The sequence below is a fragment of the Marixanthomonas ophiurae genome, assembly GCF_003413745.1.
GTDB classification, from domain to species: Bacteria; Bacteroidota; Bacteroidia; order Flavobacteriales; family Flavobacteriaceae; genus Marixanthomonas; species Marixanthomonas ophiurae.
In genome coordinates, this window is sequence record NZ_QVID01000001.1 from 115,344 (window position 1) to 346,029 (window position 230,686).

The following is a 230,686-nucleotide window of genomic DNA, read 5'->3' on the forward strand; positions in this document are numbered from 1 at the left end:
CTTCATCATTGGTCATGGATGCGTTAATATCATCCTCTAAATTTTTATTAAAGAAAATACTAGTAGAAGCTAAAGAATTATCGCCCGGAATGGCTTCAAACGCTTGATAAAAAGACTCTAAATACGTATCCTGACTACTTTTTTGAAGTTCATCAGCGTTATTGAGTGCCTGGTTAAAAGCAGGATCTTTAGAGTTGTTTGCCAACCCACTTAAGATATCTTTAACCGATACTTGAAGAATTACATTAATCCCTCCTTTTAAATCAAGCCCCTTATTAAGCTCTTTGTCTTTTGCTGTATTGTAGTCAATACCAATTATCACAGGATCGCTACCAATTGAATCTAAATAACGAGATTCTGCTGCTTCGCGTTCATCGTGTTGGTTTTCCTGCGTGTATTGGCTTTTCGCAAACGCCTCTGCATCGCCTTCCACCTTGTTTGCAACAAATGTAAATGACAATTGGTATAAACTTACCAAGCCAAATAGTATTGCAAATACTGTAATGAGTCCTTTATTTTGCATTCTTGTACGTGTTTATATAAATTTTAAAACGTGCAAATATAGGTTTTCAATTAAGAAATGCCAATTATTTTCTTTCTAAAAACTTTAACAAATTAATTGAATACAAATCAATATTTTATATGATTGAGTATACAACATATATGATTTTCTTTTTCTAAAAAAAAAGAACCTGTAAATAAAACATCATACTGCCCAATACCTTCTTTTAATTTTCACCAATATTATTCTGAATTCTATTTATAAATGGATGAAGAATATATCAAAAAATCAAACAAGCCCAACATCATACAACCCAGCCACTTATCAAGTTTTATTTAAAAATTTGTTAACTTTTTATTGTTGACAAATTTTTATTATTCTGATAATCAAATTATTAACATTTTTTTCTTGACAACTTTTTATTTTTAAATAGCGTGAAGTGTCATCTATTTTTCTATATTTACACTTTCAAAATTGATTTCTCAACTACAAAAATTAACACATTATATGCAAGTAAAAGCTCCTGCCTCCGCCCCCAAAACCTACACACAAGAAGAAGCCTTTTCTGCTTCATTAAAATACTTTAAAGGAGACGATCTAGCAGCTCGCGTTTGGGTAAACAAATATGCCCTAAAAGATTCTGATGGTAACATCTACGAAAAAACACCTAACGATATGCATCGTCGTATCGCAAAAGAAATTGCTCGCGTTGAGAAGCAATATCCAAACTCGATGACTGAAGACGAGGTGTTCGATCTAATTAAAGGCTTTAAGTATATTGTACCACAAGGAAGTCCCATGGCCGGTATAGGTAACAAATACCAAGTAGGGTCACTTTCTAACTGTTTTGTTATAGGAAACGACGGAAATTCTGATTCCTATGGAGGCATTATGAAAATTGACCAAGAGCAGGTACAGCTTATGAAACGTCGTGGCGGTGTTGGGCATGACCTTTCGCACATCCGACCAAAGGGATCGCCGGTAAAAAATTCTGCTTTAACCTCAACAGGCATTGTTCCTTTTATGGAACGATACTCCAACTCTACTCGCGAAGTTGCACAAGATGGTCGCCGTGGAGCATTAATGCTTTCTGTTTCCATTAACCACCCAGATGCAGAAGACTTCATCGACGCTAAAATGGAACAGGGTAAAGTAACAGGTGCCAATGTTTCGGTGCGTATGGACGATACGTTTATGAAAGCTGTAAAAAACGAAGGTAACTACACTCAAAAATATCCTATCTTCAGCGAGAACCCAAAGTATTCAAAAGATATTGAAGCTAATAAGCTTTGGAAAAAAATTGTACACAACGCTTGGAAATCTGCCGAGCCGGGCATTTTATTCTGGGACACTATCATTAATGAATCGGTGCCAGATTGCTATGCCGACTTAGGTTACAAAACCGTATCGACTAACCCATGTGGAGAGATTCCTTTATGCCCGTATGACTCTTGTCGTTTATTGGCTATCAACTTATTTTCATATGTTGAAAAACCATTTACTGAAAAAGCGAAGTTCAATTTTAAACTATTTAAAAAACACATAGCCGCTGCCCAACGCATTATGGACGATATTATCGACCTAGAGTTGGAAAAAGTAGATGCTATTTTGGCTAAAATCGATGCTGACCCTGAAGGTGCTGAAGTAAAGGCTGTAGAACGAAACCTATGGTTGAATATTAAAAGAAAAGCTGAAGAAGGGCGTCGTACCGGAATTGGCATTACTGCCGAAGGTGATATGCTAGCAGCTTTGGGCATAAAATACGGAAGTGAAAAAGGCGTTGATTTTTCTGTAGAAATTCATAAAACTATTGCTCTTGAAGCATATCGTGCCTCAGTTTATGCTGCTAAAGAACGTGGAGCTTTCGGGATTTTTGATTCAGAAAGAGAAAAAGAAAACCCGTTTATTCTTCGCTTAAAAGAAGCCGATGAAAAACTGTATTACGATATGCTGGAATACGGCCGTCGGAACATTGCACTCTTAACTATTGCTCCAACCGGAACAACTAGTTTAATGACGCAAACTACTTCTGGAATTGAACCAGTATTTTTACCGGTGTATAAACGAAGAAGAAAAGTAAACCCGAACGATAAAGATGCGCGCGTCGATTTTATAGATGAAGTAGGCGACTCTTGGGAGGAATACGTTGTTTTCCACCACCGCTTTAAAGAATGGATGAAAATCAATGGTCACGATACCGATACAAATTACAGCCAAGAAGAATTGAATGAATTAGTGGAGCAATCACCGTATCATCAAGCCACTTCTAACGATGTGGATTGGTTGAGTAAAGTACGTATGCAAGGCGCCGTTCAAAAATGGGTAGACCATAGTATTAGTGTAACCATCAACCTTCCTAATGATGTAGATGAAGAATTGGTGGGTAAATTATATTTAGAAGCTTGGCAAGCTGGCTGTAAAGGAGTTACCGTTTATAGAGATGGGTCTCGTTCTGGTGTATTGATTTCAAATGAAGAGAAAAAAGAGGAAAATCAAGAATCTTTAATTTCTTTCCCCACCAAACGACCTGAAGTTTTAGAAGCCGATGTAGTACGTTTTCAGAACAACAAAGAAAAGTGGATTGCTTTTATTGGCTTGATTGACGATAAACCTTACGAAATCTTTACTGGATTGGCAGATGAAGATGGGATCTTGCTTCCCCGTTGGGCAACAAAAGGATTGATTATAAAAAACCGAAACGAAGACGGAACCTCTCGATATGATTTTCAATATCAAAACAAAAGAGGATACAAAACTACGATTGAAGGGTTATCACATAAGTTTGACCCAGAATATTGGAATTATGCAAAATTAATTTCCAGTACACTTCGTCATGGTATGCCTATTGAAAAAGCGGTAGAGTTAATTAACAGTTTACAATTGGACAGCGAATCAATAAATACATGGAAAAATGGAGTTGCAAGAGCATTAAAACGCTATGTTGAAGACGGAACATTAGCAAGAAAGCAAAAATGTGACAACTGTAATTCTTCTCAGTTAATTTATCAAGAAGGCTGTTTAACATGTAAAGATTGCGGTTCGTCTAAATGCGGATAATTCATTAAAAAATAAATCGTATCTTATTATCATTAAAGCCCCGATATTAAATCGGGGCTTTTTTAATTATCTTTAAAACGTCTAATCATTTTTTAGAATGAAACCTGCATCCTCCATTTTAATAAAACAAGTTCAATCAAAATCTGTACTTGAACTTCAAAAGATTGCCAAAGAAACGTTTTTCGAGACGTATGCTTCGGAAAATACCAAGGAAGATATGGATGCTTATTTAGCTAAAAACTTCAACACCGAACACCTACAAAGAAGTATAATAAACCCAGATTCGTTTTATTATTTTGCGATGAATCACCAAGAGGTTATTGGCTATTTAAAGGTAAATCAAGGTAGTGCTCAAACAGACAATAAACTTCCTGATGCGCTGGAAATAGAACGCATCTACATCCTATCAAAGTTTCAAAGAAAAGGAGTAGGAAAGCTTTTACTGAAGAAAGCCGTAGAAAAAGCACAGTCATTCAATATAAAAACACTTTGGTTAAGTGTCTGGGATAAAAACCAAAAAGCTATCTATTTTTATAAAAATCAAGGGTTTAAAGCGTTTGACAATCAGTTTTATTGGGTTGGCACCGACAAACAGACCGATGTGTTAATGAAACTGGAATTAGATTTCTGATTAAAATTTCAGAAAAAGATAAAAAAAACCGCCTCAATTGAGACGGTTTTTTTATTCTTGAATGGTTTACAATTCTAGTAAACCATTAGTTTTACTAACGCCTTCAGCGCTTTCTTTTAAATGGTCCTTTTCAGCATCGGTCAATTCTATATCAACAATTTTTTCGATACCGTCACGGCCTAATACTACTGGCACACCGATACAAAGATTGTTTAAACCGTATTCTCCTTCTAACAAGGTAGAACAAGGGAATATTTTTTTCTGGTCGCAAGCGATGGCCTGTACCAATCCGCTTACGGCAGCTCCAGGAGCATACCAAGCCGAAGTACCCAATAATTTAGTAAGGGTTGCGCCTCCAACTTTGGTATCTTCTTTTACTTGGTTTAATCTATCTTCAGAAATAAATTCGGTTACTGGCACACTGTTTCTTGTCGCTAAACGTGTTAAAGGCACCATACCTTTATCACTGTGACCGCCAATCACCATACCGTCAACATCACTAATAGGAGCACCTAATGCTTCAGCTAAACGGTACTTAAAACGAGCGCTATCTAAAGCACCACCCATACCAATAATTCGGTTTTTTGGAAGGTCGGTTGTTTTGTGCACCAAATACGTCATCGTATCCATTGGGTTACTTACCACAATGATAATGGTATTTGGAGAATGCTTTACTAGATTAGAAGAAACATCTTTTACAATTCCAGCATTGATACCAATTAACTCTTCACGAGTCATTCCTGGTTTTCTAGGAATACCACTTGTAATCACACAAATATCACTATCTGCTGTTTTACTGTAATCTCCTGTTGTACCCACTACACGTGTATCGAATGCATTTAAGGAAGCTGTTTGCATTAAATCCATTGCTTTTCCTTCGGCGTAGCCCTCTTTAATGTCTAAAAGAACTACTTCACTTGCAAAATTTTTAATGGCAATATATTCGGCACAACTTGCGCCTACTGCACCTGCTCCTACTACTGTAACTTTCATTATATGTTGTTTTTGAATGAATGATTTATTTGAAACGAGAATTGAATAATTCTTGTTGCGCAAAAATACAATTATCTCATTTAAAATATGATAAGAAAGGGTTAAATATAAGGGAACAAGGATTCTATTGCTCGCATTAGATGAAACTGCAACAATAAATTAATTCAAATGAAAGCCATAAAAACCAAGAACCACAACGGTATTTTTGTCGTGGTTCTTGGTTCTATTTATCTTGTTTCTTTTTAGTCATTTAAACTGAAAAAGAGAAAACGCTTTAGAAAAACATGAGCGTATTAAATTCCGAAGTGTACCCCAGCTGTAACTGTATTAAATTCTGAAAAATTATAATCGGCGTGCAAGCCGAAAAAACCTAATTTTAATTTAGCGCCTATAGTTCCTTTAACCCCTGAAACTTTTGTCCGTACCGAAAAAGGATCTGTAAACTCACTAGTGTCTTCTACTAAAGGAATACCATCGGCTACTCTGTAGGTCCCAAGGACATCAAAATCTGATGTTCCGGTAACGTAACCAACACCTCCATACACATTAAAAACCGGTAGTTTAGTTGATGCCTGCAATTGAAACAACCAACTGTTTTGCTTGACATCAAATTGCTGGTTTTCACCAGTTACAATACTATCATCTGTAAAATCGTAATTTCCACTAAGGTTATTATAGCTTACCAATCCTGAAATAGCAACCGGAAAGACAGATTCTGCAGGCAGCCATTGTGTGAATTCATGCTGTAACCCCACGCCAAAAAGACCTGTTTTTACATCTTCACGTTCTATCTTTGGAAAGTAGCGCACTTTTAATTCCGTGGCTTTAAAAACCCCAAACCGAGCTTGTAAAAAAGCAGTGGGTAAAAAATCTAAGTTAGCAGAAGCCAATCCCTGCGGAAGTGAAAACTCAACTTCTTCTGTGAATGTTCCTGTCTCATCTTGAACTTCGGCATACACTATTATATCTGGATTATTTTCACCAAAAGCCGTAGCAACTTGTTTTACCGTACTTGCATCCCTAAAATAAAGGTTGTTATAATCGGCTGTGTTTAATGTAAAACTTTTGTTCTCATCTTTTACAAACGAAACATTTCCAACTACAGAAATTTCAAATCGCAGTGGTTTTTTTACTTCAGCTGATTGTATCCAACCATTTGCAGTATTATAAATCATCCCCTCGGCAGCTGGAGTAATATATTCTGTTGCAAATCGCTGTGCATCTTCAATTCCGGCAGCTAATAAATCTTCTAAATTTTCCTGAGAAAGGGTTGGCAAACTCACCAACAAGCCAATCAAAACTACAACATGCTTCATAACTTTTATGTTTAAATATCTTCAAGTTTATCGTTTACTTGGAAGCACAACAATTTCTACTCTTCGGTTTTGTTCTCTTCCTTCTTCGGTTGTATTGTCCGACACAGGATTGCTTTCTCCATAGGCTTTGGTAGTTATAGAATCAGCAATAATCCCATTCTTCACCAAAAAACCTTTCACTTCTTGTGCTCTTTTTTCTGAAAGAATCTTATTGGTTTCAGCTGAACCTACGTTGTCCGTATGCCCTTCTACAACAACGGTATATTCGCTTATTTCTTTTATTTTATCGACCACTTTACTTAATTCTTCCGTCTTTTTTAAAACAGCATTACCCGTATCAAACAAAAAAGCACTGTTTAATTTAAAGTTAAATGCAGAACCAATGGCACCAATAGCATCAATATCTGCTCCTGGCCATTTACCACTCTTTTTTTTCTTTATGTCCACGATTTTTACATATCTAAAAATTGCTGACGGTTCCACAAATTCCGATATATCTATTTCTGAAAAGCCTCCACCTGTGCGGCCAATAGAAATCCAATTTTCACCTTCTTTGGAAATATACACGTCCACAGGCTCAATTAGTGGACCAATTTCAAAAATATAAAGGTCGGGCCCCTCAATATCAGCCAACGTATTATCATTGAATTTCACAATCAACTCCCCTCCATATCCTAAAGTGGTATATTTTTTTTCGTAATTACCTTTATAATCTGGAACCTGAAGCGTTTTTTCTGGCCCGTACCCCTCTATAGGTGCTGGATCTCCAACTTTAAAGGAAACTAGTTCATCGGCAAATGAAATATCACCAAGCGGAAAATATACTTCACCGCCTTTTCCATCTGGATAGGTTTTCCCAGTTTGAGAGTATGTTTGTTGGACAACAAATAAAACCAACAAAAAGATGTATAGTTTTTTCATAATAGAAGTTATTTACCTTAAATGTAACAAATTTATTTTACAGTAACAGGCTCAACAAGAATTGCATAGCTATCTAAAACGCATAAAAAAAGCCCATAACAAGAGTTATGGGCTCATAAGATGGAAGTGGGTTACTTATACGTCAATATTCGCATATTTCGCGTTTTTCTCTATAAATTCCCGTCTTGGCGGTACTTCATCACCCATAAGCATAGAGAAAATACGGTCTGCTTCGGTACCATTATCAATGGTTACCTGCCTTAAAATTCTAAACTCAGGATTCATAGTCGTATCCCATAATTGTTCGGCGTTCATTTCACCTAGACCCTTATATCGTTGGATACTGGCTCCACCACCAAAGCTGGCGTTGATTTCAGCACGGGCTTCTTCAGACCAAGCATATTCGCTTTTCTTTCCTTTTTTCAATAAATACAAAGGAGGAGTTGCAATGTACACGTGTCCCGCTTCAATTAAATCTTTCATATATCGGAAGAAGAACGTTAAAATCAACGTTGCAATGTGACTACCATCTACATCGGCATCACACATAATTACAATTTTATGATAGCGAAGTTTTGAAAGGTTTAGTGCTTTACTGTCTTCTTCAGTTCCTATGGTTACTCCTAATGCGGTAAAGATGTTCCTAATTTCTTCGTTTTCAAAAACCTTGTGCTGCATGGCTTTTTCCACATTCAAAATTTTACCCCGCAATGGTAAAATAGCTTGAAAATTACGGTCTCGCCCTTGTTTTGCTGTTCCCCCTGCAGAGTCACCCTCTACTAGAAATACTTCACACTTTTCAGGATCTTGTTCTGAACAATCAGATAGTTTACCAGGTAAACCAGCGCCACCCATTACGGTTTTACGTTGCACCATTTCACGAGCCTTACGGGCTGCGTGGCGAGCATTTGCTGCAAGAATCACTTTTTGAACAATGGTTTTGGCATCGTTCGGATTTTCTTCTAAGTAATTTTCAAGCATTTCGGAAACAGCTTGGCTTACAGCCGAAGATACTTCACGGTTTCCTAATTTGGTTTTGGTTTGTCCTTCAAATTGAGGCTCCGCTACTTTTACCGAAACAATAGCTGTTAGTCCTTCACGAAAATCATCACCCAAAATTTCAAACTTCAGTTTGTCTAGCATTCCAGAAGCATCGGCGTACTTTTTTAAAGTAGTTGTTAATCCACGACGGAAACCAGTTAAATGTGTTCCCCCTTCGTGAGTATTGATATTATTTACGTATGAATGTAGATTTTCGTTAAAAGAAGTGTTATAAATCATCGCTACTTCTACAGGGATATCATTTTTCTCCCCTTCCATAGAAATAACATCATTAATAATTGGTTCGCGTGTTTCATCTAAGAAACGGATAAACTCCTTTAAACCTTCTTCACTGTGGAAGGTTTCTGTAATAAAATCACCGTCATCATCTGTTTCACGTTTATCAGTGATGCTAATGGTAAGCCCTTTATTAAGAAAAGCTAATTCACGCATTCTACTCGCTAAAGTATCGTAGTTAAAATGACGCGTTTGTTTGAATATTTCAGAATCAGGTTTAAAAGTTACAACCGTACCCCTCTTATCTGTTTCGCCAGTGGATTTTACAGGGTACATGGTTTTACCACGCTCGTATTCTTGTTCCCATATTTTACCGTCACGATAAACCGTAGCTTTTAGGTTTTCAGACAAGGCATTTACAACCGAAACACCAACCCCATGCAAACCACCAGAAACTTTATAAGAATCTTTATCAAACTTACCCCCGGCACCAATTTTGGTCATAACCACCTCAAGAGCAGAAACCCCTTCTTTTTTGTGCATATCTACCGGAATACCCCTACCGTTATCATTTACGGTCACCGAGTTGTCTTCATTAATCCAAACGTCTATGGTATCGCAATAGCCTCCCATCGCTTCATCAATGGAATTATCTACCACTTCATACACCAAATGATGCAATCCGCGTACGCCTACATCACCAATATACATTGATGGTCGCATGCGCACATGTTCCATTCCTTCTAATGCCTGAATACTATCGGCACCATATACTTTAATGTCTTTTTCGTCCTTCATAAATTTAGGTTGTTTTTCTTTCTGATACGTAACGAACAAATATAACGAAACCCATTATAAAATAAAGGCATTCCATTGATTAACCTCCGGAAGTTATTAACAGATTAATGTGAAAAAAAGACAGTAATTAAACCTTATCGGTTTATTACAGTCAAATTTGACAGAGAGTCCTATTCTTTTATGATTTTAAAAAAAAGATGAAGACAAATTAAACATATAACTTTTAGAAAACTTTATAACAATTTCGTTTTTCAGAAGTTATCTTTAAACAAAAAACAACTATGAAGTCATTTCTTACTATACTATTTTTTGTAGCTATCACTGCTTTTAGCACCGATACTGTGCAGTCACAAACTTTCCCTAAGATGGATACAAGCCCTATGGATTTAGCAATGGCCCGTCCTGATAGAAACACACCTCCTATCGCCCGTGTTATTTACAGCCGACCACAAAAAAATGGGCGCGAAATTTTTGGGGAATTAGTTCCTTATGGAAAAGTATGGCGTACTGGAGCAAATGAAGCTACTGAATTGACTATATACGAACCTTTAAAGGTTAATGAAACAGTATTGCAGCCTGGAACGTATACGTTATATACCATTCCTGAAGAAGACATGTGGACCGTAATCATTAATAAAAACGCTAATGTTTGGGGTACTGTTTACAAAAAGGAAAACGACATTGTTAGACTAGAAACTCCAGCACGAAACGCCGCTGCTCCTGCAGAATCGCTTTCTATGGTTTTTAGACCTGAAAACAACGGTGCAACCCTAATGATTGGATGGGACAAAACGTATGTAGAGGTACCTTTTGAAAAAGTAAAGTAAGGGAATTACATTTTACGGAATATTTAGGTACTTATGGGTCTGTAAAGATACTTTCCATTTGGGGTTTTGCATGACATAGTCAACAATTTGTGACATCATTTTATCCCGTTTACTCCATTCGGGTTGTAAGTATAGAATACAGTTATTGTTTACTTTCTCGGCTTGCTCTTCAGCAAACTTAAAGTCATTTTTGTTGTAGATAATCACTTTTAGTTCGTGTGCCTTTTCGTATATTTCCGGAGTTGGCAGTTTTATTTTTTTTGGTGAAAGGCAAATCCAATCCCAAATTCCTGTAAGCTTATATGCCCCAGAAGTTTCAATATGAACTTGCATGCCTTTATCCTTTAATTTCTTAGTTAAAGGCCCCATATCCCAAGTAAGCGGTTCACCACCTGTAATTACAATTGTTTTACTGTATTTATCTGCGTTGTCAACTATTTGATTAATTTCAGTAGGCGGATGTATATCGGCATTCCAGCTTTCTTTAACATCGCACCAATGGCACCCTACGTCGCAACCCCCTATTCGTATAAAGTAAGCAGCTGTACCTTTATGAAAACCCTCTCCTTGTATGGTGTAAAATTCTTCCATGAGCGGAAGCATTTCCCCTTTATTAACCAATTCTTGTGTCTCTTTCTGCATAGATGGCAAAATTACAATTTATAGTTGGCAGTTTAAGTGAAGTACAGGATGTTTTTATAATTATACAAAAAAGCAATTAATCGGTATTTTTAACTTTTAAACGAAAAACGTTAACCTCATTTTTCAAAATGAACCATCTGCTTTAGGTTTGCGTATATATAAAATAAAGTTTCAACTAACCAAATTTTATTACTTATGTTTACTACAATCAAATTTTACATTTCTGTTTTCTTACTATTTTTTATTACCACTGTCAACAGCCAAGTAGCCATTGGCACGACAACGCCCGATGATGGTTCTGCCTTGGAAATTGAAAGCACTAATGGAGCTTTGGTGCCACCACGTATGTCAGAATCTGATATGAATGCTATCCCTACTCCTTTGGACGGAGCCGTTGTTTTTAATACCGACAAACAAAAATTGGTTATTCGCTCTAATGGAAATTGGATCCCCTTATCTACAGGAAGTGCTAAGAGCATTGTACTTAATAAGGATTATGGTACAACCAATAATGGTGTGATTAATTCGAATGGTAATACTTATCAAGATTTTCCATTAAGTGCTGGGGATATTCTTGAGGACGACAATACTATTTTTGAATTTTTAACAAAAGGAAGCATTAAGGTAAATGTAAGTGGAGTTTATTTTATGTCTGCCGCCTTGTCTATTAGAAATCTTCCCGCAACAAGCACAAAATACGTTTTAGCCGTTGAAAGAAATGGAGATCTTATCGGCTATTTAACAAGAGGAAATGTAGAACTCCCCAATTCTGACTTTTGGGGTGCAAGTGGCTCCTTGATGTATTCGTTAGAAGCCGATGATGAATTAAAATTCAGATACGTAATTAATAATGGAAACATTACAACTTTCAATGCACGATTCATGAATATTGGCATTAACAAAATAAACTAATTAAATAACCCTTTTTGTAAGCCGAAATTTTAAATCCCTTAAAATTTCCAAAGCACCTGTACAATTGCTATTTTTATCGAAAATTTAAATGATGGCAGACAAAAAGGCTTTTTTTGACCATATTGAAAAAGGATACACCACCAAAGGTGAATCCATTACATTAGGTGCTGCTATGCTGGGAGGCGAAACCCTCACCAATGCGTTGGTTAAAATCCCACTAAAGACCATGAACCGTCACGGCCTTATTGCCGGTGCCACAGGAACTGGGAAAACGAAATCATTACAAGTTTTAGCGGAAAACCTTTCAGAAAAAGGAGTTCCAGTTTTGTTAATGGACATGAAAGGTGATCTTAGCGGAATCGCCGAACCAAGTCCTGGTCATGCCAAGATTGACGAACGCCATGAAAAGATTGGCATTCCCTTTACCGCAAAGAAATTTCCGGTTGAAATTATGACGCTTTCGGAACAAAACGGTGTTCGCCTTCGAGCCACTGTAAGTGAGTTTGGCCCTGTGCTGTTATCGCGTATTTTGGACGTAAGTGAAACCCAAGCGGGAATTATTTCAGTAATATTTAAATACTGTGATGACAATAAGCTTCCCCTCTTAGATTTAAAAGATTTCAAAAAAATATTACAATACGCTACAAACGAAGGAAAAGAAGAGTTTTCTGAAGAATATGGCCGTATTTCCTCTGCTTCAACAGGTGCTATTTTACGTCGTATCGTAGCATTAGAACAACAAGGTGGTGACTTATTTTTTGGCGAAAAATCATTTGATACCGATGATTTACTGCGAATAGATAAAAATGGAATGGGCTATATTAATATTGTACGCCTTACCGATATTCAAGATCGCCCCAAGCTCTTTTCAACCTTTATGTTGAGTTTGCTAGCCGAAATATACACCACATTCCCTGAACAAGGTGATAGCGGCAGACCAGAATTAGTAATCTTTATAGATGAAGCACATTTACTATTTAAAGAGGCGAGTGATGCTTTGTTGGACCAAATTGAAAGTATTGTAAAGCTGATTCGCTCAAAAGGGGTAGGACTGTATTTTGTAACTCAAAATCCAACCGATGTTCCCGATGCTGTTTTAAGTCAATTAGGCTTAAAAGTACAACACGCATTGCGAGCCTTTACAGCAAAAGACCGAAAAGCCATTAAATTGACTGCTGAAAACTATCCTATTTCAGAATATTATAAAACTGACGAAGTATTGACCAAGTTGGGAATTGGAGAAGCTTTGGTTTCTGCCTTAAATGAAAAAGGAATCCCAACCCCTTTGGCTGCTACCATGATGCGTGCTCCAATGAGTCGAATGGATATTCTGGAAGACCAAGAGTTAAAAGAATTATTAGGAGAGTCAAAACTCATTAAAAAGTATAACGAAACCGTAGATCGTGAAAGCGCCTACGAATTATTAAACGATAAAATTGACATCGCTGAAAAAGAAGATGCTAAAGAAAAGGCAGAAAAAGAAAAGGCTAAAGTAAAACGCTCCAGCAGTCGTTCTTCTTCGCGAAGCAGCCGGCAAAACCCCATTGTTAAAGTATTGAGCAGTCCAACTGTAATACGGAGCGTATTGGGTATATTGGGAAAATTATTAAAATAAAAACAGACACTAAAAATTATATATGAAACAGACACTTTTATTAGGCGCATTAACCACCATTCTATTTATTTCTTGTAATACGGAAAAGGACCCTTTTGTTATTGGCGAAGGGAGCATTGGCAACTTAGATAAGACCATCCAAATGAAACAGGTGGATTCTATTTTTGCTGAAGACTCCATTGTAAAGCTTAACCCGATAAAGAACGCTTTAGGCACACAAGGCGAAGTAGAAATTTATGACAAAGAAGGAAATAAACTGCTATTGCTTTCTCCAGAAGATGAAAACGACCCCAATGCAACCGTAACCAATGTTCAGGTGTTTGATACACGTTACAAAACTGAAAAAGGATTAACAAGTGGCAGTACTTTTAAAGATGTAAAGGCCAATTATACAATTTCAAATATTGAAAGCACGATTAACTCAGTTGTCGTTTTTTTAAAGGATAGTGAAATATACTTAACCATTGAAAAAAGTGAACTTCCAGAAAATTTGCGATACAATCCCAATGCAAAAATTGAAGCCAGCCAAATACCAGATGGTGCCAAATTTAAATATTTTATGATTGGATGGGAGCCTAACAAGACTGCCGAAAAAGAATAAATTTTTCCAAAACCTTCTCAATATTTTGTTAAGCCCCGCCATAAAGCGGGGTTTTTCTATTAATTTTAATAATCAACCAACACAACTAATTATGATAAAGATTTTAGGATTTATTTTAACTATCGGCGGGGCTATTGCATTAGTACTTGGCGTATTGAGTGTATTTGGAAGTTTAAATGTGGGACTTAGTCCTTGGGCACTTATTATTCTAGGTATTGTTTTCTTCTTTGCTGGAATTGGTCTATTGAAGAAAAGAAATGATACCGATGAAACCTAAAAATTTAATTAATTCAATTAAAAAATACAATTATGCCAAACCCAAGAATAAAAAACGAAGATCAGTACGAAGCTCTTCGAGACAAAGGGTACAGTAAAGAAAAAGCAGCTCGTATTGCCAATACACCTAATTCAGGCCAAAAAGGAGGCAAAGCACAACCCTACGAAGAATGGACAAAAGATGAATTGTACGATCAGGCAAAAAATGTAGGTATCGACGGTCGTTCTAAAATGAATAAAAACCAATTAATAAATGCATTACGAAATAACTAATGAGCATACAACCCTTTCATTTAGCAATTCCCGTACACAACCTTAATGAATGTCGAATTTTCTACCGCGATGTGTTAGGCTTTACTGAAGGCCGAAGCAGTGAACATTGGGTAGACTTTGACTTTTTTGGGCATCAATTGGTCATTCATTATAAAGAAAAGACTAAAACAGATTCATCATCAAACCCCGTAGACGGTAAAGATGTTCCTGTTCCTCATTTCGGTGTAGTTTTAGACATGAAAACCTTTAAAGCTTTTTCTTCGCTGTTAAAAAGTAAAAATATTACCTTTATCATTGAGCCGTATATTCGGTTTAAAGGAAAAGCCGGGGAGCAAGCCACGATGTTTTTTAAAGACCCATCTGGCAATGCCCTCGAATTTAAAGCCTTTAAAGATATGAACCAACTTTTCTCCACCTAACTGAATGAAATCAATCTCTCCACAAATAATTAGACAAGTATTTGTCTTATTACTTATTTTACTAATGGGTAGCCTTATTTTTAAGGAAATGGCACCCTACCTTTCTGGTGTTTTAGGCGCTGTTACTATTTATGTTTTGTTGCGCGGCTGGATGAAAAAACTGGTCCAAAAAAAAGGTTGGAATTCCAATCTTGCAGCAGGTTTATTAATGTTACTTTCCTTTATTGGAATTTTACTACCGGTTTCGGGCATTGTTTTAATGTTGGGAAATAAAATAGGTAATGCAGTTCAAAATTCTGAAGAGGTTATTAGAGCCTTTAAAGAACAGTTAGGTGAATGGGAAACCCGACTTGGTTATGACCTTACTTCCCAAATAGATGCTTCTGCCATTTCATCTTGGATTTCAACCCAACTACAAAGTTTTGCTGGTGGTACGTTCAACATGTTTATTGCAATTGGACTGATGTATTTTATGTTGTATTACATGCTTACCAACCGGAAAGAGTTGAAAGAGTCTTTATTTGATTACATACCAATTGGAGACAAAAACTTAAAAACCATAGGAGACGAGGCCAATGCTATGGTTCGCGCTAATGCTATTGGCATTCCCTTAGTAGCACTTGCACAAGGTATTGTAGCCCTTATTGGATTTTTAATATTTGGTGTTGAAGATCCTTTATTTTGGTTTGTAATTACAACAATTGGCTCCATGATCCCATTTATAGGAACCCTAATTGGTATTCTTCCTGTGTTTATTCTATCATTGTCGACAGGAGATACCTTTCAAGCTTGGGGCATTTTATTATACGGTTTTATCATTGTTGGCTCTACCGATAATATTTTCAGAATGTATGCCCTTAAAAAACTAGATAACGTACACCCATTAATAACCTTTATAGGTGTCGTTGTAGGCGTTCCATTATTTGGTTTTATTGGATTGATTTTTGGCCCCCTGCTTATTAGCTTGTTTTTAATTATACTCCGTATTTATCGAAAAGAATACGCTAAAACACACGATGAGAAACTATAGCCATGTTCCGCAAGTTTTCAACAACTAACTATCCACCAACAAGTAAACCTGTATTGGTCTGGGATGGCGAATGTGGTTTCTGCAAGTATTGGGTAACACGTTGGAAGAGTATGACCAATGATAAAATTGACTATATAACCTATCAAGAAATAGCTTCGCAGTTTCAAGATATTCCTATAAAAGAATTTAAAAAAGCGTCTCGCCTTATCGAAACAGACGGAAAGGTTTACAGTGGGCCAAATTCGGCTTATCGAAGTTATACTTACACAAACAAAAGTCTTCCGTGGCATAAATGGTATACCAATTACAATTGGTTTACACAGCTAAGTGACCACGGCTACAATTTTATAGCAAAACACCGATCATTCTTTTTTAACCTGACTAAACTGTTCTTCGGAAGCAATCCTAAACAGTTAAAATGGTATTGGCTACTCTACCTACTATTACTTTTGGCAGTTTTTTATAAACTCTTTGGCTTTTTATAACAATTCTTTAAAACTATTTTATTTTTGAAATTGTATCTTTCAGAAAACAAAAATAACCGACAATGCTATTTGGTAAAAAGAAAGATAAAGTACACTTCAACCCCGGAAATAGAGATGATGGGAGCCACGAGCAAGAAATTGATAAGGATTATGTTGAGGAAGAAGTTAATAAAATTGAAGAAGACGATGTAGAAGTTGTCTTGAACAACGAAGAGAATATTGATAAGAAGTTCAGCGGAAACAACACCCTGTCAAAATATGTAGAGCTGGGCAGAATTATGATTAGCATGCTGAAAGACGTAAAAAACGGAAATTACAAAAACATCCCTTGGTTTACCATTGCCACTATTGTAATGGCACTACTATATGTGTTAAATCCAATGGATATCGTTCCCGACTTTATACCGGGCCTAGGCTATATTGATGATGTTGCCGTATTAACGATGGGCGTGGGCTGGATAGAAAGTGATTTGCATCGCTACCTAGATTGGCGTATGGAAAATGATATGGGAATTTAAATCCCTTCTACCTGTAGTATATTTCTTTAACAGGAATAAATGAATCATAGCAAGAAATGAGCTGTGATTTCACGTAAATTGTTGCCTGCTTATTAAAGTTTGTTTTCAACCAAGTCTTTGGCCAAACTTGCTTTTTTTAATTTTTTGTTTTTGAATAAATATTCAACATCGTATTTATTGTCTATCATTAGCTGGATATAATAGTAGTTTATGTGTTCTAAAATCGCAAACACATTTGCGAAAATCCCCCAATAAAACATGTCATTAGATTCAAAATTCCAATTTTGAAAGTAGAGTTGAATCAATAAAACAGGAAGCATACAAGAAATCAACAACCAGTTAACCCATTTTGACTTTTTGAAAAATCGAATAGTAGCATCTTGGTTTATGTGTTTTTCTGTAAGTCTTTCCAATTTTAACTTCCAATAAAGTTGACCTTGATATAGAATAATTATACATACAATTAATCCATAAGACAAAAGAATTAAATTTTCAACTGGATTCGTAAACAATAGATATAGTAGCAATGTAGGAAAAGTGACATACGTATGAAATTTCTCAATTGGATAATACCATTTCAATCGTTTTATCAATCTCGCTTTACTCATATCTAAGTTGCTCTAATTGCAGGTAACAAGTAGCTATTTTTTGAATTATTTTAGAAGAACTACTTTCTTTCTCTACGCTGTTCTCTAGCAAGCAACGTGTTTTTTAATAGCATAGCAATAGTCATAGGACCAACACCTCCTGGAACCGGTGTAATATAAGATGCCTTTTTACTAGCATTCTCAAAATCTACATCACCTTTAAGCACGTAGCCTTTTTTAGCAGTTTCATCTGGAACGCGGGTAATACCTACATCGATTACCACGGCATCATCTTTAATCATTTCTGCTTTTAGAAAATCTGGAATGCCTACTGCAATAATAACAATATCTGCTTGTGAGATAATTTGAGTAATGTTTTTAGTGTACTCATGAGTTAGTGTTACTGTGGAGTTCCCAGGAAAACCACTTCTCCCCATTAAAATACTCATGGGTCTCCCAACAATGTGGCTTCTGCCAACAACAACGGTATGTTTTCCTTTAGTAGGGATGTCGTACCGCTCTAATAATTCTAATATACCGAAAGGAGTTGCCGGGATGAATGAAGTCATATCCAGCGACATTTTTCCGAAATTAGTCGGGTGAAATCCATCTACGTCTTTATCTGGATTTACCGCCAACAGCACTTTTTGTGTATCAATTTGCGGTGGTAAGGGTAACTGAACAATAAACCCATCGATAGAATCTTCTTTATTCAATTTTTCAATTTTGTCCATTAACTCCACTTCGCTAGTGGTGCTAGACATTCTAACTAGGGTAGATTCAAAACCTACTTTTTCACAAGCTTTTACTTTGGTGTTTACGTAGGTCATACTAGCACCGTCGTTCCCAACAATAATAGCGGCTAAATGAGGCACTTTCTCATTTTTAGCTTTCATTTCGTCTACTTCGGCTTTTATTTCAGCCTTAATATCATTCGATATTTTTTTACCGTCTAGAATTGTCATTATTGTTAGGTTAAAGACCTCTCGACTGCGCTTGAGGTGACATTATTATTTAAGAGTCTATTCATTTCTAACTGAAAACTGCTCCTGCCTACTGGGTACTAAAACTACCGCATATTATTCATCATCTGCATCATTTTTTTACCGCCGCCGCCTTGCATCATTTTCATCATTTTACTCATTTGATTAAATTGCTTCATCAACTGATTTACTTCTTGCACCGACGTTCCGCTACCTTTAGCAATACGCTTTTTACGGCTTCCATTTATTACTGATGGTGTACTTCTTTCTTCAGGTGTCATTGAATGAATGATAGCTTCAATTCCGTTAAAAGCATCATCATCTATATCTACTCCTTTTAGGGCTTTTCCGGCTCCAGGTATCATTCCTACTAGATCCTTCATACTACCCATTTTCTTTACTTGCTGTATTTGCTTAATAAAATCATCAAAACCAAATTGATTTTTTGCAATTTTCTTTTGAAGTTTACGAGACTCATCCTCATCAAACTGTTCTTGTGCTCGCTCCACAAGCGACACCACATCTCCCATACCTAAAATACGGTCAGCCATACGTGCTGGGTGAAACACATCGATCGCATCCATCTTCTCACCAGTACCGATAAATTTAATCGGCTTATTCACTACGCTTTTAATCGATATTGCGGCACCACCACGTGTATCACCATCTAACTTGGTTAATACAACTCCATCAAAATTAAGGCGTTCGTTAAAGGTTTTTGCCGTGTTTACAGCATCTTGCCCCGTCATAGCATCTACTACAAACAAGGTTTCATTGGGTTGAATAGCCTTATGGATGTCGGCTATTTCGGTCATCATCGCTTCGTCGATCGCTAAACGACCAGCGGTATCTATAATAACAGCGTTGTTCCCATTTTGTTTAGCGTGTGCAATAGCGTTTTGAGCAATTTGCACTGGGTTTTTATTTCCTTCTTCGCTATAAACTTCAACCTTTATCTGCTCTCCTACTACGTGCAACTGATTGATGGCCGCAGGGCGGTACACATCACAAGCTACTAATAAAGGTTTTTTGGTCTTTTTTGTTTTTAAGTAATTAGCTAATTTTCCCGAGAACGTGGTTTTACCACTACCCTGTAAACCGGACATTAAAATAACACTTGGCGAACCGCTTAAATCGATCCCTGCTGTGTCGCCGCCCATTAATTTGGTCAGTTCATCTTTTACCAGCTTCACCATTAACTGTCCCGGCTGTAGGGAGGTCAATACATTCTGCCCAAGGGCTTTTTCTTTAACAGTATTAGTAAATTCTTTGGCAGTTTTAAAGTTAACATCGGCATCGAGCAAGGCGCGGCGTACTTCTTTAAGGGTTTCGGCTACGTTTACTTCTGTAATTTGGCCGTGTCCCTTTAGGACGTGCATCGCTTTATCTAACTTATCACTTAAATTATCGAACATATTCTTTACGCTTTAGTTTACAGACACTCTTAGGTGTATAGGGTTGCAAAGATAACATTCTGAAAGGTAGTTTCAAAGTGATTTTTGAAATACGAAATACAAAATATGAAGTACAATCTATGAGGAATGAATTAAATAGGTGATTGAGTGAATTTATAGGAGCGCCGGCAATTACAAATTTGTATCGAAAGCACATAGTAATATATGAAATATGAAGTATGATTTTTCAGTTTCAATTTCGATTTCAACTTCAACACTCCGACTTCGCTCAACGCAGCACTACATTTTTTTTTGAAAACATTACCACTACTTTAACATAGGCTTATGCTTATAGACGCTTAATTGGCAAGGGAATGCCGTATATTTATTAAAAGAAAAATTAAAGAAAATTGTTATGAAAAAGTTAGGTTTATTGGCTACACTAAAAGCCAAATCTGGTAAAGAGGATGAAGTAGCTCAATTTATAAAAGGAGCTATTGACCTTGCTCGTCAAGAAGATAAAACGCTCACTTGGTATAGTTTTAAAATTGACGATTCCACCTTCGGAATTTTCGATACGTTTGAAAATGAAACCGGTCGCGATGCCCATTTAAATGGAGATATTGCCAAAGCATTGATGGAAAACGCAGACCGTTTACTTAGTGAAGATCCAGATATTAAAAAAATTGATATCCTTTCTGCAAAATAAAATTTCAGTTTAATAAAAAGCTACCCGTCTTCACGGGCATTTATATATGAGTAAACAAGCATTATTACAGCCCTACACGATGGGCGACTTACAATTACCCAACCGAGTAATCATGGCACCGATGACGAGAAGTCGTGCTAACAATCCAGAAAAAAAACCGACAAAAGACAAGCATGTAATCTATTATCAACAGCGTGCTTCAGCGGGATTGATTATTTCTGAAGGATCACAAGTTTCAGAAAAAGCCGTGGGTTACATACACACGCCGGGTATCCATACCGAAGCACAAGTGAAAGGATGGAAAGAAGTGACAAAAGCTGTACACGAAGCGGACGGACGTATTTTTATTCAGCTCTGGCACGTAGGGCGGATTTCACACCCCGATTTTCACGATGGCGATTTACCACACGCGCCTTCGGCACTGAATCCAGAAGCACAATCGTTTACACCCAATGGTTTTAAAGACACGGTTACGCCTAAAGAAATGACCACCGAAGACATACAGCAAACCATTCAGGATTTTGCCAATGCTGCTAAGAATGCTATGGAAGCCGGTTTTGATGGAGTTGAAATCCATAGTAGTAACGGTTATTTATTTCATCAATTTTTTAATGGCACTTCCAACAAACGAACCGATGAGTACGGTGGCAGTATTGAAAACCGCGCTCGCTTTTTGTTTGACGTGCTTGATGCGATGAAAAAAGTAATGCCAGAAAACAGAATTGGCTTACGGATGAATCCTTCATTACACGGAATCTTTGGTATGACCATGGATGAAGAAACCCTGCCTACGTTTGACTATATGATCAATAAACTGAACGATTATAATTTGGCGTATTTACATCTAAGTGAACCTTTTAACAATGTAAGCGATGTGCCATTTGCAGAAACCGAAATTGCCAAACGGTATCGCCCAATTTACAATGGCACGTTAATGATTAACACCAATTTTGATCAAGAAAAAGGGAATGCAATATTGGAAAGAGGTGATGCCGATTTGGTTGCCTATGGAAAACCCTATGTGAGCAATCCCGATTTGGTAGAACGATTTGAAAAAAACATACCCCTTAGTGACTGGGATAAAGACACTTTTTACACACAAGACAAAGAAGGCTATATTGACTATGAAGCGAAAGCAAGAGAAGAAAGCCTTACTTCGTCATAAATTTTAAACAAAAAACAAAAACTATGAATGAGCAATTAGAAGGATTAAAAACGATAAACCCCGCAACAGAAGAGATAATACAACGCTATCCGTTTATGACGGATAAACAAGCTGAAGAGGCCGTGCAAAAATGTCACAATGCTTTTTTAGACTGGAAAACCAAACCCGTTGAAGAACGCGCTAAAGTAATTAAAGCCATTGGTAAAAGTTTACAAGATCATAAAGAGGAGCTGACAAACTTGATGACGCAAGAAATGGGAAAACTATTGAAACAGAGCAAACAAGAAGTAGATTTATGTTCTGGCATTTGTGATTATACTGCTGAAAACGGTCCTAAGGAATTAGCTGATGAAGACCGAGAACTCCCCAATGGCGGAAAAGGCGTCGTTAATTACTCGCCTATTGGTGTAATATACGGAATACAGCCTTGGAACTTTCCAGCGTATCAAGTTATTCGGTATTCTATTGCCAACTTAATGGCAGGAAATGGCGTGTTACTGAAACATGCCGAAAGTGTAACTGGATGTGCTAAGCTATTAGAAAAAATCTATACTGATGCTGGACTGCCTAAAGACTTATTCACCGTTTTATTGATTAATCACGACCAGTCTGACAAAATCATTGAAAACGACAAAGTGCGAGGCGTTACCCTTACGGGGAGCCCTAAAGCTGGTAAAATTATTGGTGAAAAAGCAGGTGCTGAACTTAAGAAAACAGTATTGGAGTTAGGTAGTAACGATGCCTACCTTGTTTTAGAAGATGCCAATATAGACAAAGCCGTAAAACACTGTGTTAACGGACGTGTATACAACAATGGGGAAACCTGTGTAGCCGCCAAGCGCTTTATTGTAGTAGATAAAGTATATGAAGAATTTAAAGAAGCCTTTGTAAAACGCATGAAAGGTATAAACCACGGCGATCCTATGGATGAAAACTCTAAAATAGGTCCTATGGCACGTAAAGACTTACGGGACGATTTACACGAACAAGTTACGGAGAGTGTGAAAAAAGGAGCCGAAATATTGTGTGGTGGTGAAGTACCAGAAGGCAAAGGTTATTTTTATCCAGCAACCATTCTAGGAAATGTAGAACCTGGACAACCGGCTTATGATGATGAATTGTTTGGCCCCGTAGCCTCACTAATCCACGCCAAAGATGCAGAAGACGCGATGCGTATTGCTAACGACAGCCGTTTTGGATTGGGTGGTGGTATCTTTTCAGAAGATTCTGAAAAGGCTTTTGAACTTGCCAAGAAACATTTTGATACCGGTATGGTGTTTATCAACTCATTTGGATTAGCACAACCTAATATGCCTTTTGGAGGCGTTAAAAACTCTGGTTACGGACGTGAACACGGTGGTTTTGGATTAAAAGAGTTTGTAAATGTGAAGGCAGTGATGGCGTTGAGCTAAGGGCACACAGGGGCTTCGGCACTTCGGCTCCGCTCAGCAACCTCTCCGCTCAGCCACCTTACACTTGGCTTAAAATTTAAAAAGTAAAACGATTACTAATCTAGAAACGAAATTTTATGAATACAGTTAATTTAGAACAAGCAGAAAAAATGATAGCAGCGGCAAAGGCCAAAGCAAAAGAAATAGATACTAAAATGAACATTAGTGTGGTCGATGCAGGTGCCAATCCAGTGGCATTTGTCCGTATGGATGGCGCTTGGCTGGGAAGTGCGGATATCGCACTAAAAAAAGCCAAAACAGCCCGCTTTTTTGATATGAACAGTGGCGAAATTGGCAAGCTTTCACAACCGGGAGAGTCCCTTTTTAATATTGAACACTCTAACGGAGGACTAATTACTTTTCCTGGTGGAATACCTGTTACTAATAACGATGGAACCATTATCGGGGCCATTGGTGTGAGTGGTAGTACGGTTGAAGATGATCATACCGTAGCTAAAGCGGGTGCCGAAGCATTATAAAAGCGCCCTATTTAGTAAACAAGATAAAGCGAGCTGGTATAGCTCGCTTTTTTTATATCACAATATTATTCCTAAAATATCTCATCATTTATTTTAGCGCTTTCTATTATCCTTTCTCCTACTTTGGTTCGAGGGTTGTTCGGGAAACGTGCATTTTTGGAAAATAGCTCCAACCCGTTCCCGAAAGATCCCCGAAGGAAGCCCGAACAAAACCCCTAAAAAAGGGGGTGTATTATGCAATGGATATCAAATGGTGGCAAATAAATGCAACGGCTGTCATATACTAGCATACGACTGCAATAGGTAGCAAGCTCGGTCAAACGTCGTCTAATGCTGTCATATAGTGTCAATTGAGTAGCGTTTATCAACACTTTTGATGGGATGGGGATGTTATAACTTTGGTAGCGCTGTACGGCTATTTTAAACAAGACAGGTTATTTATATTTTAAAGGGTTGGATTGTTAACTTGTAAAGTAGTATCTAAGAAAAAAACAACTCGGACAATTAGCTTTTTTAAGTATATTTGAAAGATACCTCCCCTTTAGTTATATAAAAATATGAACAAACAAAAAGCATAAACCCTGTTTACAGCATGCCAAATAAGGTTGATAAGGGCAATAAAAGTACTTATAAAACTAGTTTGTAAGGCATTTGAAAAAACCTGAGAAAAATGAATGAATTTTACTCTTTAAAAAATGAAAATTCGGCAGAAAACAAATTTCAATTAACTGATTTGGGAAATACTTTTATTTCTGCGATTATAGGAAAACGCTCTAGAACTGGTTGGGGAGAAAGTAAAAATTCAAGTCAAACCTTTTTTAGAGAACCAACGGAAGAAGATTATAATAGACATTTTGCTAATAAAATAATGGACTTTAATCCTACTTATGAAATAGAGCAATTATTAGAATTTCATTTTAAGTTTTACACGAAAAATAATCCTTCAAAAAAAGAAACATTTTTAAAACATATAAAATACATTGTTCTACCAATAATTAAAGGATATAAAAATTCAAATGTTCAAACTGAACTCGTTGAAGAATGGTTAGTAAATAAAATGGGAGGAAAAGAAAGTGATAATTTTAATTTCAAATTTGGAGACATTAATTCGCCCGCTCAATTTCAAATTAATTCTAACAATTCAGTACAAAAACAAAACGTTGAATATTCTAATGAAAACGTTAAAGAGCTTTTTGAGTTAATAAAGAAAGATTTAAAAAAACTCAACATTACTGAGCAAGAGGAATTAAAATATGAAATAAGAAACGCGGAAAATAAATTTGATAAAGGAAAGGATATTCATAACCGACTTCTAATAATTGGAGATTTAATTAAAGATATTGGAATCGGAGTTTTCACAAGCTTAGTTTCTTCACCACTTTATGAAATTATGAAACCATTATTAGGGATATAAAAACGTCTTACAACACCGTATCCTATGAAAAGCACTAGTCCAGTCCTTCACAGTCAATGTTTTAATCTGGCTATATTTATAAGAAAGATAAAAATAGAAATTAAAATTTCAGCTCTGTGCTCAATCCAAAAATAATCACTAATTTACACGCTACGAGACATATACAGAGTCATTAGTAATAATTAAATGACTAAATTACCTGATGGTTAAAGTTCTAAGTATGAAAAAATATACGTTACTATTTGTTCTTTTACTAAGTGTTAGCTATTCGGCATCATCACAAATAAAGGAAACAAAGGAGGTAAAAATACCTACTGTCGAGTTCAGACAAGGGATATACTATTTAGAATTGGATGGTACTACTGCATACGAAAGAGGCTTTCAGCATGGAAGAGCTCTAGAGTTTGTCATCAAAAAATCTCTGGATAATTTTGAAAACTGGATAACGGAAAATACAACGATAAATGTTCCCGGTGAAGCCATTTCCGATTTTGCGACTGGTAAAGGATATATGCAATCTGTCAAAGACCAATTACCTGAATTGTTTAATGAGTTTCAAGGAATTGTTGATGGAGCTCAAGTTGATTTTAACAAGCTTTTTTCTTATCAAAGTTTTGATGAGTTCTATTCTTATTTAGAAGCTGGCAATCATTTTAAGACAAAAGAAGGAAATTGCACCACAACAGGTGTTTTAGGCAGAGAAAACCAAGCAAATTTCCTTACACACAATAATGATCTTCCTAGTTATCATAAAGGTGCAGTAACTGTCTTAAAAGTTAAGTACCCAAACACAGATTTAGTCATCCTCCAACAAACATTTGCTGGTCAGATTGGTCAAAATGGAGTTAACAACTATGGGGTTGCGGTAGGAATTAATACAATAATTGATCTACCTGTATCTAATAACGGAATTCCTGTTTCATTTAATGTACGAAAAATACTGGAGTCAAAGAACATTACCGAATCCCTTGAATATCTCAAAAAGGTAGATTTTGGAACCTCAATGAATTACTTAATTGCTGATAGGGAAACTGCAATTGCAGTAGAAACTTGGGAAGATACTATTCAAGTTATTGACAATAAAGAACAGCAATATATAGCGCATACCAATCATACCCTTCAAAAAAACGCTCCTGTTATTTACCAGATAGATGAAGCTGTAAACGATAGTAGCTTTGGCTATACTTATGCAAGGTTAAATCTAGCTAATAAAATTTTAGAAGCTAATGCTAACACAATAGATTATGAAGGGTTGAGGAAATTAAAATCAACTCCGCCTATACTTAATAGCAACACCATTATGGGTACCATTATAAGTATTCCGAAAAAGGGATTTCCTATTTTATGGACTACTCCAGGTTCGCCCAATTTGTTTGGCCATGTGAAGTTTACATTTGATGAAAAATAAAGCTACTAACAATGGACATGAAATAACACCTCCCGTTCGGTCGGTACGCTTTATTTACGAGCCGTTACACCCAATTAAAACAAAAATTATGAGAACAGCTATAAATAAAATCATAACACTATCATTTTCAATTTTAATTATAGTTACGTTAATTGGTTGTAACTCAAAAAATAAAGACGCAACTAAAGACACACAAAAAGTAACTCCCCAAGATGCTCTTTCCGCCGTGATTGATTCTATTAATTCAGAAATAAATAACGGAGATTATGGATTAATTGACCGTTTTATGGTCATACAAAATGACGAGTTATTGGCAGATTATAAATATGAACAGGACTATGAAATCATTGTTCAAAAATATGACACCACCAATCATCAATACAATTTCAATAATACGGATTGGCACCCTTATTACAAAAAAAGTGAATTGCACACCCTTCAATCAGTAACCAAAAGTATCACCTCAATCCTTTTAGGCATTGCATTGGATTTGAACGAAGGTTATAATGTAAGCAACCAAGCAATGCCGTTGTTGACTGGTTATGATACTGACTTTCAAGATAAACGAAAGCAAAATATATCTATTGAAGATTTATTGACTATGAGAAGTGGAATACAATGGAATGAAGAGACTGATCATAATGACCATACAAATGACTGTTTTAGGCTGGAATCAAGTGACAATTGGATAAAATATGTGTTGAGCAAACCTATGGATACCATACCAGGAACAAAATTTGTGTATAATGGTGGAGGAACCGTGCTTTTAGGTAGGATCGTTAGAACCATTACTGGAAAACGAATCGATAAATGGGCAGAGGAAAAATTATTTGAGCCACTCGGCATCACAGAATACTATTGGAAAGAAACGCCTGATGGAGAAATTGATACAGAAGGCGGTTTATATCTAATGGCAGAAGACTTGGCTAAAATTGGCACATTATTTCTCAATAAAGGAAAATGGAACGGTAAGCAAATTGTGTCTGAAAGTTGGGTCACAACATCCACAAGCCCTTTACTGAAAAACGTAAAACCGCAATGGCGAGATGTAACAGGATATGGGTATCAATGGTGGATTCCTGAATATACGGATAATGGAAAAACCAATATTTATTCCGCCAATGGATATGGAGGTCAGTATTTAATGGTGGCGCCAGCCCACCAGTTAATAATCGTCTTTAATGGCTGGAATATTAATAGTGAGCCAGAAATGTCCACTTATAGAGTTTTGCGAGACAGAATAATCCCTGCACTTAAAAATAAATAACTGGAAACAACGCTTCCTAAAAAAACACGAATCCCTGCTCTAAAATCATTATTTTTATAATTGCTAAATTCAAGACGTGGTTATTGGCACCATTACTTGTTAGACAAAAACATAAAAATAGTATGAGCGCAAGAGGAATTATATTAGTTCTAATGGTTGCAACTCTTTTATTCAGTTGCAACAATGAAAAAACAAAAACAACACCCGAAACTACTCCCGTGAATAAAACGGAAAAGGCGACAGACACCTTAACCAAACACCTAAAACCTTTTAAAGCTGAATTGCCGACCATTGGACTTTTAATGTATAATGGCGTACTACAAAGTGAAGTGATTGCAACTTCAGATGTTTTTGCAAAACCTTCCGAAACTGGCGAACAACTTTTTAACGTCATTAGCATAGCCGAAACCAAACAGCCCATCACGACCGAAGAAGGCATGCACTTTGTTCCAGATTATACGTTTGATAACTGCCCAAAATTAGACGCGCTGTTTGTTCCCAGCGCCTACGATATGTATGCACAAGTACACAACAAAAAAATTGTAGATTTTATTAAAGAGAAAAACAAGGAAACCAAATATACCGTTAGCAATTGCGCCGGTGCTCAATTAATTGGAAGATCTGGAATTGCGGACGGACATAAAATCGTTACTTGGATTGGCGGAGGCGAACAATTGCAAAAAGATTACCCGAAGTTAAAAGTGCAGAACGATAGTTTGGTGACATTCGTGGAAGACGGTAAATTTTTATCTTCTAACGGAAATTTGGCAAGTTATATTTCTGCGCTTACTTTAGTCGAAAAAATGACCAGTCCCGAACACAGAAAGTTTGTTGAAAGCTACCTATACCTGGACCGGCTTCAGAATTGGAAAAAATAATTTTAAAAAATAAGAAACTGCATGTCGCCGGCATATTATACCGATAAAACATTCACAAAGCACCATAACATCGAAAACCCATTACCAAAAGGGGATTATGAAGGTTGCACTTTTAATCAATGTGACTTTTCCAATGCTAACTTGAGTGATTTTCGCTTTATTGAATGTGAGTTTATAGATTGTAATATAAGCAACGTACAACTGAACAAAACGGCATTACAAGATGTAACTTTCACCAACTGCAAGTTATGGGGATTACGGTTTGAGATCTGTAGTACGTTTGGGTTTTCAATTGTGTTTATTAAATGCCAGCTAAATCATGCTTCTTTTTACAAAATGGATGTATCCCGTAGCAGTTTTGTCCACTGCAATTTATTGGAGGTAGATTTTACCGAAAGCAACCTCAGCGGTTGTAAACTGGAACAATGTGATTTGCAGCGAGCCATTTTTCATAGCACCAATCTGGAAAAAACGGACTTTAGAACATCGACCAACTATTCCATAAACCCCGAACGAAACAAACTAAAAGGCGCATTGTTTTCTATGCCAGAGGTGATTGGGCTGCTAAACACTTATAATATACATATTGAGGGCATTAACACCTAATACACCTACTAATGAATTGGATTATCCTTATAATCGCTGGCCTTTTTGAAGTAAGTTTTGCCTTCTGCTTAGGAAAAGCAAAAGAAGCAACCGGCACTATTGCTACGTATTGGTACGTTGGGTTTTTAATCTGTCTTGCCATTAGTATGTTCTTATTGGTAAAAGCCACCCAAACCTTACCTATTGGAACAGCTTATGCAGTCTGGACCGGAATAGGCGCTGTAGGGACTGTACTCATCGGGATTTTTATCTTTAAAGAACCCGCTGACTTCTGGAGAGTCTTCTTTATAACAACCCTTATTATCTCTATTGTAGGGTTAAAAGTTGTTTCCCACTAGCAAAAAGAATTTTAAAACAGGTATTTAGTAACCAATTTATTTTTATGTATCTTTAACTTACCCTATTATCTTTCAACCTACTATAGCTTTCTGGTATTCCGTAAATCGGTTCGGGATTTATACCGTTTCTTTTAAGCGATGTATTGAGCTTATCGAAATATTGTTGGTTTGAAATTTTACTGTTTTTTATTTTTCTTGTGTGTCTTCGGAAGTGCTATTGCACAACGTCCCTTACCCGAGGAATGTTTTTTAAAGAAAACCAATGAAGCTTGGATTAAAGAGTTTAAAAAAGCTGAAACTACCGAGTTTCAGTTAGAGCTCATTAAAGAAAAGCTATTTTCTGACGCCATATATCTAGACAATGAAAAAAAGATTACTCCAAAAGAAGATCGGTGCGGTTGTCCTATTCGGTTTGGTATTATCATCCAAGGTAAAAAATGGTTGGTGCTAGATCTTAACGAAAACCCAGGATTAGAAGATTTATTCCCAGATATAAACACTGAAACCATTGACCGCATAAAGCTAAGCGAGTTTGAAGAAAACAAGCTCAACCGATACGCCGTTGACAACTGTTCCGGCGTTACATTATATACCAACAGTAGAGACCTAAAACGAAGGATACGAAAGTTGGATATAGAATAAAAAGCTATTCCACGCTATACATATCAATTACCGATTACGTCGCCGTTTTGAACCTCCAGATGATTTATTCTTTCGTGAATTATTTCGTTGTGAACGGTGGTTCGCTTTGTTATCGGCTTTTTTGTCCAATACTTCTTTTAAAGTTTCAGTAACCTCAAAACCGGGTATCACTTCACTCTGCAGGCGTTCGCCTAAAAGTTTTTCAATACCACGAACGTATTCATTTTCATCTACACTCACAATAGAAATAGCCTCACCAGAGGCTCCTGCCCTACCGGTACGTCCAATGCGGTGTACATAATCTTCAGGAACGTTGGGTAGTTCATAGTTAATAACGTGTGGCAATAAAGGGATGTCAAGTCCGCGAGCAGCGATATCGGTTGCTACCAATACGCGGGTTTTACCACTTTTAAATCCAGCAAGGGCTTTGGTTCGTGCCCCTTGACTTTTGTTTCCGTGAATGGCTGCAGCCGTTATTCCGGCCTTCTCCAATTTTTGGCTCAAGCGGTTTGCTCCGTGTTTGGTACGGGTGAAAATCAGCACTTGTTGCCAGTCACCCTCATCAATCAGCTTCGTGACCAATTGTGTTTTTTTAGTTTTATCTGTTCGATAAATTAGCTGATCTACTTTTTCTGCCGTAGTATTTTCAGGAGTGGCTTCTACCATCACCGGATTGTGCAAAAAGGTGTTGGCCAGCTTTTTAATATCTTTTGAAAACGTAGCTGAAAACAATAAGTTCTGCCGTTTTGAAGGCATCACTGCAAGAATTTTTTTAATATCGCGAAGAAAACCCATATCGAGCATTCTATCGGCCTCATCCAATACTAATATTTCAATATTGGCTAACGAAACAAGGTTTCGGCTTTGCAAATCGAGCAAACGTCCTGGTGTTGCCACTAAAATATCGACTCCTTTACGTAACGCTTTTATTTGAGGTTTTTCGCTAACACCTCCAAAAATGACAGTACCGTTGCAATTAGTAAACTCACTATACGTGTTTACATCTTCCATTACTTGTGCTGCCAATTCACGGGTTGGGGTTAATACTAAAGCACGAACTGGGCGGTTATGCAAATGTTTTCCTGTGTTTAATATTTGTAACATAGGTAACGTAAAAGCAGCTGTTTTACCGGTTCCTGTTTGTGCAGATGCCAGTACATCTTTACGTTCTAATACTTTAGGGATTGCTTTTTGTTGAATAGGTGATGGAGTAGTATATCCTTTTTTGCTAATAGCTTTTAGCAAGGCTTCGGACAGCCCAAGTGATTTAAATGACATATAGGTTGTTTATAAATGGCTCTGAAGTTTTTAGTACGGCCATTTTTGAATTGACAGCAAAGATACACATATTTTTTCAATGGTAATCTCACTGTATAGTTGTTGGGACTTTTTGATAGCTATAGGAATTATCCTTCTTTTTTCTTACAAAGATTACGTAAAAACACCTAACAGATAAGTAGCTAATTATCAGTAAATTACATATTACATAATTCTAAATCATATTACTATGAAACATTCAATTTACCTTTTGTACATTAGTATCATGCTACTACTAGGATGTAGTAAAGAGGATACAGTATTAGACACCACTAAGCAAATAGATTTTGCTGTAGAATCGATCGATTTTAAATTAACTCCAACTAATAACACTTCAAATATGGTTACCATCTCTGGAAGTATTATAAATGTTGGAGATTCTTTTTTTTCAGAAGGAGTAAAGCAAACTTTTTATTTATACGAAAGACCTTGGGGAACCGCCATAAACAGTAACGGAAATTTAATCGCCAAAAAAGAATTTTCGGCTTTAGAAACTGGAGAAAACATAACGATTGATTATTTAAGAGAATGGAATACTGAAATGTATTCAAATGGAATTTTTTGTCCTTCCTATCGGTTAGTCATTCGACATGATAGTGAAGTTGATGCATTTCCATTTCAAGATAGCAACCCAACAAATAATATGATGGAACGATTTGGAAGTGACATTAATTTGCTTTTTTAAAGATATTAGCAGTAATTACGACCCTGTTGCATTTTTAAAACTTTATATATCTTTAGAATCTTAAAAGCAACACTATTTATGAGACAACTTCCTATTTTTATAGCCTTATTAATATTAACTCCCCTTTTATCACAAACCGAACAAGAAAAAGTAAAGACAACCGTCTCAAAAAGTGATATTGAAGGACACATTTATTTTTTAGCAGACGATTTATTAAAAGGGCGAGAAACCGGAACTCCTGAAAATAAAATTGCGGCTTCCTACTTAGCCAATACCTTACGTGGCTATGGTGTAAAACCTAATCCCGCCACAAACAGTTACTACCAAACGATACCGATGCAAGAAGTAACTCCACCAAGACGCTTTACACTTTCTGTAGATGGTACTGAATACAAAAACAAGGTTGTTTTACAAACTTCAAAAATGGATTTTACAGGCAAAGCTGTTTATGTAGGCTATGGGCTTGAAGATGATTACAACGAAAAAAATGTAAAAGAAAAAATTGTATTAGTACAAGCTGGAGGTCCTAATGCAAAAGATGCCCGTGCTGCTTTTGGGTTACGAGAAAAGAAAGCAGAACTCGCCAAAAAAACGGGTGCTATTGGTATTATTGAATTTATAAACGCTGCTCCGCAGATGTGGGGCTATATAGACCACAATTTTAATAGCAAACGATTGGAAATTGCAGAAACGGTAAATCAAGCCAGTAAAGAAGATTCTTTTGCCTATGTGTGGATACAAGATGAAAACGGAACCTATGCAGACGCGTTGAAAAGTAAAGGAGAAATGCCCATAAACATGATGATGGAAGGTGAAAACCGAGTAAAAGTCACCTCGCAAAATGTAGTAGGTTTAGTTGAAGGGACAGATCCCAAGCTTAAAAACGAATACATAATTTATTCTGCCCATTACGACCACGTTGGAGTTGGCCAACCTGATAAAACCGGGGATACTATTTACAATGGAGCCAGAGATAATGCTGTGGGGGTTACAACCGTATTGAGCATGGCCGAAAACATGGCAAAGTATCCTACCAAACGTTCTGCGCTATTTATTCTTTTTACAGGAGAAGAAAAAGGATTGTTAGGCAGCAAATATTATGTGGACAATCCAATTGTACCGCTTGACCAAATGGTCTATTGTTTTAACAGTGACAATGGCGGATATAATGATACCTCCATTGCTACCATTGTAGGATTAACACGAACCACTGCAGAAAAAAATATTGAGGATGCCGCCTCTACTTTCGGTCTTAAAGCAAATGAAGATCCACAACCCGAAAACAATCTTTTTAATCGGAGCGACAATGTACATTTTGCCAAAAAAGGAATTCCTTCGCCTACTTTTACTTTAGGTTTTACAGATTTTGCGCAAGCTACCAAACACTACCACCGCCGAAGTGACGAAGCAGACACCCTAGATTATGATTATTTACTGAAATTTTTCCGGGCGTATGTTTTATCAGGACGAAACATTGCTAACGATCCCACTACCCCTTTTTGGGTTTCTGGCGATCTTTATGAAGAAGCTGGGAAGAAACTTTATAAAAAATAGAACCCCTTTATATTAAAAAAGCCTTTCCAAAATATGGAAAGGCTTTTCGTTTAGGGGCAAAAAAGGCTTAAAGCTTCACAAATGTCAGTAGGTCTGTACTACCATCACCACCGCTTATATCTTTTAAATCAACTTGAACGGTTGTAAATTGCTCTACATCCCAATCGTCGTTTAAATCATCAAACGGGTCATCTTCATTGTCAATTTCAAAATTCAACACCAAGTCAAGTCCAGAGCTGCTTGTTGTTACAGCCCAAGTTCCGTTAACAGTATCGCTATTACTTTCGGCAATGGCTGTTCCATCTGCATTAAAGGTAAAAGCGTAGCCATTATAATCATTGGTTTCATCATCGCCATCATCTATATAACTGCCTACGCTCCACTGACCATCTTGTAAGATCGTTTCTAAATTATCTGTGTTACCACCTCCATTACAATCTTCGTAGGGGTTTCTTCCAAAGTTCAGGTAGTCAGTACCGCCATTGCCACCACTTATATCAATAAGTTTTATAATGTTGGCATCAAATTCCTGTACGTCCCAATCGTCGTTTAAATCGTCAAATGGATCATCCTCACCAGTAATTTCAAAATTTAACACTAGATCTAGACCACTACTACTGTTAGTTACAGCCCAAGTTCCGTTTACGGTATTATTATCACTTACAGCAACCACTGTTTCGTCACTATTAAATGTGAATTGATATGCTACATAATCACAGGTTTCATCATTTCCATCGTCGTCTAAAAGATTAACGTACCAATTATCAGTTGTCAGGCTATCGACAAATGTTCCCGTATCGCCATTACCTCCGCCTCCACCTCCGGATGGGTTGCGTTCAAAGGTTAAAAAGTCAACACTACCGTCGCCACCGCTTATGTGTTTCAGTTTTATAATTTCTGAAGTGGCTTCAATAATATCCCAATCTTCGTCCAATTCATCAAAAGGGTCGTTATTTCCGAAGAAAAGTTCAAGATCTTGCGTACTACTTGAAGTTAGATTCCAAGTCCCTTCCACAGTGTTTGAACCATTAGTTGCTTGGGCAGTATTATCTGTGGCGAATGTAAATTCGTACCCCGCAAAATCGGAGGTTTCATCTTCATCATCAAAGAAATAGGTTACAAACCAAGAATCGGACGTGAGAATGGTTTCAAAATCACTGGGTACCTCGTCACCACCACTGGATGAGCAATCGGTTATCAAGGCAAGCAATTCGGCGTTGTTAGCTACGTCAACCACAGTACCATCTTTCAGCACTACTGAAATTGGGTAATCCATTGCAATATAAGTTCCTGATTCTAAAGAGAGCAAAAAGCTCAATAATTCTGAATCACTAGTGACCGTTTGAGTTCCTATTTGTTCATTATTTGAATTGTAAATAAAGAAATTTAACGGGTACACAAAATCGATGCAATCTATAGATTCATTATCAGAATCGTCTGAAGTTCGTTGTATTAGGCTGGCCAGTTCCGAGCCTTGTTCTATAGCTTCAGAATTTGTTGGATCTGAAGGCGCAGTATCATCTTCTGAACAAGAGCTTACCACAAAAGCAAAAGCCAAGAATGTCATTAATACTATTTTTTTGGTTACGTTTTTCATAATGTTTTTTTTAAAGGTTATGTATTAATAAAACAATTAACTTGTTGTTTACCCTACCTTATTTTTCAGAAAAAAAGAAATAAAAAAACTAGTATACAAAAAAACCACCCTCGAAGGAGAGCGGCTTTTATAAAACAAAAATCAGAAAAATTATACAGGTTAAATCTTTTCAAAAACTAAGTTATCGGTACCACCGTTACCACCACTTATGTCAATCAATTCAATTTTTAAATTGGTTGCAGAAACAAGGTCCCAATCATCATTTAAATCTTCAAAATCGTTTGTTTCTGGAACATTAAAAAAGAGATTAAAGTCTACATCATCAGAGCTGCCGTCATCATCGTCTGATGAGTTACTGCTATCGTTTACAGACCACGTTCCTGAAACTGACAGCTCACCTCTATTTGTTATAACTGTTCCATTGCTATTGAAAGTAAAGACGAAACCGTTAAAGTCTGACGTTTCATCATCGCCAGAATCGATAAACTGTGTTATTCTCCACGTCCCCGTTTGTGCAATTTCTGTAGTTTGATTTGCATTAATGTTATTTTGGTTATCATCGTTATTATTATCGTCGTCACCTGAACAGCTTGTCACTACAGCTACGTACATAATAATTATAAGGATACTTGTTATTTTCGTTTTCATAGTTTTCATATTTTCTAAGTGTTATTTTATTATTATTAATTCTTTTTAAAGGTTAAGGTATCTTCAATATTTCCATCACTGTCACGTATAATAAAGGTTGCTGAAGTTTCAGAAAATTGAAGCACTCTATAATCGTCGTCATCTGCATCATTAATAGGGCTGTCCATATCGAACTCATAATTCAACTCCTCGCCAACAACCGAAACAATCCATATTCCATCTACATTCTCAGAACCATTGGTTGCGGTTACGGTTTGGTTTGAAAAGAACGTAAAGTCGTAGCCATTAAACACATTGGTTTCGTTATCACCATCGTCTAAGTAGGTATCTACATACCACGTTCCGGTTTGTAATATATCCCTCAATTCTTGGGGGTCAGGATCATTTCCTCCTCCCCCGCCATTTGGTTCACGTTCAAAAGTCAATAGGTCCGTACTGTTACCGCCGCCGCTCTCATCGCTTAATCTAATTATTATTTGAGAGGATTCCAGCACATCCCAATCGTCATTTAAATCTTCAAAAGGATCATCGCTTCCCGTATTATCGAAGTTGAGCACCAAGTCCAAACCTGTCTCTTCATCTTCAATGGACCAAAACCCATTTATTGTTTCAGAAGTACTTACAGCCGTTGCCGAACCATCAATAAAAAAGCTGAACTCATACCCATTATAATCGGTTGTATCATCATTTCCATCATCTTGAAACAAGGTTACAAACCAGTTTCCTGTAGTGAGGTTTTCAATTAAAATATTTACATCTTCGTTATTTCCACCCGTGTTAGGCGTTCGTTCATAGGTAAGATAATCTACACTACCATCACCGCCACTTATATGTTTTAAGCGTATGATTTCTGAAGTGGCTTCGATAATCTCCCAATCTTCATCCAATTCATCAAAAGGATCATTAGTTCCGAAGAATAGTTCTAAATCTGGGGTACTACTCGTAGTCAGATTCCAAGTTCCGGGCACGGTATTGGTTCCATTGGTCGCTAGTGCGGTATTGTCGGTTGCAAAAGTAAACTCGTATCCATTAAAATCGCTAGTTTCATCAAAATCATCAAAAAAGTAGGTTACATACCAACTTCCAGTGGTTAGGTTTTCTTCAAATTCACTAAGCTCACCTTCGCCATTATCATCATCACAATTGGCATTGGCCAATAAATCTTCTAATTCTTGGTTGCTATTCACCTCAACAGTAGTTCCATCTTCCAAAATAACTGAAATTGGAAAATCGATACTGATAATATCATCGCTATCTAAATTAAATAGTAGTAAATACAGTTCAATATCACTATTAATTGTAACCGTTCCAGTCTGTTCGTCATTAGAGTTGTAGGTGAAAATGGTAATTGGATATGCAAAATCAATACAACCAATTTCAGACTCTCCTTGACAGGCTGCAATAAGCGCATTTAATTCCGCTTGGTCGTTAATTTCAACTTCTGAAAAATCCTGAAGAATAAGGGTTATGGGGAATACAATTTCAAGCGTATCGGTATCATTGGGGAACTGATCAAAAATATCTTGAATTAGTGAAATATCGGCTTCGCTTTCTAATATCACTTTCTGTCCGTTGGCAATTACAGTTGCTGGATATTTAACCTGCGTGCAACTGTTACCATCAATTATATCGTCATTGCTTCCGGGATTTTGGGAAGTACGTATCAATAAGTTGGCTAACGTTGAGTTTGAGGTAATGGTTTCATCTTGGTCTGTTTCGTCTATAAACTCAGTCTCCTCTTTTTGGCATGAGCTAAACAATAATCCAAAACACAGGATTAAAAAGGTATATATCGTAATGTTTCTTTTCATGTTTTTGTAGGGTCTGTGTAAGTGAAACAAGTTACTTCAAAAATACCCTACCTAAGTTACAAAACTTTTTTTTGAATATATTTGAAGTCACACCCTACCCTATGGATAAAAACTCAACCATTTGTAATGAAAACACTTTTAATAGAGTGTATAAAGAACATGGAAAGACCATTTGGCGGTTTATCTATTTTAAATGTGGTAACGAAGCACAAGCAGAGGATTTGGTACAAGACGCTTTTATAAAATTGTGGCAAAACTGTGCTAAAGTGCCAGTAGAAAAGGCAAAATCGTTTTTATACACCATTACCAACAATGCTTTTTTAAATGAAGTAGCCCATAAAAAAGTGGTATTAAAGCACGCCAAGCATCAACCAGATAGAGTGGAAAACCAATCGCCTCAATTTTTATTGGAAGAAAAGCAATACCATGAGAAATTGCAAAGTGCCATCGCCAATTTAACCGAAGCCCAGCGCACCGCTTTTTTATTAAACCGGATTGAAGGGAAAAAATACAGGGAGATTGCTGAAATCTTGAATATTTCAGTAAAAGCAGTCGAAAAAAGAATGAGTTTAGCTTTAAAATCACTTCGTGACGAAATAGGTGAACTTTAAAGTAGGGTAAAAACAAGTTAAGTTGTTATACTTATGAAATGCACAATTATGGAAAAAGACTACATATTGCATAATTATTTGAACGGCACGGCTACTCAAGAAGAAATTGAGCAACTGAAGGCCGATCCTGAATATGCATCTTATATAAAAATTGCCAAAACCACCCAAGGTTTCGACACACCAGACTTTGATGAAAAAGCAACGTTTAAAGCTATTTCTGAAAAATTAGAACAACAACCTAAGGTTAAAAAATTAAATCCTTGGGCTACGGTTTTAAAAATTGCTGCCGTATTTGCCGTGATTGTCACCGGATATTTATACGTCGATTCATTAGGAACTACTGTTTCCACTTCGGTAGCTGAAAAACAAAACTTTAATTTACCAGACGGCTCTGAAGTTGCATTAAACGCTAATTCTACGATTGAATACAATAAAAACAAGTGGGACAACGACCGAAAGTTGGAGTTGGACGGCGAAGCTTATTTTAAAGTGACCAAAGGAAATACTTTTACCGTACAGACTAGAGCTGGAGCGGTTAGCGTTTTAGGTACACAGTTTAATGTATTTGCACGTGATAAAAAATTACAGGTACATTGTTACGAAGGCTTGGTAAGCGTGGCTTTTAACGACACACTCATCAAACTACCTGCCGGAAAAAATTTACAAATAAAAAATGGTATCTTAGTAACAAAGGTTCAAAGTATTGCTAAAGCACCTTCTTGGATAGACAATGAAAGTAGCTTTGAAAATGCAACGTTGGAAACCGTCTTACAGGAATTAAAAAGACAGTACCCGATTGTGGTGAATCTACCTGACAACGTAAAAAACAAACGATTTTCAGGAAGTTTTACTCACAACGACATTGACCTTGCTTTGCAGTTAATTTGCGCCCCCTTAAACCTAACCTATACGATAGAAGAAGACCAGGTAACCATATATGCAGCCAAAAACAAGTAAACAGGCGTTTCCACTCGTCTTGATCATGTGTTTTTTCTTTAGTCTTTCTATTCTTGGGCAGACAGAAGGAAAGAAATCTTTGTTTGCAGTTATACAACAATTGGAAGAACAGCACAATATCCGTTTTTCCTATGTTCCAGATGAAATCTCAGATATATCAGTTACAGTTCCTGAAAAAACCGATTCGCTTCAAGAAGTCCTTGCTCAATTGAACAATCAAACTTCTTTACAGTTTACACTTTTGGACGATAGATATGTAACCGTAGTATCACGGCAACAGAAAAGCAATTACTGCGGGAGAATCATTGCTGCTGAAACCAGTGAACCTTTAGAAGGAGCCAATATCGTTGTAAAAAATTTTAATTTTTCAACAGTAAGTACCGCAGAAGGCTTTTTTTCAATTCCTAGACAAGTTCCTTCGGAAGGGTTTATTACTATTAGCTATCTTGGATATCATACCATAAATCTCTCAATAAATCAATTGACTGCAGCATGTCCAACGATTATGGTCCACTCAAAATCTACAGCTCTTGACGAGGTTTATATTCAGACTTATTTAGTGCAAGGAGTGAGCAAAAAAACCGATGGTTCTATTACATTAAACACTGAGAATTTCGGATTGATACCCGGCCAAATAGAGAATGATGTGTTACAGATTTCCCAAGCGCTGCCAGGAGTGGAAAGTGCAGATGAAACCATATCAAACATCAACATTCGCGGAGGAACACATGATGAAAATCTATTGCTCTGGGATGATATAAAAATGTACCAAAGCGGTCATTTTTTCGGATTAATTTCTGCCTTTAACCCAGACCTCACCAAACAGGTTTCCATTTATAAAAATGGAACACCACCCCGTTTTGGCGAAAGTGTTTCTGGGGTAATTGATATGCGTTCAAAGAACACGGTAACTGAAGATTTTTCAGCAGGTGTGGGACTAAATTTAATTAATGGAAGTGCATTTGCTAATATTCCTCTTTCTGATAAAGCAAGTATTCAAATTTCAGGCAGGCATTCACTCTCTTTTTTAGAAACCCCAGTTTATAATACGTACTCTGAACGTATTTTTCAGGATACAGAAATAACAAACATTGAAAACCCAGAAAACGAAACCCAAATTACAGCCGATGAAGATTTCAATTTCTATGATTTTAGCACAAAACTACTTTGGGATATTTCAGAAAAAGATGCCATTCGGGTTAATTTTTTAACCATAGACAACTCGTTGGACTTTACTGAAAGTATTGACGGTTCCAATCAATCAAAAACCAGTGAATTACAACAACGAAGTCTCGTTGGAGGTGTTTCTTGGAACCGAAACTGGAGTGACGGTTTTGAAACAACAGCTTTGCTTTATGGTTCTTATTATCTATTAAATGCAACCAACAAAGACCTTTTTACCACCCAACAGCAATTTCAAGAAAATGAAGTATTAGAGGACGGAGCGAAGATTGACTCCCGTTTTACTATCTCAAAAAAAATTGAATTACAGTCCGGATATCAGTTTTCAGAAATCGGCATTGGTAATACCCAAGATATAAACATTCCGCGTTTTAGGGTTTATAATAAAGAAGTGTTGCGTACGCATTCGGTTTTTTCAAACATAACCTATACGCCCAATCAAGAATTAACGGTTATCAATGCTGGGGCCCGAGCATCTTATTTCGAAAAATTTGACAAGCTCTTAGTAGAACCTAGATTGAGCGTCCACCAAAAATTAGGTAATGGATTTTCAGTTGAAACCATGGGTGAATTTAAAAGCCAGACCACTACTCAGCGTATTGATTTTGAAAGTGACTTTTTAGGCGTCGAAAAAAGACGGTGGGTGTTAGCCAATGACAACAATATACCTATTCTTGAAAGTAAGCAAGCTTCGCTTGGGTTTGGGTATAATAAAAACAATTGGCTAATTACATTGGAAGGGTTTTATAAAGAAGTTTCAGGAATCACTACGTCCAACCAAGGGTTTCAAAATCAGTTTCAATTTGTGAGAGCAACTGGAGATTACACAGCTAACGGCCTAGAGTTTGTATTCAATAAAAACGCACGGCACTTTAGTACTTGGGTTAGCTATTTATTTATGAAAAACGATTACACTTTCGAAACGCTTATCCCTTCGGAATTTCCAAATAATATTGACATTCGGCATTCTGCAACGGTTGCCGGTTCGTATTCATTAAATAAGTTTAAACTGGCTTTAGGAATCAATTGGCATAGCGGAAAACCGTATACTATTCCCGTTCCCGGAGAGGAAATTATTGAAGTAAATGGTCAAGATACAATACAATATGATATTCCGAATAATGAACGCTTACCAGATTATTTTAGGGCTGACTTTTCAGCGGAATATCTTTGGGGAATTTCTCAAAATGTAGATGCTAAAATCAATGTTGCTGTGCTCAATCTACTAAATAAAGAAAACACGCTAAACATCCGATATGCTTTGGACACAGATGAAAATAACGAAAGCCGAATTAACCAAGTGGAAGAAATATCGCTAGGTCTTACACCAAATATTTCAGTACAAGTGTTGTTTTAAAAAAACAACTTACATCCGTTCTGGAACTTCTATTCCCAATAATGAAAAAGCGGTCTTAATTACTTTCGCAACCGCATCTGCTAAGTGAACTCTAAACTGTTTTTCTTCATCAGTATCAGCCCCTAAAATAGATACATTTTGATAGAAGGAATTGAATTCTTTTACCAAATCGTAGGTGTAATTAGCTAATAACGCCGGACTGAAGTTTTCTGCAGCCAACTGCACGGTTTCAGGAAATAGTTGTAGTTGTTTCAACAACTCTTTCTCCTTTTCATGTAATTGATTTACGGTCAGAGGTCGCTGAGTGGAGTCGAAGCGGGCCTTTCGCAAAATTGATTGAATCCGCGCATACGTATATTGAATAAACGGACCGGTATTCCCTTGAAAATCAACACTTTCTTCAGGGTTGAATAAAATTCGTTTTTTAGGATCTACCTTCAATATGTAGTATTTTAACGCCCCTAAACCGATGGTTTTATACAATTCTTTCTTTTCATCAGCTGTAAAGTCATCAATCTTTCCTAATTCTTCTGAAATTTTACCAGCAGTGGCGGCCATTTCAGAAATTAGATCATCGGCATCCACGACGGTTCCTTCTCTACTTTTCATTTTACCGGATGGTAAATCAACCATGCCGTAACTTAAATGATACAGGTTTTCGGCCCAACTATACCCTAATTTTTTCAAGATTAAGAATAACACTTTAAAATGGTAATCTTGCTCATTCCCTACGGTATAGATCATTCCGCTGGCGTCCGGATGGTCTTTTATACGCTGAATAGCGGTACCGATATCCTGCGTCATATAAACTGCTGTTCCGTCTGCTCGTAATACTAGTTTTTCGTCCAACCCTTCATCAGTAAGGTCACACCAAACGGATCCATCTTCTTTTTTAAAGAACACTCCTTTTTCTAAGCCTTCTTCAATATTATCTTTTCCTAATAAATAGGTTTCACTTTCGTAATAATAGCTGTCAAAATCAACGCCCAAGGCATCGTAGGTTTTTTCGAATCCTTTATATACCCAGCCATTCATTTTTTTCCAAAGGGTCACCACCTCATCATCTCCTTGTTCCCATTTTTGAAGCATGTGTTGGGCCTCTTTTAAAATAGGCGCTTCGGCTTTTGCTTCCTCTTCTGTTTTTCCTTCAGCTTGTAATTGAGCTACTTCCTTTTTGTATTCTTTATCAAACCGTACGTAATAATTCCCAACTAACTTATCCCCTTTTAATCCGGCAGATTCAGGGGTTTCACCGTCTCCATACCGTTTCCAAGCCAGCATACTTTTACAAATATGAATTCCTCGGTCGTTTATAATCTGGGTTTTATAGGTTTTTTTACCGCTTGCTTGTAAAATTTCAGCTACTGAATAGCCTAATAAAATATTTCGAATATGTCCTAAATGCAGGGGTTTATTAGTGTTTGGCGAAGAATATTCAACCAACACCGCATCGTCTCCTTGCGGCTCTTTTCCGAAGGTAGAAAAATCGGTTACCGCATTGAAAAACTCTAAATAATACGCATCGCTTAAAACAATATTTAAAAACCCTTTTACCACATTGAATTTTGAAACTTCTGTTACATTTTCAACTAAGTAATTTCCTATCGCTTCTCCAATTTTAACCGGATTTCCTTTTACCACCCGAAGCATCGGGAACACCACTACCGTGATATCACCTTCAAAATCTTTACGCGTGGCTTGAAATTCCACGGTTTCAAGATTAGCGTCGAAAATTGATGTCACTGCTTCCTTAATTTTGGCAGTTAAAACGTCCTGAAGTTGCATAGGTTTAATTTTAGGTGCAAAGATAGTTTTTTAATGAGAAATGGAAGCTGAAGTTGAAATTGAAAATCGAAGTTTTAAAATGTGTATCTTTAAAAGAAAAAAGTGCTTCTCAACGTATCATACAACGACAAACAAATAAGGAAAAAAATTGAAACCGAAGTTGGTAAACCATTCTCCCTAAAAGAACGTATTCAACTTGGTGGAATTGGTTCTTCAAAACTAATTATTACTGAAATGAGTGTTCAAATTCATAATTTGTTAATTCTAGATAATAACCGCAATCAATGTAATATTGAAATGCGGCCCAATGGAATTCTCGTAGGGTTTCGATCGTTATTAGAATCGTACATTTTAGTAATTCCTTATTACAAACTTTCTTTATACAAAGGTAAGGCTGAAGAGTATTCCATTTATCGAGATGACTATTTTGTAAAAGTAGAAGCTAAAGACAAAGCCACACATAAGTTTATGAACAAAGTATTAGCTGCTAAAGCGGAAGCCTCGCCTACCCGTTTAGAAGATTTATAACTTCACATTTTACAACCTTTATTTAAACTTTTGGTAAACTCTATGAAGGTAAATCGTCTGTCCTTTGCAAAAAAACGATGGACTTATTTTTATATGTATTTGCCGCTTTATTTTCGGTGATAAATCCGCTGGGGACAGTCCCTGTATTTGTAGGATTAACAAGTGATGAAACTTCAATAGAACGCAATAAAACCTCTTTACTAACTGCTATAAATACGACTGTAATTTTAATTATTTGCTTTTTTGCAGGAACGTATATTCTAGATTTTTTCAGCATTAGTCTAAATGCCTTACGAATTGCCGGCGGAATGATTATCGTGTCGTCCGGTTTTGCTTTATTAACTGGCACCTTTTCTAAGCATAAAGGAATGAAGAACAAACGGGTAAAGAAAGACCTAAGTAATAGAGAAAAAATATCACTAACACCTTTGGCCATTCCCATGCTTGCTGGACCAGGCGCAATTTCAATTTTAATTACGTACAATCAAGAATACAGTAAAACTAGTGAGATAGTGCTTATTCTTTTAGCCGTTGTAGCTGTAGGATTCGCTACCTTTTTAATGCTTCGGTTTGCGCCTTATTTAACCAAACTTTTGGGTGCTTCGGGAATTAACGCAATATCGAGGATAGTTGGGTTTATTGTTATTTCAATAGGAATAGAATATATAAGCAGTGCGGTAATATTAATTATACAAAATTTAGAATTGTAATAGTTACCTTCTGTTTTTAACAAATACGCCAGCTAACAAAGCCAAAACCCCTAACGCAATCATGGCAAGGGTTTGATTGTTTAAGCCTTCTTTTGCTGAGACTTCTAACGGACCAATATCTACAACTTCTTGAGGAACAAACGCGTTGTATAAGCCAAAAACAATTAATAAAATGCCTACTACAATTAGAATCAATTTTAAAACTTTCATATAATTTGGTTTACTCTATAAAGATAGCATTAAAATTAAGCAATTAACGAATCTTTGTATTTCTGTCTAACAATAAATAGGTATCTTTAAACAAAAAGATTGAAAATACTACTCACTGGCGCTAACGGTTATATTGGTTTACGATTGCTTCCCTCTTTATTAGAAAAAGGACACGAAGTTATTTGTTGTGTACGTGATAAAAATAGAATTCCTTTAGACCCTGAAACCCGAAAGCGGATTAGTTTCTATGAAGTTGATTTTTTAAAAGAAGTTGATACTACTGACTTTCCAAAAGATATTGACGCAGCATATTATCTCATCCATTCTATGAGCGCCTCCACAAACGATTTCGATGAGTTAGAAGCCAAAGCTGCTAAAAATTTTAACAAGTATCTTGCTGAAGCTTCGGTTAAACACGTAGTTTATTTAAGTGGAATTGTCAATGAAGACAGTTTATCTAAACACCTATCTTCCCGAAAAAAAGTAGAAGAAATACTTTATGAAGGCAATTACAATTTAACGGTTTTACGAGCTGGAATTGTAGTAGGTAGTGGAAGTTCTTCCTTTGAAATAATACGTGACCTTTGTGAAAAGCTACCCATTATGGTTACACCAAAATGGTTAAAAACGCGAATACAACCAATTGCCATTCGCGATGTGATTTCCTTTTTATCTGAAGTACTTTTAAAAGAAGTCTGCTACAACCAATCTTTTGATATTGGCGGTCCCGATGTTTTGACCTACAAGCAAATGCTTTTAAAATATGCAAAGGTTAGAAAGTTGAAGTTATGGATTATTTCGGTCCCAGTTATGTCACCACGGTTATCTTCTTATTGGCTGTATTTTGTTACTTCTACCACATACAAATTAGCAGTTAATTTAGTGGACAGTATGCGTCATGAAGTTGTAGCTCGCGATAATAAATTGCAAGAAATATTGAATATCCAACCTATTACGTATGAAGAAGCCATAAAAAATGCATTTATAAAAATTGAGCAAAACCTCGTAATATCCAGTTGGAAAGACTCTTTAGTTGCGGGAAGACTTTCCAATTTAAAAGGATATATTCAAGTTCCTACATTTGGATGTTTAAAAGATGAGCAATCGATTGAAGTCAAAAATCCTGAAGCTGTTTTAGAAAATATCTGGTCTATCGGTGGTACTCGAGGTTGGTACTATGGAAACTGGTTATGGAAAGTACGTGGTTTTATGGATCAACTTGTTGGTGGTGTTGGTTTACGAAGAGGTCGCACACACCCTAATAAAATTTACGCGGGTGACTCATTAGATTTTTGGCGCGTTTTATATGCAGACAAAGAAGAAAAGAGACTATTACTCTTTGCTGAAATGAGAGTGCCCGGTGAAGCATGGTTAGATTTCTGTATAGATGAGAATAATGTACTGCACCAAACCGCTACCTTCAGGCCTAAAGGCTTGTTAGGGCGTTTATATTGGTATACCATGCTACCATTTCATTATTTTATTTTTAGCGGAATGATAAACAATATTGCCAAAACAGAATAAATAGCATTTCAAAAATGATTTGTACTATTGTATAAGCACAATCTGTTTTGAAAATCTTCAACATATTTAAAAAGAATAAACTCCTCAGTATCTCATTGGGGTTATTGCTGCTATTTTCCTTATTTCTCTACATAAAAACGATTGAAACATACGCCCTAATTGAAAGCTTATCTATTTGGGTGCGCAATTATTTTGGCTCTTTTTATTTATATCTCGGTCTAGGCTGTGTCCTTTTATTATTAGCAATTGCCATTTCGCCTTGGGGAACTTATAAATTAGGTCATGCAAATGAAAAACCTGCTTTTAAACGCCTACCTTGGATTGCAATGTTGTATAGTGCCGGAATGGGTTCAGGAATTTTACTGCGAGCAGTGCAAGAACCGGTATTTATGCAGCAAAACCCACCCCTTTCTACGGGTATTTCTTCGGAAGTGATTGCGCTGGAATTTACCTTTTATCAATGGGGATTTACAGCTTGGGCTTTTTACGCCGTATTTGCTTTGGCAATTGGGTACGCCGTGTTTCATAAAAATAAAACCGTAGCGACTAGCAGTACGTTTTCTTTGTTATTTCAGAAAGAAGGAAATGGATTTCTCACGGGTATTGACATTCTCACGATATTAACCACAATTTTCGGCTTAGTGGCTGCTTTAGGCCTAGGTGCTTCGCAAATTAAAGGAGGTTTAGATCATTTATTTAAAGCAGATTTTAGTTACCAATTAATTATAATATTGGTCATTGCAATTGGAGTATTAGCATTACTTTCCGCCTTAAGTGGTGTTGAAAAAGGGATTAAGCGTATTTCTACAATGAATATTTATATAACTGTTGCCTTGCTGCTATTTGTGTTTTTACAAAGTGATATGCTTTTAATTATAGAACAACTCGCAACCGGAATATATCGATATATCATCGATTTTATTCCAATGAGTTTAGCGATAGGAAAATTTGATCCTGGTATTGAATTTTTAACCGATTGGACGTATTATTATTGGGCATTTTGGTTGGCGTGGGCACCTTTTACTGGAATGTTCATCGCGCGCATTTCAAAAGGAAGAACGATACGGGAAACTATTATTGCAGTTTTGCTTATTCCTTCTTTAGGATCCTTTTTCTGGTTTACCACCTTTGGGCAATCTGCTTTTGATATGATTTCGGAATGGGGAAGCTATTCCGGAGAATTTGACAATGTATTTACCTCTATTTTTGTCTTTTTTGAAGCGTATCCGCTCACATCCATTATAAATTCCATAGTTATTTTATTATTGGTTAGTTTCTTAGTGACGTCCGTTGATTCAGCAATATATGTTTTAAGCATGTTTACCGATAAAGGCAGCCAAAACCCCAATAAAAAACAACGGTTGCTTTGGGGAATAATCTTGATCATTTTTTCCGTAGGAATAGTGCTTTTAGGTCACGCCAAAGAAGATAGCAATGTATTAATCGCTATGCAAAAATTGTTGATTATCACTTCCCTACCATTAAGTTTACTTATGGTTCTAATGATTGGTTTGTGGCTTCGAGATTTAGTAAATCACAAAAAAGAATAGTTTTTTTTATTCCTTCGGAAGAAAAATTTCGGCCATCATACAACGAGCACTTCCGCCACCGCATGTTTCAATTGTAGTTAAATCTGTACTTAAAATTTCGCAATGCTTTTCAATTGCTGAAACTTGTTCTTCCGTAAGACTTTTGTGTGCCGCAGCACTCATTACTAAATACTTTTTATCGTTCACCCCGCGTACCTGAAGCATATTTCCAGCAAAGTTATGCATCTGTGCTTCGGTAATGGTAATGATTTCTTTTCCATCATCTTTTAAATGCTGAACTACATTCTTCTTTTCTTTGGCATCGTCAATCGTGTCTAAACAAATAACACTGAAATTTTCAGCTAAACACATCATTACATTGGTATGGTAAATCGCAGCACGCTTTCCATCAACTGTTTGATTGGCTGTGAAAATTACTGGTGTGAATTCAAAATCCTCACAAAACTCGATTAATAATTGCTCATCGGCTCTTGGAGACAAAGCACAATACGCTTTTTGATTTACACGATCTAAAATTAAACTTCCGGTAGATTCTAAAAATATACCTTCGTTTTCTGCATCGGTATAATCAAATACATTTTTAATTACGAATCCTTCTTTCTCTATACGTTCGATAACATCCTCACGACGTTCTTTGCGTCTATTTTTTGCAAATAAAGGATACAAAGCGATATCACCATTTTCGTGAAAAGTAACCCAGTTATTTGGAAAGATAGAATCTGGAGTATCCAATTCTAACTTATCGTCTTCAACAATCACGTTTACACCAACATTACGTAGTTTTTCAACAAAAGCATCAAATTCTTGTTGTGCTTTTTCATTCACTTTAGCATTCTCAAGTTTAATGTCTTCTTGAAAGTAATTGTTTACCGCCGTTTGCTCATTCATTCGAAAAGCAACTGGACGAATCATCAATATCGTATCGGTTATTTGCTGCATAACGTATCGTTTTAGGCCCTACCTAAATCGGTAGGCAGGTGCAAAATTAAGGTTTTTTAGACGGAATTTTTTACTTGATTGAAGTATTTTTATAGAAAAGAAGTTGTCTTAAAAATTTGCTGTAAGACCAATTCCGTAACCAGGACCTTGGAATATATTTCTACCACCCAGCACATAAGAAACACTAACATACGCCCCAAAATTATTGGTAAATGAACGATACCCCGTCCCGCCAATTTTGTGATAATCTACCCCAAAACGCTTAAAATTTTGTGGTGGTGGGGTTTCTAAATAATCAATTCCGCCAAAAGAATGCTGGTAATCATAATACACATCGTAGTACCATTTATTTAATGCTTGCCCAGCTTTAAATGTAATAGGTAGACTGTTGGGCACTCCTTCTAACTTAAGTGAGAAACCACTTTGCAAGGTAGTAAACCACCCAGTATTAGTTTGATAATGCGCCATAGCCCTTGTTTCAATTATAGTGGCTTGCTGACCAATGTCTTTTAAGCCCCCAATATTGTAATCTGAAACAGGCGTTGAAAAACCTCCGGCAACACTAAATTCTAACTTGCTATTAGTAAATTCTTTTTTAAAAGTACGGTATTTCAGAAATACTGAAACATCCTGTACGTCTTTAATATCGTCAACCTCTATATAGGGTAGGGAGGCATTTACATCCAAGTTCTCAGTAATTCCGTAGGCTGTAAAAAGATTTACATAGTAAAGTTTTCGAGCAATGTCGGTTTCATCCGTGCCAGCCAGATAGTCGTTGTTATCTTCAAATCCGGCTCCTAAAGTAATTGTTGTATTACTATTTCCGCGGTAAAATCCATCGATCTTACCTTGTGAAAAGACTTTTGTACCAATGATTGCCGGAATGCAGATCAAAAAAATTATAACTAAAGGTGTTTTCATATATAAAAACATACGCAATAAAAAATGGTACGGTTTAATTAAAAATAGGGTTTTCGATAGGAATTTCTTTTAAAACTTAAGATTAAATTTGTTTTAGTTAGGATTCCTTACTATATTTGACATGCAATAATGCATTCATATAAAATTTACTATTATGAAAAAATTCATTTTTTATCACGCCGGATGTCCTGTTTGTGTAAGTGCTGAGCATGACATTCTTGAAATTACCGATCCGAACCAAGTAGAAGTTGTTCATCTTGGTGAAAACAGAAATCGCATTGATGAGGCCGAAAAAACAGGAGTGCAATCTGTTCCTGCCCTGCTCACTCCAAACGGAAATGTACTACACATAAACTTTGGGGCCAGTATAGCAGATGTTAAAAATTAATTGAAACCTAAAAAGTTAGGATTCCTAATCACTAAAAGAATATGAAAACAAACACGTTTTTATTAACCATAGGGATCGTAGTGGCAATTATTTGCACTACGGTTGCCCAAACCGACCCCTACAATACCGATAATTTCGCTATTGAAAACGTAACCGTAACCCATAACACCGATTTAAACCTGACTGTCTGGAACATTACAGTAAAAGGACAAGCGGGCAGCCAAACCCCTACTCTAAATGGACAACTGGACGGGGCGCCTGTTTTGGGGTACGTATTTCCAACATCGCTGTCTCCTACTGTTGTAGGGTTTAATAAAACGGATGGTATTCTCGCTTTGGCATTGACATCCCATCCTGATTTTGATGACACCCCGCTTTGGGATGAAAACAAAGACAATAAATACGACAACGATGGAGTAATTTGGCACCCGCATTGGGTAGTATTAGTGAAAGACGAAAGAGTTACCGGAGGATTTTCGGTAAAACAGTTTAAAAAAGCCGATACCACAGTAAAACTCCCACCTACAAATCCAGGAATGCCCATGTATATGGACTCACCAGGATTTTCTGTAATCACAAAGAACAACACCATTCAAGTTATAATTCCAGATTACAGGATACAAAATACAACCGATTTTAGTTTTGATGCAGTCACAGCTTTCATGAAAGTAAATACGAGCAACGAAAATCTCCCTATGTTGGGTGTATATAATGTATACAGCATTGCCAGCGGTGATTTAAGCCTGCCGTATAAAGTTGAAAAAAGTACTCAAAAAATTGATTAGGAATACTAACTTTGCTATGTTAGTAAAAGTATTAGTTCTCAAGATATGCTCTAAACGTTTAACAAAGCGCATATCTTGAGCGACTATATTAAGCCTTTAACCTCTTAGCCACCATAGTAATAAGATAGCATTATTTTTTATGAGTGATAGTATTTTTAATCCAGAAGATCAATTGGGAGCTGTTTCCAATAAAATTGTTGCAGGTCTGGAGCGAATTTCAGAAGTGTTCAAAGTATTGTTATGGGAAAAAGCAAAAGCGAATGGCCTAAGCCCATTGCAGATTCAATTGCTTATTTTTGTTGCCTACCATAAAATAGAGCTTTGCAATGTAAGCCATTTTGCCAAAGAATTCAATGTAACTAAACCTACCGTAAGCGATGCCATTAGAGCATTACTTAAAAAAGAACTGATAGAAAAAGACTTTTCGTCGGCCGACAGTCGGAGCTATTTGGTTTTATTAACGATCAAAGGCAAAGAAATGGTCAGCGCCACAGAAAATTTTGCCGATCCTATAAAAAATCAATTATTAAAAATCCCTTCGGAAGAACGAGAGGCGCTTTTCAACAGTATTAGCAACCTCATTTATAAATTAAACCGAACCGGCATTTTAACGGTACAAAGAACCTGTTACGGATGTAAGTTTTACGAACCAAAAGAGACGACCGATTATTGCCAGCTTTTGGAAAAAGATTTATACACAACAGATATCCGTTTGGATTGCCCTGAATTTGAAGAAAAAGCGAGATAATCCGTACTTATCCCCGTATTAAAGGCATGGTGCTACAACGCAACAAACCTTCTTGTTTGGCGATTTCGGCATACGGAACTTCTTCTACTGTAAAACCTTGATCGCGTAACCATGTATTTAGCCGTGTAAAATTCTTTTCTGAAATGACTACTTCAGGTGAAATGGAAAACACATTGCTATTCATATTGTACATTTCATCTTTGGTAATATGAAAGCAATTCTCCTTTCCGAAGAAATCTACTAACCACTCATATTCTTCTTGTTCTAAAAAGCCTTCTTTATGAATTATCGTTTTTCCTTTTCCTAAGGGTTGAAAACAGCAATCTAAATGAAGCGCATTATCTTTGGCTTCTGTGTTTGATTTGCGAAGATTGAATGACTTTACTTTTTTATTTGGAAACAATTCTTCTAGCTTTTTTACAGCTTTCATATTGGTCCGGGCCGTGATATATTTTGAATAATCTTCTCCACGGTACGTACCAACAAATATATAATCATTCCAAGGCATAACATCGCCGCCTTCAACGTGCGCATCTTCTGGAAACCTGATGATATTTTCTGAAGGGATTTGATCAATAACATGTTTTATGGCATCAATCTCTTGGTCACGATCGGGTAAGATATTTGCTTTTATAAATTTGTCTTCTATAACGAAGGCAATATCCCGAGCAAAAATCTGGTTGTAGTCTTCAATTTCTTTGGGACGATAGACTTTTACATCATATTTTTCAAATATTTTGGCAACAGCTTCCATCTCATGTATCATATCCACTTCTTTAGGATATGTGCCTGCTTGAATGTGTTCTTTTGATTTTGGGTCATACGCCTCGTCTAAGGTAGGGGCTGGACCATTACTATTTGCCGAACCTAATACAACTGCCCGAAGGCGAGAAACTTCATCTTTAACGTTTAATTTGATCATATTACAAATATAAAAAAGCATCCCCAATTTATGAGGATGCTTCGTTTATTTTAAAAGGTGATTTTACCTATCTTCTACTGGTTTAAAATCCCGATGTGTTTCACCAACGTATACTTGTCTTGGACGCCCTATTGGTTCTTTACGTAAACGCATTTCTCTCCATTGCGCTATCCAACCTGGTAAACGACCTAATGCAAACATTGCGGTAAACATTTCAACAGGAATTCCCATAGCACGATAGATAATACCAGAATAGAAATCCACGTTCGGGTATAATTTTCTATCAACAAAATAAGAATCTTCTAAGGCTTCTTTTTCCAATCCTTTAGCAATATCCAACACAGGGTCTTCAACTCCTAAGTTAGCCAATACCTCATCAGCAGATTTTTTAATTATTTTTGCCCGTGGGTCAAAGTTTTTATAAACTCGGTGACCAAAGCCCATTAAGCGGAATGGATCCTCTTTATCCTTAGCTTTTTGCATAAACTTGTGTGTATCGCCACCATCTTCTTTAATAGCCTCCAGCATTTCAATAACCGCTTGGTTGGCTCCACCGTGAAGTGGTCCCCAAAGTGCATTGATACCTGCTGATAATGAAGCAAACAATCCAGTGTGTGCTGAACCTACCATCCGTACAGTAGAAGTAGAACAGTTTTGTTCGTGATCTGCGTGCAAAATCAATAATTTATCAAGTGCATCTACTACTGTTTTATTGGAATTATAGTCCCCATTAGGCTTTTTAAACATCATTTTAAGGAAGTTGTCTACATAACCTAATGAATCATCTCCATAATCTAATGGTCTTCCTACACGTTTCCTGTAAGCCCAAGCAGTCAATACTGGGAATTTTGCCAAAATACGAACAATTGCATTATACATGTCTTCTTCACTTTCTACATTTACCGAAGAAGGATTAAACGCTACTAAAGCTGAAGTTAATGACGAAAGTACGCCCATTGGGTGAGCAGATTTTGGAAATCCATCCAATATTTTCTTTAAATCTTCATCTACATGAGAATGTTCTTTAATATCACTGTGAAACTTCTCTAGTTCAGATTTAGAAGGCAATTCACCAAAAATCAATAAATAGGCTACTTCCAGAAATTCTGCTTTCTCAGCTAAATCTTCGATAGCATATCCTCGGTACCTAAGCACACCCTCTTCCCCATTTAAAAATGTAATGGCACTTTCACAAGAACCAGTGTTTTTATATCCAGGGTCAATGGTAGTAACGCCATTTGTTACGCCTCTAAGCGTTTTTATATCAATGGCTTGCTCGTTCTCGCTTCCTATAACAATAGGAAATTCATATTTTTTACCATCGATTTCGAGAATTGCTTTCTTTGACATATATTTATAAGGTTTTTTTTGATTATTTCGAAATGTAAAGATACAAAATATTGACCGTTTTTTTAACATATACGAACGCTTGTTAGGTTAAAATATCCTTAAATTTCAAGCTATCGAAGCCGTAAACGTAAAAAACTTCCTTTAGAATAACTAAAGGAAGTTTTTTATAATCTGTTGTGGCTCTTAAATCTTGAAGGCGTTTCGCTGTGGATAATAAGCCACATCGCATAACTGCTCTTCAATTCGTAACAACTGATTGTATTTTGCCATACGGTCACTACGGGAAGCTGAACCTGTTTTAATCTGTCCACAGTTTAACGCCACGGCCAAATCGGCAATAGTGTTATCTTCTGTTTCACCACTTCTGTGTGACATTACTGAAGTATAACCGGCATTATGCGCCATATTTACAGCAGCAATTGTTTCGGTTAAGGTTCCTATTTGGTTTACCTTGATCAAAATAGAATTAGCTATATTTTCTGAAATACCTTTTGACAACCGCTCTACATTCGTTACAAACAAGTCGTCCCCGACCAATTGGACTTTATCGCCTACTTTTTTGGTCAATGATTTCCAACCGTCCCAATCGTTTTCATCCATTCCATCTTCAATAGAGATAATTGGGTATTTGTTGCATAATTCAGCTAAATAAGTAGCTTGTTCTTCAGAGGAACGCACTTTTCCTTTTTCACCTTCAAAAACAGTGTAATCGTACTTTCCGTTTTCGTAGAATTCTGCTGCTGCACAATCCAAGGCAATCATGACTTCATCTCCTAATTTATAACCAGCATTTTTTGTAGCCTTTGCTATGGTATCGATTGCATCTTCTGTTCCATTAAGCGTTGGAGCAAAACCACCTTCGTCGCCTACCGCCGTGCTTAGGTTACGGTCGTGTAATACTTTTTTAAGGTTATGGAAAATCTCACTTCCCATTTGCATGGCGTGTGTAAAATTTTTAGCCTTCACTGGCATAATCATAAACTCTTGAAAAGCAATTGGTGCATCACTATGCGAACCTCCGTTAATAATATTCATCATCGGCACCGGAAGCGTTTTGGCACTTACGCCACCCACATATCGGTATAATGGTAACCCAAGTTCAGAAGCTGCAGCCTTTGCTACTGCTAAAGAAACACCTAAAATAGCATTGGCTCCTAATTTTGATTTATTAGGAGTTCCATCTAAATCAATCATAATCTTATCGATTGTTTCTTGTTCAAAAACAGAAACACCCAATAAAGTTCCGGCAATTTTACCATTTACATTTTCTACGGCTTTTAAAACACCTTTACCCATATAATCGTCACCGCCATCGCGTAACTCTACTGCTTCGTGTTCTCCTGTCGATGCTCCTGATGGAACTGCTGCGCGGCCTAAAAAACCATTTTCGGTAATTACATCAACCTCTACAGTTGGATTTCCGCGAGAATCGAATATTTGTCTAGCAATAATGTCAATTATTATACTCATGCTGTTTTAGCTTTGTGGTTTTGTATGGTTGTGATAAATTGATCAAATAAATACGACGCATCATGTGGTCCTGGACTTGCTTCTGGATGGTATTGTACCGAAAAAACAGGTTTGTTAACCATTTTAATACCGGCTGCAGTTTGATCATTAAGGTGCAAATGTGTTATTTCGATATCTGGATTAGCTTCAGCCTCTTCTCTGCTAATTGCAAAACCGTGATTTTGAGATGTTATCTCCCCTTTTCCTGTTTCTAGGTTTATAATAGGGTGATTAATACCTCGATGTCCGTGGTGCATTTTATAGGTTGAAACGCCATTCGCTAATGCAATTACTTGATGTCCACCACAAATACCAAATAACGGCTCTCCTTTTTCAATAATTTTCTTTGTAATACTTATGGCATTTTCTAAAGGTTCTGGATCGCCAGGACCGTTTGACAAAAAGTAGCCATCTGGATTAAAAGCTTCCATTTCACCTAAAGGGGCATCAAAAGGAAATACTTTTACGTAACAGTCTCTCGCCGCTAAATTTCTTAATATGTTAGTCTTAATTCCATTATCTAAAGCTGCAATTTTATAGGTTGCATCTTCTTTTCCGAAGAAATAAGGTTCTGTTACTGAAACTTTTGAAGCTAATTCTAGTCCTTTCATATCAGGAATATCAGCTAATTGTTTTTTTAAGCCTTGAATGTTTTCAACATCAGTAGAAATCACCGCATTCATCGCTCCATTATCCCGAATATAACATACCAAAGCACGGGTGTCTACATCACTAATGGCTAATAAATTGTTCTTGCTTAAGAACCCTTCTAAGGAATCATCTGCTGCTGGACGTGATTGGTTGTAACTGAAATTTCTACAAATCAAGCCTGCAATTTTAATACCGTCAGACTCCATTTCGCTTTCTGTAGTTCCGTAGTTACCAATGTGTGCATTGGTGGTTACCATTAGTTGTCCAAAGTAGGATGGATCTGTAAAAATCTCTTGATAACCGGTCATTCCGGTGTTGAAACAAACTTCACCAAAGGCTGAGCCTTCTTTACCTCCCACTACTTTTCCGTGAAAGATGGTGCCGTCTGCTAATAAAATTATTGCTTGTTTTCTTTTTTGATATTTCATAATGAAGGTTTCAGTTTTAGTGTAAAAACGTTCTGCTTACTTTTCTTATAAATTGATGCAAAAATAGTATAAAAAAAGGGATAAACATTTAATGCTTATCCCTTTGTTATTTACAAATAAAAAATCATTTTATTCTTCTTCTTTATTCGCTTTCGTCTTAGTTGCTGGAGCTGCTGCTTTAGAACCTCCTCCACGACGGCTACGACGTGTAGATTTCTTTTTAGTAGCTTTTCCTGCATTGTAAACTGTATTGTAGTCTACCAATTCGATCATCGCCATATCTGCTGCATCTCCTAAACGGCTACCCAACTTAATAATACGGGTATACCCTCCTGGACGATCGCCTACTTTTACAGCAACGTCTCTAAAAAGTTCAGTTACCGCTTCTTTTTGGCGTAAATTTCTATATACAATACGACGGTTATGAGTCGTATCTTCTTTAGATTTTGTGATCATTGGTTCTACAAATTGCTTTAGAGCTTTTGCTTTTGCAACTGTAGTGTTGATTCTTTTGTGCTCAATTAAAGAACAAGCCATATTGGCTAACATCGCTTTTCTATGCGCTGTTTTTCTCCCTAAGTGATTAAATTTCTTTCCGTGTCTCATGACATTTTGTTTTAATCATCATCTTGCTACCAAACTCACTGTTGTGAGGAGCAAAATATGACGTATTAATCTTTATCTAATTTATATTTTGAAAGGTCCATCCCAAAGTTCAAACCTTTAACGTTAACTAATTCTTCTAATTCAGTAAGTGATTTTTTACCGAAATTTCTGAATTTCATCAAATCGTTTTTGTTGTATGAAACCAAATCTCCTAAGGTATCAACTTCAGCAGCTTTTAAACAGTTTAGGGCACGAACTGAAAGGTCCATATCTACTAATTTTGTTTTAAGCAACTGACGCATGTGCAATGACTCTTCGTCATATGTTTCCGTTTGAGCAATCTCATCAGCCTCAAGGGTGATACGCTCATCACTAAACAACATAAAGTGGTGAATCAATGTTTTAGCAGCTTCGGTCAAAGCATCTTTTGGATGAATTGAACCATCTGTCTGGATTTCGAAAACTAATTTTTCGTAATCTGTTTTTTGTTCTACACGGAAGTTTTCAATACTGTACTTCACATTTTTAATTGGTGTGTAGATAGAGTCTGTAAAGATGGTACCAAGAGGTGCATTCGCTTTTTTGTTCTCTTCAGCAGGAACATAACCTCTTCCTTTTTCAATAGTGATCTCGAAATTAAGATTCACTTTTTTGTCCATATTACAGATAACCATATCTGGGTTTAATACTTGAAATCCTGAAATGAATTTCTGAAAATCTCCAGCGGTTAATTGCTCTCCTCCGTTTACTGAAACAGTTACGGTTTCATTATCTATCTCATCAATCTGTCTCTTAAAACGAACTTGTTTTAAGTTAAGAATGATTTCGGTTACATCTTCTACAACTCCGGCTATGGTTGAAAATTCGTGATCAACCCCTTCAATACGTACCGAAGTAATTGCAAATCCTTCTAAAGAAGAAAGTAATACTCGTCTTAATGCGTTACCTACTGTCAATCCGTAACCTGGTTCTAAGGGACGAAATTCGAATTTCCCCTCAAAATCAGTAGAATTGATCATGATAACTTTATCAGGCTTCTGAAAACTAAATACTGCCATAGTGTGACTCGTGTGTTTTTATTATTTAGAATATAATTCGACGATAAACTGCTCGTTGATGTTCTCTGGAATCTGGATACGTTGTGGAATAGATACAAACGTTCCTTCTTTAGTTTCGTTGTTCCAAGTAATCCACTCATATACGTGGTTAGCATTTGCTAAAGAATCTTGGATAGCATTTAACGTTTTAGATTTTTCCCTTACAGCAACAACATCACCTGCTTTTATATGGTATGAAGGTATGTTAACCTTTTCTCCATTTACAGTAATGTGACGGTGAGACACTAATTGTCTTGCAGCACGACGGCTAGGGGCGATCCCCATACGGAATACAACGTTGTCTAAACGTGACTCGCATAATTGAAGCAATACTTCACCTGTAATTCCAGGAGCAGCTGTTGCTTTTTTAAACATGTTTCTGAATTGACGCTCCAAAATACCATACGAGTATTTTGCCTTTTGCTTTTCAGCTAATTGGATTGCATATTCAGATTTCTTTCCACGACGACGGGTGTTTCCGTGTTGCCCTGGAGGGTAGTTTCTTTTTTCGAAAGACTTATCGTCTCCGAAGATAGCCTCACCAAACTTACGGGCTATTTTAGTTTTTGGACCAGTATATCTTGCCATTTCTAAGTGTTTTTGAAGGGAAAATTAAATTAAGGTCTTACGTTAATCCTCTAATTTTCTTTATTCCTTCAGATTGATATTAATTATAAATTATACTCTTCTTCTTTTTGGAGGACGACAGCCGTTATGTGGCATTGGAGTTACGTCTATAATTTCGGTAACTTCAATTCCTGAATTGTGAAGTGATCGTATTGCAGATTCTCTTCCGTTTCCAGGTCCTTTTACATAAACTTTTACTTTACGTAAACCAGCATCGTGTGCTACTTTCGAAGCATCTTCAGATGCTAATTGAGCAGCGTAAGGTGTGTTTTTCTTAGATCCTCTAAAACCCATTTTACCGGCAGAAGACCAAGAGATTACATCTCCGTTCTTGTTTGTTAAAGAAATAATGATGTTGTTAAAAGAAGCTGTTACGTGCGCTTGGCCCACAGATTCAACGTTTACTTTACGTTTTTTAACAACCTTCTTTGTACTTTTTGAGTTAGACTTTGCCATATCTCTAGGTATTATTTAGTTGCTTTTTTCTTGTTAGCAACTGTTTTACGTTTTCCTTTTCTCGTTCTTGAGTTGTTTTTGGTACGTTGCCCACGTAACGGAAGTCCCGATCTGTGACGAATACCTCTGTAACAACCAATATCCATTAAGCGCTTAATGCTTAATTGTACTTCACTACGTAATTCACCTTCGATTGTGAAAGACCCTACAGCCTCACGAATTTTTCCGATTTCATCATCGTTCCATTCGTTAACTTTCTTGTCTTCGCTAACTCCGGCTTTTTCCAGTATTTCCTGGGCGCGGCTTTTACCAACACCAAAGATATACGTTAACGCGATTACACCCCTTTTGTGTTTTGGGATATCTACACCTGCGATTCTTGCCATAACTTATCCTTGTCTTTGTTTGAACCTTGGGTTCTTTTTGTTAATAACATATAATCTACCTTTTCTGCGAACTATCTTGCAGTCGGCACTTCTTTTTTTAACGGATGCTCTTACTTTCATCTGTTCTGATTTTAATTAGATTAACTACAGTAAAAACTGTATTAGTATCTATAGGTTATACGAGCCTTAGTCAAATCGTAAGGACTCATTTCTAATTTAACTTTATCTCCGGGTAGTAATTTAATATAGTGCATACGCATTTTACCCGAAATATGCGCAGTTACAATATGACCGTTTTCCAATTCCACTCTAAACATTGCATTAGACAATGCTTCTACAATTGTTCCGTCTTGTTCTATTGGGGGTTGTTTTGCCATAATTTATGCTACTGCTTTTCTGTTTTTACCTGTTTTCATTAAACCGTCATAATGACGATTTAACAAATATGAATTAACTTGTTGCATTGTATCGATCGCTACACCTACCATAATTAATAGTGATGTACCACCGTAAAATAATGCCCATCCTTGTTGGATTCCTATAAACTTAACAACAAAAGCTGGAAATACAGCTATTAAAGCTAAGAAAACAGATCCTGGAAGGGTTATTTGGGACATAATTCTATCTAAATATTCTCCTGTTTCTCCTCCTGGTTTAATACCTGGAATAAAACCTCCACTACGCTTAAGATCGTCTGCCATTTTATTTGTAGGCACAGTAATGGCCGTATAGAAATATGTAAAGATAATGATCAACGTTGCAAATACAAGGTTATACCATAATCCAAATATATCACTAAAGGCAGCCTGTACTGATTGTGCTACACTGCTATCTGAAAACATAGAGATGCTTGCGATAGCAGAAGGCACAAACATAATTGCCTGCGCAAAGATAATAGGCATTACTCCTGAAGCATTAAGCTTTAACGGAATAAATTGACGTGCACCAAAAATATTTTTCTCATATCCTCCACTAGCGGTTCTTCTTGCGTACTGTACCGGTATTTTTCTCACTGCCATTACTAGCATTACCGAAGCAAGGATAATAACAAACCAGATTACCAATTCAATCAAAATCATAATTAAACCACCATTTGATTCTAAAACTCTAGAAGCAAATTCTTGTGCAAACGATTGTGGCAATGTTGCTATAATACCAACCATAATTAATATAGAGATACCATTACCAACACCTTTATCGGTTATTTTTTCACCCAACCACATCGCAAATATCGTACCAGTAACTAAGATAATTACTGAAGAGATATAGAACATAGGTGTTTGACCTAAGATAAACGCTTCAGTAGGCACTCCCAATGCTGGAAGACCTGCCAAGTAACTAGGAGCTTGCACCAAACAAATACCGATGGTTAACCAACGAGTAATCTGTGTGATTTTCTTCCTTCCACTTTCACCTTCTTTTTGTAATTTCTGTAGATAAGGAACTGCTATCTGCATTAATTGAACCACAATGGAAGCCGATATATAAGGCATAATACCCAACGCAAAAACAGAAGCATTGGCAAAAGCCCCTCCCGTAAATGCATTTAACAGACCACCAAGTCCAGAATCAAAATTACCGGCAAAACTAGCAAGCTGCGAGGCATCTATTCCTGGTAATACTACTTGTGCACCAAATCGGTACACTAAAAGAAGACCCAACGTAAGCATAATCCTGTTACGAAGTTCTTCTATCTTCCAAATGTTTTTTAAGGTATCAATAAATTTCATCCTTATTTTAAAATTATAGGGTTACTACTTCACCACCAGCAGCTTCAATAGCTTCTTTTGCTGAGGCAGTAAACTTATGAGCAGATACTTTCAATTTTGCCTTTAACTCTCCTCTTCCTAAAATCTTCACCATTTCGTTTTTGCCAGCAAGACCCAAACTCATTAAAGTTTCAAAGTCTATAGTATCTTTTATTTTTTTGTCATCTACCAACTGTTGTAATGTATCAATGTTTATACCTTGATACTCTTTACGGTTGATGTTTGTAAACCCAAATTTAGGCACACGACGCTGAATAGGCATTTGTCCTCCTTCAAATCCAAGTTTCTTGGAATATCCAGAACGAGACTTAGCCCCATTGTGTCCACGAGTTGCAGTACCACCTTTACCGGAAGCCTGACCACGTCCTACGCGTTTCCCGTCTTTATGAGTTGAACCTTTTGCAGGTTTTAAGTTACTTAATTCCATTTTGTATATCTTAAACAGTTTCTACTGAAACTAAATGTTTCACTTTATTTACCATACCAAGAATATTTGGCGTGTCATCATGCTCAACAGTTTGACCCATCTTACGAAGGCCTAAAGCTTCAAGCGTTCTCTTTTGGTTTTGCGTGCGGTTAATCTCGCTGCGTACCTTTGTTACTTTTATTTTTGCCATGTTCTTTAGTATTTATCCTTTATACAATTTTTCCAAAGTAATACCACGTTGCTTGGCTACTGTTTCTGCACTTCGCAATTGTAATAAAGCATCAAATGTTGCTTTTACTACGTTATGCGGGTTAGAAGATCCTTGAGATTTCGACAATACATCGTGAACTCCTACAGCCTCTAATACAGCACGTACCGCACCACCGGCGATCAAACCAGTACCAGGAGCAGCTGGTAATAAATTTACTCGCGCACCGGCATATTTACCTTTTTGTTCGTGTGGAAGTGTTACTTTATTTAAAGGAATACGTACCAGGTTTTTCTTGGCATCTTCAATACCCTTTGCGATTGCGCTAGCAACATCTTTCGATTTACCAAGGCCTTGACCTACTACGCCATTTTCATCACCAACTACAACAATAGCTGAGAATCCAAATGCTCTACCACCTTTAGTTACTTTAGTTACACGTTGTACACCTACCAAACGGTCTTTTAAGTCAAGACCTCCGGGTTTTACTGTTTCTACGTTTTTATAATCTTGATACATATTTCTTAAAATTTAAGACCGCCTTCGCGAGCGCCTTCAGCTAATGATTTTACTCTTCCGTGATATAGGTATCCGCCACGATCAAATGCTACGGTTTCTACACCGGCTTTTTGAGCCTTCTCAGCGATTGCCTTTCCTACTAATTTTGCAGCTTCACTTTTATTTACTTTTGAAGCATCAATATCTTTATCTCTTGAAGATGCAGCAGTAATGGTAACTCCATTTACATCGTCAACAAGTTGTGCATAGATCTCTTTATTGCTTCGGAAAATAGCCAAACGTGGACGTTCTGCTGTTCCTGAAACAGTCTTTCTGATTCTGAAACGAATACGTTCCCTTCTATCTGTTTTTGATAATGCCATAACGTTATATCTTATGCAGATTTACCTGCTTTTCTTCTTATTTGTTCACCTACAAACTTAACACCTTTTCCTTTGTAAGGTTCTGGCTTACGGAAACCACGAATTTTCGCAGCTACTTGACCAACTAGTTGTTTGTCGTGTGATGTTAATTTTACTTTTGGATTTTTACCTTTTTCAGAAATGGTTTCTACTTTTACTTCTGGAGCAATGTCCATAACGATATTGTGAGAAAAACCGATTGCTAAATCCAATTTTTGTCCTTGGTTACTGGCACGGTATCCTACCCCTACCAATTCTAGTTCTTTTGTCCAACCGTTTGTTACTCCTTCAATCATATTATTGATTAAAGCTCTGTACAAACCGTGTTTTGCTCTGTGATCTTTTCCTTCAGTAGGACGTTCTAAAACTATAGTTCCATCTTCGTCTTTAATTGTTATCTCAGAAAATTCTTGAGACAACTCACCTAATTTACCTTTAACGGTAACTACGTTATCTTTAATTTCTACTGTTACACCATCTGGAATGGCTACCGGGCTTTTACCTATTCTTGACATCTCTTAGTCTTTATTTTAGTATACGTAGCACAATACTTCGCCACCTACGTTCTTTTCTTGAGCTTGCTTTCCTGTCATTACTCCATGCGAAGTAGAAACGATTGCAATACCCAGTCCATTTAATATACGTGGTATATTTGAAGAATTTGCATATTTACGTAAACCTGGTTTACTAATTCTTTGAATCTTTTTAATTACCGGATCTTTTGTAAGCTTATCATATTTTAAAGCGATTTTGATAGTGCCTTGCGGTCCTTTATCGTCTTCAAATTTATAGCTTAAGATATACCCTTGGTCAAAAAGGATTTTTGTAATCTCCTTTTTAAGGTTTGATGCGGGTATCTCTACAACGCGGTGTCCTGCCTTTACGGCGTTTCTAACTCTCGTTAGAAAATCTGATATTGGATCTATATTCATTTTTAGTTATTTACGATAGTGGTTTTTGGTGTTTCCAAACCTACTAACTGTTTATGTTGTTACCAACTTGCTTTTCTAACTCCAGGAATTAAACCATTGTTTGCCATTTCACGGAACATTACACGTGAAACTCCAAATTGTCTCATATACCCTTTAGGTCGTCCGGTCAATTTACAACGGTTGTGCAAACGTACTGGTGAAGAGTTTTTTGGTAGTTTTTGTAGACCTTCCCAATCGCCAGCTTCTTTTAAAGCTTTGCGTTTTTCAGCATACTTTTTAACCATTTTTTGTCTCTTAACCTCACGGGCTTTCATTGATTCTTTAGCCATCTTAGTTCTTTTTAAAAGGTATTCCTAGTTCCGTTAGTAATGATTTCGCTTCTTTATCGGTATCAGCAGAAGTTACAAAGGTAACATTCATACCTTCAATCTTCTTGATTTTATCGATATTGATTTCTGGGAAGATAATTTGTTCTGTTATTCCTAATGAATAATTTCCTCTTCCGTCAAAACCAGTTGCGTTGATTCCGTTAAAATCACGTACGTTAGGCAATGCACTTGTTATAAGTCTATCTAAAAACTCATACATACGCTCACCACGTAAGGTAACTTTCGCTCCAATAGGCATTCCTTTTCTAAGTTTAAAAGTGGCAACATCTTTCTTCGAAATTGTTGCAACAGCTTTTTGCCCTGTGATTTTTGATAATTCTTCTACGGAATACTCGATCAATTTTTTATCAGCTACAGCAGCTCCAACTCCACGAGACACAACAATGCGCTCTAGTTTTGGAACTTGCATTACGTTTGTGTAACCAAATTCATCTGTAAGAGCGTTTACTACTTTGCTCTTGTACTCTTCTTTAAGTCTTGGTGTATATGCCATAACTATAATACTTGATTTGATTTTTTAGCAAATCGTACTTTTTTTCCATCTTCCATTCTATAACCTACTCGTGTTGCTTTTCCACTTTTAGGATCTACCAATGATAGGTTTGAAATGTGAATAGGAGCTTCTTTTTCGGATATTCCACCTTGAGGATTTGCCGCACTTGGCTTCTCATGTTTCTTTACCGTATTTACTCCTTCTACTATTGCTTTGTTTTTGTCAAGCATCACCTTCATTACTTTACCTTCTGAGCCTTTGTGCTCTCCGGCAGTAACTACTACTGTATCGCCTGATTTTATTTTAAGCTTTGCCATCTTATTATCTATTATAGCACTTCAGGTGCTAATGATACTATTTTCATAAATTGTCTATCACGAAGCTCTCTGGCTACAGGACCGAAAACACGTGTTCCTCTCATTTCCCCTTGAGGGCCTAAAAGTACACAAGCATTATCGTCGAAACGGATATATGATCCATCTGGTCGTCTAACTTCTTTCACGGTACGTACCACTACTGCTGTAGAAACGGCACCTTTTTTAATGTTTCCGTTAGGGGTAGCTTCTTTTACTGAAACTACAATTTTATCCCCAATGGAAGCATATCTCTTTTTTGTACCGCCTAACACACGGATGGTAAGTACTTCCTTAGCACCGGTGTTGTCTGCTACTCTAAGTCTTGATTCTTGCTGTATCATGATTACTTCGCTCTTTCAATTATTTCTACTAATCTCCAACATTTTGTTTTACTTAAAGGTCGTGTTTCCATGATCTTTACAGTATCACCTTCGTTGCAGTCGTTTGTCTCATCGTGCGCCACGTATTTCTTCGTTTTCAGCACGAATTTTCCGTACATAGGGTGTTTCATTTTCTTAGTTTCAGCAACTACTATGGATTTCTCCATTTTGTTACTGGTTACTACACCTATACGTTCTTTTCTTAAGTTTCTTTTTATTTCCATCTTTCAGCTTCGTACTGTTATTGCACTTCTCTTTTAGTTAGTTCGGTCGCAATTCTGGCAATGCTTCTGCGCTGCCCTCTTAATTGAATTGGATTTTCCAACGGTGAAATGGTATGAGCCATTTTAAGGTCTGTATATGCCTTAGTCGATTCAGCAAGTTGTTCTTGTAACTCTACTGTTGATGCTTCTTTTATTTCTGATTGTTTCATAGTGACAATTTCAAAAATTATTCTTGATAATCTCTAGACATTACAAATTTTGTTCGTACGGGTAGCTTTTGTGCTGCCAAACGTAATGCTTCTTTAGCGGTTGCCATTGGCACACCAGAAACTTCAAACATAATTCGACCAGGTTTTACTACAGCTGCGTAATATTCTACGGCACCTTTACCTTTACCCATACGTACTTCAAGAGGTTTTTTAGTAATTGGCTTATCTGGGAATATCATAATCCAGATAGAACCTTCTCTTTTCATATAACGAGTAGCGGCAATACGTGCAGCTTCTATTTGACGAGCTGTAACAAATTTTGAATCTAAAGATTTAATACCAAAGGTACCGTTAGACAATCGGTGTCCACGTCCAGCGTTGCCTTTCATGCGACCCTTTTGTTGTTTACGGTATTTTGTTCTTTTAGGTTGTAACATGTTCTTCTTTTTAAAAAATTACTTTCTGCGACGTGATTTGTTTCCACCTCGTCCGGAACCTTTTCCTCCTTTTTTGGATAATCCAACTAACGGGGAAAGATCTCTTTTTCCATACACTTCGCCTTTCATAATCCATACTTTAACACCCAATTTACCATAGGTAGTTTGAGCCTCTACTAAAGCATAGTCTATGTCTGCTCTAAATGTTGAAAGCGGGATACGACCTTCTTTGTACGATTCGTTACGAGCCATTTCAGCTCCATTTAATCGTCCCGAGATTTCAATTTTAATACCTTCAGCGTTCATTCGCATTGCAGCCGCGATTGCCATTTTTATTGCTCGACGGTATGAAATTCTATTTTCAATTTGTCTTGCAACACTAGCACCTACTAAATGAGCGTCTAATTCAGGTCTTTTAATCTCGTGAATGTTAATCTGTACCTCTTTTCCGGTAATTTTTTTGAGCTCTTCTTTAAGCTTGTCCACTTCCTGGCCGCCTTTCCCGATAATAATACCCGGACGTGCGGTGGTTATGGTAACGGTTACAAGCTTAAGGGTACGCTCAATGATTACCCTAGACACACTAGCTTTACTTAAACGAGCGTGAATGTACTTTCTAATCTTATCGTCTTCGGCTAATTTATCACCGTAGTCGTTACCTCCGTACCAGTTGGATTCCCATCCTCTAATGATACCTAAGCGGTTACCGATTGGATTTGTTTTCTGTCCCATTTATATTAGCTTTGTGTGTTATCGTTAGCTCCAAGTATCATTGTAACATGATTGGAACGTTTTCTAATTCTGTGCGCGCGACCTTGTGGTGCAGGACGAAGTCTCTTCAACATTGTACCACTATCTACGCGTATTTCTTTTATAAAAAGATCTGCATCCTCTACAGAAGCTTCTTCATTTTTTGCTTGCCAATTTGCAATGGCTGAAAGCAATAGTTTTTCCAAACGTCCTGAAGCTTCTTTTTTGTTAAATCTTAATATATTAAGTGCCTTATTTACCCTTTCACCACGGATTAAATCTGCAACTAAACGCATTTTTCTTGGTGATGTAGGGCAATTATTCAATTTAGCAAAGTACTGTGTTTTCTTTGCTTCCTTGATTTGCTCTGCTCTTTCTCTTTTACGAACTCCCATGGCTTATTATTTTTTTCCTTTGTTTCTAGCACCTGCGTGACCACGGAATGATCTTGTAGGTGAAAATTCGCCTAATTTATGTCCTACCATATTTTCAGTCACATATACAGGGACGAATTGACGCCCATTATGCACTGCGATGGTTTGACCAACAAAATCTGGAGTTATCATAGAGGAACGAGACCAAGTTTTGATCACGGTCTTCTTATTTGAAGCCACATTCTGTTCTACTTTCAGTTCTAACTTATAGTGAACGTAAGGTCCTTTTTTTAACGATCTTGCCATAACTTATTTCTTTCTACGTTCTATAATGTATTTATTACTTGCTTTAGTTCTCTTACGGGTCTTGTATCCTTTTGCAGGAAGACCTTTACGAGAACGAGGATGTCCTCCAGAAGATTTACCTTCACCACCACCCATTGGGTGATCAACCGGGTTCATCACCACTGGCCTTGTACGAGGTCTTCTACCCAACCATCTTGTTCTACCAGCTTTACCACCTACCATAAGTTGGTGATCACTGTTAGACACAGCTCCAATTGTAGCCATACAAGTAGTTAAGATCATTCGAATTTCGCCTGAAGGCAATTTAATGGTAGCGTATTTCCCTTCTCTAGCAATAAGCTGAGCAAAAGCACCTGCGCTACGAGCCATAACAGCTCCTTGGCCAGGGCGTAATTCTATACAGGAAATAATAGTACCTAAAGGAATATTGGCAAGGGTCATTGCATTACCGATATCTGGTGTAGTTTTCTCACCTGAAACGATATTTTGCCCTACCTGAAGACCGTTTTGTGCGATTACATATCGTTTTTCACCATCTTGGTAATTAACTAATGCAATAAACGCAGTACGGTTAGGATCGTATTCAATTGTTGCAACAGTAGCAGGTACTCCCTGCTTGTCGCGTTTAAAATCGATTACTCGATATCTCTTTTTATGACCACCACCTAAATAGCGCATAGTCATCTTTCCTTGACTGTTTCTACCTCCGGACTTTTTTATCGGAGCAAGTAAACTTTTCTCCGGCTTATCAGTTGTGATGGCGTCATACCCATTTACAACTCTAAATCGCTGTCCAGGAGTGATAGGTTTTAATTTTCTTACTGACATGTTTTGTCTAATTTAATGCAAGCCAACGCTTACATATTACTGTAAAAATCTATTGTATCACCTTCCGCCACCTGTACAATTGCTTTTTTGTAAGCATTTGTTTTACCAGTCTGGATGCCTGTTTTCGTATAACGAGTTCGGCGATCCGGGCGGACATTCATTGTGCGAACTTTTTCAACAGAAACTTCATAAGCAGCTTCAACTGCTTTTTTGATTTCTACCTTGTTCGCCTGTGGGTTCACTACAAATCCGTAACGGTTATTATCTTCCGCATCTTTTGTAGCTTTTTCCGTAATAATAGGTTTTATTAAGATATTCATCTTGCTTCTATTTACTTAAGTTTTGTTCAATTCCTTCCAAAGAACCCTCAAACAGCACAATACTGTTTGCATTCATTATTTGATAAGTACTTAATTGTGAGTTACTTACAACTTCAGTTCGTTTCAAATTGCGAGACGACAAATATACATTATTATTTGACTCTCCCAACACAAACAAAGATTTTTTATCTTCTAGCCCTAAACTCTTTAGAACTGAAGTAAAATCTTTTGTTTTTGGAGCATCCATTTGCAGGTCTTCTATCACAACAATCGCCTTATTATTTGCCTTCATTGTTAGGGCCGAACGGCGCGCTAAACGTTTTAGGTTTTTATTCAATTTAAAGGAGTAGTTTCTTGGTCTTGGACCAAATACTCTACCTCCACCTTTAAAAATCGGTGACTTTATACTACCAGCACGAGCGGTACCCGTACCCTTTTGCTTTTTGATTTTGCGGGTACTTCCCACAATCTCTGCACGCTCTTTTGCTTTATGCGTACCTTGTCTTTGATTGGCAAGATATTGCTTTACATCAAGATATACAGCGTGTTTACTAGGCTCTATTCCAAACACATCCTTAGAAAGCTCTATCTTTCTACCTGTGTCTTTTCCGGTTTTATCTAATACTGCTACCTTCATTATTTCTGAATCGTTACATAAGCATTTTTGTGACCTGGCACACAGCCTTTCACTACAAGTAAATTCTTTTCAGGAACTACTTTCAACACTTTTAGGTTTTGTACTTTCACTTTTTCACTTCCCATTTGGCCGCCCATTCGCATCCCTTTGAAAACTCTCGCAGGATACGATGCTGCACCAATAGAACCAGGAGCTCTTAGCCTGTTGTGCTGACCGTGCGTAGCTTGACCCACACCAGCAAAACCGTGACGCTTTACAACTCCTTGAAATCCTTTACCCTTGCTTGTTCCTGCAACATCCACGAACTCGCCTTCAGCAAAGTGTTCAACGGTGACATTGTCACCTAATTTAAAATCCTCTTCAAATCCTTGGAATTCAACAACACGACGCTTAGCAACAGTTCCAGCTTTCTTAGCATGGCCCTCAGAGGCTTTATTAGCAGTCTTTTTGTCATCGAAACCAAGTTGAAGGGCTTTGTACCCGTCAACCTCTTCGGTTCTGACTTGGGTAACAACACAGGGCCCTGCTTCAATAACGGTACACGGAATGTTTTTTCCGTTCTCGTCAAAAAGGCTGGTCATCCCTATCTTTTTTCCAATTAACCCAGACATATTTATATAATTAAAAATTATGAATTTTAGAATGCAGATCATCGGTGCCTACATCCCTCCTTCGTTTATTGTTTTTATTTCAAAGCAAACGGGGCCAAAATAAATTCGACCCCGAATGTTATCTTGTTTTCCGTTTTTCCCTTGCTTACGAGCGCAGGACATTTTTACTTCGACTTCGCTCATCAAGCACACAGGGCTTATTAAGCTGTCGATGATGTTTTACTTACACCTTAATTTCTACTTCTACACCACTTGGCAACTCTAATTTCATTAAAGCGTCAATTGTTTTTGAAGAAGAACTGTAGATATCCAATAGTCTTTTATAAGAACTTAACTGAAATTGCTCCCTACTCTTCTTGTTAACGTGTGGTGAACGTAGAACGGTAAATATCTTTTTGTGAGTTGGTAACGGGATTGGACCTGTTACTACTGCACCTGTGCTCTTTACTGTCTTTACGATTTTTTCAGCAGATTTGTCCACTAAATTGTGATCGTAAGATTTTAGCTTTATTCTGATTTTTTGACTCATTCTGATCTGTTATACGTTAGCGGTTCCTTTTGCTGCTGCGATTACTTCTTCTGAAATATGTGAAGGAGTTTCAGCGTAATGTGAAAATTCCATTGTTGAAGTTGCACGACCTGAAGACAATGTTCTTAATGTGGTTACATAACCAAACATTTCAGAAAGTGGCACTTCAGCCTTAACAACTTTGGCACCTGCACGGTCACCCATACTACTCATTTGCCCACGGCGACGGTTAAGATCTCCTACAATATCACCCATATTTTCTTCTGGAGTTAATACTTCCAATTTCATCACGGGTTCCATTATTACAGCTTTTGCAGCTTTTGCAGCATTTTTAAATCCTAATTTAGCAGCAAGCTCAAACGATAGTTGATCGGAATCCACATCGTGATAAGAACCATCTGTTAATGTAACTTTCATCGCCTCTACTTCATATCCAGCCAATGGACCATTCTGCATAGCCATTTTAAAGCCTTTTTCAATAGAAGGGATAAATTCCTTAGGAACGTTACCACCTTTTATAGTAGAAACAAATTCCAACCCGTCTTTTCCTTCTTCTGCTGGCTCTAATGTAAACACAATGTCAGCAAATTTACCACGACCACCAGATTGTTTTTTGTACGTTTCTCTGTGATCCGCTTTACGCGTAACCGCTTCTTTGTACTCAACTTGTGGCTGTCCTTGGCTCACCTCTACTTTAAACTCACGTCTAAGACGGTCTACAATAATATCTAAGTGAAGTTCACCCATACCAGAAATGATGGTTTGGCCAGAAGCTTCATCAGTACGTACTTGGAATGTTGGATCTTCTTCAGCCAACTTAGCCAATGCCATACCTAATTTATCTACATCTGCTTTAGTTTTTGGCTCCACAGCGATACCAATTACGGGATCTGGGAAATCCATAGATTCTAAAACAATTGGATTTTTTTCATCAGTAAGCGTATCTCCAGTTTTAATATCTTTAAAACCAACAGCCGCCCCAATATCTCCTGCTTCGATATAATCGATAGCATTTTGTTTATTCGAGTGCATTTGATAGATACGAGAAATACGTTCTTTTTTTCCAGAACGGTTGTTCAATACATACGAACCTGCATCTAAACGACCAGAGTATGCTCGGAAAAATGCCAAACGACCTACAAAAGGATCGGTAGCAATTTTAAAGGCCAATGCTGCAAATGGTGCAGTTACATCTGGCTTACGAATCTCTTCTTCCTCAGTATCTGGATTCACACCCATAATACCTTCTTTATCCATAGGAGAAGGCAAATAACGACATACAGCGTCTAACAAGAACTGCACCCCTTTATTTTTAAAGGCAGATCCACATATCATCGGGATAATAGACATATCCATTACAGCAGCACGAAGTGCAGCGTGCACTTCATCTTCAGTAATAGAATCTTCATCTTCCATAAATTTCTCAAGCAAGTTTTCATCATACGCAGCTACTTCTTCAATAAGAAGAGCACGGTACTTTCTTGCTTCAGCTTTTAATTCTTCAGGAATCTCAATAACATCGAATGTTGACCCTTGTGTTTCATCATGCCAAACTACAGCACGGTTTTTAACAAGGTCAATAATTCCTTTAAAGTCTCCTTCTTCACCAATGTTCAAAACAATTGGCACAGCGTTCGACTTCAACATATCTTTTACTTGCTGGCAAACACCTAAAAAGTTAGACCCTTGACGGTCCATTTTGTTTACAAAACCAATTCTTGGCACTTTATAGTTGTCTGCAAGTCTCCAGTTAGTTTCAGATTGTGGCTCAACACCATCTACTGCACTAAATAAGAACACCAAACCGTCTAACACACGTAAGGAACGGTTTACCTCTACCGTAAAGTCAACGTGACCAGGAGTATCGATAATATTAAAGTGGTAATCTTTAGTTTCAGGCAGTTCTTTTGCATTTTCCATTGGGAACTTCCAAGTACAAGTAGTAGCAGCCGAAGTAATTGTAATACCTCGCTCCTGCTCTTGTTCCATCCAGTCCATTGTTGCTGCACCATCATGTACTTCACCAATTTTGTGACTTACACCTGTATAATACAGAACACGCTCTGTTGTTGTAGTTTTACCGGCATCAATATGCGCAGCAATACCTATATTTCTTGTAAATTTTAAATCTCTTTGTGCCATTTTATTTAGAATCTGAAATGTGAGAATGCTTTATTTGCTTCGGCCATTCTATGCGTATCAGTACGCTTCTTAACCGCGGCGCCTTCTTCTTTTGCAGCTGCCAATATCTCCGCCGCTAATTTTTGTGGCATTGATTTTTCGTTTCTTTTACGCGAAAAAGAAATCAACCACTTCATCGCGGTTGAAATTTTACGGTCTGCTCGTATTTGCATAGGGATTTGGAAGGTTGCCCCACCAACTCTACGGCTACGCACCTCTACGTGAGGCATAACATTAGATAGTGCTTCTTTCCAAAGCTCTAATCCTGTTTTTTCGTCGTCTGTTTTTTTCTCTTCTACAATGTCAATTGCATCGTAAAACACTTTAAAAGCCACCGACTTTTTTCCATCCCACATCATGTTGTTCACAAAACGTGTTACCAACTGGTCGTTAAACCTTGGATCTGGTAAAAGTGGTCTTTTCTTGGCCTGTCTTTTTCTCATGTCTTCTTTTTAAAAGTTTTTAATTACTTCTTAGGGCGTTTAGCTCCGTACTTAGATCTACGTTGTGTGCGACCTTCAACACCAGCGGTGTCTAATGCTCCACGAACAATGTGATACCTAACTCCCGGTAAATCTTTTACCCTTCCACCTCTAACCAATACTATCGAGTGCTCTTGTAGATTGTGACCTTCTCCAGGGATGTATGCGTTTACTTCCTTACCATTTGTTAACCTTACCCTTGCTACTTTACGCATAGCAGAGTTTGGTTTTTTAGGTGTAGTAGTATAAACACGCGTACAAACCCCTCTTCTTTGAGGGCACGAATCCAAAGCAGCCGATTTACTCTTCTTGGTTATTTTGGTTCTTCCTTTTCGTACTAATTGTGAAATTGTTGGCATATAAAATATGTATTATACTTATGTAATATAAAATACCCTTTTTTAAAAGGGTGTGCAAAGGTAAAAATTAAAATGAATTAATCAAACGTTACAAGCTTAATTTTCAGTGCTTTTTTTATTATTTTGAAAATTGCATAGTAAAACACCATATAGAACGTTAGCTTTACAACTGCAATAGTATATTTTTTTTGAAGAAATTTCCATACATATTTTTATATCTTATTATAATCACAATAAGCTCGACTCCCCTTCTGTCGCAAACCCTTTATTTGGAAGTTTCCGCAGAGCAGCCTATTTCAGAAAACCTAAAGGACAGTCTATCCATTACTGAAACTTTCAAAGATTACAGCTCCTTAAAAAAAGAGGTTGACACGTTACAGCAAAAACTAGAGCGCTTGGGCTATATAGAAAGTAAGCTACAAAGCCTGACCAAAAAAACCGATAGCACCTATTTGGCGAATTATTTCTTCGGAAAAAAGTATTCTTATATTAAGGTATATTATGATGAAGGTTATTTCAGTAAAAAAGAATTACAAAGAATTGTTACGAAAACTACTGGCAGTTATTTCATGCTGACTTTTGAAACCGCAGAACAATCTCTTCAGAAATTAAACGCCATCTCAACTGAAAAAGGAAATGCATTTGCCACTTTACAGTTAACAGATCTTCGAGTTGAAGGCGACTTTCTGTCAGCCAACCTTAAAATGGAAGCAGGCAAAAAAAGAACCTTGGACTCTTTAGTGGTAAAAGGGTATGAAAAATTCCCAAAATCATTCCTGAAATATTATGCTGGTATAAAAACAAATAAAACTTTCAATAAGGAAAAACTGAAAGAACAAAATACGGCCATCAACAACCTTGGGTTCGCCAAAACAACAAAAGCACCAGAGGTATTATTCAGAAAAGAAACTACAACAGCATACTTTTACATTGAAAAACAAAACAATAACCTTTTTGACGGTATTTTAGGTTTTGCCACTGATGAAGATACTCAAAGACTTCAATTTAACGGCTATTTAAACCTAGAACTGAATAATAATCTAAATTATGGAGAGCAACTACTCATTAATTATAAATCCGATGGGAGCGACCAACAGAACTTTAGAGTAAAGGCCACACTACCTTATTTGTTTAAAACGCCATTCGGGATTAGCGGAGAACTAAAGATATTCAAACGAGACAGTACTTTTGTCACTACAGAGCAGCAGGCTAGACTTAATTACCAAATAAATCCAGTATCAAACGCCTATGTAGGCTACAAAGGATATGAATCCAGCAACCTTCTTGATGAAATTGAAGTAGGTAGCACGATAGAAGATTTCAACTCACGCTTTTTTATTGCTGGCGCTTCGTTTATTAAACGACAAGATGATGCTCTATTTCCCATAAAAACAGAGCTGACGCTTGACTCAGAAATAGGGTCTCGTGAAATAGAAAATACTAGTGAAGATCAAATAAAACTATCAGTTTTAGCAAGTACTATTTTCAACTTAAACCTTAATAATTCCATATTTATAAGAAACAACACTGATGTTCTTTTTAGCGAAACATACATAACAAACGAATTATTTAGATTTGGCGGTATTAACAGTATTAGAGGCTTTAACGAAAATAGTATTGATGCCTCTCTTCTTTCAACACTAAACACAGAATACCGGTACCGTTTTAACAGCGGTTTATATATACACAGCATTCTTGATTTTGGCTATTTCCAAAATCAAACGATAGGCATAAAACAAAACCTCTACAGTGCTGGCATAGGATTAGGAATACAAACCAAGGCTGGAATTTTAAAATTAAACATTGCCAACGGCATATCAGAAGATCAAAATTTTAATTTTTCAAACACTAAAATTCACTTAAGCTTAACTTCAAAATTTTAGGAAAACCTTACAATAGCTTCACTTTATCTTAAAATAAAACTAAAATTTACCGTATAAAAGTTGTGTAATTAACTTTTTATTATGATTTTTGGCGTTGGCTAATTCAAATAAATTATAAAATGAAAACAAAGTTTAGTGGAATTATAACGCTTTTACTAGCGTTAGTAGTGCAACTATCGTTCGCACAAGAAAAAACAATTACAGGTACTATTACCGATGATACTGGGTTACCCTTACCTGGGGTAAATATCATAATCAAGGGCACAAGTACAGGTACACAATCAGATTTTGATGGTAATTACTCTATTGGAGCTGAAGTTGGACAAACATTGACGTATAGCTATGTTGGTTTTGAAACTAAGCAGGTCAAGGTGGCATCTTCAAACAACATAAATGTTGAGATGGCAGCTGGAGCAACACTTGAAGAAGTGGTAGTTACTGGATACTCTACCCGAAACAAAACGGTACAGACATCTGCAGTAGTATCAATATCTGCTGAAGACATACAGCAACTTGCACCGACAACTAGTGTTGACAACTTGTTACAAGGTAAAGCAGCAGGTGTTCAGGTAACAGCCGCTAATGGTAAACCAGGGCAAGGAGCGTTTGTACGTATTCGAGGTCAAGGTTCATTAGTAGCCGGTGCTTCTTCACCATTATATATTGTGGATGGTGCTCCTATTAGAGAGCAAGATTTAGGAAATTTAGCTCCCGAAGTAATAGAAAACATTACCATTTTAAAAGATGCTGCTACTACAGCTCGTTATGGTTCTCGTGGTGCTAACGGGGTGGTTGTAATTACTACAAAAAGCGGTAACAGAAATAAAGATGCTACAGTAAGATTTAGTTCACGATATGGAGTTACTTCACGTATAGAACCTAACTACGATATGATGAATGCCTCTCAAAAACTACAATATGAAGCAGAACTATTTGCTTTAGGTGTTACTGCGGCAGGCTCTTTACCAGGTGTAACTACTGCTCCGGGAAGTCCTGAGCGTCAGTTTTTATTAGACAATGCTGTAGACTGGGAAGACTTAATCTTAAAGGAAGGTATTATTCAAAACAACAATATTTCATTTTCTGGTGGAGCTGAAAGAATGGACTACTACTTTTCTGTAGGACATGATAGAAACACTGGTATTATTGATCAAATTGACGGTTTCGAACGTCTAAACTCACGATTAAACCTTAATTTTGACGCTAAAGAATGGTTATCCATTGGCGTAAACGTTGGGTACTCTAGGTCATTAAGTGATGAGCCTCGTGACAGAAACAATGCTCAAAACCCATTTAGAGGGATGCTTGATTACAATGGTTATGAACCAGAATTTTTGTTGAATGATGACGGCACACGTCAATTAGATGAAAATGGCGATCCTATTTATAACCCAACCCATTCAGGATTTCCAATTAGAGGAGCTTTATTAAGTGAGCCAAGCCTATTAATCCAAAATACAACTTTGGCAAGTGCAGACGCTACCGTTAAGTTTAACGATAATTGGTCATACACCTTTGCAACAGCGGTAAACCATGTGAATCAAAGGCAAGAAGGCTACTCCAAACCAGGCGGTATATTAGATGGTTTAATTGGTGATCCTGATAACCCAGGTAACAAAGTTGATAGTGGTATTCAACGATTGGATTTAACGGTAAGCAACCGTCTTAACTACACCTTATCTACCGAAGACCACAATTTAAATGTATTGGGGTTATATGAATACAACATGAACGAAAACAATAGTTACTTGGTAAGAAGTATTGGTTTTGCATCGGAAACGTTGACCACGCAAATTAACGGTGCACAACTAACAGATGGTAATACAAGAAGAAACAGACGTACTTTGGTATCGTATGGTGTATTTGCCGATTATGATTTTAAAGAACGCTATTTAGCATCTGCTTCGGTACGCCGTGATGGTTCATCCAACTTTGGTGCTGACGAGCAATACGGTTTATTCTATAGTTTTAGTGTAGGATGGAACTTAGCTAAAGAGAACTTTTTTAATGTAGATGCCATAGACGATTTAAAACTAAGGGGAGCTTACGGTACTGTAGGAAACCGAGATGGTATTGGGCGCTATGATGCACTTCCTACCGTTACTTTTAGTCCGTATACAGGAGGTAACAGTACTGATCCTGCCAATATAGGAAACCCTACTTTACAATGGGAAACCACTACAACTTATAACGTAGGTTTAGAACTAAACATGTTCAACAACAGGTTGCGTACCGTTGCTGACTACTTTGTAAGGGACACTGAAGACCTTCTTTTCGATATCCCTGCCGCTGATGAAGCGGGTGTAGGAAGTATCCCAGGTAACCTTGGTAAAATACAGAACACTGGTTTCGAGGTTTCATTGCAAGGAGATATCTTTAGAAGTTCTGACTTTACTTGGACTGTTGGAGGTAACGTTCTTTTCTTGGATAACGAAATTGTGGAATTACCAGATGGAGAAGATATCACTCCTAATACCTTTAGTATTCTTTATAGAGAGGGAGCTAAGATAAACGAACACTATTTAGTACGTTATGCCGGTGTAGATCCAGCAAATGGACAGCCTTTATTTTATGGTGGTGATGATAATATCTATACCGCTGAACAACTGCCAAATGTTGTTGACGAAAACGGAGAAACTATTGAACATAGAGTTTTAAACGGAAGGTCAACCATCGCCGATACTGAAGGAGGATTCTTCTCCAATATACGATACAAAGGATTTGGTTTGAGAACAGACTTTGTTTTTAAAGCAGGAAACTGGATTAACAACATTGTACGCTCACAGAGGCTTTCCAATGGTTCGACCATTGCTGATAACCAAGCAGTAGAAGCGTTCAATTATTGGCAAGAACCAGGAGATACTGGTGTATTGCCAAGCCCAATTTACAGAAATGAGATAGCAGGGGTTGATTCAGATCAATTCTTACAAAAAGGAGATTATATCCGTATGCGTAACGTTACTTTGTCTTACGATTTTAATAATGACATATTGGATAAAACCCCGTTTAACACCTTAAGGGTATATGTACAAGGACAAAACTTATTGACCTTTACAGAGTTCTGGGGCGATCCTGAAGTAGGTATCTCATCTGGAGAAACCATTAATTTTGCAGATACAGTTGCACCTGGAGAAGTTACTTTATACAGTTACCCCAACACTAAATCTGTTCAAGTAGGTTTAGACGTAAGTTTCTAATAATAAAAAAAAACAAAATGAAAAATATATTTTATAAAATAACAATTTTAGCTCTTATCGCTGGGTTTTCAACCTCCTGCGATAATGAACTAGACCAAGTACCTTTCGATCAATTCGGTACGAGTCAAGCGTATATTACCGCAGAAGATTTTGAAAATGGAATTCGCGGGGTTTACAGTATCTTAGTTCAAAAAACCTTTGAAGATGGCAGTACAGCTCCAACTATTTATGGAGGTAGCGACGCTGGCTCTATGCTAAGTACACCTGATATATTATCAGACAATGTTACACTAGCACAGGCTGGGCGTAACACTCAATTTACAGCTCATAACTGGAACTACTCAGCTGCTAATTCAATTTTGGGAGGTCTTTACTTCTATTCATATGAATTGGTTTACAGAGCCAACACCTTATTAGCATTTGCTGATGATTTTGAAGGTGAATCCAAGGCTAACATCATTGCAGAGGCAAAGGCTTTGAGGGCTTTGGCTAACTTTAACTTGGTAAACTTTTATGGTAAAATACCTACACAATCTGGAGATGCTAACAGCGCTTTGGGTATTGCTTATGTAACCGAACCAGACCCAGTAATTGAACCCGCTAGAATATCAGTAGGTGAAGTGTACAACAATATCGCCATAGACCTAGCAGATGCCGCAGCAAATATTAATAGTGACAACGGTCCAGGCAGGATGGGCACAGATGCAGTTAACTTATTATTGTCACGTGTATATTTATATATGGGTCAATGGCAAAATGCAATCAATGCCGCCAATCAGGTAAGTACTCCTGTTGCTCCTAGAGCAGATGTAGTTGGAGTTTGGACAGATGATAACAAATCTGGCGTGCTTTTTAACATCCCTAATGAAGTAGGAGTGGTAGATCAAAGCGCTGGTATTGTTTGGAGCCAAGGTCCCCCTCCTAATTTAATACCCGAATACGCAGCTTCTTTTGGATTATATAACTTGTTTGAAGATGATGATATTCGTAGAGATGCTTATACCTTCTCTGGTACTGATACTGGAGGTAATGAGTACAATGCTATAAAAAAATTATTTGGTCGTGGTAGTAGCTTTAATGGAAAAGTTGATTTTAAAATTTTCCGTGCTGCAGAGGCTCAATTAAACATAGCAGAAGCTCAGTATAACTTAGGGAATGAAAGTGGAGCTAGGACAGCCTTAGATGCTGTAAGAACAAAAAGATATGAAACTCCACCAAGTGGCGAAACTGGCAATGCATTGCGTGATGCCATCCGTTTGGAAAGACGATTAGAGTTTGCTTTTGAATACCAACGGTATTTTGACCTTAAGCGATGGGGACTTCCTGTAACAAGATTGAGTACAGGGGAGTTTGCTGATGGAACAGGGACAGCTTCCGAACAATTAACTTTACAAGCGAGTAGCTTTAAGTTTCAATTGCCAATTTCGCAAGCATCAAGAGATACAAACCCAAATCTACAGCAAAATCCTGGGTATTAATAATTTAAAAATCCGACAAAATGAAAAGATTAAATATAATATTTGCGATACTAACATTAGCCATTTTTACGGTTTCGTGTGAGACTAATTATGATGACTATGACACTCCTAGAGAAATTGTAGTTGGGTTCTCAACACCTGGTGAGGCATTTGAACTTGAAGATGGTGAAGAAAAAACAGAAACTTTAAATATTTTTAGTTCAGAGGCTACAAGCGCTGACAGAACATTTAACGTAGTGATAGTTGAAAGTGATGTAGAACCAGAAAGTTACACTTTTGAAAATACTGTAACCATACTTGCAGGTGAAAGAGAAGGTTCTATTGATATTACTGGATTTGGTATATCTCTTACAGAGGAAGAAAAAACATTGACACTTTTAATTGAACGTGCCAATGCTTACGTTTCTGGAGGTCCAGCAGTAATTACCTTCACTAGAGATGAATAAATAAACTCTCTATTAAATCTAACAAGGTCGCCTTTTATAGGCGGCCTTTTTTTATACCATTTTCTAGACTTATTAATGTAAACACAAATTAACTGGCACCTATCTAAAAACGTTTTACTGCTTAACAAATTTTCCTTTATTAAATCAAACACACAATATAAAAATGCTTGACTAAATGCTCCTATTATTTCAATTAGTTGGAATCTAAGCTAGATTCCACATATTATATGTTCTTTTTAATTCTTACTTTTGCAGTATGAGCAAAAAAGACAACATTTTTGGTATTTATCCAGTACTAGAGGCTATTAAATCTGATACTGAAATAGATAAGGTTTACATTCAAAAAGACTCCGATAACGATAAACTAGCTGCTATAATTTCAGAACTTGAAAATAAGCAAGTCACTATTAATCACGTACCGGTTGAAAAGCTGAATCGATTAACGAATGGTAACCACCAAGGAGTTGTTGCTATCACCTCACCTATTTCATTTGTAGCCCTTGAAGAAATTGTTGAAAAAAGCTTAGAATCTAAAAATGTACCCTTGTTTTTAGTGTTAGACCAGATTAGCGATGTGCGTAATTTTGGTGCTATTATTCGTACTGCAGAGTGTACAGGTGTAGATGCCATCATTATTCAGAAAAAAGGAGGTGCCCCTGTATCTGGTGATACGGTAAAGACTTCGGCAGGAGCTATATTTAACATGCCTATTTGTAAAGTGAATCATATAAAGGATGCCATTTATTATCTTCAAGGTTCAGGCATTAAAACTGTTGCGGCTACAGAAAAAACTGAAAAAGACATTTATAACACTTCTTTTAATGAACCTTTGGCCTTAGTAATGGGTTCCGAAGGCAAAGGAGTTTCTACTTCCGTTTTAAAAATAGTTGATGAGCAAGCTGCATTACCACTACTGGGTGAAATTAATTCTTTGAATGTAAGTGTTGCCTGTGGTGCCTTTTTATATGAAGTAGTGCGGCAACGTGCTAAATAAATATAAAAAAGGCTTTAAGTATTAGTATCGCCTTCCGAGTTTCCCCTGAAATAATAATTAATTTTTGTTAATTTTTTTTCGATTTCGGCTTCAATTTCTGCTTCAGTTTTAGGCTCAGTTACAGTTTCGTCCGTAGTTTCAATAAAATTTCCATCTTCATCAAATTGCTGTAAAAATTTGTCTTCTTCAGGATTATAGTCCTCCCGTTGCCAGTCATATTTTTTTTCTGGGATCTTTTCTTCTTTAAAAAGAAAAGCAAAGACTAGACCTACCAAAAAACCGGATAGATGACCTTCCCAAGATATTTTTGTATCGATAGGAAATACATACCACAATAAACTTCCATATAGAAAAACAACCACTAGTGACAAAGCAATTAATTGGTACTTTCTTGAAAAAACACCTCTAAAGAACAGAAATGATGCTAATAAATACACGATTCCGCTTGCTCCTATATGATAAGATGGTCTACCTATCGTCCACGTTAATATACCCGTCAATACTATACCACCCAACAAAACCTTCCATTTCACCTTACGATAGAAGTAAAAAAGAGAAGCCATCAATACAAAAAGTGGAACAGAATTATTAAATAAATGCTGCAGTCCACCATGAATAAAAGGTCCAAAAAGAACACCCCTTAATCCTTCTATTCGCTGTGGATATATTCCGTAGGTTGTAAATCGCCAACCAAAGCGTATCTCAGCCCAATATACAATCCATATAGTGAGCACAAACAGCAAAGGACCATAAATGACTCCCGGATAAAATGATAAAGGTTCTTTTTTGGACATATATTCTAAGTAACAAAAAGTAATCCCAACACTAAATTAATGATAATTTGTCAGTGAAACACGATACTTAAAATTGTAATTTTGCTATATGAATACACCTTTAGCAGAACGCATACGCCCAAAAACCCTTGAAGATTATATTAGCCAGCAACACTTGGTTGGTAAAAATGGTGCTTTAACTACCCAATTATCATCCGGTGTTTTATCGTCGATAATCCTTTGGGGACCCCCTGGAATTGGGAAAACTACCCTTGCTTCAATTATTGCCAACCAATCTAACCGACCTTTTTATACACTTAGTGCCGTTGATAGTGGTGTTGCTGCGGTGCGGGAAGTTATAAACAAAGCTAAAAAGAGCGACGATCTGTTTGCAGCCAAAAACCCTATACTTTTTATTGATGAAATACATAGGTTCAGTAAATCGCAACAAGATTCTTTATTAGGTGCCGTTGAAAAAGGTTGGGTTACCTTAATTGGGGCTACAACCGAGAATCCAAGTTTTGAAGTGATCCCTGCCCTATTGTCACGCTGTCAAGTATATGTATTGAAACCGTTTAGTAAAGAAGACCTAGAAGCCCTACTGAAGCGTGCCATTGAAAAAGATGAGTTATTACAACAAAAAAACATTGAATTAAAAGAAACAGAAGCCTTACTGCGATTATCTGGTGGAGATGGTCGTAAATTATTAAATATACTAGAATTGGTAGTGGTTTCAGAAAAAAGTGATACTATTATCCTTACCAATGAAATGGTACAGAAAAAAGTACAAAAAAACACGGTGCTTTATGATAAAGCTGGTGAACAGCATTACGATATTATTTCTGCATTTATTAAGAGCATTCGTGGTAGCGATCCAAATGCAGCTGTGTATTGGTTGGCACGAATGATTGAAGGTGGTGAGGATATAAAGTTTATAGCGCGGCGCTTGGTTATTTTAGCTTCAGAGGATATTGGCCTTGCTAATCCTACGGCACTAGTTATGGCCAACAATACCTTTCAAGCAGTTAATACCATTGGGTATCCCGAAGCCCGTATTATTTTAAGTCAGTGTACCATTTATTTGGCTACTTCAGCAAAAAGTAACGCATCTTATGAGGCCATCAACAAAGCACAGCAATTGGTTAAACAGACTGGAGATTTGTCCGTACCATTATCAATAAGGAATGCTCCTACTAAATTAATGAAAGAGTTGGGATATGGAAAAGACTATCAATATGCACACAGTTATGAAGGTAACTTTACACCCCATGAGTTTTTACCCGAAGAGATTAAGGGGACAACCTTATATAAACCCGGAAATAACAGTAAAGAAAACAATTTGAAAAACTACTTAAAATCGCTTTGGAAGGATAAATACAAGTTTTAGCGAACTAAATTATATAAAATCACCTCTTCTCCTTTAAAAATAGAGAGATTTTTATCTTCATCAAAGTAAACGTCGTACGTTTCGCCATTGAGGTTTGTAAATTTTACTTCGGAATCTGTTTTAATTAAGGCACCTACTAATTGTAGACCATTTTCAGCTTCAGAAGATTCTTCATAAAGTGAATACCCTTTGTCTGTTTTCCGAAGCAAATAGGATTTCCCATCTTTTTTATAGTTTGAAAATTTTGCATTGGGTAAATTTCCAAGGGCAGTATTGTTTACAATAGGTTGTTTTCTTGTAATCGTTTCAGTTACATTTTCAGCTTCATTTATTTCTTCTGCTTGTAAAATTTCAATATCCTTTTGTTGAATATTTAATGCCTCTATACTTTCAAAAGCTTTTCTTGTAGCATCTTGATAGGCCTTTTTATACTCTTTAAATTTACTTACACCCTCGTTACTGGTATAAACTATATTTTCATTGCAATCTTTAATGGTTATGATCAGTTTTGTCCTAAAAAAAGAGTTGTCCTCTTTAATGTCAGCATAAAGTCCATTGCAGCGTTTTACATTGGGAGCTTTAGAAGCCAAAAAAGCATTGAAGCCGTGCTTATTGAATAAAAATTCGGTGAGTGAACTTAACTTATACTTGTCTTTCCCTTCCAAAAAATCAAACTGTTCTGGCACAATAATAAAGCTATAATCGTTCAGTGTTTTTTGTGCATATGAAGATATACTCGCAAATAGGAATAAAGTCAGGATAATTTTTTTTGTCATTCTTGGTTTATTTTTATGTTGAAACCTAGTTGTAAAGATACGGATTTTGCTTTAGCTATATTTCCGTAACGGAGCAGATTGTCGGCAGTTAAATAAAAATTAAACTTTCCAAGGTCTGCAACCATACCCAACCCCAAATTTGAGGCCGAATAAGTATCTACGGTATAAGTAGCTTTTGCCGATAGAAAATCCCATACCCTACGGTAATAAAATAAGGTTCCAGCTAATTGTGGTCCTTTAGGCCTTAAAACACTGAATACTTGTAGGCCTACAGCCTGATTCGTTTCTACAGCACCGCTCATATTATAACAGTCACAGGCACCTCCCCTGCCGCTTCCCAAGCGATATTCTACTGCAGCATTTAGCTTTACAGGACGTAATTGCGTGTATTGAGTTTGTAAGGTATCTACTCCTACCTGGTTTTCAAACTCTTCTACTACATTGGAAAAATAAGGAATAGCAGATTCTCCATCTTCTATGGATGGAAAAATCAACTCAATCCCGTTTATGGTATGATCACCTTTAGACTCGTAATTTTCTACACCATTTGTATGGAACACCATGCCTAAATCTAAAACGCTTCCACTTACGGTCCAATACTTTCCTATATCGTATGTGGCACCAAAATCGAATCCTAACCCTAAGTTTCCACCAAAAAAGGAGCGACCCAATATTTCGTTAATTACTTCGGAACTGCCACCGGCATCACGCAGAGAAGCATATCCAGATGTTTGTACCGACATATCGATGTTACGTAACTCGTGCTCATAAATATTGATACCATTTGTAGATTCTCGGGTTGTAAACGTTCCAGTATTGTTTATACTTTGAAATTGAATCAAACTTGAATATACTTTTGCTCTAACACCCAAAATTAAATTATCGTTTACTTTTTTGTTAGCTCCAAAATGAAAGACGGTTAATAATTCTCCTGCGGTACTAACTTCTCCAAGATCAAATTCATAATCTAGATAATTTTGATTCCCTTCCCAAGCTAAAATTGCAAAATCCCTAGGGAAATAGCTTATAAAGTCCAGTTCTTGATACATTCCACCTGAAAAATAGATTTCACTATTAGCAAGCCAACCAAAATCGATAATTGCAAGTTGTTGGTTAATTGTAAAGAAATCTTTGTCATTCATTTCAAAGATTTTGTCACGTATACGGGAATTAATATCAGTACTAGACTCCTGAAATATATCATACATTGAAATACCTGATGCTCCACCATTAATATGAATTTGAGACAGAAAAGGAATTCCGAAATGTGACTTTTGTGGAACTTTGCTTCCTGGATTGAGCAACAGGTTTTGAGGCACTTCTTCTAGACCATACAGAACTTGTTTGTTTTGTGAAAGCAACTCGCCCGACCATAGCACTATAAAACAGATAAATATATTTTTCATGTAGCTTATAGTTCTAAGAAATACGTGGTTTTAGACTTCAGGTTGAGCTCTCCTTCTAAGTTTTCATTAGAAGAAGGTATCATAACTGTCACTACAACTTTAGAGGCTTTTGTTAATTGGGTTACATCATTTCCTTCCACCGTTTGTGTAAATTCAGTAGTTTGGATATTTTGAGAGCTTCCTTGAGCAACAACGGTGGCTGTGCTATAGGTTTCAACATTGCTTTCATTTAAAAACTGAAAATCAACATCAAACCGTCTAGGAATGCTATTGGTAAATTCAAAAAGGAAATCTGCTTTTACTAAACCCTCTTGAGCAAAATTATCATCCAGAAAAGGAAGCTCAGTAGTATCGCGTAAGGTAAGCCTAGGTGTGGAAGTAACGGAGTCGAAAAAATCGCTTGCTTTTAAGTTGAAGTAAATTAAGTCCAGTTCAACAACAGGGGTAAGAGCTATGCTTTCCGCTTGGTCAAAATCGGTGTCTTTTACACAAGCAAATAAAGAGCTACACGCCAAAATAACCAGTATTGGCATTGATAGGTTTGTTTTCATTATAGGGGATTTTAAATACTAACGCACTTATATCTTGATTATTTCACTATATAATCTTTTTAATTTCAAACAAATCGTTAACAAATAATTGGTTTTCAGCGGGTTTTGTCCTTCTGTAATTATAATACATGGTTTGCATGCCTATTGCCTTGGCACCTAATATATCAGCTTCATATGAGTCACCAATCATAAAACTGTTTTCTGCTTTTACTGAAGCCTTTTGCAATGCTGTTTTAAATATAACAGGATTGGGCTTCTTTAACCCTACCTCTTCCGAAGTGGTGACTGTTTTGAAATAATTAAATATCCCACTTTTTTTCAATTTAAGATGTTGTACTTCGTGAAATCCATTGGTTATAATATGAAGATTGTATTTTTTTGACAAATAATCCAACACATCTAATGCACCATCAAATAAATGATTATCCCCCGGCAATTCATCGATGTAAGATTGTGCTATGGCATCGATTTTGGTTATGGGGTAGGTCATGTCAAAAAGCTTAAAAGCATCGGTTAACCTACCTCTTCGCAATTGCTGTTTAGTAACTTTATCTTCTCTAAACAACTTCCAATACTCAAAATTAATGGGCTCATATTCTTTTATAAAAAGATCTATATCCAAGGGGATTTTATGGTTTGCAAAAATACGCTTAAATGCTAAGTATGAATTCTTATCAAAATCCCATAAGGTGTGGTCTAAGTCGAAAAAAACGTCTGTCACCTTATTCATCTTGTAACATTTTTTCTGAAAATATTTTTTTCCACATTTTATTTATTTCCGAAGAGAAATCGGTGTTACTAAAAACCATGGAGAATGTACCGTTCACTTTTTTTACTGAAGTAAACATTGCATCGATGGTTTTCTTAGTTTCCATTTCACTTTTATCGGTAAATGCCAAAGTAGTGGCTGCCAATGGATGTATTATTAAAGGAGTTTTAATTTCATAATCCAAGTCGTAAAAAAGAAAGGGTGTACAAGTACCTGCCCTAAAACCTATTGTGTTCTTATAAACCATGGTATAGTCGTTCTTTATTTCTAGCTCGACTAGGTTTCTGTAAAAATCTGGTAAATTCACTAAATAATGAGAACCCATGGTGCTTAACAACATTCTATTTGTTATTTCTTCCAACTGCTCTTTTTCTTTTTTTAGTGTTCCGTACTCTTCTAAGGCACTCATAGAGAACAACAGTCCTACTTCTTTATAATCGTTCACATATTTTATGAGCATTTTAAATTTTTGCCGATGTGTATTTATGCTTTCTTTAAAAGTTGCTGCTTCTCCTAAAAGGAAAAAAATTGAAAGTGGATTTTTACTGCGTTTAGCTCTGTTTATTATCCACTTAAAAGTGTTGTTTGGATCTCTCCTTACTCCTAATACTACCTGCGTTCGCCTAGTTATCTGTAAAATTCTAAACCTAAACAAGTCGCTCATATATCCTATTAACGACCTAAAAAGGCCTTTTTGCTCGTATGCATATGGCTCTACCGCTTTAATTACAGGGTGTATGCTCATGCTCTTTGTTGTAAATTCTATATTAGGAAAGTGCTCTTTAAGTACATTTTTAAATTTATAAGCCCAAATATCAATTACAGGTTGCTGCAAAAATTTTGCTTTATATCCTAAACTTTCTGAAACTGGGTACCGCCCCCATTCATCTTTTACGTGCGGTAAATATTCTTCATACCGGCTCAATAAATAAAACCCTGCTGAGAAAATATCAAACGGGAGCGCACTCTTTTCTGAAACTGGAAAAAAACAAATTGTCTCTTCCCATGGTTTAACTGTTATATCAATACTTTCAACTCCTTGCTCGGTAAGCAGCCCTTGACTTTGAATAAAAAGCTCATTGCCCATGGGTTGTTTTCCGTAGGATATTTTTGGACCAGAATGGCCTATCAATTCTTCAATAACGGAGGTAAAACCAACCTCCAAGCCCAGAATACGCATACAAATATGCTTGAAAATATAGGTAGTTCTTGGAGTTATTTTTTGAGTATAAATTAATAGCATAGAAGGTTACATCATCGATTCATCGGCGAAGCTAAAGTACGCTTTTTCGGTTATTATAAGGTGATCCAGCACTTTTATATCTAGACTTTCCCCTGCTATTTTTAATTTTTGGGTAAGTTTAATATCGGGTTGACTAGGCTTCAATGTTCCAGAAGGGTGATTATGCGCCAAAATGATGGCAACCGCTCCCAGTTGCAATGCATTTTTAAAGGCTAAGCGAACATCAACCAAGGTTCCAGTAATACCGCCCTTGCTTAGTTGCGAGGTTTGCAACACTTTGTTTGAATTGTTTAAATACACAATCCAAAACTCTTCGTGTGGCAATTCACCAATTATGGGCTGCATCAATTCAAAAACCGACTGACTGGAGGTTATTTTTTTCCGATTCAATGCCTCACCGGCTCTTCGTCTTCGCCCTAATTCTAGCGCTGCAGCAATCGTAATTGCTTTTGCTTCGCCAATTCCTTTAAACTGCATTAAATCTTTAATTGTGAGTTTTCCTAGTTGGTTTAAGTTGTTCTCTGCAGAAGCTAAAATTCGTTGACTTAATGATACAGCACTTTCCGCACGGCTACCGGAACTTATTAAAATAGCAATCAATTCGGCATCGCTCAAGGCTGTACGGCCTTTCTGAAGCAGTTTTTCCCGTGGTCGGTCATCTTCGCTCCAGTTTTTTATTGAAAAGGATGTTGGTTTTTCTTCCAATTGGTTCACTTAAACCTTTAAAGATAATAATGTATCTTTAAACTGAAAACAGCAAGCGTCAAAATCTAAGTTCAAGTTTTATGAAATCTTTATTCTCTCCAGAAGCATATTCAGAAATTAAACAACGGATAGATCAAGTTGAATCTAATAAGCCTCCACAATGGGGAAAGATGAATGCAGCACAAATGATACACCATTGTCAAAAACCTCTTGAAGTTGCGCTTCAAAAAACCACCGTAAAAAAACCGAATATTTTCATGGGGCTAATTATGAAATCGTTTAAAAGAATGCTATACAACGATAAGCCTTGGAAACAGAATTTACCCACTGCAAAAGAATTTATAGTGACCGACACTAAAGATTTTGAAAAGGAAAAAACACAATTGATTTCACTTCTTGAAGAATTTAATAAAAAAGACGAAAGTGTAACTTTGCCACCGCATCCTATATTTGGTAATTTTACCAATGAGCAATGGGGCAAAATGCAATACAAACATTTAGACCATCATTTACGGCAGTTTGGTGTTTAACAAACGAATAAACTTGTAGTTTTAACAAATAATATTACACTTTAATTATTTAAAAATGTACCCACCACCACATCATCAAGTTGACGATATTGATAAAATGATTGCTGTAATCAAACAGTATCCACTTGGTATGTTAGTTTCTGTCAAAGACAACAAGCCATTCTTAACACATATACCTTTTATTTATAATGCTAAAACGGGTCGTTTGGTTGCACATATTGATAAAAACAATCCACAATTAGAAACGTTACAAAATGGCACTTCTGTTACCGTAGTTTTTAAAGGGCCAGATTGCTATATTTCACCTTCGATTTATGATTCGGAAGACCAACTACCTACTTGGAATTATATAATCACCCATGTTACTGGAAACATACGATTAATAAAAAATCCTGAAGCTGCAAAACAAAGTATGATTGCCATGACCAAGTTCTTGGAAAAATCAGAGCATAAATTTGTTTTACACAAAGACAACCCAAAAATGGAGCGGTTTGTTAATTACATTCAAGCATTTGAAATTGAAATCACCAATTGGGAAGGGAAGTTTAAATTGTCACAGGATAAAAGTGAGGTGGATCAAGCAAATGCAAAAGATACACTCATAAAAAAATCCGGAGCCTCTATCTCCGGATTTATCAAAATTATATATGATAAGTAATTTATTTCAAATACTCTTTCACCTCATCAAAGTCTAGACCTCCGTAGTTACCGCTACTCATTAATAGCAAAGCGGTATTTTCGTAGTCTTCAGAATACAAAAAGGTTTTAAAATCGGCCGGATTGGTAAAAATCATTAAATCTTCCCGTTGGAAAGCTTCTTCTATTTGTTCGGCTTTAATTTCTTCCAATTGTTTAATCATCACCGCGTGTGGCGAATAGAATACCACTGCGGCATCGGCTGCATCTAAAGCACCTTTATATTCCGATAAAAACTCGGGATTTAAACTGCTATAGGTGTGTAGCTCTAAACAAGCGACCAGTTTTTTATCGGGATATTGGTTTTTTACGGCTTGCGTGGTTGCTCTTACTTTACTGGGCGAATGTGCATAATCTTTAAAAGCAACAGCTGTTTTTGTTTCGGCTATTTTTTCCAGACGTTTGCTGGCACCTTTAAACGTGGCGATAGCTTCATAAAAATCATCAGCATCTACACCCATTAATTGGCAAATCCAGCGGGCGCCTTCTAGGTTGTTCAAGTTATGTTTCCCGAAAACTTCTATCGGCATTGGGCCTTCTGGTGTTTCTAAAAATGTTTCACCGTCTTCTACGGTATATTCAGGCGTTTGGTACGGGTATTTTTTTATGGGAGTTTCGGTTGCTTCTACTACTCGTTTTACCTCAGCGTCTTCTTCATTGTATATAATGGCTCCGCCATTGGTAATTTGTTTCAAGAATATTTCAAATTGTTCTACGTAGTTTTCATACGTTGGAAATACATTGATATGATCCCAAGCAATTCCACTCAATAAGGCAATATTTGGTTGGTATAAATGAAATTTTGGTCTGCGGTCGATTGGGGATGATAAATACTCATCGCCTTCTAATACAATAAAATCGTTCTCTTCGGTTAGGTGCACCATCGTATCAAACCCTTCTAATTGTGCGCCTACCATATAATCTACTTCTTTATCGTGATAATGCATGACGTGCAAAATCATAGAAGTGATAGTTGTTTTTCCATGTGAACCTCCAATTACCACTCGGGTTTTATGTTTTGATTGTTCGTATAAAAACTCTGGGTATGAATATATTTTTAGTCCTAACTCTTCCGCTTTTAGTAATTCAAGATTGTCTTTTTTGGCGTGCATCCCCAAAATAACAGCATCTAGATTTGAAGTAATCTTTTCAGGAAACCAACCGTATTCTTTAGGCAATAAGCCTTTTGCTTCTAACCTGCTTTTTGAAGGGTTAAATATTTCATCATCACTACCGGTTACGTGATCTCCTTTTTCGTGAAGTGCCAAAGCCAGATTGTGCATAGCACTACCGCCTATGGCTATAAAATGTACGCGCATAACGAGTTTTTTGTAAAGATACTATTATGTAATAAGATTTCAGAATTAGAACTACCTATTTCAAATTACATAGAAAGTATCTGCTCCTTTTCTTCTTCGGCTTCTTCAAAATCGGAACGGCTGGAAAGTGCTTTGTTTATCCAATTGAGCGCATCGCTTTTATCGCCCAAGTTTTTATAAATCTGTGCAATTCTATAATACGCCCAATCTTTGGGTACACCATCCCGTACCGAATGGTTTTTAATATAAGCCTGCAAACAATCCAACCCTAATTGCGGACTTAAATTATATTGTGCCGAAATTTTTCCTATTTGATAATTAAGACTGTTGCGTTTGTGCTTTTGAAGCGATTCTGAAGCAGTTTTAATAGCCTCTTGTGGCTTATCGTTCTTTTCATATAAGCTAGTGAGCTTTTCATAGGTATGTGGCGAACCGCCTACTTGTATGGCTTTTTTATAATAGTTCTCTGCATCTTCTGGCCGATTATTATATTCTGCAATGTAGCCGTTAGCCAAAAAACCATCAACAGGTGAAATTCTCAACAATTCATTGGCATAGCTTCTTGCCTTCTTTTCGCTTCCGCCAATAATACCGGGTAGTTGAATGTAAAACTCCACCAATGCCCACCGCACTTCAATATGCTTTGGGTCTAACTTGGCAGCTATCTCAAAGTTCTCTTTAATATCGTCTATATAGGTAAGCGCTCTAATTTTACTTATTTCTAGCGCTTTCATCCCCATAGCACCCCCGTATTTAAAGTGGTAATTGGCACTGTTTTGATCTTCTTCTACTAGCTCCTCATAATAGTCTATCGCCGTATCCCAATCTTTTGCATAACTAGCTATATCTCCTAGGTATTCACGTGTTTTTGCATCGTTTGGATGAGACTTTAGGTATTGTTTAAAAAGTGGCTTTGCTTTGCTGAATTGTTCCTTTTTAAAATATGTTTCAGCTTGCTCAAAAGTACTTTGAGAAAACATAATTAGCGGAGCCAATAAAAGTAATAACAGTGTTTTTTTCATATAACTTATTTATCTATTGCGCTTTTTTTAAATTTTTTTAATGCTTTCTCTATTCTTTCAGAATAATACTGAAACAACCTTTCGTCGGTAATGGGCTCTTCAATAAAACCTTTAATTACAACATTCCACGCAAGCTGATCTTTTTTAACATCAACAATGTCCAAATATAGTAATTGATCTATGGCAATTGTCTTTAAGTAAATTCTATTTGTATCTGCCTTCTCTTTTCTGGTTTCGGTATAATTATTCTTTTCTTCTGAAGATATTGGTCTATACGATGAATTTTCTTCCACAAAGAAATTTACGTAAAAGTCTGGGGTTTTGGATTTTTCATATCCTTGTTTATACAGTTGAAGCGCGATAACCTGTAGTACTCTTTTCGTTTCCTCTTCCGGGAGGTTGGAGTCTATTGTGGGGTAGAAACTATAGGTTTTATAGCTGCTAAGATCAATCGTTTTATCGTGTTGAACATCCATTGTGGTGCTACAGGATACCAATACTAAAAGCATATAAAACGACAGAACGTATTTCATTACTTGGAAGGCGGAAATTTTTTAAGGATTTTTGAAACTACTTCTTCATAATGTTCTTTTTTCTGCAGTGGATTGGCTTTTTCTTTTAAATCAGCTTCAGCGATTGCTTGCCAAACCAAATCGTCATTTGAAACATCTATAATATCCATGGTAATGGCTTGTTCATAAATACGACCTCCAATGGGGATTCCACCGCTAACGCCTACACCTACATTACCACCTCCACCACCAACACCAATGCCGATGGTGTTACGAGAACTCCGAAGGTTTTCTTTTGCATAAAAGTTGATATACAATTGTGGTGTTTCAGATTTTACAAAACCGCGTGCTTGCAACACACTATCGGTTGCTTGCATAATACGTTTATCGTCTAGGTCGTTTAACCCAGATTGAATGGTAGGAAAAAAGTTATAGGTAGTGTATTGCGAAAAGTCAACTTCTTTATCATAATCAACGCCTACACTTGTTCCGCAGGATATAAACAATAAGGTAATTAATACAATAGAAGGGTACTTCATAGCTTCAAGAATTATTATTCTACACTAAAACTACGCAAAAAGTACGCCAATAGATTTTTGTTTGATTATTGTTTAACAATTTTTTTAATCAAACTTCCTTTGTTCGTGGTGACGTTCACAAAATAAACTCCTGAAGAAAGCGCCTCCATATTTATTTGTTTTTCTGAAGTCGTGATCAACTGTTTTCCTAAAACGGAATATATCGTCGCTTCTTGAAACGTTAGATTGTTTGAAATTTGTATCTGTAGGGTTGATGAGACTGGGTTAGGATGCAATGTAATGAGCCTTTCTAATAAAAAGTCTTCAACCGAAAGAGGTTCAACAACTTTAGTCGATACGGTATTAGTTATAATAGGCGGATTAAAATCAAAATAAATATTAGCCGTATTTTCTACTTCGTCTCCTATTATAAGCGTCTGGTTTGGTTTTATTTGAAAAGCAATATACCCATTACTTCCTTCCGAGTCGCTTGACTCTGGTGGTAAGTAAATATCTTCAAAAATAAAAGACACCGCATTTCCGTCCAAGATCTCTACACGATAGTCGTGGCTACTGGAAAGCGTTCTAAACGTATTCCAATTAAGATTATCGCTTAAGTTGTCGGTTACGGTTATATTAACTGCTGATGCAGACCCTGTGTTTTGAAAACGAACGATGTAATCTAAATACCCATCAACCTCATCTTCATATATTTCTTCACCTTGAAGTACTTGTTTATCGTTAGGGTCGAAGGAATTCACGACTGTTTGGTCAAACTCATAGACATTGTTTTCTGGAGTAGCTTCTTCTGCAACAGGATTTATTTCAGCAATAAATGACAATATATCTCCATCCTGATTAGTAGGTGGTGGCAGGCTATTAAAATCTACATAAATACTACGCGATTCAAAGGGAAGCAATTCTTCAAACTGCCAAGTTATAGTATTATTATCTATGCTATTTTCAGTTGGATTTGATGCTAAATACGTTTGGCGAACATTATCAAAAGTAAGCGTAACATCGCCATTCATAATTGTTGTCCCTAAGTTTTCATACACTACCTTATAATTAGCATCAAAACCAGGTCTTGCATCATTTAGTGGTAATAGGGTTACTTTTAAGTCGTTAAAAACATCGGTTGCTGTGAGGCAGAAATCAATCGTATCCACCTCCCCAATACCTGAAAAGTTTGATACTATTTCGGTGGTTATCGCTTCAAAACCCATTGGTATTGACTCAGAGACTATTGTAGATCGATAATTACCTTGTGCGACATAACGTAAAAAACCTTCATCTTCTAAAGCTGAGACTCTTGTTATATTACCATTATTTAAATTTTGAATATCTACTAAAATTGAATTGGCAGTTGGATCTGTAAGATCACAAGTGTCATTATTTAAATCAAACGTAACAGTTCCACTAATTGTGTTTAGGTCTAAGCCACATTGTTCTATTACTTCAATCTCATTATTACATCCGCTACTATTATTTTGAATAGTAGGATTACCCGAATCATTAATAAAATTACAAGTCGATAAAATATTACAATTAGAAAGGTTCATATTATCTTCAATGTACAGAGTATGTAGGATATTTATATTTTCCAAAGCACTAATATCAGTTAAAGACATATTTTCTTTTATATAAACACTTTCAACAATTGCTGAAACTTCGAACCCATTTAAGTTTTCAAGAGAGGTATTATTTATGATAGAAATGCTTTGGATGTTTTTAACTGTTCCAAATGTGGGCAATTCTACAAGATTTTCCATATCACTAATCTGAATACTCATAGTTCCTTCTGTATGAGCGCCAGATAATCCATCTAAAGAAGTTAATTGACCTAACCCAGTTCCATTTATACCAATTGAGCCATAATTTAAAAATTCAATATTTTCTAGCCCAGCAACATCTGTTAATAGTGGTGCCTGACTAATGGAAATTACTCCAAATATTTTTTCTATTTGCGATAAGGGCGTTAAATCTGTAGTAGTTACTCCGCCAATATTTAAATCATGGTTGAGCACGGTACAGTTTGGATACATAGCACTAAAGTTGTCAATATCACTTTGACTGCTTAGATTTACATCATTAGTAGGACAAGTTGGACATTCTGCTTCCACTTCTGGAACGTTTTCACAACCTGCGCCATTATTTTCAATGGTAACGTGACCAATATAGAGGGTTGCACAAATACTATAAATATTGCAATTTGATAAAATTGGGTTTCCAATTATATCTATATAGCCAGCCCAAACCGAGCCAGTCTTGACATACTGCAATCCAGTAATATCACTTAAAACTGGATTATTTAATAATCGTATTTCAAAAATTTGTAAAGAGCGAGGCAAACCACTAATTTCTGTCAAAGAAATATTGTTTTCTAGTTTTAATTCACCCACATCAATTAAACCACTTAACCCTTCAAGACCTGTAAGTAAATCGTTATTAATTATATAAACATGATTAAGGTTAATCATTTGCTCTAATCCATTTAAATTAATTAATGCGTCATTATTATCAACAATTAAATCATAGTTATTGTTTTGGTATAAGTTTCCAAGTCCTGATAAATCCTGCAAAGAATTATTATTACTTATTTCTAAATCATATATCAATGATAAATTCTGAAATCCATTTAAATTTTGAAGATTTATTGTGTTTAAAATGCGTAGATTTCCTTGAATTTCTGTTATCACAGTAAGTTGACTTAAATCATCAATCGTAGCACCATCAATAATTAAGCTATTTTGTAACTGTGTACAATTAGGATAATCAGTTTGAAATGCATCAACTTCAGCTTGTGTTGTTAATGTAATGGGCTCTGTAGGACACTGCCCAACCCCAACAAAAGAAATCAATAAAAGTAAAGTAGTGAGTAGATATTTTGCCATCTGTAAGATTTTTCAGCAAAATACATATTAAATTTAAACTACAAAAAACTGGCAATCATGACATTATAGGATGCAGAGGTGATTTATTTGTCTTCAACATCTTTATTAAGCATTTTCCAAAGCTGATCTTTTAATTCAGTCAACCCTTGTTGTGCTACAGAAGAAATAAACAAATATGGTAAATCCTTAAACTCTTTATCCAATTGTGCTTTTAGTTCGCCTTTTAATTCTTCATCCAGCATATCGCTTTTTGATATGGCGATAAGGCGTTCTTTATCTAACAACTCGGGATTGTAACGTTTTAATTCATCTAACAGAATATCATACTGTTTTTTAATATCGTCTGCATCGGCAGGGATTAAAAACAATAAGGTTGAATTCCGTTCTATGTGGCGTAAAAAGTAGTGCCCTAAGCCTTTTCCTTCAGCTGCTCCTTCAATAATCCCAGGTATATCGGCCATTACAAAAGTTTGATGGTCACGATACGTTACAATCCCTAAATTGGGTTTTAAGGTTGTAAATTCATAATTAGCAATTTTGGGTTTAGCAGCAGTTACCACAGAAAGCAAGGTTGATTTACCTGCATTTGGGAAGCCTACCAAACCAACATCTGCCAATACTTTAAGCTCTACTGTTATGTTTACTTCTTCACCGTCCAGACCGGGTTGTGCAAAACGAGGGGTTTGTCTCGTAGAAGACTTAAAATGTGCATTCCCTTTCCCACCTTTTCCACCTTTTGCGATAATGCGTTCTTCCCCATGTTCAGTCATCTCGAACAAGGTTTCGTCTGTATCGGTATTTTTAACGACCGTCCCTAATGGCACTTCAATGATTATATCATCTCCATCGGCACCTGTACTCGTTTGTTTTCCTCCAGATCCACCGTGACCAGCTTTATAGTGACGCTTAAACTTTAAATGATACAGCGTCCACATATTTTTATTGGCCTGTAAAATTATATGACCACCTCGACCACCATCGCCGCCATCAGGGCCTCCTTTTGGGATGTACTTTTCTCTGCGTAAATGCGTACTGCCCTTTCCTCCTTTACCAGAAGTTAAGTGAATCTTTACATAGTCAACAAAATTGCCTTCAGTCATAGTATAAATTTAAAAGTCAAAATATAAAATCATAAATGTAAAAGTGTCATTTATGACTTTCAATTTTACTTTTTAGGTTTTAAAGTTTGTCAATTACTTCACTCAAACGCTCCGTAATTTCTTCAATACTACCCACGCCATCGACGCCGTAGTATTTGTCTTGTTTTTGATAGTAATTTTTTAAAATATCCGTCTTACGGTAGTATTCTGCAATGCGCTCTCTAATTACATCTTCGTTGGCATCATCGGCTCTACCGCTAACTTTTCCGCGTTCTAACAAGCGTGTTATCAACACCTCATCATCTACTTCCAACGCAACCATAGCATTTATCTGAGAATTTTTTTCATCCATCAAGTTCGATAGTGCTTCTGCTTGTGCTTCGGTACGTGGAAAACCATCAAAAATAAACCCTTTAGCATCTTCGTTTTTTTCAACTTCAGCTTTTAGCATATTAATGGTTACCTCATCTGGCACTAAATGCCCTTTGTCCATATAGCTTTTGGCCAAATCACCTAATTCGGTGTTATTTTTTATGTTATATCGAAAAACATCTCCAGTTGAAATGTGTACCAGATTATATTTCTCTTTTAAAACGTCGGCTTGTGTTCCTTTTCCTGCTCCCGGAGGGCCAAATAATACGATGTTTGTCATTACTCTTTTGTTCTTTCTGAATAAATTTTTTTATAAATCGCCACATAACGAAGGTGCAAAGATACTAATTGCAAAGCACTTGAGAAGCGTATGATGTAAAAGTGTTTTTACTAAAAAGAACTATTTAATCCTTAGTCTCTTTAACCACTTTCGTTTTTGACAATACATCGTGAAATCCATTCTTCATAAAAAGATACGAAAATTGATCAAAGGGAATTAGACGGCATAAGGTTCGTAACACAAAATCTTTCTCTCTTGGTTTTTCGCCATTCATCATTACCACTTTAGTTTTTGTTGCAAATTTACCAACTGTTTTCTGCCATTTAATTTCCATAATAATATAGTATGCTAAAAAAGAACCGAATACTAAAGCTATAGTGGCAAGCACTACAATTGGATTTTCCGGATCAGGTAATACTAAACTACAAATAAGGAAAACTACCATCGCAAAAAAGTAAGAAACCACTACATCAATTATATAATTGACAAAACGAAGGATGGTGGGTGCTGTCGCTTTATCCAATTTCTCATTCTCCTTATGTAGTATTGCTGCTTGTTCTCGCAGCATTTCAAAAGTACTTGTGTCTATATTTCGATTTTCAATTTCAGCGCTGGCGGCCTCCAAAGCAGCCGGCTGATATTTTACCCTATCAGCAGTTACAATTTGTATTAATTCTTTATCTGTCCGTTGGGACATTACATCCGTAAATTCGTTTTTCATAGAAAGATTTTCTCTTGGTCGTTTTCAGCTTCAGTAAACATATAAAAAAATTAAATTATGGTACTCCTTAAACACTATTTTACCGAGTTTCACCCTACTTTTCTTCGAGTCTTCTTCGACTTTCCTTCGAATAAACCCCCGCTTTTACGTATAAAACTCGAAGGAAATAGGGGGTAAAGTCGAAGAAAACTACTAAAAAGGTACACTAAAATATTTTTCTCTATTAGCACAAGATGTCTCTGCAAACTCTCTTTTAAAAAAATAAAAAACTCCCACACCCTTTTGTTATCTTTGTGCGTATGAACTACTTCTCGTCCTCTTTCACCCTCGGAATACTCGGTGGCGGCCAACTGGGCAAAATGCTGCTGTACGAAACACGTAAATACGATATAAAAACCAATGTGTTAGACCCTAGCGCCGAAGCTCCTTGCCGCATTGCCTGCGACCATTTTGAGCAAGGTGACCTGATGGATTATGATACCGTATATGCCTTCGGAAAAAAAGCAGATGTGCTTACTTTTGAAATTGAAGGCGTGAATGTTGAAGCATTGGAAAAACTGGAACAGGAAGGTGTTACAGTATATCCTTCTTCAAGAACACTTCGAAAAATTCAGGATAAAGGCGTACAGAAACAGTTTTATAAAGAACATAAAATACCCACCTCGCCTTTTAAACGTTATAAAGATAAATACGAGTTGAACGAAGCAATTGTTCGCAAAGAATTGCACTATCCCTTTGTTTGGAAAAGCTGCACTGGTGGTTACGACGGCAAAGGCGTAAGCATTATCCGTGATGCGGAAGATATAATCCCATTACCCGAAGGATCTTGCATTGCTGAAAAATTGATTCCTTTTAAAAATGAATTGGCAGTAATTGTTTCTCGCAACCCAAGTGGTGATGTTCGCACGTATCCGGTGGTAGAAATGGAATTTCATCCGGAAGCCAATCAAGTGGAATACGTTATCTGCCCTGCCCGAATAGAACCTAAAGTCGCCGAAAAAGCAAGAGCCGTTGCCAAACAAGTTTCTGAAACGTTTGAACACGTAGGTTTGTTAGCTGTTGAACTTTTCCAGACAGAAGACGATGAAATTTTGGTTAACGAAGTAGCGCCACGCCCTCATAATAGTGGCCATTACAGTATTGAAGCTAGCTACACCAACCAATTTGAACAGCATTTGCGTGCTATTTTAGACTTACCCTTAGGGAAAACCGATAGTAAAGTAGGAGGAATTATGGTTAATTTAGTAGGCGATGAAGACCATACCGGCGATGTAAAGTATGAAAACATTGAAAAGATTATGGCGATGGATGGCGTTACACCCCATATTTATGGGAAGAAACAAACGCGCCCATTTCGGAAAATGGGGCACGTAACGATTGTAGATGAAGACATTAACCAAGCTCGTAAAGTCGCTGAAGAAGTTAAGAAAACTATACGGGTGGTTAGTGAGTAGTTGGTAGTTGGTAGTTGGTAGTTGGTAGTTGGTAGTTGGTAGTTGGTAGGAAATAAACTATGTTGTCAACACTAATTTACTGAAAAAATTAAAAGAATTATCCCCTTGAGGGGACTATAGGGGTGTAAAACATCCCCCTACCCCCTTCAAAGGGGGAGTAAAATATAAAATTATGAGCAAAGTAGGAATTATTATGGGCAGTACTAGTGACATGCCGGTTATGCAAGAAGCCATAGACATGCTAAAAGGCTTTGATATTGAAGTGGAAGTCGATATCGTTTCAGCACATCGAACACCTGATAAATTATTCGATTATGGAAAAAACGCCCACACTCGCGGCATCAATGTTATCATTGCTGGTGCTGGTGGTGCTGCACACTTACCAGGGATGATCGCCTCTTTATCGCCACTTCCCGTTATTGGCGTTCCTGTAAAGTCGAGTAATTCCATAGATGGCTGGGATTCCGTACTTTCTATTTTACAAATGCCAGGCGGCGTACCCGTTGCCACGGTTGCTTTAAACGGAGCCAAAAACGCCGGGATTTTAGCAGCTCAGATTATTGGCAGCTCAGATAAATGTGTACTTGACAAAGTAGTAGCCTATAAAGAAGGCCTTAAGATGAAAGTTGAAGAAGGCGCTAAACAAATTAAAAACTCAAAACCGAAAAAGTAAAAACAACAAACTGTAATTACAAATAACATACTTATTTTTTCTGTTTTACATTTTACATTTATCATTTACTATGAACAACCCACTACTACAACCTTTTATTACTGCTCCTTTTTCAAAAATAGAAAACGAGCATTTTCTACCTGCAATTAAACAATTAATTGCAGACACCAAGGACGAAATAAATACCATTACAGAAAACACTTCAGAACCTACGTTTGAAAATTCAGTGGAAGCATTAGAGCGTACTGGCGAGCAATTAAACCGAGTGACAGGCATATTCTTTAACCTCAACAGTGCCGAAACCAACGAAGAAATTCAAGAAATAGCACAAGAGGTTTCACCTTTGTTATCAAATTTTAAAAACGATCTGCTGCTTAACGAAGCTTTATTCAACCGTGTCAAAACGGTTTACGACCGTAGAAACTCCATGACGCTTACTGCTGAAGAAAGCATGTTACTGGAAAAACAATACAAAGGCTTTGCCCGTAATGGCGCTAATCTTTCAGAAGAGAAAAAAGAAAAACTCCGTAAAATAGACCAGGATTTATCTAAGCTAAGCTTAACTTTTGGCGAACACGTATTGGCCGAAACCAATAAATACGAATTACATATTACCGAAGAAGAGAAACTCTCAGGTTTACCTGAAGGCGCCAAAGAAGAAGCTGCCGACACAGCAAAAGAGAAAGGCAAAGAGGGCTGGATGTTTACACTGGCCTACCCGAGTTATATTCCATTTATGACGTATGCTGATAATCGCGAACTTCGGAAAGAATTGTCCCTTGCCTTTGGGAGTAAATCTTTTAATAACGATGAATTGGACAATCAAGAGATTGTTCTTCAAATTGCCAATCTTCGGTATCAACGAGCGAAATTGTTAGGTTATGATAGCCACGCGCATTTTGTATTAGAAGAACGCATGGCCGAAACACCCGAAAAGGTTACTTCTTTTTTAGATGAATTATTACAGAAAGCAAAACCAGCAGCCCAAAAAGAGTTTGCTGAACTGGAAGCTTTCGCAAAAGAATTGGATGGCATTGACCAATTACAGAAATGGGACGGAGCGTATTATGCAGAGAAATTAAAACAGAAACGATTTAACCTAGACGATGAAAAGCTAAAGCCTTATTTTGAATTAAAGAACGTAATAAACGGAGTATTTACCGTTGCTAAAAAACTATACGGACTTTCTTTTGAAGAGGTAAACAATATTGACAAATACCACCCAGAAGTAAAAACATACCGCGTTACCGATGCTGATGAAGCGTTGGTTGCCATCTTTTATGCAGACTTTCACCCACGTGCCGGAAAACGTAATGGTGCTTGGATGACTATTTACAAACAACAAGAGATAAAAGACGGTAAAAACGAACGCCCACATATTTCGATTGTATGCAATTTCACCAAACCTACTGCAAGTAAGCCTTCTTTGTTGACTTTTAATGAAGTTACTACGCTGTTTCACGAGTTTGGACATGCGTTGCACGGCATGTTGGCCAACACTACCTACGCAAGTTTATCAGGTGCCAACGTGTATTGGGATTTTGTTGAATTGCCGAGTCAAATATTGGAGAACTGGTGTTATGAAAAAGAAACATTAGAGTTATTTGCTACGCATTATAAAACGGGTGAAGTAATCCCGATGGAATATGTGAGAAAGATAAAAGAATCGGCTGCTTTTCACGAAGGGATGAAAACACTACGTCAACTGAGTTTTGGCATGCTTGATATGGCATGGCACGGCGGCAACCCAAGCAATATAAAAGATGTAAAAGCACATGAAAAAGAAGCTTTTGGCGAAACAACGTTATACCCCGATGTAGCTTCTAACTGTATGAGTACTTCGTTCTCTCATATATTTCAAGGAGGATATTCAGCAGGATATTACAGTTACAAATGGGCCGAAGTATTGGACGCCGATGCCTTTGCTTATTTTAAAGAAGAAGGTATTTTCAATAAAACGGTCGCCGATAAGTTTAAAAACTTTGTGTTATCACAAGGTGGCACCGAAGATCCAATGGAACTGTATATAAAATTCCGTGGTAAAAAACCAAATCCGGATGCGTTGTTAAAACGAGCTGGATTAATTTAAATAAAAAAGGCTGCTATTTTTCAATAGCAGCTCTATTATAAATCTTATATAAATGTGAAAAAGTCTAATTCCTGCTGAAACTTTCCTATTTTTGAATGAATCACTATATAACCAACATATGCCCACGCACACCCTGCACCCCGAAACTTGGGTAGATCGATATTCAGATTATCTTTATAATTACACCATTGTACGTGTAAATGACCATATTGTGGCGCAAGACCTTATTTCTGAAACTTTTTTGGCAGGATTAAAATCTAAAAAAAACTTTAAAGGTAACGCCAGTGAGCGTACTTGGCTCATCGCTATTTTAAAGCGGAAAATAATTGACCATTACCGTAAAAAGAATTCAAAAAAAGGCCAAGCCGAAGTACATATTAGCTACACAGATGATGATATGGAAGGTGACTGGCTAGAAGAACGTGTACAAGATCCATACGATAAAACTGCAGAAGACGAATTAGAAAATAATGAGTTAGGACTTGCTATTTTAGAATGCTTGGATACCTTAGATGAACGTCATGCTACTATCTTTAAAATGAAAACAATCGATAACTTTGATACCGAAGCAATTTGTAATGAATATAATATTACTCCGTCTAACCTTTGGGTGATTATTCATCGCGCCCGAAAAGCGATGGCTAACTGTCTTGAAAAAAACTGGTTATAAATATGAAGTTTAAAATGATGTTTAACTGTGATGAAGCACGTCATACTTGTGACAAAGCACAATATAATGAAGCAAATCTTTGGGATAGTATTAAGCTTAACATGCATATTATATTTTGTCGATTATGTAGAAAACATTCAGCAAGAAATGGTAAATTGACCAAAGCAGTAAAAAACTCTCAGATACAAACGCTTTCACCCGAACAAAAAAATGTAATTAAGGAACAGCTAAGGCAGAAAATGTCCTAGTAAAAAGAAAACAGCCAACCATAAAATAGGCAATCCCTCTACCCAAAAAGAAGCATAATACTTAGGTTGTTCCTTTTTGACAAAAAACACGACAAAAGACGCTAGTAAGCATATAAATAATAAACTTATAGCATAAGCTATAAACAAATCATTTTTAAAACCTTCAATTATAAAACTGATACCTGCTAAAACAGCAACCAATGTATTTGTTCCAGTTACCCCCAAGGTTTGTGGTAAAGTACCCAATACAGAATCGTCATAAGGCAAATCTCTTATTTCAAAAGGAAGCGTAAGTACAATAACCAAGAAAAACCGCTGTATAAAGGTAATCCAAACATCAGCATTCAAAGAATGCCCAGCATGTACCAACGGCACTAGTACCGTCACTCCAGCCCAAACTGCTGCTACCACAAAAATTTTAAGTCCTTTAACCTTCCGCAAGCTCTTATTTTGTAAAACTGGAATGGCATACAAAACTGTTAAGGCTCCAAAAAAGCCTGTTATCAACAATGTTTTAAACTGAAGTTGCATAGCAACATACCCTAAAATCCCAAAACAGATAAACGAAAATACTTGAATAGTTTTCAATGATTTTGCAAGGCTTCTATGGTGCAAAGCAGCAATTGGAGCATATTTCACAAAATTATACCCCGTAATGGTTCCAAAAAACACAAATAACCAAAATATAGTTGAAAGCTCTAGATTAAACTCAAAAACAGTAATTGCTACTAAAGAAATTACAGCCAAAGCAACATGAATACTGCTATTTATGTAGAATTCAAAAATATGTTTTAAGGCTGTCATTATTCCAAAAATAAGTAAAGTGTTAGTAACTTGACTTATTGGTTAACAAAATGTTAGTTTACCTATAAAAAAACGATACTAATTCGTCTATAAAATCGTAATTTTGCCACCTAATTTTGAAACGCATATAATGAACACAGATTCTTTTGCCCTTAGACATATTGGTCCCAGAAGAAGCGACCTCCCCGAAATGCTAAAAACCATTGGTGCTGAATCACTTGACCAGCTCATCTTTGAAACCGTTCCGGATGATATTATCATGAAAAAAGACCTCGATCTAGACGTAGCCATGACCGAGCAAGAATATTTGGAGCACATCACTGAGATGGCCGAAAAAAATAAAGTCTTTAAAACCTATATTGGTTTAGGGTATTATCCTACCAACATCCCTCCCGTTATTCAGCGTAACATATTGGAGAATCCAGGCTGGTACACTGCTTATACGCCGTATCAAGCTGAGATTGCACAAGGAAGGCTTGAAGCGTTACTTAACTTCCAGACGATGGTAAGTGACCTTACTGGAATGAAATTGGCAAATGCTTCTTTGTTAGACGAATCTACAGCTGCTGCCGAAGCTATGTCACTTCTATTTGCTGTGCGTAGCCGAGAACAAAAGAAAAGTAATGCGGTAAAATTCTTTGTTTCTGAAGAAATACTTCCACAAACCCTTTCTGTAATTCAAACTCGTGCCATTCCAATTGGCGTTGAAATAGTAGTAGGTAATCACAAAGAGTTTGATTTTTCCGGAGGATTTTATGGTGTTATGTTACAATACCCTGGAAGAACTGGAAACGTCCATAGTTTTAAAGATTTTATAAAACAAGCAAACGATTCAGATATAAAAGTAGCCGTTGCTGCAGATATTTTAAGCTTGGTCAAATTAGAATCTCCAGGACATTTTGGAGCTGACGTAGTGGTAGGCACCACCCAACGTTTCGGAATTCCATTAGGTTACGGAGGACCACACGCAGCCTACTTTGCTACACGTGAAGAATTTAAACGCTACATACCAGGACGTATTATTGGTGTAACAAAAGACCTTGATGGTAACCGCGCTTTACGAATGGCATTACAAACGCGCGAACAGCACATTAAACGGGATCGTGCAACATCTAATATCTGTACAGCACAAGTTTTATTAGCTGTAATGGCTGGAATGTATGCTGTATATAATGGCCCAGATGGCTTGCAGGACATTGCCGATAAAGTTCATAATACCACAGCTACCTTAGCTAATGCATTAGAAGAAATAGGATTATATCAAATGAATGACACCTATTTTGATACAATTGCTATTAAAACCGATGCGACTAAAATTAAATATATAGCCGAAGCCAAGAACATCAACTTCTACTATCCCGATGATGAAACGGTTTCAATTGCTGTAAATGAGACAACTACCTTAAAAGACCTCAACAAAATAGTAGCTGTTTTTGCTGAAGCAACAAATAAAAAAGTAATTAAGGTTACCGAGATTATAAAAGGAAATGCTATTCCTGCCGAAGCGGCTCGTCAAACAAAATTCCTTACCAGCGATGTTTTCAACAGTTACCATAGTGAAACGGAGTTAATGCGTTATATTAAAAAATTGGAACGCAAAGATTTATCATTAAATCATTCTATGATTCCGTTAGGATCTTGTACGATGAAGCTGAACGCTGCTGCTGAAATGCTTCCGTTAAGTGATCCGCAATGGGGAAATATCCATCCCTTTGTTCCTATTGAACAAGCAGAAGGATATCAACAAGTATTAAAAAAGCTAGAAGATCAATTAACCGAAATCACTGGCTTTGCGGCAACCTCATTACAACCTAACTCAGGTGCACAAGGAGAATATGCAGGCCTGATGGTAATCCGAGCTTATCACGAATCCCGTGGAGAAGCAAATCGAAATATCTGTTTAATTCCTTCATCTGCTCACGGCACCAACCCTGCAAGTGCAGTTATGGCTGGCATGAAAGTAGTCGTGACCAAAGCAGGTGACAATGGCAACATAGACGTAGATGACCTTCGTGAAAAAGCTGAAAAACATAAAGACAACTTAGCTGCTTTGATGGTAACATATCCGTCAACACACGGCGTGTACGAATCTGCCATTAAAGAAGTAACCAGTATTATCCATGAAAATGGAGGTCAAGTATATATGGACGGTGCCAATATGAATGCTCAGGTAGGGTTAACCAACCCAGGTAATATTGGAGCTGATGTTTGTCATTTAAATCTGCATAAAACGTTTTCTATTCCTCACGGAGGAGGAGGACCGGGTGTTGGCCCTATTTGTGTTGCAAAACAACTTGTACCATTTTTACCAACTAATCCAATAATTAAAACAGGCGGCGACAAAGCAATTACTGCTATTTCGGCTGCACCTTTTGGCAGTTCGTTGGTTTGTTTAATATCGTATGCGTACATTAGAATGCTTGGTGTGAATGGTTTAAAACAGGCAACTCAATTTGCTATTTTAAATGCCAATTACATCAAAGAAAGACTAAAAGGCCATTATGAAACGCTTTATAGTGGTGAGCGCAACCGCGCAGCGCATGAATTGATCATCGACTGTCGTCCATTTAAGGAGCATGGTATTGAAGTGACCGATATCGCCAAGCGATTGATTGATTACGGTTTCCACTCACCAACGGTTTCATTTCCGGTAGCAGGTACTCTAATGATAGAGCCTACTGAAAGCGAAAGTAAATATGAACTGGACCGTTTTTGTGATGCGATGATATCCATTAGAATGGAAATCGACTCTGTTTCTAAAGAAAACACTAATAACGTCCTCAAAAATGCGCCGCATACCTTAAAAATGCTTACGGATGATAGTTGGAATTTCCCATACACCAGAAAAGATGCAGCCTATCCTTTAGACTATGTTGCCGAAAACAAATTCTGGCCAACAGTAAGAAGGGTTGACGAAGCATATGGCGACCGTAACCTAGTGTGTACTTGTGAGCCAATTGAATCATATATGGAAGAAGCATAACTGCTATTTAACAAAAAATCCTTACTTTAACAGTTGAGGATTTTTTTTATGACTTTAAAATTGCAATCTAAAACGGAATGGTTTATTATTAACTTGCTATATTTCAGTAATTTAAATTAAAAAGCGTAATGAGTACAAAGATAACAGGTGTAGGAAGCTTTATCCCAAGTGGGATAGCTCCTAATAACCAATTTGAAAACCATAGTTTTTACAATGAAGATGGTTCTCTTTTTGGACACGAAAACGCAGTGATTATTGAAAAATTTGAAGCCATTACCGGTATTTCAGAAAGACGATACATCAAAAATGAACTCACAACCTCAGATATTGCTTTTTTTGCTGCTCAAAAAGCAATTGAAGATTCAGGTATTGATAAAGAAGAGTTAGATTATATAATTGTTGCCCATAATTATGGCGATGTAAAACACGGTGACCACCAGAGCGACACAGTACCTAGTATTGGTTCGCGTGTTAAGCATTTATTGAGAATAGAAAACCCAAAATGTGTTGCCTACGATGTTTTATTTGGCTGTCCAGGGTGGATTGAAGGTATGATACAGGCAAACGCTTTTATTAAAAGTGGTATTGCTAAAAAATGTTTGGTTATTGGTGCTGAAGCACTATCTCGTGTAGTAGATCAGCACGATCGTGATTCCATGATTTACAGTGATGGTGCCGGTGCAACTGTCGTAGAAAAAACAGATGACGATTCTGGTATAATCACGCACAGCAGTGCGACCTACGCTTATGATGAAGCTCATTTTATCTTTTTTGGAGAAAGTAACAACCAAGAAATAAGCGATACTCGTCGATATATTAAAATGTACGGTCGCAAAATTTACGAATTTGCTTTAAACAATGTTCCAGAAGCAATGAAAGCTTGTTTGGAAGAAGGCAATGTTTCTATAAAAGATTTGAAGAAAGTCTTTATTCATCAAGCGAATGAAAAAATGGACGAAGCCATTATAAAACGTTTTTACAAACTATACGGTGAAACCCCTCCCGAAAACATTATGCCCATGAGCATTAACAAACTTGGGAATTCTAGTGTAGCTACCATCCCTACGCTATTCGATCTTGTAAAGAATAATAAAATGGAAGGCCACGAAATAAACAAAGGCGATATTATTTTATTTGCCAGTGTAGGAGCCGGAATGAACATCAACGCAATTCTTTACAAAGTATAAAACTATATGTACGAAGGGAAATTTCCGAAGAAACGCTACAAGCATACTTTAAAGTTTCTAAAAGAAGTGGTAAAAACCGATGAATCTATTTTAGATTTAGGGGTTACAAATCCTTTTTCTGAAATTTTGCAAAAAGAAGGATACAGCGTTACTAACACCAAAGGTGAAGATCTCGACCTGAAAACGGAAGCCGTTAAAACCACCGATTATAATGTGGTTACCGCTTTTGAAATATTTGAACACCTAGTAGCCCCTTTTAATGTATTGCAGGATATTAAAGCAAAAAAACTAGTAGCTTCTGTTCCCTTAAAATTGTGGTTTGCTTCGGCATATAAAAGTAAAACCGATAAACGTGATCGCCATTTTCATGAATTTGAAGATTGGCAATTTGATTGGCTATTAGAAAAAGCAGGATGGACCATTAAAAAGCGAACAAAATTCACAAATCCAGTTAAAAAAGTAGGGTTCAGACCTATTTTACGTCGTTTTACTCCACGATATTATATGGTTTATGCAGAACGCTTATAAATGAGATTCTGCATCATCATACCGGCACATAATGAAGAAGCTTATTTAGAACAAACACTTCAGTCGTTAGTCTCGCAAACGCTACTTCCTCAAAAAATAATTATTGTAAACGATCATTCTACAGATGGCACGCAAGCAATTATTGATCAATTTACAGCTACTTATCCTTTTATCTCAGGGATTGAAACCACCTCAACAGCAAAACACGAACCAGGAAGCAAAGTAATCAATGCGTTTAATAAAGGACTTGAAGTTTCAGATACTGACTATGAAGTAATCTGTAAATTTGATGCAGACCTTATTTTTCCGAAGGATTATTTAGAGAAAATTTCTATCCTATTTAAAAACAACTCCAACTGCGGAGTAGCGGGTGGTTTCTGCTACATTCAGAAAAAAAGAAAATGGGTTTTAGAGAATTTGACTAATACCGATCACGTAAGGGGTGCATTAAAAGCTTACCGAAAAGAATGCTATCAACAAATTGGCGGATTAAAAAGCACCATGGGTTGGGATACTGTTGACGAGCTTTTGGCTCAGTATCATGGCTGGCAGATTAATACGGATGAAACGTTGCACGTAAAACACCTTAAACCTACCGGAAAAACCTACACTAAAGCAGCTCGCTATAAACAAGGAGAAGCTTTTTACAAGTTGCGATATGGGTTAGTTTTAACATCAATTGCTTCCGCAAAACTTTCCCTTAAAAAAAAGAGCTTCAGTTACTTTATCGATTGTATCCGTGGGTACCAAAAGGCTAAAAAAACCACAATCCAACCTATTGTTTCAGAAAAAGAAGGTGGTTTTATTCGAAGGCTTCGTTGGAAGGGAATTAAAAGGAAAATTTTATAACCTTTCGATAACTTGTAGGTATTCAATTCTATGTATTTTTGCTGTTTTAAAATCTATAAAACATAATGAAACTAGTTTCCCTACTCCTCTCTGCTATCGTTCTTTTTTTATGTACTAACTGTGTTTCGGTACAAGTAAAAGACAATACCCTATCAACAACTTCAACAAACAAAAAACCTAAAAATGTTATTCTATTGATTGGTGATGGAATGGGCTTGAGCCAAGTTTCATCAGCATTGTTTTTTCAAAAAAACACTTCAAATTTTGAACGTTTTCCTACCGTTGGGCTTATTAAAACATCATCAGGTAGTGATATGATTACAGATTCGGCTTCAGGAGCCACGGCTTTTGCGTCTGGCGTGAAAACTTATAATGGTGCCATTGGCATGAATTTAGACACTATTCCTACCCCTACTATACTTGAAGAGGTTTCACAAAAAGGATTGAGTACTGGTTTAATTGCTACTTCTTCCATTGTACATGCCACACCGGCTAGTTTTTTTGCACACGTAAAAAAGAGAAGGCAGTATGAAGATATCGCCGCCTTTATGCCAACTAGTGACGTCGACTTTTTTGCTGGAGGCGGACAGAAGTTTTTTAATAACAGAAAAGATGGTCGTAACTTATATTCTGAATTAGAGGAAAATGACTTTCAGGTATATACCGAAAATTTACCAACAACTTCTTCAGAAAAAAAGGAAGCGATACTTCTTGCTGAAGATGGCATGCCTAAAAAAATTGATGGCCGCGGCGACTTTTTACCAGATGCCACACAATTAGCTTTAAAAAAACTAACACAAAACAAAGAAGGATTCTTTTTAATGGTTGAAGGCTCTCAAATAGATTGGGGCGGACACTCAAACGAAGCTGATTACTTAATAGGCGAATTGTTAGATTTTGACAAAACAATAGGTGTCGCGCTTGATTTTGCAGAGATCAACAAAGAAACGCTGATAATTGTCACTGCAGACCACGAAACAGGCGGATTCACATTAGCATCAGACGAGGGAGATTACAATAAAATTAAATCTACCTTTTCCACTAGCGGACATTCCTCGACTATGGTTCCTGTTTTCGCAAAAGGACCTGGTGCTGAACATTTTAATGGCATTTATGAAAATACTGAAATTTATACAAAAATAAAGCAACTGCTTTTAGAATAAGAATATTTGAGGACGTCCTACCTTTTTAAGGGCAACACTCATTGAATTTTATTACTTTAGCAGTATCTTAAACGCTTATGAAGTACCTACGTGATATTGGTTCCTATTTTGTAATGATAACAAAGGTTTTTGGTAGCTTTACCAAACGATCTGTCTTACGGGAGCTTATTTTTAAGGAAATTGACGACTTGATCATCAGCTCACTCGGTATCGTTTCTTTTATATCCTTTTTTGTGGGAGGTGTGGTCGCCATACAGACTGCTCTTAACATGACAAACCCAATAATTCCTGAATCACTTATTGGATTTGCTACACGACAATCGGTAATATTGGAGTTTGCACCTACCTTTATTTCTATAATTATGGCTGGTAAAGTAGGTTCTTTCATTACATCCAGCATAGGATCTATGCGGGTTACTGAACAAATTGATGCATTAGAAGTAATGGGGATTAATTCATTAAATTATTTAGTATTTCCGAAGATAATCGCCTTAATGTTCTATCCATTTTTAATTGCAATAGCGATGTTTTTGGGCGTTATTGGAGGTTGGCTAGCCGGCGTTTATGGTGGATTTACTTCCTCAACCGCTTTTATTGAAGGTCTGCAGGATGACTTTATTCCATTTCAGTTGTTTTATGCCTTTTTCAAAACGTTCGTATTCGCCTTTATTTTGGCAACCGTACCATCGTGGCAAGGATATTATATGAAAGGTGGATCGCTTGAAGTTGGTAAAGCCAGTACCAACTCTTTTGTTTGGACTAGTGTGCTCATTATACTAGCAAATTACGTAATAACACAACTCCTTTTAAGCTCATGATAAAAGTAGAAGACATACATAAAAGTTTTGGAGACGAAGAGATATTAAAAGGGATTTCTACTACGTTCGAAAAAGGGAAAACCAATCTTATCATTGGTCAGAGTGGTAGTGGTAAAACGGTAATGCTTAAATGTCTTATTGGGCTTTTTAAGCCAGAAGAAGGTCGCATTTACTATGAAGATGAAGCCATACAGGATATGGACGATGAAAAACAGCGGGCCCTTCGTGAAGATATTGGTATGCTGTTTCAAGGTGGCGCATTGTTCGACTCGATGACTATTGAACAAAACGTGATGTTCCCTTTACGAATGTTTACTAAACAGAAAAAAAGTGAAATGTTGGAGCGCGTTAATGAAGTATTGGCAAGGGTTGATCTTAAAAACGTTAATAAAAAATTTCCTGCTGAAATTTCTGGAGGGATGCAAAAACGGGTTTCCATTGCTCGGGCCATTGTCAACCGACCTAAATTTTTATTCTGTGACGAACCCAATTCAGGTCTCGATCCTAAAACTGCTACCCTAATTGACAACTTGATCCAAGAGTTGACACATGAATACGATATTACAACGGTTGTGGTAACCCACGATATGAATTCGGTTATGGAAATAGGACAAAAAGTAGTCCTTCTTAAATTAGGAAAGTTGGTCTGGCAAGGCACCAATGAGGAGATATTTAAAACCGATAATGAAGATGTAACCAACTTCGTGTATTCTTCAGATTTATTTAAGAAAATAAGGGAAGTTCAAATAAAAGAACAATAATTTAACCTAAGCTATTGCTTATCAATTATTTTCCATAATTTTAGGAACTCTATATTCTATTATTATGAAAAAAACACTACTCTCCAGTATCTTTTTACTTGCTACACTTGGCATGTTCGGTCAAGTTTCATTTGTAAATCAATCCAACCTCATCGATTCATTTCCTGACACTTCAGAATGTGCTGTGGATATGAACGGTGATAATCTGGACGATTATGTGCGCATATCAAGCAGCGGCATTGGGATAGATTACCAACAAGCAGATGGCAGCTTTCAATCAACTATGTACAATATGTCTATTCAAAATCCTCCGGATTGGAGTGTAGCTGCAGGCGATTTGGACGGAAATGGTTACAACGATCTTGTTTTAGGTAACGGCTCACGTGTATCGTTTTTAATGGCAAATGAAGATGGGACAGATTACACAGAAGACGCTTCGCACGGGGAATACATTTTTTCACAACGCTCAACTATGGCAGATATTGACAACGATGGCGATTTAGACGCTTTTGTATGCCATGATGTGGACCTTAGCCATCCCTACCGAAATGACGGAAACGGAAATATGACCTTAGATCAATCCTTGATTGAAACCATTGACCTCCCTGGAAACTATGCAGCGATTTGGGTAGATTATGATAATGATGGCGACACCGATATGTACTTAACTAAATGCCGGGGAGGTTCCAGCCCAGGAGATCCGGAGCGTGACAATGCCATGTACACCAACAATGGTGATGGTACTTATACTGAAAATGCTGAAAGTATTGGTATGAAAGACAATGCACAATCATGGGCAACTGTTTTTGAAGACTTTGATAACGATGGTGATTTTGATGCCTTTATAGTAAATCACGATTTTCAAAACCGCCTTATGGAAAATGATGGTACCGGAAATTATAAAGATATTATTGAAACTTCAGGAATCGACCCAACCGATTTAGGTGCTTGGGAAAATCAAGCAGCTGACTTTAACAACGATGGTTTTGTCGATATTTTTTCTGAAATGTCTAAAGAATTATATATCAATAATGGTGATATGACCTTTACCGGAATGGATCTATCTTTTGATGAAGGAGCCATTGCAGATCTTAACAACGACGGATTTTTAGATGTTGTAAATGATGGCCAACTGTGGATCAATGAAGGGGCAAGCAATAACAATTGGGTTAAAATAATTTTAAAAGGTAAAGAAAGCAATAAAAATGGTATAGGTGCTCACATTGATATATATGGCGATTGGGGGAAACAAATGCGCGAAGTGCGTTCGGGTCAAGGTTTTAGTCATATGAACAGCCTTTCAGCCCATTTTGGGATAGGTGAAAGTGAAACTATTGACAAAATAACAATCACTTGGCCTTCTGGGACAGTAGATCAAATTGAAAACCCTGACATCAACACACTTCATGAAATCAATGAAGGCGATTTTCCGCTTTCCATTGGAGAAACTGACGTTGATCTTGTTACGGTATACCCTAACCCAACAACTTCTACTTTAAACTTTTCAAAAAATGGATTGGAAAATACGCCAGTACGCATTATGGATCTTACCGGAAAAACGGTTTTAAGCGCCAAAATATCTTCAGAAAACAACTTGAATGTTGAAGCTTTAAACAGTGGAGTTTATTTTGTTCAGTTTACGTTAAAAGAACAAAGCTTAAGCTATAAGTTCATCAAACAGTAAAAATATTTTTTTCAAATGTTACCGGAGCGTCCCAAAATTAATTTATTGCGGACGCTTCTTTATGGCGTATCCTGCACCAACAACGTATCCACTTTCATTTTAATTTTTAGCCAATCTAATAACGCTTGGTTCTTCTCTATCTTTTCTTTGGAGGAAACATTTTTTGCCCACGAAACATAGACTACCGGTAAGGTGTCGGTTTTGGTAAAATTGGTGGTAACCCTTCTTGAAAAAGAAAAGCTTTCCATATCCTTATAAACAGCTTTCACTTCTTTGCTTAGTTCTTCAAAAGGAAGGTCTTTAACTCGCAGTTTTGCAATCTCATTTTCTAGAAAGTCGATCCGGCTATTTTTATCTTGAATGGCTTGTTCATTCTTTACGTATAAATCTTCTAAAATACCCGCCTTAACATCACTTGATAATTTTTCAGCCAGTTCACCGCTTTGGTCTGTACCCTGATATATTCGAAGGTTAGCACCTTGTAACATTTCGCTTTCTTCCATCTGTGACAGCCATTCATTTATTGTAGATTGTGGCACAGGCCTTCCAATAAGGTACACTTCTATATCTTTTGTTTGAAAGTCTTGAGTGGATTTTACCACTTCGGCCCCTTCATATTTAATCACATTCTTTACAAACTCTTTGGTTTTGTTTTCAAAAAGTTGCTGGTCTAACAGGTTAATAAATAAAATAACACTAGGCACCATAACAATTAATGCTATTAATGAAGCAATCTGTGCAGTACGTCTTCTTCGTTTGGAGTTCGCATAACGAACCAAAGGAAAACGCAATAATTTTGAAACAATAAAGGTAGAAAGTGCTATAAAAACAGCGTTTATTGAAAATAGATATAATGCACCTCCGGCGTATTGAAAATTACCAATTGCCAACCCATATCCAACCGTACACAATGGTGGCATAAGTGCTGTAGCAATAGCAACACCAAAAATAACACTAGCAATGGTTCCACTTTTAGTCTTAGCTATAATGAGGCCTAAACCACCGAATATAGCCACTAAAACGTCCAAAATAGTTGGATAGGTACGTGCCACAAGCTCTGGAGTCTCTTCCGTTAAAGGAGAAAGCTCAAAATATAAGTAAGCTGTTAACACACTTAAAAAGACCATAATCCCTAGATTAACAAGAGAACGTCGTAGGGTTTCCACATCGTTAATTGCTACAGAAAGACCAATCCCAACAATAGGACCCATTAATGGAGAAATTAACATCGCACCAATTACCACGGCCGTACTACTCACATTTAAGCCTATGGAAGCTACAAATATGGAAAATATTAAAATCCAAGCGGTGTGACCTTTAAACGGAATATCCTTTTTTACAGCCTCAATCGTAGCATCACGATCACTATCGGACCGGATATCGAACAATTCTTTAAAGAATTTTTTAATACTTTCCCAAGTGTTCAGTTTTACCTGCTCAAATTCTTCATCGTTCGGAGTAACGTGAACGTTATCGTTTTTTTGCTGCTCGCTCATCTAGGTATATTTTTTTCCGAAGTTTTCTTTAACCTCGGCAAGTAATGTTTTAATATCTTGTTCTTTTTTCTTTGGGTAAATTAACAATACATCTTCCTTATCCACAATAATGTAATCATCAATTCCATCTACCACTACCAATTTTTCAGTTGAAGAATATATCATATTTCCGTTTGCATCTTTTAGATGTGGGACAGCGCGAACCACTGCGTTTTCTTGAGGATCTTTTTCCATTTTATCATGCAAAGCGCCCCAGGTTCCTAAATCGTTCCAATCAAATGAAGCTTTTTTTACATACACGTTATCGGCTTTTTCCATAATGGCGTAGTCAATAGAAATATTTTCAGCCTTATCATAATTTTCGGCAATAAATCCTTTTTCTTCGGAAGTGTTATAAGCCGGTATCCCTTCAGAAAAAAGCGCATGCATAACTGGATTGTTTTCTTCAAAAGCATCTGAAATACTTGTTACGCTCCATAGAAATATACCAGCATTCCACATAAAATTTCCTTCCGCTAGAAACTGTTTTGCAGTTTCATAATCTGGCTTTTCACGAAATTGTTTTACTCTCTTGATAACTGAATTTTCTTTCTTTTCAGCTTCAATATATCCATAACCGGTATTGGGAAAGGTAGGCTCAATACCTAAAGTCATTAAATAGTCTTCCCGCTGGCAAGCATCAAAACAGATTTGGACATCTTTCAAAAAAGCAACCTCATCTTCAATCCAGTGATCACTTGGTGCCACTAACATTAAAGCGTTGGGGTTCTTCTTTTTTATTTTTAAAGCTGAAAGTAAAATACAAGGTGCCGTGTTGCGCATGGCGGGTTCTAAAATCACCTGCTCTTCTGCTATTTGCGGCAATTGTTTTAACGTTAATTGCAAATACCGTTCATTGGTAAGCACCAAAATGTTTTCAGTAGGAATCATTTTATTGAGCCTAGAAAACGTTTTTTGGAGCAACGTTTGCCCTGTCCCCAACATATCATGAAATTGTTTAGGGAAATCGGTTGTACTTACCGGCCAAAAACGCGAACCAATTCCGCCAGCCATTATTACTGCATAATAATCCTTGTTCATTCTTCTTATTTTAAAAATTCCACTTCAGCATTTGGGTTAAACAAATACATTCTACCAGTTGCTACTTCAAGACATTCATAGCGTTTTACAAGCTTTTTCCCACGTTTGAAAATCCTCCCATTATACAGCCTAAAATGTGCTCCAAAAGGTATTTCAAATATATAGTTTTTATCGTTTGGTGGATCAAATTGTTTTAACGCTATAGATAATTTTGCATCTGTATCACTGCTTGCTCTCGGGTTCTTAAAGTGATTGGCCAACAGCGGTAACAATTGATTAGGAAAGACTTCTGGACGGATAAACGGCAGCATTAATTGCTGAAATGTTCGCTTCCACTCCACTCCATGTGGTTTAATGGTCCTTCCGTATTTTTGGAAAGCTACCAAATGAGCAATTTCGTGTACTAAAGTAATTAAAAACCGATAGGTATTTAAATTGGCATTTACTGTAATTTGATGCTGTCCTGTCGGCATTTTTCGATAATCACCATGCCGGGTTACCCGCTCATTTACAATTTTCAAATGAACATTGTTTGCCTTTATCAATTCAAAAACAGGAGTTACCGAAGTTTTCGGAATGTATTTCTCAAGGACTTGTTGCATGCATTATGGCGTTGAATTTGAAACCTGAAGAATTTTTCCGTTGTAATACTTGTTTCCGGTAAGTGCAAAATCTACAATATATTCAGCCATTTCTTTAGCCGAAAGTGGCGCTTTGTAGCCTGGAAAAGCTTCTTCTAACATTTCAGTTTGTACGGCGCCTAAAGCCAATGCATTAAACGACGGACCGTTTTCTTTATATTCTTCAGCCAAAACTTCAGTTAGGGTCAACACGGCTCCTTTACTACTGCTATATGCAGCGAGACCAGGAAACTTCATACTACCCTGAATACCGCCCATACTACTAATATTTAATACGTGGCTGCTTTTTTTCATAAATGGAACCACAGCTTGTGTAATGGCAGCCAATCCAAAAACATTTACCTCGTACGCATCCTTAAAATCTCCCTGTGTCAGTTTTTCGAAGGGTTTATTGACTATATATCCTGAATTATTAATCAGTATATCAACATGTTGCCACTTTTCTTTTACAAATTCAGAGACTTTTTCAATATCATCTGCGTCAGTAATATCACACGGAAAGCAATGACAGTTTGAAATATCCAGTCCTGAAATCGGGACATCATTTCTAGATAATGCTAACACATTGTGGCCAGCATCGGCTAAGATAGGCACCATTTGATAGCCTATTCCTCTACTGGTACCTGTAACAATTATATTTTTCTTCATAGTTTTAAATATAAACAAATCCCGCTGTCTTCTCAAGTGGAACACAACGGGATTTACAATTTGTTTAATCTGTATTTACACAAACATCGTAACCGGGTTCTCGATATATTTTCTAACCGTTTCTAAAAACTTAGCTCCAGTGGCACCGTCAACAGTACGGTGATCGCACGCTAACGTAACAGTCATCGTGTTACCAACAGCAATCGCTCCGTTTTTAACCACTGGCTTTTGCACAATAGCTCCAACCGATAAAATAGCAGAATTCGGTTGATTGATAATTGAAGTGAATTCCTTGATACCAAACATCCCTAAGTTAGAAACCGTAAAAGTACTTCCCTGCATTTCGTCAGGGCTTATTTTCTTGTTTCGCGCTTTCCCAGCCAATTCTTTTACGTTTCCACCAATTTGTGAAAAGCTCATTTGGTCTGCAAACTTAAGGACCGGAACCAATAATCCTTCATCTACTGCAACTGCAACACCAATATGGATGTGCTTGGCAATTTTGGTCGTATCGCCATGCCATTGTGTATTAACCTGTGGATGTTTTCTTAGGGCCATCGCGCAGGCTTTAATAATCATATCGTTATACGATATTTTTACATCTGGGTCACTATTTATCGCAGTTCTTGCTGAAATAGCGTTGTCCATATCAAGCTCAACCGTTAAGTAATAGTGTGGCGCGGTAAACTTAGATTCGCCTAAACGTTTGGCAATCGTCTTACGCATTTGAGAGTTTTTAACCTCTTCAAATTCTTCTTGCCCAACTGGCGTATATGCTTGTGCTCCAACTCCTGGCTGGTAATTTTCTATATCTTTCTTAACTATCCGACCGTGATCACCACTACCTTGTACTTGATTAAGGTTGATTCCTTTTTCTTCTGCCAACTTTTTAGCTAATGGAGAAACGAAAATGCGTCCACCGTCCTTGGTAGCCTGACCCGATTGTTTTTTATCTGAAGATTTTGATTTCTCTTCAGATTTGTTTTTAGAAGTATCTTTTGAAGCTTTTTCCTTTTTGTCTTCTTTGTCTTCAGACTTATCTTTAGAAGTTGAAGCATCGCCTTTCTTCGTTTCTTTTTTCTTGTCTTTTGAAGAATCTCCTCCTTTTTTGAAGTTTTTCATTACTTCTGAAACATCGGTTCCTTCCGGTCCAACAATGGCCAATAACGCATCAACTTTAGCCGTATCACCTTCTTCAATACCGATTTTAAGTAAGGTTCCTGAATAAAACGACTCAAACTCCATCGTTGCCTTGTCGGTTTCTATTTCAGCTAAAATATCACCTTCTTCTACTTTGTCGCCTTCTTGTTTTAACCAAGTAGCAACGGTTCCTTCTTCCATCGTATCACTAAGACGTGGCATCGTAATTACCTCAACGCCTTCTGGGATATTAAATTTACCAGAAATATCTTCATCAGATTCATCCTCTTCAGTATCATCGTTCTTTTCTTCTGAATTTTTCTTTTTAGACTTTTTAGAATCGTCTTTACCTTCAGATTTCTCATCATTCTCTTCTGAATCATCGTCAGAATCTTCATCCTTAGGTTTTTCCTCATTACCTTCTTCCGAAGCATCATCAGAGTCATCTTTAGATTCTCCCCCTCCATTAATTAAACCAGAAATATCTTCACCTTCTTCACCTATAATAGCAAGTAATTTATCTACCTCGGCGGTTTCACCTTCTTCAATACCAATATGCAATAAGGTCCCTTCATGAAAGGATTCAAATTCCATTGTGGCTTTGTCGGTTTCAATTTCAGCTAAAATATCGCCTTCTTCTACTTTGTCACCTTTGCTAACGAGCCACTTTGCTACGGTTCCTTCTTCCATAGTGTCGCTCAAGCGCGGCATGTTTATTACTTCTGCCATAGTCTATAATTTATGTGGTAAAAAAGGATAGTCTTCTTGTTCGTAAACCACGTCGTACATCACGTTTTTATCTGGGTAGTCTGAGTCTTCAGCAAATTTCTCGCATTCCTTTACGCGGTCCTTTACTTTTTTATTCACCTCTTTTATTTCGTCTTCAGTAGCCCACTTTTCTTCGTAAATTTTATGCAATACATACGAAATCGGGTCTTCTTCCTGCTTTTTCTTTACTTCATCCTTGGTACGGTAATGCTGTGCATCACTCATAGAATGCCCTCTGTATCGATAGGTTCTAACCTCTAAAAATGTAGGGCCATCACCACGACGAGCACGGTCTATTGCCTCATCCATTTCTTTGGCGATTACTTCAGGTTTCATACCATCAACTGGTTTACACGGCATCTCATAGCCTAAACCAAGTTTCCAAATATCAGTATGATTTGCAGTACGTGCTACGGAAGTTCCCATGGCGTATCCGTTATTTTCACAGATGAATACTACGGGTAATTTCCAAAGCATCGCTAAATTGAATGCTTCGTGAAGCGACCCTTGTCGTACCGCTCCGTCCCCCATATAAGTGAGGGTTACATTGTCTCGCTCAAAATACTTATCAGCAAAAGCAAGCCCAGCACCTAGTGGAATTTGGCCACCAACAATACCATGACCGCCATAAAAACGATGTTCTTTAGAGAAGATGTGCATAGAACCTCCTAATCCTTGAGAAGTTCCCGTTTTCTTTCCGTACAGTTCGGCCATTACTTTTTTAGGATCCACACCCATCCCGATAGGTTGTACGTGGTTTCGGTAGGCTGTTATCATACGGTCTTTTTTCAAATCCATAGCGTGCAAAGCACCTGCTAAAACAGCTTCTTGTCCGTTGTAAAGGTGTAAGAAACCTCTAACTTTTTGTTTAATATAAACCTGAGCTAACTTGTCTTCAAACTTGCGCCAGAAGAACATGTTCTCGTACCAGTCTAGATATGTTTTCTTTGTAATTTTTTTCATTGGATTGCTATACTATTCCACATAGGGAAATTAAAACACGATTAACAAAAGTACTATATTCTGAAGTTTTACAAAACACAGAAACATTAAAATACTACTAAATGTTACAGATAGCTTTTATCAAATAATAACGGCAGTAAATCTGCAATGGAATTAGCTTTAGCAACTTTACCAGTTTCGCCCATAAAATAAATAGCTATGGGTGATTCTTGCTTAATTTCGTATTCGGCAATGGCTTGACGACACGCACCACACGGAGGAATGGGTTTTGTTACTTTATGCTGTAAAGACCGTGCTGTAATAGCCATGGTTTTTATTGAACCATTAGGGTGAGTTGCACCAGCTTGATATATCGCTACGCGTTCAGCACAAAGACCAGAAGGAAAAGCGGCATTTTCTTGATTGTTACCTATTACTATTTCTCCGGAATTTAATTCTAAAGCTGCGCCAACTCTAAAACGTGAATAAGGCGCATAAGCATCTTCACGAGCTTGTTGCGCCTTATTCATTAAATTTTGAATCTCTTGTGGCAGTTCTGAAACAGAATCGTACACCTCAAGATTTATTTCAATTGTATGTTTTTTCAAATTATACGATTAATATTCGTCATACTCGTCTCCAAAGTTGAAAGTCAATCCAAAACGAAGTGTTCCTTCTAGTGGACTTCTTACTTTTGAAGTTGAGAATAAATAAGAAATATCGATATTAATAGCAGTGTATTTAAATCCTGCACCTAACGAAAGGAATTTTCTAAATCCTTTGTCCTCACTTTCGTTGAAATACCCTAGACGGAATGCAAATACATCTTGGTACCAATACTCAGCACCTAATGCCCAAGTAAATTCTTTTAATTCTTCTGAAAAACCATCTGGCGCATCCCCGAAAGAAGAGAAAATACCACTAAAGAAACTTTCATTGTAATAATCATCTTCACGATCTATAACACCATCATCGTTTGAATCGCTTGGAGTTGGCACTAACAGTTTATTAACCTCAGCACTAACGCCTATTTTATTGTATTCGTCTAAGATAAAATCGAAACCACCACCTAATGCTAAGTTGGTTGGCAGGTTGTTTTCCTGACCTGACTCGTCATATTTAAGCTTAGGACCAATGTTTGAAAAATTGAATCCACCTCTCCAACGACCATCAAAATCGTTGTAAGGAATTTCCTCACTTTGGTAATAACCAGCTACATCTACTGCAAAAGTATTAGCAGCATTCGCATCTGCAACTGATGTTTGTAATTTAAGATCGGAACGAATATACCTACCAGCAATACCCATAGAAAAACGATCACTCAAACGAAGTGAATATGATACATCGAACATTAATTCATTAGGCTTAACTAATAAAGGTTCTTGATCTGCTGTCTCTCTTAATTCAATTTCACCATTACTAAAGTAACGAAAACTAGCACCAACAGCACTACGCTCATTTAATCTGTTGTAATAAGTTATGTTTCCTAAAAAGATATCGTTTACCAATTTGCTTAAGTATGGTGTATACGTTACTCCAATTCCTTGTTTAGAAATAGCAAAAGCATATTTAGCGGGGTTCCACTGCTGCGAAAAAGCATCAGCAGAAGTTGTTACACCAATATCTCCCATACCTGCTGAACGTGCATCACCAGATATAAGCAAAAAAGGAACACCTGTTGTAATTACCCGTTGCGTGGTTACATCTTCGTCTTGGGCAACAGCATTGTAGGATAATAAAACGATTAAAAAAGGTAAAAATATTTTCTTCATGAGGTTCTAATTTTGGTCAAATATAAATTTATTTTTTAAAGGATAACTAGTTTTTCAAATTTTTCAGTTTGCTTATTGGTTAACGTAGATTTAACTGTAATCTTATATACATATACACCTTTTCCTATTTTATCTCCAAAATCATCCCTACCATCCCATACAATATCGCGAGAAAGGAAGCCATCGGTGTTAATAATTTGATTTTTGGTCCACACCACTTTTCCAGTTACAGTAAATACCTGAACCTGCACTTCCAAAGGTTCAAAAGGCCGGTTATGATTAAACCAGAACTCGGTATAGTTAACAAATGGGTTAGGGTAGTTTAATACTTTTGTAATTTTTAATTCATCATCTCCAGCCACTATAAATTGTATTTCAGATGTAGAAGAATTATTATATACATCCCAAGCTTTAAATGTTAAGGTGTGCAGTCCTTTCTCAAGATCCCGTAATTGGTAATTAGTGATTCCTTTGGTATAATCGTCTTTTTCTGCTTGATAATAATCATTCACCACTATTGGATTGGACTCATCACCATCTAAAATTGCAATCATATCGTGGCCAATACCACTAGCTGTATTAATACCGTTTTCATCTTCCAGTTTTGCAATGAGAATAGGAGAGGCATTTGTAACACCACCTGAAACAAAACTTTCATCATTCATAAACAAATTTACAGTTGGCCCTTGATTATCTTCAGGAGCATTTTCATTAATTCCTCCTATTTGCACCGAAAGATCGACTCCTGCTTGATCCTCCAAGGCATTATCTTCTTCAGTATAAAAATTGACACGTCCTGTTCCTACCGGTATTTGTATGTCTCTAGGCACGACAAATTCAAATTCAAAATTACCGTTAGCTACAGTTGCTTGTCCGTTGAAAAGGGTTTCGCCTAAGGTGGTAAAATCCAACACAAATCCTTGCGCATCGTTATCCAAAGTTTGTCGCTCCAATCGTTTATCAAAAACTTTTGCAGAAAGCACGCCATTATAATTAGTGAGCACATTGCCGTTTTCATCAACCACTTCACCGCCCATTTTTACCTTACCCAAGGCTTGCAATACATCTGGCGATTGACTTACAGGAACATCATTTATAGTGGTTAACCGTACGTTTTTCTTAGGAAAGGCTAATTGCATGGCCGGGTCACCTATATAGAAAACTACCCGGCGAAGGTTACTGCTTATATCATTTTTGGCAATTCGTAAAGCCTCTGCAGGGGTTTCGGGCACATTCAAACCATAACCAAATAAATGGGGTGCTAGTTTTTCATTAAATTCAACACCTAAGAATAGTCCAATAGAACGGGTTGTGCTAACCAATGATATAGCCCCACCTTCTTTATTCCAATAGGTAAGTTCCCCGGCTGTTATACGCTGAGGATTATCAAATTTAGTGAATTGACATGTTATAGTAACAATACATGGATACCTGTCTTTGTTTTTTAAATTACTACCTAAATCTTTAGTGTAGATAAATTCATGTGCCAATCCATCTTCCCCGCCGTGGCCAAAATAGTTTACAATTAAAGCCCCTACTTCTATATTGTTTTTTATGTCTTCGTTTACCTGCGGATATCGATCGCCTCCAGAAGAGGATTGTTGTTGATATGCATCAATATGAATTTTCTTTACATTGATAAACGGCTTTTCAGCTGAAATTTGATCCCCCAATGCATCCAACTCGATTTCAAGCTCTTCTTCTCCAGATTTATCCACGTCATCTGAAATCAGCATAAAATTATTTCGCCAGTTCCCGTATGATTCCTTTGAAGAATACGCTATAACTTTATCTACCAAAGTATTGGCTAAGCTAACCTCATCGGCCAATATCCTACCCACGGCAATATCAAGTCTGTCAATATCCGTAAGACCTTCACCTAAAGCATTTAAAGTCTTTCCACCTATGGTACCTTCATTTGCATCCATGTTTCCGAAAAAATCATCACTCATAAAGGAAGTTACATCACTGGTACTTGAAAGGGTATGAAAAGTCGGCACAATGTTATTATTGCCTGATAGTCGGTTTTTGTAATCTACTGATGTATCACCAAAAAGACAAAGGTATTTTATTCGTTTATCGGATGAGGAAGCATTATTGTATATATACCGAACAAAATTTCTTATAGCGCCAATATCTTGTTTCCCAGAACTGAACTCTTCATATATTTTATCTGTGGTTACCACTTTTACATTGAGACCATATAAATTTTTGTTGTGATTAGCAAGGCGCAGTGCAGGTTGCAATAAAAAAGGAGCTGTGACAATCAAGTAATCTACATCTTGAAAGGAACCAGACTCCCCGTTAAATACCGAGCCCTTTAGATTTTGGTTAAACACCCTTGGTTGGTTTATTTTTACTGGGGTATTGTAATCATTTGTATGTACGGCTACATACTTGCGAGCTGTTCCTAATATTGCTTTAAAAGCAAGATTTGATGCATTGTTTTCGTTTTGTTTTTCCGAAATAGAGCCCGGATTGGTAACATCCCATATTTCGCTTATCTGTGCTGTATTGCTTACCTGATACTCCCCTATTCCACTTAGGTTAGAAGCTTGTTTATAAGTAAAAGTAAGTTGTTTATCGGTAACAGATAGCTGGCGGGTTGCCTCTACACTTACATAGTCTAAATAACCAACACTAGATGGATTTCCTGCATTATTATAGGAAAGATCCACAGTAACAGTTTCTCCAGCAACAGGAATTTGTCCTTGAGCTTTGCTTAATTCTCTAACGGATAAAACGATACTTTCACCTGTGAGCGCGCTAAAAGTTAAGGGGTTTAAACTGGTTCCATTTATTGAAACGGCCAGCGATGTAGCTGTTTCCGAAACAGCACCCGCTCTAACAGCCACCTGCATACTTGTTGACGGAACTATATTCGGGAAAGTAAACTCGTAGGTTTGTTCACTTTCAAAATCAAAACGATTCCCAAACCAGCGTCTTCCAACTTTTCCAGGAGAATATTCGTCTAGTTCGTGAAATTGGTAGTCTTGAAATGAAGTAATGGTAGTTGTAGGCGCTCCAGATGGCTCTATCATGGCCTGTACTCGTTTTCCAGTACCACCATCAGCAGTAATGTAATAATAGGAGTCGTCGCTATATGGATTTAAATTAGTTTGGTTTTCAGGATCATAACCTTTCGTGCTTGTTCCATAAAAGAGAATATAGTCACCATTATCAAAAGAACCATCTTCCCCTCCAATTACCTTTATAGATGTTTCAGGGAGATCAAATTCAGTATTTAAAGAGTTAAGTAAAGGTAGCGGCTTACCACCATGACCATATATTTTTAGGTTTTGAGGGTTTATATTACTAGTGTTTATTCCTAAATCCTCCAAAAAAGATTTATCAATACGGTGTATGCCGTTTTCTTCTACTTTAAACTTAAACCAGTCACCGGTTGCTAATACCGAATTGGTTATAGGCATCCTAAAATTACCCATTCTATTTTGTGCTTTCTTTTTATAAGAAACAGAAAATGATTTTACCTTTCGCAATAGCCCGTTCACCTTTACTACAGGTGATAAAGAAACCGAAGTATAAATTATGTCCCGCGCCTTACTACTATGAATGGAGTAAGTGAGCTTTTCTGGAACTAGATCCTTATTTATTTTTTGAAGCTCTTGCGTTGTTAACGCTCCGTAGGATACATTGGATATTTCAATAGAACTTTCATCAGCAAAACCTGTGTCTTTCCATTGGTTTTGATAAATCAATTGGTCCTCATTAATAGTAAGCCTAAGGTGATCAAAATTGTCTTTTTTTAAGGCACTTTTATCATTTATAGCCGATACAGAGCTAGATGCTTTTCGGGTATCACCCCATTGTATTGTAATATTCTTGGTTTGTGCCAACAATAAAAACGGCAATAAAACAATTGAAATAAGAAGTATTGTTTTTTTCATCATAATCAATAACGCGTCAAATATACACTTAGTATGGGTTCTTTTTTAAAGTTTTCAGTATTTTACATTTTAAGTAATAATAACAAAAAAACTACGTTTGTACACAAGTTAGTAGGCAATGGTCCATAAAACTAACGAATCAATAATAATAAAATATTATTGATATTATCCCGTTAATTATTATATTGCAAACCCAATTTTATTCATAAATCTAACTATGAACATAAACAAAACCTTAGCATTACGTCTATTTATAGCATTGATTACAACTAGTTTACTTATAAGTTGTAACAATTCTAGGGACTATAAAGACAGTTCCCGTGCAACTGGTTGGAAGATGAACGCCAAAGAAGGTGGTTTTAAATACAACCCTAAAGCCAAGGAACAAGAAACTGGTCCCGGTCTTATATTTATTGAAGGGGGTACCTTTACCATGGGTAGAGTACAAGACGACCCAATGCACGATTGGAATAACACTCCAAACCAACAGCACGTTCAATCCTTTTACATGGACGAGACCGAAGTTACCAACCTTATGTACCTCGAATATTTAGATTGGTTAAAAAGTGTTTTTCCTCCTTCTGACGAAAATTACCGTCAAATATACGAAGGTGCTTTACCAGACACCTTAGTATGGAGAAACCGATTAGGGTACAATGAAGTTATGACCAATAATTACTTACGCCACCCCGCTTATGCAAATTATCCGGTAGTAGGAGTTAGTTGGATTCAAGCTGTGGAGTTCAGTAAATGGAGAACAGACCGTGTTAACGAATTTATTCTAGAAGAAGAAGGCTATACGGCAAGAGGTGCCCGTTATGATGTTGAGCCAGGCGAAACCTTCAGCACACAAACATACCTAAATGCCCCAACCAAAACATATGGTGGAAAAGATTCCATTACTAGAGGTGGAAGCCAATCAGAACGAATAGCAGAACGAAGCGAAGACAGCACCAACTTGTACGTACAACGTAAAGATGGATTACTGTTACCTGGCTATCGTTTACCTACTGAAGCTGAATGGGAATACGCCGCTCTTGGATTAGTGGGACTTAGAAACTACAATGTTTACCGAGGCCGAAAAAAATATCCTTGGGATGGACAATATACACGTTCTGACAAAAGAAGAAGTCGTGGTGACCAATTAGCCAACTTTAAACAAGGCGATGGTGATTATGGTGGAATTGCAGGATGGAGTGATGATGGCGCCGATATAACAGCCGAAGTAAAGTCGTACGAAGCTAATGATTTTGGCTTATATGATATGGCAGGAAACGTAGCCGAATGGGTTGCCGATGTATACCGCCCAATTGTTGACGATGAATTTAATGATTTTAACTACTATCGTGGAAACGTATATACCAAAAACGCAATAGGTGAAGATGGAAAGGTTAAAATAGTAACATCAGACTCTATTGTATATGATACATTAAGTAATGGTAGGATTGTTGCTAGAAATCTGCCCGGCGAAATTTTACAAGTACCCGTGGGCGAAGAAGAAACATACCAACGAACTAACTTCTCAGAAAGTGACAACCGTGATTTTAGAGATGGAGACAAACGATCTTCTCGCAGATATCAATCTTTTGCAGATGAATTTAGCACTGACGATGAAAATGAAGAAAACCGGATGTATAATTCACCTAAAAATCGCGTGCTTACTGATAGTACCGGTCAAGTTGACATGCAATACGACCAATCTAATAGACGTACTACTTTAATAGACAACGAAGTAAGAGTATATAAAGGAGGATCATGGCGAGATAGAGATTATTGGTTAGATCCTGCTCAAAGACGCTATTTCCCTCAAGATATGGCAACCGATTATATTGGATTTAGATGTGCGATGTCCCGTGTGGGCTCAAAATCTAAAAAAGGGAAACGACCTAGAAATTAAAAGATTTTTGTATTCAAAAAAAGCCTTGAATTATTAATTCAGGGCTTTTTTTATATTTATTCGTTAACAAATTCAATTTTTTTTTAACTTGCTACTTGAATAAGATGTGAGTTCCCTATGATAAAATTTTTACGAAACTACTTATTACTCCTGTTTTTAGTCTTGTTATGCACAAACTGTAGTAATTCTAGGGATTACGATAAAAACTCACGTGCTACTGGATGGAGTGCTTTTGGACGGCAAGATGGCTCTAAAACGAATAGAAAAATTCAGATAAAAGAACAGGAAACCGGTCCCGGTTTGGTATTTATAGAAGGAGGAACTTTTACAATGGGCCGCGTGCAAGATGACCCAATGGGTGACTGGAACAATACACCTAACCAACAGCACGTACAATCGTTCTATATGGATGAGACAGAAGTAACCAACCTCATGTATCTAGAATACCTGGATTGGTTAAAAAAAGTATTTCCTCCAGAAGAAGAAAGTTTCAGAAAAATCTACGAAGGTGCATTACCAGATACGCTAGTTTGGAGATCCAAATTAGGATTTAACGAGGTAATGGCTAATCAATATTTACGACATCCAGCTTTTGCCGAATACCCTGTAGTTGGTGTTAGCTGGATTCAAGCAGTTGAATTTTCAAAATGGCGCACCGACAGAGTCAATGAGCTTATATTAGAAGAAGAAGGTTTTATTCAAGAAAATGTTCGGTATAATAGCACGCCAAGTTCTGTGTTTACTACCGAGACGTATTTAAAAGCGCCAACACTTACCTATGGCGGTAATGATAGTATAACTGGAGGAAGTGAGCGCTCTCAAAAAATAGCCCAACGAGGCGACAGCACACAAATATTTGCAAGAAGAAAAGATGGAATTTTGCTTCCCGCCTACCGTCTCCCTACTGAAGCAGAATGGGAATATGCCGCGCTTGGTCTTGTAGGAATACGAAACAAAAACACCTATAAAGGAAGAAAAAAATATCCTTGGAACAGTCAATACACTCGATCGTTAAAACGTAAAAATCGAGGAGATCAATTGGCAAACTTTAAACAAAGGGATGGTGATTATGGCGGTATTGCTGGCTGGAGTGATGATGGCGCAGATGTTACGGCTCAAGTTAAATCATATAAATCAAATGATTACGGACTTTATGATATGGCTGGAAATGTAGCCGAATGGGTTGCCGATGTATACCGTCCAATTGTAGATGACGATTATAATGATTTTAATTATTACCGTGGAAATGTCTATACAAAGAACAAATTGGACGAGAATAGAAACATACAGGTAATCACTCCCGAAACAATTGAGTATGACACGCTACCAAACGGTAAAGTAGTTGCCACAAAATACCCTGGAGAATTAGTAACAATACCTGTTGACAAAAAAGAGACCCATCTTCGTATTAATTTTTCAAAAAGCGACAATAGAGATTATAGAGACGGCGATAAACTTTCGTTACGCTACAATCCTGCTTTTTCCGATACAGATTCTGATGGTAATGAAAGAAGAATGTATAACTCCCCTATTTATAAAATGCAAGTTACAGATGATGGTTCTATAAAACCAGAATACGATCATTCCTCACAAAGAAGAACCCTGATAGACGATGAAGTACGAGTTTACAAGGGAGGCTCTTGGAAAGACCGCGATTATTGGCTAGACCCTGCACAGCGTAGATACTTACCACAATATATGGCCACTAATTATATTGGTTTTCGATGTGCTATGTCACGAGTAGGCTCTAAATTCAAAAAGAAAAACAAACGGCCCACACATTAAATTTTACTTAAAACTACACTCGCACTTTAGCTTTCACAATCGCTTTTAGTACTTTTATTTTTATGACTATTAAAAAGCTTCATCAAGAATTTTTAACGAGCAGCGGTATTTGCACCGATACTCGAAAAATTAAAAAAAATTGTCTCTTTGTAGCCCTTAAAGGTGACAACTTCAACGGAAACACCTTTGCAGCCGAAGCCATAAAAAAAGGAGCATACAAAGTTGTTATAGATGAAAGTGAATATCAAAATGACCAAACTATTTTGGTTAAAAATGGTTTGATAGCACTGCAAAAGCTAGCTACTTTCCATAGAAAGCAGCTTAAATTGCCAATACTGTCCTTAACCGGAAGCAACGGGAAAACCACCACCAAAGAGTTAATAAATGTAGTCCTTTCAAAAAAATTCAACACGGTTGCCACTAAAGGGAATTTAAATAACCACATTGGAGTTCCGCTTACATTATTATCGATGACTTCGGAAACTGAATTTGGTATAGTTGAAATGGGCGCCAACCACTTGCACGAGATAGAAAGCCTCTGCCAAATTGCTCAGCCTGATTATGGTTACATTACTAACTTCGGAAAGGCTCATTTAGAAGGCTTCGGGAGTATGGAAGGCGTTGTAAAAGGTAAGTCAGAACTGTACCGTTATTTAGAAAGCCATTCAAAAACGGTTTTTGTGAATGGAAATGACACCAAACAATTGGAATTGACCAAAAGTTTGGATCAAGTTGTTTTTAACGATACCATCATTCAACTAATGGATGCTTCAAATGAAGTAAAAGTCAAATTTCGAAATACCGAAATACAAAGTAAACTTGTCGGGCTATATAACTACGCTAATATAGCAGCGGCCATTGCCATCGGTAATTATTTTAATATTTCCGAAGAGCATATTAAAGCAGCTATTGAAAGCTATATTCCGCAGAATAATCGTTCACAGCGCATTGAAAAAGCAGGTCACAAAATACTATTAGATGCTTATAACGCCAACCCTACTAGTATGATGGCAGCTTTGGAAAATTTTAAGCAAGCTGAAGGCAACAACAAAATTTTAATCCTGGGTGATATGTTTGAAATGGGAACGGAAGCTGAAAAAGAACACCAACACATTGTTGCTTTTTTAGAAAGCAATCCTTTCGGAAAAGCTTATTTATTAGGCAGTAATTTCAAAAAAACAAACAAAAAAGCTGCTCATATCTATACATTTGAAAGTTTTGATGACTTTAAAAAGCAGATTAAAGTTGAAGATTTCAAAAATTGTTTCTTCTTAATAAAAGGATCTAGAGGGATGGCTCTTGAACGAATTTTAGATTTGCTTTAAAATAAAAAATCCACTTTGAGTGGGGCATACTGGATTCGAACCAGTGACTTCCACGTTGTCGACGTGACACTCTAAACCAACTGAGTTAATGCCCCATTTAAACCATAAAACTACTATTTATTTTATTTTTTTAAGCGGTTTTTTCTTGATCATTCCGCCTTTTGCATCTTTTACAGATGCCATGATAATAAACGCTTCGTGGTCAACTTTATCAATTTCAGTTTTCAGCCTTGACATCTCTAAACGGGTAATCACCGTATACACTACGTTGGTATCTTTAAGCGGTTGGCCTTCTTTGGCAAAACCATTTTGAGCTTTATAGATTGTGCAACCCCGTCCTAAATTATTTACAATTGTTTTTCGTATTTCTTCATTATGTTCCGAAATTATGGTAACGCCCATAAATTCTTCAACACCATCTATTACAAAATCTACGGTTTTAGAAGCGGCAAAATACGTTAGTATTGCATACAATGCAATTTCAACAGAAAGAAAATAAGCGGCTGTTAAAAAGATAAGAACATTGAAAATTAAAATCACATTTCCTACGGTCATACTAGTTTTTCGACTTATATAAATAGCTAAAACCTCGGTTCCGTCAATAATAGCACCGCCACGAATAGCCATCCCAATACCTAAGCCCAAAAAGAAACCCCCAAAAGTTGCTATTAAAATACTGTCTTCTGTAATGGTGGGAATAGGGATAAAATAAAGCGAAAGAGATAAAAGTAAAATACCCAACACACTTTTTATAGCAAACCGCTTACTAATGGCAAAATATCCTAAAATTAGAAAAGGTAAGTTGATACAGAAAATTAGTATAGGCAACGAAATTCCTGTTAACTCTCGCACAATTAAAGAAATACCGGTTACCCCTCCGTCTATAAACGAATTGGGTAATAGAAAGCCCTTTAAGCCAAACGTAGCAGCAAGCACACCAATTATTAAATACACAAAGTCTGAAATTTCATGTTTTATTTCAACCTCAAGATTTTCAGCTCTTTTTTGAATTTGTTTTTCGGTAGGTTTTGTTTCTTGATTCTTTTGACGCCTTTTTACGCTCTCGACTATTATGTTTCGTATAATTGGGTTCACAAGCAAATAAATTTATTGAACTAAGATAAACAACCTAACATAAGTTGCCTTTCTTTCTAAGTGAATATTTTAAAACTTCTATAAAATAAAAAAACCCGATGAAAAACTTCATCGGGTTTTGCTGGTGGGCGCGAAGGGATTCGAACCCCTGACCCCTTGGGTGTAAACCAAGTGCTCTGAACCAACTGAGCTACGCGCCCTTGCTGTTAGCGGTTGCAAATATAAGCTACTTTTTAATTCCCACAAACAAAAAATTAAAAAAATTAAAAATAATATCATCACCGCTATCATACGTTAATTTTCAAGATTATAAAGTTACGTTAAACCCATAATCTAGCCATAAAGTTTACGTTTATTTGTCAAGTTACAGTACATCAACTCAATGAAAAAAAAGACCCGAAAAAAAATAGGCAACCTTGTTCTTAAAGCGACCCTGCTAATAACCGGCGGTATCAGTATTTTTATAATAAGCGTCCGCCTTGGTTTATGGGGCTCCATCCCAAATATGAAGGAAGTACAAGAACTTTCTCAATATGAAGCTTCTGAAATTTATGATGTAAATGATGAGCTTATTGGCAAGTTCTACTTATCTAATAGACAGCCCATCCCCTATTCTGACATTCCGCAGCACACTATTGATGCCTTACTTGCTACGGAAGACGTTCGGTTTTATGACCATAACGGGATTGACACAAAAAGTCTTTTCCGGGTGTTTTTTAAAACTATTTTAATGCAAGACGCATCTAGTGGTGGCGGTAGCACCATTACACAGCAATTGGCTAAAAACCTCTTCAGCAGAGAGAATTATGGCTTTTTAACGCTTCCAGTAGTAAAAACGAAAGAGATGATCGTCGCCCGGCGGTTAGAAAAAAACTACAGTAAAAAAGAAATCATCGAACTCTATTTTAACACCGTTCCGTTTAGTGGAAACACCTACGGAATTGAAAGTGCCGCCCTTAAGTATTTCAACAAAAAAACGATTGAACTAACTCCCACTGAAGCCGCAACACTAATCGGGACTCTAAAAGCAACGTACACCTACGATCCTAATAGGTTTCCAGAACGAAACATAAAAAGAAGGAATATCGTTCTACACCAAATGCATAAATACGAATTTTTAACCGATACTGAATATAAAAAACATATACAAGACTCCCTTAAACTAGATTACGGACATTACGATGAGCAACACGGCCTTGCTCCCTATTTTAGAGAAGAATTGCGCAACAAGATGCTCGCTTGGTGTAAAGAAAATAAAACGAAAGATGCGCCCTATAATTTATATACTAGCGGACTTAAAATTTATACAACTTTAGACAAAACCCTTCAGCAATATGCAGAAGAAGCCATAAAAGAACATCTTGGCAAGCTTCAAAAAACATTTGAAAAAGAATACGGAAAAAGCGCCCCTTGGCTTACTAATGAAGCCTTGGTTACTTCCATAGTGAAGAAAACCCAAGCTTATAAAAAATTAAAAGCTAAAGACCTTTCAGAAGAAGCAACTCTCGATTCTCTAAGCGTAAAAAGAAAAATGTGGTTGTATGATATTGACGGTAAAAAAGAAGTTGCAGCCAGTACCATTGATAGTGTACAACATTATTTAAAATTCCTAAATGCCGGAATGTTGTCCATAGACCCACAATCAGGGGCTATAAAATCTTGGATAGGAGGGGTCGATTTTGAGCATTTTAAATATGACCATGTTAAGAAAAGTAAACGACAAGTAGGCTCAACATTTAAGCCCATCGTTTACACCACCGCGTTGGAACAAGGTGTAAAGCCGTGTGATTATTTTTCAGCCCGTGAGGTGGAATACGAGAATATGGAGGGTTGGAGCCCTTCAAACTCTGGAGATGTTGATGAAAAATATCTTAACTATAGCTTACAAACGGCCTTAACCAAATCGATTAATACGGTTTCAGTAAAAGTGTTGGAGGAAGCTGGAATTGAAAATACCATCGCACTTGCCGAAAAATTAGGCATTACCTCAACCTTACCAAAAGTACCTTCCTTGGCATTGGGAACTGCTGAACTTTCTGTTTCTGAAATGGCCGGAGCATACGCCGCATATGTGAACGACAGTAAACCTGTCTCCCCTTATTACTTACTGAAAGTTGAAAATAAAAAAGGTGAATTGTTAGAAGAATTCAAACAGAAAGACACCTTACAACCAGCATTTTCTGAAATTACACGACAAATTATGATTGAAATGATGCAATCGGTAGTAAATAATGGAACGGCCAGCCGTATGCGACATACATATGGCTTACGAAACGATATCGCTGGAAAAACAGGAACCACACAATCTAACAAAGATGCTTGGTTTGTTTCGGTAATGCCAAAATTAGTAACAGTAACTTGGGTAGGCAATGATGATCACCGTATTGGTTTTAAAACTACTCGAACCGGTCAAGGCGCAAATGCAGCCTTACCAATCGCTGCGAAATTATTTCAGAAAATGAATAAGGACACAACCTTTAACTCAATTACTAAAGCGCGCTTTAAAACCCCTAATGCTACCGTTGTCGAAATGCTCGACTGCGAACCCACCAAACGCGATGGATTTTTTAAACGGTTGTTTACAAACCCTGATAAGAAAAAGAAGAGCAACTTTAAAACCAAGAAAAATTAAACCACTTCGGCTACAGTAAAAGTGCTTCCGCCAATGTAAATTAAATCGTTTTCTGAAGCGTTTTCCAATGCAGAAGCATATGCTTTGTTTATAGAATTGAATGTCATTCCTGTCAGTCCAAATTCTTTTGCTGTATTTGCTAAAATAGAAGCTTCCAATCCTCGTGGAACATCAGGTTTACAGAAATAGTAGGTAGCTTGTATAGGGAATAGTGGTAAAATACTATCCAAATCTTTATCGTTTACAACTCCTAATACAATATGTAAGTTTTCATAAGGTTCTTCTTGAATTTGCTGAAGCACCAATGCTAACCCTTCTTTATTATGAGCTGTATCGCAAATAACCCTTGGACTTTTTTGCAACGTTTGATACCGCCCCTGCAGACCGGTATTTTTAACCGTATTTAAAATGCCTTTGCAGATGTTTTCTTCGGAAATATGCCAACCATTTTCTTGAAAGACTTTTAACGCACAAACAGCAGTCTTTTTATTTTTCTGCTGATATATACCTTTTAAGTCACTTTCATATTCTGAAATCGTTTCGTTTTCAGCAAAAGTGATAAACGCATCTTTTTCTGAAGCAATTTTTTGAAAAACTTTTTTAGTGTCCGGAACTGTTTCCCCAATGACAACTGGAATGTTCGGTTTAATAATACCTGCTTTTTCCGAAGCTATTTCAGTATATGTATTTCCTAAAAAAGCCGTGTGATCAAAACCAATATTTGTAATCACTGAAACTTCTGGAGTGATGATATTGGTACTGTCCAGCCTTCCACCCAAGCCTACTTCAATAACGGCAATATCCACCTTTTGTTTACTAAAATAATCAAACGCTAGGCCGACCGTCATTTCAAAAAAAGATAGTTTATTTTCTTCTAAAAAGAATTTATTATTCGTTACAAAAGAAATGACTTTTTCTTCAGCAATCATCTGTCCGTTAACCTTAATACGTTCCCTGAAATCTTTTAAATGTGGCGATGTATACAATCCAACTTTGTAACCGGCTTCTTGTAAAACAGAGGCCAACATATGACTCACTGACCCTTTTCCGTTAGTACCAGCAACGTGAATGCTTTTAAAGTTTTGTTCGGGATTATTGAGATGTTTTGAAAGCTTCAGCGTATTAGATAAATCTTTTTTAAAAGCTGTTTTACCTACGCGTTGGTACATAGGTAATTGGGTAAATAACCACGCTATGGTTTGTTGGTAGTTAATAGGTTAATTATTTAAGGTTTAGTACAGCTATTTTATTTGCTCAAAAATAATAAGAAAACATATTAGACAACACTTAATAGTGAGTTATCTAAGATCAATAAAAGCAGTATCCCTTTTCTCTAAATATACTACAAAAGCATATTGGCCCACAACTTCGCATGCTTGTACTAAAACTAGCAACAGAATTGAGTTATAAAAGAATTCATAAATAAAATAGTTTACATACATACAAACATAAGCAATACCAGTAATAAAGGTAAAAATACCTCGTGAATGATGATCGTATATAAAAACAAAAAAGCAAGCATATAAGAAAAGGGCAAATGCTAAAAAGGCGAAAAGATGATAAACTGTCTGTGGAACTTGATCAATCGTAGCATTATACGTAACCACCATAACAAATACTACACAAATAAAGCCAACAATAAGTCCTATTTTTTCATCTAATTTTAATCTGATTTTCCATCGTTTTAAAGCAGGACGTAATAAAAGTGTTCCTAAAAGAAAGAATACCGTAAATAATGAAGCTATCCACATAAAATTATCTACAAAACCAAAAGATGCAATGGATTCAGCAATACACGTTACAAGTAAAAAAAGAATAAGAAGGATATTATGTTTTTTTACTGAAGTATAATATATTAAATAGAGACAACTAATATACAAAGGAACCAAGTAAATAGTTATTCCTATCCCAAAAAACAATGGAATGAGAATATTTAAAATTCCTATAAAGAATGTAATTCTTCTTAATAATGAAGCCTTCAATGCTTATTAGATGTTAACATTTTTTTGACAAATATAAATTATTTATCAGTTAATTAACAAATAATTAATAGTTCTATTCTGACAAGCTAAAATTATAGATAATCTTCCCTATTTGTTTGGCAGGTGCTTTATCGTCTGAATTAAATCTAGTGGCGAGAGCGGCTCGCTTTGCTGGTTCTAACAAACACTTAGAGTTGTTGGTAGTACCGCGCACCCCTGGTGTAGCACTAATGACTTTTCCGTTCCGATCCACTTCAATACTGACCACTACTTTACCAGCTTCGTTGCAGTCTTGTTCAAATTTTTTCTTATTTAAGGCCTTACGACCTCCTAACAAGTAATTACCATCACCATCTAAGCCCTTACCCGTGCCATAATAGCTTTTAGCATTGGGATCGCCATCTGGGTTTCCTTTATCACCAGCGGTATCGTCATTCCCTTCACTGCCTTTTGCTGTACCATCGCTTTTTGGTGCATTGATTAAATTAGACAAAGCATCAGTTGTGGTTTTATCAGGTTTAGGGTCTGGCTTTTTAGGTGTTTCTTTGGGTTGCTCCTTAACAGGGGTTTCTTTTTGAACTTCTTTTTTCTTTTCTTTTTTAATTACCGGTGCATCTTCCACATCTTGAGTAACTATTTCTTCTTTAATTTCGGTTTTAGATTGCGAAACAGGTGGTGGCGTGGTTTCTTTAGGTGCCGCCTTTATAGGTTCGGTGGGCTGAATGTTACCGCTTCCGGTTTCAATAGTCCCAAAATTTACAGCAATTCCGTTTTCTGGCGGTGGATCTAAATACGTTAACCCTACATAAAACAACAAAATAAGGATGATCACGTGTAGGATTACCGTGATAGTCATACTCTTTTTTTTATGTTTTGTGTCTAGTAAAGACATAATAGGTTATATATTTAATTTAGATTTTTTTTGCAGCAGGGATTGAATACGCTACCGTGTAGCGATGAAAGCCCGACCCGATTAGGGTGCTGCCCAACATATTAATTAGGCCGTACTGCTAATACTATTTTGTAGTTGTTTTTATTTGCTAAATCCATTACAAAAACGGCATCTTCAATAGGCACTCCTTCTTCAGCTCTTAAAATAATAGTTGGCTCCTTTTGTCCAGAAAGAATACTTTTCAATTGTTTTTCCATGGTATATTCACTTACTCGCTCTTTATTAACGTAGTAAGCACCGCCACTTGTTATACTTACCGACGCTTTTTGTACGCTAGTTGTTTTACCGCTTGCTTTTGGTAAAATTAAATCTAACGCATCTGGAGTTATGGCAGGCGATGTCAATAGGAAAAATACCAGCAACAGAAATACAATATCTGTCATGGAGCTCATACTAAACTCGGGACTTATTTTATTTCTACCTCTTAAATTCATTATGCTGGTTCGTTTAATAGGTCTAAAAAGTCAACCGCTGTGGCTTCCATTTGATGAACTACCTTATCGGTACGCACCACTAAGTGGTTATAACCCATATAGGCGATAATACCAACAATTAAACCTGCAACGGTTGTGGTCATTGCGGTATAGATACCTTCGGCTAATGCACCCATTTCAGCTTGACCACTACTAGTTGCCAATTGATGGAATGCCAAAACCATACCAATTACAGTACCTAAGAAACCTATCATTGGTGCAGCACCAGCAATGGTTGCAAGGATACTCACATTTTTTTCTAGCTTGTAAACTTCTAATCTTCCAGCATTTTCAATAGCAGTGTTTATATCTTCTAACGGGCTCCCTATTCGAGAAATTCCTTTTTCGGTAAGTCTTGATACCGGGCTATCTTGTTGTGCACAAAGTACTTTAGCTCCTTGTATGTTTCCACCTGCTACGTGATCCCTGATTTGGTTCATAAAATTACTGTTGATCTTTGAAGCTGCTTTGACTGCAAAAAGCCTTTCAAAATATATATAAACAGCTACAAACAGTAGGATAAACAATACCCCAATGATAATCTGGGCTGCTAGGCCCCCGTTCATTACGAGTTCAAGTACGGAAAGTGTTTTTTCGGTTGTTTCAGGCTCTGCAGCTTGTGCTGCTTCTTCTGCACCTTCCTGAATTAAGAAGTTTAGCATAAATTGTTTACAGTTTTATAGGATAACGCCAAATGACATTAGAAATTGTTACACATGATGAAATATCACTCTTTCAAATAATAAGAACACTCCTGCTCCTACTATAAAGCCTATGAAGGCTAACCAAGTGATTTTTTTAAGGTACCAGATAAAGTCGATTCGCTCCATACCCATTGCAGCTACACCAGCAGCTGAACCAATAATAAGCATACTTCCACCTGTTCCTGCCGAATAGGCTATAAAATGCCATAACACCGAATCGGTTGGAGAATCGTACATTCCCATAGATGCTGCTACTAAAGGCACATTGTCAATAATTGCAGAGAATATACCTAATAATATTACTACCACATCTTGATTAGGGATTGCCATATCTAATTGCTCTGCGGCATAACGAAGTGTTCCTACTTGCTCTCCACTTACTGCGCCAAACACTAGGGCCTCAAGTCCTGCAACCGCCATTAATATACCTAAGAAGAATAAAATACTCGATATTTCAATTCTCGATAAAGCTTTATGTGCTGAATACAAATGACGTCTTTCATTGCTGAAATCTTCTTCTGGATGAATATATTCTGAAACAAGCCATACTACACCTAATGCTAACATCATCCCCATATAAGGCGGTAAATGTGTAAGAGTTTTAAAAACAGGTACCGAAACAATCATTCCTAATCCTAAGAACAGCATGGTTTTACTACTCAACAGACGTTCGGCAACTGTATCTTTTGTAGAATCTACTTCAATATTTCCGCGAAAGGGTTTTAAGTAACTTGCTATAAAAAACGGAACAACAAAGCAGAAGATGGAAGGCAAAACTACAAACTCTATTAAACCAGCAGCAGTTACTTTATCGTCAATCCAAAGCATTGTGGTGGTAACATCTCCTATTGGAGACCAAGCACCACCTGCGTTTGCAGCGATTACAACCATAGCTGCATACCACAACCTATCTTCTCTTTTATGAATTAATTTACGCAGTAATGTAACCAAAACAATAGTAGCTGTTAGGTTATCAATTATTGCTGAAAGTATAAAAGCCAATATACCGATAATCCACAGCAACTTACGTTTGCTTTTTGTTTTTACAGCGCCTTTTAATATTTCAAATCCTCGGTGCAGGTCGATTATTTCGACGATGGTCATCGCACCAATAAGAAAAATTAATATTTCAGCTGTTTTTCCTAAATGATGCAGTAGCGTATTCTTAAAGCCTTCATCTGCCGCTTCTCCTCCGGTTAGGTAACTAAAGGCATTATCGTGCGAATCGACCACATTGAACCAGCCACTGTGAAAACCGACAGCAAGTACGGCCCAAATTAAAGCCGCCATAATTAAGGCGGGCACAGTTTTATCTAATTTTAAAGGATGTTCTAATGTAATGGCTAAGTAACCTATTACAAAAATTAAAATAATAATCGATTCCATTTTCTTTAAGGGTGTATATTATATCAACTGTTTTAAGGCAATTTCAAAAGCGGTTTTACTAATGTTTGTTTTTGTACTGTTATTATCAAATGTGTTTTGAATAGCATTTTTAATGGTCATAGATGTATCATTAAAAATAGCTTCATCTGTCATTTGTACTTTGCGTTCCATAAAGTACGCAAATACACGTGCCATTCCACAATTACTTATAAAATCGGGTATTAAACTTACCCGTTCATCTGTATATTCCATAATAGGACCAAAGAAAATTTCTTTATCTGCAAAAGGCACGTTAGCCCCACAACTAATTACTTCTAGTCCACTATCGATCATTTGCGATATTTGTTCTTTAGTAATTAAACGAGAAGCGGCACAAGGAGCAAATATTTCAGCATCTAGTGTCCATATCTTACTATTTATTTCTTCAAAAGAAAGCATATTTTCTGCTACGAGAGTATTTCCGTTTTTATTTAGAAACAACTCTTTAATCTCATCAAACGAATATCCATCTTCATTAATAATCCCGCCTGCTCTATCAATAATACCAACCACTTTGGCTCCCATTTGAGATAGGTAGTAAGCAGCAGCAGCTCCTACATTTCCAAAGCCTTGTACAATGGCTTTTTTTTCTTTAATGTTTCCGCCGTAAATATCATAATAATGGCGTACTGCTTCGGCCACACCATACCCAGTAACCATATCGGCTACTGTATATTTACGCATCACGTCTGGTGAATAGGTGTTGTTTTCTAAAACTTTAATTACTCCTTGGCGTAACTGACCAATTCTATTAATTTTATCAGCTTCGGTAGGTGTAAAATGTCCCGTAAATACTCCTTCTTGCGGATGCCAAACACCACTTTCTTCAGTAATAGGAATCACTTCGTGTATTTCATCAACATTCATATCACCTCCAGTACCATAGTAAGCCTTCAATAAAGGTGAAACTGCTTTATACCAGCGCTCCAAAACACCTTTTTTACGAGGATCTGCAGGGTTAAAGTTAATTCCAGATTTTGCACCTCCAATTGGTGGACCAGAAACTGTAAATTTCACTTCCATGGTTTTTGCCAATGACAAGACCTCATTCATATCAAGACCTTCTCGCATACGCGTACCACCACCAGCAGCACCACCTCTTAGTGAGTTGATAACGGTCCAGCCTTCGGCTTCGGTTTCGGGGTCATTCCAGTGAAAAACAATTTCGGGAGATTTATCTTCGTACTTTTTAAGTAATTGTTTCATTAAATGGTAAGTTAAGCTACAAATATAAAAAACTTAAAAACGGTTGCTCTTCTTTTTAGCTAATTTTTAGATGTTAAAAACCATTCCAGATGAATGATCTTGTTTTGCTCCTGTTACACTAGCTATGCAGTTTACCTCATCTCGAAGTTTTAGTACACCTAACAATCCGAAAATAAGTGCTTCTTTGTTCTCAATTAATTCTTCTGAAGGAATTACTATTTGGACATTTCTAATAGCCTGTAGACGTTCAATTAAAAATGAATTATAAACCCCTCCTCCAGTAATTAACACTTTTTTCCCTTCGGAAAATTGACGCGCCAACTGTATAGCAATGTGTTCAACATAGGTTCGTAATATATTTCTTGAAGTTTCTTCAGAAGCTTCTAAAATTGGATATATATATGCTTGAACCCATTCTAACCCCAATGATTTAGGTGGTTTTTCATTGTAAAAGTTCAAATGATTTAACTGATTTAATAGTCCTTCATTTATTTCGCCTGAAGCTGCCATCTTTCCACCATCGTCGTACGGTTGTCCTAATTTTTCTGCATATAAATTTAATACAATATTCACAGGGCAAATATCGTAGGCAATTCTATCTCCGTTTTTTTCATAAGAACAATTTGCAAACCCTCCTAGGTTTAAACAATAATCAAAATCTGGAAAAAGCAACTGATCACCAATAGGGACCAAAGGCGCTCCTTGTCCGCCAAGCTTTACATCTTGTACTCGAAAATCGCAAACTACTGTCTCGTTAATTAAAGTAGCTAGCTTGGGCAAATTTCCTATCTGTAGCGTGACTTCTTTTTCTGGTTTATGCAAAATAGTATGACCATGACTACAAACAGCATCGATCGTTGTAATTTTATGTTTTGAGATAAATGCTGAAATAATTTGAGAAAGATAATCTGTATAATTTTCATTTAAGCCCGTAAGTTTCTCTTCAGAATAATGAACCGCTTCTTGAAGTGTTTTCTTCCAAATAGTTGGATATTCTATTGTTTCAGAAGCACCTATTTTAAAATTCCACTTCTTTTCTTCTGAAATTTCAAAAAAGCATTCAGCCACATCAACTCCATCAAGAGACGTACCACTCATAACACCTAAAACGTGATAATTGTTCTTTTTCATATAGCAAAAATAACGAAATAACATCCTCTTAGTACTTTTAAAAAGCCGAATTAAGTTCAATAAATTACACTAAGTTGTAAAGTTTTGGAAATTGGAACTTCAGATTTGAGATTTACTTTAATTACGGTATCTTTGCACGACTTTTAGTAATACATTTTTAAAACAAACTTATGGATTTCAGTCTTTCCGAAGAACATATCATGATTCGCGATGCAGCCCGCGATTTTGCAAACAACGAATTAAAACCCGGGGTTATTGAGCGGGACAACAAACAGGAATTTCCTGCAGAACAGGTTAAAAAAATGGCCGAGCTTGGCTTTTTAGGTATGATGGTAGACCCAAAGTACGGCGGTGGCGGTATGGATACCATAAGCTATGTTTTGGCTATGGAAGAGTTAAGTAAAGTTGATGCTTCGTGTTCCGTAATTGTTTCAGTAAACAACTCATTGGTTTGTTGGGGACTTGAGACCTACGGAAATGAAGAACAAAAACAGAAGTATTTAACCAAATTAGCAACTGGTGAATCTATCGGCGCGTTTTGTTTAAGTGAACCTGAAGCTGGTAGTGATGCAACTTCACAACGCACAACTGCAATTGACAAAGGTGACCATTACATTTTAAACGGAACTAAAAACTGGATTACCAACGGTGGTACAGCCGATTACTACTTGGTAATTGCTCAAACTGATAAAGAAAAAAAACATAAAGGTATCAACGCTTTTATAGTTGAAAAAAGTTGGGATGGTTTTGAAGTTGGCCCAAAAGAAGATAAATTAGGAATTCGCGGTAGTGATACACATACATTAAACTTTAACGATGTAAAAGTGCCTAAAGAAAACCGAATTGGTGAAGATGGTTTTGGCTTTACATTCGCTATGAAAACCTTAAGCGGTGGTCGTATTGGTATCGCTGCACAAGCTTTAGGAATCGCAGCAGGTGCATACGAATTGGCTCGCGATTACTCTAAAATTAGAAAAGCATTTGGCACTGAAATTTCTAACCACCAAGCTATCGCCTTTAAATTGGCTGATATGCATACCGAAATAACTGCTGCTCGTCATTTAGTAATGAAAGCTGCTTGGGACAAAGACCAAGGCAACAATTACGATATGAGCGGTGCAATGGCTAAATTGTACGCTAGTAAAGTGGCAATGGACACCACTGTTGAAGCAGTTCAAGTCCACGGTGGGAACGGTTTTGTAAAAGAATACCACGTAGAACGTTTAATGCGTGATGCAAAAATCACACAAATTTACGAAGGAACCAGCGAAATACAGAAAATTGTTATTTCAAGAGGATTGTTGCGAGATTAATCTCGGCACTTCGACTCCGCTGAGTAACCATACATAAAAATAAAACCCGGCTTTTAGTCGGGTTTTTGTTTATCTGATATTTAATATATTTACTGAAAGCTAGCTGAGCGGAGTCAAAGCTATAAAAAGAAATTCCACACCAATCCAAATCGTATCACTGCATCACGATACGGATAACCAGGTGCTGAAAATTGATTGTTAGTACTTTTAAACAATTGGTTAAAATGCTCCCACTTAAAGTAAATACGCGTCTGTTTTATTTTTGCACTCAAGAAAACATCCATTAATGGAAAGCCACCTAATTTTTGATCATTTTGCACATAAAACTCTGCCAAAACAGGATCGTAGGCGTTCATATTATATTCAGCAAAGTATTTAAAAGTAACCCCTGTTTGTAAAAACAATGCTTTTTTGAAAAATTCATCTTGAAAGTATAGCGTATTTCTAGTCACAATCTGCGGAACATTAAACACCTCTTCTCCACTCACTGCCTGTTGAAACAATACCGTATTATCCAATGCAAACTTTCCGTAACGAATTTCTTTTTGGGCTTTTACTTTTAAATAATCCACTCGATCACCAAACTGATGAGGAGTTGGAGTTGAATCGTTCTCTTTAATAGCATAATAGGTATAATCATCAATCCCTGTGTAACTTACTGAAGCATTAAGCAGTTTTTTTGATTGCAACTCAAATTTTAACTCTTGCCTTTTTACGTTTTCAAAGCTGTTTTGCCAGTTGTAATTAACATAATCACTTTGGTATAATTGATAGCCAAAATTAGGCGCTACCGAATGTATGGTGGCCGAAGCCTCTACCTTATTATCTTCATTAAATGAAAAAGAAGCGGCTCCTTGTAAGTAATTAGCATCATAATCTCCCGAAATATTGATAGCTCCTTTTCCGGAAAGTTCAAACCCTCGGTATTCTTTTTTATATCCAGCCCCAAACTGAACCAAATTGCCCTGTAATCTATTTGTGATACGCCCTTCGTCTAAAATTAAAACGGAATTATACCCATAATTATAATCTGTATAACCCGCAAAAGCACTAATTGTTCCTAAAAGACTATTTTCTAGACGCGCGTAACCTTGTACGTTAAAATCTTCTAAGGTTGTTTTAGTTCGCAGATTGGTATTTTCATACGATTCACCGTAGCTTTCATATGGAGCATCTTGGGTATACAGAAAAGATTTTTCTTCGTAGCTAAAACGATTTCCAATTGCCAATACATTATAATTAGTACTGTCTCGTTGACTAATGAGTTCATATTCGTGATCCGCATAGAAACGTAACCCCTTCAATAAGTTTTCAGCGTCTTCAAAATTAACATCAATACGGCCTCGGTCGTTAAACTCGGGGTCATCATTTACAAACAAATCAATCGAATTTGCTGGCAAACCACCATTTTCTTCATTTAAAATATCCTGTGCAGCAATATGAGCTCGAACTTTATAGCGTTTACTTTTTGTAGTGTAATTAGTAGTAAAACGGAAGTTTCCAGAGCTCGTTAAAATATTTTGGTACGTTCCCAATGACCGAACTCCTTTATATGCAATCGAGAAATTAAACTGTTCGTTCGTATTTACTGTAAAAAAGGCGTCCAGCTGCTGGCCTTGTTCAAAAGCAGTTTTAAAATATAATTCAGATAAAGGTGTCGGGACATTGTAATACTTCATATCCTCAACATCCATATAATTAAAATGGTGTGATTGCGCTACAAAAAGAGGTTTCAAATTCAGTTTATCAAAACTATAGGCAAGAGAATTATAAGGTTGCCCAACATTTGAAAAAGGCAATAACTCAAATTGATCCCTTCGTAAGTAGTTAAATTTATATTCCTTTTGAACGCTCAAGGTGGTATCTACATAAGTAGTATCACGATCTGTAGAAATAATCCTATATAACTCTATAGGTGGCTTTTCGGGTTTCTCAGTATTTTCTATAGGGTCTTGAGCAAACAGGTTATTTCCGACAGAGAGAAAAAGAAGTAGTAAAAGCAGGTTTTTCATTGATTTTTTACTTTCAGGGCAAAGGTATACTTTTGAACGGAATTCTTTATTTTAAATTTTAATGCTGAAGCTTAAAATAAACAAAAAATTAATTGAATGCGGCACCGACGAAGCCGGAAGAGGCTGTTTAGCGGGTCCTGTTACCGCTGCAGCGGTTATTTTACCAAATGATTTTAGTCACCCTTTTTTAAACGATAGCAAGCAGCTTTCAGAAAAAAAGAGGCTTCAACTCAAAGAAATCATTGAAAAAAAAGCCATCTGCTACGCCTATACTCACGTAATGATGGACGAAATAGATGAAATCAACATTCTAAATGCATCTATTTTGGCAATGCATCGCTCTATTAAAAAATTAACACAACAACCTGAATTTATCGCCATAGATGGTAATCGATTTAAACCCTACGGCGAAACCCCTTTTGAATGTGTTATTAAAGGAGATGGAAAATATTTGCACATTGCTGCGGCCTCAATTTTAGCGAAAACTGAACGAGATGCCTTTATGGCACGTATTCACGAAGAACACCCAGAATACAACTGGAAGAAAAACAAAGGCTATCCCACGAAAGAACACCGCTCTGTCATTAAAGAATTAGGCGCAACTCCCTACCATCGAAAAAGTTTTAAGTTATTACCCGAGCAATTGAAGTTAAATTTAAAAACTAAATAATTGAGTTTATTCTCCCACAGTTTAGGGGAGGTACCGTAGGCGGAGGGAGACTGTTAACAACCCGTCAATAAATCGTTACCATCTTAAGATAATCTAGACAAATTACTTGTTATTTTTGTAAGGATGGTGTACACTAAAATTTTAGCACTAGTATGTATTGTTTTGCTTTGGGGCTGTGATCAATCTGTTACCAAAAAAGAAGAATTGATAGACTTTGTTCCGCAAAACAGCGATTTGGTTTTAAAGATTGCAAACTTTGAAACGTTACAGAGCGATTTAAAAAATAGCGCACTTATTTCTGAATTTAGTAAAACTAAGGCTATCACTTATTTTACTGAAGCCCACACCCTTTTTAAACACCTCAACCCTAAGAGCGAAAGTTTTCTTTCCATAAGTAAAAGAAACGATAGTATTACAGATTATACGTTTATTGCACGGCAAGATTCCTCTTTATTTAACATCGATTCTATACAAAACCGCTCGGTTGAGACCTTAAAGCTTGATGATATTTCCTTACAACGCATTAACATTGAAAACAAAACAGCATATTCTGCTATTCAAGACAGTGTATTTATTGCCAGTAGTTCTCAAGAAATAATTACAGCTATTTTAAGAGGAAAAAACAAATTAACCCCTGATTTTAAAAAAGCTATTTCGGTAAAAGAAAATAGTGAACTTACCGCGGTAATCAACAATCCCAAAGTATTTTTAAACGATTCAACTACTGTAAACTTTGCCACAAATATAGCTTTGGATATTTCGGTATTACCAAACGCCTTAACAGCAACCGGAGTTGCTCTAGCACGAGATACCGTTCCACAATTATTAAAAATATTTGAAGGGCAAGTGCCGCAGCAGAACGACCTAAAACAAATTATCCCTAAAAATGCTTTATCTGCTGTATCGTACACGTATAATGATGCTGTGACTTTGTCTGAAAACTTACAGAAATTTCAAACAGCAACGCTTTCTGAAAATACAAACAGTATTTTAGGTTCGGTTAATGAAATAGGTGAAATTTTTCTGAAAGAAGGAAGTGCAATTGTATTAAAGAGTATTGATAACGATATGACGAACGAGGCGTTAGGACAATTTATCTCAGAAAATAACTCGTTTCGAGAAACAACTATTTACGATTTTAACCAACCCGGTTTATTGCATAAAACGCTCAATCCATTAATTAGTAACACTAAATTATCACAAGCTTTTCAATTAGACGATTTTTTTGTGTTTTCAGAAAATGAAGCGGTTACACAAACCATTATCACTGCTTATAAAAATAATGATGTACTAAGCAAAAGTTATTATTTTGAAGATGCATCAACACAATTGAGCAACGCCTCTTCTATTTTAATTTACAAAATGGGCGATAAGATTACAGATGCTATTGCTCCTTATTTTTCTTCAGAAATTGCAAATATTTCACTTTCAAACTATCCATTGGCGCTACTTCAGTTTACGTACGATCGTGATTTTGCACACGTGAATTTGGTTTGCAAAGAAGCTTCAGAAGCCAAACAGACAACAGGAACGGTTGCTGAAAAATTCAGCATTGAATTGGAGAATACCATTTTAGGCGACCCCCAACTATTTACCAATCACCGAACTAATGGGAAGGACATTGTTGTTCAAGACATTGGGAATAAGTTGTATTTTATTTCAGAAGAAGGAAAAACACTTTGGACTAAAAAACTGAACAATCCTATTCTTGGTAAAATCCATGAGGTAGATGTGCTTCGAAACGGTAAAAAACAATTGGCTTTTGTTACTAAAAACGACTTTTATGTTTTGGACAGAACCGGAAATAATGTGTCGCCTTTTCCGCTTCAATTTAAAGACGAAATAACCCAACCCCTCTCCGTTTTTGATTACGATAACAACCGAAAATACCGTTTTATCATTACCCAAGGCAAGGAATTGTTTATGTACAATAACAGTGGCAACATTGTAAAAGGCTTCACTTTCGAAAAAGCAAAAAGCAACATTGTGCTTCCACCGCAGCACATACGGATGGGCAACAAAGATTACATTGTAATTGCTGAAGAAAACGGGCATTTGAACATCTTGCACCGGACTGGGAAAGTACGCGTCCCACTTTCAAAAAAGTTCAAATTTTCAGAAATACCTATTGAAGAAGAAAAAAATGATTTTGTGGTAATTACGAAAGACAACAACAAAATCAGTATTTCGCAAACCGGAAAAACAACTACCCAAACCTTAAATGTAAGCAACAGCTACGGTTTTGTAATAAATGGGAACATAAAAGCTACAATGGATGACAACTTATTGCGCATTAACGGCAAACTGGTTGAATTACCTTTTGGTATATATAGCCAGCCCAAAATTTTTACGGTAAACCGAAAAAAATATATTACCACCACCGAAACACAGGAAAGTAAAGTATATGTTTTTGATGCCTCGGGCGACCTTTTAAATGGTTTTCCTGTGTATGGCACCTCTGCTTCAGAAATTGGTAGGTTATCTTCAAAAAGTAAGATTGGCATCGTTGTAAAAGGCTCGGAAAAAGAGGTTGTTTTATATGAATTTTAATCATAACCTATTGATAATGTGATACATTTACCCAGGTTGTTAACGAGATTATCGTTTATCCTATTCTGATAATTGTAACACACATTCGTTACAATAGCACCAATCCAATACTCTAAATATGCTTAAAATTGTGTACCTTTAAGTACAATTTTTTCAACATGAAAAACCTACTCTTCTTCCTCATTTTTTGTTCTGTTCTTTCTTTTGGGCAGGACAAGGTAAAAATTGACTCGATACAATCAGTTTCACAAAAAATTACCATTTTAGATAGTGTAAAAAACAATTCTTATAAGAGTCTTCTTTATGACTATATGTATGTTGATAAAGACTTCGCATCTTTAATATAAAAAACCACTTTAAAGTATGACAACTCTCTGCCGCTGTTACCTCCTGCTTTTTTTTGGTCTTACTCTTCACGCACAAAACTCAAAAATGATTGAATCTTTAGAAAAAGATATTTCTAAAGCTTCAACAATCGATCAAAAAATTGACTCATACATCGCCATTTTTGAATATAGCCTGAACAATTCTCCTGAAATTTTTAAAAAATATCACGATCAACTTGCCAGTTTAAAAAATAACAGTTGTGAAAAATGTAAGGGGGTGGCCGGTTGTTATATGGGCAACTACCATAAACAAATGAATGATTATGTGAGTGCCATAGAAGCCTACAAGAAAGGCTCAAAGCACGCAAAAAAAGCCAATGATAAAGAGACTGAAGCTAGGTGCTATGCCTATATATCTGAACGCTATCTGGTGCTTCGAAATTTTGAAAAAGCCAAGTATTACGCCCAAAAAATTATAGATGAAAATGTGAAAGGCACAGTGAACAAAAATTTATTGAGTGCACACTTTATTCTTGGTTCTATTCACAACACCATGGGATTTACAGATCTTTCGGTCAAGGAATATGCGATAACGGACTCTCTGGCAGATTTATTACCAATTAAAATTTCAGGGTTTTACAAAGGGGCCGTCAATAATAACTTGGCAAAGTTGTTCAGGGAAATAAAAGATTACGATAAGAGCCAAGAGTATTTGATAGAAGCTAAGAAAGGATTTGCTAAAATAAATGACACCTTTAATGTCATGTCTGTCAATTTCCATTATGGTATTTTACAAACAGACCGAGGCAACTACCAAGAAGCGTTAGACACCATACCCACGGTTCAAAGCTATTTCAAAAAAAATAATTTTAGCTATGACGAAGCTGTTGCAAATTTATACTTAGGTATTTCGAGCAATGGAGTAAAAAAGTACAAGGATGCACTTATATACCTTAAGGATGCTCAAGCTCTTTTTAGTAAGGTAGGAGACACGCTTACCATGGCCGAGACACACTATTATGCTGGTGAGAGCTACATGGGATTGGGAGATTATCGGTCGGCTAAAGTTAAATTAGACAGTGCCTTATATTTTGCAAACTATATGAAGGTAAAGCCTGTACAGATTGCCGTTTTGCATAATTTATCACGTTACTCTCAAGAGACCGAGAATTATAAAGCAGCTTTCACTTATGAAAAAATTAGAGACTCCTTAAATAATACGTTTCAAGAGGATCTTAACAAAAAGAACACGCAAGCACTTGAGATCAGTTTTCAAACAAAAAAGAAAGAACAGGAAATTGCCTTGTTAACTTCTAAAAATCAATTAGCAGAAGAACAAAGGAAAAATGAACGCATATTATTTCTTGGAGGCTTAATCTTACTTTCTATCGCAGGTTTGTTTTTATTCATTCAATATAGAAACCGCCGAAAAACAAACAAAAAGCTGCAAGAACTAGACACTTTAAAATCCACTTTTTTAGCCAACATCTCACACGAATTCCGTACGCCGCTAAGTTTAATAAAAGGACCTATTGTGGATCAACTGGAACTAAAAACGCTTCCCAAAAACCAACGTAGCAATCTTTTGGCAGCACAACGCAACACCAATAAACTAGAGTCTTTAATTGAACAACTTTTGGCACTTTCTAAGTTGGAAAGTGGAACTATTAACCTACAGGTTCAACCTGGCAACCTCTCTTCTTTTATTGCCGCACATATAGAAGTGTTCAATTATATATTTTTAGAAAAGCAACTTGAAACCAATATAAGTCTTTCAACGGAAAATACCACAGATTGGTTTGACCGTGATTTGATTGAAAAAGTGATGTCAAACTTATTGGGCAACGCCATAAAATACACCCCAGATAAGGGAAAAGTAACTCTTATGGGTAAAAGAGTCAAAAATACTTACAAGCTATCAGTTAAAAATAGCGGCGTTTTTTTAAGTACAGAACAACAAAAGAATATCTTCCAACGGTTTTACCAAACCGACCCAAAAAACCCAGGTACAGGCATAGGTTTGGCTCTTACAAAAGAGCTTATTGAACTCCATAAAGGAACTATTACGGTAAAAAGTGAAGAAGATGATTATACCGAATTTATCATTTCTATCCCCATCACTAAAGATTCTTACACAGAAACAGAGAAACTTGTCGAAGAGTTGCAAAAACCTATCCCTGAAAATATATCTATACAAGAAGTGGACACCATAACCACGATTACAAGTAATGAAGACGCCCCAATTTTATTAATTGTGGATGACAGCCAAGAAATAAGGGACTATGTGGCTTCCATTTTTGAAAAAGAATATTTGATTTTTAAAGCCGGAAATGGAAAAGAAGGTTTTGAAATCGCAAGGTCTGAAGTTCCAGATATTATTATAAGTGATGTACTAATGCCTATTGAAGATGGTTTTACCCTTACTAAAAATATAAAAGAAGATCCGCTCACTTCGCACATCCCTGTTATTTTATTAACAGCAAAAAATAAAGTAGTGGACAAATTGGAAGCCATGGGGCTTGGAGCCGATGCATACATTACAAAACCATTTAGTTCAAAATTGGTCAAGGCTACAGCGGCCAACCTGATTGAAACCCGTAGAAAATTACAACAGCGTTTTGCTAAAGAAGTAATACTAACCCCAAAGGAATTAGCTATTTCTTCTGCAGACGAGCAATTTTTAGAACGTTTGCAGCTAATCATGGACAAACACTTGACCAACCCAGAACTCACAGTCGATCTTTTTAGCAGTGAAATGAACGTAAGCCGTATGCAACTTCACAGAAAATTAAAGGCTTTGACAGGATATTCAACCACAGAATTTTTGCGAACACAACGGTTAAAATTAGCCGCTCAATTGCTAAAAGGTGGTAAAATTTCAGTTTCAGAAGTAGGATACACCGTTGGGTTTAACGATGCCTCCTATTTTGGAAAATGTTTTAAAAAGGAGTTTGGCTGTGCCCCTTCCGATTTCGCTACTAAATAAACATCTTCCATTAACAATAAAGTTGGTTTAGTTACATACATACTAACTTTTGTTACATATACCCTTACCCTCGTTACATATACACCCCTTTTTGTTACACACCTACCAATCAGCTTGTTGTATATATGATAGTTTTACCACGTGAAATAATTCACTACCATAAAAACTATATATAATGAAAACAATTTTTACTTTTATGCTACTGCTTATCGGTATGGTAAGCATGGCGCAGGACAAGATTTACGTGCACACCGCAACGGCAGCAAACATTGTTGGGAACACTACTTATATTGACCATCCAGACCTTAACAATAACCCCGATGCCCCTATTGTCTACGTAAATAATTTTAACCCAGGAGGCTTGGGCGGAACTTATAATGACAATGTATCGGGATTATGGTACACTGGTGACCAATGGACTATTTACAACCAAGATTTCACGCCTATAATCGAAGGAACAAGCTTTAACATTTATATAGCGAGTGATCCTAGCAATGTTTTTACCCATATAGCCACAGTAGCAAATACCAGTGCTCACATAACCAGTATGGATAATCCATTATTGAATGGGCAGGATCCAGGACCATTCTTAGCGATGTCACACTATTATAACCCAAACAACGTTTACAATACTGGTAATTACGGGCAATATTATGCTAGCGATTTAAGGAGACTGTATGATGAAGACCAAACTACTGCTGTGCCCTTAGGAGCTGCCTTTAAAGTATTAGTGGATGGAGGTGTAGGATCCACACGCACTGAGCACACATCCTCAGCTTCAAATATTACAGGTAATTGGACCACTATAGACCATTCTGCCTTGAACGGTAATCCAGACGCTACGTTTGTGATGAGCCATTATTGGGGTGCGAATGGCGCTCCTAGCCAAGTATATCTTGATGCGGTTTTGGGGGTTTGGTATACTGGCAGCAATTGGGCTATATACACTGAAGATACGAGCATCGCTTTTCCTGAGAATGTTGCTTTTGACATTATTATAGCGCCACAGGAGGTGCTGAGTGTAGAAGAAAACCAATTGGCAACCACAGTTAAAATGTACCCAAACCCTGCCAATGATGTTCTTACCATAGCAGCCAACACAACCATAACCAGTGTTGAAATATATAATCTGTTAGGACAAAACATAGCTACTACTAAAGGTAATGGTGACAATATCTTGCAAATCGATGTTTCAAACTATGTAGCAGGAAACTATCTTGCTAGAGTTACTACTGGAAAATCAAGTGAGACCCTAAAATTAATTAAAAATTAATTCTTTCTTAAAACCAATAACGCTGTTTTTAAGCAATTAAACCTTTAAAAAAGATTCCGGGAATAACACCTCGGAATTTTTTTCCGAAGTAACTTTTCTTAAAAAGAAACAATAATTAAAAGTCATTCTAAAGCCCTGATCATACTACTTTGTTACAATACCACCGGTATTTGTTACAATGGTACGAGTCTTCTTTTAAGTTGGCTTATACATTTACAACACAATACTTCCCATTATAATGAGCAATACAAAAAAAATATTCATAGGGAGTTTAGATTATGCGCCAAGACATGATATATACCTGAACATTACAAACCTAAAAGACGGAAAATATGTACTTCATATAAGTCATAAAAATAAGGTAATTAAAAAAACAACTTTTAAAAAAAAGAAACAAAACCATTAACAAAATCTTTTACACATGAAAACAATTAAAGTATTAAGCATTCTATTTTTATTTATAGGTGCTACGACAACAACCCAAGCCCAGTTCTGGAAAAAACTGGGTGAAAAAGTAGGAGACGCTGCCGAGCGTGGGGTACAACGCACTATAGAAAGACGCGTAGAAACAGAAACGACAAAAAGTACCGACCGGACGCTGGACACTATTATTGAAGCTCCCAAAAAATCTAAAAAAGAAAAAAGAAAAGAACGCAAAAAGAAAAAGAATAATGGAGGGAACATCATTGGTGGGGACGCTAATACCGAGCAAACGAATAGTCCAAATGAAACCGTGGTAAATTCTAATTTCGATTTTACACCAGGAAACATCGTCATTTTCGAAGATAATTTCAGCCGCGACAATCTAGGTGACTTCCCAGCAAACTGGGATAGTAACGGGTCTGCCGAACTGGTGAACATCAATGGCGAAAAATGGCTTCGATTGGGAAACAAAGCAACTATTTTACCGATACTGAACAATCCCCTTCCTGAAAATTATACCATCCAGTTTGATCTTTTTACTGAAGGTGTGGACAAAAAAACAAGTTCTCAAGCTTTTTTTAAACTACTGCTACACGATAACAAAGGGTTCCAAAAACCTACATCATTTAGTATGGTCGAGCTTTCCCCCTGCCAGTTTATAGAATCTCAAGGTGTGATTGAAAAGCAAGTAAATGGCTCACGGGAAATACGTAATAAAATTGGTAAAGATTATAGAGACGTCATTGTTGGAAAATCTAAAATATCAGTTGCTGTAAATAAAACACGCATGCGAGTTTGGCTTAATGAAGAAAAAATTGTGGATGTTCCTAGGTTAGTCCCAGAAGACGCAAATAACTTTAAGTTATATACCACAGGGTTACGTGATAATGGTACAAACGATAAGATTTATATTGCAAATTTTTCGATGGCAAAAAGCGGGGAAGACAATAGAAGCAAATTACTTACCGAAGGACGCCTTTCTACCAATGCCATTTTGTTTAATACAGGATCTGCAACCATTAAAAGTGGTAGTGAAACTATTTTAAAAGAAGTAGGCGAAGCCATGCAAAGTGCTCCTAACATACGAATTATGATCGTGGGTCATACCGATGCAGACGGAGATGCCAGTAGCAACCTCAAACTTTCAGATGAGCGCGCAAAATCGGTAAGAAAAGCTTTAGTAGATCAATACGGAATTAATGTTGGGAGAATACAAACCGATGGAAAAGGCGAAAGCAACCCGGTTGCAGATAATAATTCTTCTACAGGAAAAACCCAAAATAGACGCGTTGAATTTATAAAGCTTTAAAAATAGTACTCATTCTAAATTTCAAATTAAAAAAGAAACACATGAAAAATTTCAAAATAATTATCACTTGTATTTTTGCTCTTATCCTAACGAACTCAATAACTGCTCAAGATAATTGTAGCACTTTTTATCCTTTTGAAGAAGCTGTAACATTTCAAATAACCAACTATAGCAAAAACAACAGAGTAGCTGCGATTACAGATTTTCTAGTTACCGATGCTTCAAGCAATTTTGCTACATTCAAATCTTTTTTAAGAGATAAAGATGGCGAAGTATTAAACGAAGCTACCTTTACTATGTCTTGTGAAAATGACGGTATTGTGGTAGACATGGAATCGCTTTTAAATCCGCAATTACTAGATAACTATAGAGATTTTGAAACTGAAATTTCTGGAACCAAAATAGTAATTCCTAACAATTTACATGTTGGCCAAGAATTACCAGATGCTACTATGACCATGCTTGTAGATATGAGTGGCATTAATTTAAGAATGGAAGTGTCTATGACAGATAGAACTGTAGTAGATAGAGAGACTATAACAACGAGCGCGGGAACGTTTGATTGTTTTGTAATTGGCTATACAAATACGATAAATATGGTAATGAACAGAACCACTACCGCCAAGCAATGGATCTCTAAAGGTGTAGGGATGGTAAAACAAGAAGACTATAACAGACGTGGGAGAGTTACGAGCAGTAGCTTGCTAACAGATTTTCATAGATAAACTTAAGCTACAATTAATAAAAAACCGGAGTGCTGTTAGGCTTCGGTTTTTTGATGTAGTTCCGCTTCAAAAAGTTGCGCAAAATGTTTTAGGAGTTTTCCTTTTACTTCTTCTATGTTTATTTCGGCTTTGCCTAATTCTACATTTAAAGAAGTTACTGCTTTTCCTTTAATTCCGCAAGGAATCATATGGTCAAAATAGCCTAAATCGGCATTAATATTTAATGCAAAACCATGCATAGTTACCCAACGACTAGCGCGAACACCCATTGCACAAATTTTACGGGCAAATGGCGTCCCCACATCGAGCCAAACACCTGTTTCACCTTCGGAACGTTCAGCTTTCAAACCATATTCAGCTAATGTTAACACAACCATTTCTTCTAATAATCGTAAATATTTATGAATATCGGTAAAAAAATTTTCAAGATCTAAAATAGGGTATCCTACTATTTGTCCAGGTCCATGATAGGTGATATCACCACCACGGTTAATTTTATAAAAGGTGGCACCAATTTCAGATAGTTTTTCTTCAGAAACCAATAAATTGGAAAAATCACCACTTTTCCCCAACGTATAAACGTGAGGGTGCTCTACTAACAATAAATAGTTAGGGGTATCATGTTCAGTATCTTCCCGTCGGTTTTTCACTTTACAATCAAGGATTTTACTAAAAAGTAATTCTTGATATTCCCAACTTTCCTTGTAGTCTTTTCGCCCTAAATCTTCAATCTGGATATAATTATTTGCCATCCCGAATCTTATAATATTATGAGAAACAAAATTAATAGTATTAAATTACTTTTCAGGGTTATTTAAAAAAATAGCATTGTGGTGATCAAAAACATGAAGTATTTCTTTAAAAAGATGCTAAAGCACAGTATATTTACGGTAATTATTCAGAAAAAAATTATAAATGATGAAAAAAACTACAAGTAAAAACCTTGTATTCCTGCTGTTTGTGTTATTCAGTTTTGGTATGCAAGCTCAAAACCCATCATCTTTATGGAGCCCTATAGCTCCTCAAGATGTAAAGGTGCAAAAAAAAGAGACACGGAACGCTATGCCTTCCGATTTTGAATTATTCAATCTAGAAACGGAAGACCTAAAAACTCTTTTAGCAACCGCGCCTTCAAGAAAGACCACATCAACTTCAAATGTAATCATTACCCTTCCTACCGAAGATGGATTACAAAAATTTAAAGTATTTGAAGCTTCTATATTTAGTGAAGGTTTAAGTGAAAAATTTCCAGGAATTAACTCCTACGTAGGGCAAGGTATTGATGACCCTACTGCTATGGCACGATTTAGTGTTTCACAAGTTGGAGTGCATGTAATGATTTTATCTGCTAAGCATACTACAACGTACATTGATCCTTACACTAAAGACAAAACAGCTTATATCAGTTATTCGCGGGCAAGCTTGCCAGCAGATACCAATAACTTTGTATGCCACGTTGAAGATAACTTGCCGGCCAACCTTCCTGATGTAGGAGATAAACCTGCACAAAGAAATGCTGACGACGGAATGCTTCGTACTTTTAGACTTGCTTTAGCTTGTAACGGTGAATATGCACAGTGGCACTTAAATAATCAAGGAGTAGACCCTAGTGAAACAGACGCTGTTAAAAAGGCTGCCGTTCTTTCTGCTATGAATGTAGCTATGACACGTGTAAATGGTATTTATGAAAGAGATTTAGCTGTAACAATGGAATTTATTCCTGAAAATGAAGATATCATCTTTTTAGATACTGCTACAGACGGACTAAGCAACAACAGTGGTATGATAAACCAAATACAAGCTGTAATTGATAACGCAGTAGGCTTTAATAGCTATGACATTGGTCACGTATTTAGTACTGGTGGCGGTGGTATTGCCCAATTGAACTCACCTTGTACTTCTAATAAAGCACGTGGAGTAACTGGATTACCACAACCTATTGGAGACGGTTTTTATGTAGATTATGTATCTCACGAAATGGGACACCAATATGGTGGAAATCATACTCAAAATAATAACTGCCAACGATCAAATGCTTCTGTAGAGCCAGGAAGTGCCTCAACAATCATGGGGTATGCGGGTATTTGCCCACCAAATGTACAAAGCGTTAGTGATGATTATTTTCACGCTATAAGCATTCAAGAAATGTGGAGTAATATTACAGTTGGCAACAGTCAATGTGCTGACCAAACACCAACAGGAAATGATGCTCCTACAGCTGATGCAGGTGCAGATTTTACTATTCCAAAGTCAACACCTTTTATCTTAAAGGGTAATGGTACCGATCCAAACTCTGGAGATGTACTCACCTATAGTTGGGAACAATTCGATTCTCAAGTTGCAGCTATGCCACCACAAAATACCTCAACTGGAGGTCCTGCATTTAGATCTTTAGATCCTATGGCATCACCTAACAGATATATGCCTGCTTTACCTACTGTTTTAAATGGAAGCACCCAATCTACTTGGGAAGTTGTCCCTGCAGTAGGGCGTTTACTAAGGTTTAGACTAACAGTTCGTGATAATGTAGTAGGCGGTGCAGCAAGTGCCAGTGATAATACTCGCATTACAGTTGATGGTGATTCTGGTCCTTTTGTTGTAACCTCGCAAGACAATAATCCTGAGTGGAAACAAGGATTGCAATACACTATTACTTGGGATGTAGCCAATACAGATGTTGCTCCTGTTGATAGTCCAACCGTTGATATTTTATTGAGTATAGATGGTCTTAATTACGACACAGTATTGATAGCAGGAACTCCAAATGATGGTAGTGAAGTAATCACAGTACCTGGTGTTGACAATACTGAAGATGCAAGAGTTATGGTAGCTGGTACAGACCATTTATTTTATGCTCTAAATGCAGAAGATATCCTTATTGATGAAAATTTAAGCGTTGACGAAGCTTCTCTTGAAAACTTTACCCTTTGGCCAAACCCAACTACAGGACTTGTAAACCTTGAATTTGTAACCACAACTTCAAGTAAGGTATCTGTAGCTGTTTACGATGTTAGAGGAAGACAAGTTGCAGGTGAAGAATACAATAATCAAGGCGGAACTTTTAAAGAAACATTTAATTATAGTTCTTTAAATTCTGGCATGTATTTTATCACTGTTACTAATGGCGATAAAAAAGTAACTTCTAAACTTTTAAAGAATTAATACACTTTAAATTAGTTGAAAAACAAAAAGGGACGCTTTTGCGTCCCTTTTTTATTGATTAAAAAAACTTACAACTGTATTGTCTTACTGATATTAGAGAGTTTATGAGAAGTTTTATTTACAGTAAACTGCAAATTAAAGTGTAACTCATTATTGCTTTTTGTCACGTGCAAGTTGCCTTTTTCTACTTTATAAAAACCTGCTTCACCTTTACAATAACAGTGTTTACCATAGAGCAAGTTCACATCTTGTAACGAAGCGTCTTTTATATCAAGCTCATTCATGTTAGAAGGTATTTCAAAGTGAATCGTTTCACTATAATCACCATCAACTGTTCCTTCTGGGCCTTTTTGAGAAAAAGTATAGATCACCAACATATTATCACCGTCATTTATCTCAGGGTAAAACATGGCTGTAGCTTCATCTTTTTTAAGTATAATCTGTTTGTTTTTTTGTATCTCAACCGTACACACTCCATTTTCAGGACATTGTTCTTTGTTATTTTCCATTAATTCAGTTTCATTTTCAGAAGAAGAAACTTGTGTTGTTTTGGTTGTATTACAGGCGTTGACCATTAATAATGGCAACATTAAAAAGAAAGCTTTCATAAATCTGGTGTTTAATTTTATACGGTAAGGTACTTAAAAATTTAATAAAGAATAAAATCGTTACTCTTCAAACTCTATCTGAAGGTCTAAAACATCAGGATCTTTAAAATAGTCTAAAAAACGACGTTCAATAGTAATCGTTTTTCCATCCAAGGAATAGTTGGCATCTTCAATAGAGGCCGATTTTATTTTCTTCGGAAACGTATATTTTAATTTATAATTCATGCTATTCATAAACATTTCGGCTTCTTGCAGACTATCTTTCTGTTTTTTATACGCTTTTTCATCTTTGATATAAGCATCACGCGAAAAGCTATTTCCGGTATAATCATAACGTACACCTAAAACATCGGTAGAGGGGTCGTTTTTTATTTCAGTGCCACCACCGGGTGATTCTGGTATAATGGCCGAAGCTTGATTTAAACTATTCATCAGGTTATTTGCTTCGTCTATGTTTTTAAAATCAACAAAAACATCGATAAACAAATCGCTCGTTTCAGGGTTCATTACAGTGCGTATGCTATAATCTTCCAACTTTTTTAATTTTTCCTGATCGGCTTTGGACAATTTTGCAATACTATCTTTCTTTTCTTCTAAAAACTTTGCAAAAGTAACGGTACTGTCCATTTTTACTATGGCACTATCCATCCCCATAGACTGAGTCATGGCCATCATTTCTTTCATATCGATATTCATGGACATGCGGCCACTACCATCTTCGTTAATAGTGAGAGTTTCGGTAAACTGGCAGCTTACTAAAGCAAAAGAAGCAACCAGCATAAAAAGTAATTTTTTCAACATAACTTTATTTGTTAGGATTATTTAAAATGATGAGCGCGGCGATTACACCGGGTATCCATCCCAAAATAGTAAGAATCAATACAATTAAAATAGACCCACAGCCTTTATCTATTACGGCTAACGGCGGAAACAAAATGGACAAAATAACTCTCCAAACACTCATATACTACAAATTTACGGTTAATACTTTAATTATAAGTCTGTGGAATTTCCTTTTGTTACAGCTATTGGTTACGAGCATCATTGTTGGTATCTTTGTGGCTTCATTTTTAGAAATAGTATATGCAACTTTCAGAACAAGAACAAGTACGTCGCCAAAAACGCGAGCAACTGCAACAAATGGGTATCAATCCGTACCCAGCAGATTTATATGAAATAACATCTTTAACTAAAGATATAAAGAAGGATTTTTCTGAAGGTAAAAAGGTTACAATCGCCGGTCGGTTAATGTCGCGCCGTATTCAAGGAAAAGCTTCTTTTGCTGAATTACAAGACAGCGAGGGCCGTATACAAGTATATTTTAACCGTGATGAAATTTGTACCGGGGAAGACAAAACCTTGTACAACGATGTATATAAAAAATTACTTGATATTGGAGATTTTATAGGAATTGAAGGCGAATTATTTACTACCAACGTAGGCGAAAAAACGGTGATGGTAAAGAATTTCACCTTGCTTTCTAAAGCATTACGCCCATTACCCCTACCTAAAGTTGACAGCGAGGGTAATAAGTTCGATTCTTTTAACGATCCTGAACAACGGTATCGCCAGCGTTATGCTGATTTAGCCGTAAACCCACACGTAAAAGAAGTGTTTAAAAAACGAACCAAGCTATTCAATGCCATGCGAACGTTTTTTAACGAGCGAGAGTATTTTGAAGTAGAAACACCCGTTTTACAGCCTATTCCTGGCGGTGCAGCGGCTCGTCCGTTTGTTACCCACCACAACTCATTAGATATTCCATTGTACATGCGAATTGCCAACGAGTTGTATTTAAAAAGGCTAATTGTAGGTGGTTTTGATGGTGTGTATGAGTTTTCTAAAAATTTCCGTAATGAAGGGATGGATCGCACCCATAATCCAGAGTTTACCGCCATGGAAATTTATGTAGCCTACAAAGACTACAACTGGATGATGGATTTCTGTGAGCAACTATTAGAATTTTGTGCAACAGAAGTAAATGGAACCAGCAAAGTTACATTTGGTAAACATGATATTGATTTTAAAGCACCGTACCCAAGAGTAACGATGGCTCAGGCTATTGAAAAATATACCGGGTTTGACATTACCGATAAAACCGAAGCCGAAATTAGAAAAGCAGCTGAAGGTTTAGGTATTGAAGTTGACGAAACCATGGGTAAAGGAAAGCTCATCGATGAGATTTTTGGTGAAAAGTGTGAGCCTAACTACATTCAACCCACTTTTATTACCGATTACCCAAAAGAAATGAGCCCGTTGTGTAAAGAACACCGCGACAATCCAGAACTTACAGAGCGTTTTGAATTGATGGTCTGCGGAAAAGAAATCGCCAATGCTTATAGCGAACTAAACGACCCAATTGACCAGCGCGAACGCTTTGAAGCACAATTAAAACTAGCAGATCGTGGTGATGATGAAGCAACTGAATTCATCGATTACGATTTCTTGCGTGCATTAGAATACGGAATGCCACCAACCAGTGGAATGGGTATTGGTATGGACCGATTAATTATGTTCCTTACCAACAATGCCTCTATACAAGAAGTGCTATTCTTCCCACAGATGAAACCGGAAAAGAAAATTACGGTAGAGCTAAATGATGAAGAAAAAGCTGTTTTTGAGTTGCTGAAAAAAGCTAAAAAAATAGACCTTAATGAACTTAAGGAGCAAAGTGGCCTCAGCAATAAAAAATGGGACAAGAGTATTAAAGCTTTAACCAAACACAAGCTAGCTAACGTCAACAAAACCGATGACGGGCTGTTTGTAGAAATGGTTCAATAAAAAATCAAGACCTTTTCAGTATATACTGAAAAGGTCTTTTTTAAAACACCATCTACAATATAACCTATATCTTTTGGCATAGAAGGCTCAATATTTCTATTGATAATTGTAAACAGTGCTTAATAAGCTTAACAAAAAAGATTTTCTTCTTCGTACTTGTAGTAGTCTGATTTTCAATTAAAACCTTTCAAAAAAATCCAATCGTTTTTATGTCAAAGTTTAGAGGCCCCATTTTTAACACCTTGCAAAACAGTGGTTAAAAAGAAATAGTTATTTTTAAGCAAACTATTTCAACAAATGAAACCATATCTACTAAAGCTTTTTTCGGTAATCTTCCTATTTATCATTGTTGCATGTGGTGGCGATGATGACTACAGCCCTACTGAAACTGAAACCACAGACACCGAAAACCCTACTCCACCCACAAACCTAAGAACGAGCAATAAAACGGATAGTAGCCTTCAACTAAATTGGGATGCATCGACAGATAACGTCGGTGTGGTAAATTATGCTGTTTTTCAAGACGGTAATTTGATTAACAACGAAGTTACTGGCACTTCCTTACCCATCCAAAACTTAACCGCAGAAACCGAATACAGCTTTTCTATAATCGCTTTTGATGCTGAAGGAAACGAATCGGAAAGCAGTGAGATTTTAGATACATGTACACTTGCTATAACCTTAGAGTACAAAACAAACCTATCAGATATGGGTGTTTTCACTGGAAGTCTTTCTGATATGGCTCCTGCTGAAGGTGTTCAGTTATATGAAATAAACAGCACCCTTTTTACTGATTATGCTAAAAAACAACGCTTGGTACGCCTTCCCAATTGTGAAACTATGGAATATAGAGGAGACGATTTGTTGCCAGAATTTCCAGACAATACATTGATTGCAAAAACATTTTACTATAACAAAAATGATCAAAACCCAGGTGAAGGAAAGCTCATCATTGAAACCCGCATCTTATTAAAAATTAATGGAAATTGGCAAGTGGGGAATTATATTTGGAACGAAGCCCAAACCGAAGCAACTTATACCGAAAATGGAAGCGTTAAGCCTATTAGTTATATAAACGGCGATAATGAAACATTGAATATTGATTACGAAATCCCGTCTAAACAGGATTGTTTTACATGCCATAATAATGATAACACAACTCTTCCTGTAGGAATGAAGTTACGAAGTATGAACTTTACTCCTTCTTATACGAGCCAAAATCAGCTTGCTTACCTAGAAAGCATCGGGATGATGGAGGGCGTAACTTCAGAAAACATAAGTATACTACCCGACTGGACAGATGACGCCACCTACGATATTCTAGAGCGCGGCAGAGCTTACATTGATGTAAACTGTGCTCATTGCCATCAACCCGGCGGAGCGGTAACAAACTTTAATCTCGATTTCAGGCTCGAAACTCCTTTTGATGATACCGGTATTTATGCCAACCGTGGTGAAATTGAAGCCCGAGTACAAAGTACAGCACCCGTTTATAGAATGCCGCAATTAGGCCGTACCATTGTACACGAAGAAGCGGTCGCAATGCTACTTGAGTATTTAGAAGCTATTGAAAATTAAAACACCTTTTTATAAGTATTTAAAAGCTGCCTTTACGGCGGCTTTTTTTATAAATATCTACCTATAAATTAAACCAAGTGTTAAAAAGCAAGTCATACCTATGTTGAACATTAAAAAAATAAAACATGAAAAACGTATTAATTATCTGCATTGCCTTATTAGGTTTTAATGCAATAGCTCAAAAAAAGGACACCTCTAAGAGAGAAGCTAGGACTGAAATGAAACAAAATTTAAGTGCTGAGCAGAAAGCAGAGTTAAAGTCAAAAAAGATGACATTAGCGCTAGATTTATCTGAAAAGCAACAAAAAGAAGTAAATCAACTTTTTCTGAAAGAAGCTAAAGAAAGAGAAGTTTCCAAAAAAGACGGTAAAAACCGAAAAGAACTTTCAGACACCGAACGATTTGAAAGAAAAACGCAAATGATGGATAGACTAATTGCTCATAAAAAAGAAATGAAATCCATCTTAAATGAAGCGCAATACACCAAATGGGAAGAATCGATTGGGAAACATAAAAAGAGGCAAGGCAAAAAAAGAAGAGGTGGAAAAAAGCGTGACTAAAAGATTATAAATATTAAAATTGGCTTAATTTTTGGTCTATATACATCATAATTACTTACTTTAGTAATTGATTACTAAAATTAAAAGACATGAAGAATATAGTTAAAATACTCGCAATTGCCCTTGTAATGGTGGCTGGTGTACAATACACCAATGCTCAAAGTCTGTCCCAAGATGCTGATAGACCAGAAGTGATAGCCAAAAAGAAAGTGGCAGATATTTCAACAAAATTAGGAATAGATGACAGCCAAGAACGTGCTCTTTTTAGATATTACACTTCTTACGAAATGAAATACAAGAAGAATCTTGCTGGAAAAGACTTAAATGAACCTAAGCTTGCAGCCGAAAAGAAAGAATATATGGATGACTTAAAAGCCAATGTTAAAAAAACATTGAACGATGAGCAATACAATAAGTGGCTGGCTATGCTAAAAGAATAGACCTTATCACATAAGATAAAAACAGATCCCTCCTTTGCAGAAGCTTTGGAGGGATTTTTTATTTATAACGTTTTAGCAACTTTGCTACACGCTTCAATGGTAGCGTCAAGATCTTTATATGTCAAAGCTTCGGTTAAAAACCAAGTTTCAAATGCGCTTGGTGCAATATAGACCCCTTCAGCTAATAGACCGTGAAAAAACTTTTTAAAGGTATCATTATTTCCTAAAGCAGCTGTTTTAAAATCCGTTACAGGTGTTTCAGAAAAATGAACCGATATCATAGAACCTATCCTATTAATAGTATGTGTTACATTTGCTTCAGTTAAAACAGAAGCTAATCCTTTATGTAAATATTCAGTCTTTTTTTCTAAAGAAGTAAATATTTCAGGGTTATTGTTCAGTTCAGATAACATCGCCAAACCAGCTGCCATGGCCAATGGATTACCACTAAGCGTTCCTGCTTGATACACTGGGCCTTCGGGTGCCAAATGACTCATAATTTCGGCTCTGGCAGCAAAGGCACCCACTGGTAAACCACCGCCTATCACCTTTCCAAAGGTAACAATATCGGCATCAACACCGTACAATTCCTGAACCCCTCCTTTTGCTAAACGGAAACCAGTCATTACTTCATCAAAAATTAATAGAATATTGTTTTCATCACATAATTTTCGTAAGCCTTCTAAAAAATCCTTTGCAGGAGGAATACACCCCATGTTCCCAGCTACCGGCTCTAAAATAATACAAGCTATTTCATCTTTATTTTCTGAAATAACCTCGGCCACATTATTTAAATCGTTAAAATCTGCCAACAATGTATCTTTTGCTGTACCCCCTGTAACACCTGGGCTATTAGGAGTTCCAAAGGTTACAGCCCCACTTCCCGCTTGAATTAAAAACGAATCGCTGTGTCCATGATAACAGCCGGCAAACTTGATAATTTTATCTTTGCCAGTAAAACCGCGAGCCAAACGCACTGCGCTCATACAGGCTTCGGTTCCACTGTTTACAAACCGTATTTTATCGATATTCGGAACCATAGAAACAGCCAAGGAAGCTATTTCAGTTTCAATTTCAGTAGGCGTTCCAAAGGAAGTTCCTTTTTCAGCACTTTCAACAACTGCTTTCACTACAGGCTCATGAGCATGCCCCAAAATTAACGGACCCCAAGAATTGATATAGTCTATTAGTTTATTTCCGTCTGCATCATATAAATAAGCCCCTTTGGCTTTTTCAACAAAAATAGGCTCTCCTCCAACTGCCGTGAATGCTCTTACTGGAGAATTAACACCACCAGGTATTACTTTCTGTGCCTCTTTAAAAAGGGCACTGCTTCTTTTATAGATCATAATAAATTATTGATTTTTTACTGAATTCAAGTATAAAACTTGTCCAATGGATATGGTATTAGACTCTAATCCATTGTATTCTTTTAGGGTTTCAACCGTTATATTATGACGTCTTGAAATACTATATAGCGTATCACCACGCCCTACGGTATAGGTTTTTATTTTACTTTTCTTTGAGTCTTTTTGCATCTCCTTTGTGCTTCCACCTAAAACAAGTTCGTCATAATGTGTAAGGCCATAGCGTTCTACAATACTTATCAGTTTATCGGGATAACGTGGATCGGTTGCATATCCAGCCTTTTTTAAGCCCTTTGCCCAGCCTCTGTAGTCGTGTTTCCTTAATTTGAAAAGATCTTGATAGCGACTACGCTCGGTTAAAAACAAGGAATGGTCCCTAAATGAATATTTTGGGTCTTTGTATTTTCTGAAACATTCCTGCAATTCATCATCATCGTGATACACACGACCTCCGGTCCACCCATGACACTTTATCCCGAAATGATTGTTCGCTTTTTGGGTAAGTTCGCCACGACCTGCACCACTCTCCAAAATACCTTGTGCCAATGTTATACTGGCAGGTATGCCGTATTGTTGCATCTCTTCCATAGCAATCAAGCTGTAATTATCAATATAGGTGGTAACAATTTCTGCATAGGAAGCATTGGGAGGAGACGTTTTAACTTCGGTTTTTTTAGGAAGTTTTATCTCTCCCTTTCGTGTATCTGGAATGGCCACCCGCTCGGTACGGTCTCTCTCTTTTGAAGCGACTGCTCTTTTTTTGGATTTACAACTGCTAAAAAACAGTGTGCTGATTAACAATACAATGCAAATTCGGTATAGCATATTATAGGTCTATTTGTGGCAAATTTTTCTTTTTTAAACGTTGATTCATACCGGTAATACCTTGTAAACCTCCTGTATGGATGGCAAAAATACGGCTATTTTCTTTGAAATGCCCACGTTTCAGCAAGTCTACAATGCCAAATAGCATTTTTCCGGTATAGACCGGATCTAATGGGATTCCGGTTTTTTTATAAAACTCATTAATAAAACGCACCAATTGCAAATCTATTTTAGCATACCCTCCAAAACAGTAATCATCTATAATTTCAAAATTGGTTTTTGAAGTATATTTTTGAATTTCTGAAGTTTGAAAGGTTCCTTTCAAGGCCGAAAAACCAAGTGTTTTTTGTTGTGGCTTCGACGCTTCTATCAACCCAGCTACTGTACCACCTGTTCCAACCGGAGCACAGATGTAATCTACATGTTTTTCAACTCCAGAAAGTATTTCTTCACAACCCTTTACTGCCAAAGCATTGGTGCCTCCCTCGGGCAATAAATAGAAATTTCCATAGGTACTTCTAAGTGTTTCTATAAATGATGCTTCATATTTATCCCGGTAGGCTTCCCGGGTTACAAACTGAAATTGCATGCCTTGTTTTTGGGCATAAGAAAGTGTTGCATTATCACTTATTTTACTTGATAGTTCCTCCCCCCGAATCACCCCTATAGTCTGTAAGCCTGCTAGTTTCCCTGCAGATGCAACTGCCGCAATATGGTTTGAATATGCTCCGCCAAAGGTAAGCAACGTTTTATGGTCCTCTTTTACAGCTTGCTGAATATTATATTTCAGTTTTCTGAATTTATTCCCCGAAACAAAAGGATGAATCTGGTCTTCGCGAAGCATATAAAGATTAGAAGAGGTTTCAATAAAAGAAGCTAAAGGCACCTGTTCTATATCGGAATGAAAAGTAGCGTTAAAAAATCTTGTAGTGAAGTTCTTCATATTACTTCTATGTACTTAAAGGTTAAAATTAGGTAAAATATTATTCTTATTGAAAAGGCTTAAACTTTAAGCACTAATAATCAAAAAACAAGAGATTGTCTGTTAAAAATATACTAATTATGTAGGACATTTCTTATATATCTTAAAATTTTACGTGTTTCATCGAATTTTTTTGTGTTTCATCTGAATTCCTTCTTATACTTGTCAACCAAATCAATTAATAACTAACTGCTTATGAAACCAATTTTTACTTTTAAATGTTGTGTTTTATTATCTATACTTTTTATATCTGTTCCTCTTTTTGCTCAGGTAGGTATCAATACAACCACCCCTAATGGTATTTTAGATGTAAATAGCAGCAATACTGGTGTTGTGCTACCTAGAGTAGCATTAACAGCAACAAATGTAATGGCACCAGCGATCAACCCAAAAACTGGAGTTACTAATATTCCTGCAGGCACGGTGGTTTATAATACTAATAATACCACTAATGGGGTGAACGATGTTTATAAAGGAATCTATGTTTGGAATGGTACTCGATGGATAAACCAATTTCCTTTAAAACATTCAGAGATTTTTAAACAAACCGGTCACGAACGCACAAGGTCTAATCAAGGCTATAAAAATATTGATAACCTTGTAAACAAAACTTTTAAAGCAAAATATTCAGGCACATATAAAATTGAATTAAGTGTTAACTATGGTGGTGGTTATGTAGATAGTAATTATGATATTAACGTAGCCACTCAAAAGGGCAACTTCAGGCTAACCTACGAAAGCGAATCGGGCACAAAAAACAAAATAATTCCTGCCAAGGCAATTTCCACTGACGGTAACACCCAGTTTTACCTTATCTGGGAACAACACAAAGTAGTCTATTATGAAACACTACGAGCAGGACAAGAATATGATTTCAGTTTAAAATTCGACCAGTCTGATTCTCCAGAATTTGTAGGAAACGGGAATTCAGGAAGTGGCTTAGGATATATAGGCTATGATATTCCTTGCTCAGTTGAATTTACGTATTTAGGAAGTTAAAAAGAACCCACTATGAAATTAAAAACTACTTTTTATGTATTTCTTTTTGTTTTTAGTGCAAACCTTCTGAACGCACAAGTAGGTATTGGCACCAATGCCCCAAAGGGTATGCTCGATGTTACCAGTAACAACATGGGCATTGTATATCCTGTGGCGGCTTTATCTTCTACAATTGATGAAACTACAATTACCAGTCCATCCAGTGCTACATTAGCTGTTGGTACATTGGTTTATAATACCAATACAACAGACAATGGTAGCAATGACGTGACCCCGGGCATTTATAGCTGGAACGGCAGTAAATGGGTGCCACAATTTAGCAAAAGACAATCACAGCTTTTTCAACAAACTGGGGTTTTAAGAACACTCTCAACTGTTATAACTCCATTAGATGGGTATCAGTTTGTACCAGGCTTTACAAGTGAAACATTTTCAGCCAACTATACAGGGTTATACCGCATTAAAGTTAATGTAAATTATGGAGGTGGTGCTATGGATAGCCCAACCTCAGGAGACATCAATACTGCTTTTCAGGAAGGTGACTTTCGTTTCACATTCAACGGGACAGACTACAATTTTGTTTCTAGGTCAATTTCAACTTATAACGATAATTATAGTAGCGCTATTGAATACACAAACAATTGGGTAGAATCTTACAAGATATTTTATGTTGCTTTGGTAGCAGAGCAAGATTATACTTTTTCTTTAGCTTTTAATCAAACTGAATCGGAAGGCTTTGAAGCCAATGGCGATCAAAATCTTGGATTGGATGGTAGAGGGTATATAGGTGAAGATGTCCCTTGTACGGTAGAGTTTACCTATATAAGTGAATAAAGAATATTAAGCAAAGTATTGATTGTTATTTAATTTGATTATTATGAAAAAAAGTACTCAAAACAATATATTTTTCAGTGTCCTACTTTCGATTTTTTCGATTAGTGTACATGCACAAGTTGGTATTGGCACAACCACTCCTGAAGGGATGCTGGATTTAGAAAGTAGCTCCTCAGGTTTTGTCTTTCCTAATGTAGCCCTTACAGCACGAAACAGAACAAGCCCAGTAAAAAATCCAAATGGAGGGACCGTTGCTGAAGGTACAGCCGTTTATAACACCAGTACCACTCAAACAGGCGCTAACGATGTATACCCTGGTATATATGTTTGGGACGGTAATAAATGGATTGCACAATACATAAAAGAAGACAGCCAAAAATTTGAACAATCCCCATTAGAATATAGGGTGCCTTTAAGTGGAGGACATAGGGCCATACCTGGCTTGGGAAACCAAGATTTTATCCCAAAATATTCAGGTACCTACCGTATTGAAGCTAATTTTAACTTTGGAGCTGGTGAAATTAAAGACCCTACTGGTTCTAACAGTGTTAGAATGGGTACTCAAGAGGGATATATTAAACTAAGATTTGATGGTGTCAATTATAATATTTATACCCACGCCTACTCTATAAAAAACGATTTAATTAACGGAGGCACAGATTATGAAGCTTTTAGACATGACTCTTCACTGATTTTATATGAAGACCTTAAAGCCGGACAGGCATATCCTTTTCTACTAACAGTAGATGTACAAGTAGCTGGAGAGTTTAACACAGATGCCTACGTAGGTATTGACCTCCCATGCACTGTAGAGTTCACTTTCCTTGAAGAATAAAAAATTTAAACTAAAACCAAATAAAAAACAATAATCTAATTATGAAAAAATTATTACTTCTCGCCCTGCTATCCACTACATTGAGTTTTTCCCAAACCCCATGTTCGGGTGGATCTGCAAATGGGTACCCATGTAACGGCATTACCCTTCAAAGCCATATTAGCGCATCAGATCTTGGAGGTGATGAAGGTCAAGACTCTTGGGGGTGGACAGATTCTGCTACCGGCAAAGAATATGCTTTAGTAGCTATGGATAACGGTACCGCTTTTGTCGATATTAGTGACCCCGTAAACCCAGTATTTATTGGAAGATTAGAGTCACATACGGGAAGTAGTCTTTGGAGAGACGTAAAAGTATATAACAACCATGCGTACATTGTTAGCGATAGTAATGGTAACCACGGTGTACAAGTGTTTGATCTTACTCGTTTAAGAGATTCTGAAATACAAAGTGAAACATTACCTATAAATTTTACAAGAGATGGAAGGTATAGTGGTGTAGGCAGCGCCCACAATATTATAATTAATGAAGATACTGGGTATGCCTACGTACTTGGATCCAACAGAAATGGTGGAGGCCCTCGTATTTTAGATCTATCAGACCCTAAAAATCCTACTTTAGCAGGTGACATTGGCACCTACGGTTATTGTCATGATGCACAAGTAGTATTATATGATGGTCCAGATCCAGATTATCAAGGTAAAGAGATATTAATTGGAAGCTTTAGTAGTTCAGATTATGTACAAATTTTAGATGTTACTGACAAAAACAATGTCACTCGTATAAGTAGAGTGGACTATATAAATAAAGAATATACACATCAAGGTTGGTTTACAGAAGATAAACGATTTTTTATAGTTGGAGATGAAGTAGATGAAGAAGAACATGGGTTTAACACTAAAACAATTGTTTTTGACTTGACAGATTTAGATGCCCCAACAGAACATTATGTTCATTATGGAGCTACAGCAGCTATAGACCATAATGGTTATGTTCGTGGAAACCGCTTTTACTTAGCTAATTATTCAGCAGGTATGAGAGTTATGAGAGTAGAAGGCTTATATGAAAGCACCCCAAGCATGACCGAAATAAATTCGTTTGATACATATCCATCAAATAATTCTGCTGGCTTTAACGGAACTTGGAATGTATACCCCTATTTTGAAAGTGGAAACCTTGTGGTGACGGGTTTTGGTAATGCTTTTGTAGACGGTGACGGCGGTCTTTTTATATTAAAAGACCCAAACTACGACAACACTGCACCAACGGTGGTTTGTCAACCTGTAACAGCAACATTAGACCGTACAACAGGTTCCGTAACTATTACTGCAGACGATGTTGATAACGGTTCTACAGATGACTTCGGAATTGTAAAAAAATCAATCGAAGCTTCTCAAACTACTTTTACCTGTGCAGATGTTGGAAGGTCCATCCCTGTTACATTGACTGTTGAAGATGATTATGGAAATAAATCATCTTGCAATACAACCATAACAGTAGAAGCCGAAACAACTAGTTACAACGGTGCTAGCTGGAGTAACGGCGCTCCTTCTGTAGGTTCTAATGCCAAAATAAGTGCAGATTACAACACAGCAACAAATACCAGTTTTCAAGCGTGTTCTTGCGAGGTAGATACTGGTAGAACATTAACCGTAAATACTGGCGACTATGTAGATGTTCAAAAAGACATTACAGTAAACGGAACCTTAATGATTGCGCACGAAGGGAGTGTAGTGCAACGCGACAATGACGCCGTAACTACAAACAACGGTACTATTTCAGTACAAAAGATAACACCTAATCTAGAAGGACGTGATTTTATGATATTAGGTAGTCCCGTTTCTGGAGAAACCCGAAATGGCGTATATGGCACTTCAGTTATGGTACGTAACCATATCACCGAAAACTTTGTACCCAACCCACAAGTGGAAAACGACTTTCCATTAGCCGAAAACTTTGCCGATAATGATGGCGACAATTGGGTTAACTATACTGGAAACATTAATGCTGGTGAAGGATATTTAGTGCGTCCGCAAACCACCCCAACCGGTACAGGCTCCTTTACCTTAGATTATACCCAAGGTACATTAAACAATGGTATTGTTAATTTTAATTTGGTATTTAATACTGAGCAAAATGACAGTCCAAATATGCTAGGTAACCCCTATCCATCGGCTATTGATGCACAAGTATTTTTAGCGGAAAATACAACAATAGATGCACTTTATTTCTGGGAACACTTAACGGCTCCTAACCCATCGTACCCGGGTTACAACCCCAATAATTATAATATGAGCGATATCTCTATGTACAATGCTATGGGGGGCACTGCAGCAGGGAACGATCCTGGAACCTCAACCAGACCTAATGACTATATTGCATCAGGACAAGGGTTTGGCGTAAAAACTACGGCCGCTGGAACAGCTGTTTTTAACAACAGTATGCGGGTTACCGATAATAACGACACCTACCGGGAACCAGCTTTTGATAGCGACCGCATTTGGTTAAATGTTTACAATGAAAAGTGGGAGATGGGAAGCGCAATCCTAATCGGGTTTTCCGATGCTTCCACAAATGGACTAGACACTAAATTCGACACCAAACGCTTGGCTACTCCAGTTTCATTATATTCTACAATGCCTTCAGGAGAGCAACTCGCTATTCAAGGGCTTGCACCGCTTAAAAATGAAACACAAGTTTCCCTTGGGTTTGACACTCAGGTTGATGAAGAAACAGAATACCGTGTTTCTATAAACGACATTCAAGGTGCCACTATTGAAACCGCTGTTGTCTACTTGATAGACAATAAAAACAATACAGTAACCAACTTAAGTGAAAGCGATTATGCGTTTACTGCTGAAAAAGGGCAGTTTACTAACCGTTTTACCCTTCAGTTTAAGAAAGTAGAAATTTTGGGAACGGAAGAAAGCCTTTCTAACATTGCCATTTTCCCGAACCCAGCCAATACGGTATTAAACATCGTTTCACCTAACACCTATTTGAATAACATTTCGGTGTACGATTTATTGGGAAGAAGAATCGATCAAAACGTAGGGCCTAAAACCAACAGCTATCAATTAAACTTGGCTTCACTCCATACAGGCATCTATTTTGTAAAAATCGATACCGAAATGGGAACGATTACCAAAAAATTGATTAAAAAGTAGCCCCCAAAACAAACCTAACAACAAGCCTGGAACTGTAAAAAGTTTCAGGCTTTTTTTATGCCCACCACTTCTAGCTTCTGTATCCTCTACGCACTACTAACCACCGCCTATAAACTAATTTATCTATTTTAACGCTATTAACACCTTATCTACGATCAATAAAGTAGTACAATTCTTTCATTTTAATCATCCACAAATCAACACATATCAATCTAAGTGTCAGTTATATAGGTTTTTTAGTACTTCATCGAAATTTTTAAAAATCAAGCATCAGAATGCTTAAATTTAAAAGTACCCAATATTAATATGAGAGCGATTATGAAGACAACTACTTTAAAAAAACAACTTTTATTTGCTTTTTTAGCATGCTTTGCTTTATCGGTAAGTACGGCACAAGTTGGTATCAATACAACCAACCCAAAATCTACATTAGATGTTAATGGAGCCCTATCCTTAAGAGGAGGTGTCATAACCTTAGTCAATGGAAATAACACGAATATAAATTTAGGAGCAACCGTTTTTTCACATTATAGAGTTGAAGGTCCAACCAATACTTTTAGACTTAGAACAATCAACACCACTCCCGGAGATGGTCAAATAGTAACATTAATCAATACCACCGACCAAGAAATGACCATAGCGCACGATGAAGGACCAGGGGCATTTCCTGAAAGAAAAATTTATTGTCCCGGCGAAACCGACTTTATTATTTCTGGACAAAACGGAACGGTTACCCTACAGTTTAATGCTGGCCTTTCAAGGTGGGTCGTGATCAATTATGTAGAACAAAAGGAAAGCAATAATCAATCTGCGATAGGCGACAATGGAATTGCAAAAGACAATAATACCTGGGAAGACATGGAAGATCTAAGCATTACTTTCACGCCTAAAAACCCAGTGGTATTCGTTAACTTCAGTGCCTCAGGTAGATGGGAAGGTCCTGCTACTAATGGAGGAACAGAAGGTAAAGTAAACTTTAGATTGTTAAATAATAATAATGAAGTGATAAAAACCCAAACATTTGCAGGCAGCCGCGTGTACCTTAATATTTTTGGAGGACCATCAGAAATAGATTTTCCTTTCGGAAGCTGGAACTCTAGCCTTCCTATGGTTCCCGTCACAGTGACCCCCGGGCAATCTACCACCATAAAGGTACAATGGCGCTTAGAAAGTGATGGTATTTTACGTAATTTAGTTACTAGCGCAGCGAATCACCATCATCGATATATTTCGATACTTGATCAATAAAAATATCTTAATTAATGCACTTCGTATAAGAGCAGGTATGTTTATTAAATGAGCGTGGAAAATATTTTCTACTAAAATTAACCACTATCCACTACCAACCATACCCCTAAATGTCAGTCATATAGGTTTTTTAGTCCTTCATCGAAATTCTCATGCCCCAAATAATAGTTTTCTTATCATTACTCTACCAAATAATAATGATATATCGATTATGAAGACAATTACCTTAAGAAACCGTATTTTTTTAACATTTGTATTTATTTTTTCTCTGTCCGTTACCTTCGCACAAGTTGGGATTAATACGACTGATCCTAAGGATGGGTCGCTATTAGATATTGATAGTAATAATAAAGGTGTGTTTATTCCTAGAGTAAACATTGCAAATTTAAATAATATTGCACCAGTAACAGGAATAGCAAATAACGCAACAGCACGTACCGCTGCAGAAGGCCTTTTGGTGTATAACACCAACGGCTCAACCGGCCCCGGGTATTTCTTCTGGAGCGGTTCCGAATGGTTAAGTGTAGGCGATGGCGATGGCGAAGATGACTGGAAACGTATTGGTAATGGTGGGACTGCAGCGGGGACTGACTTTTTAGGAACAACCGACTCACAAGATTTACAGATACGAACCAACAATAATGAGCGCATGCGTTTATTAGCAAATGGACAAGTAGCAGTAAACGGCGCGCCTCTATTTGGTGTTGATCGTTTTACTACAATTGGGTCTAATAATGAATCTGTTTTAAACGGATATGCTTCGGGTGCAAATGGTGTTGGGGTATATGGGGAAAATGCTAGCACCAATGGTATTGGAGTGTTAGGCAATGTAGCAGTTGGTTTTGGTTTGTATGGACTAAGCGCAGGTGGAGGTATAAGTGTTTATGGTGAGAATACAGCTTCTGGTTTAGGTGTTTACGGTTATAGCGAAGGAAATAATGCTACAGGTATCCGAGGTGACAACAACGGTTCAAGTGATGGTGTTTATGGTCAAAACACAGGTATTGGAAATGGAGTTTTTGGTATTTCTAATAACGATAGTGGCTTTGGCATGCGAGCAGTAAATTTAGGAAATGCCGGTACAGGGCTTATAGCAGCTGGAAATAACATTTTACCAACTGTTATAACTTCTGGAACTGGTATTGCAGCAAGTGCTAATAATGGAGCATTTGCTCATGGAAAAACTGGTACAGGTACTGGTTTAATAGGTACTGGAAACAACAGCAATATGATTGTTACAAATTTAAATGGTGGTGGTATAGCAGGAAGTGGCACGAGAAACGGAGTTTTCGGCTACGCAGGTAATGGAAACGATGTTGCTGCTAATGAAGGAAATGCGGCAGGAGTATTTTTACTGGACACAGACAATGATATTACTAATGGTGGCGCTAATAGTATACGGGCCTCAGCTGTATTAGCAGGATATGATAATTTAAACCCTGGAGGCACTACACCTCCTACTGGTAGCGCAGACCATGTTTATTTTGGAGGATATTTTAGCGGTGGAAATGAAGGAATTATTGCTACCCCTACCTATGCTTACGTAGGTCTAAGATACAATCCTAATGGAAACGGGGGGTCAAATGGTGCTACTATAGATTACAAAATTGTAGGAACAGGAAATGTTTCTACTTTAGTGAAAGACGCAAATAATACTCCTCGGGTTTTATTTGCTCCAGAAGCTCCCGAAGTCGTTTTTCAAGATTATGGGGTTGGTCAACTTCAAAATGGTCAAGCTCAGATAAAATTAGACCCAATATTACAAAAAGCAATTTTCGTAGATTCTCAAAACCCCCTCAAAGTATTTGTTACACTGGAAGGCGATTGTAACGGAGTGTATGTTACTAATAAGTCATCAGAAGGGTTTACAGTTAAAGAACTTCAAGGTGGCACCAGCAGTGTTCCATTCTCTTGGCAAATTGTTGCCTCAAGAGCAGACACTAAAGACGCCAATGGCAAGATAGTTTCAAAACACGTTGGTGTGCGGTTCCCAAAAGGACCAAGCCAATTAACTCCAAAGGCAAAACAACACTTAACACAAACCAAAAACGCTACGGATAGTTTAAAAGAAACAGCTAAAAATCTAAATTTCACACAACAAAAGAAACCTGCAATAAGAGAAAACAACAAAAGCAAAAGTGAAATAACGGAAAAAACCGAATAATAGAGTAACTTAATTACTTATAAAAACCTCTGCAACAACATTTGCAGAGGTTTTTTTTATCGGGCCATATAACCTCAAGTTAAAAAGCAACACGGCTACAAAAAACTTAAAAATACCCAAAACGGCCTTTTTTGCAGGTACCCAATGTCTTTTTCCTTTGCATACGCCTCCCGTTCAAAACTAATGTTTCGGTATGCCGTATAGCGGTTTCTGTATTGCAATAAGCGTATTACATATTCAACACCGTACCATAGATAAAAAAACACCACCAAAAGTTCTATCTGTTGCCGCAAGTGAATGCGTTCGTGGTTCATAAAAACAACATCGGTTTTTAAAGCATGATCCTTTAAAATAAGAAAAGGCCACAAGGCAATCCCTACAAACTTCTTTCGTAATAAAAACCGATTTACCAAAATAATCATAATTCCAACGTTCTAGTTGTTGATAGAATGTACAATTATTAAGTAATTCAGGCTAAAGAAACCGTCCAAAATTGTTAAATAATAAAAAACTAGAAACCATATTAGGTTATTTGTCGTAAATATTTTGTCTTTATCGAAAAGTTAAAATGTAAGTTTTTTCCTAAGAAAGAAATAAATATTTTGCTGCCGTTTTAATATAAAAAGCCCCCCCTATGTATAAAAAAATACTTCCGTTTTTCATTTCCTTTTCTTTTTTAACAGCCTCAGCTCAAATAGGCATTAACACTACAAATATTGATAATGGAGTCATGCTCGAGATAGACAGTGACGACAGCGGTATATTAATACCAAGAATAACACTTTCTAGCACAACCGATAACACCACCATTCCTGGCACACTCACCAATGGCACATTAATATACAACACTACTGCTAATGCCACCCTACAAGAGGGGTTCTATTATTGGCAAAACACGGAATGGGTTTTAATAAGTACTGGCTCCAACGATAATGTGTACACTACAAATGGCACGCTAAATACTAACCGGACCATAAATACCGGCACTAATATATTTCAACTATCGGGAGAAGCATTGCGCAATGGGTTCTCTTTAAAGCGAACAAACAACAGTTTAGAGCGCGGCCTCTCGTTTCAAAATTCTGGTAATAATTACGATGCTTCTATCTTTATGGAATCAAATACTGGGTCCGGCTTGGTATTTGCCACAGGAGGTAATGTCTCTGATGCTAGTACACTAGGACGCACGTTGACGCTTCAAGATGACCAAAGCATCACCTTCGACACCTACGGAAGTGGAACATTTACAGGAACTCCTACACAAAATTTAATGGTAGATACAGACGGCAATGTTATTGAAGAAGCTTTAAATTATGGGGTACAATTTTATTCATACAATATAACGCCTGCGGCTTCCCCAGACCTCAATGCATTAGAACGTAACAATACAGTAAGTCGCTCGGGTTTTTATACTGGCAACTTAAATAATGTCAACGCATTAAAACCTTCAAACGACGATGGTTTTGTTATAAAAATTGTAGGGACCTACGAAGTACAAAATACGGGTGTTTTTAACTTTAGCGAAGATAGTGATGATGGTGCTCGTATATATGTTGACGGTTCTTTAGTTCTCAATGGTTGGGCCGATTCAGGATCAGGTCAAGTAAACACTGGAGGTGTAAGACTCGCAAAAGGCAAACATACGTTTGAATTCTGGTATTATGAAAATGCCGGCGGGGAAGCCTTTTCTTTCTCCTGGGGAACCAATGCAGACGGAAACTCTGGTGTTATAAATGCCTCACAGTTTACAGTAGAGTAAAACACCAAACCTTTTAATAAAATAAAGTTACAGTTTAAACTATAAAGTTCAAGAATAGGCTACACCTGTTCTTGAACTTTTTGCTATCCACTACTCCCTACCTTCTCCCAACTAAAATCCTTATTTTTGTAACATGCTATTTCCAAAGAAAAGAATAAAGATTGAAGAAGGCGATTTTTACCTAACGCCCGAAGGCTATAAGTGCTTTACCAAGCAATACCACTTAAAACGTGGCTATTGCTGCGAAAGTGGCTGTAGACACTGTCCGTATGGATTTAACAAAAAAAAGAGCACAAAAAACAAAGAATAATCCCATTCCCATCTCTTAGGTAAGGGGAGGTGTGAGGGCAACACAAAAAAATATGACATTCAAAGAAGCTATACAACAAGGTATTCCAGAGCAACTACCAAAAGCCAAAGCCTACGATACGGAACGCAACCATGCTCCTAAACGTAAGGAAATTCTTTCTCCCGAAGAAAAAAAGCTTGCGTTGCAGAATGCCTTACGATACTTTGATAAAAAACACCATGCTACTCTTCTACCCGAATTTAAAGAAGAGTTAGAAAAATACGGACGAATCTATATGTATCGCTTTCGTCCAGACTACAACATGTACGCTCGGCCTATTGATGAATACCCTGGAAAAAGTCAACAAGCAAAGGCTATTATGTTGATGATACAAAACAATTTAGATTATGCGGTGGCGCAACACCCTCACGAATTGATTACCTATGGCGGGAACGGAGCTGTTTTTCAAAATTGGGCACAGTATCTGCTAACGATGCAATACCTTTCGCAAATGACCGACGAGCAAACCCTTGCTATGTATTCGGGTCATCCTATGGGATTGTTTCCTAGTCATAAAGATGCTCCCCGAGTGGTTGTTACTAACGGAATGATGATTCCTAATTATTCTAAACAAGATGATTGGGAAAAATTCAACGCATTAGGGGTTACTCAGTATGGACAAATGACAGCTGGCAGCTTTATGTATATTGGTCCGCAGGGTATTGTGCATGGTACAACTATAACTGTACTCAATGGTTTTAGAAAAATTAACAAACAACCACAAGGAGGCTTGTTTGTAACTTCAGGTCTTGGAGGTATGAGCGGCGCACAACCCAAAGCCGGTAATATTTCAGGCTGTGTAACAGTTTGTGCCGAAGTAAATAAAAAAGCAACCCAGACCCGCCATGACCAAGGCTGGGTAGATGAAGTGATTTCTGATGTTACTGAACTTGCTAACCGAGTGAAAAAAGCTATTTCAGAAAAAGAAACCATATCTATCGCTTATGATGGAAATGTGGTAGATGTTTGGGAGCATTTTGATGAAGCGAATATTAAAATTGATTTAGGAAGTGACCAAACCTCCTTACATAATCCTTGGGCAGGCGGATATTACCCTGTTGGGATGAGCTATGAAGAATCGAACGAAATGATGGCAAATGACCCTGAAACATTTAAAGACAAGGTACAGGAAAGTTTGCGTCGCCAAGCTGCAGCCATCAATAAACACACAGAAAAAGGGACCTATTTTTTTGATTATGGAAACGCCTTCCTTTTAGAAGCTTCGCGCGCTGGAGCTGATATTCTTTCAGAAGAACCAAATAAGGAATTTAGATATCCTTCGTATGTACAAGACATTATGGGACCTATGTGTTTTGACTATGGCTTTGGTCCTTTTCGTTGGGTATGTGCATCTGGAAAACCAGAAGATCTTCAAAAAACAGACGATATCGCTTCCGAAGTGCTTCAAGAATTAATGAACGATTCGCCTAAAGAAATCCAACAACAAATGCAAGATAACATCAATTGGATTAAAGGAGCGCAAGAAAATAAACTGGTGGTAGGCTCACAAGCCCGTATTTTATATGCTGATGCCAATGGGCGTACTCAAATAGCTACTGCTTTTAACAAAGCTATTGAAGAAGGCAAAATAGGCCCTGTAGTACTAGGTCGAGATCATCATGATGTTTCAGGCACCGATTCACCATACCGTGAAACCTCAAACATCTACGACGGGAGCCGCTTTACAGCTGACATGGCTATACAGAATGTAATTGGCGATAGCTTCCGCGGCGCTACCTGGGTAAGCATACACAATGGTGGTGGTGTTGGTTGGGGCGAAGTGATAAATGGCGGCTTCGGTATGGTTCTTGATGGTACTATAGATGCACAACGACGGTTAGAAAACATGTTATTTTGGGATGTAAATAACGGAATTGCACGCCGCAGTTGGGCACGAAACGACGGAGCTGTCTTTGCCATAAAAAGAGCCATGGAAAATAATCCAAACTTACAGGTAACCCTCCCTAACTTCGTTGATGATAATTTACTTTAAAAACAATAAATTATGAAAGCATTAAAATTTATACCCCTTATACTATTGTTTGCTTTTGTAGCATCTTGCAGTTCTGTAAGAGTTGCAACCGACTACGATAGAAAAGCAGATTTTAACTCCTACAATACTTTCGCGTTTTATAAACCCGGTATTGACAAAGCAGAAATAAACGACTTAGATAAAAAACGTATCCTTCGTGCGATTGATGCTGAATTAGCCGCTAAAGGACTATCCAAAAATAAATCGGCTGATCTTTTGGTGAGTATTTTTACCAAAGAAAATGAACGTGTAGATGTCTATAACAACAACTTTGGTTACGGCTGGGGTTGGAATCCATGGTATTATGGAGGGTATTCCGGAAACACCATTTCCCGTTCTACTGAAGGAAGCCTTTATATAGACCTTATTGATGCCAAAACCAACGAACTAGTGTGGCAAGGTATAGGCAGTGCTCGCCTTGTTACTCATGGAGATATTGAAGACAAAGAAGACCGCATCCGAGAAATTGTAAATGAAATTTTAGCGGAATATCCGCCTGGAGCAATGAAGCAATAACAACTATTAGCCCTCGAAAATCGAGGGCTTTTTTTTGTCTTCTTCCTAAAAACCCCCTCGAATGTTACATCTGTCACATACTTTGTTACATTGTTAATAGTACTACCCTTTTTCTACATATAAATTTGTTTATGGTATTGACCCCTTAAAAAAAGGGTATTGCCCCCAGGTAATTACAAGTCTTTACCTACTGAAAATCAAAACAGTGCGCACTACTTTTGATGACAGTAATTTAATTAACAATTTAAAACTTAGTATTATGAAAGCAATCTTTACAATTTTAAGTATGCTACTGTTTACAGTGGCACTTGCACAAGATAAAGTATTTGTGCACAAAGCAACGACTGGGAATTCTTCTGGGAACGTATCAACTTTAGACCATCCGGATTTGAATGGAAATTCCAGTGCCAATTTTATTGTTACACACAACCTTGACAATGAAGGTGTACAATACAATGACAAAGTAACCGGTACTTGGTATAATGGTAGCTCTTGGACTGTATTTAATGAAGATGCCTCCACTATGGTGGAAGGTTCGTCGTATAACATTTATATACCCGCGGGTGGTAAAATGATCAGTGTGGAGGCAGACGGATCTAGTTTTGATTTAGAATTAAACGATCCAGCAATTAATGGTGACCCCAACGCCGTTATGGTGTATGCTACGTATTGGAACCCAAACGGTGTTTATAACGACAATAATTATGGTTTTTGGTACGATACAATTGCTGAAAGATGGAACATTTATAATGAAGATACAGCTATCAATATTCCGGCCGGAGCAGTATTTACGATATTGATTGATGACAGTACCGGAGGCGCTACAGCGTTTTCGCATACTGCAACAGCCCCTACTAGCAACTATACTGTTATAGACCACCCCAGTTTAAACAACAAACCTAATGCTTATCCCGTGGTTTCACCTAATTGGGGGACTACTGGAGACCCCAGCAATATAAATATTGACAGCACTATAGGGGTTTGGTACAATGGCACCAATTGGACTATTTATACGGAAGATGTCTCGACGATGCCAACAAACGCAAAATTCAATGTATATGTTGCCGATCCAACCTTAGGAGTTGAAGAAAATGAAAGCATAGCCGAAATAAGCTCGTACCCTAACCCAACAAATGGAGACGTTACCTTTACTTCAAAAGAAGCGATTACCGCTATCAGTTTTTATAACATATTGGGGCAAGAGGTGAAGCAAATTTATGGAAACAACAGCAACAACCTAACTATCGACATATCAGGACTTGCAGCAGGAAATTATATAGCTAAAGTCCAAGCAGGAACAGCAGTTGAATCTGTAAAACTAATCAAGTTATAATGTTTATTTTTTTGTTTAATATTCTAAAGAGGGGTGTTTAGGCACTCCTCTTTTTTTAGTGTTAATAACAAAAAGGCTGCCCTACAATAGAACAGCCTTCTGAAAATAAAACTGAGGAGTAGTTTAGTTTTTAATTAACTTGATACTTTTTGAAAGTCCGTTACCGGCATTCAATTTCATAATATAGATACCAGGTGCCCAACCTTGAACATCAATTGTCATTTGAGTGGCTCCGCTATATGTTTTTGTAAAAACTTGTTGACTCAACGTATTGTATATTGCAACTACTTCAATAGCTACGGTACTGTTAAGTGCTATTTCATCTTGCACTGGATTGGTATAGGAAAGTGACGCGTTCGAAAATTCTTCTGTTCCCAACTCTTCATCTACAACATTTTGTGCATACATTTTAGGTCCGTCTCCTTTGTCTTCAACAAACACAGCTACGCTTTGGTTATTTACCGGCACGGAATATTGAACACGACCTTTTGAAGCTGCAAAGGTAGCTACAGGCTTGGTTTCTTCCGCCCACGCAAAATTTCCGTTTTCGTCAAGGTATACTGCATTTAAAGTTGTTGGTGTTGCACCATTATCCTCTCCTTCCTTGTTAAGGAAAAGTGGACTATCATTTTTTAGCTGAAGACTTCCAGCGTGAACTTTTTCAGATCCGATAGGAAAAACAACTTTTGCATTATCGGTAAGTTCTCTTGCCCCTGTATTTTTATCAAATTTCTGAACATATTCTCCATGTTGCCCTTGGTTGCTATCTGTGTAAGTACAAACTGACCATACAACGTCTGAGCCTTGTGAAAAAGCTATTTCGGTATTCGTTTCAAAGTCTGTTTGATTAACATCAAAGTCAACTCCATTAATGCCCCACGGAAGTGTACCGTCAGAGTTAATTCGTTGTAAAAACGAATCAAAACGATTGTTAGCGGCAGAAAAATAGCCCATATAGACCACATCGTCATCTTGTGTTCCTGTGTAATTTCGGTTAAAAGCAGTTAAGCCTTCTGAAATTTGTGTAGCCTCTGTCCACACCGGGTTGCCATCGTCGTCATAACGTTGTGCATATAAATTTGAATTTATTCCGCTCAATAACGAATGAAAAACAGCAATATAATCACCTCCTGATAGTTCAAAGAAATTTCCTGGAGCCGTAAACCCTGAGCTTAACTCTATAGGCTGCGTTGATGGCCAAACTGGAGAACCGCTACCATCATATTTTTGCATCACTGCCCCATTTGAAGCCAACCAACTAACAATAGCACCTCCTTCTGTAAGAGGAAGGATAGTAACCTTATTACCACTCCCTACATTAACACCGCTTGCATCCCATAAATGATTGCCATCACTGTCTAATTTAAAAACATAAGCAGGGTCACCACCGCCAGTTCCAGTTACTCCTATATAAAGATGGTCATCGGCATCAACAACTATATTCCAGAGTACCGTAAAAGTACTCATAGGTATTTGGTCACTTATCAACATACCATCGGCACCTAGCGTTTGGTTTCCGTCTGCATCCAATATTTGTAAGCGTAATTCTATATTGACGGGAGCCCCAACGTTTTTCCAAAATACAATATAAGTCATTCCATCGGAAGTACCTTTAGCCTGCATATCGAGGGCTTCAGAATCTGCCACCAAGGTGTTCACATCGGTATCGTTTGTCCATTGCGCCTGGGCAATAAATACTGTCAAAAAGCTAATAAGTGTAATAATTGTTTTCATATTTTTCATTTTAATTAGATTTTGGTTTATGGTTATCGTTTTTATTCAATTCATTAATCAACTTTTTTAATGCGTTTTTTTTGTCTTTGCTCTTTTTTAAAAGCGCGTCCAAATTATCTTCTTGCTTTTTCTTTTTCATCTCAAATCGTTTTGGGTTTCAAAACTTTTTCAAATGTAGATCACGATTAAAGCCTTTCATAATTTTTAGCCCTACCAAAATCACTCATGGTTAAAAAACAACCATAGTTTTAGCACTCAAATAACTATAACTATTTGATTTTTAGATATCTATTTTTTGATTGAAATTTACCCTTTTTGCCCGAAGCTGGACAAATAAGCAGATAATTCAACATCAGAATGGGTGATTTCTAGTTTTTTCCGAAGTCGGGTACGGGCATTTTCAACCGATTTTGAAGACTGTCCCGTAATTTGTGCAATCTCTTTTGAAGTAAGATTCAACTTTAATAACGCACACAACCGTTTGTCGCGAGACGTTAAATCGGGATGCTTGTCTGAAAGATTTTTATAGAAGGATTCGTGTACTTGCTCAAAGCGCATTTCAAATTCTTCCCAAATATTACTTGAAGTATCCCGCTTAAGTCTTTTGGCAATATAATCGATTGCTCTTTGAGTTTCTTTTTTTGCTGCTTTACGTTTAACCTCTTTTAAATCTTGCAAAATTTCTTCAATAATTTCGGTACGGTGTATCTCTACCATCGCTTTACCAATAAGTTCTTTATTTTTCAACTGAAGATTAGTGTCGAGTTCTTTCTGTTTGGCAACTGCTAATTGTTTTTCTAGTTTGGTGTTTTTAAGTTTATTTCGAAATCTATATAACAACATTCCTAGCAGTAACAATACAGAAACCAAACTCAAGAAAAGAACATAATTTCTAAACCGCCTTTTGCTATCCTGAAGTTCCCGTATTTGTTCTTTGTTTTTATATTCCTGCTCCACCTTTATTTTTTCAACGTTAGCAGATTTTTCTTCTAAATTTAAACTGTCTCTTACGGCATCATATTTCTGAAAATATTCTGCAGCATTTTTATAGTCCTTCTTTTTCAGATAATTTTTATAAAGGGTTTGTAGGGCTGCTTGGTTTTCGAAACTAAACTTACTTTCGGATAGCGCCTCATTCGCCTTTGTAGCATACACGATAGCAGAGTCTAATTGGTTTATCTTCTCATAATACGTTGAAACCGTATTGTAAATCCATCCTTTTGATTGCGATCTTGAGGTAGGGTCTTTTTCAATATAATTTGCTGCTAAAGCAAAATATTTCTGTGCTTTTTCTATACTATCTTTTAAAAAATAAGTTCTGCCTAAATTGCCATTGAGATAGGCTTTAAGCTGCATTTCATTGGGAATAGTTTTTAATAAGTTCTCAGAACGTTCATAGTAATATTTGGCAGAATCTACTTGAGAGTTTAAATAACTAGTGCCAATATTATTCAATATTTTAGCCAGCAAAACGATATCGTTTTCTTTTTCTGCATAACCATGTAGTTTTCTGAAAAAGGTACGTGCTTTTTTAGGCTCTTTAATTCGGCCGTACACCACTGCTAGATTTTGTTCTAGAGTGATTGATTTATCGCTAGAAGGTTGGTTTATGTAATAATCGTATGCTTTTAAGTAATATTTTAAAGCAATATCAAGCGCATCTTTACTAAAAAAAATGTCTCCTGCTCCATTGTAATAATTAGCAATTGTCTTTTCAGATTCAGAATCGACAGCATTTTTTTTGGCAATCTCTAAATAATACAACGCACGATCCCAATCATCATTTTTTAATTGAGATGCAATAGATAGACTAATTCTAGATTTTTCACTTTCGGAAGAAATATTGGCCAAACTATCTACCAACACAGAAACTTCCTCTTGAGCGACTGCCGAAAAAGTGACTATAAAAAAGAAAAATACTCGAAGTAACATAGGTGCTAATTACCTCGAAAGATACAGAAATTTAATAATTCAGTAACGCTTCAATTTTAGTCTTCACCTTTTCAGTAGAAGGAATCATGGTTTCTTCTAATGTTGAATTTAAAGGTATTGCGGGCATATTTTCACTACCAATTATCATAACGGGTGCATCTAATTGCTGGAAACATTCTTCCTGAATTCTACCTTGTAACGCTCTACTGAAACTATTATCTGAAGGTTCTTCGGTCACAACCAAACATTTTCCACATTTCTTGACGGATTTAAACACCGTTTCATAATCCAAAGGATGTAACGTCCTAAGATCAACAATCTCAATGCGGTCTTCCATTCCTAATTCAGCGGAAGCGTTAACAGCCCAATGTACACCCATTCCGTAGGTAATGATAGAAAGCGTTTCTTCATCTTCCTGTTTCCAGATTTCTTGAAGCAACCATGCTTTCCCAAAAGGCAATACATAGTCTTCTGCAGGTTCTAAAGAAGTAGCGCCTTTTGTTCCTTTTACTTTGCTCCAGTATAAGCCTTTATGCTCAAAAATAACCACTGGATTAGGATCGTAATAAGCTGCTTTCATCAAACCTTTCAGGTCCGCGCCATTACTTGGGTACGCAATTTTCAGTCCGCGAATGTTCGTCACCACACTTTCTACCGAAGAAGAGTGATATGGACCACCACTACCATACGCACCAATTGGCACACGAAGAATCATCGATACCGGCCATTTTCCGTTAGAAAGATAATTGCTTCGGCTGACTTCGGTAAATAATTGATTCAGTCCTGGCCAAATATAATCGGCAAATTGTACCTCAACAATGGGTTTTAAACCAACAGCACTCATCCCAACAGTTGATCCTACAATAAATGCTTCTTGAATTGGTGTATTAAACACACGGTTGTCACCAAATTTCTGCGCCAAGGTCGCTGCTTCTCTAAACACGCCGCCTAAACGTCCTCCTACATCTTGTCCATACAGCAAACATTCTTTGTGTTTACCCATTAACTCCTCAATAGCAAAGAGCGCACAATCTACCATCACTACTTTTTCGCCACCTTCAGGGGATCGTTCTCCTTTTTCTTCAGTAATTTCGGTAGGGGCAAAATCATGTGTAAATAAATCTTCAGGCTTAGGATCTTCGGCCTTTAAAGCTTTTTCATAATCTTTTTGAACCGATTTTAGAATGTCAGCTTCCAATTCTGAAAGCTCTTTTTCAGAAAAGCCATTGTCTACTAATAATTTTTTAAGCTTCGGATACGGATCACGAGATCTTGCTTCATCTAAATCATCTCTATAAAACTCCATTCTCACCCCAGAAGTATGGTGATTCAATAATGGAACTTTGGCGTGAACCAAAAACGGACGCCGTTCGGTTCTAATTGTTGAAATCACATCTTGAAGGGTGTTATAACTCTCTTCAAAATCGGTCCCGTCTATTGAAACAGCTTCTAAACCGTTGAATCCTCGTGCATATTCATAGGCATTTTGTGCACGGGTTTCGGCCTCATTTGCTGAAATATCCCAACCATTATCTTGTACTAAATACAAAATTGGCAGTTGCTTTAAAGCCGCCATTTGAAAAGCTTCGGCAATTTCACCTTCGGTTACGGAAGCATCTCCCAAGGAACAAACTACAAAAGGTTGCTCCTCATATTTATCGTGTAAATTCTCAGTCTCTTTGTACCACATTCCCATTGCCACACCCGTTGCTGGGATGGCCTGCATTCCTGTCGCACTACTTTGATGCGGAATCTTTGGTTTATCATCATCGCGCAAACTTGGGTGCGAATAATAGGTTCGTCCAGCGGAAAAAGGATCGTCTTTTTTAGCTAACACTTGCAACATTAAATCGTACGGCTTCATCCCTATTGATAATAAAATAGAATCATCACGATAATAAGGAAAAGCATAATCTTGTGGCGTTAACTGCATCCCGATAGCAGTTTGAATCACTTCATGTCCTCGCGAAGTTGCGTGAACATATTTTGAAACTGTTTTAAAATTTTCCTCATATAACTCAGTCAAGGACTTAGCGGTCACCAAGTTTTTATAAGCTTTTTTTAATATATCTTTTGAAATCTTCTTCATCTTAAAATTTTCTTTTTGTATCAAATTGCTCCATATTATCAGCCACCCTTCTTAAAAAAGAGCCCGCTAAATATCCATCTACAATACGGTGATCAAAAGATAATGACAAATACATCATATGTCGAACCTCAATACTATCACCATCTTCACGCTCCATTACCTCAGCTCGTTTTTTTATAATTCCAGTAGCTAAAATGGCAGCTTCGGGCTGATTGATAATTGGGGTTCCCATCAAACTTCCGAAGGTTCCTACATTACTAATTGTAAACGTACTGCCTTTGGTATCATCACCCTTCAACTTATTATCTCTAGCTTTTCCAACTAATTCATTAGTGTTTTCAGCAAGAGCTTTTAAATCTTTTTGGTCAGCTTCTTTTACAACTGGAACAATCAGGTTTCCAGAAGGTAAAGCAGTTGCCATCCCTATATTAATTTCTTCTTTTACAATGATATTTTTTCCATCAAGACTCGAATTAATCATCGGAAAATCTTGAATGGCTTTCGCCACGGCTTCAATAAAAAGCGGTGTAAACGTTAATTTTTCTTTGAATTTTTCTTTAAAAGCAACCTTATTGGCGTTTCGCCATTGTACCATTTCGGTAAGGTCCGCTTCAACATAAGCGGTAACGTGTGGCGCAGTGGTCGCACTAAAAACCATATGATCTGAAATCATCTGGCGCATGCGATCCATTTCAACAATTTTTCCAGTTCCTTTATCAAATTTTAAATCGGGAACTTGAAAGCCTGAAACTTCAGGTACGGGTTGCGCAAACTTATACGGGCGCCCTTCTTCGATGTAGGTGAACAAATCACTTTTACGAAGACGACCTTCCTTTCCGGTTCCTGGAATTCTGGCTAATTCTTCGTAACTAATGTGATTATTTCTAGCTATACTTTCTACTAAAGGACTTACAAATACATTTTTATTAACTGTAAATGCTGAAGAGGGTTTTGCTTTTTTGTTTTTTGTTTCTCTTGAAACGGAAGGCTGAACTTTTTTCTTTGTTTCTTTGGTTGAAGGTTTAGCTTTCTTGGTTGTCTTTGACTTTTTAGAAGATCCCTTTTCTTTAGAAATATTTAAAATAGCAATCACATCGCCTACCGGAACTACTTCTTGTGCAGCTTTTACTTGCTCAACCATCGTACCGGAAGTAGGTGCTGGAACTTCATTATCTACTTTATCAGTTGCTACTTCACAAAGAATATCACCTTCTTCAAACGAATCACCTTCGTTTACCAACCAATTGATAATGGTTCCTTCAGTAATACTCTCACCCATTTTGGGCATTTTAAATTCAGTTTCCTTCATTTTATTTGTTTCTCTTAATCTCTTGAAGTGTTTTATAAAAATCTTCTTGCTTTGGTCTATTCTTCGGAATTTCCCGTAAGGGTGCTACTTCCTTTAAACTCTCGTGACAGTCGGAAGGTAATTGTTGGTATAAACGGGTACCAGCTGTTTTCCAGGCTATCATTTCATCTGAAATATCCTTAATAGCTTTTGCAGGATTACCAACTATCAATTTTCGTTTTGGAAATACCGTTTCTGCTTTTACGAATGCCATAGCTCCTACAATACACTCATCTCCTATTTCAGCATCATCCATAATCACACTGTTCATTCCTATTAAACAATTACGCCCTAAATTAGCCCCATGAATAATAGCACCGTGGCCTACATGTGCACTTTCTTTAAGCACAATACTTTTCCCAGGAAACATATGTACCGTACAGTTTTCCTGAACGTTTACACCATCTTCCAGGATAATCTCGCCCCAATCACCTCGAATAGCCGCTCCAGGCCCTATATAACAGTTTTTACCAATAATTACATTGCCAGTGACTGCTGCCAACGGGTGGACGAAACTGCTTTCGTGAACTACAGGTATATGGCCTTTAAAGCTGTAAATCATTTTAGTCTACTTAAACCGTTTCAACTTCTCTTTTGTAAAGGAAGAAAGCACCAAACGCCCACTTATTTTAGCGCGTTCTTTTAAAAGTTCGTCCCAATCTTCAGTTCCTCGCCAGAACATTTGTTTCATTTCTTTTACGGCTTCAGGATTATACCCACAAAGTTGTTCTGCTAAGGCCTGCACTGCTTCGTCTAATGCTTCGGTCGTTTCAAAAACTTTTGTATAAAGCCCTTTATCTCTCGCCCATTCTGGTGAATAAAATGAATTGGCATCGATTGCTATTTGCGACATGCCGCTGGCTCCAATTTTTCGTTGCACTGCCGGACCTACTACAAAAGGACCAATACCAAGGTTCAACTCACTCAATTTTATAGCTGAAAACTTAGTTGCCATCGTATAATCCATCGCTGCTGCTAGGCCAACACCGCCTCCTACAGTTTTTCCTTGCACACGACCTATAATAAATTTAGGACATTTACGCATGGCGTTGATTACATTGGCAAAACCGCTAAAAAATTTCTCTCCTTCTTGCTCATTTTCAATAGAAATTAATTCTTTAAAACTAGCTCCAGCACAGAAAGTTCTATCACCTCCACTTTTTACAACAAGCACCAAAACCTCATCATCTTGACCGATTTCAGTGATGGTGTTTGCGAGTTTTGCTAGAATATCACCTGGCAAACTATTATGCGCCGGATGAAAAAATTCTATGGTTGCTATTCCTTTTTCTATTGTATGTTTTACGTATGGTTGTGTCATGTTTAAATAATAAATTTTAAATGAAAAATATAAAGGTCTAAAGTTCTGAGTATTTTATAATTTTAAATTTTTCGGTTTTACATTTCAAATTATAAAAGTCCAAACTGTTCAAAGTGATGATTCAAGTGCTTTCGTTCCAGTAAATACCACTCAAATTTATTCATATCTCCAAATACCATGTTTTTCAATGTTGCATTTGGGTTTTCTTTAAAATACTGAACATATTCTTCCCTAGCTTCTAAAAATTGCTTTTTCGCCGTTTCTAGATTTTCATGTTTCAAATCTGGCATGGCACCGTCCTTATACATTGGAAAGTTATGCTCTCTTGGCATTTTCTTATAGCTATAAAGCGAATTATGTGTCTTCTCTAAATATTTTTCAGGCGTAGCAACTTCAAAATCTTGAATTTTACCCGAAGCGATTTTATAGGTATACTCTAAATGCTCCAACATCTGTTGCGGCGACATAGTGCCCCATTTCGGTTTTGTATCTTCTGTAAGTTTTGCTACACTTTCTTCAATTTTTTCTGAAGTCATTTCAACAAAAACCTCTTGCTTTTTCTGAACCATGGTTAAAATAGTCGCTATAGCCACTAACGGTTCTTGGTCCTCATCCGGTTCTGCATCAAACACCTCAACGTACCATTTTACAATTCCTGAAGGCAATTCAGTTCCTTTTTGTTCGCGATCTACTTTCTGCTTACAAGTTAAACGAACATATACCGTATCGTTGTGATACAACGGACGCAAAAAACGAATATCTTCTAGTCCGTAATTGGCTGCTACTGGACCTTTGTTTGGATATACAAACAATCCTGCTGCTGCAGAAATGATAAAATATCCGTGTGCCGTTCGTTTTTCAAAAATGCTTCCTTCAAGGGATGTGATATCGGTATGCGCATAAAAATGATCCCAAGTCAAGTTTCCGAAGTTAATGATATCAGTATCGGTTAAAGTTCGTTTATGGGTTTCTAAAGACATACCAGGTTTTATATCTTCCCAGTGATATGCAAAAGGGTGTCTTTCAGATTCTTTGTAAGCGGATTTTGGTTGATAAATACCGGTAACTTCAGTAAGCGAAGTTGGCGAACCTTGAATGGCACAGCGTTGTAAATAGTGCTTGATACCACGAACACCACCCATTTCTTCACCGCCACCGGCACGACCCGGACCACCGTGAATTAAATTAGGCAATGGCGAACCGTGACCCGTACTTTGCTTCGCACTTTCACGATTTAATATTAAAATTCGACCGTGATGCGTAGCTGCAGAAACCGTATATTCTCTAGCAATTTTATCATCATTAGTAACAATAGAACTTACCAAAGAACCTTTCCCCATTTTCGATAGTTTAATGGCATCGTCCAAATTTTTATAAGGCATAATGGTACTTACTGGACCAAAGGCTTCGGTAATATGCGCTGCTTCGTTTTCAAAAGGGTTGTCTTCCCGAAGCAACATTGGTTTTACGAATGAGCCTTTTTTTGCATCGGCTCCAACCGTTTTGGCTTCATCAAAATCACCATACACAATCTGCGCAGTTTTAGTGATTTTTTCAATTTGTTCTTTTACTGAAGTCCGTTGAGCATCATTTACCAAAGCGCCCATTCTAACTTCTTTTAAGCGAGGGTCGCCAATGGTAACTTTATCCAATTGTTTTGCAAGTGCTATTTGAACATCTTCAACTAGGTTCTCCGGAACAATAACACGTCTAATCGCCGTACATTTTTGACCACATTTAACGGTCATTTCATTTCGTACTTCTTTAATGAAGAGATCAAATTCTGGTGTTCCGGGAACAGCATCTTCACCTAAAATAGCAGCGTTTAGTGAATCTGCTTCCATAGTAAATGGAACGGATTCTTCAATTAATCGTGGGTGTTTTTTGAGTATTTTTCCGGTAGTTGCCGAACCTGTAAATGACACGACGTCCTGAGACTCCACCGTATCTAAAATGTTCTTAGCGGTTCCGCTAATTAACTGTAATGATCCTTCCGGAAGTATTCCTGAAGCGATAATTTCTTTCACCACGGCTTCAGTTAAATAGGCAGTTTGCGGTGCTGGCAAAACCACTGCAGGCATTCCTGCCATCCAGTTTACGGCACATTTTTCCAGCATTCCCCATACTGGGAAGTTAAAGGCGTTAATGTGAACAGCAACACCTTCGCGAGGCACCATAATGTGATGCGCCATAAAACGACCACCACGCGATAAATCGACTGGATCACCTTCTACATGAAACGGCTGATTTGGAAATAATTTCCGAAGCGAAGCATTGGCAAATAAATTTCCAAAGCCTCCTTCAATATCAATCCAGCTGTCTACTTTTGTTGCACCGGTACGATAACTTACTTCGTAAAATTGTCTTTTTTTCTTCTGAAGATAGAACGCTAATTTTTTCAGCATTAATCCCCGTTCTTGAAACGTCATTTTGCGAAGGGTATCACCTTTGGTTCTTCCATATTGAAGAATTTCAGGAATATCTAATCCTTCAGTAGTGACACTTGTAAAATGCTCACCCGTAACAGAATCAAGAATTGGCGAGCCTTCACCTTTTCCGTCTGTCCATTGGCCTTGTATGTAATGCTGTGTTTTCATCTTATAAATTTTAAATGCAAAACTGAAAAAGTTAAAATGTAAAAGGTTTCATTGTTTTACTTTAGCCTTTATCATTTTACATTTTTCGGTTTTTACGCTCTAATTCTAATTATTTCACCGTTAATTTTCCCTTTTACACTTTTAAAATAGCCGTCGGTTATTTTACGCATCGGGACTGGTGTATTTCCAGGGAAATAATCTTTGTACTTTTCATATGCATCTTCAACCATATCGGCAGAAACTACATTTATTCGCAATCCGTTGGTTAATTCTAAAGCTGCTGCTTTTGTAAAACTCTCTACGGCACCGTTAACCATTGCAGCACTTGTTGTTTTATCAACCGGTTCATCAGCTAAAATACCTGTGGTTAATGTGATGCTCCCGTTTTCATTTAAATGTTTTCTTCCTAATCGAACAAGGTTAACTTGCCCCATCATTTTACTTTTAATGCCGATGTAAAAATCTTCTTCAGAAAGGTTATCAAACGAATCCCATTTCGCATCACCGGCTATGTTTACAATAGCATCTACGTTTCCCGTTTTCTGAAAAATTTTTTCAATAGAATCTGGATTTGCAATATCTACCGTAACATCTCCTGAAGATCTTCCAGCAATTATAACCTCATCATGTTCTTCTGAAAAACGTTTCGTTACCGTTTTTCCTATCGTTCCGTTTCCTCCTATTATTAATATTTTCATACTTGAATTTTAAATGTAAAACTGCAAAACCGTAAAATGTGAAAGTGAAAACTTCATTAAAAACCTTCTCACTTTATAATTTTACATTTTGACTTTAGTATTTTTAATTTTCTGTTCGTTCGATCACCGCTGCATATCCTTGTCCAACGCCGACACACATCGTTACTAAAGCATATTTCTTCCCAGTTTCCTGAAGCTCTAATGCTGCTGAATACGTTAAACGGGCGCCGGTTACGCCTAACGGGTGACCAATTGCAATGGAACCTCCATTCGGGTTAATACGTGGGTCATCGTCTTTTAATCCCCATTCGCGAATACACGCCAATGCTTGCGATGCAAAAGCTTCATTAAGCTCTATAACATCCATATCTTCCATCGTCAAGCCTGCTTTTTTCAATGCTTTGTTTGAAGCTTCTACTGGGCCAATTCCCATAATACGAGGCTCTACTCCAACCACTGCAGAACTTAGGATCTTTGCAATAGGTTTTAAGTTATATTTCTTTACAGCATCTTCTGAAGCAATAATTGTAGCTGCAGCCCCATCGTTTAATCCTGAACTGTTTCCGGCTGTAACACTTCCTCCTTCTTTTTTGAAAGCCGGACGTAGCTTCGCCAAAATCTCTTTCGTTGTTCCCGGTTTAATGAATTCATCATCTTTAAAAATAATCGGGTCTTTTTTTCGCTGTGGAATTTCCACTGGTACAATTTCTTTAGCGAAACGACCTTTTTCTTGTGCTTTGGAAGCTTTCATCTGACTATTATACGCAAAAGTATCTTGGTCCTCTCTTGTGATTTTATGTTTCTCAACTAAATTCTCAGCCGTATTTCCCATTCCGTCAGTGCCATACATGTCGTGCATTTTCTTGTTGACGAATCGCCATCCAAAACTACTGTCGTACATTTTAGCATCGGTTCCAAACGCGCTGGAAGGTTTTGCAATTACGTAAGGACCTCTCGTCATATTCTCCACACCGCCTGAAATAAATAAATCACCATCGCCAGCTTTAATCGCTCGATTTGCGTGAATTATGGCAGATAACCCACTACTACATAATCTGTTTACGGTTTCTCCCGGCACTGTAAAAGGTAACCCTGCTAACAAAAGAGCCATTCTTGCCACATTTCGGTTGTCTTCCCCAGCTTGGTTGGCACAACCCATAATCACATCGTCAAATGCTTCTTTAGGGATATCTGGGTTTCTTTTTAGTACTTCAGCAATCACTAAAGCAGCCAAATCGTCCGTGCGGATCGTACTTAATGTTCCTTTATAATTTCCTATTGGCGTTCTAATGCCGTCTATTATATATGCTTCTTTCATTATTCCCAATTTTTTGAGGTTCTGTAGACTACTCCTTTAAACAATGCCACCAATTCGTCGCCTCGTTTGACTTCTACAACATTGAACCCTAGTTTATTATTTACTTTCTCAATTACCGATTCTGCGGTAAGGTAATCACCTTCATTCAAGGCTTCTATGTGGTTTATCGATGTTTCAATAGAAACTGCGTATTTTCCATGCGTGTTAGAAGCAAAACCAAAAGCAGTATCGGCTAAGCTATAGCTAATTCCGCCGTGCGCTTTTCCCATACTATTGAGCATTTCCTTTCTAACGGTCATACCTACTTTACAGCGGCCAAGCTCTACTTCTATTATTTCGATACCGAGCCAAGAGCTAAAAGCATCCTGACTGAGCATTTTAGTTGGAATATTTATTGCTTCCATCATTTAAAAGAACGTTTTATTTTCTTTATTCATTCTTCTCAACAACGGTGAACAGCGGTAGCGTTCTTCGTGATATTCGTCATACATCGCATCTAGTTTTTCAACACACCAATCGATTCCTTTTTCGTCTGCCCAAGCCAGTAATCCTTTTGGATAATTAACGCCTTTTGTCATGGCATTGTCGATATCTTCTGCTGAAGCGATGTTCCAAAATAATGCATCGGCAGCTTCGTTAATCAACATCACTAAAACACGATCGAAAATCTTTTGCGCTAAAGCCACATCTTGATTAGGCTCTGGCTTCGTTGCTTTCTCAGAATAATCGTAGTATCCTTTTCCTGATTTTCTTCCGAGGTAACCGGCTTCAGAAAAACGTTTTTGTGTGAAGGATGGTTTGTAACGTGGATCGTAATAAAAGGCTTTAAAAACGGTTTCGGTTACGGTGTAGTTTACATCGTTTCCTATAAAATCCATCAATTCAAAAGGACCCATTCTAAATCCGCCTATTGATTTTAACGACCAATCGATGGTTGCAAAGTCGGCAATGCCTTCTTCGTAAATTCGTAATGATTCGCCATAAAATGGACGTGCTACTCTATTTACAATAAAACCAGGTGTGTCTTTTGCTACAGCAACTGTTTTGCCCCAGTTTTGAATATTCATTGTGGTTTTCCGAAGTACTTTATCTGATGTTTGTATCGCAGGAATCACCTCAACCAACTTCATCAACGGTGCGGGGTTAAAAAAGTGAATCCCAATACAACGCTTCGGTTTTTTTAATGCTGAAGCAATAGAAGCAATCGATAAAGAAGAAGTGTTTGAAGCGATAATCGTCTTTTTAGAAACGTAGCTTTCCAGTTCTTGAAAAACCTTCTTTTTAACATCCAGATTTTCAACAATGGCTTCAATGGTTAATTCTGAATCGCTCAAATCTTTTAAAGAATCTACATACGTAATGTTATCTTGAATACGCGTTTTTTCAGTTTCATCGATTCTTCCTTTTTCAACCAAGCGAGCCATTATTTTTTCTAAAGCTGCTTTCGATTTATCTAATGCTTCGGTATTTGTATCGTAAAGTTTCACCAGACAACCGACTGTTGCAGCTACTTGTGCAATGCCGCTTCCCATGGTTCCACTTCCTATTATTCCAACGTGTTTAATCATATATTTTAACTATAAAATTTAAAAAGATTCAAGTTCTATTCACTTTTACATTTTAAATTTTTCGGTTTATTATTTTGTATTTTTTTACTTTCCTTTAAAATTTGGTTTCCGCTTGTTTACAAATGCATCAACCCCTTCAGCATAATCTTCACTTTGTGCCGATTCAATTTGTAGTTTAGATTCCAACTCTAGCTGACTTTCTAAATCGTTAGACATGGATTCATTCAACAAGCGCTTAGTGAGCCCTATTGCTTTTGTGGGCATATTCGCCAAGTTATTTGCAATGTTGTTTACTTCTTCCATAAATGTTTCCGAAGAAACTACTTTGTACACCATCCCTAATTTCTCAGCATCGGTTGCTGAAACTTTATCGCCCAACATCATTAATGCGGAAGCTTTCTGAAAACCGATTAATCGTGGTAAAAAGAACGTTCCGGCACTATCAGGAATCAAACCGATTTTACTGAATGCTTGAATAAAACTCGCCGCTTCTGAAGCTACCACGATATCACAAGCCAGAGCAATATTTGCTCCCGCTCCCGCAGCAACGCCATTTACGGCAGCTATAATAGGCTTTTCAATGCTTCGGATTCTCTTAATTATTGGATTGTAATGCTCTTCTAATATTTTTTTGAAACCAGGATTCAGTTCTGGCGAAGTGACTTCTTTTAAATCTTGTCCGGCACAGAATGCTTTCCCGTTTCCGACTAAAATAATAGCTCGAACGTCTGTATTCTTTTCGCAAGCATCTAATTCGTCTTGTAATAAAAAAGCCATCTCACGATTAAAGCTATTGAACTTTTCGGGACGGTTTAGGGTAATGGTTGCTACTTTATTTTCTATGTTGGTGGTTATGCTGCTCATTATTTTTAATTTAAAATGTAAAGCCGTAAAAGTTCAAATGAAAAAGTGATTGCTTTACTTTAAACTTTATTGTTTTACATTTTTCGATTTTTCAGTTTTTTTTATTTTAAACACTTGAAATAATCAAATGGCTCTTGGCAATCATCACATTTAAATAATGCTTTGCAAGCCGTAGAACCAAACTGACTGACCAAATGAGTGTTTGTGCTACCGCAATTGGTGCATTTTACTAACTTTTTTTCACCTAACAACACATCCTTATCTGCAGATTCGGACATGGGCCGAGCGATACCGTATTCTTCCATTTTTTTCAGCCCTTCTTCGGAAATCCAATCGGTAGTCCACGCTGGGGAAAGGATTAATTCTATTTTGGCTTCTTTTCCTATTTCTGAAAAAGCAGCTTTGAGGTCATCGCCAATCACATCCATGGCGGGACATCCAGAATAAGTTGGTGTTAGTTTAATGGTTATTACACCATCTTGTTCGGTAGCTTCACGAATAACACCTAAATCTAAGACCGTAAGCACAGGAATTTCAGGGTCTGAAACAGTTTTCAGAACCGGAATTAAATGTGTGTCGATATTTGCTTCAAGTGTTTCGGTCATATTACCAAGTCATATTTGGATAGGTTCGTTGCATATATTGCAAATCGGCTAATAAATACCCCATATGTTCTGTGTGAACGCCTCTTTTCCCTCCTCGAGTGAAATACTTCCGTTCCGGAACTTCAAGGGTTGCTTCTTCTAAAAGTTCTGAAACCTTTTCATAATACGTTTCTTTCATTTCTGAAACATCTACTGCGATTCCTTCTTCTATCATCACTTTGTCAGCTTCCATTACATCAAACAATTCATCTGTAAAACGCCACATCGCATTGATTGCTTCTTGCACCTTTTCTTTACTTTCCTCGGTACCATCGCCTAAACGCTTTACCCAGTCTGAAGAAAAGCGTTTATGGTAACTCACTTCTTTAATTCCTTTTTTTGCAATAGCTACCAAGGTTTCATCTTTGCTGTTTTGAAGTTGCTCCATTAACATTAAATGATACACATCGAATAAAAATTGACGTGCCATTACGTGCCCAAAATGTGTGTTTGGTTGCTCTACTAACAAGACGTTTTTGTACTCTCTTTCAATACGTAAAAAGGCAATATCGTCTTCAGTTTTATCTTCTCCAGCAAGTTTTGCCGCATACTGATAATAGCTTCGGGTTTGCCCTAATAAATCTAAAGAGATGTTTGTTAGCGCGATATCGGTTTCCAAAGTAGGACCGTGACCACACAACTCTCCTAATCGCTGTGCAAGGATAAGCGAGTTATCGGCTATACCGAGAATGTATTTATATAAATCTTTATTCATAGTTTTTAAGCTGAAAAGTTCAAATTTTAAATGTAAAAGGTCAAAGTTTTAATTTCTGTTCTCTATAAACTTTTACATTTTTCGGTTTTGAATTTTTAATTCAATACTACATATGCTTTACGTCATCAGGTAAATCATAAAAAGTAGGGTGACGGTACACCTTATCTTGAGCTGGCTCAAACAGCTCCCCATTATCTTGCGGGTTAGAAGCCGTAACGTTCTTACTTTCTACAACCCAAATACTTACGCCTTCGTTACGTCTTGTGTATACATCGCGTGCGTTTTCAAGTGCCATTTCGGCGTCTGCTGCGTGTAAACTTCCAAAGTGACGGTGCTCTAAACCATTTTTACTTCGAACGAATATTTCCCAAAGGGGCCAATTTTTTTTAGTATTTCCCATATTAACTTGCTTTTGCAACGTTTTTATTTGCTTTCTTTTCGGCGTGTGCCATTGCTGCATCTCGAACCCACTCGCCATTTTCCCAAGCATCTACTCTCGCTTTCATACGTTCTTTATTACAAGGGCCGTGACCTTTTACTACTTGCCAAAATTCATCCCAATCAATCTCACCAAAATCATAATGACCTGTTTCTTCATTAAACTTCATATCTGGATCTGGAATTGTTAACCCCAAAATATCAGCTTGGGGCACAGTTTGATCTATAAATTGTTGACGCAATTCGTCATTCGATTTACGCTTCAATTTCCATTTCATGGATTGCTCCGTATGAACAGATTCAGCATCGGTAGGACCCAACATCATTAAACTTGGCCACCACCAACGGTTTAAGGCATCTTGCGCCATTTCTTTTTGTTCATCTGTCCCCTTACAAAGCGTTAGCATAATTTCATATCCTTGACGCTGGTGAAAACTTTCTTCCTTACAAACACGGACCATCGCACGTGCGTACGGACCAAAAGATGTATTACACAAGGGCACTTGGTTAATAATTGCTGCTCCATCTACTAACCAACCAATAGCACCCATATCGGCCCACGTTACTGTTGGATAATTGAAAATAGATGAATATTTTGCTTTCCCAGAATGCAATTGCTCGTACATTTCCTCGCGAGAAATCCCTAAGGTTTCACAGGCAGAATATAAATACAATCCGTGCCCTGCTTCATCTTGAACTTTCGCTAATAAAGCCGCTTTTCTACGTAAAGAAGGTGCTCTGGTAATCCAATTCCCTTCAGGTAGCATCCCGATAATTTCGGAATGTGCGTGCTGGGATATTTGGCGAATGTGGGTTTTTCTATATTTCTCCGGCATCCAATCTTTCGGCTCTATTTTCTCGTCACGTGCAATACGTGCTTCAAATATTTCTTCTAAATTTTTTACTTCTTGTTCACTCATAATCAGTTTATTTAAAATCTCGTCCTAAAGTGGATGAGATTCCCGTCTACACGAGAATTAAACATCAAAATCTACTTTTACTTTTGAAGATGTTGGCACTGCTTGACAACTTAATACAAAGTCTTGCGCCACCTCATGATCTTCCAAAGCATAATTTATTTTCATTTCTACATCACCTTCTAATATCTTGCATTTACAGGTACTGCAAACACCGCCTTTACAGGCAAATGGCAAATCGGCTCCATTGTTTAAGGCCGCATCGAGAATGTTGTCAAAGTCTTTAGTCATGATAAACTCGAACTCCTTCCCACCATCTACAATGGTTACTTCTACTCCTTCTACATTTTGTTTTGCGAGTCGTTCTGCGCGTTTTTTATCTTCTTCTGAAAGACCGGTTACAAATAATTCAAAATGAATTAAGTTTTTTGGCAATCCAGCTTCCACTAAGTAATTACTAACGTATTGTACCATTTGCTCCGGACCACATAAAAACACTTCGCTAGTATCTGGAATATCGATAAACGTATCGGTTAATACTTTCATCTTTTCGTCGTCAAATCGTCCATTTAGCAACTCGATATCGCGTCTTTCTTTTGTAAGGAAATAATAGATTTCTAGTCTTCCAAAATATTGGTTACGAAGCTGTTCTAACTCTTCCTTAAAGATAATGGATTTTGCGGTTTTATTCACATAAAACAACTTGCAAGTAGCTTTAGGCTCTAATGCTAAATGTGCTTTTAACATGGACAACACAGGAGTGATTCCACTTCCTGCTGCGAAAAAAAGATAGTTTTTCTCTTTCTCCGGCTCAGCATCTACTCCAAACATTCCGCTAGGCTCCATAACTTCTAAAGTGTCTCCAGCTGCTAACTGTTCGTTTACGTAGGTAGAAAATTTACCCCCGAAAATTTGCTTTACGGCCACTTTCCATTCTTTGTCCGCCGGACTAGAGCATAGACTATATGATCGGCGCGTGTCTTCGCCATCAATGTCAGCTTTTAGGGTTAGGTGTTGCCCTTGACGGAAGTTAAACTCCTCCGAAAGGTCTTCAGGCACGTCAAATGTGATCACAGAACAATCGTCTGTTTCTTTATAAACGTCCTTTACTTGTAATTTGTGAAATTTTGCCACAGTTGTTTGTCGTATTTATTACACAAAACTAACGATTGTTAGTTAGAATTACAAGCCATTTTCTGTTAAGACTTTATTTAATCCACCCCTTAAAAATCAAAGTATTACGCCAATTTGTTAAATTGAGTTAAGTGTAGTATCTTACTTACTGCTAATCTCCCCAAAATGTATAGTCCATATATATTCGGAGATGAAATTCATAAATTTTTCGATAGTTAAGTTTTCGGTATTTCTAACATTAGGAATTCTTTCGGCTTTTTTTATTCCCACAAGCACCTTTCTTCTGCCATTTTTATTCTTTGGTTTCCTAATTCTTTTTGTGATCTGGATTGTTGAAAGAAAACGACTTCAAAAATCAATCTTTTTTGGAATTCTAACCTATCTTGTTTTCTTCGGAATTGGCTTTGTTTGTTATCAATTACAACTTCCTAAATTTCAAGACGAGCATTATTCGCACGTTCTTTCAAAAGGAGGTACTTCTGAAACATCTTTGCTTTCTTTAAAAATTACAGAAGTTTTAAAACCGGATCGCTATAACCATAAATATTTAGCAGAATGTATATCTGTCAATAAAACAGAAACAACTGGTAAAATATTACTGAATATTCAAAAAGATTCTACCTCAACAGAATATACTATTGACGATGTACTATTAATTTCTGAAAAAGTAATCAGCATCCCAAAACCGTTGAATCCACATCAATTTGATTATTCAGCATATATGAAAAAACTTGGGGTGTATTATCAAGTCCGAAGTGAATCTCAAGCTATTTTAGTTTTTGAAAAAGGTAGCAAAACCATTCGTGGAAGCGCAGAGAGCTTTCGAAACCATTTAATTGCCAAACTCAACAAAAGCAATATTACCGATAATGAACGATCCATTATCCAGGCTTTGGTTTTGGGGCAGCGACGGGATATTGACAAAGAGTTGTACGCCGATTATGCTGCTGCGGGAGCAGTTCATATTCTAGCTGTTTCAGGATTACACGTCGGGATTTTATTTTTTATTCTGAAATGGCTGTTCTCCCCTTTGGGAAACTTACGCTATGGAAAACAATTGAAATCCATCGTGATTATTGGCTTTTTGTTTGGCTTTGCATTGTTGGCAGGGTTGTCACCTTCGGTGGTACGAGCTGCTACCATGTTTTCACTGTTTCTATTTGCCGAACAGTTAAAACGCCCTACAAATAGTATTAATACACTTTTTATATCGTATTTGTTTTTACTTATTATCAATCCATTATGGTTGTTTCATGTTGGGTTTCAATTAAGCTACCTAGCGGTCTTCTTTATATTGTTGATTCAACCTAAGTTATTTAGGTATTGGTATCCTAAAAATAGAATTATACGTAAAGTCTGGGTGATTATTACCGTATCTATCGCTGCGCAAATAGGAGTTTTACCGTTAAGTCTATTCTACTTTCATCAATTTCCCGGATTATTTTTATTGACCAATATTGTTGTGCTTCCATTCTTAGGAGTGTTATTGGGGTTTGGGTTATTAATTGTTTTATTAGTTTCGATAAACATGCTTCCTATCTGGTTATCTGAAATTTATAACCACATAGTTTTATCGCTAAACAAATTTATAAGCTGGGTTGCCAAGCAAGACGCTTTTTTATTTCAGGATATTCATTTTTCAGAAGAAAAAGTGTTGGTTTCTTATTTGTTTATAGTTGCAACCATCTTACTTTGGAAACAGCACTCCTTTCATCGCTTAATGGTTTGTTTATTGAGTATTTGTTTGTTGATAGGTATATTTATCTGGGATAGGTGGGAAGCTTCAGGGAACGAACTAATCGTATTTCAGAAAAGCAGAAACACAATAATAGGAGTTAAAAATGGAGATAATTTATTGCTTTTAAAACCTGATACTCTTTCAGAGACTGCAAAGAATGCATTCCCAATTAAAGGGTATCGGACTGCCAAACAAATTGAAAGTTATTCAGAACAGCTACTTCCGAAGGTATTCTCATATAACAACCAAAACATATTGGTTTTGGATAGTTTAGCAGTATATCCCAAAACTGCGAAAATTGATATAATACTACTCATACAAAGCCCAAGAGTAAACTTAGAACGGTTAATTGATAGCTTGCAGCCCAAACAAATTATTGCTGATGGAAACAATTATAAAACATATGTAACACGTTGGCGCACTACCTGCAAACAGAAAAAGCTCCCCTTTTACCATACCGGTACCAAGGGAGCCTTCATTCTAGAGTAGTGAAACACTTAACTAAAAACCCTACTCTTAAAAAGTGCCTTCAAAGTTTTTTTGGTATTCCTGCCAAGCTTCGGCAGTTGTTAGTTTTTTATAATCGTCGTTTGCTATCATTTTAAGATATATCTCCAATTGTTCGGGTGTTTTATATCCTGGAATTGCTTGTATTAGTTTCCCATCATTTTCAAAAAAAACCAAACTTGGATATCCAGTTACTTTTAACGCATGTGCAAATAGATGTTGCGAATTGCGGCCCTTTCTTCCTTCTTGGTAATTAGGATTGGTATAAGTAAAATCCTGATAGGTTACTTCTTCTGTGCCTTCAGCATTAAATTTCACCGCATAATAATTGTCATTTATATAATCTATCACATCTTTATCAGTAAATGTTTTCTTATCCATTAATTTACAAGGACCGCACCAATGTGTATAGACATCAACAATAATTTTTTTGGGTGTTGTCTCTTGAGCCGCCAAGGCTTCGTTCATCGTCATCCAGTTTATTTTTTGGGCTGTAACCGATGTTGTAAATATTAGTAAAAAAAGGAGGAGTAAGTTGTTTTTCATATTGGATTTATTATCTGTTTTTATGTCAACAAAAAACGTTCCACACAAAGGGAACGTTTTTTATTATAATTTGTTGTGTTACTTATCTAACTCCATGCATTAATCGTTTTAAAACTGGATTAAGTGCTAAAATTAATAAGCCCGCAACAGTCGGTACCACTGTAAATATCAAGAAAAACGTTGATAGCGAATACTCCTCTGTTATATTTTCAATTTGACCACCTACTACGGCCGCTAATTTATTACCAATAGCAATAGCCAAGTACCACATACCAAACATGAGTGCAATCATTCTTGCCGGAACTAGTTTAGACACATAAGATAACCCTACAGGTGATAAACATAGCTCTCCAAGGGTGTGGAATAAGTAGGCAAAGATTAACCAGATCATACTTACTTTCACGCCTGCGGTAATTCCATATGATCCATATGCCAACAACCCGAATCCAATTGCCATAATAATAAGCCCTAAAGCATATTTTACAGCTGCTGATGGATTGTATTTACTATCCCACCATTTTGAGAAAAAGGATGCAAAGGCAATAATAAAAAATGAATTTAAAATACTAAACCAAGACACGGTTATCTCTACTTGGTTGTCTTTTATTTCGGTTACCGTAGCTTCTACTATACCACTATCTCTATCTTGAGCAATGGCGTTTTCTTTAGCAAAAGCAACTTTCTCTTCATTTAAATACCCAAAAATTGTCCCTTCATTGTTTTTGGTAATGATATTTATAGTAGAACCTACTTGAAAATCTTTAGGTTCAGAAATGGATGTAACACGATCTACTACAGTTACTCCTGTTTCTATATTAGTGTTTTCGGTAATGGGAATATAGTCAAAAGTCTCATTACCTTCATCATCGGTATTTTGCACCTCAATAGCTTTATAAGACACATCGTAAGCAGTAGTAGTAAGATCTCTATTTAACATCCACCCAACAAGACCCCACATACCTAAAAAGCATATAGCTAATACAATGTTAGACCCTGGAATGGTTTTGTATGTTTTTTTCCATAATAAAAACAACACGTAAGTAATTATTGCTAAAGGCACTACAGTTAATAAAATATTGACTATGTTATAGATTACTGCAGCGTTACCACTTAACACTCTATCTACATTATCTCTTGCAAATAAAATTAATGAAGAGGCTCCTTGCTCAAAAGAAAGCCAGAAAAATACGGTAAAGAAAGCAAATATTACAAAGGCGATCATCCGGTCGCGCACTATTTTAGTATATCGTGAAATACGTCTGATGACCAATACCAAAAATAGCAGGAGACCAATTAACACTGTAACTATTTGTCCTGATAGACCAAAAGCTTCATATGGGAAGAGGTTTACATTTCCAATTTTTGAAAGCGGATCGTTAATTAAATATCCTAACCCAATTAAAGAGGTTATTACAATTAATACCTTATCAAGAATAGTGAACGGATTTTCTTTCTCTTCAGCTTCTTTAGTGTCATTTTTTGCACTTTTTTCATTTATGTTTTGTGGCAATTCAACTTCGTGTTCTTTTGTAGGTTTTGCACCTATTTTACCAAACAAGTTTTTAGAAAACCAAAATTGTAAAGTACCCAATAACATAAAAATTCCAGCCAAACCAAAGCCCCAAGACCATCCTACACGCTCAGCCAAGTAACCACAAAGCATCATTCCGAAGAATGCACCTGCGTTTACCCCCATATAGAAAATGGTATAAGCCCCATCTTTCTTTTCAGGGTTTTTCTTATACATTTCAGAAATAATAGAGGTAATGTTGGGCTTAAAGAACCCAGTACCAATAACCAATAACGCCAAACCAACATATAAGGAAGCTTCGGTTTCTAACGCCATACTGGCATGGCCTAGTGTCATAATTAAAGCTCCAATTACAACTGCCGAACGGTATCCGGTTAGTTTATCGGCTATAATTCCTCCTAAAATAGGGGTTAGATATAACAAACCTGCATAGGTTCCGAAAAGTGCTCCAGCATTTGCTGCGGTCCATTCCCACCCGGGATTATAACCAATAGCAGCCATGGTTAAAAAGTTAACTAATAGAACGCGCATTCCATAGAATGAAAAACGTTCCCACATTTCGGTAAAGAAGAGAACAAACAATCCCGCAGGATGCCCCATTACTTTATCTTTAAACAGGTTTTCAATATCTGTATTCATATACTTCGTGTAAAAAAGGAGTTAGTTGATTTTTTCGTCTGCCAGTTCGTAATTTTCCTGCTCTAACATTTCACGTTCGTTGTCTTCGGCACCGTGTGTAAGTTTCTCTAGTTTCTTTCTGAAAACCATTACTAATAAACCAAAAGCGACACAGAAAACAGCTATACCTGTAAACACAGTGTATTCACCAAGGTCTGATGCAGACTCACCTAACAATCCAGCTACTTTATTACCAAGACCTGTCATTGCGAAATAAACACCCATCATTAACGAAGCATATTTAAGCGGTGCTAATTTAGTGATATAAGAAAGCGCTACAGGTGAAAGACATAATTCTCCAATAGTATGGAACAGATATGCTGCTACTAACCAGTACATTGCAGATGATCCTGAGTTATTAAATTCAGCTGTTGCTCCCGTCATAAAAAAGAACCCAGCACCCATAATTATAAGTCCGATACACATCTTAAAAAGAGATGTTGAAACTTTTCCTTTTAATTTTCGCTTTGCCCAATAGGCAGCCACTATCGTACCAAAAATAATAATAAACATAGCGTTAAGGGATTGAAACCAAGAGGCGGGAACTTCCCAGCCCATTAGCATCCTATTTGTTTTTTCGGAAGCATAGATATTCATTAATCCTCCAGCTTGCTCAAAAGCACCCCAGAAAACGATTACCATTAAAAAGGATATAAACAATACAACAACGCGATCTTTTTCCTTTTTATTTAATGGACGTTTCATTGCTGCTTTTTCTTCTTCATTTTCTGATGTATTGGTATTATTACCAACATACTTTAAATGCTTTTGACCTAGCACATATTGTAACAAACCTAAAGCCATACCTATACCTGCTAATCCAAATCCATAATGCCAGCCATATACTTCACCTACATAACCAACTATTAAACTGGAAAGAAAAGCTCCTACATTAATACCTATATAAAAAATGGTAAATCCTTTATCTCTTCTTATATCTCCTTTTTTATATAAACCACCTACCATGGTTGAAATATTAGGCTTCAGCATTCCTACACCAGCTACAATAAGACCAAGACCTGTGTAAAAAGCCCACATTTCTTCAACGGCCAAAATACTGTGACCAGCTACTAATAGAATTCCACCATATAAAACAGATTTTTTCTGCCCTAAAAACTTATCGGCTATCCAACCTCCAGGGATGGAAGCAACATACACCAGCATCGTGTACCAACCATAAAGCTGTAAAGCTTCATTGTTAGTCCATCCTAACCCTGCATTATCATCAACGGTCTCAGCTACTAAATAAAGTACTAGTATTGCACGCATTCCATAGTAAGAAAAACGCTCCCACATTTCGGTGAAAAATAGAATGTATAGCCCTACTGGATGGCCAAATAGTTCTTTCTGTTTTTTATATTGCATTGTATCTGCCATAATCTTAAAGGATTAGTTTAATTATTCTTTTTATAAGTTTTCTTTAATGAAATTGGTCATTTTAGTATATAAGTGCAAGCGAGTATTACCACCATAAATACCGTGGTTTTTATCGGGGTAGATAGCCCAGTCAAACTGTTTGTTTGCTTGCACTAAGGCTTCCACTAAACGCATTGTGTTTTGAACATTTACATTATCATCAGCACTTCCGTGTACTAATAAATAATCACCTTCTAATTTGTCTACGTGTGAGATAGGTGAATTTTCATCATACCCAGATGCATTTTCCTGTGGAGTTGTCATATAGCGTTCGGTATAAATAGTATCATAAAAGCGCCAGCTAGTTACGGGTGCTACTGCAATGGCCATTTCGAAAGTATCGGCGCCTTGAAATAAGCAGTTGGAGCTCATAAAGCCACCATAGCTCCATCCCCAAATTCCAGTTCTAGAGGCATCTATATAGGGTTGTTTACTCAATTTTTTTGCAGCTGCAATTTGATCTTCTACTTCGTACTTCCCTAATTCTTTTTGGGTTATTTTTTTAAATTCACGCCCCTTTAGTCCTGTACCACGACCATCTATGCAAACAACAACATAGCCTTCTTGCGCTAACATTTGATGCCAATAATCGTTTGAGCTGTTCCAAGAGTTTGAAACATTTTGAGACCCAGGGCCTGAATATTGATACATAAACAAGGGATATTGTTTGTTAGGATCAAAATCGTTTGGCTTAATGGTGTACATATTTAAATCGTTCCCATTTACTGAAATAGTTGAAAATTCTTTTTCAGAAATAACATAACCATCCACCTTGCTTTTCAGCGCCTTATTATCTTGTATTACTCGTATTAGCTTACCATTTTTAGCTCTATTTAATGTAAACAAGTAAGGCGTTTCAGTATCGTGAAATGTATTTATAAAATACGTGTAATCTGCACTGAATGCAGCGCTATTGGTTCCAGTTTTATCGCTTAAACGAACTTTGTTTTTCCCTGAACGTAATACAGAATACACATCGCGGTTTATGCTTCCATTTTCGGTACTTTGGTAATAAATTCGACCTGTATTTTGATCAAAACCATAGTAGTTTGTCACTTCCCAATCACCATTTGTAATTTGGTTAATTAACTTTCCTGTTTTATCATATTGATAAATATGATTCCATCCACTTTTTTCACTAGTCCAGATAAAACTGTTGTCGTTTAAAAATGTAAGGTTATCGGTAATGTCAACATACGCATCATCTTTTTCTTGGTGTATCAGCTTCGTACTATTATCTAAAGCATTAACAAAGATTAAATCAACCGTACTTTGATGGCGATTGGCTAATTGGGCACTAAGCACATTTTCCTCTTCTGTCCATTTAATACGTGGTATGTAATAGCTGTTGTAGTTTTTCAGGTCAATTGTTTCGGTTGCACCTGTGTTTAAATTATAAATATGCAACGAAACCTTTGAGTTTGGCTCTCCTGCTTTTGGGTATTTAAACACATCTTGTGTAGGGTACAATTCTTGCCCATAAATATCCATAGAAAAAGTAGGAATCTCAGTTTCGTCAAATTTAATGTAAGCTAATTTATCTCCTGTTTTATTCCAATCAAAAGCGCGAACAAAAGCAAATTCTTCTTCGTACACCCAATCAGTGATTCCGTTGATAATGTTATTCTTTTTTCCGTCGGAAGTAATTTGAAGTATTTCACCTGTTTTCAGATTTTTGATGAACAAGTTATTGTCTTTTCCGTAAGCAACTTTACTGCCGTCTTTTGTAAAATTTGGTTCTTGAATTTGATCTTCTGAAACTATATCCAATTTTTTAGAGTCTAAATCATACACATAATATGTCCCTAATGAAGATCGCCGGTAAATTTGCTTCAGTTTTGTAGCTAATAATAATTTACTTTCATCGTTACTAAATTCGTATGAAATAATTTGCTCTACTTCTGGTAAATTACTTGAATTTAGTATGGTTCGGACCTTTTTTCCACTTTTATAATCATATACATCGATGGTTGAACCATTTTTGCTTCGATTTAAAACGGAATATTCTTTCCCGTTATCTAAAGAACGTAAAACATCAAGACGTTCGGCTCTGAATTCGCCGTCCCAAATAGCTTCTAAAGTTATATTTTTTTGTTGTGCTGTAAGTGTTGAAACTGCTGCAAGAAAAAGCAGTAATAATGAGGTGTATGCTGTTTTTTTCAAACTGTTAAAATTTTATTACGCCAATGTTACTAAATTTTCGTGAAATTAAGGTGCTTTTTTGTGTTAAATACGGTCTATTGTTGGCAACTTTGCTCTTTTCAACAAGGCTATAAATAGTATATTTGTAGTTCAATTTCACAAATATGGCGAAGCCCGTTACCGGATTTTCAAAAAAGACGAAAACAGAAAAAATAGATTGGTTAACAAAAACCTATCTTAGCAACAATCCTGAAGCATTGCAAACGCTTCAACAATACTGGAACGAAGACCAAAAACTTCAAAAGCTACACGATGATTTTATTGAAAATACGTTAAGTAATTACTATTTGCCTTTTGGCGTTGCCCCTAACTTTTTAATTAACGGCAACCTCTATGCCCTGCCCATGGTAATTGAAGAAAGCTCCGTAGTGGCGGCAGCCAGCAATGCAGCAAAATTTTGGTTAGATCGTGGCGGGTTTAAAGCCCAAGTACTTTCTACACAGAAAAACGGACAAGTGCATTTAGATTACTTCGGAAATGAGCAGAATATCGTTTCGTTTTTTGCTGAAGTAAAGCCAAAATTAATTGAAAGTGTTTCTACCATTCAGAAAAACATGAAAAAACGTGGTGGTGGCTTGTTAGATATTGAACTTGTTTCGAAAAATGAAACTTTAAATGGCTATTTTCAATTACACTGTACTTTTGAAACGTTGGATGCCATGGGCGCCAATTTTATTAATAGTTGCTTAGAACAAGTTGCAAAAACATTTGAAGCTGAAGCAGATTCGTATAAACCATTTACAACCACCAACATCTTTCCTGAAGTTGTAATGAGTATTTTATCGAATTACGTGCCAGAATGCTTAGTTAGAGCTGAAGTGAGCTGTAAGCTAGCAGAATTGGCACAAAACGATATTAGTGGTGAAAATTTTGCTCAAAAATTTGTCCGTGCCATACAGATTGCCCAAACCGAACCCCGCCGTGCAGTTACACACAACAAAGGTATTATGAACGGCATTGATGCTTTAATTTTAGCAACTGGCAACGACTTTAGAGCAGTTGAAGCAGGTGTTCATGCCTACGCATCGAAAGACGGCAAATACACAAGTTTAACAGATGCTAAAATTGAAAATGGTATTTTTACGTTTTCTATTAAAATACCTTTAGCGTTAGGAACTGTTGGCGGGCTTACAACCTTGCATCCACTTACAAAATTTGCGTTTGAGTTATTACAAAAACCTAGCGCCAAAGAACTTATGGAACTAGTAGCAGTAGCCGGTTTGGCGCAAAATTTTGCCGCCATCCGCTCATTGGTGACTACTGGTATTCAAAAAGGGCATATGAAAATGCACTTGATGAATATTTTAAATCAAGTAGATGCTTCAGAAATAGAAAAGAAAAAAGCTGTTGCTCATTTTAACGACAATACAGTTTCTCACAGTGCAGTAATAGCGTATATAAAACAATTACGATCTTAATTTTGAACAACACTTTTTACAGTAACGGAAAATTATTACTCACCGGAGAATATGTGGTGCTAGATGGAGCGACTGCCCTAGCCATCCCCACTAAATACGGACAGCGACTAACAATAGAACCTACCACAAAAGGCGAATTGTTATGGAATAGTTTTGACTTTAAAAGCCAATGTTGGTTTAGTGCAGCCTTCACTGGCGACACTCTTGAAGTAGAAGGAACCGACAAACCGGCAATAGCAAACACCCTTCAAAAAATTTTAAGAGAAGCAAAACACTTAAATCCTAACTTTTTAAATAATACCGAAGGAGTACACGTTACAACCGAACTGGATTTCCCCCAAAATTGGGGTTTAGGGTCCTCTTCTACCCTTATTAATAATATTGCCCAATGGGCGCAAGTAGACGCCTTTACACTACTGCAAAATAGTTTTGGCGGCAGTGGATACGATATTGCAGCTGCACAACAACAAAGACCTTTTTTCTATCAATTAAATGAAGGACAGCCTTCTGCTAAGAAAGCGCATTTAGCTTGGGATTTTAAAGATCATCTATTTTTTGTACATCTCAATCAAAAACAGGACAGCAAGGAGGGAATCGTGCACTACAGAAATGCGAAGGTTTCTCATAACGACATTGAAAAAATTTCAGATCTAGGGAAAAAACTTCTGCTCTGCTATACACTTCGAGATTTTGAAAACGTGATGCAAAGTCACGAAAAAACAATTTCAGAAATTATAAAAATCAAACCCATTAAAGAAAGGATATTCCCAGACTTTAAAGGAACTATAAAAAGCCTCGGTGCTTGGGGTGGTGATTTTGTGCTCGCAACGGGCAATGAAGTAAATCAGGAGTATTTTCGCAGAAAAGGGTACCCTACTATTATTCCTTTTACTGATATGTTATTATAAAAAAACCTCCCCAAAAATGGGAAGGTTTTACTATTTTGAAAAACTACTTTCGATTAATAAAAGTTAGCTCTATTATCTTCAATCTCTGCTTTCTTCTTCAACGCTTGATAAACCTGGTTGTTAACAGCTCCATTTCCAGCATTTAATTGGTTTACGTAACTAGCATAATTATCAAGGTCTGGCGCTTTGTTTACAGCTAATACGCGCACCTTAAATACACCGGTCTTACCATCAATTAATCCGGTAGTCTCTCCTGCTTTTTCACCAAATGCTGCACCAACTATCTTAGGTTCGCTTCCTGCACCCGGAATTGTTGGGTTTGCCATTGTTACAGCCGTTGCTGTTTGTACTTGTACGTTTTGACTATTGGCGACGTCTTGAACAGTTGAGCCAGAAATAGAAGCTCGTATTTTCTCTGCTTTCTTTTTATTTCGTAAAATAGGAGTAACCTTTGCTGAAGCTTCTGAAACACTCATCAAGCCTTTTGGACTTTTTCGAGTTACCTGCGCAATTACATAACCGCCAGGAATGTTAAAACGTTTTACATCGCCAACTTCGGTTTCTTCTTCAAACCCCCAAGTAATAATGGTACGGTTGTTACCAATTCCTGGAATGTTAGCATCCAATTCACCTATTTTATTTACAGGTCGTACAGTTAAATCTTGTTCTTTCGCAACTTCAGAAAAATCACCGTCTTTTGCCGCTACTTCAAAGTTAGTGGCTTTAGAGAAAATATTGTTAATAGTAGATTCTGAAGGTTCTATGCTTTTAATTACCGTAGCAATTTTAACAGCACGTTGTTTATTTTTTTGTTCTTCTACCTGTGCAACGTGAAAACCGAAATTAGTTTCAACAACACCTACAGTACCTTCTTTATTATCAAAGATAAAATCGTTAAAAGCAGGCACCATTCTACCAGGCCCTACATATCCTAAATCACCACCTTTATCTTTATTTGAATTATCCTCAGAAAATTCTGCTGCTAAGGCTTCAAATTTGCTTTTATCTTTATTGATTACCGTTGAAAGACTATCAGCTAATTTTTTAGCTGCTTCTTTGGTTCGGGTTACATCTTGTGGTGCAGTTTGCAAACCAGTGTAACGAACTAAAATGTGTTTAGATTTTACAGAGTCAGGCAATTGCTCAACAGCAATAACTTTACTTAAATTTAAGGTATTGCCCACCTTATATGGTCCGTAAATATCTCCTGTATTCATAGAAGGGATAGTATCTACCAATGGTTCTGGTAAATCTTTTTTGAAATACCAACGGTCTGCATATTCTTGATCTGAATTTTCATTTACAAATGCTTCATTATCATCTGTGTTTCTGAAACCAACAACCGTGTTTTCGTATTCCTCACGATCATCTAACAAAGCCGCTACACTTGCATTGGCTTCTTCTATATCTTTATCTGAAGCTACTTCGGAAATAGACACATATTGAATATCTATTTGCTTATCTACTTCGTATTCGCTTTTATGTTCCTTAATGTATTGTTTAATTTCTTCTTCGGAAACAGAAACATCTTCATCGGCAATTTTGGTATAAGGAACCTGAACATACTGGATGTTAATCTTATCGTTTTCAAAATGATACTGTTGTTTTCCTTCAGCTAATGTGGATGTTAAACCTCCTTTAACTAGATTTACATACATATTCTGAAGCGCAGCCTCCTTAATGTTTTCAGTGTAATCTTGCCATTGACCGTACAATTGCGGATTACCCTTTATACTTGCAACGTATTGCTGTACTAGGCCTTCATCGTATTCACCTAATTCATTTTGGAATGTAGGATTATTAGCCAAAGAAGTGCGCATCGCATTATTCAATTGTTCTTTCTCTACAACAAGACCTAACTCTTCATATTGCTCGGTAAGCAAGGTATTTCGCAATTCACGCTCCCAAACCATGTTCATAGCTTGTGCCGAAGTTGCATTTGGGCCTAAGTTACGCTGAGCAGTCTCTACTTTTTGCATAAAGTCTTGGCGAGAAATTTCATTGCCATTGACAATTGCCACGGTATCTTGGTCTTTACCAATACCCGATCCTTTTGCAAGAACGTCACTTAAAATAAAGGCGAAAAGTGCCAATGCGATAATTAAAATAAGGAAGATCCCTCTTTTTCTAATACTGTTTAATATTGCCATCTGTTAATCAAGTTTATCTAACTTCGCATTCGTTTTGGCGAACGAGAAGGTTTTGGTGGTACACCCCTTTCTACCTTTTCTATTAGTCAAGGCTTTAAAGGGCTTGTTTTAGTTTTGTTTAGTGGGCGAAAATACCATTTTCAATGCATTAATAAAAAACTTTGTTAAAAAAAATTGAAGATGGTATGTTAATATTTTAAAAGACTAGCCTTCTTCTTTAATAAATAGCTCTACCATTTCAATTTTGGTATTCGAAACTTCGAGTATTTTAAAAAGAAACCCTTCAATTTCGACAATTTCACCTTGATTGGGAATACCTTCGGTAAAATATACGATAAGACCTCCTAATGTTTCATAGTTTTCATTTTCAGGAAGGTTGAATTTGTAAGATTCATTTAGATAATCTACTTCGTGACGGGCCGAAAACCTGTAATGGTCGTCTGCTCGCACCTCTTCAGTTAATTCGGTACTATCGTGTTCGTCCTCAATTTCGCCAAAAAGCTCTTCAATAATATCCTCAACCGTCATAATACCCGATGTGCCGCCGTACTCGTCAATTACTACTGCAATACTTTTGCGTTTGCGCGCCAAAATATTCAACACATCTTTTGCTAGCATGGTTTCAGGCACAAAAACAACTGGTATCAGCACTTTTTTTAAAGTTGTTGGTTTTTTAAACAACTCGAAAGAATGTACGTACCCAACAATATCGTCTATATTTTCTTTGTAAATTAATATTTTGGAGAGTCCTGTTTCAGTAAAAAGTTTACTTAATTCCTTTGGCGTTGTTTTAATATCGACTGCCACCACTTCGGTTCTTGGGATCATAACCTCTCGCGATTTTACTTCGGAAAAATCCAAGGCGTTCTGAAATATTTGTATCTCGCTGTCCATCTCATCATCGGTTTCAGCTGTTTCCATTTGTTCGCTTATGTAATTCCCCAGTTCCATTTTACTAAAGGTAAGCTGGATGTTATCGCCTTCGGTCTTAAAAAACACCTTTAATACTAGGTCTGAAATCCATATTACAAATTCTGAAATTACAGAAAACAACATATAGAAAAAGTATGCTGGGATTGCAAACACCTTAATGAGTTTGTTGGCATAAATCTGGAAGAATACTTTGGGTAAAAACTCTGCCGTTAGCAAGATTACTAAAGTAGAGATAATTGTTTGTACTAAAAGACCAGACATCCCTGTGAGTGGGATGAACCCCATCAATAAATCGCCCATAAACAGACCATAAACAACCAGCGCTATGTTATTACCAACCAACATAGTGGTAATAAATTTTGAGGGGCGGCGGGTTATTTTCTTAAGTACTTTTGCCAATAAGTCATTTTGTTTCTTTTCAATTTCAATATGTACTTTATTTGAAGAAACGTAAGCGATTTCCATCCCGGAAAAGAAAGCCGATAGGATAAGCATACTGACAATAACAAGAATACTTACTTCCATTATTGGTTTTTGTTGCGATCTTCCATTTTTCTTCGGAAGTTACGCTTAAAGAAGAACATAAAGATAGCAACTACGGCAAAAAAAGCAAATAAATAAGCGCGGGTTCGGTTATCAGCCCAATTTTCCCATACTAAATAGATTGAAAAGGCAGCCATCACTATGTAAACGTATTCAAAAAGTTTAAATATTTTCTTTTGCATCTTTTTCTTCTTTTTTTGTGTCTATTAACTGTACTCCTTCATTTTTACGAGATAGAAAGGTTGTAAAGTCCTGACTGGAATCAAACCAAGCGCCATCGTTGTAGGAGCCATCTTTAAATTCAATTTGATAAGGCTGATTAGTAAAAACCCATTGATTTTTTTGATCCCAATACAATTGGTCTGCCCGTAACACTAAACTATCGTGGGTAACCAAAACGACACTGTCCCTTAAATCTATAATGCCCGTGTCTTCATATTGTATGGCATACTTTGAGGTAACGGTACTTTTTTGATCTTTTTCATTCCAGAACCGTACTTCTACCCCTTTTGGAAATTCTTTATAAGGAAATTTTAAGCTTGAAAAATCTAAAAACAAAGGGGTAATTACATTGGCTATAACTTTACCAGAATCGGTGTACTTAAAATTAACATCTTTCCCTATACCCAATGGCTCATTGTCTTTTAATGACAATTTTTTTACGTTTTTATAATTTCCTTCACATGAAAAAAACGTGATGGCAAATAAAATTGCCACCACGCTTTTAATACTATGATTGAAAGTGATCATCCTTATAAATTAGGTACCCTTACACTACCGCCAACCCAACAGCTAAATGTAACTGTTTTTCCGGCCATACTTTGACTGAAGATATCTTGTTTACTAGGCGCACGTTGTCTGTAACTACTAGCTGCCGCTCTTGCCGAAGAAGCAACTGCTGCATCTACACGAGCTGCTTTATCTGCCATCTCTGCAGCTTTCCAGTTAATCGCTCTTTTTTCAAACGGAGTAGTACCACAGTTGTTTGCACTTTTAGCGTACATTGTAGCAATACGTAAGTATGAAGTACCATCAGAAGGTTTTATTTCAAGCAATTTTCTGTAATAGGTTCTTGCCTGACCATAGCTTCCTTTACCACGGAAGTTATCTGCAATTCTTCTATAGATTTTCACTTTTGCAGCAGGCTCTGTTTCAAGATCGGCCGCTTCGTTGTAGTACTCCATGGCTTTGCTTGTATTCCCTTCTTGATCAGCAAGCTGACCTAAGTAATATGCAGACTTTGCCGAAGGCTCTAAGTTGTGTAATTGTTGTACTAGTTTAAAGAAAAGTGGCGTATCACATTCTTTAGCACTTAAACGACCTGCAGCTCTTTTTAACCAGTTTACATCGTCTTTCTTATTCTCAAAATCTTTTTCATATAATGGAATCAAGTTAGGGCAATCTGCTAAAATACCAAGTTTACCATTAACGCTACCTTTAACCTGACCATAAGCCTTTAGGTTATTTTCATAAGCGCTCATATATCTTTCTTCTTTCGAAGAAAGTTTAGTGCCAGCATCTTGCTTGTCCATATATCCGGTAAGCTTTTCAGCCAATGAATTTTCCTCTTTCTCAATTTTTTCTGTTACTGCATCATACAGGTCAAAAACTTCTTGAATGTCTTTATTGCCTTCATCATATAAATCTACAGCTAACGAAAAGAAAGCATACAATGCCTTTGGGCTTGTAAAGTCTTCTTCATGTTTGGTAAAAGCTTCATTAAAAGCATCAAATTGCTCTTGCTTTGTACCAATTCCATTTTCATACTTAAGTTTTGCTATATCTGATAATACTTCACCTTGCTTAGTTTTCTTAGGAAAATTCTCCAATCTAAGGTTATATGATTCAATCAAACTTTGAATCTTTTCTTTATCGCCGTTATCTATAAAATGCTTGAACATTTTTTCGGCATATTGATAGGTTGCCAAATTATAGTTTGGACAATCTTTTATAAGTTTTTCGTAATAAGGCAATGCAGCCTCATAGTTTTTAGCTTTGGCCGGCTCAACAAATAAGGACAAGTTAAGTTGACAATCGTCCATTTGAGCGAAACTCTTACCACCAACCAATAGGGTTAAGGCCGTTAAAATTAAAATCGCTTTCGTTTTCATAGTTATAATTTAGTGTTTAATAATTAGTCTATCAATCTTTTTTGAAACCACCTGTCGTTTAATGACAAGCTTATAAATGCGTTGAAGAAATTTTCTTGAATAAGGCCAGCATCTTTAGTTCCGCGCCTTCCCACCTCAAAACCGAGGTTAATATTAGAAAATGACTTGCTTACTGGTAATCCTACTCCAAAAGATATGCCAAACTCATTAATATCTTCACCATTTACATTGATTCCAGTACCTTCAAAACGCATTCCAGCTCTATAAACGACACGTTTCCAGTAACTACCAAATCCATTGTAGTTTGGAATATAAAAACCACCCACTCTGTATTTCGACGCGTCTTTAAACTCAACATTATCAAGTGTGAACGTACGGTTGGTAAAGTTACTCGTTTTTTGGTTGGTGTACTCAGCACCTACATACCAGTTTTTAGGTTTCCCAATTCCTGCTCCTACGGTGATTTGTGAAGGAAAAGAAAAGTCAGTATCTTCAACTTCTATATCCCTTGCATCAACAATAGCTTCGGCACCTTCAGAATTTATAATAACTGACGCTATTTCTCGTGAGTTTTCTGAAGTAAAATCAGTTTCAGGAGTGTACGTTAATGAGGTGGACAGTTCCAACTTTTCCGTTATCATAGTTTTATACGCTGCTCCAAAGTTAAAACTAAACCCTAACAAATCTGATTTATTTATCTCCCGGGAAGCGAACTCAATATCTTCTTGAGCGTTTAAGGCTTTGTTTTCAATATTTCCGAAGTTGTAATTTGCATCTACGCCAAAACTAAGCTTTGGTGTAATTTGGTACGCCAACGTTAAAAAAGCTTTATTTATACCACCCGTTCCAGTATATCTTGTAATGGACCTTCCGGTTTCGGTCTGTTTTTCATTTTGTAATTGATACCCTACAGAAGTGTAAGGTATTAAACCAAAACTGGCTCCAAACTTACCTATAGGAATCCCCACTGCTATATAATCTAACGAAGTAGTCGACGCGTTTTGAGAATCGCCGTCGGTTTTCAATGTACTTTGTTTGTGACTAGCTCCAACAGTAAAATTCACCAATTCAAGTCCTGCTACACTAGCTGGGTTTTGAAGATTAAGGTGAATACTATCTGAAAGAACTCCAATACCACCCATCATTCTATTTTCGGCAGTACCTTTAAACTTTAAAGAACCTATTCCGTAAAATGAATACGGGGACGTGGTTCCTTCCTGTGCCATAGCAGCACTTGCTATAAATAGTACTAAAACCGTTACTATAATTCGTTTTAACATCAATGTTTATTATGTTCTAAAATGTGGTTTAATCCCTGTAATAAAAAATTTGAGGTGGCAAAGATGTCATTTTTTAGGCGATCTCGCAAAAAATGAGCGTCCCCTCCTGTTAAAATAACTGTTAAATTCTTAAAATCGGTTGCATATGCTGCAATAAAACCATCAATTTCATAACAAATTCCATTAATGGCACCGCTGTGCAAAGATCCTATTGTAGAACTACCAATATACTTACCTATTGGCTCTGCTTCCAATAACGGAAGTTTTTCAGTAAACGTATGCATGGCTTTGTACCGCATTTGCAAGCCTGGCGAAATAGCCCCTCCTTTATAGTTGTTATCTTCAGAAAGAAAGTCGTAGGTTATACAAGTTCCTGCATCGATTACCAACACGTTTTTATTAGGATACTCCACTGCAGCAGCACTTATTAATGCGATACGGTCTACACCTAACGTGCCCGGTGTGGCATATTCGTTATTAAAAGGAATGGAGGTGGAATGGCTCAACACCAAAACCGAATATATATTTTTTAGTTTGGTAAGGTGCGCTTCGCTTATTTTACCTACACTTGAAATGATACACTTTTCAATTTGCGAGTATTTATTCTTTATTTCTGATAGCGTTTCAAAAAAATCACCTTTAATTGTGGTTTTCTTTATCTGAAGCTCTCCATTTTTAAAAACAGCGAGCTTGATCAAGGTATTTCCTACATCAATTATTAAGTTCATTTTTACAAGTAAGTGCGTAAAAATAAACAATGAAGCAACATAAGGTTGTTAAGAGGATATTAAATTGAAAAATTATTAGAATATTTTTTACATTTATGTTTTGCAAAATATAAATAACGTTTATATTTGCACCCGCTTTAAGCAGGTACCTTAGCTCAGTTGGTAGAGCAACGGACTGAAAATCCGTGTGTCCCTGGTTCGATTCCTGGAGGTACCACATAAATTCCCTGTAAGTCTTTGACTTGCAGGGTTTTTTGTTTTATGTGTAAAACAAAAGTGTACAACATTTTACAAATTATTTTTTCTCATAGTCTCTATATCAAGGCCTAAAGTAATATAGTGATTCTTTATTTATCAATATGCAAAGTCTCAAAATCTTTATTATTACACATCCAGTTTAAATAAACATATTTTTATCCGAATTATTCACATTGGAAAGTCTCGGGTCTGGTAAAAATTTTTGAAATTTTATAGAGTCAACTACAATAGAATAATATCCTAAGTCATTAACAACTTTACCTGTTATTAAATATACTCCATTAGCACGTACCGTATATTTTTGTGCTATGTTGGGAAAATGAACAGTATCAAAAATAGTTCCCTTAAAATCAATAAAGGTTCCAAAATTCATACGATCACCTTTAGCAGTATTGGTTCCCTTTAAAGTAATCAATTTACCAAAAATAGTTATTTGCTTATTCTCAAACAGCGGAATGTCCTTGGCCAAAATATTCTTTACAACATACTTTTCAATTAAATTAAAATATCCATTTAATGGAAAACCTATTAACTCCATCTCGTCATAAGCATCTATTAGTTTATTTGTGGTAATTTCAGGTAATTTAAAACTAACAGATCTAGAGTGGAAGAGTTTTGGTGCAGAAACATCGCACGGTTTTTTTATGACTTTTAAATGCGCTTCCCACATGATTTGATGTTTATCCAACCTTGTAAAACGAAAAGCATCTATTCTAATCAAAATGATTAACTGTTCTAGGCTTATGGGAACCCTGTCGATAAAATCATCAAAACTTTCAAAAATGCCAAAGGTACTTCGCGATTCTATAACTTTTTGAATGGTTCTAACCTCTAAATCCTTAATTAATTGAAAGCCTAAATAAATAGTTTTGTTTTGGATTATTGTTTCTGATAAACTATTATTAATACAGGGCTTCTCCACAATACCTCCTTGCATTTTTATTTCCTGCACATATGTTTCAATAGAATAAAAGCCACCCCCGTTATTCAATACGGCCACCATAAATTCTAACGGAAAGTATTTTTTAAGATATAAGCTTTGGTAACTTTCAACTGCATAAGAAGCAGAATGTCCCTTAGCAAAAGCATATCCTGCAAAAGCACTTACCTGACCCCAAATTTCCTCGATTAATTTTTCAGGGTATCCTTTTATAATACAATTATCCTTAAACTTTTTTTCAATTGCTCTAATCTCTTTATTGGATCGGGACTTACCACTCATTCCTCGACGTAGGATATCTGCTTCGCCCAAATCCAAACCTGCAAAATAATGAGCAACTTTTAAGACATCCTCTTGGTAAACCATTACACCATAGGTCTCTTTTAAAATCTCTAGTAAAACAGGATGTCCATTTTTCCGTTTTTCAGGAAACTTATGTCTGAGAATATATTCATCTTTCATACCTCCATTGGTTACTCCGGGACGGATAATGGAGCTGGCAGCCACAAGTCCAAGATAGTCTTGAGTTTCTAATTTGGTCATTAAAACCCGCATGGCGGGTGACTCTACATAAAAAACCCCCATACAATCACCAGTTTTGAGCATATTGTTTATGGCAGGATCCGACTTAAATTTGGATACCATATCAATATCAGCCACTTTAGCGTCTGGTTGATTATAGGCTATGATCTCCAAACATTCTTTAATTTTTGAAAGTCCTCGTTGCGCTAAAATATCGAATTTAAAGATACCCACATCTTCAGCAATGTTCATATCAATTTGAACAGTCTGAAAACCTTTAGGAGGCATAAAAGTAGCTGTATAGTAATTGATTGGTTTTTTGGTGATTAATATCCCACCCGAATGAACACTCAGATAATTAGGAAACCCATGAATCAGTTTTCCGTATTTAACGATTAATTGAATGTACTCATCATTTTTGGTGTCCGTATTGTTTCCCTTTAAAAAACTGTCAATCTCAGCTTTTGGCAACCCAAATACTTTTCCTAATTCCCGAACGACAGCTCTAAATTTAAAGGTAACATAGGTGCCCATTAGGGCTGTATTTTTAAATCGGTTAAAAATATAATGGGTTATATCATCCCTATCCCGCCATGAGAAATCAAGATCGAAATCGGGTGGGGACGATCTATATACATTTATAAAGCGTTCGAAATAAAGATCCAATTCTATAGGATCTACATTGGTAATACCGATAATATAGGCTACTATACTGTTTGCCCCGCTACCCCGCCCTATATATGGGTAGTTCTTGGATTTTGCATATTGCAGTAAATCCCAGTTTATCAAAAAATAAGAAACAAAGTCCATTTCTTTTATGGCCTTCAACTCCTTCTCTATTCTTTGAAAGACGATGTTATCTGCATGGGGATATCGATATGCTATATTATCGAAAACCAATTTTCGCAAGTAGGTATAATCTTCTTGTTTATTAGCTAAGTAACATTCTTGATTTTGGTTTTCCCGATTGTTATTGAATAAAAAGTGAACATTGGAGTTTTCAAGAAGATAGTTGGTGTTTTCTATTGCTTTGGGAAACGATTCAAAAACAGAAAGCAGTTCATCTTTTGAAATCATTTTATCTGTTTTTGAGCCTTGCTCCGTTTCTGGCAACTTGCTCAATAAAATATTCAAATCAATAGCCCTTAGCAACCGATGGGCATTGTAATCATTTTGGTTTCTGAAGGATACAGGTTGTTGAATTACTAAATTATCATAGTGCTTGTAACAAGAGAACAATAGTTTTCGCAGAGAAACAATAGATATCCCTATAAACTCGTTCGTAGAAAATTCTTTCTTCTCTAATTCTAATACTTTCTCAAAGGGATATATAAAAAAACAGTTTTTCAGTTTGGGGCATAGTTCTGGAAAGTCTTTTTTTTTATGAAGGTGCTCGGTAAGAAATCCATTGATATTTTGAAACCCAATATTGTCTTTTGCTATAACTACATACTCCTGTTTTGTACCGTTTCTAAAGTCTACCCCAACCGAAACATCGATATTATAATTTGGAGCATTTTTTATCATGCTCAAGCAAGCCGATGTAGAGTTTATATCGGTCAGTGCCAATTGCTTTATATTGTTTTGCTGCGCTAATTCCAAAAGTTCAATTTCAGAAAAAGTGCCATAACGAAGCGAATAATATGTGTGACAATTCGTGTACATTATTGTTTTCTGTGGGCTAACAAAATTGGAGGTTCCCCATTAAAAGGATTACGGTTATTGCGAATCGATTTTACATCCATTGTAGAAGCGCGCATAACTGTATTACTGCCATAGCGATTGCGTATATTGTCTAATGAGGCATACAGGTTTAATCTTTTTAAATTATCGTCGAAAAGATCAATTTGGTAATGTCCGCTGACCAGATGGGAGAAATTGACCCCTATCAAGCGTATTAATACACTTCTATTGTAAAGTTTATTGAATAGATTGTGGATTAATGGGATAAGCACATGATCCGCACTGGTATATGGAATTTTCATTTGTTTAGAATATGTACTGAAATCTGAATACCTAATTTTTACAGAAACGCAGGAGGTAAGTTTATTTCCTTGACGTAATTGATAGGCTAAGTTTTCACCCATGGCACTGAGACAGGACTCGATCTTTTTAACATCAATAGTATCCTTGTTAAAAGTTCGCTCGTTAGAAATTGACTTTCTTTCATTATACTGAATTACGGGTGAGCTGTCAATTCCATTAGCTCTATTCCATATGATTCTACCATTCTTACCCAATACCGAAACAACCATTTCTAAAGGCATATTCTGTAATGTTTTTATATGGTGGACACCTAGATTTCTTAGCTTTTGGGCAGTTACCTTTCCTACCATCGGAATTTTCCGTATCGACAAGGGGGCTAAAAAATCTTTTTCAAAACCTACATCTATTTTTATCTGGTTATTTGGTTTGGCCTCGCCAGTGGCAACTTTTGAAACCACTTTGTTTTGGGACAACCCAAAGGATATGGGCAATCCCGTTTCTTTAATCACTGTTTCTCGTATTTGTTTTGAAAATTTATAATTTCCAAAAAAACGATCCATCCCGGTTAAATCTGCATAAAACTCATCAACGCTTGTTTTTTCAAATACGGGAACTTCATTTTTAATGATATCAGTAACCATATCGGAATATTTCATATATATTCCAGCATCTCCCCGAATCACAATTGCTTGTGGACATAATTGTCTAGCCATTTTCATAGCCATTCCCGAATGAACACCAAAACGACGGGTTTCATAGCTACACGCAGCAACCACCCCTCTATCCCCAGTACCTCCAACAAGGACCGGTTTTTTATTAAGCTTAGAGTCTAATAGACGTTCTACTGATACAAAGAAAGTATCTAGGTCTAGGTGTAAAATTGATTTATTCACTCAGCACCTCCTTCTCAAATTGAACTACGTTTTTGTATGGATTTTTTTTGAGGTAACTTCTAATAATTTGACTGGTATGATAGGTATGATGCATGGGAGAAAGAAAGTTCTCTATTTCTTCTACATTGGAGAAACCTTCACTTTCATCCACAAAACCAAAGCCCCGATACCTCCCTTCCTTTATAAGCACAATGGATTTTTCGTCGCTATTTCTTCCGTTGCCATAAATAATATAGGTGGGTTTGTCATCATTTAAGTGTTCTATCGCTGCACCCACCTTTTTGTTATAATCCTCTATTTCTTCCGTCCCATCACAAATACCTTCACAATTATTTATTTTATAGTGTGAGCACACTTCGACGTTACTCTGTAAACCACAATAACGAGGGCATAAATTATATGTCTCACATATATACTCCAACCGTTCACGAGCTAGTGTTCTATTATAAAACGTCATTAAGGAATCATCTGTAGCCTTAGTTTTGGTAATGGCCAATTGAATGATGTTTCTTTGGTTTTTATATGAAATGATTTTATAAGAGCTTTGAGGTCTTTTTTGCGCTCTGTTAAACTTAGGATAGTATTTCTTTATTAATTCCGATTCCAATAAAAGGGCGGTAAGTTCATTTCCCGTTTCCTCATGCTCAATAAAGAATGATTCTTGACACATTAAATACCCCTTATTCTTTTTATTGTAGATATGGGACAAAACCCTTTTCTTTATATTCTTAGCTTTTCCCACATATATCACTTTTTGACCTTTATTCTTAAAAAGATAGATTCCTGCGGAATTGGGTAAATCCAATATCTGTTTTGAATTTAAGTGTGGTGGTAAAGAAGCTTCCTTGGATCTGGGGTTTAAAAATTGATTGAAAACTTCATAGTTTTCATCCAAACTCATCAATCTCTGAAATAAAATTACCGTAGCATCGGTATCCCCTTCTGCCCTATGTCTGTTTTCAATGGGTATATTTATTGAACTGCAAATGCGACCCAAGCTATAACTTAAAAGATGAGGAATTAATTTTCTTGACAAACGAACCGTACATAGCTTTTTTCGGTCAAATTCCATTCCCAATCTGCGGAATTCATTTCGTATTACATTATAATCGAAATGGACATTGTGGGCGACAAAAATGGTATTTTCAGTAATCTTTTGAATTTCTTCAGCCACTTCATAAAATAGTGGTGCACCTTCCACCGTTTCATTGGATATGCCTGTTAACGCTGTAATATGGTGAGGAATTATCTTTTCAGGATTTATAAGTGTGGTGTATTTATCTAAAATTTCACCATTTTGCAGGATGACAACACATATTTCCGTTATCCTATTCCCACGCATTCCACCGCCCGTAGTTTCTACATCGACTATGGAGAATTTTTTGTTTTCCATCCTTGATTTATTTATTACAAAAGTATAAAATAAAACGGATTAAAGGAAATATTCCATTATATTGGATTTATTCCCAATTTATTATCTCGAGCACTACATATTTCTCCTTTTTCTTTATAGTTTATCGATATCTTTCCATCCCCCTTTTTTTCCATAATGTTCTGACAACAATTATTTTAGAATAGAAGTTTCCTAAACTTTAGATGCAATTTCGATTCTTGGCGAGGGTAAAATATTAATAATTCAAGGTGCTTACAGCATTTTTTATTTTATATAATAATTTAAAAGTAGAACATTTGCTGAACATTTTATTTAAAAACGGGGCGATAAGCACCACCCGGGAAAATAATACCCAACTCTTTTTTAATGAATGCACACACCTATGACGTGAACGGGTTAAACGTCATTGATCTATTACAAACTAATGATGATATCTTTGAAAAACCCAGGCCTACATCAGAGATAAGCCTTGGACAAACAGTTAATAAATGCATTCATAACAACAGTAATGAAAAGCATCGTTTCAACGCCATCTCTGAATGTTCCAGTCTTGTAGATGCCATAAACAAACCATCAAGGGGTGGAAATCGATTTAGTTGTGCTTCCCGGAAAAGACAATGCCAATAAAAGTATGGAAAGATATAGTAAAAACACTAGAAACATTATTGATAATATAAGGGAATGTCCTGTGTTGATTATTCC

At 36.8% G+C, this 230,686-nt stretch carries 215 protein-coding genes and 3 tRNA genes (2 of these 218 only partly in view); 87 read left to right on the forward strand and 131 right to left on the reverse strand.

What is annotated here, in order from left to right; translation table 11 throughout:
• Positions 1 to 523 carry the beginning of a protein translocase subunit SecDF gene (gene secDF, locus DZ858_RS00485; protein WP_117157620.1) on the reverse strand. It extends 2,570 nt beyond the left edge of the window, so the window shows 523 of its 3,093 coding nt (coding positions 1–523); it begins with the start codon at positions 521 to 523; its stop codon lies off the left edge, out of view.
• 486 nt (positions 524 to 1,009) lie between these two features.
• Here secDF and DZ858_RS00490 point away from each other — a divergent pair, with 486 nt between their 5' ends.
• Together DZ858_RS00490 and DZ858_RS00495 are read left to right on the forward strand one after the other, a co-directional pair.
• The gene (locus DZ858_RS00490; RefSeq protein ID WP_117159474.1) at positions 1,010 to 3,559 is read left to right on the forward strand and encodes an adenosylcobalamin-dependent ribonucleoside-diphosphate reductase; all 2,550 of its coding nucleotides are present in this window, start codon (positions 1,010 to 1,012) and stop codon (positions 3,557 to 3,559) included.
• A gap of 97 nt (positions 3,560 to 3,656) precedes the next feature.
• Positions 3,657 to 4,190, forward strand: coding sequence for a GNAT family N-acetyltransferase (locus tag DZ858_RS00495; RefSeq protein ID WP_117157621.1), 534 nt, complete (start codon positions 3,657 to 3,659; stop codon positions 4,188 to 4,190).
• Between the two features lie 66 nt (positions 4,191 to 4,256).
• Here DZ858_RS00495 and mdh read toward each other — a convergent pair whose 3' ends face one another.
• From mdh to gyrB, 4 genes are all read right to left on the reverse strand, one after another.
• Complete coding sequence (mdh, locus tag DZ858_RS00500; protein WP_117157622.1) at positions 4,257 to 5,183, reverse strand: malate dehydrogenase; 927 nt, start codon at positions 5,181 to 5,183, stop codon at positions 4,257 to 4,259.
• Positions 5,184 to 5,476: 293 nt separating this feature from the next.
• Positions 5,477 to 6,499 (reverse strand): DUF6588 family protein, encoded by a 1,023-nt coding sequence (locus DZ858_RS00505; protein WP_117157623.1) that lies wholly within the window; start codon positions 6,497 to 6,499, stop codon positions 5,477 to 5,479.
• 27 nt (positions 6,500 to 6,526) lie between these two features.
• Complete coding sequence (locus tag DZ858_RS00510) at positions 6,527 to 7,420, reverse strand: OmpA family protein (protein WP_117157624.1); 894 nt, start codon at positions 7,418 to 7,420, stop codon at positions 6,527 to 6,529.
• A gap of 135 nt (positions 7,421 to 7,555) precedes the next feature.
• Positions 7,556 to 9,496 carry a DNA topoisomerase (ATP-hydrolyzing) subunit B gene (gene gyrB, locus DZ858_RS00515; RefSeq protein ID WP_117159475.1) on the reverse strand — a complete coding sequence of 647 codons (1,941 nt, stop codon included), beginning with the start codon at positions 9,494 to 9,496 and terminating at the stop codon, positions 7,556 to 7,558.
• Positions 9,497 to 9,777: 281 nt separating this feature from the next.
• On the opposite strand from gyrB, the gene DZ858_RS00520 reads away from it, so the two are divergent.
• Complete coding sequence (locus DZ858_RS00520; RefSeq protein WP_117157625.1) at positions 9,778 to 10,323, forward strand: DUF2911 domain-containing protein; 546 nt, start codon at positions 9,778 to 9,780, stop codon at positions 10,321 to 10,323.
• A gap of 12 nt (positions 10,324 to 10,335) precedes the next feature.
• Here the strand turns inward: DZ858_RS00520 and DZ858_RS00525 are convergent, their stop codons facing one another.
• Positions 10,336 to 10,965 (reverse strand): 7-carboxy-7-deazaguanine synthase QueE, encoded by a 630-nt coding sequence (locus tag DZ858_RS00525; RefSeq protein WP_117157626.1) that lies wholly within the window; start codon positions 10,963 to 10,965, stop codon positions 10,336 to 10,338.
• Positions 10,966 to 11,160: 195 nt separating this feature from the next.
• Here DZ858_RS00525 and DZ858_RS00530 point away from each other — a divergent pair, with 195 nt between their 5' ends.
• From DZ858_RS00530 to DZ858_RS00570, 9 genes are all read left to right on the forward strand, one after another.
• A complete protein-coding gene (locus tag DZ858_RS00530) occupies positions 11,161 to 11,877 on the forward strand; it encodes a hypothetical protein (protein ID WP_117157627.1) in 717 nt (238 codons plus the stop codon).
• Positions 11,878 to 11,968: 91 nt separating this feature from the next.
• Entirely contained in the window at positions 11,969 to 13,492 is a 1,524-nt protein-coding gene (locus DZ858_RS00535) for a helicase HerA-like domain-containing protein (protein ID WP_117159476.1), read from the forward strand.
• Positions 13,493 to 13,514: 22 nt separating this feature from the next.
• Positions 13,515 to 14,093, forward strand: a complete 579-nt coding sequence (locus DZ858_RS00540; RefSeq protein WP_117157628.1) for a hypothetical protein — start codon at positions 13,515 to 13,517, stop codon at positions 14,091 to 14,093.
• A gap of 91 nt (positions 14,094 to 14,184) precedes the next feature.
• On the forward strand, positions 14,185 to 14,370 hold the full coding sequence (locus DZ858_RS00545) for a hypothetical protein (RefSeq protein ID WP_117157629.1): 186 nt from the start codon (positions 14,185 to 14,187) through the stop codon (positions 14,368 to 14,370).
• A gap of 32 nt (positions 14,371 to 14,402) precedes the next feature.
• Entirely contained in the window at positions 14,403 to 14,642 is a 240-nt protein-coding gene (locus DZ858_RS00550; RefSeq protein ID WP_117157630.1) for a Rho termination factor N-terminal domain-containing protein, read from the forward strand.
• Positions 14,642 to 15,061 (forward strand): VOC family protein, encoded by a 420-nt coding sequence (locus DZ858_RS00555; RefSeq protein WP_117157631.1) that lies wholly within the window; start codon positions 14,642 to 14,644, stop codon positions 15,059 to 15,061. Before DZ858_RS00550 ends, DZ858_RS00555 begins: the two co-directional genes overlap by 1 nt.
• A gap of 4 nt (positions 15,062 to 15,065) precedes the next feature.
• Positions 15,066 to 16,091, forward strand: coding sequence for an AI-2E family transporter (locus DZ858_RS00560; RefSeq protein ID WP_117157632.1), 1,026 nt, complete (start codon positions 15,066 to 15,068; stop codon positions 16,089 to 16,091).
• Between the two features lie 2 nt (positions 16,092 to 16,093).
• Positions 16,094 to 16,576, forward strand: a complete 483-nt coding sequence (locus tag DZ858_RS00565; protein WP_117157633.1) for a thiol-disulfide oxidoreductase DCC family protein — start codon at positions 16,094 to 16,096, stop codon at positions 16,574 to 16,576.
• 62 nt (positions 16,577 to 16,638) lie between these two features.
• Complete coding sequence (locus DZ858_RS00570; RefSeq protein WP_117157634.1) at positions 16,639 to 17,094, forward strand: YkvA family protein; 456 nt, start codon at positions 16,639 to 16,641, stop codon at positions 17,092 to 17,094.
• A gap of 92 nt (positions 17,095 to 17,186) precedes the next feature.
• Here the strand turns inward: DZ858_RS00570 and DZ858_RS00575 are convergent, their stop codons facing one another.
• From DZ858_RS00575 to ffh, 3 genes are all read right to left on the reverse strand, one after another.
• Positions 17,187 to 17,702 (reverse strand): hypothetical protein, encoded by a 516-nt coding sequence (locus DZ858_RS00575; protein ID WP_147309551.1) that lies wholly within the window; start codon positions 17,700 to 17,702, stop codon positions 17,187 to 17,189.
• A gap of 59 nt (positions 17,703 to 17,761) precedes the next feature.
• The gene (locus DZ858_RS00580) at positions 17,762 to 18,646 is read right to left on the reverse strand and encodes a bifunctional 5,10-methylenetetrahydrofolate dehydrogenase/5,10-methenyltetrahydrofolate cyclohydrolase (RefSeq protein ID WP_117157636.1); all 885 of its coding nucleotides are present in this window, start codon (positions 18,644 to 18,646) and stop codon (positions 17,762 to 17,764) included.
• A 104-nt stretch (positions 18,647 to 18,750) separates the two neighbouring features.
• Complete coding sequence (gene ffh / locus DZ858_RS00585; RefSeq protein ID WP_117157637.1) at positions 18,751 to 20,079, reverse strand: signal recognition particle protein; 1,329 nt, start codon at positions 20,077 to 20,079, stop codon at positions 18,751 to 18,753.
• Between the two features lie 394 nt (positions 20,080 to 20,473).
• Between ffh and DZ858_RS00590 the strand changes: the two genes are divergently transcribed.
• The 11 genes from DZ858_RS00590 to DZ858_RS00640 all read left to right on the forward strand — a co-directional run bounded on the left by DZ858_RS00590 (position 20,474) and on the right by DZ858_RS00640 (position 30,415).
• Positions 20,474 to 20,767 (forward strand): putative quinol monooxygenase, encoded by a 294-nt coding sequence (locus DZ858_RS00590; RefSeq protein WP_117157638.1) that lies wholly within the window; start codon positions 20,474 to 20,476, stop codon positions 20,765 to 20,767.
• Positions 20,768 to 20,813: 46 nt separating this feature from the next.
• Complete coding sequence (locus DZ858_RS00595) at positions 20,814 to 21,932, forward strand: alkene reductase (RefSeq protein WP_117157639.1); 1,119 nt, start codon at positions 20,814 to 20,816, stop codon at positions 21,930 to 21,932.
• A gap of 23 nt (positions 21,933 to 21,955) precedes the next feature.
• Positions 21,956 to 23,344, forward strand: a complete 1,389-nt coding sequence (locus DZ858_RS00600; RefSeq protein WP_117157640.1) for an NAD-dependent succinate-semialdehyde dehydrogenase — start codon at positions 21,956 to 21,958, stop codon at positions 23,342 to 23,344.
• Between the two features lie 116 nt (positions 23,345 to 23,460).
• Entirely contained in the window at positions 23,461 to 23,862 is a 402-nt protein-coding gene (locus DZ858_RS00605; RefSeq protein WP_117157641.1) for a GlcG/HbpS family heme-binding protein, read from the forward strand.
• A 670-nt stretch (positions 23,863 to 24,532) separates the two neighbouring features.
• Complete coding sequence (locus DZ858_RS00610) at positions 24,533 to 25,276, forward strand: hypothetical protein (protein WP_117157642.1); 744 nt, start codon at positions 24,533 to 24,535, stop codon at positions 25,274 to 25,276.
• 220 nt (positions 25,277 to 25,496) lie between these two features.
• Positions 25,497 to 26,684 (forward strand): C45 family autoproteolytic acyltransferase/hydolase, encoded by a 1,188-nt coding sequence (locus tag DZ858_RS00615; RefSeq protein WP_158548331.1) that lies wholly within the window; start codon positions 25,497 to 25,499, stop codon positions 26,682 to 26,684.
• Positions 26,674 to 27,951 carry a serine hydrolase domain-containing protein gene (locus DZ858_RS00620; protein ID WP_117157644.1) on the forward strand — a complete coding sequence of 426 codons (1,278 nt, stop codon included), beginning with the start codon at positions 26,674 to 26,676 and terminating at the stop codon, positions 27,949 to 27,951. Before DZ858_RS00615 ends, DZ858_RS00620 begins: the two co-directional genes overlap by 11 nt.
• A 122-nt stretch (positions 27,952 to 28,073) precedes the next feature.
• On the forward strand, positions 28,074 to 28,829 hold the full coding sequence (locus DZ858_RS00625; protein WP_117157645.1) for a DJ-1/PfpI family protein: 756 nt from the start codon (positions 28,074 to 28,076) through the stop codon (positions 28,827 to 28,829).
• A 21-nt stretch (positions 28,830 to 28,850) separates the two neighbouring features.
• The gene (locus DZ858_RS00630) at positions 28,851 to 29,435 is read left to right on the forward strand and encodes a pentapeptide repeat-containing protein (protein ID WP_117157646.1); all 585 of its coding nucleotides are present in this window, start codon (positions 28,851 to 28,853) and stop codon (positions 29,433 to 29,435) included.
• Between the two features lie 11 nt (positions 29,436 to 29,446).
• The gene (locus DZ858_RS00635) at positions 29,447 to 29,773 is read left to right on the forward strand and encodes a DMT family transporter (protein WP_117157647.1); all 327 of its coding nucleotides are present in this window, start codon (positions 29,447 to 29,449) and stop codon (positions 29,771 to 29,773) included.
• Between the two features lie 168 nt (positions 29,774 to 29,941).
• Positions 29,942 to 30,415, forward strand: a complete 474-nt coding sequence (locus DZ858_RS00640; protein WP_147309552.1) for a hypothetical protein — start codon at positions 29,942 to 29,944, stop codon at positions 30,413 to 30,415.
• Positions 30,416 to 30,442: 27 nt separating this feature from the next.
• Here the strand turns inward: DZ858_RS00640 and DZ858_RS00645 are convergent, their stop codons facing one another.
• Complete coding sequence (locus DZ858_RS00645) at positions 30,443 to 31,693, reverse strand: DEAD/DEAH box helicase (RefSeq protein WP_117157649.1); 1,251 nt, start codon at positions 31,691 to 31,693, stop codon at positions 30,443 to 30,445.
• Between the two features lie 229 nt (positions 31,694 to 31,922).
• On the opposite strand from DZ858_RS00645, the gene DZ858_RS00650 reads away from it, so the two are divergent.
• The gene (locus DZ858_RS00650; RefSeq protein ID WP_147309553.1) at positions 31,923 to 32,417 is read left to right on the forward strand and encodes a hypothetical protein; all 495 of its coding nucleotides are present in this window, start codon (positions 31,923 to 31,925) and stop codon (positions 32,415 to 32,417) included.
• 78 nt (positions 32,418 to 32,495) lie between these two features.
• Entirely contained in the window at positions 32,496 to 33,971 is a 1,476-nt protein-coding gene (locus DZ858_RS00655; RefSeq protein ID WP_117157651.1) for a M28 family peptidase, read from the forward strand.
• Between the two features lie 67 nt (positions 33,972 to 34,038).
• Here DZ858_RS00655 and DZ858_RS00660 read toward each other — a convergent pair whose 3' ends face one another.
• The 3 genes from DZ858_RS00660 to DZ858_RS00670 all read right to left on the reverse strand — a co-directional run bounded on the left by DZ858_RS00660 (position 34,039) and on the right by DZ858_RS00670 (position 38,027).
• The gene (locus DZ858_RS00660) at positions 34,039 to 35,568 is read right to left on the reverse strand and encodes a hypothetical protein (RefSeq protein WP_117157652.1); all 1,530 of its coding nucleotides are present in this window, start codon (positions 35,566 to 35,568) and stop codon (positions 34,039 to 34,041) included.
• A gap of 159 nt (positions 35,569 to 35,727) precedes the next feature.
• The gene (locus DZ858_RS00665; RefSeq protein ID WP_239990693.1) at positions 35,728 to 36,216 is read right to left on the reverse strand and encodes a hypothetical protein; all 489 of its coding nucleotides are present in this window, start codon (positions 36,214 to 36,216) and stop codon (positions 35,728 to 35,730) included.
• Between the two features lie 35 nt (positions 36,217 to 36,251).
• Positions 36,252 to 38,027, reverse strand: coding sequence for a hypothetical protein (locus DZ858_RS00670; RefSeq protein WP_117157653.1), 1,776 nt, complete (start codon positions 38,025 to 38,027; stop codon positions 36,252 to 36,254).
• A 101-nt stretch (positions 38,028 to 38,128) separates the two neighbouring features.
• Here DZ858_RS00670 and DZ858_RS00675 point away from each other — a divergent pair, with 101 nt between their 5' ends.
• Genes DZ858_RS00675 through DZ858_RS00685 form a run of 3 tightly spaced genes read left to right on the forward strand, consistent with a single transcriptional unit; the run spans position 38,129 to position 42,134 of the window.
• Positions 38,129 to 38,638 (forward strand): RNA polymerase sigma factor, encoded by a 510-nt coding sequence (locus DZ858_RS00675; protein ID WP_117157654.1) that lies wholly within the window; start codon positions 38,129 to 38,131, stop codon positions 38,636 to 38,638.
• A 48-nt stretch (positions 38,639 to 38,686) separates the two neighbouring features.
• Positions 38,687 to 39,595: a FecR family protein gene (locus tag DZ858_RS00680; protein WP_158548332.1), complete on the forward strand. Its 909-nt coding sequence runs from the start codon at positions 38,687 to 38,689 to the stop codon at positions 39,593 to 39,595.
• A complete protein-coding gene (locus DZ858_RS00685; protein ID WP_117157656.1) occupies positions 39,576 to 42,134 on the forward strand; it encodes a TonB-dependent receptor in 2,559 nt (852 codons plus the stop codon). Before DZ858_RS00680 ends, DZ858_RS00685 begins: the two co-directional genes overlap by 20 nt.
• A gap of 9 nt (positions 42,135 to 42,143) precedes the next feature.
• Here DZ858_RS00685 and argS read toward each other — a convergent pair whose 3' ends face one another.
• Complete coding sequence (gene argS, locus DZ858_RS00690; protein WP_117157657.1) at positions 42,144 to 43,919, reverse strand: arginine--tRNA ligase; 1,776 nt, start codon at positions 43,917 to 43,919, stop codon at positions 42,144 to 42,146.
• A gap of 102 nt (positions 43,920 to 44,021) precedes the next feature.
• Between argS and DZ858_RS00695 the strand changes: the two genes are divergently transcribed.
• Complete coding sequence (locus DZ858_RS00695) at positions 44,022 to 44,447, forward strand: hypothetical protein (protein ID WP_117157658.1); 426 nt, start codon at positions 44,022 to 44,024, stop codon at positions 44,445 to 44,447.
• Between the two features lie 77 nt (positions 44,448 to 44,524).
• On the forward strand, positions 44,525 to 45,157 hold the full coding sequence (locus tag DZ858_RS00700; protein ID WP_117157659.1) for an NAAT family transporter: 633 nt from the start codon (positions 44,525 to 44,527) through the stop codon (positions 45,155 to 45,157).
• 3 nt (positions 45,158 to 45,160) lie between these two features.
• Here the strand turns inward: DZ858_RS00700 and DZ858_RS00705 are convergent, their stop codons facing one another.
• Positions 45,161 to 45,367 (reverse strand): hypothetical protein, encoded by a 207-nt coding sequence (locus DZ858_RS00705; protein ID WP_117157660.1) that lies wholly within the window; start codon positions 45,365 to 45,367, stop codon positions 45,161 to 45,163.
• Positions 45,368 to 45,466: 99 nt separating this feature from the next.
• On the opposite strand from DZ858_RS00705, the gene DZ858_RS00710 reads away from it, so the two are divergent.
• Positions 45,467 to 46,891: an SDR family oxidoreductase gene (locus DZ858_RS00710; RefSeq protein ID WP_117157661.1), complete on the forward strand. Its 1,425-nt coding sequence runs from the start codon at positions 45,467 to 45,469 to the stop codon at positions 46,889 to 46,891.
• 47 nt (positions 46,892 to 46,938) lie between these two features.
• Positions 46,939 to 48,441, forward strand: coding sequence for a BCCT family transporter (locus DZ858_RS00715; RefSeq protein WP_239990694.1), 1,503 nt, complete (start codon positions 46,939 to 46,941; stop codon positions 48,439 to 48,441).
• A gap of 6 nt (positions 48,442 to 48,447) precedes the next feature.
• On the opposite strand, the gene ctlX is transcribed toward DZ858_RS00715, so the two are convergent.
• Positions 48,448 to 49,380 carry a citrulline utilization hydrolase CtlX gene (ctlX, locus tag DZ858_RS00720; RefSeq protein WP_117157662.1) on the reverse strand — a complete coding sequence of 311 codons (933 nt, stop codon included), beginning with the start codon at positions 49,378 to 49,380 and terminating at the stop codon, positions 48,448 to 48,450.
• 108 nt (positions 49,381 to 49,488) lie between these two features.
• Positions 49,489 to 50,301, reverse strand: coding sequence for a hypothetical protein (locus DZ858_RS00725; protein WP_117157663.1), 813 nt, complete (start codon positions 50,299 to 50,301; stop codon positions 49,489 to 49,491).
• A 154-nt stretch (positions 50,302 to 50,455) separates the two neighbouring features.
• Here DZ858_RS00725 and DZ858_RS00730 point away from each other — a divergent pair, with 154 nt between their 5' ends.
• The 3 genes from DZ858_RS00730 to DZ858_RS00740 all read left to right on the forward strand — a co-directional run bounded on the left by DZ858_RS00730 (position 50,456) and on the right by DZ858_RS00740 (position 52,222).
• A complete protein-coding gene (locus tag DZ858_RS00730) occupies positions 50,456 to 50,689 on the forward strand; it encodes a thioredoxin family protein (protein ID WP_117157664.1) in 234 nt (77 codons plus the stop codon).
• Between the two features lie 41 nt (positions 50,690 to 50,730).
• Positions 50,731 to 51,474, forward strand: a complete 744-nt coding sequence (locus tag DZ858_RS00735) for a hypothetical protein (RefSeq protein ID WP_168926316.1) — start codon at positions 50,731 to 50,733, stop codon at positions 51,472 to 51,474.
• Between the two features lie 139 nt (positions 51,475 to 51,613).
• Positions 51,614 to 52,222, forward strand: coding sequence for a MarR family winged helix-turn-helix transcriptional regulator (locus DZ858_RS00740; protein ID WP_117157665.1), 609 nt, complete (start codon positions 51,614 to 51,616; stop codon positions 52,220 to 52,222).
• A 7-nt stretch (positions 52,223 to 52,229) separates the two neighbouring features.
• On the opposite strand, the gene DZ858_RS00745 is transcribed toward DZ858_RS00740, so the two are convergent.
• From DZ858_RS00745 to rpsL, 37 genes are all read right to left on the reverse strand, one after another.
• Positions 52,230 to 53,144 (reverse strand): dimethylarginine dimethylaminohydrolase family protein, encoded by a 915-nt coding sequence (locus DZ858_RS00745; protein WP_117157666.1) that lies wholly within the window; start codon positions 53,142 to 53,144, stop codon positions 52,230 to 52,232.
• A 63-nt stretch (positions 53,145 to 53,207) separates the two neighbouring features.
• Positions 53,208 to 54,494, reverse strand: a complete 1,287-nt coding sequence (locus DZ858_RS00750) for a citrate synthase (protein WP_117157667.1) — start codon at positions 54,492 to 54,494, stop codon at positions 53,208 to 53,210.
• Positions 54,495 to 54,677: 183 nt separating this feature from the next.
• Positions 54,678 to 55,964, reverse strand: coding sequence for a phosphopyruvate hydratase (eno, locus tag DZ858_RS00755; RefSeq protein WP_117157668.1), 1,287 nt, complete (start codon positions 55,962 to 55,964; stop codon positions 54,678 to 54,680).
• The gene (carA, locus tag DZ858_RS00760; protein ID WP_117157669.1) at positions 55,961 to 57,082 is read right to left on the reverse strand and encodes a glutamine-hydrolyzing carbamoyl-phosphate synthase small subunit; all 1,122 of its coding nucleotides are present in this window, start codon (positions 57,080 to 57,082) and stop codon (positions 55,961 to 55,963) included. Before carA ends, eno begins: the two co-directional genes overlap by 4 nt.
• Before the next feature lie 129 nt (positions 57,083 to 57,211).
• Positions 57,212 to 57,688, reverse strand: coding sequence for a 50S ribosomal protein L17 (gene rplQ, locus DZ858_RS00765; RefSeq protein WP_117157670.1), 477 nt, complete (start codon positions 57,686 to 57,688; stop codon positions 57,212 to 57,214).
• 65 nt (positions 57,689 to 57,753) lie between these two features.
• Entirely contained in the window at positions 57,754 to 58,746 is a 993-nt protein-coding gene (locus DZ858_RS00770; protein ID WP_117157671.1) for a DNA-directed RNA polymerase subunit alpha, read from the reverse strand.
• Positions 58,747 to 58,767: 21 nt separating this feature from the next.
• Positions 58,768 to 59,373 carry a 30S ribosomal protein S4 gene (gene rpsD / locus DZ858_RS00775; protein ID WP_117157672.1) on the reverse strand — a complete coding sequence of 202 codons (606 nt, stop codon included), beginning with the start codon at positions 59,371 to 59,373 and terminating at the stop codon, positions 58,768 to 58,770.
• Between the two features lie 90 nt (positions 59,374 to 59,463).
• Positions 59,464 to 59,868, reverse strand: a complete 405-nt coding sequence (rpsK, locus tag DZ858_RS00780) for a 30S ribosomal protein S11 (RefSeq protein WP_117157673.1) — start codon at positions 59,866 to 59,868, stop codon at positions 59,464 to 59,466.
• An 11-nt stretch (positions 59,869 to 59,879) separates the two neighbouring features.
• Positions 59,880 to 60,254, reverse strand: coding sequence for a 30S ribosomal protein S13 (gene rpsM / locus DZ858_RS00785; RefSeq protein WP_116695299.1), 375 nt, complete (start codon positions 60,252 to 60,254; stop codon positions 59,880 to 59,882).
• A gap of 3 nt (positions 60,255 to 60,257) precedes the next feature.
• Positions 60,258 to 60,374, reverse strand: a complete 117-nt coding sequence (gene ykgO / locus DZ858_RS00790; protein ID WP_013305171.1) for a type B 50S ribosomal protein L36 — start codon at positions 60,372 to 60,374, stop codon at positions 60,258 to 60,260.
• Positions 60,375 to 60,415: 41 nt separating this feature from the next.
• Positions 60,416 to 60,631 (reverse strand): translation initiation factor IF-1, encoded by a 216-nt coding sequence (gene infA, locus DZ858_RS00795; RefSeq protein WP_116695298.1) that lies wholly within the window; start codon positions 60,629 to 60,631, stop codon positions 60,416 to 60,418.
• A 3-nt stretch (positions 60,632 to 60,634) separates the two neighbouring features.
• Entirely contained in the window at positions 60,635 to 61,984 is a 1,350-nt protein-coding gene (secY, locus tag DZ858_RS00800) for a preprotein translocase subunit SecY (protein ID WP_117157674.1), read from the reverse strand.
• A 13-nt stretch (positions 61,985 to 61,997) separates the two neighbouring features.
• Complete coding sequence (gene rplO, locus DZ858_RS00805; RefSeq protein ID WP_117157675.1) at positions 61,998 to 62,450, reverse strand: 50S ribosomal protein L15; 453 nt, start codon at positions 62,448 to 62,450, stop codon at positions 61,998 to 62,000.
• Positions 62,451 to 62,460: 10 nt separating this feature from the next.
• Entirely contained in the window at positions 62,461 to 62,640 is a 180-nt protein-coding gene (gene rpmD, locus DZ858_RS00810) for a 50S ribosomal protein L30 (RefSeq protein WP_117157676.1), read from the reverse strand.
• A gap of 12 nt (positions 62,641 to 62,652) precedes the next feature.
• Positions 62,653 to 63,177 carry a 30S ribosomal protein S5 gene (gene rpsE, locus DZ858_RS00815; protein ID WP_117157677.1) on the reverse strand — a complete coding sequence of 175 codons (525 nt, stop codon included), beginning with the start codon at positions 63,175 to 63,177 and terminating at the stop codon, positions 62,653 to 62,655.
• A 5-nt stretch (positions 63,178 to 63,182) separates the two neighbouring features.
• Positions 63,183 to 63,539, reverse strand: coding sequence for a 50S ribosomal protein L18 (gene rplR / locus DZ858_RS00820; RefSeq protein ID WP_117157678.1), 357 nt, complete (start codon positions 63,537 to 63,539; stop codon positions 63,183 to 63,185).
• A gap of 11 nt (positions 63,540 to 63,550) precedes the next feature.
• Positions 63,551 to 64,093, reverse strand: a complete 543-nt coding sequence (gene rplF / locus DZ858_RS00825; protein ID WP_117157679.1) for a 50S ribosomal protein L6 — start codon at positions 64,091 to 64,093, stop codon at positions 63,551 to 63,553.
• Positions 64,094 to 64,108: 15 nt separating this feature from the next.
• A complete protein-coding gene (gene rpsH / locus DZ858_RS00830) occupies positions 64,109 to 64,510 on the reverse strand; it encodes a 30S ribosomal protein S8 (protein ID WP_117157680.1) in 402 nt (133 codons plus the stop codon).
• Between the two features lie 59 nt (positions 64,511 to 64,569).
• Positions 64,570 to 64,839 carry a 30S ribosomal protein S14 gene (gene rpsN, locus DZ858_RS00835; protein ID WP_117157681.1) on the reverse strand — a complete coding sequence of 90 codons (270 nt, stop codon included), beginning with the start codon at positions 64,837 to 64,839 and terminating at the stop codon, positions 64,570 to 64,572.
• 1 nt (position 64,840) lies between these two features.
• The gene (gene rplE, locus DZ858_RS00840) at positions 64,841 to 65,392 is read right to left on the reverse strand and encodes a 50S ribosomal protein L5 (protein ID WP_117157682.1); all 552 of its coding nucleotides are present in this window, start codon (positions 65,390 to 65,392) and stop codon (positions 64,841 to 64,843) included.
• A gap of 2 nt (positions 65,393 to 65,394) precedes the next feature.
• Positions 65,395 to 65,709 carry a 50S ribosomal protein L24 gene (rplX, locus tag DZ858_RS00845; protein ID WP_117157683.1) on the reverse strand — a complete coding sequence of 105 codons (315 nt, stop codon included), beginning with the start codon at positions 65,707 to 65,709 and terminating at the stop codon, positions 65,395 to 65,397.
• 11 nt (positions 65,710 to 65,720) lie between these two features.
• Entirely contained in the window at positions 65,721 to 66,089 is a 369-nt protein-coding gene (rplN, locus tag DZ858_RS00850; RefSeq protein WP_117157684.1) for a 50S ribosomal protein L14, read from the reverse strand.
• 2 nt (positions 66,090 to 66,091) lie between these two features.
• Entirely contained in the window at positions 66,092 to 66,352 is a 261-nt protein-coding gene (rpsQ, locus tag DZ858_RS00855; protein WP_117157685.1) for a 30S ribosomal protein S17, read from the reverse strand.
• A gap of 17 nt (positions 66,353 to 66,369) precedes the next feature.
• A complete protein-coding gene (rpmC, locus tag DZ858_RS00860; RefSeq protein WP_117157686.1) occupies positions 66,370 to 66,561 on the reverse strand; it encodes a 50S ribosomal protein L29 in 192 nt (63 codons plus the stop codon).
• Positions 66,562 to 66,578: 17 nt separating this feature from the next.
• Complete coding sequence (gene rplP / locus DZ858_RS00865) at positions 66,579 to 66,998, reverse strand: 50S ribosomal protein L16 (protein ID WP_117157687.1); 420 nt, start codon at positions 66,996 to 66,998, stop codon at positions 66,579 to 66,581.
• An 18-nt stretch (positions 66,999 to 67,016) separates the two neighbouring features.
• A complete protein-coding gene (rpsC, locus tag DZ858_RS00870; protein ID WP_117157688.1) occupies positions 67,017 to 67,730 on the reverse strand; it encodes a 30S ribosomal protein S3 in 714 nt (237 codons plus the stop codon).
• 5 nt (positions 67,731 to 67,735) lie between these two features.
• Complete coding sequence (gene rplV, locus DZ858_RS00875) at positions 67,736 to 68,143, reverse strand: 50S ribosomal protein L22 (protein ID WP_117157689.1); 408 nt, start codon at positions 68,141 to 68,143, stop codon at positions 67,736 to 67,738.
• Between the two features lie 6 nt (positions 68,144 to 68,149).
• Positions 68,150 to 68,428: a 30S ribosomal protein S19 gene (gene rpsS / locus DZ858_RS00880; protein WP_117157690.1), complete on the reverse strand. Its 279-nt coding sequence runs from the start codon at positions 68,426 to 68,428 to the stop codon at positions 68,150 to 68,152.
• Between the two features lie 3 nt (positions 68,429 to 68,431).
• Positions 68,432 to 69,256: a 50S ribosomal protein L2 gene (gene rplB / locus DZ858_RS00885; RefSeq protein ID WP_117157691.1), complete on the reverse strand. Its 825-nt coding sequence runs from the start codon at positions 69,254 to 69,256 to the stop codon at positions 68,432 to 68,434.
• Between the two features lie 29 nt (positions 69,257 to 69,285).
• Positions 69,286 to 69,576, reverse strand: a complete 291-nt coding sequence (rplW, locus tag DZ858_RS00890) for a 50S ribosomal protein L23 (RefSeq protein ID WP_117157692.1) — start codon at positions 69,574 to 69,576, stop codon at positions 69,286 to 69,288.
• 7 nt (positions 69,577 to 69,583) lie between these two features.
• Positions 69,584 to 70,213: a 50S ribosomal protein L4 gene (gene rplD, locus DZ858_RS00895; RefSeq protein ID WP_117157693.1), complete on the reverse strand. Its 630-nt coding sequence runs from the start codon at positions 70,211 to 70,213 to the stop codon at positions 69,584 to 69,586.
• Entirely contained in the window at positions 70,213 to 70,824 is a 612-nt protein-coding gene (gene rplC / locus DZ858_RS00900) for a 50S ribosomal protein L3 (protein WP_117157694.1), read from the reverse strand. The genes rplD and rplC overlap by 1 nt, the downstream gene beginning before the upstream one ends.
• 48 nt (positions 70,825 to 70,872) lie before the next feature.
• Entirely contained in the window at positions 70,873 to 71,007 is a 135-nt protein-coding gene (locus DZ858_RS15335) for a hypothetical protein (RefSeq protein WP_262511337.1), read from the reverse strand.
• A gap of 40 nt (positions 71,008 to 71,047) precedes the next feature.
• Positions 71,048 to 71,353, reverse strand: a complete 306-nt coding sequence (gene rpsJ / locus DZ858_RS00905; protein ID WP_010181931.1) for a 30S ribosomal protein S10 — start codon at positions 71,351 to 71,353, stop codon at positions 71,048 to 71,050.
• Positions 71,354 to 71,362: 9 nt separating this feature from the next.
• Positions 71,363 to 73,495: an elongation factor G gene (fusA, locus tag DZ858_RS00910; protein ID WP_117157695.1), complete on the reverse strand. Its 2,133-nt coding sequence runs from the start codon at positions 73,493 to 73,495 to the stop codon at positions 71,363 to 71,365.
• A 5-nt stretch (positions 73,496 to 73,500) separates the two neighbouring features.
• Positions 73,501 to 73,977, reverse strand: coding sequence for a 30S ribosomal protein S7 (rpsG, locus tag DZ858_RS00915; protein WP_117157696.1), 477 nt, complete (start codon positions 73,975 to 73,977; stop codon positions 73,501 to 73,503).
• A 23-nt stretch (positions 73,978 to 74,000) separates the two neighbouring features.
• Positions 74,001 to 74,375 (reverse strand): 30S ribosomal protein S12, encoded by a 375-nt coding sequence (rpsL, locus tag DZ858_RS00920; protein WP_117157697.1) that lies wholly within the window; start codon positions 74,373 to 74,375, stop codon positions 74,001 to 74,003.
• Between the two features lie 269 nt (positions 74,376 to 74,644).
• Between rpsL and DZ858_RS00925 the strand changes: the two genes are divergently transcribed.
• From DZ858_RS00925 to rlmB, 5 genes are all read left to right on the forward strand, one after another.
• Positions 74,645 to 76,258 carry a BamA/TamA family outer membrane protein gene (locus DZ858_RS00925; protein WP_117157698.1) on the forward strand — a complete coding sequence of 538 codons (1,614 nt, stop codon included), beginning with the start codon at positions 74,645 to 74,647 and terminating at the stop codon, positions 76,256 to 76,258.
• A 119-nt stretch (positions 76,259 to 76,377) separates the two neighbouring features.
• Positions 76,378 to 79,455 (forward strand): SusC/RagA family TonB-linked outer membrane protein, encoded by a 3,078-nt coding sequence (locus tag DZ858_RS00930; protein ID WP_117157699.1) that lies wholly within the window; start codon positions 76,378 to 76,380, stop codon positions 79,453 to 79,455.
• A 17-nt stretch (positions 79,456 to 79,472) separates the two neighbouring features.
• On the forward strand, positions 79,473 to 80,933 hold the full coding sequence (locus tag DZ858_RS00935) for a RagB/SusD family nutrient uptake outer membrane protein (protein WP_117157700.1): 1,461 nt from the start codon (positions 79,473 to 79,475) through the stop codon (positions 80,931 to 80,933).
• A 20-nt stretch (positions 80,934 to 80,953) separates the two neighbouring features.
• On the forward strand, positions 80,954 to 81,379 hold the full coding sequence (locus tag DZ858_RS00940; RefSeq protein WP_117157701.1) for a hypothetical protein: 426 nt from the start codon (positions 80,954 to 80,956) through the stop codon (positions 81,377 to 81,379).
• A gap of 256 nt (positions 81,380 to 81,635) precedes the next feature.
• On the forward strand, positions 81,636 to 82,373 hold the full coding sequence (gene rlmB, locus DZ858_RS00945) for a 23S rRNA (guanosine(2251)-2'-O)-methyltransferase RlmB (RefSeq protein ID WP_117157702.1): 738 nt from the start codon (positions 81,636 to 81,638) through the stop codon (positions 82,371 to 82,373).
• A 14-nt stretch (positions 82,374 to 82,387) separates the two neighbouring features.
• Here the strand turns inward: rlmB and DZ858_RS00950 are convergent, their stop codons facing one another.
• Entirely contained in the window at positions 82,388 to 83,167 is a 780-nt protein-coding gene (locus tag DZ858_RS00950; protein WP_117157703.1) for a rhomboid family intramembrane serine protease, read from the reverse strand.
• A gap of 88 nt (positions 83,168 to 83,255) precedes the next feature.
• On the opposite strand from DZ858_RS00950, the gene DZ858_RS00955 reads away from it, so the two are divergent.
• On the forward strand, positions 83,256 to 84,533 hold the full coding sequence (locus tag DZ858_RS00955; RefSeq protein ID WP_117157704.1) for a replication-associated recombination protein A: 1,278 nt from the start codon (positions 83,256 to 83,258) through the stop codon (positions 84,531 to 84,533).
• Here DZ858_RS00955 and DZ858_RS00960 read toward each other — a convergent pair.
• The 6 genes from DZ858_RS00960 to radC are packed head-to-tail and all read right to left on the reverse strand — an operon-like array spanning position 84,530 to position 89,983.
• On the reverse strand, positions 84,530 to 85,309 hold the full coding sequence (locus DZ858_RS00960) for a hypothetical protein (RefSeq protein ID WP_117157705.1): 780 nt from the start codon (positions 85,307 to 85,309) through the stop codon (positions 84,530 to 84,532). The two genes, DZ858_RS00955 and DZ858_RS00960, sit on opposite strands and share 4 nt — an antisense overlap.
• Positions 85,306 to 86,715, reverse strand: coding sequence for a DUF5723 family protein (locus tag DZ858_RS00965; RefSeq protein WP_147309554.1), 1,410 nt, complete (start codon positions 86,713 to 86,715; stop codon positions 85,306 to 85,308). The genes DZ858_RS00960 and DZ858_RS00965 overlap by 4 nt, the downstream gene beginning before the upstream one ends.
• A gap of 5 nt (positions 86,716 to 86,720) precedes the next feature.
• Positions 86,721 to 87,266, reverse strand: coding sequence for a hypothetical protein (locus DZ858_RS00970; RefSeq protein WP_117157707.1), 546 nt, complete (start codon positions 87,264 to 87,266; stop codon positions 86,721 to 86,723).
• Positions 87,267 to 87,312: 46 nt separating this feature from the next.
• On the reverse strand, positions 87,313 to 87,996 hold the full coding sequence (locus DZ858_RS00975) for a YjjG family noncanonical pyrimidine nucleotidase (protein WP_117157708.1): 684 nt from the start codon (positions 87,994 to 87,996) through the stop codon (positions 87,313 to 87,315).
• Positions 87,989 to 89,278, reverse strand: a complete 1,290-nt coding sequence (locus tag DZ858_RS00980) for a polysaccharide deacetylase family protein (RefSeq protein WP_117157709.1) — start codon at positions 89,276 to 89,278, stop codon at positions 87,989 to 87,991. Before DZ858_RS00980 ends, DZ858_RS00975 begins: the two co-directional genes overlap by 8 nt.
• A 6-nt stretch (positions 89,279 to 89,284) precedes the next feature.
• Positions 89,285 to 89,983 (reverse strand): RadC family protein, encoded by a 699-nt coding sequence (radC, locus tag DZ858_RS00985; RefSeq protein WP_117157710.1) that lies wholly within the window; start codon positions 89,981 to 89,983, stop codon positions 89,285 to 89,287.
• An 80-nt stretch (positions 89,984 to 90,063) separates the two neighbouring features.
• Here radC and DZ858_RS00990 point away from each other — a divergent pair, with 80 nt between their 5' ends.
• Positions 90,064 to 90,513, forward strand: a complete 450-nt coding sequence (locus tag DZ858_RS00990; RefSeq protein ID WP_117157711.1) for a DUF1569 domain-containing protein — start codon at positions 90,064 to 90,066, stop codon at positions 90,511 to 90,513.
• 55 nt (positions 90,514 to 90,568) lie between these two features.
• Positions 90,569 to 91,171: an FMN-binding negative transcriptional regulator gene (locus DZ858_RS00995; protein WP_117157712.1), complete on the forward strand. Its 603-nt coding sequence runs from the start codon at positions 90,569 to 90,571 to the stop codon at positions 91,169 to 91,171.
• A gap of 1 nt (position 91,172) precedes the next feature.
• On the opposite strand, the gene DZ858_RS01000 is transcribed toward DZ858_RS00995, so the two are convergent.
• From DZ858_RS01000 to DZ858_RS01035, 8 genes are all read right to left on the reverse strand, one after another.
• Positions 91,173 to 92,528, reverse strand: a complete 1,356-nt coding sequence (locus DZ858_RS01000; protein ID WP_117157713.1) for a UDP-N-acetylmuramate--L-alanine ligase — start codon at positions 92,526 to 92,528, stop codon at positions 91,173 to 91,175.
• 65 nt (positions 92,529 to 92,593) lie between these two features.
• The gene (locus DZ858_RS01005) at positions 92,594 to 93,550 is read right to left on the reverse strand and encodes a tetratricopeptide repeat protein (RefSeq protein WP_117157714.1); all 957 of its coding nucleotides are present in this window, start codon (positions 93,548 to 93,550) and stop codon (positions 92,594 to 92,596) included.
• A 5-nt stretch (positions 93,551 to 93,555) separates the two neighbouring features.
• The gene (locus tag DZ858_RS01010; protein ID WP_117157715.1) at positions 93,556 to 94,083 is read right to left on the reverse strand and encodes a DUF4136 domain-containing protein; all 528 of its coding nucleotides are present in this window, start codon (positions 94,081 to 94,083) and stop codon (positions 93,556 to 93,558) included.
• Positions 94,083 to 94,601: a DUF4136 domain-containing protein gene (locus tag DZ858_RS01015; protein ID WP_117157716.1), complete on the reverse strand. Its 519-nt coding sequence runs from the start codon at positions 94,599 to 94,601 to the stop codon at positions 94,083 to 94,085. The genes DZ858_RS01010 and DZ858_RS01015 overlap by 1 nt, the downstream gene beginning before the upstream one ends.
• Positions 94,602 to 94,666: 65 nt before the next feature.
• Positions 94,667 to 97,474 (reverse strand): DUF7619 domain-containing protein, encoded by a 2,808-nt coding sequence (locus DZ858_RS01020; protein ID WP_117157717.1) that lies wholly within the window; start codon positions 97,472 to 97,474, stop codon positions 94,667 to 94,669.
• Between the two features lie 83 nt (positions 97,475 to 97,557).
• Positions 97,558 to 98,574, reverse strand: coding sequence for a GTPase ObgE (gene obgE, locus DZ858_RS01025; protein ID WP_117157718.1), 1,017 nt, complete (start codon positions 98,572 to 98,574; stop codon positions 97,558 to 97,560).
• A gap of 79 nt (positions 98,575 to 98,653) precedes the next feature.
• The gene (locus tag DZ858_RS01030) at positions 98,654 to 99,226 is read right to left on the reverse strand and encodes an adenylate kinase (RefSeq protein ID WP_117157719.1); all 573 of its coding nucleotides are present in this window, start codon (positions 99,224 to 99,226) and stop codon (positions 98,654 to 98,656) included.
• A gap of 124 nt (positions 99,227 to 99,350) precedes the next feature.
• On the reverse strand, positions 99,351 to 99,947 hold the full coding sequence (locus DZ858_RS01035; protein WP_117157720.1) for an RDD family protein: 597 nt from the start codon (positions 99,945 to 99,947) through the stop codon (positions 99,351 to 99,353).
• A 299-nt stretch (positions 99,948 to 100,246) separates the two neighbouring features.
• Here DZ858_RS01035 and purK point away from each other — a divergent pair, with 299 nt between their 5' ends.
• The 4 genes from purK to DZ858_RS01055 all read left to right on the forward strand — a co-directional run bounded on the left by purK (position 100,247) and on the right by DZ858_RS01055 (position 104,833).
• On the forward strand, positions 100,247 to 101,401 hold the full coding sequence (gene purK / locus DZ858_RS01040; protein WP_117157721.1) for a 5-(carboxyamino)imidazole ribonucleotide synthase: 1,155 nt from the start codon (positions 100,247 to 100,249) through the stop codon (positions 101,399 to 101,401).
• Positions 101,402 to 101,573: 172 nt separating this feature from the next.
• Positions 101,574 to 102,074, forward strand: a complete 501-nt coding sequence (gene purE, locus DZ858_RS01045; protein WP_117157722.1) for a 5-(carboxyamino)imidazole ribonucleotide mutase — start codon at positions 101,574 to 101,576, stop codon at positions 102,072 to 102,074.
• 70 nt (positions 102,075 to 102,144) lie between these two features.
• On the forward strand, positions 102,145 to 104,163 hold the full coding sequence (locus DZ858_RS01050; RefSeq protein ID WP_117157723.1) for a M3 family metallopeptidase: 2,019 nt from the start codon (positions 102,145 to 102,147) through the stop codon (positions 104,161 to 104,163).
• Between the two features lie 118 nt (positions 104,164 to 104,281).
• Positions 104,282 to 104,833: a sigma-70 family RNA polymerase sigma factor gene (locus DZ858_RS01055; protein ID WP_117157724.1), complete on the forward strand. Its 552-nt coding sequence runs from the start codon at positions 104,282 to 104,284 to the stop codon at positions 104,831 to 104,833.
• 227 nt (positions 104,834 to 105,060) lie between these two features.
• On the opposite strand, the gene DZ858_RS01065 is transcribed toward DZ858_RS01055, so the two are convergent.
• A complete protein-coding gene (locus tag DZ858_RS01065) occupies positions 105,061 to 105,885 on the reverse strand; it encodes a UbiA prenyltransferase family protein (RefSeq protein WP_117157725.1) in 825 nt (274 codons plus the stop codon).
• A 130-nt stretch (positions 105,886 to 106,015) separates the two neighbouring features.
• Between DZ858_RS01065 and gcvP the strand changes: the two genes are divergently transcribed.
• The 8 genes from gcvP (at position 106,016) to DZ858_RS01105 (ending at position 115,858) form a co-directional block, all read left to right on the forward strand.
• Positions 106,016 to 108,868, forward strand: coding sequence for an aminomethyl-transferring glycine dehydrogenase (gcvP, locus tag DZ858_RS01070; protein ID WP_117157726.1), 2,853 nt, complete (start codon positions 106,016 to 106,018; stop codon positions 108,866 to 108,868).
• Positions 108,869 to 108,996: 128 nt separating this feature from the next.
• On the forward strand, positions 108,997 to 110,055 hold the full coding sequence (locus tag DZ858_RS01075) for a 3-oxoacyl-ACP synthase III family protein (RefSeq protein WP_117157727.1): 1,059 nt from the start codon (positions 108,997 to 108,999) through the stop codon (positions 110,053 to 110,055).
• A 6-nt stretch (positions 110,056 to 110,061) separates the two neighbouring features.
• A complete protein-coding gene (locus DZ858_RS01080) occupies positions 110,062 to 110,583 on the forward strand; it encodes a class I SAM-dependent methyltransferase (RefSeq protein WP_117157728.1) in 522 nt (173 codons plus the stop codon).
• On the forward strand, positions 110,584 to 111,432 hold the full coding sequence (locus DZ858_RS01085; RefSeq protein ID WP_117157729.1) for a glycosyltransferase family 2 protein: 849 nt from the start codon (positions 110,584 to 110,586) through the stop codon (positions 111,430 to 111,432). It begins immediately after the preceding gene.
• Between the two features lie 65 nt (positions 111,433 to 111,497).
• Complete coding sequence (locus tag DZ858_RS01090) at positions 111,498 to 112,595, forward strand: alkaline phosphatase (protein ID WP_117157730.1); 1,098 nt, start codon at positions 111,498 to 111,500, stop codon at positions 112,593 to 112,595.
• 77 nt (positions 112,596 to 112,672) lie between these two features.
• On the forward strand, positions 112,673 to 113,413 hold the full coding sequence (locus DZ858_RS01095; protein WP_117157731.1) for an MlaE family ABC transporter permease: 741 nt from the start codon (positions 112,673 to 112,675) through the stop codon (positions 113,411 to 113,413).
• Positions 113,410 to 114,174 carry an ABC transporter ATP-binding protein gene (locus tag DZ858_RS01100; protein ID WP_117157732.1) on the forward strand — a complete coding sequence of 255 codons (765 nt, stop codon included), beginning with the start codon at positions 113,410 to 113,412 and terminating at the stop codon, positions 114,172 to 114,174. The genes DZ858_RS01095 and DZ858_RS01100 overlap by 4 nt, the downstream gene beginning before the upstream one ends.
• A gap of 64 nt (positions 114,175 to 114,238) precedes the next feature.
• On the forward strand, positions 114,239 to 115,858 hold the full coding sequence (locus DZ858_RS01105) for an FG-GAP-like repeat-containing protein (protein ID WP_117157733.1): 1,620 nt from the start codon (positions 114,239 to 114,241) through the stop codon (positions 115,856 to 115,858).
• A gap of 59 nt (positions 115,859 to 115,917) precedes the next feature.
• Here DZ858_RS01105 and DZ858_RS01110 read toward each other — a convergent pair whose 3' ends face one another.
• The 9 genes from DZ858_RS01110 to porU form a co-directional block, all read right to left on the reverse strand.
• On the reverse strand, positions 115,918 to 117,354 hold the full coding sequence (locus tag DZ858_RS01110; RefSeq protein ID WP_117157734.1) for a DUF389 domain-containing protein: 1,437 nt from the start codon (positions 117,352 to 117,354) through the stop codon (positions 115,918 to 115,920).
• Positions 117,355 to 118,434: a mannose-1-phosphate guanylyltransferase gene (locus DZ858_RS01115; RefSeq protein WP_117157735.1), complete on the reverse strand. Its 1,080-nt coding sequence runs from the start codon at positions 118,432 to 118,434 to the stop codon at positions 117,355 to 117,357.
• A 5-nt stretch (positions 118,435 to 118,439) separates the two neighbouring features.
• Positions 118,440 to 119,036: a SprT-like domain-containing protein gene (locus tag DZ858_RS01120; protein ID WP_117157736.1), complete on the reverse strand. Its 597-nt coding sequence runs from the start codon at positions 119,034 to 119,036 to the stop codon at positions 118,440 to 118,442.
• 3 nt (positions 119,037 to 119,039) lie between these two features.
• A complete protein-coding gene (locus DZ858_RS01125) occupies positions 119,040 to 119,723 on the reverse strand; it encodes an SDR family NAD(P)-dependent oxidoreductase (RefSeq protein ID WP_117157737.1) in 684 nt (227 codons plus the stop codon).
• 75 nt (positions 119,724 to 119,798) lie between these two features.
• Entirely contained in the window at positions 119,799 to 121,592 is a 1,794-nt protein-coding gene (locus DZ858_RS01130; RefSeq protein WP_117157738.1) for a pyruvate dehydrogenase complex dihydrolipoamide acetyltransferase, read from the reverse strand.
• A 3-nt stretch (positions 121,593 to 121,595) separates the two neighbouring features.
• Positions 121,596 to 122,594 carry a pyruvate dehydrogenase (acetyl-transferring) E1 component subunit alpha gene (gene pdhA, locus DZ858_RS01135; RefSeq protein WP_117157739.1) on the reverse strand — a complete coding sequence of 333 codons (999 nt, stop codon included), beginning with the start codon at positions 122,592 to 122,594 and terminating at the stop codon, positions 121,596 to 121,598.
• 104 nt (positions 122,595 to 122,698) lie between these two features.
• Complete coding sequence (gene cdd / locus DZ858_RS01140) at positions 122,699 to 123,181, reverse strand: cytidine deaminase (protein ID WP_117157740.1); 483 nt, start codon at positions 123,179 to 123,181, stop codon at positions 122,699 to 122,701.
• A 9-nt stretch (positions 123,182 to 123,190) separates the two neighbouring features.
• Positions 123,191 to 124,345 (reverse strand): type IX secretion system outer membrane channel protein PorV, encoded by a 1,155-nt coding sequence (gene porV, locus DZ858_RS01145; protein ID WP_117157741.1) that lies wholly within the window; start codon positions 124,343 to 124,345, stop codon positions 123,191 to 123,193.
• Positions 124,346 to 124,380: 35 nt separating this feature from the next.
• Positions 124,381 to 128,256 carry a type IX secretion system sortase PorU gene (gene porU / locus DZ858_RS01150; protein ID WP_239990695.1) on the reverse strand — a complete coding sequence of 1,292 codons (3,876 nt, stop codon included), beginning with the start codon at positions 128,254 to 128,256 and terminating at the stop codon, positions 124,381 to 124,383.
• Positions 128,257 to 128,470: 214 nt separating this feature from the next.
• Between porU and gldJ (DZ858_RS01155) the strand changes: the two genes are divergently transcribed.
• From gldJ (DZ858_RS01155) to DZ858_RS01165, 3 genes are all read left to right on the forward strand, one after another.
• Positions 128,471 to 130,150 (forward strand): gliding motility lipoprotein GldJ, encoded by a 1,680-nt coding sequence (gene gldJ / locus DZ858_RS01155; protein WP_117157743.1) that lies wholly within the window; start codon positions 128,471 to 128,473, stop codon positions 130,148 to 130,150.
• Between the two features lie 117 nt (positions 130,151 to 130,267).
• Positions 130,268 to 131,935 (forward strand): gliding motility lipoprotein GldJ, encoded by a 1,668-nt coding sequence (gene gldJ / locus DZ858_RS01160; RefSeq protein WP_117157744.1) that lies wholly within the window; start codon positions 130,268 to 130,270, stop codon positions 131,933 to 131,935.
• Between the two features lie 62 nt (positions 131,936 to 131,997).
• Complete coding sequence (locus DZ858_RS01165; RefSeq protein ID WP_117157745.1) at positions 131,998 to 133,260, forward strand: UDP-N-acetylmuramoyl-tripeptide--D-alanyl-D-alanine ligase; 1,263 nt, start codon at positions 131,998 to 132,000, stop codon at positions 133,258 to 133,260.
• Between the two features lie 20 nt (positions 133,261 to 133,280).
• Here DZ858_RS01165 and DZ858_RS01170 read toward each other — a convergent pair.
• The 3 genes from DZ858_RS01170 to DZ858_RS01180 all read right to left on the reverse strand — a co-directional run bounded on the left by DZ858_RS01170 (position 133,281) and on the right by DZ858_RS01180 (position 134,555).
• Positions 133,281 to 133,355 (reverse strand) — tRNA-Val (locus DZ858_RS01170).
• A gap of 22 nt (positions 133,356 to 133,377) precedes the next feature.
• Positions 133,378 to 134,355, reverse strand: a complete 978-nt coding sequence (locus DZ858_RS01175) for a YitT family protein (protein WP_117157746.1) — start codon at positions 134,353 to 134,355, stop codon at positions 133,378 to 133,380.
• A gap of 122 nt (positions 134,356 to 134,477) precedes the next feature.
• Positions 134,478 to 134,555, reverse strand: a tRNA-Val gene (locus tag DZ858_RS01180).
• 182 nt (positions 134,556 to 134,737) lie between these two features.
• On the opposite strand from DZ858_RS01180, the gene DZ858_RS01185 reads away from it, so the two are divergent.
• On the forward strand, positions 134,738 to 136,987 hold the full coding sequence (locus DZ858_RS01185; RefSeq protein ID WP_117157747.1) for a penicillin-binding protein 1A: 2,250 nt from the start codon (positions 134,738 to 134,740) through the stop codon (positions 136,985 to 136,987).
• Here DZ858_RS01185 and DZ858_RS01190 read toward each other — a convergent pair.
• The 8 genes from DZ858_RS01190 to DZ858_RS01225 all read right to left on the reverse strand — a co-directional run bounded on the left by DZ858_RS01190 (position 136,984) and on the right by DZ858_RS01225 (position 144,860).
• Complete coding sequence (locus tag DZ858_RS01190; RefSeq protein ID WP_117157748.1) at positions 136,984 to 138,201, reverse strand: bifunctional folylpolyglutamate synthase/dihydrofolate synthase; 1,218 nt, start codon at positions 138,199 to 138,201, stop codon at positions 136,984 to 136,986. The two genes, DZ858_RS01185 and DZ858_RS01190, sit on opposite strands and share 4 nt — an antisense overlap.
• 84 nt (positions 138,202 to 138,285) lie before the next feature.
• A complete protein-coding gene (locus DZ858_RS01195) occupies positions 138,286 to 138,969 on the reverse strand; it encodes a hypothetical protein (RefSeq protein WP_117157749.1) in 684 nt (227 codons plus the stop codon).
• Between the two features lie 73 nt (positions 138,970 to 139,042).
• Positions 139,043 to 139,861 (reverse strand): energy transducer TonB, encoded by an 819-nt coding sequence (locus DZ858_RS01200; protein ID WP_117157750.1) that lies wholly within the window; start codon positions 139,859 to 139,861, stop codon positions 139,043 to 139,045.
• 101 nt (positions 139,862 to 139,962) lie between these two features.
• Positions 139,963 to 140,355, reverse strand: a complete 393-nt coding sequence (locus DZ858_RS01205; RefSeq protein WP_117157751.1) for an ExbD/TolR family protein — start codon at positions 140,353 to 140,355, stop codon at positions 139,963 to 139,965.
• Positions 140,355 to 141,056 carry a MotA/TolQ/ExbB proton channel family protein gene (locus tag DZ858_RS01210; RefSeq protein WP_117157752.1) on the reverse strand — a complete coding sequence of 234 codons (702 nt, stop codon included), beginning with the start codon at positions 141,054 to 141,056 and terminating at the stop codon, positions 140,355 to 140,357. Before DZ858_RS01210 ends, DZ858_RS01205 begins: the two co-directional genes overlap by 1 nt.
• A 48-nt stretch (positions 141,057 to 141,104) precedes the next feature.
• Complete coding sequence (gene nhaD / locus DZ858_RS01215) at positions 141,105 to 142,484, reverse strand: sodium:proton antiporter NhaD (RefSeq protein ID WP_117157753.1); 1,380 nt, start codon at positions 142,482 to 142,484, stop codon at positions 141,105 to 141,107.
• A gap of 18 nt (positions 142,485 to 142,502) precedes the next feature.
• Entirely contained in the window at positions 142,503 to 143,729 is a 1,227-nt protein-coding gene (locus tag DZ858_RS01220) for a Glu/Leu/Phe/Val dehydrogenase dimerization domain-containing protein (RefSeq protein ID WP_117157754.1), read from the reverse strand.
• A gap of 66 nt (positions 143,730 to 143,795) precedes the next feature.
• On the reverse strand, positions 143,796 to 144,860 hold the full coding sequence (locus DZ858_RS01225; protein ID WP_117157755.1) for an anhydro-N-acetylmuramic acid kinase: 1,065 nt from the start codon (positions 144,858 to 144,860) through the stop codon (positions 143,796 to 143,798).
• Positions 144,861 to 145,030: 170 nt separating this feature from the next.
• Between DZ858_RS01225 and DZ858_RS01230 the strand changes: the two genes are divergently transcribed.
• On the forward strand, positions 145,031 to 146,173 hold the full coding sequence (locus DZ858_RS01230; protein WP_117157756.1) for an acyl-CoA dehydrogenase: 1,143 nt from the start codon (positions 145,031 to 145,033) through the stop codon (positions 146,171 to 146,173).
• Positions 146,174 to 146,292: 119 nt separating this feature from the next.
• On the opposite strand, the gene DZ858_RS01235 is transcribed toward DZ858_RS01230, so the two are convergent.
• Positions 146,293 to 148,185: a putative porin gene (locus DZ858_RS01235; protein WP_117157757.1), complete on the reverse strand. Its 1,893-nt coding sequence runs from the start codon at positions 148,183 to 148,185 to the stop codon at positions 146,293 to 146,295.
• Positions 148,186 to 148,246: 61 nt separating this feature from the next.
• On the opposite strand from DZ858_RS01235, the gene DZ858_RS01240 reads away from it, so the two are divergent.
• From DZ858_RS01240 to DZ858_RS01265, 6 genes are all read left to right on the forward strand, one after another.
• Positions 148,247 to 148,855, forward strand: a complete 609-nt coding sequence (locus tag DZ858_RS01240; RefSeq protein ID WP_117157758.1) for a ribonuclease HII — start codon at positions 148,247 to 148,249, stop codon at positions 148,853 to 148,855.
• Between the two features lie 123 nt (positions 148,856 to 148,978).
• Entirely contained in the window at positions 148,979 to 151,405 is a 2,427-nt protein-coding gene (locus DZ858_RS01245; protein WP_117157759.1) for a hypothetical protein, read from the forward strand.
• 432 nt (positions 151,406 to 151,837) lie between these two features.
• Positions 151,838 to 154,717, forward strand: coding sequence for a response regulator (locus DZ858_RS01250; protein ID WP_158548333.1), 2,880 nt, complete (start codon positions 151,838 to 151,840; stop codon positions 154,715 to 154,717).
• A 175-nt stretch (positions 154,718 to 154,892) separates the two neighbouring features.
• Positions 154,893 to 155,990, forward strand: coding sequence for a T9SS type A sorting domain-containing protein (locus DZ858_RS01255; protein WP_117157761.1), 1,098 nt, complete (start codon positions 154,893 to 154,895; stop codon positions 155,988 to 155,990).
• A 421-nt stretch (positions 155,991 to 156,411) separates the two neighbouring features.
• Positions 156,412 to 157,722, forward strand: coding sequence for an OmpA family protein (locus tag DZ858_RS01260; RefSeq protein ID WP_117157762.1), 1,311 nt, complete (start codon positions 156,412 to 156,414; stop codon positions 157,720 to 157,722).
• Between the two features lie 41 nt (positions 157,723 to 157,763).
• Entirely contained in the window at positions 157,764 to 158,447 is a 684-nt protein-coding gene (locus tag DZ858_RS01265) for a TapB family protein (protein WP_117157763.1), read from the forward strand.
• A 35-nt stretch (positions 158,448 to 158,482) separates the two neighbouring features.
• On the opposite strand, the gene lipB is transcribed toward DZ858_RS01265, so the two are convergent.
• Positions 158,483 to 159,199 (reverse strand): lipoyl(octanoyl) transferase LipB, encoded by a 717-nt coding sequence (gene lipB / locus DZ858_RS01270; RefSeq protein WP_117157764.1) that lies wholly within the window; start codon positions 159,197 to 159,199, stop codon positions 158,483 to 158,485.
• Between the two features lie 163 nt (positions 159,200 to 159,362).
• On the opposite strand from lipB, the gene DZ858_RS01275 reads away from it, so the two are divergent.
• The gene (locus tag DZ858_RS01275; protein WP_117157765.1) at positions 159,363 to 161,609 is read left to right on the forward strand and encodes a zinc-dependent metalloprotease; all 2,247 of its coding nucleotides are present in this window, start codon (positions 159,363 to 159,365) and stop codon (positions 161,607 to 161,609) included.
• 68 nt (positions 161,610 to 161,677) lie between these two features.
• Here the strand turns inward: DZ858_RS01275 and DZ858_RS01280 are convergent, their stop codons facing one another.
• From DZ858_RS01280 to DZ858_RS01290, 3 genes are read right to left on the reverse strand one after another with little or no spacing between them, the layout of a single operon-like run.
• Positions 161,678 to 162,217 (reverse strand): hypothetical protein, encoded by a 540-nt coding sequence (locus DZ858_RS01280; RefSeq protein WP_117157766.1) that lies wholly within the window; start codon positions 162,215 to 162,217, stop codon positions 161,678 to 161,680.
• A 60-nt stretch (positions 162,218 to 162,277) separates the two neighbouring features.
• Complete coding sequence (locus DZ858_RS01285) at positions 162,278 to 163,018, reverse strand: hypothetical protein (RefSeq protein WP_117157767.1); 741 nt, start codon at positions 163,016 to 163,018, stop codon at positions 162,278 to 162,280.
• A 4-nt stretch (positions 163,019 to 163,022) separates the two neighbouring features.
• Positions 163,023 to 163,181 carry a YqaE/Pmp3 family membrane protein gene (locus tag DZ858_RS01290; RefSeq protein ID WP_117157768.1) on the reverse strand — a complete coding sequence of 53 codons (159 nt, stop codon included), beginning with the start codon at positions 163,179 to 163,181 and terminating at the stop codon, positions 163,023 to 163,025.
• A 119-nt stretch (positions 163,182 to 163,300) separates the two neighbouring features.
• On the opposite strand from DZ858_RS01290, the gene lysS reads away from it, so the two are divergent.
• The 4 genes from lysS to DZ858_RS01310 all read left to right on the forward strand — a co-directional run bounded on the left by lysS (position 163,301) and on the right by DZ858_RS01310 (position 167,576).
• Entirely contained in the window at positions 163,301 to 164,998 is a 1,698-nt protein-coding gene (gene lysS / locus DZ858_RS01295) for a lysine--tRNA ligase (protein WP_117157769.1), read from the forward strand.
• A gap of 297 nt (positions 164,999 to 165,295) precedes the next feature.
• Positions 165,296 to 166,576 carry a fibronectin type III domain-containing protein gene (locus DZ858_RS01300; RefSeq protein WP_117157770.1) on the forward strand — a complete coding sequence of 427 codons (1,281 nt, stop codon included), beginning with the start codon at positions 165,296 to 165,298 and terminating at the stop codon, positions 166,574 to 166,576.
• Positions 166,577 to 166,701: 125 nt separating this feature from the next.
• On the forward strand, positions 166,702 to 167,136 hold the full coding sequence (locus DZ858_RS01305) for a hypothetical protein (protein ID WP_117157771.1): 435 nt from the start codon (positions 166,702 to 166,704) through the stop codon (positions 167,134 to 167,136).
• Positions 167,137 to 167,225: 89 nt separating this feature from the next.
• Positions 167,226 to 167,576, forward strand: coding sequence for a hypothetical protein (locus DZ858_RS01310; protein ID WP_117157772.1), 351 nt, complete (start codon positions 167,226 to 167,228; stop codon positions 167,574 to 167,576).
• Positions 167,577 to 167,638: 62 nt separating this feature from the next.
• Here the strand turns inward: DZ858_RS01310 and hemL are convergent, their stop codons facing one another.
• The 3 genes from hemL to DZ858_RS01325 are packed head-to-tail and all read right to left on the reverse strand — an operon-like array spanning position 167,639 to position 170,711.
• Positions 167,639 to 168,925: a glutamate-1-semialdehyde 2,1-aminomutase gene (hemL, locus tag DZ858_RS01315; RefSeq protein WP_117157773.1), complete on the reverse strand. Its 1,287-nt coding sequence runs from the start codon at positions 168,923 to 168,925 to the stop codon at positions 167,639 to 167,641.
• Between the two features lie 6 nt (positions 168,926 to 168,931).
• Positions 168,932 to 169,768, reverse strand: coding sequence for a glucosaminidase domain-containing protein (locus DZ858_RS01320; protein WP_117157774.1), 837 nt, complete (start codon positions 169,766 to 169,768; stop codon positions 168,932 to 168,934).
• 1 nt (position 169,769) lies between these two features.
• Positions 169,770 to 170,711, reverse strand: coding sequence for a 1-aminocyclopropane-1-carboxylate deaminase/D-cysteine desulfhydrase (locus DZ858_RS01325; RefSeq protein ID WP_117157775.1), 942 nt, complete (start codon positions 170,709 to 170,711; stop codon positions 169,770 to 169,772).
• Positions 170,712 to 170,945: 234 nt separating this feature from the next.
• Here DZ858_RS01325 and DZ858_RS01330 point away from each other — a divergent pair, with 234 nt between their 5' ends.
• The 6 genes from DZ858_RS01330 (at position 170,946) to DZ858_RS01355 (ending at position 179,997) form a co-directional block, all read left to right on the forward strand.
• Complete coding sequence (locus DZ858_RS01330) at positions 170,946 to 171,749, forward strand: hypothetical protein (RefSeq protein WP_117157776.1); 804 nt, start codon at positions 170,946 to 170,948, stop codon at positions 171,747 to 171,749.
• A 12-nt stretch (positions 171,750 to 171,761) separates the two neighbouring features.
• Positions 171,762 to 172,583: a hypothetical protein gene (locus DZ858_RS01335; protein WP_117157777.1), complete on the forward strand. Its 822-nt coding sequence runs from the start codon at positions 171,762 to 171,764 to the stop codon at positions 172,581 to 172,583.
• Positions 172,584 to 172,626: 43 nt separating this feature from the next.
• Entirely contained in the window at positions 172,627 to 173,418 is a 792-nt protein-coding gene (locus tag DZ858_RS01340; protein ID WP_117157778.1) for a hypothetical protein, read from the forward strand.
• 41 nt (positions 173,419 to 173,459) lie between these two features.
• On the forward strand, positions 173,460 to 176,585 hold the full coding sequence (locus tag DZ858_RS01345; protein ID WP_117157779.1) for a choice-of-anchor B family protein: 3,126 nt from the start codon (positions 173,460 to 173,462) through the stop codon (positions 176,583 to 176,585).
• Positions 176,586 to 176,903: 318 nt separating this feature from the next.
• Positions 176,904 to 177,833 (forward strand): hypothetical protein, encoded by a 930-nt coding sequence (locus DZ858_RS01350; RefSeq protein ID WP_117157780.1) that lies wholly within the window; start codon positions 176,904 to 176,906, stop codon positions 177,831 to 177,833.
• A gap of 211 nt (positions 177,834 to 178,044) precedes the next feature.
• Positions 178,045 to 179,997 carry a hypothetical protein gene (locus DZ858_RS01355; RefSeq protein WP_117157781.1) on the forward strand — a complete coding sequence of 651 codons (1,953 nt, stop codon included), beginning with the start codon at positions 178,045 to 178,047 and terminating at the stop codon, positions 179,995 to 179,997.
• Between the two features lie 95 nt (positions 179,998 to 180,092).
• On the opposite strand, the gene DZ858_RS01360 is transcribed toward DZ858_RS01355, so the two are convergent.
• Positions 180,093 to 180,419, reverse strand: a complete 327-nt coding sequence (locus tag DZ858_RS01360) for a hypothetical protein (protein WP_117157782.1) — start codon at positions 180,417 to 180,419, stop codon at positions 180,093 to 180,095.
• A 212-nt stretch (positions 180,420 to 180,631) separates the two neighbouring features.
• On the opposite strand from DZ858_RS01360, the gene DZ858_RS01365 reads away from it, so the two are divergent.
• The 5 genes from DZ858_RS01365 to DZ858_RS01380 all read left to right on the forward strand — a co-directional run bounded on the left by DZ858_RS01365 (position 180,632) and on the right by DZ858_RS01380 (position 185,986).
• A complete protein-coding gene (locus DZ858_RS01365) occupies positions 180,632 to 181,756 on the forward strand; it encodes a PA14 domain-containing protein (RefSeq protein ID WP_117157783.1) in 1,125 nt (374 codons plus the stop codon).
• A 133-nt stretch (positions 181,757 to 181,889) separates the two neighbouring features.
• Positions 181,890 to 182,066 carry a DUF5522 domain-containing protein gene (locus tag DZ858_RS15140; RefSeq protein WP_158548334.1) on the forward strand — a complete coding sequence of 59 codons (177 nt, stop codon included), beginning with the start codon at positions 181,890 to 181,892 and terminating at the stop codon, positions 182,064 to 182,066.
• 52 nt (positions 182,067 to 182,118) lie between these two features.
• Positions 182,119 to 184,098, forward strand: coding sequence for a urocanate hydratase (locus tag DZ858_RS01370; RefSeq protein WP_117157784.1), 1,980 nt, complete (start codon positions 182,119 to 182,121; stop codon positions 184,096 to 184,098).
• A 12-nt stretch (positions 184,099 to 184,110) separates the two neighbouring features.
• Complete coding sequence (locus tag DZ858_RS01375) at positions 184,111 to 184,653, forward strand: DUF4136 domain-containing protein (protein ID WP_117157785.1); 543 nt, start codon at positions 184,111 to 184,113, stop codon at positions 184,651 to 184,653.
• 259 nt (positions 184,654 to 184,912) lie between these two features.
• On the forward strand, positions 184,913 to 185,986 hold the full coding sequence (locus tag DZ858_RS01380; RefSeq protein ID WP_147309555.1) for a T9SS type A sorting domain-containing protein: 1,074 nt from the start codon (positions 184,913 to 184,915) through the stop codon (positions 185,984 to 185,986).
• A 123-nt stretch (positions 185,987 to 186,109) separates the two neighbouring features.
• On the opposite strand, the gene DZ858_RS01385 is transcribed toward DZ858_RS01380, so the two are convergent.
• From DZ858_RS01385 to paaE, 18 genes are all read right to left on the reverse strand, one after another.
• A complete protein-coding gene (locus tag DZ858_RS01385) occupies positions 186,110 to 187,720 on the reverse strand; it encodes a T9SS type A sorting domain-containing protein (protein ID WP_158548335.1) in 1,611 nt (536 codons plus the stop codon).
• A 10-nt stretch (positions 187,721 to 187,730) separates the two neighbouring features.
• Positions 187,731 to 187,859: a hypothetical protein gene (locus tag DZ858_RS15340; RefSeq protein ID WP_262511338.1), complete on the reverse strand. Its 129-nt coding sequence runs from the start codon at positions 187,857 to 187,859 to the stop codon at positions 187,731 to 187,733.
• A gap of 167 nt (positions 187,860 to 188,026) precedes the next feature.
• On the reverse strand, positions 188,027 to 189,652 hold the full coding sequence (locus DZ858_RS01390) for a helix-turn-helix transcriptional regulator (protein WP_117157788.1): 1,626 nt from the start codon (positions 189,650 to 189,652) through the stop codon (positions 188,027 to 188,029).
• Positions 189,653 to 189,683: 31 nt separating this feature from the next.
• The gene (locus DZ858_RS01395; protein WP_117159481.1) at positions 189,684 to 191,741 is read right to left on the reverse strand and encodes an alpha-ketoacid dehydrogenase subunit alpha/beta; all 2,058 of its coding nucleotides are present in this window, start codon (positions 191,739 to 191,741) and stop codon (positions 189,684 to 189,686) included.
• A 1-nt stretch (position 191,742) separates the two neighbouring features.
• Positions 191,743 to 193,050, reverse strand: a complete 1,308-nt coding sequence (locus DZ858_RS01400) for a dihydrolipoamide acetyltransferase family protein (RefSeq protein WP_168926317.1) — start codon at positions 193,048 to 193,050, stop codon at positions 191,743 to 191,745.
• A gap of 1 nt (position 193,051) precedes the next feature.
• On the reverse strand, positions 193,052 to 193,651 hold the full coding sequence (locus DZ858_RS01405; RefSeq protein ID WP_117157789.1) for an acyltransferase: 600 nt from the start codon (positions 193,649 to 193,651) through the stop codon (positions 193,052 to 193,054).
• Positions 193,652 to 193,657: 6 nt separating this feature from the next.
• Positions 193,658 to 194,410: an enoyl-CoA hydratase/isomerase family protein gene (locus tag DZ858_RS01410; RefSeq protein ID WP_117157790.1), complete on the reverse strand. Its 753-nt coding sequence runs from the start codon at positions 194,408 to 194,410 to the stop codon at positions 193,658 to 193,660.
• Positions 194,411 to 194,499: 89 nt separating this feature from the next.
• The gene (paaZ, locus tag DZ858_RS01415) at positions 194,500 to 197,007 is read right to left on the reverse strand and encodes a phenylacetic acid degradation bifunctional protein PaaZ (RefSeq protein WP_117157791.1); all 2,508 of its coding nucleotides are present in this window, start codon (positions 197,005 to 197,007) and stop codon (positions 194,500 to 194,502) included.
• Positions 197,008 to 197,099: 92 nt separating this feature from the next.
• Entirely contained in the window at positions 197,100 to 197,705 is a 606-nt protein-coding gene (locus tag DZ858_RS01420) for a short chain dehydrogenase (protein ID WP_117157792.1), read from the reverse strand.
• A 103-nt stretch (positions 197,706 to 197,808) separates the two neighbouring features.
• On the reverse strand, positions 197,809 to 199,023 hold the full coding sequence (pcaF, locus tag DZ858_RS01425; protein WP_117157793.1) for a 3-oxoadipyl-CoA thiolase: 1,215 nt from the start codon (positions 199,021 to 199,023) through the stop codon (positions 197,809 to 197,811).
• Positions 199,023 to 199,427 carry a PaaI family thioesterase gene (locus DZ858_RS01430; RefSeq protein ID WP_117159483.1) on the reverse strand — a complete coding sequence of 135 codons (405 nt, stop codon included), beginning with the start codon at positions 199,425 to 199,427 and terminating at the stop codon, positions 199,023 to 199,025. Before DZ858_RS01430 ends, pcaF begins: the two co-directional genes overlap by 1 nt.
• A gap of 3 nt (positions 199,428 to 199,430) precedes the next feature.
• Entirely contained in the window at positions 199,431 to 200,591 is a 1,161-nt protein-coding gene (locus tag DZ858_RS01435) for a 3-hydroxyacyl-CoA dehydrogenase NAD-binding domain-containing protein (RefSeq protein WP_117157794.1), read from the reverse strand.
• A gap of 84 nt (positions 200,592 to 200,675) precedes the next feature.
• Complete coding sequence (locus DZ858_RS01440; RefSeq protein ID WP_193550703.1) at positions 200,676 to 201,455, reverse strand: enoyl-CoA hydratase-related protein; 780 nt, start codon at positions 201,453 to 201,455, stop codon at positions 200,676 to 200,678.
• A 101-nt stretch (positions 201,456 to 201,556) separates the two neighbouring features.
• The gene (gene paaD / locus DZ858_RS01445) at positions 201,557 to 202,060 is read right to left on the reverse strand and encodes a 1,2-phenylacetyl-CoA epoxidase subunit PaaD (RefSeq protein WP_117157796.1); all 504 of its coding nucleotides are present in this window, start codon (positions 202,058 to 202,060) and stop codon (positions 201,557 to 201,559) included.
• A 1-nt stretch (position 202,061) separates the two neighbouring features.
• Positions 202,062 to 202,814 (reverse strand): 1,2-phenylacetyl-CoA epoxidase subunit PaaC, encoded by a 753-nt coding sequence (paaC, locus tag DZ858_RS01450; RefSeq protein ID WP_117157797.1) that lies wholly within the window; start codon positions 202,812 to 202,814, stop codon positions 202,062 to 202,064.
• Positions 202,815 to 202,920: 106 nt separating this feature from the next.
• Positions 202,921 to 203,214 carry a 1,2-phenylacetyl-CoA epoxidase subunit PaaB gene (gene paaB / locus DZ858_RS01455; RefSeq protein ID WP_117157798.1) on the reverse strand — a complete coding sequence of 98 codons (294 nt, stop codon included), beginning with the start codon at positions 203,212 to 203,214 and terminating at the stop codon, positions 202,921 to 202,923.
• 1 nt (position 203,215) lies between these two features.
• A complete protein-coding gene (paaA, locus tag DZ858_RS01460) occupies positions 203,216 to 204,172 on the reverse strand; it encodes a 1,2-phenylacetyl-CoA epoxidase subunit PaaA (protein ID WP_117157799.1) in 957 nt (318 codons plus the stop codon).
• Between the two features lie 57 nt (positions 204,173 to 204,229).
• A complete protein-coding gene (gene paaE, locus DZ858_RS01465; protein WP_117157800.1) occupies positions 204,230 to 205,303 on the reverse strand; it encodes a 1,2-phenylacetyl-CoA epoxidase subunit PaaE in 1,074 nt (357 codons plus the stop codon).
• 190 nt (positions 205,304 to 205,493) lie between these two features.
• Between paaE and DZ858_RS01470 the strand changes: the two genes are divergently transcribed.
• Positions 205,494 to 207,530 (forward strand): ComEC/Rec2 family competence protein, encoded by a 2,037-nt coding sequence (locus DZ858_RS01470; RefSeq protein ID WP_117157801.1) that lies wholly within the window; start codon positions 205,494 to 205,496, stop codon positions 207,528 to 207,530.
• A gap of 27 nt (positions 207,531 to 207,557) precedes the next feature.
• On the opposite strand, the gene DZ858_RS01475 is transcribed toward DZ858_RS01470, so the two are convergent.
• The 4 genes from DZ858_RS01475 to DZ858_RS01490 all read right to left on the reverse strand — a co-directional run bounded on the left by DZ858_RS01475 (position 207,558) and on the right by DZ858_RS01490 (position 213,882).
• Positions 207,558 to 208,094: a thioredoxin family protein gene (locus DZ858_RS01475; protein ID WP_117157802.1), complete on the reverse strand. Its 537-nt coding sequence runs from the start codon at positions 208,092 to 208,094 to the stop codon at positions 207,558 to 207,560.
• Positions 208,095 to 208,176: 82 nt separating this feature from the next.
• Positions 208,177 to 210,264: a peptide MFS transporter gene (locus tag DZ858_RS01480; protein ID WP_117157803.1), complete on the reverse strand. Its 2,088-nt coding sequence runs from the start codon at positions 210,262 to 210,264 to the stop codon at positions 208,177 to 208,179.
• Positions 210,265 to 210,285: 21 nt separating this feature from the next.
• The gene (locus DZ858_RS01485) at positions 210,286 to 211,680 is read right to left on the reverse strand and encodes a peptide MFS transporter (RefSeq protein ID WP_117157804.1); all 1,395 of its coding nucleotides are present in this window, start codon (positions 211,678 to 211,680) and stop codon (positions 210,286 to 210,288) included.
• A gap of 30 nt (positions 211,681 to 211,710) precedes the next feature.
• Positions 211,711 to 213,882, reverse strand: a complete 2,172-nt coding sequence (locus DZ858_RS01490) for a S9 family peptidase (RefSeq protein ID WP_117157805.1) — start codon at positions 213,880 to 213,882, stop codon at positions 211,711 to 211,713.
• A gap of 143 nt (positions 213,883 to 214,025) precedes the next feature.
• Here DZ858_RS01490 and DZ858_RS01495 point away from each other — a divergent pair, with 143 nt between their 5' ends.
• Together DZ858_RS01495 and DZ858_RS01500 are read left to right on the forward strand one after the other, a co-directional pair.
• Positions 214,026 to 215,339, forward strand: a complete 1,314-nt coding sequence (locus tag DZ858_RS01495; protein WP_117157806.1) for a hydroxymethylglutaryl-CoA reductase, degradative — start codon at positions 214,026 to 214,028, stop codon at positions 215,337 to 215,339.
• Positions 215,340 to 215,341: 2 nt separating this feature from the next.
• Positions 215,342 to 216,247 carry a GYDIA family GHMP kinase gene (locus tag DZ858_RS01500; protein WP_117157807.1) on the forward strand — a complete coding sequence of 302 codons (906 nt, stop codon included), beginning with the start codon at positions 215,342 to 215,344 and terminating at the stop codon, positions 216,245 to 216,247.
• 53 nt (positions 216,248 to 216,300) lie between these two features.
• On the opposite strand, the gene DZ858_RS01505 is transcribed toward DZ858_RS01500, so the two are convergent.
• The 7 genes from DZ858_RS01505 to DZ858_RS01535 all read right to left on the reverse strand — a co-directional run bounded on the left by DZ858_RS01505 (position 216,301) and on the right by DZ858_RS01535 (position 223,992).
• Positions 216,301 to 218,397, reverse strand: a complete 2,097-nt coding sequence (locus DZ858_RS01505; protein WP_117157808.1) for a peptidylprolyl isomerase — start codon at positions 218,395 to 218,397, stop codon at positions 216,301 to 216,303.
• A 204-nt stretch (positions 218,398 to 218,601) separates the two neighbouring features.
• Complete coding sequence (locus DZ858_RS01510; RefSeq protein ID WP_117157809.1) at positions 218,602 to 219,855, reverse strand: hemolysin family protein; 1,254 nt, start codon at positions 219,853 to 219,855, stop codon at positions 218,602 to 218,604.
• Positions 219,855 to 220,055 carry a hypothetical protein gene (locus DZ858_RS01515; RefSeq protein WP_117157810.1) on the reverse strand — a complete coding sequence of 67 codons (201 nt, stop codon included), beginning with the start codon at positions 220,053 to 220,055 and terminating at the stop codon, positions 219,855 to 219,857. Before DZ858_RS01515 ends, DZ858_RS01510 begins: the two co-directional genes overlap by 1 nt.
• A complete protein-coding gene (gene lptC / locus DZ858_RS01520) occupies positions 220,036 to 220,623 on the reverse strand; it encodes an LPS export ABC transporter periplasmic protein LptC (RefSeq protein WP_117157811.1) in 588 nt (195 codons plus the stop codon). Before lptC ends, DZ858_RS01515 begins: the two co-directional genes overlap by 20 nt.
• 2 nt (positions 220,624 to 220,625) lie before the next feature.
• Complete coding sequence (locus DZ858_RS01525; protein WP_117157812.1) at positions 220,626 to 221,984, reverse strand: tetratricopeptide repeat protein; 1,359 nt, start codon at positions 221,982 to 221,984, stop codon at positions 220,626 to 220,628.
• Between the two features lie 23 nt (positions 221,985 to 222,007).
• Positions 222,008 to 223,264, reverse strand: coding sequence for an OmpP1/FadL family transporter (locus DZ858_RS01530; protein WP_117157813.1), 1,257 nt, complete (start codon positions 223,262 to 223,264; stop codon positions 222,008 to 222,010).
• Positions 223,264 to 223,992 carry a type III pantothenate kinase gene (locus DZ858_RS01535; RefSeq protein ID WP_117157814.1) on the reverse strand — a complete coding sequence of 243 codons (729 nt, stop codon included), beginning with the start codon at positions 223,990 to 223,992 and terminating at the stop codon, positions 223,264 to 223,266. The genes DZ858_RS01530 and DZ858_RS01535 overlap by 1 nt, the downstream gene beginning before the upstream one ends.
• Positions 223,993 to 224,136: 144 nt before the next feature.
• On the opposite strand from DZ858_RS01535, the gene DZ858_RS01540 reads away from it, so the two are divergent.
• Positions 224,137 to 224,209, forward strand: a tRNA-Phe gene (locus DZ858_RS01540).
• A 180-nt stretch (positions 224,210 to 224,389) separates the two neighbouring features.
• Here DZ858_RS01540 and DZ858_RS01545 read toward each other — a convergent pair.
• The 3 genes from DZ858_RS01545 to DZ858_RS01555 are packed head-to-tail and all read right to left on the reverse strand — an operon-like array spanning position 224,390 to position 229,984.
• Positions 224,390 to 227,377: a DNA polymerase III subunit alpha gene (locus DZ858_RS01545; RefSeq protein WP_117157815.1), complete on the reverse strand. Its 2,988-nt coding sequence runs from the start codon at positions 227,375 to 227,377 to the stop codon at positions 224,390 to 224,392.
• On the reverse strand, positions 227,377 to 228,591 hold the full coding sequence (gene dinB, locus DZ858_RS01550; RefSeq protein WP_117157816.1) for a DNA polymerase IV: 1,215 nt from the start codon (positions 228,589 to 228,591) through the stop codon (positions 227,377 to 227,379). Before dinB ends, DZ858_RS01545 begins: the two co-directional genes overlap by 1 nt.
• The gene (locus DZ858_RS01555) at positions 228,584 to 229,984 is read right to left on the reverse strand and encodes an exonuclease domain-containing protein (RefSeq protein ID WP_117157817.1); all 1,401 of its coding nucleotides are present in this window, start codon (positions 229,982 to 229,984) and stop codon (positions 228,584 to 228,586) included. Before DZ858_RS01555 ends, dinB begins: the two co-directional genes overlap by 8 nt.
• A gap of 580 nt (positions 229,985 to 230,564) precedes the next feature.
• Here DZ858_RS01555 and DZ858_RS01560 point away from each other — a divergent pair.
• Positions 230,565 to 230,686, forward strand: the 5' portion of a protein-coding gene (locus tag DZ858_RS01560) for a hypothetical protein (RefSeq protein WP_117157818.1). It continues 82 nt past the right edge of the window; only the first 122 of its 204 coding nucleotides appear in the window; the start codon lies at positions 230,565 to 230,567; its stop codon lies off the right edge, out of view.

Bases quoted from the DNA above. Each gene is read 5' to 3' on its own strand.
- rpsL (WP_117157697.1), bottom strand. From the start codon at position 74,375: ATGCCAACAATTTCACAATTAGTACGAAAAGGAAGAACCAAAATAACC.
- DZ858_RS01485 (WP_117157804.1), bottom strand. From the start codon at position 211,680: ATGGCAGATACAATGCAATATAAAAAACAGAAAGAACTATTTGGCCAT.
- DZ858_RS01055 (WP_117157724.1), top strand. From the start codon at position 104,282: ATGCCCACGCACACCCTGCACCCCGAAACTTGGGTAGATCGATATTCA.
- DZ858_RS01345 (WP_117157779.1), top strand. From the start codon at position 173,460: ATGAAAAAATTATTACTTCTCGCCCTGCTATCCACTACATTGAGTTTT.
- DZ858_RS00680 (WP_158548332.1), top strand. From the start codon at position 38,687: ATGGAAAAAGACTACATATTGCATAATTATTTGAACGGCACGGCTACT.
- purK (WP_117157721.1), top strand. From the start codon at position 100,247: ATGAACTACTTCTCGTCCTCTTTCACCCTCGGAATACTCGGTGGCGGC.
- DZ858_RS01390 (WP_117157788.1), bottom strand. From the start codon at position 189,652: ATGTTACTTCGAGTATTTTTCTTTTTTATAGTCACTTTTTCGGCAGTC.
- DZ858_RS00545 (WP_117157629.1), top strand. From the start codon at position 14,185: ATGATAAAGATTTTAGGATTTATTTTAACTATCGGCGGGGCTATTGCA.
- gcvP (WP_117157726.1), top strand. From the start codon at position 106,016: ATGAACACAGATTCTTTTGCCCTTAGACATATTGGTCCCAGAAGAAGC.
- DZ858_RS00770 (WP_117157671.1), bottom strand. From the start codon at position 58,746: ATGGCAGTATTTAGTTTTCAGAAGCCTGATAAAGTTATCATGATCAAT.
- obgE (WP_117157718.1), bottom strand. From the start codon at position 98,574: ATGACTGAAGGCAATTTTGTTGACTATGTAAAGATTCACTTAACTTCT.
- DZ858_RS00965 (WP_147309554.1), bottom strand. From the start codon at position 86,715: ATGAAAAATATATTTATCTGTTTTATAGTGCTATGGTCGGGCGAGTTG.
- DZ858_RS00665 (WP_239990693.1), bottom strand. From the start codon at position 36,216: ATGAAAACGAAAATAACAAGTATCCTTATAATTATTATGTACGTAGCT.
- DZ858_RS01470 (WP_117157801.1), top strand. From the start codon at position 205,494: ATGAAATTCATAAATTTTTCGATAGTTAAGTTTTCGGTATTTCTAACA.
- DZ858_RS00600 (WP_117157640.1), top strand. From the start codon at position 21,956: ATGAATGAGCAATTAGAAGGATTAAAAACGATAAACCCCGCAACAGAA.
- DZ858_RS01375 (WP_117157785.1), top strand. From the start codon at position 184,111: ATGAAAGCATTAAAATTTATACCCCTTATACTATTGTTTGCTTTTGTA.
- DZ858_RS00730 (WP_117157664.1), top strand. From the start codon at position 50,456: ATGAAAAAATTCATTTTTTATCACGCCGGATGTCCTGTTTGTGTAAGT.
- DZ858_RS00540 (WP_117157628.1), top strand. From the start codon at position 13,515: ATGAAACAGACACTTTTATTAGGCGCATTAACCACCATTCTATTTATT.
- DZ858_RS01330 (WP_117157776.1), top strand. From the start codon at position 170,946: ATGAAACCAATTTTTACTTTTAAATGTTGTGTTTTATTATCTATACTT.
- rpsH (WP_117157680.1), bottom strand. From the start codon at position 64,510: ATGAATATAGATCCAATATCAGATTTTCTAACGAGAGTTAGAAACGCC.
- rplC (WP_117157694.1), bottom strand. From the start codon at position 70,824: ATGTCTGGGTTAATTGGAAAAAAGATAGGGATGACCAGCCTTTTTGAC.
- DZ858_RS00745 (WP_117157666.1), bottom strand. From the start codon at position 53,144: ATGATCAAATTAAACGTTAAAGATGAAGTTTCTCGCCTTCGGGCAGTT.
- DZ858_RS01355 (WP_117157781.1), top strand. From the start codon at position 178,045: ATGAAGACAATTACCTTAAGAAACCGTATTTTTTTAACATTTGTATTT.
- DZ858_RS00645 (WP_117157649.1), bottom strand. From the start codon at position 31,693: ATGTCATTTAAATCACTTGGGCTGTCCGAAGCCTTGCTAAAAGCTATT.
- nhaD (WP_117157753.1), bottom strand. From the start codon at position 142,484: ATGGAATCGATTATTATTTTAATTTTTGTAATAGGTTACTTAGCCATT.
- DZ858_RS01130 (WP_117157738.1), bottom strand. From the start codon at position 121,592: ATGGCAGAAGTAATAAACATGCCGCGCTTGAGCGACACTATGGAAGAA.
- DZ858_RS01505 (WP_117157808.1), bottom strand. From the start codon at position 218,397: ATGGCAATATTAAACAGTATTAGAAAAAGAGGGATCTTCCTTATTTTA.
- DZ858_RS01395 (WP_117159481.1), bottom strand. From the start codon at position 191,741: ATGAAGAAGATTTCAAAAGATATATTAAAAAAAGCTTATAAAAACTTG.
- DZ858_RS00660 (WP_117157652.1), bottom strand. From the start codon at position 35,568: ATGAAAAACGTAACCAAAAAAATAGTATTAATGACATTCTTGGCTTTT.
- DZ858_RS01535 (WP_117157814.1), bottom strand. From the start codon at position 223,992: ATGAACTTAATAATTGATGTAGGAAATACCTTGATCAAGCTCGCTGTT.
- DZ858_RS00940 (WP_117157701.1), top strand. From the start codon at position 80,954: ATGAAAAGATTAAATATAATATTTGCGATACTAACATTAGCCATTTTT.
- DZ858_RS01360 (WP_117157782.1), bottom strand. From the start codon at position 180,419: ATGATTATTTTGGTAAATCGGTTTTTATTACGAAAGAAGTTTGTAGGG.
- DZ858_RS01030 (WP_117157719.1), bottom strand. From the start codon at position 99,226: ATGACAAACATCGTATTATTTGGCCCTCCGGGAGCAGGAAAAGGAACA.
- DZ858_RS00555 (WP_117157631.1), top strand. From the start codon at position 14,642: ATGAGCATACAACCCTTTCATTTAGCAATTCCCGTACACAACCTTAAT.
- paaZ (WP_117157791.1), bottom strand. From the start codon at position 197,007: ATGAAAACACAGCATTACATACAAGGCCAATGGACAGACGGAAAAGGT.
- DZ858_RS00580 (WP_117157636.1), bottom strand. From the start codon at position 18,646: ATGACAATTCTAGACGGTAAAAAAATATCGAATGATATTAAGGCTGAA.
- DZ858_RS01065 (WP_117157725.1), bottom strand. From the start codon at position 105,885: ATGACAGCCTTAAAACATATTTTTGAATTCTACATAAATAGCAGTATT.
- DZ858_RS01555 (WP_117157817.1), bottom strand. From the start codon at position 229,984: ATGGAAAACAAAAAATTCTCCATAGTCGATGTAGAAACTACGGGCGGT.
- pcaF (WP_117157793.1), bottom strand. From the start codon at position 199,023: ATGAAAGAAGCATATATAATAGACGGCATTAGAACGCCAATAGGAAAT.
- DZ858_RS00560 (WP_117157632.1), top strand. From the start codon at position 15,066: ATGAAATCAATCTCTCCACAAATAATTAGACAAGTATTTGTCTTATTA.
- DZ858_RS00505 (WP_117157623.1), bottom strand. From the start codon at position 6,499: ATGAAGCATGTTGTAGTTTTGATTGGCTTGTTGGTGAGTTTGCCAACC.
- DZ858_RS01300 (WP_117157770.1), top strand. From the start codon at position 165,296: ATGAAACCATATCTACTAAAGCTTTTTTCGGTAATCTTCCTATTTATC.
- DZ858_RS01095 (WP_117157731.1), top strand. From the start codon at position 112,673: ATGAAGTACCTACGTGATATTGGTTCCTATTTTGTAATGATAACAAAG.
- DZ858_RS01320 (WP_117157774.1), bottom strand. From the start codon at position 169,768: ATGCTATACCGAATTTGCATTGTATTGTTAATCAGCACACTGTTTTTT.
- DZ858_RS00625 (WP_117157645.1), top strand. From the start codon at position 28,074: ATGAGCGCAAGAGGAATTATATTAGTTCTAATGGTTGCAACTCTTTTA.
- DZ858_RS00935 (WP_117157700.1), top strand. From the start codon at position 79,473: ATGAAAAATATATTTTATAAAATAACAATTTTAGCTCTTATCGCTGGG.
- rplW (WP_117157692.1), bottom strand. From the start codon at position 69,576: ATGAATATCTTAATAAAACCTATTATTACGGAAAAAGCTACAAAAGAT.
- DZ858_RS01260 (WP_117157762.1), top strand. From the start codon at position 156,412: ATGAAAACAATTAAAGTATTAAGCATTCTATTTTTATTTATAGGTGCT.
- DZ858_RS00630 (WP_117157646.1), top strand. From the start codon at position 28,851: ATGTCGCCGGCATATTATACCGATAAAACATTCACAAAGCACCATAAC.
- DZ858_RS00590 (WP_117157638.1), top strand. From the start codon at position 20,474: ATGAAAAAGTTAGGTTTATTGGCTACACTAAAAGCCAAATCTGGTAAA.
- rplR (WP_117157678.1), bottom strand. From the start codon at position 63,539: ATGGCATTATCAAAAACAGATAGAAGGGAACGTATTCGTTTCAGAATC.
- DZ858_RS01220 (WP_117157754.1), bottom strand. From the start codon at position 143,729: ATGAAACAATTACTTAAAAAGTACGAAGATAAATCTCCCGAAATTGTT.
- DZ858_RS01255 (WP_117157761.1), top strand. From the start codon at position 154,893: ATGAAAACAATTTTTACTTTTATGCTACTGCTTATCGGTATGGTAAGC.
- DZ858_RS01205 (WP_117157751.1), bottom strand. From the start codon at position 140,355: ATGAATTTAAGAGGTAGAAATAAAATAAGTCCCGAGTTTAGTATGAGC.
- DZ858_RS15140 (WP_158548334.1), top strand. From the start codon at position 181,890: ATGCTATTTCCAAAGAAAAGAATAAAGATTGAAGAAGGCGATTTTTAC.
- carA (WP_117157669.1), bottom strand. From the start codon at position 57,082: ATGAAATATCAAAAAAGAAAACAAGCAATAATTTTATTAGCAGACGGC.
- rplP (WP_117157687.1), bottom strand. From the start codon at position 66,998: ATGTTACAACCTAAAAGAACAAAATACCGTAAACAACAAAAGGGTCGC.
- rlmB (WP_117157702.1), top strand. From the start codon at position 81,636: ATGAGCAAAAAAGACAACATTTTTGGTATTTATCCAGTACTAGAGGCT.
- hemL (WP_117157773.1), bottom strand. From the start codon at position 168,925: ATGATCTATAAAAGAAGCAGTGCCCTTTTTAAAGAGGCACAGAAAGTA.
- DZ858_RS01015 (WP_117157716.1), bottom strand. From the start codon at position 94,601: ATGAAGTACCCTTCTATTGTATTAATTACCTTATTGTTTATATCCTGC.
- rpsE (WP_117157677.1), bottom strand. From the start codon at position 63,177: ATGTATCAAGATTATAAAAACGTAGAAACAGTAAAACCCGGAGGTCTT.
- DZ858_RS01440 (WP_193550703.1), bottom strand. From the start codon at position 201,455: ATGAGCAGCATAACCACCAACATAGAAAATAAAGTAGCAACCATTACC.
- paaC (WP_117157797.1), bottom strand. From the start codon at position 202,814: ATGAATAAAGATTTATATAAATACATTCTCGGTATAGCCGATAACTCG.
- DZ858_RS01310 (WP_117157772.1), top strand. From the start codon at position 167,226: ATGAAGAATATAGTTAAAATACTCGCAATTGCCCTTGTAATGGTGGCT.
- DZ858_RS01280 (WP_117157766.1), bottom strand. From the start codon at position 162,217: ATGAAAGCTTTCTTTTTAATGTTGCCATTATTAATGGTCAACGCCTGT.
- DZ858_RS01480 (WP_117157803.1), bottom strand. From the start codon at position 210,264: ATGAATACAGATATTGAAAACCTGTTTAAAGATAAAGTAATGGGGCAT.
- rpsN (WP_117157681.1), bottom strand. From the start codon at position 64,839: ATGGCTAAAGAATCAATGAAAGCCCGTGAGGTTAAGAGACAAAAAATG.
- rpsJ (WP_010181931.1), bottom strand. From the start codon at position 71,353: ATGAGTCAAAAAATCAGAATAAAGCTAAAATCTTACGATCACAATTTA.
- DZ858_RS01285 (WP_117157767.1), bottom strand. From the start codon at position 163,018: ATGTTGAAAAAATTACTTTTTATGCTGGTTGCTTCTTTTGCTTTAGTA.
- DZ858_RS00655 (WP_117157651.1), top strand. From the start codon at position 32,496: ATGAGACAACTTCCTATTTTTATAGCCTTATTAATATTAACTCCCCTT.
- DZ858_RS00970 (WP_117157707.1), bottom strand. From the start codon at position 87,266: ATGAAAACAAACCTATCAATGCCAATACTGGTTATTTTGGCGTGTAGC.
- DZ858_RS00740 (WP_117157665.1), top strand. From the start codon at position 51,614: ATGAGTGATAGTATTTTTAATCCAGAAGATCAATTGGGAGCTGTTTCC.
- DZ858_RS00565 (WP_117157633.1), top strand. From the start codon at position 16,094: ATGTTCCGCAAGTTTTCAACAACTAACTATCCACCAACAAGTAAACCT.
- DZ858_RS01080 (WP_117157728.1), top strand. From the start codon at position 110,062: ATGTACGAAGGGAAATTTCCGAAGAAACGCTACAAGCATACTTTAAAG.
- rplO (WP_117157675.1), bottom strand. From the start codon at position 62,450: ATGGAATTAAGTAACTTAAAACCTGCAAAAGGTTCAACTCATAAAGAC.
- DZ858_RS00980 (WP_117157709.1), bottom strand. From the start codon at position 89,278: ATGCTATTAATTTATACTCAAAAAATAACTCCAAGAACTACCTATATT.
- DZ858_RS01265 (WP_117157763.1), top strand. From the start codon at position 157,764: ATGAAAAATTTCAAAATAATTATCACTTGTATTTTTGCTCTTATCCTA.
- DZ858_RS00490 (WP_117159474.1), top strand. From the start codon at position 1,010: ATGCAAGTAAAAGCTCCTGCCTCCGCCCCCAAAACCTACACACAAGAA.
- rplE (WP_117157682.1), bottom strand. From the start codon at position 65,392: ATGGCATATACACCAAGACTTAAAGAAGAGTACAAGAGCAAAGTAGTA.
- DZ858_RS01200 (WP_117157750.1), bottom strand. From the start codon at position 139,861: ATGTCTTTACTAGACACAAAACATAAAAAAAAGAGTATGACTATCACG.
- rpsM (WP_116695299.1), bottom strand. From the start codon at position 60,254: ATGGCAAGAATCGCAGGTGTAGATATCCCAAAACACAAAAGGGGTGTA.
- gyrB (WP_117159475.1), bottom strand. From the start codon at position 9,496: ATGAAGGACGAAAAAGACATTAAAGTATATGGTGCCGATAGTATTCAG.
- rplN (WP_117157684.1), bottom strand. From the start codon at position 66,089: ATGATACAGCAAGAATCAAGACTTAGAGTAGCAGACAACACCGGTGCT.
- eno (WP_117157668.1), bottom strand. From the start codon at position 55,964: ATGAGTATAATAATTGACATTATTGCTAGACAAATATTCGATTCTCGC.
- DZ858_RS01340 (WP_117157778.1), top strand. From the start codon at position 172,627: ATGAAAAAAAGTACTCAAAACAATATATTTTTCAGTGTCCTACTTTCG.
- mdh (WP_117157622.1), bottom strand. From the start codon at position 5,183: ATGAAAGTTACAGTAGTAGGAGCAGGTGCAGTAGGCGCAAGTTGTGCC.
- DZ858_RS01305 (WP_117157771.1), top strand. From the start codon at position 166,702: ATGAAAAACGTATTAATTATCTGCATTGCCTTATTAGGTTTTAATGCA.
- rpsD (WP_117157672.1), bottom strand. From the start codon at position 59,373: ATGGCAAGATATACTGGTCCAAAAACTAAAATAGCCCGTAAGTTTGGT.
- DZ858_RS15340 (WP_262511338.1), bottom strand. From the start codon at position 187,859: ATGAAAAAGAAAAAGCAAGAAGATAATTTGGACGCGCTTTTAAAAAAG.
- DZ858_RS00550 (WP_117157630.1), top strand. From the start codon at position 14,403: ATGCCAAACCCAAGAATAAAAAACGAAGATCAGTACGAAGCTCTTCGA.
- DZ858_RS00595 (WP_117157639.1), top strand. From the start codon at position 20,814: ATGAGTAAACAAGCATTATTACAGCCCTACACGATGGGCGACTTACAA.
- DZ858_RS00735 (WP_168926316.1), top strand. From the start codon at position 50,731: ATGAAAACAAACACGTTTTTATTAACCATAGGGATCGTAGTGGCAATT.
- DZ858_RS00725 (WP_117157663.1), bottom strand. From the start codon at position 50,301: ATGAAAACACCTTTAGTTATAATTTTTTTGATCTGCATTCCGGCAATC.
- DZ858_RS01085 (WP_117157729.1), top strand. From the start codon at position 110,584: ATGAGATTCTGCATCATCATACCGGCACATAATGAAGAAGCTTATTTA.
- DZ858_RS01420 (WP_117157792.1), bottom strand. From the start codon at position 197,705: ATGAAAATATTAATAATAGGAGGAAACGGAACGATAGGAAAAACGGTA.
- DZ858_RS01235 (WP_117157757.1), bottom strand. From the start codon at position 148,185: ATGAAAAACCTGCTTTTACTACTTCTTTTTCTCTCTGTCGGAAATAAC.
- DZ858_RS01365 (WP_117157783.1), top strand. From the start codon at position 180,632: ATGTATAAAAAAATACTTCCGTTTTTCATTTCCTTTTCTTTTTTAACA.
- DZ858_RS00535 (WP_117159476.1), top strand. From the start codon at position 11,969: ATGGCAGACAAAAAGGCTTTTTTTGACCATATTGAAAAAGGATACACC.
- DZ858_RS01050 (WP_117157723.1), top strand. From the start codon at position 102,145: ATGAACAACCCACTACTACAACCTTTTATTACTGCTCCTTTTTCAAAA.
- DZ858_RS00650 (WP_147309553.1), top strand. From the start codon at position 31,923: ATGAAACATTCAATTTACCTTTTGTACATTAGTATCATGCTACTACTA.
- DZ858_RS01510 (WP_117157809.1), bottom strand. From the start codon at position 219,855: ATGGAAGTAAGTATTCTTGTTATTGTCAGTATGCTTATCCTATCGGCT.
- ykgO (WP_013305171.1), bottom strand. From the start codon at position 60,374: ATGAAAGTAAGAGCATCCGTTAAAAAAAGAAGTGCCGACTGCAAGATA.
- DZ858_RS00570 (WP_117157634.1), top strand. From the start codon at position 16,639: ATGCTATTTGGTAAAAAGAAAGATAAAGTACACTTCAACCCCGGAAAT.
- DZ858_RS00495 (WP_117157621.1), top strand. From the start codon at position 3,657: ATGAAACCTGCATCCTCCATTTTAATAAAACAAGTTCAATCAAAATCT.
- DZ858_RS01105 (WP_117157733.1), top strand. From the start codon at position 114,239: ATGAAAAAAACACTACTCTCCAGTATCTTTTTACTTGCTACACTTGGC.
- DZ858_RS01350 (WP_117157780.1), top strand. From the start codon at position 176,904: ATGAAGACAACTACTTTAAAAAAACAACTTTTATTTGCTTTTTTAGCA.
- secY (WP_117157674.1), bottom strand. From the start codon at position 61,984: ATGAAATTTATTGATACCTTAAAAAACATTTGGAAGATAGAAGAACTT.
- DZ858_RS15335 (WP_262511337.1), bottom strand. From the start codon at position 71,007: ATGAGCGAAGTCGAAGTAAAAATGTCCTGCGCTCGTAAGCAAGGGAAA.
- DZ858_RS01240 (WP_117157758.1), top strand. From the start codon at position 148,247: ATGCTGAAGCTTAAAATAAACAAAAAATTAATTGAATGCGGCACCGAC.
- DZ858_RS01405 (WP_117157789.1), bottom strand. From the start codon at position 193,651: ATGATTTACAGCTTTAAAGGCCATATACCTGTAGTTCACGAAAGCAGT.
- DZ858_RS00675 (WP_117157654.1), top strand. From the start codon at position 38,129: ATGGATAAAAACTCAACCATTTGTAATGAAAACACTTTTAATAGAGTG.
- DZ858_RS00705 (WP_117157660.1), bottom strand. From the start codon at position 45,367: ATGAAAGTTTTAAAATTGATTCTAATTGTAGTAGGCATTTTATTAATT.
- rpsC (WP_117157688.1), bottom strand. From the start codon at position 67,730: ATGGGACAGAAAACAAATCCAATCGGTAACCGCTTAGGTATCATTAGA.
- DZ858_RS00635 (WP_117157647.1), top strand. From the start codon at position 29,447: ATGAATTGGATTATCCTTATAATCGCTGGCCTTTTTGAAGTAAGTTTT.
- paaD (WP_117157796.1), bottom strand. From the start codon at position 202,060: ATGACCGAAACACTTGAAGCAAATATCGACACACATTTAATTCCGGTT.
- DZ858_RS01335 (WP_117157777.1), top strand. From the start codon at position 171,762: ATGAAATTAAAAACTACTTTTTATGTATTTCTTTTTGTTTTTAGTGCA.
- DZ858_RS00610 (WP_117157642.1), top strand. From the start codon at position 24,533: ATGAATGAATTTTACTCTTTAAAAAATGAAAATTCGGCAGAAAACAAA.
- DZ858_RS00575 (WP_147309551.1), bottom strand. From the start codon at position 17,702: ATGAGTAAAGCGAGATTGATAAAACGATTGAAATGGTATTATCCAATT.
- DZ858_RS01385 (WP_158548335.1), bottom strand. From the start codon at position 187,720: ATGAAAACAATTATTACACTTATTAGCTTTTTGACAGTATTTATTGCC.
- ffh (WP_117157637.1), bottom strand. From the start codon at position 20,079: ATGTTCGATAATTTAAGTGATAAGTTAGATAAAGCGATGCACGTCCTA.
- DZ858_RS00670 (WP_117157653.1), bottom strand. From the start codon at position 38,027: ATGAAAAGAAACATTACGATATATACCTTTTTAATCCTGTGTTTTGGA.
- gldJ (WP_117157744.1), top strand. From the start codon at position 130,268: ATGATAAAATTTTTACGAAACTACTTATTACTCCTGTTTTTAGTCTTG.
- DZ858_RS01525 (WP_117157812.1), bottom strand. From the start codon at position 221,984: ATGAAAACGAAAGCGATTTTAATTTTAACGGCCTTAACCCTATTGGTT.
- DZ858_RS01475 (WP_117157802.1), bottom strand. From the start codon at position 208,094: ATGAAAAACAACTTACTCCTCCTTTTTTTACTAATATTTACAACATCG.
- DZ858_RS01430 (WP_117159483.1), bottom strand. From the start codon at position 199,427: ATGGAAGCAATAAATATTCCAACTAAAATGCTCAGTCAGGATGCTTTT.
- DZ858_RS01005 (WP_117157714.1), bottom strand. From the start codon at position 93,550: ATGAAAAAAACACTGTTATTACTTTTATTGGCTCCGCTAATTATGTTT.
- paaB (WP_117157798.1), bottom strand. From the start codon at position 203,214: ATGGGAAATACTAAAAAAAATTGGCCCCTTTGGGAAATATTCGTTCGA.
- rplQ (WP_117157670.1), bottom strand. From the start codon at position 57,688: ATGAGACACGGAAAGAAATTTAATCACTTAGGGAGAAAAACAGCGCAT.
- DZ858_RS01075 (WP_117157727.1), top strand. From the start codon at position 108,997: ATGAGTACAAAGATAACAGGTGTAGGAAGCTTTATCCCAAGTGGGATA.
- DZ858_RS00510 (WP_117157624.1), bottom strand. From the start codon at position 7,420: ATGAAAAAACTATACATCTTTTTGTTGGTTTTATTTGTTGTCCAACAA.
- DZ858_RS00700 (WP_117157659.1), top strand. From the start codon at position 44,525: ATGGACTTATTTTTATATGTATTTGCCGCTTTATTTTCGGTGATAAAT.
- DZ858_RS01210 (WP_117157752.1), bottom strand. From the start codon at position 141,056: ATGCTAAACTTCTTAATTCAGGAAGGTGCAGAAGAAGCAGCACAAGCT.
- DZ858_RS01250 (WP_158548333.1), top strand. From the start codon at position 151,838: ATGATTGAATCTTTAGAAAAAGATATTTCTAAAGCTTCAACAATCGAT.
- fusA (WP_117157695.1), bottom strand. From the start codon at position 73,495: ATGGCACAAAGAGATTTAAAATTTACAAGAAATATAGGTATTGCTGCG.
- DZ858_RS01000 (WP_117157713.1), bottom strand. From the start codon at position 92,528: ATGCGCGTACATTTTATAGCCATAGGCGGTAGTGCTATGCACAATCTG.
- DZ858_RS00975 (WP_117157708.1), bottom strand. From the start codon at position 87,996: ATGAATAAGGTGACAGACGTTTTTTTCGACTTAGACCACACCTTATGG.
- DZ858_RS01020 (WP_117157717.1), bottom strand. From the start codon at position 97,474: ATGGCAAAATATCTACTCACTACTTTACTTTTATTGATTTCTTTTGTT.
- DZ858_RS00605 (WP_117157641.1), top strand. From the start codon at position 23,461: ATGAATACAGTTAATTTAGAACAAGCAGAAAAAATGATAGCAGCGGCA.
- DZ858_RS01380 (WP_147309555.1), top strand. From the start codon at position 184,913: ATGAAAGCAATCTTTACAATTTTAAGTATGCTACTGTTTACAGTGGCA.
- DZ858_RS01245 (WP_117157759.1), top strand. From the start codon at position 148,979: ATGGTGTACACTAAAATTTTAGCACTAGTATGTATTGTTTTGCTTTGG.
- DZ858_RS00615 (WP_158548331.1), top strand. From the start codon at position 25,497: ATGAAAAAATATACGTTACTATTTGTTCTTTTACTAAGTGTTAGCTAT.
- infA (WP_116695298.1), bottom strand. From the start codon at position 60,631: ATGGCAAAACAACCCCCAATAGAACAAGACGGAACAATTGTAGAAGCA.
- rpsQ (WP_117157685.1), bottom strand. From the start codon at position 66,352: ATGGAAATAAAAAGAAACTTAAGAAAAGAACGTATAGGTGTAGTAACC.
- DZ858_RS00955 (WP_117157704.1), top strand. From the start codon at position 83,256: ATGAATACACCTTTAGCAGAACGCATACGCCCAAAAACCCTTGAAGAT.
- DZ858_RS01400 (WP_168926317.1), bottom strand. From the start codon at position 193,050: ATGAAGGAAACTGAATTTAAAATGCCCAAAATGGGTGAGAGTATTACT.
- paaA (WP_117157799.1), bottom strand. From the start codon at position 204,172: ATGAGTGAACAAGAAGTAAAAAATTTAGAAGAAATATTTGAAGCACGT.
- rplB (WP_117157691.1), bottom strand. From the start codon at position 69,256: ATGTCAGTAAGAAAATTAAAACCTATCACTCCTGGACAGCGATTTAGA.
- DZ858_RS01110 (WP_117157734.1), bottom strand. From the start codon at position 117,354: ATGAGCGAGCAGCAAAAAAACGATAACGTTCACGTTACTCCGAACGAT.
- DZ858_RS01515 (WP_117157810.1), bottom strand. From the start codon at position 220,055: ATGCAAAAGAAAATATTTAAACTTTTTGAATACGTTTACATAGTGATG.
- DZ858_RS00995 (WP_117157712.1), top strand. From the start codon at position 90,569: ATGTACCCACCACCACATCATCAAGTTGACGATATTGATAAAATGATT.
- pdhA (WP_117157739.1), bottom strand. From the start codon at position 122,594: ATGAAAAAAATTACAAAGAAAACATATCTAGACTGGTACGAGAACATG.
- rpsS (WP_117157690.1), bottom strand. From the start codon at position 68,428: ATGGCAAGATCGTTAAAAAAAGGACCTTACGTTCACTATAAGTTAGAA.
- lptC (WP_117157811.1), bottom strand. From the start codon at position 220,623: ATGATCACTTTCAATCATAGTATTAAAAGCGTGGTGGCAATTTTATTT.
- DZ858_RS00525 (WP_117157626.1), bottom strand. From the start codon at position 10,965: ATGCAGAAAGAGACACAAGAATTGGTTAATAAAGGGGAAATGCTTCCG.
- DZ858_RS01115 (WP_117157735.1), bottom strand. From the start codon at position 118,434: ATGAACAAGGATTATTATGCAGTAATAATGGCTGGCGGAATTGGTTCG.
- rplX (WP_117157683.1), bottom strand. From the start codon at position 65,709: ATGGCAAAGCTTAAAATAAAATCAGGCGATACAGTAGTAGTTACTGCC.
- DZ858_RS00685 (WP_117157656.1), top strand. From the start codon at position 39,576: ATGCAGCCAAAAACAAGTAAACAGGCGTTTCCACTCGTCTTGATCATG.
- DZ858_RS00930 (WP_117157699.1), top strand. From the start codon at position 76,378: ATGAAAACAAAGTTTAGTGGAATTATAACGCTTTTACTAGCGTTAGTA.
- DZ858_RS01230 (WP_117157756.1), top strand. From the start codon at position 145,031: ATGGATTTCAGTCTTTCCGAAGAACATATCATGATTCGCGATGCAGCC.
- DZ858_RS01275 (WP_117157765.1), top strand. From the start codon at position 159,363: ATGATGAAAAAAACTACAAGTAAAAACCTTGTATTCCTGCTGTTTGTG.
- porV (WP_117157741.1), bottom strand. From the start codon at position 124,345: ATGAAGAAAATATTTTTACCTTTTTTAATCGTTTTATTATCCTACAAT.
- rplD (WP_117157693.1), bottom strand. From the start codon at position 70,213: ATGAAGGTAGCAGTATTAGATAAAACCGGAAAAGACACAGGTAGAAAG.
- porU (WP_239990695.1), bottom strand. From the start codon at position 128,256: ATGATGAAAAAAACAATACTTCTTATTTCAATTGTTTTATTGCCGTTT.
- purE (WP_117157722.1), top strand. From the start codon at position 101,574: ATGAGCAAAGTAGGAATTATTATGGGCAGTACTAGTGACATGCCGGTT.
- DZ858_RS01545 (WP_117157815.1), bottom strand. From the start codon at position 227,377: ATGTACACGAATTGTCACACATATTATTCGCTTCGTTATGGCACTTTT.
- DZ858_RS00960 (WP_117157705.1), bottom strand. From the start codon at position 85,309: ATGACAAAAAAAATTATCCTGACTTTATTCCTATTTGCGAGTATATCT.
- DZ858_RS01370 (WP_117157784.1), top strand. From the start codon at position 182,119: ATGACATTCAAAGAAGCTATACAACAAGGTATTCCAGAGCAACTACCA.
- DZ858_RS00530 (WP_117157627.1), top strand. From the start codon at position 11,161: ATGTTTACTACAATCAAATTTTACATTTCTGTTTTCTTACTATTTTTT.
- rpmD (WP_117157676.1), bottom strand. From the start codon at position 62,640: ATGGCAAAAATAAAAGTAACAAAGGTACGCAGCGAGATTAACCGCACG.
- DZ858_RS01290 (WP_117157768.1), bottom strand. From the start codon at position 163,181: ATGAGTGTTTGGAGAGTTATTTTGTCCATTTTGTTTCCGCCGTTAGCC.
- rpmC (WP_117157686.1), bottom strand. From the start codon at position 66,561: ATGAAACAATCAGAAATAAAAGAAGCATCAACAGTAGAGTTACAAGAA.
- DZ858_RS01125 (WP_117157737.1), bottom strand. From the start codon at position 119,723: ATGAAGAAAAATATAATTGTTACAGGTACCAGTAGAGGAATAGGCTAT.
- DZ858_RS01530 (WP_117157813.1), bottom strand. From the start codon at position 223,264: ATGTTAAAACGAATTATAGTAACGGTTTTAGTACTATTTATAGCAAGT.
- rplV (WP_117157689.1), bottom strand. From the start codon at position 68,143: ATGGGAGTTCGTAAAAGAGAAAGAGCAGAGCAAATCAAGGAAGCAAAG.
- DZ858_RS01090 (WP_117157730.1), top strand. From the start codon at position 111,498: ATGAAACTAGTTTCCCTACTCCTCTCTGCTATCGTTCTTTTTTTATGT.
- DZ858_RS01165 (WP_117157745.1), top strand. From the start codon at position 131,998: ATGACTATTAAAAAGCTTCATCAAGAATTTTTAACGAGCAGCGGTATT.
- DZ858_RS00990 (WP_117157711.1), top strand. From the start codon at position 90,064: ATGAAATCTTTATTCTCTCCAGAAGCATATTCAGAAATTAAACAACGG.
- DZ858_RS01100 (WP_117157732.1), top strand. From the start codon at position 113,410: ATGATAAAAGTAGAAGACATACATAAAAGTTTTGGAGACGAAGAGATA.
- DZ858_RS00750 (WP_117157667.1), bottom strand. From the start codon at position 54,494: ATGTCAAAGAAAGCAATTCTCGAAATCGATGGTAAAAAATATGAATTT.
- DZ858_RS01035 (WP_117157720.1), bottom strand. From the start codon at position 99,947: ATGAAAAACGAATTTACGGATGTAATGTCCCAACGGACAGATAAAGAA.
- rpsK (WP_117157673.1), bottom strand. From the start codon at position 59,868: ATGGCAAAGTCTAACTCAAAAAGTACAAAGAAGGTTGTTAAAAAACGT.
- DZ858_RS01435 (WP_117157794.1), bottom strand. From the start codon at position 200,591: ATGATTAAACACGTTGGAATAATAGGAAGTGGAACCATGGGAAGCGGC.
- DZ858_RS01120 (WP_117157736.1), bottom strand. From the start codon at position 119,036: ATGCAACAAGTCCTTGAGAAATACATTCCGAAAACTTCGGTAACTCCT.
- DZ858_RS00620 (WP_117157644.1), top strand. From the start codon at position 26,674: ATGAAAAATAAAGCTACTAACAATGGACATGAAATAACACCTCCCGTT.
- lysS (WP_117157769.1), top strand. From the start codon at position 163,301: ATGCAACTTTCAGAACAAGAACAAGTACGTCGCCAAAAACGCGAGCAA.
- ctlX (WP_117157662.1), bottom strand. From the start codon at position 49,380: ATGCAGCAAATAACCGATACGATATTGATGATTCGTCCAGTTGCTTTT.
- rplF (WP_117157679.1), bottom strand. From the start codon at position 64,093: ATGTCAAGAATAGGTAAAAGCCCGGTAGCCATTCCAGATGGTGTAACA.
- DZ858_RS01495 (WP_117157806.1), top strand. From the start codon at position 214,026: ATGGCGAAGCCCGTTACCGGATTTTCAAAAAAGACGAAAACAGAAAAA.
- DZ858_RS01010 (WP_117157715.1), bottom strand. From the start codon at position 94,083: ATGAAATACGTTCTGTCGTTTTATATGCTTTTAGTATTGGTATCCTGT.
- DZ858_RS01410 (WP_117157790.1), bottom strand. From the start codon at position 194,410: ATGACACAACCATACGTAAAACATACAATAGAAAAAGGAATAGCAACC.
- argS (WP_117157657.1), bottom strand. From the start codon at position 43,919: ATGCAACTTCAGGACGTTTTAACTGCCAAAATTAAGGAAGCAGTGACA.
- DZ858_RS01325 (WP_117157775.1), bottom strand. From the start codon at position 170,711: ATGAAGAACTTCACTACAAGATTTTTTAACGCTACTTTTCATTCCGAT.
- rpsG (WP_117157696.1), bottom strand. From the start codon at position 73,977: ATGAGAAAAAGACAGGCCAAGAAAAGACCACTTTTACCAGATCCAAGG.
- DZ858_RS00520 (WP_117157625.1), top strand. From the start codon at position 9,778: ATGAAGTCATTTCTTACTATACTATTTTTTGTAGCTATCACTGCTTTT.
- DZ858_RS00950 (WP_117157703.1), bottom strand. From the start codon at position 83,167: ATGTCCAAAAAAGAACCTTTATCATTTTATCCGGGAGTCATTTATGGT.
- gldJ (WP_117157743.1), top strand. From the start codon at position 128,471: ATGAACATAAACAAAACCTTAGCATTACGTCTATTTATAGCATTGATT.
- DZ858_RS01225 (WP_117157755.1), bottom strand. From the start codon at position 144,860: ATGAAAAAGAACAATTATCACGTTTTAGGTGTTATGAGTGGTACGTCT.
- DZ858_RS01185 (WP_117157747.1), top strand. From the start codon at position 134,738: ATGAAAAAAAAGACCCGAAAAAAAATAGGCAACCTTGTTCTTAAAGCG.
- lipB (WP_117157764.1), bottom strand. From the start codon at position 159,199: ATGGCAAATAATTATATCCAGATTGAAGATTTAGGGCGAAAAGACTAC.